This is a genomic window from Spirillospora sp. CA-142024 (assembly GCF_050942325.1).
In the GTDB taxonomy this organism is placed as follows: Bacteria; Actinomycetota; Actinomycetes; order Streptosporangiales; family Streptosporangiaceae; genus Spirillospora.
The window spans coordinates 5,221,125-5,448,947 of sequence record NZ_CP192077.1 but is presented as its reverse complement, the minus strand read 5'-3'; the positions used below and the strand labels follow the sequence as shown (position 1 = coordinate 5,448,947).

At 70.0% G+C, this 227,823-nt stretch carries 202 protein-coding genes, 4 tRNA genes and 4 pseudogenes (2 of these 210 running past the window's edge); 116 read left to right on the top strand and 94 right to left on the bottom strand.

Translation table 11 applies throughout. The annotated features are described in order from the left end of the window. Positions 1 to 157 carry the 3' portion of a tryptophan synthase subunit alpha gene (gene trpA / locus ACQPZP_RS26175; protein WP_433472364.1) on the top strand. The gene continues 683 nt to the left of window position 1, outside the view, so only the last 157 of its 840 coding nucleotides appear in the window; its start codon lies off the left edge, out of view; its stop codon occupies positions 155 to 157. Between the two features lie 120 nt (positions 158 to 277). On the opposite strand, the gene ACQPZP_RS26170 is transcribed toward trpA, so the two are convergent. The 3 genes from ACQPZP_RS26170 to ACQPZP_RS26160 form a co-directional block, all read right to left on the bottom strand. Further along, a complete protein-coding gene (locus ACQPZP_RS26170) occupies positions 278 to 691 on the bottom strand; it encodes a carboxymuconolactone decarboxylase family protein (protein WP_433472363.1) in 414 nt (137 codons plus the stop codon). Positions 692 to 767: 76 nt separating this feature from the next. Further along, complete coding sequence (locus ACQPZP_RS26165) at positions 768 to 905, bottom strand: hypothetical protein (RefSeq protein WP_433461984.1); 138 nt, start codon at positions 903 to 905, stop codon at positions 768 to 770. Continuing rightward, a complete protein-coding gene (locus ACQPZP_RS26160) occupies positions 902 to 1,897 on the bottom strand; it encodes a hypothetical protein (protein WP_433472362.1) in 996 nt (331 codons plus the stop codon). The genes ACQPZP_RS26165 and ACQPZP_RS26160 overlap by 4 nt, the downstream gene beginning before the upstream one ends. An 18-nt stretch (positions 1,898 to 1,915) precedes the next feature. Here ACQPZP_RS26160 and ACQPZP_RS26155 point away from each other — a divergent pair, with 18 nt between their 5' ends. Continuing rightward, the gene (locus ACQPZP_RS26155; RefSeq protein WP_433472361.1) at positions 1,916 to 2,263 is read left to right on the top strand and encodes a hypothetical protein; all 348 of its coding nucleotides are present in this window, start codon (positions 1,916 to 1,918) and stop codon (positions 2,261 to 2,263) included. A 127-nt stretch (positions 2,264 to 2,390) separates the two neighbouring features. Here ACQPZP_RS26155 and ACQPZP_RS26150 read toward each other — a convergent pair whose 3' ends face one another. From ACQPZP_RS26150 to ACQPZP_RS26140, 3 genes are all read right to left on the bottom strand, one after another. Continuing rightward, the gene (locus ACQPZP_RS26150) at positions 2,391 to 2,768 is read right to left on the bottom strand and encodes a DUF2255 family protein (protein WP_433472360.1); all 378 of its coding nucleotides are present in this window, start codon (positions 2,766 to 2,768) and stop codon (positions 2,391 to 2,393) included. A gap of 85 nt (positions 2,769 to 2,853) precedes the next feature. Beyond that, entirely contained in the window at positions 2,854 to 3,828 is a 975-nt protein-coding gene (locus tag ACQPZP_RS26145; RefSeq protein ID WP_433472359.1) for an aldo/keto reductase, read from the bottom strand. A gap of 60 nt (positions 3,829 to 3,888) precedes the next feature. Beyond that, entirely contained in the window at positions 3,889 to 4,923 is a 1,035-nt protein-coding gene (locus ACQPZP_RS26140; RefSeq protein ID WP_433472358.1) for an alcohol dehydrogenase catalytic domain-containing protein, read from the bottom strand. A 190-nt stretch (positions 4,924 to 5,113) separates the two neighbouring features. On the opposite strand from ACQPZP_RS26140, the gene ACQPZP_RS26135 reads away from it, so the two are divergent. Continuing rightward, complete coding sequence (locus tag ACQPZP_RS26135) at positions 5,114 to 6,019, top strand: helix-turn-helix domain-containing protein (RefSeq protein ID WP_433472357.1); 906 nt, start codon at positions 5,114 to 5,116, stop codon at positions 6,017 to 6,019. Between the two features lie 392 nt (positions 6,020 to 6,411). Here ACQPZP_RS26135 and ACQPZP_RS26130 read toward each other — a convergent pair whose 3' ends face one another. Continuing rightward, on the bottom strand, positions 6,412 to 6,540 hold the full coding sequence (locus tag ACQPZP_RS26130) for a hypothetical protein (RefSeq protein ID WP_433472356.1): 129 nt from the start codon (positions 6,538 to 6,540) through the stop codon (positions 6,412 to 6,414). Positions 6,541 to 6,994: 454 nt separating this feature from the next. Further along, positions 6,995 to 7,507 carry a hypothetical protein gene (locus tag ACQPZP_RS26125; protein ID WP_433472355.1) on the bottom strand — a complete coding sequence of 171 codons (513 nt, stop codon included), beginning with the start codon at positions 7,505 to 7,507 and terminating at the stop codon, positions 6,995 to 6,997. Between the two features lie 566 nt (positions 7,508 to 8,073). On the opposite strand from ACQPZP_RS26125, the gene ACQPZP_RS26120 reads away from it, so the two are divergent. Beyond that, positions 8,074 to 9,159, top strand: coding sequence for a hypothetical protein (locus tag ACQPZP_RS26120; RefSeq protein ID WP_433472354.1), 1,086 nt, complete (start codon positions 8,074 to 8,076; stop codon positions 9,157 to 9,159). Positions 9,160 to 9,431: 272 nt separating this feature from the next. On the opposite strand, the gene ACQPZP_RS26115 is transcribed toward ACQPZP_RS26120, so the two are convergent. Continuing rightward, positions 9,432 to 9,626 (bottom strand): hypothetical protein, encoded by a 195-nt coding sequence (locus tag ACQPZP_RS26115; RefSeq protein WP_433472353.1) that lies wholly within the window; start codon positions 9,624 to 9,626, stop codon positions 9,432 to 9,434. Positions 9,627 to 10,900: 1,274 nt separating this feature from the next. After that, on the bottom strand, positions 10,901 to 12,646 hold the full coding sequence (locus ACQPZP_RS26110; protein WP_433472352.1) for an ABC transporter ATP-binding protein: 1,746 nt from the start codon (positions 12,644 to 12,646) through the stop codon (positions 10,901 to 10,903). A 950-nt stretch (positions 12,647 to 13,596) separates the two neighbouring features. Here ACQPZP_RS26110 and ACQPZP_RS26105 point away from each other — a divergent pair. Then, positions 13,597 to 13,995 carry a DUF6223 family protein gene (locus ACQPZP_RS26105; protein WP_433472351.1) on the top strand — a complete coding sequence of 133 codons (399 nt, stop codon included), beginning with the start codon at positions 13,597 to 13,599 and terminating at the stop codon, positions 13,993 to 13,995. Positions 13,996 to 14,308: 313 nt separating this feature from the next. Here the strand turns inward: ACQPZP_RS26105 and ACQPZP_RS26100 are convergent, their stop codons facing one another. Beyond that, the gene (locus ACQPZP_RS26100) at positions 14,309 to 15,169 is read right to left on the bottom strand and encodes an aldo/keto reductase (protein WP_433472350.1); all 861 of its coding nucleotides are present in this window, start codon (positions 15,167 to 15,169) and stop codon (positions 14,309 to 14,311) included. A gap of 53 nt (positions 15,170 to 15,222) precedes the next feature. On the opposite strand from ACQPZP_RS26100, the gene ACQPZP_RS26095 reads away from it, so the two are divergent. Continuing rightward, positions 15,223 to 15,510 carry a hypothetical protein gene (locus ACQPZP_RS26095; protein WP_433472349.1) on the top strand — a complete coding sequence of 96 codons (288 nt, stop codon included), beginning with the start codon at positions 15,223 to 15,225 and terminating at the stop codon, positions 15,508 to 15,510. 199 nt (positions 15,511 to 15,709) lie between these two features. Here ACQPZP_RS26095 and ACQPZP_RS26090 read toward each other — a convergent pair whose 3' ends face one another. The 3 genes from ACQPZP_RS26090 to ACQPZP_RS26080 all read right to left on the bottom strand — a co-directional run bounded on the left by ACQPZP_RS26090 (position 15,710) and on the right by ACQPZP_RS26080 (position 17,967). Continuing rightward, positions 15,710 to 15,868, bottom strand: a complete 159-nt coding sequence (locus ACQPZP_RS26090; RefSeq protein ID WP_433472348.1) for a hypothetical protein — start codon at positions 15,866 to 15,868, stop codon at positions 15,710 to 15,712. 170 nt (positions 15,869 to 16,038) lie between these two features. After that, positions 16,039 to 17,634, bottom strand: a complete 1,596-nt coding sequence (locus ACQPZP_RS26085) for a hypothetical protein (RefSeq protein WP_433472347.1) — start codon at positions 17,632 to 17,634, stop codon at positions 16,039 to 16,041. Between the two features lie 180 nt (positions 17,635 to 17,814). After that, entirely contained in the window at positions 17,815 to 17,967 is a 153-nt protein-coding gene (locus tag ACQPZP_RS26080) for a hypothetical protein (protein ID WP_433472346.1), read from the bottom strand. Positions 17,968 to 18,372: 405 nt separating this feature from the next. Between ACQPZP_RS26080 and ACQPZP_RS26075 the strand changes: the two genes are divergently transcribed. After that, the gene (locus tag ACQPZP_RS26075; protein ID WP_433472345.1) at positions 18,373 to 18,951 is read left to right on the top strand and encodes a hypothetical protein; all 579 of its coding nucleotides are present in this window, start codon (positions 18,373 to 18,375) and stop codon (positions 18,949 to 18,951) included. On the opposite strand, the gene ACQPZP_RS26070 is transcribed toward ACQPZP_RS26075, so the two are convergent. Genes ACQPZP_RS26070 through ACQPZP_RS26060 form a run of 3 tightly spaced genes read right to left on the bottom strand, consistent with a single transcriptional unit; the run spans position 18,946 to position 21,934 of the window. Next, positions 18,946 to 19,785, bottom strand: a complete 840-nt coding sequence (locus tag ACQPZP_RS26070; protein WP_433472344.1) for an ABC transporter ATP-binding protein — start codon at positions 19,783 to 19,785, stop codon at positions 18,946 to 18,948. The two genes, ACQPZP_RS26075 and ACQPZP_RS26070, sit on opposite strands and share 6 nt — an antisense overlap. Continuing rightward, a complete protein-coding gene (locus tag ACQPZP_RS26065; protein WP_433472343.1) occupies positions 19,782 to 20,858 on the bottom strand; it encodes a FecCD family ABC transporter permease in 1,077 nt (358 codons plus the stop codon). The genes ACQPZP_RS26070 and ACQPZP_RS26065 overlap by 4 nt, the downstream gene beginning before the upstream one ends. Further along, a complete protein-coding gene (locus ACQPZP_RS26060) occupies positions 20,855 to 21,934 on the bottom strand; it encodes a FecCD family ABC transporter permease (protein WP_433472342.1) in 1,080 nt (359 codons plus the stop codon). Before ACQPZP_RS26060 ends, ACQPZP_RS26065 begins: the two co-directional genes overlap by 4 nt. A gap of 111 nt (positions 21,935 to 22,045) precedes the next feature. Between ACQPZP_RS26060 and ACQPZP_RS26055 the strand changes: the two genes are divergently transcribed. Together ACQPZP_RS26055 and ACQPZP_RS26050 are read left to right on the top strand one after the other, a co-directional pair. Next, positions 22,046 to 23,029, top strand: a complete 984-nt coding sequence (locus ACQPZP_RS26055) for an ABC transporter substrate-binding protein (protein WP_433472341.1) — start codon at positions 22,046 to 22,048, stop codon at positions 23,027 to 23,029. A 117-nt stretch (positions 23,030 to 23,146) separates the two neighbouring features. Further along, positions 23,147 to 24,631, top strand: coding sequence for a protein kinase domain-containing protein (locus tag ACQPZP_RS26050; protein ID WP_433472340.1), 1,485 nt, complete (start codon positions 23,147 to 23,149; stop codon positions 24,629 to 24,631). Between the two features lie 229 nt (positions 24,632 to 24,860). On the opposite strand, the gene ACQPZP_RS26045 is transcribed toward ACQPZP_RS26050, so the two are convergent. The 3 genes from ACQPZP_RS26045 to ppk2 all read right to left on the bottom strand — a co-directional run bounded on the left by ACQPZP_RS26045 (position 24,861) and on the right by ppk2 (position 27,562). Next, positions 24,861 to 25,736, bottom strand: coding sequence for a hypothetical protein (locus ACQPZP_RS26045; protein WP_433472339.1), 876 nt, complete (start codon positions 25,734 to 25,736; stop codon positions 24,861 to 24,863). 321 nt (positions 25,737 to 26,057) lie between these two features. Beyond that, positions 26,058 to 26,279, bottom strand: coding sequence for a hypothetical protein (locus ACQPZP_RS26040; RefSeq protein ID WP_433479678.1), 222 nt, complete (start codon positions 26,277 to 26,279; stop codon positions 26,058 to 26,060). A 479-nt stretch (positions 26,280 to 26,758) separates the two neighbouring features. Continuing rightward, positions 26,759 to 27,562 (bottom strand): polyphosphate kinase 2, encoded by an 804-nt coding sequence (gene ppk2, locus ACQPZP_RS26035; protein WP_433472338.1) that lies wholly within the window; start codon positions 27,560 to 27,562, stop codon positions 26,759 to 26,761. A gap of 153 nt (positions 27,563 to 27,715) precedes the next feature. Between ppk2 and ACQPZP_RS26030 the strand changes: the two genes are divergently transcribed. Next, positions 27,716 to 27,853 (top strand): hypothetical protein, encoded by a 138-nt coding sequence (locus ACQPZP_RS26030; RefSeq protein ID WP_433472337.1) that lies wholly within the window; start codon positions 27,716 to 27,718, stop codon positions 27,851 to 27,853. Between the two features lie 294 nt (positions 27,854 to 28,147). Here ACQPZP_RS26030 and ACQPZP_RS26025 read toward each other — a convergent pair whose 3' ends face one another. Beyond that, complete coding sequence (locus ACQPZP_RS26025) at positions 28,148 to 28,537, bottom strand: YkvA family protein (RefSeq protein ID WP_433472336.1); 390 nt, start codon at positions 28,535 to 28,537, stop codon at positions 28,148 to 28,150. A 420-nt stretch (positions 28,538 to 28,957) separates the two neighbouring features. Continuing rightward, positions 28,958 to 29,965: a MarR family transcriptional regulator gene (locus ACQPZP_RS26020; RefSeq protein ID WP_433472335.1), complete on the bottom strand. Its 1,008-nt coding sequence runs from the start codon at positions 29,963 to 29,965 to the stop codon at positions 28,958 to 28,960. A gap of 260 nt (positions 29,966 to 30,225) precedes the next feature. Between ACQPZP_RS26020 and ACQPZP_RS26015 the strand changes: the two genes are divergently transcribed. Next, positions 30,226 to 30,837: a PadR family transcriptional regulator gene (locus ACQPZP_RS26015; protein WP_433472334.1), complete on the top strand. Its 612-nt coding sequence runs from the start codon at positions 30,226 to 30,228 to the stop codon at positions 30,835 to 30,837. A gap of 587 nt (positions 30,838 to 31,424) precedes the next feature. Here ACQPZP_RS26015 and ACQPZP_RS26010 read toward each other — a convergent pair. Genes ACQPZP_RS26010 through ACQPZP_RS26000 form a run of 3 tightly spaced genes read right to left on the bottom strand, consistent with a single transcriptional unit; the run spans position 31,425 to position 33,942 of the window. Continuing rightward, a complete protein-coding gene (locus ACQPZP_RS26010) occupies positions 31,425 to 32,150 on the bottom strand; it encodes a hypothetical protein (RefSeq protein WP_433472333.1) in 726 nt (241 codons plus the stop codon). Continuing rightward, positions 32,147 to 33,007, bottom strand: a complete 861-nt coding sequence (folP, locus tag ACQPZP_RS26005) for a dihydropteroate synthase (protein WP_433472332.1) — start codon at positions 33,005 to 33,007, stop codon at positions 32,147 to 32,149. Before folP ends, ACQPZP_RS26010 begins: the two co-directional genes overlap by 4 nt. Continuing rightward, positions 33,001 to 33,942 (bottom strand): glucosyl-3-phosphoglycerate synthase, encoded by a 942-nt coding sequence (locus tag ACQPZP_RS26000; protein ID WP_433472331.1) that lies wholly within the window; start codon positions 33,940 to 33,942, stop codon positions 33,001 to 33,003. Before ACQPZP_RS26000 ends, folP begins: the two co-directional genes overlap by 7 nt. Positions 33,943 to 34,138: 196 nt before the next feature. Between ACQPZP_RS26000 and ACQPZP_RS25995 the strand changes: the two genes are divergently transcribed. Further along, the gene (locus ACQPZP_RS25995; RefSeq protein WP_433472330.1) at positions 34,139 to 36,286 is read left to right on the top strand and encodes a (Fe-S)-binding protein; all 2,148 of its coding nucleotides are present in this window, start codon (positions 34,139 to 34,141) and stop codon (positions 36,284 to 36,286) included. Between the two features lie 145 nt (positions 36,287 to 36,431). Here the strand turns inward: ACQPZP_RS25995 and ACQPZP_RS25990 are convergent, their stop codons facing one another. After that, positions 36,432 to 37,586, bottom strand: coding sequence for an acyl-CoA dehydrogenase family protein (locus ACQPZP_RS25990; protein ID WP_433472329.1), 1,155 nt, complete (start codon positions 37,584 to 37,586; stop codon positions 36,432 to 36,434). A 216-nt stretch (positions 37,587 to 37,802) separates the two neighbouring features. Here ACQPZP_RS25990 and ACQPZP_RS25985 point away from each other — a divergent pair, with 216 nt between their 5' ends. After that, positions 37,803 to 38,588 carry a FadR/GntR family transcriptional regulator gene (locus tag ACQPZP_RS25985; protein WP_433472328.1) on the top strand — a complete coding sequence of 262 codons (786 nt, stop codon included), beginning with the start codon at positions 37,803 to 37,805 and terminating at the stop codon, positions 38,586 to 38,588. 77 nt (positions 38,589 to 38,665) lie between these two features. On the opposite strand, the gene ACQPZP_RS25980 is transcribed toward ACQPZP_RS25985, so the two are convergent. Together ACQPZP_RS25980 and ACQPZP_RS25975 are read right to left on the bottom strand one after the other, a co-directional pair. Then, entirely contained in the window at positions 38,666 to 39,577 is a 912-nt protein-coding gene (locus tag ACQPZP_RS25980) for an LLM class flavin-dependent oxidoreductase (RefSeq protein ID WP_433479677.1), read from the bottom strand. Positions 39,578 to 39,818: 241 nt separating this feature from the next. Further along, complete coding sequence (locus ACQPZP_RS25975; protein WP_433472327.1) at positions 39,819 to 40,721, bottom strand: crotonase/enoyl-CoA hydratase family protein; 903 nt, start codon at positions 40,719 to 40,721, stop codon at positions 39,819 to 39,821. 225 nt (positions 40,722 to 40,946) lie between these two features. On the opposite strand from ACQPZP_RS25975, the gene ACQPZP_RS25970 reads away from it, so the two are divergent. Genes ACQPZP_RS25970 through ACQPZP_RS25960 form a run of 3 tightly spaced genes read left to right on the top strand, consistent with a single transcriptional unit; the run spans position 40,947 to position 44,583 of the window. Further along, complete coding sequence (locus tag ACQPZP_RS25970; protein ID WP_433472326.1) at positions 40,947 to 42,290, top strand: hypothetical protein; 1,344 nt, start codon at positions 40,947 to 40,949, stop codon at positions 42,288 to 42,290. After that, positions 42,287 to 43,711, top strand: coding sequence for an acyl-CoA reductase (locus tag ACQPZP_RS25965; protein WP_433472325.1), 1,425 nt, complete (start codon positions 42,287 to 42,289; stop codon positions 43,709 to 43,711). The genes ACQPZP_RS25970 and ACQPZP_RS25965 overlap by 4 nt, the downstream gene beginning before the upstream one ends. After that, positions 43,708 to 44,583, top strand: coding sequence for an oxidoreductase (locus ACQPZP_RS25960; protein ID WP_433472324.1), 876 nt, complete (start codon positions 43,708 to 43,710; stop codon positions 44,581 to 44,583). The genes ACQPZP_RS25965 and ACQPZP_RS25960 overlap by 4 nt, the downstream gene beginning before the upstream one ends. A 36-nt stretch (positions 44,584 to 44,619) precedes the next feature. Here ACQPZP_RS25960 and ACQPZP_RS25955 read toward each other — a convergent pair whose 3' ends face one another. Both ACQPZP_RS25955 and ACQPZP_RS25950 read right to left on the bottom strand, forming a co-directional pair. Next, positions 44,620 to 45,396, bottom strand: coding sequence for an enoyl-CoA hydratase/isomerase family protein (locus ACQPZP_RS25955; protein ID WP_433472323.1), 777 nt, complete (start codon positions 45,394 to 45,396; stop codon positions 44,620 to 44,622). 26 nt (positions 45,397 to 45,422) lie between these two features. Then, positions 45,423 to 46,439: an LLM class F420-dependent oxidoreductase gene (locus tag ACQPZP_RS25950; RefSeq protein WP_433472322.1), complete on the bottom strand. Its 1,017-nt coding sequence runs from the start codon at positions 46,437 to 46,439 to the stop codon at positions 45,423 to 45,425. 69 nt (positions 46,440 to 46,508) lie between these two features. Here ACQPZP_RS25950 and ACQPZP_RS25945 point away from each other — a divergent pair, with 69 nt between their 5' ends. Beyond that, the gene (locus ACQPZP_RS25945) at positions 46,509 to 47,684 is read left to right on the top strand and encodes an acetyl-CoA C-acyltransferase (protein WP_433472321.1); all 1,176 of its coding nucleotides are present in this window, start codon (positions 46,509 to 46,511) and stop codon (positions 47,682 to 47,684) included. Between the two features lie 30 nt (positions 47,685 to 47,714). Here the strand turns inward: ACQPZP_RS25945 and ACQPZP_RS25940 are convergent, their stop codons facing one another. After that, positions 47,715 to 48,935: a CaiB/BaiF CoA transferase family protein gene (locus tag ACQPZP_RS25940; RefSeq protein WP_433472320.1), complete on the bottom strand. Its 1,221-nt coding sequence runs from the start codon at positions 48,933 to 48,935 to the stop codon at positions 47,715 to 47,717. 80 nt (positions 48,936 to 49,015) lie between these two features. On the opposite strand from ACQPZP_RS25940, the gene ACQPZP_RS25935 reads away from it, so the two are divergent. Next, positions 49,016 to 49,510: a MaoC family dehydratase gene (locus tag ACQPZP_RS25935; RefSeq protein WP_433472319.1), complete on the top strand. Its 495-nt coding sequence runs from the start codon at positions 49,016 to 49,018 to the stop codon at positions 49,508 to 49,510. Between the two features lie 63 nt (positions 49,511 to 49,573). Here the strand turns inward: ACQPZP_RS25935 and ACQPZP_RS25930 are convergent, their stop codons facing one another. Then, positions 49,574 to 50,725 (bottom strand): CaiB/BaiF CoA transferase family protein, encoded by a 1,152-nt coding sequence (locus ACQPZP_RS25930; RefSeq protein ID WP_433472318.1) that lies wholly within the window; start codon positions 50,723 to 50,725, stop codon positions 49,574 to 49,576. 346 nt (positions 50,726 to 51,071) lie between these two features. Between ACQPZP_RS25930 and ACQPZP_RS25925 the strand changes: the two genes are divergently transcribed. The 6 genes from ACQPZP_RS25925 to ACQPZP_RS25900 are packed head-to-tail and all read left to right on the top strand — an operon-like array spanning position 51,072 to position 58,885. Further along, positions 51,072 to 52,550 (top strand): aldehyde dehydrogenase family protein, encoded by a 1,479-nt coding sequence (locus ACQPZP_RS25925; protein ID WP_433472317.1) that lies wholly within the window; start codon positions 51,072 to 51,074, stop codon positions 52,548 to 52,550. A 23-nt stretch (positions 52,551 to 52,573) separates the two neighbouring features. After that, a complete protein-coding gene (locus tag ACQPZP_RS25920) occupies positions 52,574 to 53,452 on the top strand; it encodes an NAD(P)-dependent oxidoreductase (protein WP_433472316.1) in 879 nt (292 codons plus the stop codon). After that, complete coding sequence (locus ACQPZP_RS25915) at positions 53,445 to 54,281, top strand: N-acyl homoserine lactonase family protein (RefSeq protein WP_433472315.1); 837 nt, start codon at positions 53,445 to 53,447, stop codon at positions 54,279 to 54,281. Before ACQPZP_RS25920 ends, ACQPZP_RS25915 begins: the two co-directional genes overlap by 8 nt. A 17-nt stretch (positions 54,282 to 54,298) precedes the next feature. Further along, the gene (locus ACQPZP_RS25910; RefSeq protein ID WP_433472314.1) at positions 54,299 to 55,456 is read left to right on the top strand and encodes an acyl-CoA dehydrogenase family protein; all 1,158 of its coding nucleotides are present in this window, start codon (positions 54,299 to 54,301) and stop codon (positions 55,454 to 55,456) included. Further along, positions 55,453 to 57,537: an acetate--CoA ligase family protein gene (locus ACQPZP_RS25905; protein WP_433472313.1), complete on the top strand. Its 2,085-nt coding sequence runs from the start codon at positions 55,453 to 55,455 to the stop codon at positions 57,535 to 57,537. Before ACQPZP_RS25910 ends, ACQPZP_RS25905 begins: the two co-directional genes overlap by 4 nt. A gap of 4 nt (positions 57,538 to 57,541) precedes the next feature. After that, positions 57,542 to 58,885 (top strand): MmgE/PrpD family protein, encoded by a 1,344-nt coding sequence (locus tag ACQPZP_RS25900; protein WP_433472312.1) that lies wholly within the window; start codon positions 57,542 to 57,544, stop codon positions 58,883 to 58,885. Between the two features lie 19 nt (positions 58,886 to 58,904). On the opposite strand, the gene ACQPZP_RS25895 is transcribed toward ACQPZP_RS25900, so the two are convergent. Further along, on the bottom strand, positions 58,905 to 59,822 hold the full coding sequence (locus tag ACQPZP_RS25895) for an SDR family NAD(P)-dependent oxidoreductase (RefSeq protein ID WP_433472311.1): 918 nt from the start codon (positions 59,820 to 59,822) through the stop codon (positions 58,905 to 58,907). 142 nt (positions 59,823 to 59,964) lie between these two features. Between ACQPZP_RS25895 and ACQPZP_RS25890 the strand changes: the two genes are divergently transcribed. The 4 genes from ACQPZP_RS25890 to ACQPZP_RS25875 all read left to right on the top strand — a co-directional run bounded on the left by ACQPZP_RS25890 (position 59,965) and on the right by ACQPZP_RS25875 (position 64,870). Continuing rightward, on the top strand, positions 59,965 to 60,942 hold the full coding sequence (locus ACQPZP_RS25890; protein WP_433472310.1) for an LLM class flavin-dependent oxidoreductase: 978 nt from the start codon (positions 59,965 to 59,967) through the stop codon (positions 60,940 to 60,942). Further along, complete coding sequence (locus ACQPZP_RS25885; RefSeq protein WP_433472309.1) at positions 60,939 to 61,733, top strand: SDR family NAD(P)-dependent oxidoreductase; 795 nt, start codon at positions 60,939 to 60,941, stop codon at positions 61,731 to 61,733. The genes ACQPZP_RS25890 and ACQPZP_RS25885 overlap by 4 nt, the downstream gene beginning before the upstream one ends. A gap of 56 nt (positions 61,734 to 61,789) precedes the next feature. Then, positions 61,790 to 63,283: an aldehyde dehydrogenase family protein gene (locus tag ACQPZP_RS25880; protein ID WP_433472308.1), complete on the top strand. Its 1,494-nt coding sequence runs from the start codon at positions 61,790 to 61,792 to the stop codon at positions 63,281 to 63,283. 195 nt (positions 63,284 to 63,478) lie between these two features. Further along, positions 63,479 to 64,870, top strand: a complete 1,392-nt coding sequence (locus ACQPZP_RS25875) for a family 1 glycosylhydrolase (RefSeq protein ID WP_433472307.1) — start codon at positions 63,479 to 63,481, stop codon at positions 64,868 to 64,870. Between the two features lie 47 nt (positions 64,871 to 64,917). Here ACQPZP_RS25875 and ACQPZP_RS25870 read toward each other — a convergent pair whose 3' ends face one another. Further along, a complete protein-coding gene (locus ACQPZP_RS25870; RefSeq protein WP_433472306.1) occupies positions 64,918 to 65,451 on the bottom strand; it encodes a PaaI family thioesterase in 534 nt (177 codons plus the stop codon). 91 nt (positions 65,452 to 65,542) lie between these two features. On the opposite strand from ACQPZP_RS25870, the gene ACQPZP_RS25865 reads away from it, so the two are divergent. Both ACQPZP_RS25865 and ACQPZP_RS25860 read left to right on the top strand, forming a co-directional pair. Continuing rightward, on the top strand, positions 65,543 to 66,319 hold the full coding sequence (locus tag ACQPZP_RS25865; protein WP_433472305.1) for an SDR family NAD(P)-dependent oxidoreductase: 777 nt from the start codon (positions 65,543 to 65,545) through the stop codon (positions 66,317 to 66,319). Between the two features lie 17 nt (positions 66,320 to 66,336). Beyond that, entirely contained in the window at positions 66,337 to 67,086 is a 750-nt protein-coding gene (locus ACQPZP_RS25860) for an SDR family NAD(P)-dependent oxidoreductase (protein ID WP_433472304.1), read from the top strand. Positions 67,087 to 67,158: 72 nt separating this feature from the next. Here the strand turns inward: ACQPZP_RS25860 and ACQPZP_RS25855 are convergent, their stop codons facing one another. Beyond that, on the bottom strand, positions 67,159 to 68,238 hold the full coding sequence (locus ACQPZP_RS25855) for an amidohydrolase family protein (protein WP_433472303.1): 1,080 nt from the start codon (positions 68,236 to 68,238) through the stop codon (positions 67,159 to 67,161). Positions 68,239 to 68,392: 154 nt separating this feature from the next. Between ACQPZP_RS25855 and ACQPZP_RS25850 the strand changes: the two genes are divergently transcribed. Genes ACQPZP_RS25850 through ACQPZP_RS25825 form a run of 6 tightly spaced genes read left to right on the top strand, consistent with a single transcriptional unit; the run spans position 68,393 to position 74,120 of the window. Beyond that, positions 68,393 to 69,832, top strand: a complete 1,440-nt coding sequence (locus ACQPZP_RS25850; RefSeq protein WP_433472302.1) for an OB-fold domain-containing protein — start codon at positions 68,393 to 68,395, stop codon at positions 69,830 to 69,832. Positions 69,833 to 69,843: 11 nt separating this feature from the next. Beyond that, positions 69,844 to 71,052 carry an acetyl-CoA acetyltransferase gene (locus ACQPZP_RS25845; RefSeq protein ID WP_433472301.1) on the top strand — a complete coding sequence of 403 codons (1,209 nt, stop codon included), beginning with the start codon at positions 69,844 to 69,846 and terminating at the stop codon, positions 71,050 to 71,052. Between the two features lie 31 nt (positions 71,053 to 71,083). Next, the gene (locus tag ACQPZP_RS25840) at positions 71,084 to 71,578 is read left to right on the top strand and encodes a PaaI family thioesterase (protein ID WP_433472300.1); all 495 of its coding nucleotides are present in this window, start codon (positions 71,084 to 71,086) and stop codon (positions 71,576 to 71,578) included. 10 nt (positions 71,579 to 71,588) lie between these two features. Then, positions 71,589 to 72,446, top strand: a complete 858-nt coding sequence (locus ACQPZP_RS25835) for an enoyl-CoA hydratase-related protein (RefSeq protein ID WP_433472299.1) — start codon at positions 71,589 to 71,591, stop codon at positions 72,444 to 72,446. Between the two features lie 26 nt (positions 72,447 to 72,472). Continuing rightward, positions 72,473 to 72,688, top strand: coding sequence for a hypothetical protein (locus tag ACQPZP_RS25830; RefSeq protein ID WP_433472298.1), 216 nt, complete (start codon positions 72,473 to 72,475; stop codon positions 72,686 to 72,688). Beyond that, a complete protein-coding gene (locus ACQPZP_RS25825; protein ID WP_433472297.1) occupies positions 72,678 to 74,120 on the top strand; it encodes a class I adenylate-forming enzyme family protein in 1,443 nt (480 codons plus the stop codon). Before ACQPZP_RS25830 ends, ACQPZP_RS25825 begins: the two co-directional genes overlap by 11 nt. Before the next feature lie 114 nt (positions 74,121 to 74,234). On the opposite strand, the gene ACQPZP_RS25820 is transcribed toward ACQPZP_RS25825, so the two are convergent. The 3 genes from ACQPZP_RS25820 to ACQPZP_RS25810 are packed head-to-tail and all read right to left on the bottom strand — an operon-like array spanning position 74,235 to position 78,939. Beyond that, on the bottom strand, positions 74,235 to 74,957 hold the full coding sequence (locus tag ACQPZP_RS25820) for an ABC transporter ATP-binding protein (RefSeq protein WP_433472296.1): 723 nt from the start codon (positions 74,955 to 74,957) through the stop codon (positions 74,235 to 74,237). After that, positions 74,954 to 77,674, bottom strand: a complete 2,721-nt coding sequence (locus tag ACQPZP_RS25815) for an ABC transporter permease subunit (RefSeq protein WP_433472295.1) — start codon at positions 77,672 to 77,674, stop codon at positions 74,954 to 74,956. The genes ACQPZP_RS25820 and ACQPZP_RS25815 overlap by 4 nt, the downstream gene beginning before the upstream one ends. 8 nt (positions 77,675 to 77,682) lie before the next feature. Continuing rightward, positions 77,683 to 78,939 (bottom strand): ABC transporter substrate-binding protein, encoded by a 1,257-nt coding sequence (locus ACQPZP_RS25810; protein WP_433472294.1) that lies wholly within the window; start codon positions 78,937 to 78,939, stop codon positions 77,683 to 77,685. Positions 78,940 to 79,192: 253 nt separating this feature from the next. On the opposite strand from ACQPZP_RS25810, the gene ACQPZP_RS25805 reads away from it, so the two are divergent. Then, complete coding sequence (locus tag ACQPZP_RS25805) at positions 79,193 to 80,038, top strand: SDR family NAD(P)-dependent oxidoreductase (RefSeq protein WP_433472293.1); 846 nt, start codon at positions 79,193 to 79,195, stop codon at positions 80,036 to 80,038. 121 nt (positions 80,039 to 80,159) lie between these two features. Here ACQPZP_RS25805 and ACQPZP_RS25800 read toward each other — a convergent pair whose 3' ends face one another. Continuing rightward, positions 80,160 to 81,344, bottom strand: coding sequence for an amidohydrolase family protein (locus ACQPZP_RS25800; protein WP_433472292.1), 1,185 nt, complete (start codon positions 81,342 to 81,344; stop codon positions 80,160 to 80,162). A gap of 110 nt (positions 81,345 to 81,454) precedes the next feature. Between ACQPZP_RS25800 and ACQPZP_RS25795 the strand changes: the two genes are divergently transcribed. The 3 genes from ACQPZP_RS25795 to ACQPZP_RS25785 all read left to right on the top strand — a co-directional run bounded on the left by ACQPZP_RS25795 (position 81,455) and on the right by ACQPZP_RS25785 (position 84,056). Then, positions 81,455 to 81,979, top strand: coding sequence for a DoxX family protein (locus ACQPZP_RS25795; protein ID WP_433472291.1), 525 nt, complete (start codon positions 81,455 to 81,457; stop codon positions 81,977 to 81,979). Positions 81,980 to 82,050: 71 nt separating this feature from the next. After that, positions 82,051 to 83,352 (top strand): phenylacetate--CoA ligase family protein, encoded by a 1,302-nt coding sequence (locus tag ACQPZP_RS25790; RefSeq protein WP_433472290.1) that lies wholly within the window; start codon positions 82,051 to 82,053, stop codon positions 83,350 to 83,352. Next, positions 83,349 to 84,056 carry a hypothetical protein gene (locus tag ACQPZP_RS25785; protein ID WP_433472289.1) on the top strand — a complete coding sequence of 236 codons (708 nt, stop codon included), beginning with the start codon at positions 83,349 to 83,351 and terminating at the stop codon, positions 84,054 to 84,056. The genes ACQPZP_RS25790 and ACQPZP_RS25785 overlap by 4 nt, the downstream gene beginning before the upstream one ends. 179 nt (positions 84,057 to 84,235) lie before the next feature. Here the strand turns inward: ACQPZP_RS25785 and ACQPZP_RS25780 are convergent, their stop codons facing one another. Genes ACQPZP_RS25780 through ACQPZP_RS25765 form a run of 4 tightly spaced genes read right to left on the bottom strand, consistent with a single transcriptional unit; the run spans position 84,236 to position 88,321 of the window. Beyond that, complete coding sequence (locus ACQPZP_RS25780) at positions 84,236 to 85,372, bottom strand: acyl-CoA dehydrogenase family protein (RefSeq protein ID WP_433472288.1); 1,137 nt, start codon at positions 85,370 to 85,372, stop codon at positions 84,236 to 84,238. Then, a complete protein-coding gene (locus ACQPZP_RS25775) occupies positions 85,369 to 86,685 on the bottom strand; it encodes an acyl-CoA dehydrogenase family protein (protein ID WP_433472287.1) in 1,317 nt (438 codons plus the stop codon). Before ACQPZP_RS25775 ends, ACQPZP_RS25780 begins: the two co-directional genes overlap by 4 nt. A 41-nt stretch (positions 86,686 to 86,726) precedes the next feature. Next, complete coding sequence (locus ACQPZP_RS25770) at positions 86,727 to 87,872, bottom strand: thiolase family protein (protein WP_433472286.1); 1,146 nt, start codon at positions 87,870 to 87,872, stop codon at positions 86,727 to 86,729. Next, on the bottom strand, positions 87,872 to 88,321 hold the full coding sequence (locus ACQPZP_RS25765; protein ID WP_433472285.1) for a Zn-ribbon domain-containing OB-fold protein: 450 nt from the start codon (positions 88,319 to 88,321) through the stop codon (positions 87,872 to 87,874). The genes ACQPZP_RS25770 and ACQPZP_RS25765 overlap by 1 nt, the downstream gene beginning before the upstream one ends. Positions 88,322 to 88,590: 269 nt before the next feature. Here ACQPZP_RS25765 and ACQPZP_RS25760 point away from each other — a divergent pair, with 269 nt between their 5' ends. Then, positions 88,591 to 89,403 carry a FadR/GntR family transcriptional regulator gene (locus ACQPZP_RS25760; RefSeq protein ID WP_433472284.1) on the top strand — a complete coding sequence of 271 codons (813 nt, stop codon included), beginning with the start codon at positions 88,591 to 88,593 and terminating at the stop codon, positions 89,401 to 89,403. 39 nt (positions 89,404 to 89,442) lie between these two features. Here ACQPZP_RS25760 and ACQPZP_RS25755 read toward each other — a convergent pair whose 3' ends face one another. The 4 genes from ACQPZP_RS25755 to ACQPZP_RS25740 form a co-directional block, all read right to left on the bottom strand. After that, a complete protein-coding gene (locus ACQPZP_RS25755; protein ID WP_433472283.1) occupies positions 89,443 to 90,264 on the bottom strand; it encodes an enoyl-CoA hydratase/isomerase family protein in 822 nt (273 codons plus the stop codon). Between the two features lie 56 nt (positions 90,265 to 90,320). Then, the gene (locus ACQPZP_RS25750; protein WP_433472282.1) at positions 90,321 to 91,559 is read right to left on the bottom strand and encodes an acyl-CoA dehydrogenase family protein; all 1,239 of its coding nucleotides are present in this window, start codon (positions 91,557 to 91,559) and stop codon (positions 90,321 to 90,323) included. A 95-nt stretch (positions 91,560 to 91,654) separates the two neighbouring features. Then, positions 91,655 to 92,773, bottom strand: a complete 1,119-nt coding sequence (locus ACQPZP_RS25745) for an acyl-CoA dehydrogenase family protein (RefSeq protein ID WP_433472281.1) — start codon at positions 92,771 to 92,773, stop codon at positions 91,655 to 91,657. Positions 92,774 to 92,855: 82 nt separating this feature from the next. Further along, complete coding sequence (locus tag ACQPZP_RS25740; RefSeq protein ID WP_433472280.1) at positions 92,856 to 93,626, bottom strand: enoyl-CoA hydratase/isomerase family protein; 771 nt, start codon at positions 93,624 to 93,626, stop codon at positions 92,856 to 92,858. A 96-nt stretch (positions 93,627 to 93,722) separates the two neighbouring features. Here ACQPZP_RS25740 and ACQPZP_RS25735 point away from each other — a divergent pair, with 96 nt between their 5' ends. The 12 genes from ACQPZP_RS25735 (at position 93,723) to ACQPZP_RS25680 (ending at position 105,912) form a co-directional block, all read left to right on the top strand. Next, on the top strand, positions 93,723 to 94,616 hold the full coding sequence (locus ACQPZP_RS25735; RefSeq protein WP_433472279.1) for a crotonase/enoyl-CoA hydratase family protein: 894 nt from the start codon (positions 93,723 to 93,725) through the stop codon (positions 94,614 to 94,616). 122 nt (positions 94,617 to 94,738) lie between these two features. Further along, positions 94,739 to 96,289: an AMP-binding protein gene (locus ACQPZP_RS25730; RefSeq protein ID WP_433472278.1), complete on the top strand. Its 1,551-nt coding sequence runs from the start codon at positions 94,739 to 94,741 to the stop codon at positions 96,287 to 96,289. Positions 96,290 to 96,320: 31 nt separating this feature from the next. Beyond that, positions 96,321 to 97,478, top strand: coding sequence for a thiolase family protein (locus tag ACQPZP_RS25725; RefSeq protein WP_433472277.1), 1,158 nt, complete (start codon positions 96,321 to 96,323; stop codon positions 97,476 to 97,478). A gap of 74 nt (positions 97,479 to 97,552) precedes the next feature. Further along, positions 97,553 to 97,978, top strand: coding sequence for a Zn-ribbon domain-containing OB-fold protein (locus tag ACQPZP_RS25720; protein WP_433472276.1), 426 nt, complete (start codon positions 97,553 to 97,555; stop codon positions 97,976 to 97,978). A gap of 25 nt (positions 97,979 to 98,003) precedes the next feature. Continuing rightward, complete coding sequence (locus ACQPZP_RS25715) at positions 98,004 to 98,759, top strand: glucose 1-dehydrogenase (protein WP_433472275.1); 756 nt, start codon at positions 98,004 to 98,006, stop codon at positions 98,757 to 98,759. An 11-nt stretch (positions 98,760 to 98,770) separates the two neighbouring features. Beyond that, the gene (locus ACQPZP_RS25710) at positions 98,771 to 99,565 is read left to right on the top strand and encodes an enoyl-CoA hydratase/isomerase family protein (RefSeq protein ID WP_433472274.1); all 795 of its coding nucleotides are present in this window, start codon (positions 98,771 to 98,773) and stop codon (positions 99,563 to 99,565) included. Between the two features lie 26 nt (positions 99,566 to 99,591). Then, complete coding sequence (locus ACQPZP_RS25705; protein ID WP_433472273.1) at positions 99,592 to 100,710, top strand: acyl-CoA dehydrogenase family protein; 1,119 nt, start codon at positions 99,592 to 99,594, stop codon at positions 100,708 to 100,710. A 43-nt stretch (positions 100,711 to 100,753) separates the two neighbouring features. After that, on the top strand, positions 100,754 to 101,938 hold the full coding sequence (locus tag ACQPZP_RS25700; RefSeq protein ID WP_433472272.1) for an acyl-CoA dehydrogenase family protein: 1,185 nt from the start codon (positions 100,754 to 100,756) through the stop codon (positions 101,936 to 101,938). Next, positions 101,935 to 102,516, top strand: coding sequence for a nuclear transport factor 2 family protein (locus ACQPZP_RS25695; RefSeq protein ID WP_433472271.1), 582 nt, complete (start codon positions 101,935 to 101,937; stop codon positions 102,514 to 102,516). Before ACQPZP_RS25700 ends, ACQPZP_RS25695 begins: the two co-directional genes overlap by 4 nt. Before the next feature lie 31 nt (positions 102,517 to 102,547). After that, complete coding sequence (locus ACQPZP_RS25690; protein WP_433472270.1) at positions 102,548 to 103,462, top strand: SDR family oxidoreductase; 915 nt, start codon at positions 102,548 to 102,550, stop codon at positions 103,460 to 103,462. A 101-nt stretch (positions 103,463 to 103,563) separates the two neighbouring features. Beyond that, positions 103,564 to 104,715, top strand: coding sequence for an acyl-CoA dehydrogenase family protein (locus ACQPZP_RS25685; protein ID WP_433472269.1), 1,152 nt, complete (start codon positions 103,564 to 103,566; stop codon positions 104,713 to 104,715). Positions 104,716 to 104,784: 69 nt separating this feature from the next. After that, positions 104,785 to 105,912 carry a serine hydrolase domain-containing protein gene (locus ACQPZP_RS25680; protein ID WP_433472268.1) on the top strand — a complete coding sequence of 376 codons (1,128 nt, stop codon included), beginning with the start codon at positions 104,785 to 104,787 and terminating at the stop codon, positions 105,910 to 105,912. Between the two features lie 164 nt (positions 105,913 to 106,076). Here ACQPZP_RS25680 and ACQPZP_RS25675 read toward each other — a convergent pair whose 3' ends face one another. Further along, complete coding sequence (locus tag ACQPZP_RS25675; protein WP_433472267.1) at positions 106,077 to 107,219, bottom strand: acyl-CoA dehydrogenase family protein; 1,143 nt, start codon at positions 107,217 to 107,219, stop codon at positions 106,077 to 106,079. A gap of 194 nt (positions 107,220 to 107,413) precedes the next feature. Here ACQPZP_RS25675 and ACQPZP_RS25670 point away from each other — a divergent pair, with 194 nt between their 5' ends. From ACQPZP_RS25670 to ACQPZP_RS25650, 5 genes are all read left to right on the top strand, one after another. Then, entirely contained in the window at positions 107,414 to 107,902 is a 489-nt protein-coding gene (locus ACQPZP_RS25670; RefSeq protein WP_433472266.1) for an FAS1-like dehydratase domain-containing protein, read from the top strand. Further along, positions 107,902 to 108,330: a MaoC family dehydratase gene (locus tag ACQPZP_RS25665; RefSeq protein ID WP_433472265.1), complete on the top strand. Its 429-nt coding sequence runs from the start codon at positions 107,902 to 107,904 to the stop codon at positions 108,328 to 108,330. The genes ACQPZP_RS25670 and ACQPZP_RS25665 overlap by 1 nt, the downstream gene beginning before the upstream one ends. A 26-nt stretch (positions 108,331 to 108,356) precedes the next feature. Continuing rightward, positions 108,357 to 109,217 carry an enoyl-CoA hydratase-related protein gene (locus tag ACQPZP_RS25660; protein ID WP_433472264.1) on the top strand — a complete coding sequence of 287 codons (861 nt, stop codon included), beginning with the start codon at positions 108,357 to 108,359 and terminating at the stop codon, positions 109,215 to 109,217. Beyond that, positions 109,214 to 109,978, top strand: coding sequence for an SDR family NAD(P)-dependent oxidoreductase (locus ACQPZP_RS25655; RefSeq protein ID WP_433472263.1), 765 nt, complete (start codon positions 109,214 to 109,216; stop codon positions 109,976 to 109,978). The genes ACQPZP_RS25660 and ACQPZP_RS25655 overlap by 4 nt, the downstream gene beginning before the upstream one ends. 101 nt (positions 109,979 to 110,079) lie before the next feature. After that, positions 110,080 to 110,892 (top strand): mycofactocin-coupled SDR family oxidoreductase, encoded by an 813-nt coding sequence (locus ACQPZP_RS25650; RefSeq protein WP_433472262.1) that lies wholly within the window; start codon positions 110,080 to 110,082, stop codon positions 110,890 to 110,892. 26 nt (positions 110,893 to 110,918) lie between these two features. Here the strand turns inward: ACQPZP_RS25650 and ACQPZP_RS25645 are convergent, their stop codons facing one another. Then, positions 110,919 to 111,560, bottom strand: a complete 642-nt coding sequence (locus ACQPZP_RS25645; RefSeq protein ID WP_433472261.1) for a TetR family transcriptional regulator — start codon at positions 111,558 to 111,560, stop codon at positions 110,919 to 110,921. A gap of 165 nt (positions 111,561 to 111,725) precedes the next feature. On the opposite strand from ACQPZP_RS25645, the gene ACQPZP_RS25640 reads away from it, so the two are divergent. Then, positions 111,726 to 112,784 (top strand): phosphotransferase family protein, encoded by a 1,059-nt coding sequence (locus ACQPZP_RS25640; protein ID WP_433472260.1) that lies wholly within the window; start codon positions 111,726 to 111,728, stop codon positions 112,782 to 112,784. Positions 112,785 to 112,837: 53 nt separating this feature from the next. After that, the gene (locus tag ACQPZP_RS25635; RefSeq protein ID WP_433472259.1) at positions 112,838 to 114,169 is read left to right on the top strand and encodes an acyl-CoA dehydrogenase family protein; all 1,332 of its coding nucleotides are present in this window, start codon (positions 112,838 to 112,840) and stop codon (positions 114,167 to 114,169) included. A 34-nt stretch (positions 114,170 to 114,203) separates the two neighbouring features. Here ACQPZP_RS25635 and ACQPZP_RS25630 read toward each other — a convergent pair whose 3' ends face one another. Further along, positions 114,204 to 114,833: a TetR/AcrR family transcriptional regulator gene (locus tag ACQPZP_RS25630; RefSeq protein WP_433472258.1), complete on the bottom strand. Its 630-nt coding sequence runs from the start codon at positions 114,831 to 114,833 to the stop codon at positions 114,204 to 114,206. A 213-nt stretch (positions 114,834 to 115,046) separates the two neighbouring features. On the opposite strand from ACQPZP_RS25630, the gene ACQPZP_RS25625 reads away from it, so the two are divergent. The 4 genes from ACQPZP_RS25625 to ACQPZP_RS25610 all read left to right on the top strand — a co-directional run bounded on the left by ACQPZP_RS25625 (position 115,047) and on the right by ACQPZP_RS25610 (position 118,114). Further along, complete coding sequence (locus ACQPZP_RS25625; protein ID WP_433472257.1) at positions 115,047 to 115,622, top strand: TetR/AcrR family transcriptional regulator; 576 nt, start codon at positions 115,047 to 115,049, stop codon at positions 115,620 to 115,622. 154 nt (positions 115,623 to 115,776) lie between these two features. Next, positions 115,777 to 115,998, top strand: a complete 222-nt coding sequence (locus tag ACQPZP_RS25620; RefSeq protein ID WP_433472256.1) for a ferredoxin — start codon at positions 115,777 to 115,779, stop codon at positions 115,996 to 115,998. Further along, the gene (locus ACQPZP_RS25615; protein WP_433472255.1) at positions 115,995 to 117,191 is read left to right on the top strand and encodes a cytochrome P450; all 1,197 of its coding nucleotides are present in this window, start codon (positions 115,995 to 115,997) and stop codon (positions 117,189 to 117,191) included. The genes ACQPZP_RS25620 and ACQPZP_RS25615 overlap by 4 nt, the downstream gene beginning before the upstream one ends. Before the next feature lie 38 nt (positions 117,192 to 117,229). Then, positions 117,230 to 118,114: an SDR family NAD(P)-dependent oxidoreductase gene (locus ACQPZP_RS25610; RefSeq protein WP_433472254.1), complete on the top strand. Its 885-nt coding sequence runs from the start codon at positions 117,230 to 117,232 to the stop codon at positions 118,112 to 118,114. 142 nt (positions 118,115 to 118,256) lie between these two features. Here the strand turns inward: ACQPZP_RS25610 and ACQPZP_RS25605 are convergent. The 3 genes from ACQPZP_RS25605 to ACQPZP_RS25595 all read right to left on the bottom strand — a co-directional run bounded on the left by ACQPZP_RS25605 (position 118,257) and on the right by ACQPZP_RS25595 (position 118,520). Further along, positions 118,257 to 118,331 (bottom strand) — tRNA-Val (locus tag ACQPZP_RS25605). Between the two features lie 5 nt (positions 118,332 to 118,336). Continuing rightward, a tRNA-Cys gene (locus ACQPZP_RS25600) sits at positions 118,337 to 118,407 on the bottom strand. 41 nt (positions 118,408 to 118,448) lie between these two features. After that, a tRNA-Gly gene (locus tag ACQPZP_RS25595) sits at positions 118,449 to 118,520 on the bottom strand. Positions 118,521 to 118,647: 127 nt separating this feature from the next. On the opposite strand from ACQPZP_RS25595, the gene ACQPZP_RS25590 reads away from it, so the two are divergent. The 9 genes from ACQPZP_RS25590 to ACQPZP_RS25550 all read left to right on the top strand — a co-directional run bounded on the left by ACQPZP_RS25590 (position 118,648) and on the right by ACQPZP_RS25550 (position 129,495). Further along, entirely contained in the window at positions 118,648 to 119,352 is a 705-nt protein-coding gene (locus tag ACQPZP_RS25590; protein WP_433472253.1) for an ArsR/SmtB family transcription factor, read from the top strand. Between the two features lie 20 nt (positions 119,353 to 119,372). Beyond that, the gene (locus ACQPZP_RS25585; RefSeq protein ID WP_433479676.1) at positions 119,373 to 120,365 is read left to right on the top strand and encodes a chorismate-binding protein; all 993 of its coding nucleotides are present in this window, start codon (positions 119,373 to 119,375) and stop codon (positions 120,363 to 120,365) included. Continuing rightward, positions 120,316 to 121,152: an aminotransferase class IV gene (locus tag ACQPZP_RS25580; protein ID WP_433472252.1), complete on the top strand. Its 837-nt coding sequence runs from the start codon at positions 120,316 to 120,318 to the stop codon at positions 121,150 to 121,152. The genes ACQPZP_RS25585 and ACQPZP_RS25580 overlap by 50 nt, the downstream gene beginning before the upstream one ends. A gap of 82 nt (positions 121,153 to 121,234) precedes the next feature. Then, entirely contained in the window at positions 121,235 to 122,662 is a 1,428-nt protein-coding gene (locus ACQPZP_RS25575; protein ID WP_433472251.1) for an extracellular solute-binding protein, read from the top strand. Then, positions 122,634 to 123,578 carry a carbohydrate ABC transporter permease gene (locus ACQPZP_RS25570; RefSeq protein ID WP_433472250.1) on the top strand — a complete coding sequence of 315 codons (945 nt, stop codon included), beginning with the start codon at positions 122,634 to 122,636 and terminating at the stop codon, positions 123,576 to 123,578. The genes ACQPZP_RS25575 and ACQPZP_RS25570 overlap by 29 nt, the downstream gene beginning before the upstream one ends. 73 nt (positions 123,579 to 123,651) lie before the next feature. Then, positions 123,652 to 124,479: a carbohydrate ABC transporter permease gene (locus ACQPZP_RS25565; RefSeq protein WP_433472249.1), complete on the top strand. Its 828-nt coding sequence runs from the start codon at positions 123,652 to 123,654 to the stop codon at positions 124,477 to 124,479. Further along, a complete protein-coding gene (locus tag ACQPZP_RS25560; protein ID WP_433472248.1) occupies positions 124,479 to 125,600 on the top strand; it encodes an ABC transporter ATP-binding protein in 1,122 nt (373 codons plus the stop codon). Before ACQPZP_RS25565 ends, ACQPZP_RS25560 begins: the two co-directional genes overlap by 1 nt. 404 nt (positions 125,601 to 126,004) lie before the next feature. Beyond that, positions 126,005 to 126,793 (top strand): CehA/McbA family metallohydrolase, encoded by a 789-nt coding sequence (locus ACQPZP_RS25555; RefSeq protein ID WP_433472247.1) that lies wholly within the window; start codon positions 126,005 to 126,007, stop codon positions 126,791 to 126,793. Next, a complete protein-coding gene (locus ACQPZP_RS25550) occupies positions 126,784 to 129,495 on the top strand; it encodes an alpha-mannosidase (RefSeq protein WP_433472246.1) in 2,712 nt (903 codons plus the stop codon). The genes ACQPZP_RS25555 and ACQPZP_RS25550 overlap by 10 nt, the downstream gene beginning before the upstream one ends. On the opposite strand, the gene ppgK is transcribed toward ACQPZP_RS25550, so the two are convergent. Both ppgK and ACQPZP_RS25540 read right to left on the bottom strand, forming a co-directional pair. After that, positions 129,492 to 130,328, bottom strand: a complete 837-nt coding sequence (gene ppgK / locus ACQPZP_RS25545) for a polyphosphate--glucose phosphotransferase (protein ID WP_433472245.1) — start codon at positions 130,326 to 130,328, stop codon at positions 129,492 to 129,494. The genes ACQPZP_RS25550 and ppgK overlap by 4 nt on opposite strands. Before the next feature lie 28 nt (positions 130,329 to 130,356). Next, a complete protein-coding gene (locus ACQPZP_RS25540; protein WP_433472244.1) occupies positions 130,357 to 130,677 on the bottom strand; it encodes a DMT family transporter in 321 nt (106 codons plus the stop codon). A 108-nt stretch (positions 130,678 to 130,785) separates the two neighbouring features. On the opposite strand from ACQPZP_RS25540, the gene ACQPZP_RS25535 reads away from it, so the two are divergent. Then, a complete protein-coding gene (locus ACQPZP_RS25535; protein WP_433472243.1) occupies positions 130,786 to 131,397 on the top strand; it encodes a TetR/AcrR family transcriptional regulator in 612 nt (203 codons plus the stop codon). A gap of 49 nt (positions 131,398 to 131,446) precedes the next feature. Then, entirely contained in the window at positions 131,447 to 132,850 is a 1,404-nt protein-coding gene (gene sthA, locus ACQPZP_RS25530) for a Si-specific NAD(P)(+) transhydrogenase (protein WP_433472242.1), read from the top strand. Here sthA and ACQPZP_RS25525 read toward each other — a convergent pair. Further along, positions 132,847 to 133,260 (bottom strand): SsgA family sporulation/cell division regulator, encoded by a 414-nt coding sequence (locus ACQPZP_RS25525; RefSeq protein ID WP_433472241.1) that lies wholly within the window; start codon positions 133,258 to 133,260, stop codon positions 132,847 to 132,849. The two genes, sthA and ACQPZP_RS25525, sit on opposite strands and share 4 nt — an antisense overlap. A 287-nt stretch (positions 133,261 to 133,547) precedes the next feature. On the opposite strand from ACQPZP_RS25525, the gene ACQPZP_RS25520 reads away from it, so the two are divergent. Together ACQPZP_RS25520 and ACQPZP_RS25515 are read left to right on the top strand one after the other, a co-directional pair. Continuing rightward, positions 133,548 to 133,973: a TIGR02611 family protein gene (locus ACQPZP_RS25520; protein ID WP_433472240.1), complete on the top strand. Its 426-nt coding sequence runs from the start codon at positions 133,548 to 133,550 to the stop codon at positions 133,971 to 133,973. A gap of 83 nt (positions 133,974 to 134,056) precedes the next feature. Then, positions 134,057 to 134,128 (top strand) — tRNA-Val (locus ACQPZP_RS25515). Positions 134,129 to 134,400: 272 nt separating this feature from the next. Here the strand turns inward: ACQPZP_RS25515 and ACQPZP_RS25510 are convergent. The 6 genes from ACQPZP_RS25510 to ACQPZP_RS25485 all read right to left on the bottom strand — a co-directional run bounded on the left by ACQPZP_RS25510 (position 134,401) and on the right by ACQPZP_RS25485 (position 141,041). Continuing rightward, positions 134,401 to 134,871 carry a class I SAM-dependent methyltransferase gene (locus ACQPZP_RS25510; protein WP_433472239.1) on the bottom strand — a complete coding sequence of 157 codons (471 nt, stop codon included), beginning with the start codon at positions 134,869 to 134,871 and terminating at the stop codon, positions 134,401 to 134,403. Between the two features lie 464 nt (positions 134,872 to 135,335). Beyond that, entirely contained in the window at positions 135,336 to 135,698 is a 363-nt protein-coding gene (locus ACQPZP_RS25505; protein ID WP_433472238.1) for an HhH-GPD-type base excision DNA repair protein, read from the bottom strand. A gap of 548 nt (positions 135,699 to 136,246) precedes the next feature. Continuing rightward, positions 136,247 to 136,471, bottom strand: coding sequence for a hypothetical protein (locus ACQPZP_RS25500; protein ID WP_433472237.1), 225 nt, complete (start codon positions 136,469 to 136,471; stop codon positions 136,247 to 136,249). Between the two features lie 812 nt (positions 136,472 to 137,283). Next, positions 137,284 to 138,360: a winged helix DNA-binding domain-containing protein gene (locus ACQPZP_RS25495; protein ID WP_433472236.1), complete on the bottom strand. Its 1,077-nt coding sequence runs from the start codon at positions 138,358 to 138,360 to the stop codon at positions 137,284 to 137,286. A 202-nt stretch (positions 138,361 to 138,562) separates the two neighbouring features. Beyond that, on the bottom strand, positions 138,563 to 139,291 hold the full coding sequence (locus ACQPZP_RS25490) for a spermidine synthase (protein WP_433472235.1): 729 nt from the start codon (positions 139,289 to 139,291) through the stop codon (positions 138,563 to 138,565). A gap of 799 nt (positions 139,292 to 140,090) precedes the next feature. Further along, positions 140,091 to 141,041, bottom strand: a complete 951-nt coding sequence (locus tag ACQPZP_RS25485; RefSeq protein WP_433472234.1) for an LLM class flavin-dependent oxidoreductase — start codon at positions 141,039 to 141,041, stop codon at positions 140,091 to 140,093. On the opposite strand from ACQPZP_RS25485, the gene ACQPZP_RS25480 reads away from it, so the two are divergent. Further along, a complete protein-coding gene (locus ACQPZP_RS25480; protein ID WP_433472233.1) occupies positions 141,040 to 141,744 on the top strand; it encodes a helix-turn-helix domain-containing protein in 705 nt (234 codons plus the stop codon). The two genes, ACQPZP_RS25485 and ACQPZP_RS25480, sit on opposite strands and share 2 nt — an antisense overlap. Before the next feature lie 346 nt (positions 141,745 to 142,090). On the opposite strand, the gene ACQPZP_RS25475 is transcribed toward ACQPZP_RS25480, so the two are convergent. Together ACQPZP_RS25475 and ACQPZP_RS25470 are read right to left on the bottom strand one after the other, a co-directional pair. Beyond that, positions 142,091 to 142,546: a hypothetical protein gene (locus ACQPZP_RS25475; protein ID WP_433472232.1), complete on the bottom strand. Its 456-nt coding sequence runs from the start codon at positions 142,544 to 142,546 to the stop codon at positions 142,091 to 142,093. A gap of 134 nt (positions 142,547 to 142,680) precedes the next feature. Further along, on the bottom strand, positions 142,681 to 143,166 hold the full coding sequence (locus ACQPZP_RS25470) for a DUF3592 domain-containing protein (protein ID WP_433472231.1): 486 nt from the start codon (positions 143,164 to 143,166) through the stop codon (positions 142,681 to 142,683). Between the two features lie 632 nt (positions 143,167 to 143,798). On the opposite strand from ACQPZP_RS25470, the gene ACQPZP_RS25465 reads away from it, so the two are divergent. Beyond that, on the top strand, positions 143,799 to 144,377 hold the full coding sequence (locus ACQPZP_RS25465; protein ID WP_433472230.1) for a DUF6939 family protein: 579 nt from the start codon (positions 143,799 to 143,801) through the stop codon (positions 144,375 to 144,377). A gap of 88 nt (positions 144,378 to 144,465) precedes the next feature. On the opposite strand, the gene ACQPZP_RS25460 is transcribed toward ACQPZP_RS25465, so the two are convergent. Beyond that, positions 144,466 to 145,005, bottom strand: a complete 540-nt coding sequence (locus ACQPZP_RS25460) for a hypothetical protein (RefSeq protein WP_433472229.1) — start codon at positions 145,003 to 145,005, stop codon at positions 144,466 to 144,468. A 335-nt stretch (positions 145,006 to 145,340) separates the two neighbouring features. Here ACQPZP_RS25460 and ACQPZP_RS25455 point away from each other — a divergent pair, with 335 nt between their 5' ends. The 4 genes from ACQPZP_RS25455 to ACQPZP_RS25440 all read left to right on the top strand — a co-directional run bounded on the left by ACQPZP_RS25455 (position 145,341) and on the right by ACQPZP_RS25440 (position 151,287). Next, positions 145,341 to 146,078: a hypothetical protein gene (locus ACQPZP_RS25455; RefSeq protein WP_433472228.1), complete on the top strand. Its 738-nt coding sequence runs from the start codon at positions 145,341 to 145,343 to the stop codon at positions 146,076 to 146,078. A gap of 28 nt (positions 146,079 to 146,106) precedes the next feature. Beyond that, positions 146,107 to 147,138, top strand: a complete 1,032-nt coding sequence (locus ACQPZP_RS25450; protein ID WP_433472227.1) for a hypothetical protein — start codon at positions 146,107 to 146,109, stop codon at positions 147,136 to 147,138. 658 nt (positions 147,139 to 147,796) lie between these two features. Further along, positions 147,797 to 150,925 (top strand): AAA family ATPase, encoded by a 3,129-nt coding sequence (locus ACQPZP_RS25445; protein WP_433472226.1) that lies wholly within the window; start codon positions 147,797 to 147,799, stop codon positions 150,923 to 150,925. Continuing rightward, positions 150,925 to 151,287, top strand: coding sequence for a CU044_2847 family protein (locus ACQPZP_RS25440; RefSeq protein WP_433472225.1), 363 nt, complete (start codon positions 150,925 to 150,927; stop codon positions 151,285 to 151,287). Before ACQPZP_RS25445 ends, ACQPZP_RS25440 begins: the two co-directional genes overlap by 1 nt. A 6-nt stretch (positions 151,288 to 151,293) precedes the next feature. On the opposite strand, the gene ACQPZP_RS25435 is transcribed toward ACQPZP_RS25440, so the two are convergent. From ACQPZP_RS25435 to ACQPZP_RS25425, 3 genes and pseudogenes are all read right to left on the bottom strand, one after another. After that, complete coding sequence (locus tag ACQPZP_RS25435) at positions 151,294 to 152,670, bottom strand: pentapeptide repeat-containing protein (RefSeq protein WP_433472224.1); 1,377 nt, start codon at positions 152,668 to 152,670, stop codon at positions 151,294 to 151,296. Positions 152,671 to 153,012: 342 nt separating this feature from the next. Beyond that, the gene (locus tag ACQPZP_RS25430) at positions 153,013 to 153,978 is read right to left on the bottom strand and encodes a hypothetical protein (protein WP_433472223.1); all 966 of its coding nucleotides are present in this window, start codon (positions 153,976 to 153,978) and stop codon (positions 153,013 to 153,015) included. 152 nt (positions 153,979 to 154,130) lie between these two features. Then, a pseudogene (locus ACQPZP_RS25425) lies at positions 154,131 to 154,469 on the bottom strand (TerD family protein); the annotation flags it as partial. Between the two features lie 124 nt (positions 154,470 to 154,593). Between ACQPZP_RS25425 and ACQPZP_RS25420 the strand changes: the two are divergent. Next, positions 154,594 to 155,157 carry a hypothetical protein gene (locus ACQPZP_RS25420; RefSeq protein ID WP_433472222.1) on the top strand — a complete coding sequence of 188 codons (564 nt, stop codon included), beginning with the start codon at positions 154,594 to 154,596 and terminating at the stop codon, positions 155,155 to 155,157. A 357-nt stretch (positions 155,158 to 155,514) separates the two neighbouring features. On the opposite strand, the gene ACQPZP_RS25415 is transcribed toward ACQPZP_RS25420, so the two are convergent. From ACQPZP_RS25415 to ACQPZP_RS25400, 4 genes and pseudogenes are all read right to left on the bottom strand, one after another. Then, a complete protein-coding gene (locus ACQPZP_RS25415; RefSeq protein WP_433472221.1) occupies positions 155,515 to 155,823 on the bottom strand; it encodes a hypothetical protein in 309 nt (102 codons plus the stop codon). A gap of 80 nt (positions 155,824 to 155,903) precedes the next feature. Then, positions 155,904 to 156,978 (bottom strand): annotated as a pseudogene (locus ACQPZP_RS25410) (IS110 family transposase). Positions 156,979 to 157,129: 151 nt separating this feature from the next. Next, positions 157,130 to 157,513: pseudogene (locus ACQPZP_RS25405) on the bottom strand (hypothetical protein); the annotation flags it as partial. A 169-nt stretch (positions 157,514 to 157,682) separates the two neighbouring features. Beyond that, entirely contained in the window at positions 157,683 to 158,618 is a 936-nt protein-coding gene (locus ACQPZP_RS25400; protein ID WP_433472220.1) for an AraC family transcriptional regulator, read from the bottom strand. A gap of 119 nt (positions 158,619 to 158,737) precedes the next feature. Between ACQPZP_RS25400 and ACQPZP_RS25395 the strand changes: the two genes are divergently transcribed. Then, positions 158,738 to 159,481, top strand: coding sequence for a class I SAM-dependent methyltransferase (locus ACQPZP_RS25395; protein ID WP_433472219.1), 744 nt, complete (start codon positions 158,738 to 158,740; stop codon positions 159,479 to 159,481). A gap of 922 nt (positions 159,482 to 160,403) precedes the next feature. Here ACQPZP_RS25395 and ACQPZP_RS25390 read toward each other — a convergent pair. Continuing rightward, a complete protein-coding gene (locus ACQPZP_RS25390; protein WP_433472218.1) occupies positions 160,404 to 161,318 on the bottom strand; it encodes a 4-hydroxy-tetrahydrodipicolinate synthase family protein in 915 nt (304 codons plus the stop codon). A 71-nt stretch (positions 161,319 to 161,389) separates the two neighbouring features. Between ACQPZP_RS25390 and ACQPZP_RS25385 the strand changes: the two genes are divergently transcribed. From ACQPZP_RS25385 to ACQPZP_RS25370, 4 genes are all read left to right on the top strand, one after another. Continuing rightward, the gene (locus ACQPZP_RS25385; RefSeq protein ID WP_433472217.1) at positions 161,390 to 162,289 is read left to right on the top strand and encodes a LysR substrate-binding domain-containing protein; all 900 of its coding nucleotides are present in this window, start codon (positions 161,390 to 161,392) and stop codon (positions 162,287 to 162,289) included. A gap of 1,251 nt (positions 162,290 to 163,540) precedes the next feature. Further along, a complete protein-coding gene (locus ACQPZP_RS25380) occupies positions 163,541 to 165,157 on the top strand; it encodes a phospholipase D family protein (protein WP_433472216.1) in 1,617 nt (538 codons plus the stop codon). Further along, positions 165,154 to 175,161, top strand: a complete 10,008-nt coding sequence (locus tag ACQPZP_RS25375) for a hypothetical protein (RefSeq protein WP_433472215.1) — start codon at positions 165,154 to 165,156, stop codon at positions 175,159 to 175,161. Before ACQPZP_RS25380 ends, ACQPZP_RS25375 begins: the two co-directional genes overlap by 4 nt. A 59-nt stretch (positions 175,162 to 175,220) precedes the next feature. Next, positions 175,221 to 183,893, top strand: a complete 8,673-nt coding sequence (locus tag ACQPZP_RS25370; RefSeq protein WP_433472214.1) for a LamG-like jellyroll fold domain-containing protein — start codon at positions 175,221 to 175,223, stop codon at positions 183,891 to 183,893. A gap of 88 nt (positions 183,894 to 183,981) precedes the next feature. Here the strand turns inward: ACQPZP_RS25370 and ACQPZP_RS25365 are convergent, their stop codons facing one another. Then, positions 183,982 to 184,557 carry a TetR/AcrR family transcriptional regulator gene (locus ACQPZP_RS25365; protein WP_433472213.1) on the bottom strand — a complete coding sequence of 192 codons (576 nt, stop codon included), beginning with the start codon at positions 184,555 to 184,557 and terminating at the stop codon, positions 183,982 to 183,984. 113 nt (positions 184,558 to 184,670) lie between these two features. On the opposite strand from ACQPZP_RS25365, the gene ACQPZP_RS25360 reads away from it, so the two are divergent. Continuing rightward, entirely contained in the window at positions 184,671 to 185,366 is a 696-nt protein-coding gene (locus tag ACQPZP_RS25360; protein WP_433472212.1) for an SDR family oxidoreductase, read from the top strand. A 41-nt stretch (positions 185,367 to 185,407) separates the two neighbouring features. On the opposite strand, the gene ACQPZP_RS25355 is transcribed toward ACQPZP_RS25360, so the two are convergent. From ACQPZP_RS25355 to ACQPZP_RS25330, 6 genes are read right to left on the bottom strand one after another with little or no spacing between them, the layout of a single operon-like run. Next, entirely contained in the window at positions 185,408 to 186,361 is a 954-nt protein-coding gene (locus ACQPZP_RS25355; RefSeq protein ID WP_433472211.1) for an LLM class flavin-dependent oxidoreductase, read from the bottom strand. A gap of 1 nt (position 186,362) precedes the next feature. Further along, on the bottom strand, positions 186,363 to 186,773 hold the full coding sequence (locus tag ACQPZP_RS25350) for a Zn-ribbon domain-containing OB-fold protein (RefSeq protein WP_433472210.1): 411 nt from the start codon (positions 186,771 to 186,773) through the stop codon (positions 186,363 to 186,365). Beyond that, the gene (locus tag ACQPZP_RS25345) at positions 186,770 to 187,933 is read right to left on the bottom strand and encodes an acetyl-CoA acetyltransferase (protein WP_433472209.1); all 1,164 of its coding nucleotides are present in this window, start codon (positions 187,931 to 187,933) and stop codon (positions 186,770 to 186,772) included. Before ACQPZP_RS25345 ends, ACQPZP_RS25350 begins: the two co-directional genes overlap by 4 nt. Next, complete coding sequence (locus ACQPZP_RS25340) at positions 187,930 to 188,580, bottom strand: 3-oxoacid CoA-transferase subunit B (protein ID WP_433472208.1); 651 nt, start codon at positions 188,578 to 188,580, stop codon at positions 187,930 to 187,932. Before ACQPZP_RS25340 ends, ACQPZP_RS25345 begins: the two co-directional genes overlap by 4 nt. Positions 188,581 to 188,587: 7 nt before the next feature. Next, the gene (locus ACQPZP_RS25335; protein ID WP_433472207.1) at positions 188,588 to 189,331 is read right to left on the bottom strand and encodes a CoA transferase subunit A; all 744 of its coding nucleotides are present in this window, start codon (positions 189,329 to 189,331) and stop codon (positions 188,588 to 188,590) included. Positions 189,332 to 189,374: 43 nt separating this feature from the next. Beyond that, entirely contained in the window at positions 189,375 to 190,139 is a 765-nt protein-coding gene (locus tag ACQPZP_RS25330) for an IclR family transcriptional regulator (RefSeq protein WP_433472206.1), read from the bottom strand. 222 nt (positions 190,140 to 190,361) lie between these two features. Here ACQPZP_RS25330 and ACQPZP_RS25325 point away from each other — a divergent pair, with 222 nt between their 5' ends. Genes ACQPZP_RS25325 through ACQPZP_RS25295 form a run of 7 tightly spaced genes read left to right on the top strand, consistent with a single transcriptional unit; the run spans position 190,362 to position 196,620 of the window. Further along, entirely contained in the window at positions 190,362 to 191,252 is an 891-nt protein-coding gene (locus ACQPZP_RS25325; RefSeq protein WP_433472205.1) for a DUF6282 family protein, read from the top strand. 9 nt (positions 191,253 to 191,261) lie between these two features. Next, positions 191,262 to 192,197, top strand: coding sequence for a hypothetical protein (locus ACQPZP_RS25320; protein ID WP_433472204.1), 936 nt, complete (start codon positions 191,262 to 191,264; stop codon positions 192,195 to 192,197). Next, on the top strand, positions 192,197 to 192,967 hold the full coding sequence (locus ACQPZP_RS25315; protein WP_433472203.1) for an HpcH/HpaI aldolase family protein: 771 nt from the start codon (positions 192,197 to 192,199) through the stop codon (positions 192,965 to 192,967). The genes ACQPZP_RS25320 and ACQPZP_RS25315 overlap by 1 nt, the downstream gene beginning before the upstream one ends. Further along, complete coding sequence (locus ACQPZP_RS25310; protein WP_433472202.1) at positions 192,964 to 193,800, top strand: acetoacetate decarboxylase family protein; 837 nt, start codon at positions 192,964 to 192,966, stop codon at positions 193,798 to 193,800. Before ACQPZP_RS25315 ends, ACQPZP_RS25310 begins: the two co-directional genes overlap by 4 nt. Positions 193,801 to 193,815: 15 nt before the next feature. Further along, positions 193,816 to 194,607: an ABC transporter ATP-binding protein gene (locus ACQPZP_RS25305; protein WP_433472201.1), complete on the top strand. Its 792-nt coding sequence runs from the start codon at positions 193,816 to 193,818 to the stop codon at positions 194,605 to 194,607. Positions 194,608 to 194,634: 27 nt separating this feature from the next. Beyond that, the gene (locus tag ACQPZP_RS25300; protein WP_433472200.1) at positions 194,635 to 195,504 is read left to right on the top strand and encodes an ABC transporter permease; all 870 of its coding nucleotides are present in this window, start codon (positions 194,635 to 194,637) and stop codon (positions 195,502 to 195,504) included. Between the two features lie 9 nt (positions 195,505 to 195,513). Beyond that, positions 195,514 to 196,620 (top strand): ABC transporter substrate-binding protein, encoded by a 1,107-nt coding sequence (locus ACQPZP_RS25295; RefSeq protein WP_433472199.1) that lies wholly within the window; start codon positions 195,514 to 195,516, stop codon positions 196,618 to 196,620. A 668-nt stretch (positions 196,621 to 197,288) separates the two neighbouring features. Here the strand turns inward: ACQPZP_RS25295 and ACQPZP_RS25290 are convergent. Further along, entirely contained in the window at positions 197,289 to 198,206 is a 918-nt protein-coding gene (locus tag ACQPZP_RS25290; protein WP_433472198.1) for an NADP-dependent oxidoreductase, read from the bottom strand. Between the two features lie 106 nt (positions 198,207 to 198,312). Between ACQPZP_RS25290 and ACQPZP_RS25285 the strand changes: the two genes are divergently transcribed. Further along, positions 198,313 to 198,711 carry a winged helix-turn-helix transcriptional regulator gene (locus ACQPZP_RS25285; protein ID WP_433472197.1) on the top strand — a complete coding sequence of 133 codons (399 nt, stop codon included), beginning with the start codon at positions 198,313 to 198,315 and terminating at the stop codon, positions 198,709 to 198,711. Between the two features lie 237 nt (positions 198,712 to 198,948). Here the strand turns inward: ACQPZP_RS25285 and ACQPZP_RS25280 are convergent, their stop codons facing one another. Beyond that, positions 198,949 to 199,524, bottom strand: coding sequence for a TetR/AcrR family transcriptional regulator (locus ACQPZP_RS25280; protein WP_433472196.1), 576 nt, complete (start codon positions 199,522 to 199,524; stop codon positions 198,949 to 198,951). An 88-nt stretch (positions 199,525 to 199,612) separates the two neighbouring features. On the opposite strand from ACQPZP_RS25280, the gene ACQPZP_RS25275 reads away from it, so the two are divergent. After that, on the top strand, positions 199,613 to 201,049 hold the full coding sequence (locus ACQPZP_RS25275; protein WP_433472195.1) for an MFS transporter: 1,437 nt from the start codon (positions 199,613 to 199,615) through the stop codon (positions 201,047 to 201,049). Positions 201,050 to 201,288: 239 nt separating this feature from the next. On the opposite strand, the gene ACQPZP_RS25270 is transcribed toward ACQPZP_RS25275, so the two are convergent. Both ACQPZP_RS25270 and ACQPZP_RS25265 read right to left on the bottom strand, forming a co-directional pair. Next, positions 201,289 to 201,774, bottom strand: coding sequence for a MerR family transcriptional regulator (locus tag ACQPZP_RS25270; protein ID WP_433472194.1), 486 nt, complete (start codon positions 201,772 to 201,774; stop codon positions 201,289 to 201,291). A 9-nt stretch (positions 201,775 to 201,783) separates the two neighbouring features. Further along, on the bottom strand, positions 201,784 to 202,659 hold the full coding sequence (locus ACQPZP_RS25265) for an SDR family NAD(P)-dependent oxidoreductase (protein WP_433472193.1): 876 nt from the start codon (positions 202,657 to 202,659) through the stop codon (positions 201,784 to 201,786). A gap of 343 nt (positions 202,660 to 203,002) precedes the next feature. Here ACQPZP_RS25265 and ACQPZP_RS25260 point away from each other — a divergent pair, with 343 nt between their 5' ends. From ACQPZP_RS25260 to ACQPZP_RS25235, 6 genes are all read left to right on the top strand, one after another. Continuing rightward, the gene (locus ACQPZP_RS25260) at positions 203,003 to 203,140 is read left to right on the top strand and encodes a hypothetical protein (protein WP_433472192.1); all 138 of its coding nucleotides are present in this window, start codon (positions 203,003 to 203,005) and stop codon (positions 203,138 to 203,140) included. An 82-nt stretch (positions 203,141 to 203,222) separates the two neighbouring features. Continuing rightward, positions 203,223 to 204,245 carry an LLM class flavin-dependent oxidoreductase gene (locus ACQPZP_RS25255; RefSeq protein ID WP_433472191.1) on the top strand — a complete coding sequence of 341 codons (1,023 nt, stop codon included), beginning with the start codon at positions 203,223 to 203,225 and terminating at the stop codon, positions 204,243 to 204,245. Between the two features lie 109 nt (positions 204,246 to 204,354). Then, positions 204,355 to 204,744, top strand: coding sequence for a VOC family protein (locus ACQPZP_RS25250; protein WP_433472190.1), 390 nt, complete (start codon positions 204,355 to 204,357; stop codon positions 204,742 to 204,744). A 374-nt stretch (positions 204,745 to 205,118) separates the two neighbouring features. Continuing rightward, complete coding sequence (locus tag ACQPZP_RS25245) at positions 205,119 to 205,955, top strand: LLM class flavin-dependent oxidoreductase (protein ID WP_433472189.1); 837 nt, start codon at positions 205,119 to 205,121, stop codon at positions 205,953 to 205,955. Positions 205,956 to 206,111: 156 nt separating this feature from the next. After that, entirely contained in the window at positions 206,112 to 206,435 is a 324-nt protein-coding gene (locus ACQPZP_RS25240) for a YciI family protein (RefSeq protein WP_433472188.1), read from the top strand. Next, a complete protein-coding gene (locus tag ACQPZP_RS25235; protein ID WP_433472187.1) occupies positions 206,342 to 206,941 on the top strand; it encodes a sigma factor in 600 nt (199 codons plus the stop codon). Before ACQPZP_RS25240 ends, ACQPZP_RS25235 begins: the two co-directional genes overlap by 94 nt. A gap of 488 nt (positions 206,942 to 207,429) precedes the next feature. On the opposite strand, the gene ACQPZP_RS25230 is transcribed toward ACQPZP_RS25235, so the two are convergent. The 3 genes from ACQPZP_RS25230 to ACQPZP_RS25220 form a co-directional block, all read right to left on the bottom strand. Continuing rightward, positions 207,430 to 208,281: a hypothetical protein gene (locus tag ACQPZP_RS25230; RefSeq protein WP_433472186.1), complete on the bottom strand. Its 852-nt coding sequence runs from the start codon at positions 208,279 to 208,281 to the stop codon at positions 207,430 to 207,432. Between the two features lie 346 nt (positions 208,282 to 208,627). Then, positions 208,628 to 209,203: an ATP-binding protein gene (locus ACQPZP_RS25225; RefSeq protein ID WP_433479675.1), complete on the bottom strand. Its 576-nt coding sequence runs from the start codon at positions 209,201 to 209,203 to the stop codon at positions 208,628 to 208,630. 18 nt (positions 209,204 to 209,221) lie between these two features. Next, positions 209,222 to 209,371 (bottom strand): hypothetical protein, encoded by a 150-nt coding sequence (locus tag ACQPZP_RS25220; protein ID WP_433472185.1) that lies wholly within the window; start codon positions 209,369 to 209,371, stop codon positions 209,222 to 209,224. A gap of 98 nt (positions 209,372 to 209,469) precedes the next feature. Here ACQPZP_RS25220 and ACQPZP_RS25215 point away from each other — a divergent pair, with 98 nt between their 5' ends. Next, entirely contained in the window at positions 209,470 to 209,730 is a 261-nt protein-coding gene (locus ACQPZP_RS25215) for an ACT domain-containing protein (protein ID WP_433472184.1), read from the top strand. Positions 209,731 to 209,787: 57 nt separating this feature from the next. Next, positions 209,788 to 209,952 (top strand): annotated as a pseudogene (locus ACQPZP_RS25210) (GntR family transcriptional regulator); the annotation flags it as partial. Between the two features lie 398 nt (positions 209,953 to 210,350). Here ACQPZP_RS25210 and ACQPZP_RS25205 read toward each other — a convergent pair. Then, positions 210,351 to 210,563 (bottom strand): hypothetical protein, encoded by a 213-nt coding sequence (locus ACQPZP_RS25205; protein WP_433472183.1) that lies wholly within the window; start codon positions 210,561 to 210,563, stop codon positions 210,351 to 210,353. Then, a complete protein-coding gene (locus tag ACQPZP_RS25200) occupies positions 210,524 to 210,952 on the bottom strand; it encodes a hypothetical protein (RefSeq protein WP_433472182.1) in 429 nt (142 codons plus the stop codon). Before ACQPZP_RS25200 ends, ACQPZP_RS25205 begins: the two co-directional genes overlap by 40 nt. Before the next feature lie 301 nt (positions 210,953 to 211,253). Between ACQPZP_RS25200 and ACQPZP_RS25195 the strand changes: the two genes are divergently transcribed. The 6 genes from ACQPZP_RS25195 to ACQPZP_RS25170 all read left to right on the top strand — a co-directional run bounded on the left by ACQPZP_RS25195 (position 211,254) and on the right by ACQPZP_RS25170 (position 219,984). Then, on the top strand, positions 211,254 to 211,643 hold the full coding sequence (locus tag ACQPZP_RS25195) for a hypothetical protein (RefSeq protein ID WP_433472181.1): 390 nt from the start codon (positions 211,254 to 211,256) through the stop codon (positions 211,641 to 211,643). Next, positions 211,640 to 215,332, top strand: a complete 3,693-nt coding sequence (locus tag ACQPZP_RS25190; protein ID WP_433472180.1) for a caspase, EACC1-associated type — start codon at positions 211,640 to 211,642, stop codon at positions 215,330 to 215,332. Before ACQPZP_RS25195 ends, ACQPZP_RS25190 begins: the two co-directional genes overlap by 4 nt. A gap of 633 nt (positions 215,333 to 215,965) precedes the next feature. After that, entirely contained in the window at positions 215,966 to 217,924 is a 1,959-nt protein-coding gene (locus tag ACQPZP_RS25185; RefSeq protein WP_433472179.1) for a tetratricopeptide repeat protein, read from the top strand. A gap of 75 nt (positions 217,925 to 217,999) precedes the next feature. Continuing rightward, a complete protein-coding gene (locus ACQPZP_RS25180; protein WP_433472178.1) occupies positions 218,000 to 218,224 on the top strand; it encodes a DUF397 domain-containing protein in 225 nt (74 codons plus the stop codon). Further along, on the top strand, positions 218,203 to 218,658 hold the full coding sequence (locus tag ACQPZP_RS25175) for a hypothetical protein (RefSeq protein ID WP_433472177.1): 456 nt from the start codon (positions 218,203 to 218,205) through the stop codon (positions 218,656 to 218,658). Before ACQPZP_RS25180 ends, ACQPZP_RS25175 begins: the two co-directional genes overlap by 22 nt. A gap of 675 nt (positions 218,659 to 219,333) precedes the next feature. Then, on the top strand, positions 219,334 to 219,984 hold the full coding sequence (locus ACQPZP_RS25170; RefSeq protein WP_433472176.1) for a LysE family translocator: 651 nt from the start codon (positions 219,334 to 219,336) through the stop codon (positions 219,982 to 219,984). A gap of 108 nt (positions 219,985 to 220,092) precedes the next feature. Here ACQPZP_RS25170 and ACQPZP_RS25165 read toward each other — a convergent pair whose 3' ends face one another. The 3 genes from ACQPZP_RS25165 to ACQPZP_RS25155 form a co-directional block, all read right to left on the bottom strand. Continuing rightward, the gene (locus ACQPZP_RS25165; protein ID WP_433472175.1) at positions 220,093 to 220,557 is read right to left on the bottom strand and encodes a nuclear transport factor 2 family protein; all 465 of its coding nucleotides are present in this window, start codon (positions 220,555 to 220,557) and stop codon (positions 220,093 to 220,095) included. 197 nt (positions 220,558 to 220,754) lie between these two features. After that, positions 220,755 to 221,414, bottom strand: coding sequence for a DUF3841 domain-containing protein (locus ACQPZP_RS25160; protein WP_433472174.1), 660 nt, complete (start codon positions 221,412 to 221,414; stop codon positions 220,755 to 220,757). A 48-nt stretch (positions 221,415 to 221,462) separates the two neighbouring features. Further along, the gene (locus ACQPZP_RS25155) at positions 221,463 to 222,122 is read right to left on the bottom strand and encodes a three-helix bundle dimerization domain-containing protein (RefSeq protein ID WP_433472173.1); all 660 of its coding nucleotides are present in this window, start codon (positions 222,120 to 222,122) and stop codon (positions 221,463 to 221,465) included. Between the two features lie 409 nt (positions 222,123 to 222,531). Here ACQPZP_RS25155 and ACQPZP_RS25150 point away from each other — a divergent pair, with 409 nt between their 5' ends. Continuing rightward, positions 222,532 to 223,137: a VOC family protein gene (locus ACQPZP_RS25150; RefSeq protein ID WP_433472172.1), complete on the top strand. Its 606-nt coding sequence runs from the start codon at positions 222,532 to 222,534 to the stop codon at positions 223,135 to 223,137. A 58-nt stretch (positions 223,138 to 223,195) separates the two neighbouring features. On the opposite strand, the gene ACQPZP_RS25145 is transcribed toward ACQPZP_RS25150, so the two are convergent. Further along, complete coding sequence (locus tag ACQPZP_RS25145; protein WP_433472171.1) at positions 223,196 to 224,416, bottom strand: epoxide hydrolase family protein; 1,221 nt, start codon at positions 224,414 to 224,416, stop codon at positions 223,196 to 223,198. Between the two features lie 8 nt (positions 224,417 to 224,424). Continuing rightward, positions 224,425 to 224,877, bottom strand: coding sequence for a MarR family winged helix-turn-helix transcriptional regulator (locus tag ACQPZP_RS25140; RefSeq protein ID WP_433472170.1), 453 nt, complete (start codon positions 224,875 to 224,877; stop codon positions 224,425 to 224,427). A gap of 117 nt (positions 224,878 to 224,994) precedes the next feature. Between ACQPZP_RS25140 and ligA the strand changes: the two genes are divergently transcribed. Together ligA and ACQPZP_RS25130 are read left to right on the top strand one after the other, a co-directional pair. Next, the gene (gene ligA / locus ACQPZP_RS25135) at positions 224,995 to 226,986 is read left to right on the top strand and encodes an NAD-dependent DNA ligase LigA (protein WP_433472169.1); all 1,992 of its coding nucleotides are present in this window, start codon (positions 224,995 to 224,997) and stop codon (positions 226,984 to 226,986) included. Between the two features lie 186 nt (positions 226,987 to 227,172). Further along, a protein-coding gene (locus ACQPZP_RS25130; protein ID WP_433472168.1) for an SDR family NAD(P)-dependent oxidoreductase crosses the window boundary here: on the top strand, positions 227,173 to 227,823 show its 5' portion. Its footprint extends 117 nt past the window's final position; the window shows 651 of its 768 coding nt (coding positions 1–651); the start codon lies at positions 227,173 to 227,175; its stop codon lies beyond the right edge, outside the window.

The window sequence follows — 227,823 nt, the reverse complement described above, 5'->3', positions numbered from 1 at the left end:
GCCCCTGGCCGACGGCGTCATCGTCGGCACCGCCCTCGTCGAGTGCCTCGCCGCCTCGTCGCTCGACGCCGGGCTCACCCGCCTCACCACCCTGATCGAATCCCTCGCCGCCTCCCTCCAGACCCCGGCACTCACCCCCCGGGCCACCGCCTGCTGACTCCTCCGGGCACGAAGACCCGGGTTCGGCACGGCCGAGAGCCCACGGGCACTGCACCAGGCGGGCGTCCGGACATATGTGCCGTTGCGGTCACGTCGTACAGGTGCCACCGGGCAGTTCTCAGTTCTTGTGAGGCGAGTCCGCTTCGTTGTGTTCGGCGAAGACCTCGCGTGCCACGGCGTAGCTGTCGAACGCGCGAGCCACGCCCGCGTAGACGGCCATCTGGATGAAGGCTTCGACGATCTCCTCTTTGGTCACGCCGTTGTGCAGAGCGATGCGCAGCTGGCCCCGGAGCGGCTCGAGGATGCCCAGGCTCGCCGTGATGGTGACCGAGATGAGGGCGCGGGTGCGGAGGTCGAGGTGCTCGCTGCGAGTCCATGCGTCATTGAAGGCGTGTTCGGTCGCGATCCGGGTGAAGTCGTAGGCGTTGGCGGGTTCCGTCGGCCTTGGATCGACATACGGCGCCAGGCTGAAACCAAGGACCTTCTCGGCGTTGTTCAGAGCGCGCGTGTAATCAGCGTTGTGTTCTGTCATGCCGCCATTCTGCGCGCCGCCGACCCAAGCCTGTCGGACCGTCACGTCGGACGCAGCGGATCATGCAAGTCCATCCTCAGCGGCGCCGGTTCCGGAGGATGAGGACGACGGCCGTGCCCAGGGCCACGAGGGCTGCCGCTCCGGCGACGAGGATGAGCCACTGCGGCGAGCCGCCGGGCTGCTCGCGTTGCACGTCCGCCAGGACTGTGATCACGTCTGCTCCTTCGTCGGGCCGCCGCCCGCCAGCAGGGCCAGCAGGACGGGGAACTCCAGATACGCGTGGTAGCTCGCGACGGCGCCATAGAGGGTCTTGCCGCCCGCGTAGTCGGACGCGAACAGCACCGCCAGCAGCGCCGCGCCCGCCGCGCCGAGCAGCCAGGCGCGGCGGCCCCGCAGCGCCCCGGCCCGCCTCTCGAAACACTCCGTGGCCGCACGCGCGTGGCGTGGCATGAACCACACCCAGACCACGTAGTGCATCGTCTGCAGGAACGCGAAGACCACCAGCAGGCGCAGAGCCAGCGCGGTGTCGAGCCAGGCGGGCGGGGCGTAGGCCGACAGCAGACGCTCGCCACCGCCCGCGAAGGCGGCCACCGCGCCGTCGCGGTCGCCGCCGATCCACGGGTCGAACGTCCCGGCCAGGATCAGCGCGGGGACCAGCAGCACCCACGCCAGTTGCGTCGCGCGGAACGCGGCCCGCCCCCGCTCCAGGTCGCGGGCCCACTCCCACAGGAAGAACAGCGGCACCAGGTTGTGCAGATGCGCCAGGAACACGAAATGGTAGGCGGGGAACGTCAGGGAGCCCACAGCGGCACATCCCAGGGCCGCCAGTGCCGCCGCCCGCGGCAGCGGGCGGCGCAGCCCCCACCAGCAGCCCACGGCCAGGACGAGATAGCCGAGCAGGATCTCGGCCGGGGCCGACCACGACAGCATCGGCACCAGGCGGCACAGCATGATGCCGGTGATCAGGACGAGCAGCAGCCCCAGGAACCGCCCGGTGAGGATCGCGCCGAACCGGCCCGACACGTAGCGCAACTCCAGCACGTTGTGCAGAATGCCGAACATGGCCAGGCCGACGACCGTCACCGTGGCGGGCAGCCGCAGCGCCGTCACCAGCGCAACGGTCGCCACGACACCGAAGACCGCGACGAGCGTGCCCGGCGTCGCGTGGGGCACCGGCCGCGCCGACGGCAGCGCCTCGGTTGCCATGGCCGCCTCCTCCGCCCCATGACCGGCTATCCGGCCGCGCTCACCCTGACCCTCGCGGTCGAACTGCCGATCTACCTGGCCGCCCTGCGCGTCATGCGGGCGGCGCGGGCCCCGGTGGTGTTCGCGCTCGCCACCGGGGTCAACCTGGTCACCCATCCGCTCGTCTGGTGGACGCTGGGCGTGGCAGCCGAGTTCTGGGAAGGATACGAGATCGTTCTGCTTCCCGTCGAGATCGCCGCCTGGCTCGTCGAGGCCGCCCTGCTGGGGGCGCTGCTGGGCGGGCCGCGGCGGCCGCTGCTGCACGCGGCCCTGGCCGCCAACGCCGCCTCGTTCCTGGCCGGTCTGGTCGCGGCGGGCCTGACATAAGGCCCGCCGTTCAGCCCAGGCTCAAGCCGCGGTTGCCGGCGCAGGTGGAGGCCCAACCTACTCGTACGCCGGCGAGGCGAGGCTCTGGTTCGAGGTCCAGGCGGATACCGGCAATGAGACGGGCGGCTCAGCGGGGCTGGAGTTTGAGGGTGGCGCCGCGGGCCTGGTCGTTGGTGACGTGGCCGACGATGCTGTCGGCGTAGGAGGCGTACTTGCTCCGGTAGGCCTGATCGAGGGCGGCGTTGAGAGCGGGATCGCCGTCGGCGTCGACGAAGGTGACGTCCTTGGTGACGCCCCCGGAGGCGATCTGGCCCTGACGGCGGGAGCGGGTGCCCTGGTACCAGCCGCTGCGCCCCTTGACGGGCCGGACGTACAGGTCGTCGCCGTTGCGGACGACCCACATGGTGACGGGGTCGCGCAGGCTGCCGTCGGCACGCATCGACCGCAGTCGGAGTTCGTCGGTGCGGTCGATGACGGACAACTCGTCGATGCTCCAGCCGGCCATGGTCCTGCCTTCCGTGATCCCGTAGTCGAGGCGTTCTGGTCCCTGCCCTACCGCCGGAGCTACCCGCGGTAGGGCAAAGGCCGGGTCACAGCCCGATCATCTTCATCTGGGCTTCGTTGTGGTGGTCTCCGGCGGCCTCAGCGAGGGCGTCGAGGCGGGCGGTCTGCTCGGTGGTGAGGACGAGGGCGTCCGCGGCCGTGTTCTCCTCCAGCCGGACGACGCGCTTGGTGCCGGGGATGGGGACGATGTCGTCGCCGCGGGTCAGCAGCCAGGCGAGCGCGACCTGGGCGGGAGTGGCTCCGGCGTCGGCGGCGATCTGCTTGACCTGGTGGGCGAGCTGGAGGTTGTGGTCGAAGTTCGCGCCGGTGAATCGCGGGTTGGAGGCGCGGAAGTCGGTGGACTCGAATCGGGTGTCGGCGGTGATCGCGCCGGTGAGCCAACCGCGGCCGAGCGGGGAGTAGGCGACCAGGCCGATGCCGAGTTCCCGCAGGACGGGCAGGATCTCCGGCTCGGGGTCGCGGGTCCACAGCGAGTACTCGGTCTGGAACGCGGTGATCGGATGGACGGCGTGGGCCCGGCGGATCGTGGCGGCCCCGGCCTCCGACAGCCCGATATGGGCGATCTTGCCTTCGGTGACGAGGTCGGAGAGAGCGCCGACGGTGTCCTCGATCGGGGTCTGCGGGTCGACGCGGTGCTGGTAGTACAGGTCGATGTGGTCGATGTCCAGGCGGCGCAGCGATCCTTCGACGGCCTTGCGGACGTTGGCGGGACTGCTGTCGAGGCCGTCGCGGCCGGTGTGGGAGATCATGCCGAACTTGGTGGCGACCACGACCCGGTCGCGGTGGCCGCCCTTGAGCGCCTGCCCGAGGAGTTCCTCGTTGGTGTACGGGCCGTACACCTCGGCGGTGTCGATCATCGTGACGCCGAGGTCGAGGGCCCGGTGGATCGTGCGGATCGATTCGGCGTCGTCGCTGCCCGCGCCGCCGTAGGCGAAGGACATGCCCATCATGCCCAGGCCGATCCGGCCGACGGTGAGGCCGCCGAGCGTCACATGCTTCATGATCTTCTCCCTTGTCGTGCGGGACGGCGGGAGCCGGTCCCGGGGTGGTGCGAGGCCGGGTCAGAGGCGGATGAGAACCTTGAGGGCCTCACGGTCGTCCATCGCGCGATAGCCGTCCGGGGTCTGTTCCAGGCCGATGGCGCGGTCGAAGACCTTGCCGGGCTGCACGGTGCCGTCCAGGACGGCCGGCATGAGCTGCTCGATGTAGGCGCGCGCCGGGGCGGGGCCGCCGGTCAGGGTGATGTTCGGGCCGAACAGGCTCGTGAAGCCGACCGGGGCGGTGTCGTACTGCGGCACCCCGACCCGCGAGACCACCCCGCCGGGTCGGACCACGCCGATCGCCTGCTCGTAAGCGGGCAGATGGCCGACGGCTTCCAACACCTTGCGGGCGCCGCGGCCGCCGGTCAGCTCACGGACCTTGGCGATGCCTTCCTCGCCCCGCTCGGCCACCACGTCCGTGGCGCCGAACTCGCGACCCAGGTCGGTGCGGTCCTTGTGCCGTCCCATCAGGATGATCTGCTCGGCGCCGAGGCGGCTGGCCGACAGGACGGCCATCAGACCGACGGCTCCGTCGCCGACCACCACCACCGCGTCGCCGGGGCCCACGTTCGCGCACTTGGCGGCGTGGAAGCCGGTCCCGTAGACGTCCGACAAGGTCAGCAGCCCAGGCAGCAGGTCGGAGTCCTCGCCGACGGGAGCCTTCACCAGGGTCCCGTCCGCGAGCGGCACCCGGACCGCCTCGGCCTGGCCGCCGCCGATCCCGTCCCTGGCCCAGAAACCGCCGTGCAGACAGGAGGTCTGCAGCCCCTCGCGGCAGAACTCACATGTGCCGTCCGACCAGGCGAACGGCGCGATCACCAGGTCGCCCCGCTTCACGGTCGAGACCTGCGACCCGGTCTCCTCGACCACGCCGATGAACTCGTGACCCATCGGCCTGGTCTCACCGGCCGGCATCGAATGGTAGGGATGCAGGTCCGAGCCGCAGATGCATGAAGTCACCACGCGCACCAGGGCGTCGGTCGGCTGCCGGAGCACCGGGTCCGGCACCGTCTCGACACGGACGTCCCCGGCCCCGTACATGAACGTCGCTCGCATACGGCGAATCTCCTTCGGAAATGCGTATTGCTGGTCACAGCCCTGTCCGGCCGATCGCCGGCCGAACGGGCGGAACCGTCAAGGCGGCCCGACTCCAGGTAACGCCTCTCCGCCGCGCGGCGGCAGTGACTGTCGTTCCAGGTAATGCCAGTACCTGCTTCCCGGATACGGCCTCGCATACCGTGAGGGCATGGACGACCGCACCGAGATCAAGGAGTTCCTGACCTCCCGGCGCGCCCGCATCACTCCCGAGCAGGCCGGGCTGCCCGCCTACGGCGGCAACCGGCGCGTCAAAGGCCTGCGCCGTGAAGAGGTCGCCATGCTGGCCGGGGTCTCGGTCGACTACTACGTCCGCCTGGAACGCGGCCACCTGTCCGGCGCGTCCGACAGCGTCCTGGACAACCTCGCCCGCGCCCTCCACCTCGATGACGCCGAACGCGAGCACCTGTTCGACCTCGCCCGGCGGAACGCAGGGCACGCCCCGACCGCACGCCGTCGTACGCCGAACAAACCGGTACGGCCCGTGCTGCAGCACATGCTGGACGCGATCACCGACGCCCCGGCATGGATCCGCAACGACCGTCACGACGTCCTGGCCACCAACCGGCTGGCCGCGGCGCTGTACGCCCCCGTCCTGGCACAGCGGACGGATCCGCGCCGCCCGGCCAACACCGCCCGGTTCATCTACCTCGACCCCGCGGCCCCCGAGTTCTTCACCGACTGGGACAAGGCCGCCGACGACATCGCCGCGATGCTCCGCGCCGAGGCCGGCCGCAACCCCTGCGACAAGAACCTGACCGAGCTCATCGGAGAGCTGTCCACCCGCAGCGAGACCTTCCGGCAGCGGTGGGCCAACCACAACGTCCGCTACCACCGCACCGGCATCAAGAAGCTCCACCACCCAGCCGTCGGCGACCTGGAGCTCAACTTCGAGGCCATGACTCTCGCCTCCGACCCCGGCCTCACCCTCCTGATGTACACCGCACCGCCCGGCACCCCCAGCGCCGACGGCCTTCACCTCCTGGCCACCTTGGCCGCCACCGACGAACAGCAGTCCGGCGCCGCACAGCGCGAGGACCGGCGGCCCGGCTCCTGACCGGCTACGGACAGGTGCCGCCTGGACGTCGATGCCGTCCGAGATCTGTGGACGAGCGCGGCCAGGCCGCCGCACGAGTGCCCCGCACGCACGACCGCGGGCTGGTCGGCGGGACGGAGCGGAGTGCCCAACGCCACGCCCAGCCACATGCCGCTGCACGGAGTGCTGGCGAGCGGCGCCACCGCCGTGGCACCCGCGCTGAGCCGTGCATGTCGACTCGCGGCCCGCAGCCCCATGTCGCTGGACCGGGCGTCTCGACAACTCGTCTGCCCTGCCCAGCAGAAAAGCCAGCATGGCATGGATAGCCCGAAGCGTCTTGCCTGAGCCCGTTGGCAGGACGAGCTGCACGAACTCATGCGCTTCATGTCTCAGAACTGCATCTGCGGGCCCAATCAATCGGCGCGGTCGCGGCGCACGTGGCGCTTGTCCGACACCCGTGTCAGGCCGCCGGTACCCGGCAGCACAACCAGTAGCGGGAGCTCGGGCAGGGAGACCGCCGAGGAACGGTCGTCCACCAGCATGATGTGCTCGCATGCCAGCGCGGGTCTCGTTGGGGAACTTGCAGAAGTTCACCTTCCACTCATGCGCCGACGCCGCCAGCATCCGGATGTTCGCCCCGGCACAGAAGATCTTCTCCTTGCGCTGGTCACCACAACCGTCCGCACCTCGAGGTGCTCGAATCGCAGCCGCTGGACGGGATCGTGGAGCTCGATGTCCACGCCCAGGTCGTACGAGTTCAGCCTCAGCTCATAACCCGGGACCAGCCGTAACGGGACGGGGCGGTCCGAATCTCGCAGAGCGCGGGCGGCGCATGGTCGCCCGCTACGACCTGGCCATCCTGAACGCCGGGCTCGCTGATCACGCTTGTATACGTCCCGTCCGAAGAGGCCCTGCCACTCAGCCGGCTACCCGAGATGACAATCCGCGGAGACCGACCATTCGGGTGCGCTCCGCAGCGGCGGCCGCCGGCGGAGATTATGACCGTCGAAGGGTCACCCAAGCTTTGCCGACAACGAATCCGAGTCGGCGGCGCTTGATCCTCTCTTGGCCGTGGAACCCGGCACCGGAAGGACGCAATGTGGTGATGCGTCCGGCGAGAAACAGTTGGAGTTCGCCACCCGGTCCCACGGTCCACTTTCCGCGCCATGGGGGATCATCGCTGGACGGGTCCCATTCGGCGATGTCCCCATCAGGTTTTAGGACGAGCGTGAAGTGGCGCCCGGTCTCGGTCATCTTCTGCCACTCTCCGACGATGTCGACGTCGCGGAGAGTTCCAGCCGTGGCTGCCTCCGCATCTCGACCGGCAGTCGGGTGGGCGGTGCGATCGGGCGCGAGCCACACGGCGACGGAGATGCTCACCACGCCGGCCAAAGCCGATACCGCCGCCAGTAGCTTGTCGGCCTGCTCCCACTTCATCGCGAAGGAGAGCACGAGGACTCCGATGGCCACAGCGATCGTCGTGGCCACCAGTACGCGCCGAGTCTTCACGGGGACCATTCTTCCCTACCTGCGGTCGCCGTGCTGTCACTTCCAGCAGTAGGAGACTTTGGACGTGATTACAGCTCGTGCAGAGAATGACAGGGAACGACAGCGAAGCGCGGGAAACGACATCAATCTACGGAGCCTATAGTCAGGATGAAGTGGCCGTGCGGTGGCCTGCTGACGGTGGGGGAGTGGCTCGCGCAGTGAGTGACCACCACCCCGGCCATTCGGGTTAGGGGCATCCGGTTCCGGCGACGGGCACATCATGATCGAGCCCGACGTCGGGCCTCTGCATGAGGTCGGCGACCGGCTCTGGCTCGGACCGCCCAAGAGCCCGCCCGCCACCCGCCCGCATTGATCTGCCGGCTTTCCTCGCCGAACTGCTGGAGGAGGCCATGGCCGGCCGGATGCCCGCATCAAGCAATGATCACGGTCACTATGCGTGCTCCTTACCCGTGCCGCATGCGCCACTCATTACGGCTGTCCACATTAGGACACGAAGGGCAAGCAAACCGGAACCGTGAGCGCTCCGTCACCTCATAAAGGTCTCCAGCAGATCGGAAGGCAGGGCCATGAGGCTTCGAGGAACGGTAGCGGTCACGGCGGCGGCGAGCATCGCGATGGCCGGGACGGCGGTCGCGGCGGCGGCTCCGCAGAAGTGGAGCGTCACCGCGCAGACGGGCCTGCCCGGCAACGAGAACCTGAGCGATCTGGCCCTCACCGGAGCCAGGAGCGGCTGGGCCGTCGGCGGATCCTGGAATGCCGCCACCGACGGGCCGCTGGTGTACCGCTGGGACGGCACTGGCTGGCACCTGGCACCCGTCCCCGCACAGGTGGACGTGGGTCTGAGCCGCGTGGCCGGCTCCTCCGAGGCCAACGTCTGGGCGTTCGGCCTGCAGATCCGGTCCGATCGCGCGCTCAAGGCGTTCCGATGGAACGGGGCCTCGTGGCGGGCCTCGGTGGTCGAGAACGGCGACGTCACGCTCTGGGACGCCGATGTCCTCTCGCCCTCCGACGTCTGGCTGGCGGTCAACGGTCAAGCCAGCGCCCAGCCGCTGCGGCATTGGGACGGCAAGCTGTGGCGCAGCGTCGCCGCGCCGGCCGACCGGGTGTACTCCATGCACTTCACCTCCGCCAAGAACGGCTGGGCCGTCGGCACCACCGTGGACGGCCTTCCGCGCATGCTGCGCTGGAACGGCTCGGCCTGGAAGGCCGCCGCGCTGCCGCAGATCCCCGTGCCCGCGGGCGCGAGTGCCACCCTCAACGACGTCATGGCCCTGTCGGCGAACAACGTGTGGGCTGTGGGCACCGTCAGCTGGCTGGACGGGGACGACGAGCAGTTCCGTCCGGTGGTCCTGCACTGGAACGGTTCGGCATGGCGCAGGGTCGCAACGCCGGACTACCGGTTCGACCTGTCGAACCTGGCACCCGACGGTTCCGGCGGGTTCTGGGTGAAGGGCGGCGTTGAAACGCTGGTGAACTACCGCGGCGGCACGTGGACCGCCGTTCCGCGTCCCACCGTCCCGGAGACCGACGGGGTCTTCGGCCGCATGGCCAACGTGCCCGGCACCTCGACCATGCTCGGCGTCGGCTCGGTAAGCCCCTGGAGCGCGCCTGAGGACGACCGCGACGACGGCATCTTCTTCACCGCCCGCTGATCCGGCCTCCGGCGGCACGGCGACGGGCGGCCCGGCGGACAAGACTGCGTCATGTGACAAGGCCGGCACACGGTGCGTTCCGCAAAGCGCGGTGCCTGTGCAGCCGGTCCTGCCCGGCGCCCACCACCGCGGCGATCGGCCCGGTATCAAGACCCGAGCCTGGAGCCTTCCAGATGAGCCGGGAAGTGAGCCGGGGCCCGTGGCCGGTGACCGCCACACTGGGCCGCTGTCGACATCTGCCGCTCCGGAGCCCTGTGCTGCTCAGCTGGACGTCACGATCCGACGATCACAATCAGCAACGTCACCACCGCCACGCCCACCCCGATCGGCACCGCGAGCTCGGGCTTCACGGCAACCGCGATACCCGCACCCACACCGATCGCGATGATCAGTAACCCACGGGGGCTGACAAGAGGCTGGCCAGGGCCGGGCTGCTGCTCGTGGTCGTTCCGGCGTACGCTCGACATGGACTCGGTCTCCAGAGGGGATTCGGGTTCGGTTCCAGACGGCTCCCTGCGCCAACAGGGGGCCGTCGCCGTTTCCGGTGAGGCCCTGCGAGCCGTGGCACCAGTGTGACCCCGTATCCGACGACATGCGAGATCACACCGGTTAGCAGTGGGTAGTGGGTGCAGCCGAGGGGGCATGGAGCGGAGACCAGCTCGATGTGCGGAGCGGTGACGAAGGCGTCCTCGTAGGCCCGGCTGGTCACGGTGGCCCGGGTGGTGACCAGGGCGTCCCGCAGCATCGCCGGGCTGGGCTGTTGCACGCGATCACCAGCATCCTGACGCCCTCGGCGAACCAGCTCTTCCAGCATCTCCAGCGCGAACGCCCGGACCTGCGCGATCGGACGGGGCCCATGCGGCTGGCGGGTCGAGTCGCCCAGGGACACAACGGGCTCGTTGGGCAGCTGGTCGAGGATCGCACGGGCGACGGTGAGCCCACTATTTGATCATCGGCCCGCAAATCTCAGGCAAGACCATCTATGTGGCCACGCACGCACGTCCTGGTGACGTGGTGATCGACTTCGACCTGCTGGCTGTGGCCCCGCCGCTGGCACCCCCGCCTGGCCGAGTACGCCGCCTACCAGGCCCAGGTGATCACCCTCGACCCTGTTCGTGAGGTAGTGCTGACCCGGTGCGCCGGCCTAGGCCCCCAGGTGCCCGAGCCGCCGCCCTGCGCTGGTACGCGCAGCGTGACCACTCACCACAGGCCACCTTGCGCGCACACCTCGGGGAGGTCGCTGCGCAGGCTCTGCACCACCACATCAGCCAGCTGATCCGCCCGCGGTTTGAGCTCCCGAGCGAGCTCGTGAATGAGGACATCAAGGTCGAGCCCACAAACCCGGCATACCCTCGGGCATAACCGTTACGATCACTGGATCCCCAGGTCAGACGTGATATCGCGCTGGTCTGGTGCATTGCTGGGCTAGGCGTTCACACTTTGACCACGGGTGTGGTCAGCGAGACGACGCGCGTGTCCTGGGCATCTGCCATGACCGCTGGCTGATCCCGCCCTCCTCGCACAACCGAATGCCGAGCGGGTAGCCCGCTACCAGGTGCCGGTCACTGTCGGGCAGACCCGGCCGGCGCCGTCCGGCGCCATACACCCCGGGTGTGGACGATTGCGCACGAGAAGAACTGAACGTGTGTGCCGGAGCGATCAAGATCGCTACATCCGACGGCCTGCAGCCGACGAATCCGCAGATCTGTGGGTGCCCGATGCAGGGCACGGAGAACGTCCGTCATCTGTTCTGACCTCCGTACAGCGTCTGCGGGATCTTGTGCGGGACGGTGAGGCGGGTCGGGTCGGTGCCGAGCAGCACCGTCCGGTCCGCCTCCGGGGCGAGGTGCAGGTCGTGGGTGATCAGGATGGTGGTGCGGCCGGCCATGAGGCGGCGCAGCGGGTCTAGGACGCGGCGGGCGGTGTCGGCGTCCAGGCCGGTGGTGGGTTCGTCGAGGATGAGGACCGGGGCGTTGCGGAGCATGGCGCGGGCGATGGCGAGGCGCTGGCGCTGGCCGCCGGAGAGCAGGCGGCCCTTCTCGCCGATGCGGGTTTGGTAGCCCTCGGGCAGTGCGGTGATGAAATCGTGTGCGTCGGCGGCCACGGCCGCGGCGACGATGTCCGCTTCGGCGGCGCCGGACCGGCCGTACGCGATGTTCTCGTGGATGGTGCCGGGGAAGAGCATCGTCTCCTGCTGGAGGAGTGTCACGTTGTAGCGGAGCGTACGGAGCGAGAGTTCGCGGATGTCGACGCCGTCCAGCAGGATCCGGCCCCCGGTGGGGTCGTAGAAGCGCAGCATGAGGCGGGCGATCGTCGACTTGCCCGCGCCACTCGGGCCGGTGACCAGGAGAAGCTCGCCCGGGCCGACTGAGAAGGAGAGGTGCTCGAGGGCGGGGCGGCGGGCGTTCTCGTAGCCGAACGAGACGTCCGAGAAGTCGATCCGGCCGCGGCTCTGCACCCGTACCCGGACCGCCCGGCCGTCCGCGACGGCGGGCTGGGCGCGCAGCACCTCCAGTACGCGGTCCGAGCCGGCCGAGGCCTCCGCGACGGACAGGCCGAACTGCCCGAGGCTCTGTACGGGCGGGTAGAGGTAGGCCAGGTAAGCGGCGAAGGACAGCAGACCGCCCAGCGTGATGCGGCCGCCGGTGAGTTCCCAGGCGCCCATGCCCAGCACGACGAGCACGCACAGCGTCTCGACGATCGAGGTCAGCGGCTCGTACATCGCGGACAGCCGAGCCTCGGCCATCTTCGCCCGCAGCCAGGTGCGTCCTTCCTGGTGCAGCCGGCGTTCCTGGGTGCGCTGGCGGTTGTACGCCTGGACCAGCGCCTGGTTGGAGATGCTCTCCTCGACCAGCGCGGTCATCACGCCGTTGCTGCGCCGTTCGTCGTCGGCCACGGTCTTGAAGCGGGCCGAGAACGTCTTCGACACCAGCAGGAAGAGGGGGACCAGCGCGCACGCGACCAGCGCCAGGTCCCAGCGGACCACCACGGCGGCGGCCATGAAGAAGACGATCGTGATCACTGAGGTGAGGGCGCGGACCAGGCCGGAGGCGACCAGTTCCTCGATCGACTCGATGTCGTCGGTGAGGCGGGCGATGAGGTCGCCCAGCGGCCGCCTGTTGAAGAACTCCGGCGACAGGCCCTGAAGGTGGGCGAAGACCCGGTCGCGCAGCCGGAGCAGGAAGCGCTCCCCGGCCAGCGCCAGCGCGTAGTCCCCGCCGAACGTCGCCACCCCGGTCACCAGGGCCAGCACCAGCCAGGCCGCGGCGGGTGTCCAGAATGCGCCCAGGTCCTTGGCGGCCAGCACATTGTCGGTGATATAGCCGAACAGCCAGATCGCGCCGACCTCGCAGAGCGCGGCCGCGATGATGAGCACTCCACCGGCCACCAGCAGCCGCCGGTCGCCTTTGGTCTCCGGCCAGTACACCCGGAGTGTCTTTCGTACGGAACTGGCGGAAAAGGGCGCGTACGTTTCGGTGTCGGTCACCGGATGCTCCTCGGTCTGATAGCCGGCAGAACACAAGAAGAGCCGATCGGGCGTAGGTGGGGCCCGACCGGCTCTCCTCGCTATTTCGCCGGTTACTTACCGGGCCGCCGGGCCGGCCGCTTGGGACGGCAGTGCTTCTTCGGCTTGGGAGCGTGCTTCTTCTTCGGCGGAACCGGAGCAATCTTACGGAAACCCATTTGGTATCGCCTTCCCTGCTTGAGCACCGCTTTTCGGAGCTCGCAAGAAAGAACCTAGCGGGCCGATTCCTTGAAACCGCTGAGACGGATCTGAAACAAGAGGAAGACGAAACTAAGAGAGATGAGAGAGTCGTGATGGAACTTAAGCCAGATCTCATGAACCTTGTCGGCCGCCCGCCAGACGTCCGATCACCGTGCTGCGTTGTCCGGAGCACGATGAGGATTCGATGAGACCAACGCAGTGGAAGACCGCCCCAGGTGTGCCGTCAGGGCCGGATCGTTGACGGTGGCGCCTCAGAGCAGCGGGAGCTCGGCCGGCAGGTCGCGCGAGAGAGTGAGGTCGTCGCTGCACCGCCGCCTGCTGCCGCGTCAACGACACCTGCGTCAGCTGCTTCTTGCGACGTCTTCGCAGGCGGCCCACTCGGGGAGTCGTCCTACCTGGCGAGAGCCAACGCCTTGTGGGCTTGCCAGAGAGAGTCGGCTCTGCGCATGAGGGAGGCGGCTACCACGTTGGTCCGTGACACCGGCCGGGACACGGATCCGCCCTTTCCCCATGTGCACACCAAAACCGGATGTCGCTGCGGGCTGGGCTCCGGCTCGTGGACGAGCGCCGACTACCGCGTCCGCGGTACATGCGCGGCGCCTGCGGCATCGGCGGCAGTTCCAAGTGTCTGCGTCTGCGGGACGACCAGCGACGGATCCACCGGACATGCTCAAGCCCTGGCCAAATCGCCGGACGAGAAGGAGCACCTCATGTCAGTCGGATTCACGCTCGCCGTACCGGCGGTCGCGCACGTCATGTCCCAGGCGGCCGACGTCGATGCCTACAGCCTGACCGCCGCGCGACTCTGGGCCACCGCGGCCGCGCTGCTGGGGCTGGTCGGCGCGGTCATCGGTGGGCTGGCGCTGGCCCGTTCCGTCCGGCGGATCGGCAACGGTGGGAGGAAGGGGGCCAACGTGGCCCTGGTGTCCGGGCTGATCACCGTGGTCGCCGGGGCGCTGAATCTGGCCGTCGCCGACGGTGGTCCCGGCACCGGCAACGGAGTCGTCGGCGGCGCCTTGGCCCTGCTGCTGGGGCTGACCGCCATGGTCCTCGGCGGCCTGGCCCTGGCCCGCTCACGCCGCATTGGCCTACCGGCAGACCACACGTGAGGGCCGTCAGGCGGGCACCTCACGCGGACTGATTTCGGTGGGAGCACATGCTCACCGAGCAGAACGTCGGGCTGCGCGAGACGAGGGTCGGCCCAACGCGCGGATCGCCGCCGGGTTACGAGTCGGGCTGCGGCAGGTGGAGAAAAGGCGGCGGCCCTGGCGCGGGGCGGGGCCGAGGCGCTGGGGTCCGCACCGGCGGCCGCGGCTGGACGAACACGGCGCCCGCATCTCGGTCGCCGGGATGGTCTGCTACCGCCCGGGTGAGCATCCCGGCTGATCTACCGGCGTAGACCCACGGTCCGATCCAGCGGTCTTATCTGCTGTCGAGGCGGGCCAGTTCGTCGGATGTGAGCTCCAGCGCGGCGGCCTGGACCGAGTCGCGGATGGTCTCGGGACGGGACGAACCGGGGATGGGGATCACCACCGGTGCCTTGGCGAGCATCCAGGCCAGGCACACCTGCTGCGGGCTCACCTCCCGCGCCTTGGCGATCTCGGCGAACGGGGCGAACCGGGAGCCGAGGTCACCGGCCTGGGCGATACCGCCGAGCGGGCTCCACGGCAGGAACGCGATGCCCATCTCCGCGCACAGCTCCAGCTCCGGCTCGCTGGAACGGAAGGCGGGCGAGAACTGGTTCTGTACGCTCACCAGTCGGCCGCCGAGGATCTCGTTGGCCTGCTTGATCTGTTCCGGGTCGGCGTTCGAGATGCCGGCAAACCTGATCTTGCCCTCGTCCAGCAGGTCACGGATCGCGCCGATGGAGTCGGCGTAGGGGACCTTGGGATCTGGACGGTGGAACTGGTAGAGGCCGATGGCCTCGACGCCCAGCCGCTTGAGCGAGGCTTCGCAGGCCCGCTTGAGGTATTCGGGCGAGCCGTTCAGCGTCCACGAGCCGTCCCCTGGACGAAGGTGCCCGCCCTTGGTCGCCACCAGCACGCCCGAGGTGTCTGCCCCATGACTGGACAGCGCCCGCGCGATCAGGGTCTCGTTGTGGCCCACCTCTGCCGCGTCCCGGTGGTAGGCGTCCGCGGTGTCGATCAACGTCACCCCGGCGTCCAGTGCGGCATGGACGGTGGCGACCGACCGCTCCTCGTCCGGCCTGCCCTCGATGGACATCGGCATGCCCCCGAGACCGATCGCGCTGACCTGCGTGTCGCCGATGCGGCGCATGCGCATGTACTTCCTCCTCATGAAAGACGACCCGTTCCATCCTGCGGACACACTATTAGGTGTCCAGCAGAAGATTCCGCGTCATCCGCGCGGCCGAGCGCTGCCGGGGCAGGCGCGGCGGGCGATCGCGGCCCGCCGCTCTGAAGTTCCTCTCCGACCCGATCGTCGCCAGCTCCATCTCCGTCGCCGGTATCACCGCGGCGGGCATTCTGAGCAGCGACTTCTTCTGGATGTTCCAGTCGCTCCTCGGCCTGTCCACCCGCGGCACCGTCAAGACCCACACCATCCCGATGACCCTGGCCTCAGTCATCTCGCTGCCCATCATCCTTACGCCGGGCGGAAAGTAGCGCTCCAGGGAGCGGACCGAGACGTGCCGGAAGCGTTGCAGCAGGATGGGGTGTTGGTGCCGTCCTCGGCTTCGTGGGGGAGGGCGGCGTGTCGGAACGGCTGCGGTCGGTGGCCCAGCGGGCGAACCGATTTGGACGGGCCCGCTGATTTGTTTGGGAATCTACGGATCAGCAAGGCAAAGCCTCCTTGCGGCCACCCTTAGTCGTCGTCGGCATCCACGGGCTTGCGGGGCGGGTCGCTGTCGTTGGGGTTCCTGGCTTTCTGGCTGCGGTGTTCGCGGGCCTCCAGATAAGCCAGGGCGGCGGTCACCGCTCCCAGCACGGCGATCAGGGCATCGGTCGCTGTCCCCATATCCATCACTGCTCCTTCTGGTCGTCCGGGTTCCGATGGAGGGCCCGGGTGAAGTACGCGATGGGATCACCGTGCCTGCCGGCCGGGTTGTCCACTGCGGGGGAAAGACGATCCCGCAGGTCGGTGCCGGACAAATACCGGCGGGGGAAGGGTTCGGGAGCGTTGGACGCCGACGGTCACTTGGGTCTGGTCGCCACCTCAGGGGGCGGGGTGCCCTTGCCGCCCAAAGAGGCGGTGTTGACCACTTCGGGGTTGATGAGGCGTAGCAGTCCGGTGCACGGGGAGGGCGCGTCGAGCCGGGCGGTCAAGGTGACCTGCCCGGCGGGGAGGTTGAGCTCGTAGAAGTCGACCTCGTGAGTAAGGAGAAGTCGGCCGCTCCGATCGTGCAGCCGCCAGGTGAGACGGGCCGCGGACGCACAGGCCTTATCGGGCTGGAAGTCGATGTAACCGTCGAAGACGTAACCGGGGCCGCTGTGGAGGATGCGCTGGCTCCAAGTCTGCTTCATGTGAGGCAGTGCGAAGGTGGAGCTGACCGGTTGCCCCGAAGACAGGCGGTAGACCAGCGCCTTACTGCTGTACTGGCGGTTCTTCGATCTCGGCGCGGACATCTGCGAGGGCGTTGCACCGGAGACGACCCAGGCCGGGGTCACGTTCCTTCGCTCAGTGTTGACAACCGCATCAGCGATGGCGACGACCAGGACTCCGATCATCCCCACAATCAGGCCCCCCGCGAGGAGAACAGCCGCCGCCCCGACAGCGATCCGCTCAAGCAGAGATGCACTGCCGGGGAACTGTTCGCCGGCGCTCTCAAGCTCGCCGACCGCGGTGGCCGTGGCGGCCTTGGCAGAGGAGTCGACGGCCGCCGGCAGCAGGCTGGTCGTCTCGTCCTCGCCGGCTTTTTCCTGGACTTGTCCGCGGACAATTCGCTGCTGGTCTGAGCTGGGGGTTTCCTGATCGGGAGGGTCGATGCCGAGTTGGCGGCGCAGAGCATCGAACGCGCGACCCGTCTCGTCCAGGCGCGCGGAGCTCTGTTCCAGCAACGCGTCGTACTCCTCGAGTGTCGGCTCCTGGTCGTGGAACGACTCGATATCCGCGTCGAGCGCCTCTGCCGAGGCGTCCTGCTCCTGTTCCAGCGCCTGGCGGTACCGCTCGGCCCGCTGCAACGCCGCGACCCGCAGGCTCTCGGCCTCCTGTTGGCGATCACGTGCCGCGGCCAGGTTCGCCTCGGCGGTCCGAAGGCGTTGCTCGTACTGGACCAGTTCCGCCCCTGGGGTCGGGGGCTGGCGGCGCTCCAGATCGGCGCATCGGCGCTGCAGCGACACCGTGAGCAGTACCAGACCCGAGACCAGCCGGGTCATGTTCAGCAACTGCTGCTGAGCGTCGATCATGCTGCGCTGCGCCTGCTCCAGCCGCCTCCGCAACTCCCGCTCGGGCAGGCCCATCTCCAGTGCGGAAAGCTTGCTGGCGGCGGCCCGCTCGGCCTGATCCAGCAGTTCCAGCCCCTGTTCCAGCCGCAACTGCCGCAGCCGGGGCTCAGGTACCAACTCACGCACCAGCTGTTCCAGCAGGTAGCGCGGGATCAGTTCCGACCCGTTGAGGAACCTCGCCCATTGGGTCCGCTTGTAGGGAGGGACCCGCTCCACCACGTCCCGGACCGTCATCCCCGAGGTCAGTTTCCGTAGGAACTCCACCAGCTCAGCGGCTTCCTCGGTCTCAGCCCGCAACTGCGGTGGCCGCCCCCGGCGCTTCGGCTGATCCGCATTCCCTGCCACGCCACCTCCTCCACGGTGCGTCATGATTCTTCCGCTATCGGACCCGCGCCTGTAGGAATTCGCCCAACGAATGCAACTGGGCAGCAATCGGGCTCATGCGAACTGGACGACTCCGAACCGGGGGTTGGCGCGCCTCCCGGCCCTGCTTGCTGCGCAAGGGGTCTTCAGCCGCGTCCCGTATCAGGTGGGCGCCTGCGTCCTGCCGGGCGTCCCTGTGACCACGTGCGCGAAGGAGGGGCTGAACGTGGTGGAGAACTGCAACTCGGCCACCTTGGCACCGGGCCGCTCCCTGCCGCCGCAGTAGATACCGAGGAAGGGTGCATCACCTGGCATTGGTAGCGCCCTGGGCTCTGCTTCGGCAGGTGTCTTGACCGGCTGCGACGCACAGGGCCTTCGCCAGACCCTATCCTCCCAGTTCAGGGGCACTTTTCTCATGTAAACGACAAGACGTCACCAGCCCCCGTGGGAGCCGGAGGCTAGCCTTCTTTCGCCGACACCCCGCTGAACAGCGGTGGGCCTTGCGGCGTCTGAGGGGTCATGAGTCCCAGGTGTGAACGGTGCGACGGGTCGTTGGTCCCGGTGGAGTACGGCAGGCCCGTCGGCGATGAGCTCTACCGGCGGCACGAACGTCGCGAGATCTATTACACCGGCGGGTGCATGGGCCCGCCGGAGCCGTGGTGGTGCTGGTCGTGCGAGGAGTTCGCCGACCCCGAACCGCGTCCCTCTCCATCCCTGACCGTGGAGGGCTACCAGCAGTCCGTGCTCGTTCGCATGCGCGAGATCGCTCCACGGGCGCCGCTGCCTTTGCCGGCGCCCTACGACGATCCGCCGGCACATCTGGTGGAGGAGGCCGGTCAGTGGAGCATCATGCAGTTGCCGAAGATCAAGGATCTGGCGGTGATCCTGGGTGATCCGGTCGGCGGCGGTCCCTCCCGGCACCGGTTCGCCCTGCCGCTCTGGCCCGATTTCTGGCTTGAGCACACGAGCTCGGAGGAACAGTTCCCGTTCGAACAGCGCGTAACCAACACCGCGCAGTACGTCGTCGACCGCCGGTTCGTGCGCAGGTCGGGTGAGCCGATGCGGTCATCCGACGACCTGCGCCCCTGGTCGGTGCTCCGGCTCGAAGCCGAGGCGTTCTTCGGCTGGGAGCCGACCCGGACGCCCAACAGCTATTACCACATCGTGCCGTTCGAGCTCGACGGGCGCCCGATGAAGGCGTACTTCGTCTATGACCTCCTCGTGCACGTCGAGGAATCCTCGGATCGCGGACGAAAGGCTCTCGAAACCGGGTTTCCGTCGGACCGTTGTGGCTCATAGATCGGCACGAGAGCCGAGCGGGATCACCAGGGGCGCGCCGGTGACCGGGTCTTCGATCACTTTGGCGGGCAGGTCGAACACCGCGTTCAAAAGGTCCTCGGTCAGGATTTCGTTCGGTTCGCCGTGCGCCACTACACGGCCGTCGCGCATGGCGACCAGGCGATGGGCGTAACGGGCGGCCAGGTTGAGGTCGTGCAGCACCATCACGACCGTGCGGCCGTCTTCGTCGTGCAGCTTCTGGAGGAGTTCCAGGACGTCCACCTGGTGGGCGAGGTCGAGGTGGGTGGTGGGCTCGTCGAGGAGCAGAAGTTGGGTGTCCTGCGCCAGCGCCATGGAGATCCACGCGCGCTGCCGTTGGCCGCCGGACATCTCCTCCAGCGGGCGCTCGGCGAACTCCAGCATGCCGGTCTTGGCCAGGGCCGCGTTCACGATCTCCTCGTCCCCGGGCGACCACTGCCGGTACCAGGATTGGTGCGGGTGGCGGCCGCGGGCGACCAGGTCGGCGACCGTGAGCCCTTCGGGCGCCTGCGGGGACTGCGGCAGTACGGCCATCCGCCGCGCGACTTCTTTGGTCGGCAGTGCGGCGATGTCGGCGCCGTCCAGCAGCACCCGTCCGTGGCGCGGTTTGAGCAGGCGGCCCAGCCCGCGCAGCAGGGTGGATTTGCCGCAGCCGTTGGGCCCGATGATGGCGGTGATGGCGGCGCTCGCCAGATCGAGGGTCAGGCCGTCGACGACCAGCCGGTCGCCGTATCCGAGCCGCAACTCGCGGGCGGACAGCCCGGCGGCGGCCGGCCGCTCGGCGGACCGGGCCGTGGCAGGGTCGACGTGCTTCACGTGGTGGCCTTTCGCCGGGACCGGACGAGCAGGTAGAGCAGGAACGGCGCGCCGATGACGGCGGTGACCACGCCGACGGGCAGCTCCACGCCGCCGAACGCGGTCCGCGCGATCAGGTCCGCGCCGACGGTGAGCACCGCGCCGACGACCAGCGACCCGGTCAGCGGGGGCTGCCCGGTCCCGGCCAGGCGCAACGCGATCTGGGGGGCGGCCAGGCCGACGAACTCCACCGGCCCGGCGGACGCGGTGGCGATCGAGGCCAGTGCGACGGCCGCGAGGATCAGCAGGGAACGGTCCCGGTCGACGCGCAGGCCGAGCGCCCGGGCCGGTTCGTCGCCGAGCCGCAGCGCCCCGAGGGTGAACGCGCCGACGAGGGTGAGCGGGACGAGGACGGCCAGCACCAGCGCGACCGGGCGGACGTGTTCCCAGCCGCGCGCGTTGAGGCTGCCGGTGATCCAGGCCATCGCACGGCCGGCGTCGTTGACGTCGCCGAGGGTCAGCAGCCACCACTTGACGTTCGCGGCGACGCCGGAGACGCCGATGCCGACCAGGATCAGCCGGTAGCCGTCCAGACCGTGCCGCCAGGCGAGCAGGTAGACCCCGATTCCGCCGGCCAGGCCGCCGGCCAGGGCGGCCAGCGGGATCCCGATGGCGGCAAGCGCGCCGCCGGCGCCGCCGGCGGCACTGCCGGTCGCGACGATCAGCCCGACCACCACGACGCTGGCGCCGGCGCTGATCCCGAGAGTGTCAGGGCTGGCCAGCGGGTTGCGCGAGATGGTCTGGGTGAGCGCGCCGGCCAGGCCGAGCGCCGCGCCGACCAGCGCTCCGGTGAGGGCTCGGGGCAGCCGCAGCTCCATCACGACGAAGCGGTGCTCCGGGTCGCCGAGCAGTGCGCGGACGACGTCGGCGACGCCGATCGGGAAGTCGCCGCGGCCGATGTTCAGCGCCATCAGCAGCGCCAGTGCGGCCAATCCCGCCAGCACCACCACGGCGGCACGCGGCCGCACCCGGAACGACAGTCCGGCCGCTCGCGCCGCCGGGTGTCTCTTGGACGAGGTCGCCGGGGCGGTCACAGCCGCACCGGCTTCCTGCGCCGGACCAGCGCGATGAAGAACGGTCCGCCGATCAGCGCGAGCATGATGCCCACCTCCAGTTCGTCCGGGCGGGCCACCACCCGTCCGGCCACGTCGGCGGTCAGCAGCAGCGTCGCGCCGAGCAGTCCGGAGAACGGCAGCAGCCACCGGTGGTCGGGACCGGACAGCCCGCGGGCCAGATGCGGCACGATCAGCCCGAGAAAGGCCAGGGCGCCGCAGGCGGCGACGGCGGTTCCGGTCAGCAGTGTGATCGCCGCGATGCCGACCGTGCGGGTCAGCCGGATCCGGTGCCCCAGGGAGCGGGCGACGTCCTCGCCGAGTGCGAGCGCGTTCAGTCCGGGCGCGTTCGCCATCGCCAGGACCAGCCCGATGACGACGAAAGGCAGCAGCCCGGGCAGCACGTCGATGTCACGGCCTGCCAGGGCCCCGGCCTGCCAGAACCGGTAGGTGTCCATGGCCTGCTGGTCGATCAGCACCAGGCCGGCGACCAGGCCGTGCAACAGCGCGGTGACGGCCGCGCCTGCCAGTGCGAGGGTCAGCGGGGTCGCCCCGCCGCGGCCCGCCCCGCCCAGGGCGAAGACCAGCAGGCTGGCCGTCAGCGCCCCGGCGAACCCGAACCAGATGTAGGTGTTCGGGCCGGTGACGCCCAGTGTGAGGATGGCCAGCACCATTGCGAACGCCGCGCCCTGGGTCACACCGAGCAGCCCCGGATCGGCCAGCGGGTTCCGGGTGTGGCCCTGGACCAGTGCGCCGGCCACTCCGAGTGCGGTCCCGGCCAGCAGCCCGAACGCGGTGCGCGGCATCCGCAGGGATCGGACCACGATGTCCTCCTCGCTGCCCGCCGGATGCAGTACCGCCCCCCACACACCGGACACCGGGACGTACTTGGTGCCGATGACGATGCTCGCCAGCGCCGCCGCAGCGGTCAGCACCACCAGCCCGGCCAGCACCAGTGGCCGGTGCCGGCGCAGCACCCGCAGCCACCGGACGGGCCATGGGCCCGCTCCGGCGCCGTTCCCGGCGCGCGTTCTCACCGGGCGGGCAGGCGCGGTCACGGCGCCCCCTCTCCAGAGGGACCGGACCCCCTCTTACTCGGTAGATCAGAGTGTGATTAGGTAAGCCTCGCCTAAATGAGGCAAGGCTTAGCTAATCGAGGGGAATCTTAGATGAGGATGTCGCCGCTCCGTTACGCGGCCGCCGGGATCACCGCCACGCTGACGGTGCTGGGGCTGTCCGGCTGCGGATCCGCAGGTGACACGGGGACCGGGAAGACGCCGCTGCGCACCGTCCAGCACGCGATGGGGTCCACCAAGATCTTCACCGAGCCCAAGCGGGTCGTCGCGCTCGATCAGTCCTACGTGGACGCCGCGGTCAGCCTCGACGCCGACGTCTACGGCTACACCACCTACCGCTCGATCAACGAGGGGCTGCCGGACTACCTCGGCGAGGCCGGCCGCCGGCACGCGTCGAAGGCGCAGCCGGTCGGCACCCTCACCGAACCGAGCCTGGAAAAGATCAGCGCGCTCAAGCCCGACCTGATCCTCTCGGCCAAGGTCCGCCACCAGGCGCTGTACGGCAAGCTCGCGCAGATCGCCCCGACCGTCTTCAGCGAGACCACCGGCGCCTCCTGGAAGAACAACATCCGGCTCACCGCCAAGGCGCTGGGCAAGGAGCAGCTCGCCGATCAGCGCATCAAGGAGTACGAGACGCGCGCCCAGACCATCGGCGCCGAGATCAAGAAGAAGAACGGCGGGACGCTCCCGGCCATCTCCGTGGTGCGCTTCACCGACGAGCCGACCGTGCGGCTCTACACAGAGAACTCCTACTCCGGAATCGTGCTCAAGGACGTCGGCTTCCCCCGGCCGAAGGGCCAGCCGACCACCGACAAGATCGCGGTCGACATGAGCGAGGAGCGGATCAAGGAACTGGACGCCGACCAGATCTTCATCGCCGCCAGCCTCGATGAAGCGGGCAAGGCGGCGCAGGTCCAGGCCAGGTTCAAGAACAACCCGCTTTGGGCCAAGCTCACGGGCGACAAACGCGAAGTGAACGACACCACCTGGATGACGGCCGTCGGCCTTCAGGGCGCGCACTCGGTCCTCGACGACCTGGCGAAGTTCTACGGCGTCGACCCGGCCCGGAAGGCCTGACCACACCCCAACGGCCACCATCCCGTGCTGTGCTGATCTTCACCATCGCGCTCCAAAACGCTCCGTGATCTAGCGATGACTCCTATGATCATGCCGATCGGAGCGTTTGGAGGATGCGTGCCCGAGCTGTCGCCGCTCTTGCCCACCGACCCTGAGAGCATCGGCCGCTACGAACTGGAAGGCCGGATCGGGGCCGGTGGCCAGGGCACCGTCTACCTGGGCCGGGATGAGCGGGAGCGGCGCACCGCCGTCAAACTGCTGCACCCCCACCTGATCACCCACGAGACGGCTCGCGCCCGTTTCCTGGCCGAGGTCGAGATCGCCAAACGGGTCGCCCCGTTCTGCACCGCCCAGGTGCTCGACAGCGGCGTGATCAACGCCCAGCCCTACATCGTCAGTGAGTTCGTCGACGGCCCGTCCCTGCAGACCTCGGTCAAGGACGACGGGCCACGCGGCGAGGCGGCGCTCGACCGGCTGGCGGTCAACACCGTGACGGCGCTGGCGGCCATCCACGAAGGCGGAGTCGTCCACCGCGACTTCAAACCGGGCAACGTGCTACTCGGCCCCGACGGCCCCGTGGTGATCGATTTCGGCATATCCCGCGCCCTGGACCTCAGCCAGTCACTCACCAGCAGCCAGGTGGTAGGCACCCCCGGCTACATGGCCCCCGAGCACATCGACGGCCAGACCGCCGGCCCCGAGGCGGACATGTTCGCCTGGGCGGCCGCCATGGTCTTCGCCGCCACCGGCAAGAGAGCCTTCGGCGGCACCTCCGCGTCCGCCGTCGCCCTGGCGGTCCTGCACAGCGAGCCCGACCTGGACGGCATCGAAGGCGACCTCGGCGAGATCATCCGTTCCTGCCTGGAAAAGGACCCTGCCCGACGCCCCACCGCAACCCAGGTAAGCGACCTTCTACGTGGCCTCCGCACGCCACAGGTCGCCACTTTTCCCGCGCCCCCGCCCGACACGTCCACACCGACACCTGAACCCGCACTGGCGGCAGAAGCCGCACCCGCGCCAAACACCACGAAATCAAGCCAGGAATCCCCGGCCGCCACCCAGGCCGACGCCTCGGCGACCAGCCGCAAACGCCGCCGCTTCCAGATCTTCGCCGCCGCGATGACACTCCCGGCAATTATCGCCCTCACCTATTCCCTGGTCCCCAGGCCGGGAGAAGGCGAGGCCTCGCACCCCCAGCCGAACATCCCCTCCAGCACTTTCAAAAATCCCGCCCCAAGCGCGACACGACCAACCCGATCAGAACCGGCGTCCAGCGGCAAACGGACAACAACAAGTCAGCCGAGAAGTTCACACCCATCCGACGCCCCCCAAGAACGAACCGGCCCGAGACCGCCGGCTACGAAAAAGCCCTCCGCCGCAAAACCAAGAACTCTCGGGACCCTCACCTCGCAGGATCAGGGGAATTACTGCAAGGCCCACGGCTATCCCTATTATGTGGTCCTCAACGACCAGGTCGCCTGCTCAAGGGACCCGGATGGAGACGATGGGACGATAGTCGACGCAACGACCGTCTGCCGCTGGAAGTACTCCGGCCGGCCGAACGTCCACGCAAACGCAAAGACCTGCATCTCGGACCCGTAAATCGAGAGTGCCGACTTTCGGCGTACTCGCCGAACCAGCCGTTCTCCGAGGCGCTGAGCGCAGCGGCCGAGTCCGGGACTTGGGAAAGGCCCCCATTCGTGCGGGAAGGTGAACGGTCCGGTCTCCGCGCACGTGATTGACGTTCGGCCCCGGTTCGTGCCGGGATGGTCCGGACGAACCTCGGCCATGTGAACCCTGTGCTGATGGTGGGTGCGGTAGCGGCAGGCGCTCAGCCGATCCGGGCGCCGGACGGAACATGCGGCGCCTCGATGCCGAACACCGCCACGTAGTGCTCGGCGGTCTCGCACCGCGTGGCGTCGTCACCGACCGCTTCGGCCGTCAGCCGTTCCTCGTCGATCATCATGATCGCGGTCTTCGCGCGGCAGCCGGAGACGACGAAGGCGAAGCGGCGTCGGCCCTTCTGACCGGGGGGCTCGGTTCCGCCCCCGTCGCCGAGCGCTTCGGCCGTTGGGCCGGGGAGCGATCTGAGGAACCCTTCGAGCTGGTCGGGCTGGCTCACCTCGGCCGCCCGCGGGGAGCGGGGCGCGGGGCCGGTGAGCTGCTCGAACGCCAGCAACAGCCCCGGGCTCACCGGGTCGGGGCCCCCGGTACGGGCGCCGCCAAGCATGAGCCCGGCCGGAGCCCTGGTCTTGTCGACGGCGAACATGGCCAGATTCTCGTAGGGCGCATCGCACTCCTCGTGCTCGGTCACCCTGGTGAGGTCCATGTTGAGCCGTCCCGGACCGTCACTGGTCAGGCGCGCGCCACGGGCGGAGTCGCAGCCGCCGGTGTAGGAGAACAGCACCACCGCCTCCCGGCCGTAGTCGCGCCCCCCGGCGAGCCTCTCGACATCGTCGGCGTCCGGCACGCCCCGGCCCCCTGTTCCGGCGAACCATCCGCGCACCGCGCGGGCGTCGGTCCGGCTGCGCAGCACCGTGGACACGTCCGGGAGGCCGTGCCCTTGGTGGAAGGTCAGCAGTTCGGCCTTCACCGTCCTGGTCGGCACAACACGCGGGACGGTCTCCGGCCACAGGACCGCCACCGCCAGACCGGCCACCGCGAGCACGGCGGCGACACCCACCGCGATGGCCCCTTTGCCGCCCACGCCGCCTTCGACGGTGGGGATCCGGCCTGGGTTCCATACAGAGGCGACACCGCACGGGGATCACCCAGCGCATCCGCTCAGCGTCGGCGCACCCGGCGCATACTGTCCAAGGCTGCCCCGGCCCCGTAGCACCTCGGTGTTCTCCCACGATTGTTAGAGGACGACGTGCAGTGGCCGGGGGCGGGTGCTGACGCTGCTCGTGCAGGACCGGCTCGCTCAGGACGCGGGGGCGCACGCTTTCATCGTGTGCGGGGACGTCAACGACTACATGCAAGTCGACGATCAGGGTGAGCCGGCCATCGGTGAGCTGGTCGGCTGGGATCAGGTGGTCAACGCGGTCGCCCCGGTGCCCGAGGCCGACCGGTGGACCCACTTCTTCAAGGGACGCGAGCAGGAGCGCCTACCAGCCCGGCGGCGCCATTGCGAGCGTATTCGCCTGTGTCGCCGCTGGCCAGCGGCCCCACGACCGTGGCACCATCGCCCCCACAGACCGGCGATCGGTTGCACAGCGACCACACCCGCATACGCCATCACCTGCGGCACCAGGTACGCGGCAACCGGGATGCCGGTCACCGCGTCCCCGGCCAGCCAGGAACGGCGGTATCCGCGCAGCGACCCGATAACGACCGGCTGAAGGCCCGCGACCTCGCGTCAAACCGGCCGCAGCGGAACGCGCCCGTCGGCGGAAGGCGGACGTCTCGAGTTCGGGCCGGTGCTACGGCTCCATTGTCGGTGCCCGGGTGGCGCGAGGTGGGGGAGATCATCGCCATGTACAAGGTGTGCAGCGGGGCGGGCGGTTCATCGCATGGGCCATGCGTCCCAGGGCGGCCATCTCGACGGATCATGGAGATCGCGTCATGGAGTATCCGGCTTTCCTGGCTACGGAACAGGTTGGCGGTCAGGTCGTCGATGCCCGCGCCCCAGGGCGGGCTCCAGACGTCGCAAACGGCGACGGTGTTGTGCCGCAGCCGAGCATCTGCGAGCGCCCAGGGGCCTCGCTGGTCTGGGGCGGGGTGTGGGGGTCATCCGGGCAGGGTGGCGGAGTGGTCGGGCACGTAGGTCTGCATGTCGCGCGGTGACCGCTCGTAGCCCTTCGGAGGAGGCCGCTTGGGCAGCCGGAGGGCCGGGGGCTCCACCGTGTGGTGGGGGATCGTCGACAGCAGGTGAGCGATCATGTTGATCCGTGCGCGCCGTTTGTCCTCGCTCTCCACGACGTACCAGGGCGCCTCCGGAATGTCGGTGTGCAGGAACATCTCGTCCTTGGCGCGCGAGTAGTCCTCCCAGCGGGTGATGGACTCCAGGTCCATCGGGGAGAGCTTCCACCGTCGCATGGGGTCGTCCAGCCGGCTGCGGAAACGGCGCTCCTGCTCGGCGTCACTCACCGAGAACCAGTATTTGCGCAGCAGAATGCCGTCCTCGACCAGGAGCCGCTCGAAGATCGGGCACTGGTGGAGGAAGCGCATGTACTCCTGCTTGGTGCAGAAGCCCATGACGCGCTCGACGCCCGCCCGGTTGTACCAGGAACGGTCGAACAGGACGATCTCGCCGGCGGCGGGCAGGTGCTCGATGTAGCGCTGGAAATACCATTGCGTGCGCTCCCGGTCGGTCGGCGCGGGCAATGCCACGATCCTGGCGACGCGGGGGTTGAGGAACTCGGCGACCCGCTTGATCGTGCTGCCTTTGCCGGCCGCGTCCCGCCCCTCGAACACCACGACGACGCGGGCACCCTCGTTCCGCACCCATTCCTGCAGCTTCACCAGCTCTGCCTGAAGGCGGGCCAACTCCGGCTCGTACACACTTCGGGGGAGCCGCTTGGATTTGCTCATAGGGCATCCTTACCCGCGGCCGCGACGGCTGGGCGGCTGACACGGGCCGGCGCGACGTCCGCGACGGCAGATGAAGGCCTGGGGCCAAGTCGACTACCTGCAGGCGGCGGGGCCGCGACCCCACTCGGCTGGGCGCCGCCGAGTGCACCACTGATGCAGCAGGCCACCGCGCTGGCCGCCAAGTCCGACATCGCCGTCGCGACGGCTGCCGCCGCGGGCAATCGGGTCGTGTCGTTCATCCGCACCCCGACCAGACCGTCCTGCAGCTTCAGCGCCGGGATGCACAGTTAGACGTCAAGCCGTCCGCCGCCGCGCCTACTGGATCTTCAAGGTGTACCGGGACGAGGGCGCCTGCCAGGGGGCACCTGATGGCCCCGTACGGCGGCGCGTTCAACATCGCGCTCGCCCCGCTGATCGAGGAGGACGCCTCGGTGCCGGCCTCTTCGGGGTCGGGAGCAGTCGGCGGGGACGGTACTGCACTGCCGGAGGGTGCTGAGTTCGATCTTCACCCCCCCCGCGCTCACTTGGTTCGCGAAGCTGATCCTTCGGCGTCCATCGAGCAGGACCGGCAACGCTTCCGCATCGTCAGCGGCTTTCGCGCGCTGCTCGAGACCGCCGCGTGTGCTCTTGACCGAGGGCGAAGAGCAACCACGTGAGAGCGGTGGCGTCGTCGACGATCCCGATCGGCAGGAAGACGTCTGGGATCAGGTCGATCGGAGAGACGATGTAGATCGTCGCGATCACCATCGCGACGATCTTGCCGGTGGAAGTCCGGTAGTAGGCCTGCGCGGCCGTGCCGGGTGGCCCGACGCGGCGGCGTTTCCGTAGCCGCAGGATGCCCACGACCAACAGCGCCGCGCCGACAGCCATGACACCGGTTCCCACCACTGTGGCGTCGGCACCGCCCAGATCGCCGTCCATGGTGAGTGTGGGCACGGTGCCCGCAATGACGAGGACAAGCCCGAGCCAGACCATGCGCACCTCCGGGGGCGTATCTTCCGGTATTGCCGTCCCGGACGGTTTCACTCGACTTCGGGGATGCAAAGGTCAAGCTGCGGCAGACCATCGATCTCCAGGCCGTCGCTGTTGGCCTCCTTATATCCCGCGGGCCGGGCTTATCGGGTGGTCATGGCGAGGTATCCCTCTTCGAGGGCGGGTCCCATCGGCTTTCCCTGCGGGTCCGGTGCTGTGGGCGTCGCGATGCGGTAGCGCATGGCGCCCGCGCGTTGCGGTGCGGACACGACCGTGCCCTCGGCCGGGCGTGGCGGCAGCGGAAAGCCGTTTCGCGAGGGCATCACCGTGAGGGAGTCGCGAACGGCTGGCTGATCGGGAAAAGGCGTGACCTCTCGGACAAGACGTCACCGATCGGTCGGATTCTTCGCTGATCGCCGGACTTCATTCCTGCCGGTCCCGTTTCGTGGGGGCGTTGATCAGTGAGGTGCCGGCGGGTTGCAGGGTGTGGACGACGTGGGCTCCGCGGCGGACGGTGGTGATGAGGCCGGCGTCGCGGAGTACGCCGGTGTGCTGGCTGGCCGAGGCCAGGGAGATCCCGGTGCGGTGGGCCAGTTCGGTGGTGGTGCAGCCGCCGTGGGCGGCCAGTGCGGTCAGCACTGTGGTGCGGGTGCGGCCGAGCAGCGCGGCAAGGGGGTGTCGGGGGTCGCGTCGGGCGGGTGGGGTGAGCCAGTCCAGGTCGTGTTCGACGGGGAAGGCGATGACCGGGGGCAGTCCGGGGTCGTGGAAGGTGAAGGGGCGTCCCCAGCAGAAGAAGGATGGGAGCAGGCGTACCCCGCGGCCGTCCAGGTGGATGTCGTGGTCTCTGCTGTAGGGCAGTTTCAGCACCGGCGGTTCCCACCGCGCGGCGGGGTGCAGGTCGGTGAGGACCGCTTCGATCCCCGCGTGCAGGAAGGTTTTGCCGCGGACGGTGAGGTCGGCCTGCACGCAGGTGCGGATGCGGTTCCAGAACGGGGCCAGGGCGTGGGTGTGGTAGTCGCGCAGTGCTTGCCCGAGCCGGTGCAGTGCTCTGCGGGATCCGTCCGCCAGGTCGGCGACCGGGCCGCGCAAGGGTTGCTGCGCCGCCAGCGTGGTCAGGTCGTGGCGGATGCGCCGTCGCGGCGTGGCCAGCACCAGGTCCAGGCCGGTGCCCAGGTCGCCGGCCTGCCTGGCGGGGGTCAGGAAGTCCGGGGAGTAGCCGACCGGTGGTGCCAGGTGCGCAAGCCATCGCGTCGAGGCGGGCAGCCCCGCCCCGCCCACCGGCCGGACGCGCCGCCGCCAGCAGTCGAAGACCATCCGCCCCTCGGCATCGGTCAGTTTGTGCAGGCTGAGCAACAGCTCCCACATCGGTTCCGGGCCCGTGGCCAGCCGCGTCCGGCCCAGATCCTCACCCGTGAAGTGGATACGCAGCATGGAGCAGACCCTTCCCCCTGGGTGGTGTGCCGCCATCGAACCGAGAATGTTGAGGCGCCGCCGGATTGAGAGAGGCCGAGCCCGGCGCGTTACGCCCCCGCGACAACGCGCCGGGACTTTGGCCCGTCGGCAAGCGGTGAGTGGTCATGTGACCGAGATCGGCGATGAATACCGAACAGTAACTTTTGTGGAACACCCTCCTGGATACTCTGGATCGGAGTATTCATAAGATACTCCGGACCGGAGTATCGTCAAGGGGTATGACAGCCCGAGAACTCACCACCACCTCCTACGCGATCCTGTCGCTGCTGGGCGTGCGCTCCTGGACCACCTACGAGCTCAAGCAGCAGATGGACCGCAGCCTGCGGTCGATGTGGCCGCGCGCGGCCAGCGTCCTGTACGAGGAGCCGAAGAGGCTGGTGGAGCGTGGCCTGGCCCGCAGCCGTGTCGAGTACACGGGGCGGCGCCGCAGCACCGTCTACGAGATCACGCCGCAGGGCCGGGAGGCCCTGCGGGCCTGGCTGGACGAGCCGGGCGGCGCCGGGCCTGTGCTGGAGTTCGAGGCTTTGGTGAAGGTGGCCTTTGCCGACCACGGTGGTCTGGCGCAGCTGCGCGCGACACTGCGCGAGATCCGTGCCGACGCCGAAGGACGGCTGGCCGTCACCGCCGACCGGATGACCGAGTACGAGGCGACACGAGGCCCCTACCCCGACCGTCTTCCAGTGATCGCGCTGACCGCACGGCTGCTGCGTGAACAGAACGAGCTGCTGTTGCGCTGGGCGCAGTGGGCCGAGGCCGAGGTCGCGACGTGGACGGGGGTCACCCCGGAAACCGGCGCACGGGTGCCCCCGGACGCATTCAGCAACGGGTGAGCCCGGGCCGCGGTCGGGTACCGGGTCGGTTGGCGCGGCGTCCGTCCAGGTCAGCTTGTAGGGACAGACTCATGCGCCGGCTCAGCAGCGTCACCTGCGACTCCACGTGCAGCAACCGCCCCGCGACGAAGAGCGCAGCGCAGTCGTCCGCGAACGGGGTAGTGGCGACCAACCAGCGCTAGCCGGTTACACGGTCTGCGTGACAAGGCGGGTCCCCTTCACTCCTGCGTGAAGGGGCCCGGTTCCTTTTCGGCGGTCATCTCCCGAACGCTTCCCCAGGGGGCAGTCAGCGGGTGACGGTGCCCTCGGTGACGCTCTCGCCGAGCTGTGTCATGTGCCGCCAGGCTGGGGCACAAGCTGCCCGGGATGGCCGACGTCTACGAACACGTGACGCCGCCGATGAGGGAACAGGTCCTGCGGGCGCTGCAGTGGGCTGGGAGACCTCACTGCTGGCTCTGCGGTCCGACGAGCGGGACCGGCTCATCGCCAACCCGCCGGGACGCGGCAGTTCGGTGGGCGTGCTGCAACGTCAGGCCTGGCAGTGGGCGATGGCCAACCGTACGTCGGCTGGAGAGCTTCCTTCGTTCTTACGTCGCAGGGTTTCGCGCACCCGTCGGGGACGTCGCGGGCGCTTGCGGCATGGGTAGCCAGGTGAGGACGTGGTAGGCGACTCCGAAGGGGTCGTCGTCGTAGAGGCGGTTCGTCGTCCAGGAGGTGTTCTGGCAGGCGGATGCCATGACCTGCCAGGCGGCGCGCCCGGCGATGAGTTGGTTCGCGCAGTCCTGGGAGTCCAGGGCGAGCAGGGCGGCGGTGTCGGCGGTGTCGAGTGCGCGGGTGATGCGCGCGTCGAGGTCCAGTGCTCGCGGGTCGGTGTATCCAGGGGCCTTCTCGCCGCGGCGGGCGCTGCCGTCGGCGACGATCAGGAGGCCGGTGCGGCGCGGGGACGTGGCCAGCCGGCGGCCCAGTCCGAGGCACTCTTCGGTGGTGGCGTGCTCGTGGACACCGTGCAGGACGTACCGTCCAGCGGGCCCGTCGAGCAGTGAGCGGCCGATGGCGAGTGGCACCGGCAGCGGATCGGGCTCGGGACGGCGTAGGGGGCCGGGCGCCAGCCGTGCGGCCGGGTCGGGGGCGTCGCGGGGACAGGTCCCGGTGGCGGGGGCCGCGCCGATGACGATGAGTTCGTCGAGGCCGGTCAGGGCGGGGAGGGCGCTGCCGATCGCGGCCCGGACCTGTTCGACTTCGGGTACAGGTCGGCCGGTGAGTCCCGGGAGCAGCAGCGGAGCCTGGGGAACGCACACGACCGCGGCGATCACGCCAGTCCCCGGACGGTGCGGGCGGGTGATCGCAGGCCGCGGATGACCGCGATCATGTCCAGGAGCCGCCGGGTGGAGGTGATGTTGTGCGCGCGGAACACGCGGGCTCCCTGCCAGGCGCACACCGCGGTCGCCGCGAGGGTGCCGTGCAGCCGCTGGTCGACCGGGAGTCCGCCGAGGGACTCACCGACGAAGTCCTTGTTGGACAGCGACACCAGCACCGGCCAGCCGGTGGCCACCACCTCCTGCAGGCGACGGGTGACCTCCAAGGAGTGCCAGGTGTTCTTGCCGAAATCGTGCCCGGGATCGATGAGGACGCAGCCGGGGTCGACACCGGCGCGCACCGCGCGTTCGGCCAGCGAGGCGGTGCGGGTGATCACATCGGCGACGACGTCGTCGTACTCGACGCGGTGCGGGCGGGTCCGCGGCGGCAGGCCCCCCGCGTGGGTGCACACCAGGCCCGCGCCGAACTCGGCGGCGACCTCGGCCACGCCCGGGTCGACCCCGCCCCACGCGTCGTTGAGCAGGTCGGCACCCGCCGAACAGGCTTCCCGGGCCACCTCGTGCCGCCAGGTGTCGACGCTGATGATCAGGTCCGGGTACCGGTCGCGGACGGCCGCGACGAGCGGGGCGGTGCGGTCGATCTCCTCGGCAGCGTCCACCTCCGCGCCGGGGGCCGCCTTGACGCCCCCGATGTCGATGATGTCCGCGCCTTCGGCGACGACCTGGTCGACGCGTTGGATTGCCTGATCGAAGGCGAATGTCGCGCCCCGGTCATAGAAGGAGTCGGGGGTCCGGTTGACGATGGCCATGAGCAGCAGTTCGTCGCCGCTGAGCCGGTCGCGCAGCCTCAGCATGCGTTGCTCGCCTCCCCCCGGTGGTAGGCGGGTTCGGACCGTGCCGGGGAACGTTCCATCGTCGGCACCGTCCGTGTCGTCCACCCGCTGTCGGAGTCGAACTGCCGGAGCAGCGGGGTGAGCGCGCCGGTCCTGGACCACGCGCGGCGCCGGTGGACGACCGCCAGCAGCTCGGCCGCCATCACACCCAGCTCCTCCACGGGCCGCTGCCGGTGTCCCCGGGCGCCGAGGTCGACCTGGGCCAGCGCGGCGAGGCCGTGCCGCTGGTAGGTGTCCACCAGGCAGGCCAGCTCGACGCCGTACCCGACCGGAATCGGCAACGTCTCCAGCAGCGAGCGGCGCACCGCCCATTCGCCGGCCAGCGGCTGGACCACCGTCGCCAACTCCGGCCACAGCAGATTGAGCATCGGACGGGCCATCAGCTCGGTGACCCTGCCGCCCCGGTCTCCGCCCCCGGGGGCCGACAGGCGCCGGTAGAAGGCTTTCACCAGCAGCGTCTCCGGACGGGTGAGCAGCGGACCCAGCAACCCGACGACGAACCGGGAGGACCAGACGGTCAGGTCGGCGTCGACGAAGACCAGCACATCGCCCCGGGTCACGAACAGCGACTTCCACAGCGCCTCGCCCTTGCCGGGGAACCAGCCGGCCTCCGGCGCGACGGCCATGGTCCGATGGACCCTCGCCCCGGCCTTGGCGGCGATGCGTCCGGTGCCGTCACGGCTGTCGGAGTCCATGACGACCACCTCGTCCACCACCCCAGGCGCCGCCAGCTCGGCTACGATCCGCTCGACGATCGCGCCGACCGTGGCCGCCTCATCGCGCGCAGGGATCACCACGCTGACCGTCAGAGCCGACGCCTGCTTGGCCTCCAGGACACGCCCGAGTGGCCAGTCCGAACAGCTGGATGTCGCCTGGTGGAACCAGAGATCGGCCACGTCAGGCACGGCACCGGTTTCCATTCGAAACCCCCTTCAAAGCCTATACAACGGACGTGACCTGCCCGCCCGGAGGCGGGGCGTCCCCGGGATCTGCCGCACTCTCTCAGACTCATATTAGGTTAGATTATTTGACTAATGTCACCCTTGGTGAGTCTACTCTGACTGCCATCGCCGTACCCAGGAGGACGGAACCGTGTTCTGGATCACGTTGGTCATCGGGCTCGCCGGAACGGCGGTCGCTGTGGCGTTCGCCGGCCGGCGGGTGCTGTTCCTGTACGGGATCGCCACCAGCGGCCAGCCCGACCCCGAGCGGACGTTGCAGGTCAGGCGCGCGCCCAGGAAGGCCGTCGAGGGTCAGGCGGTGGAGGTGCTGGGGCAGCGCAAGCTGCTGAAATGGACGCTGGCGGGTGTTTCGCATGCCGCGGTGATGTGGGCGTTCATCTTGTTGATCACCGTGTATCTGGAGGCGGCGGTCGCGCTGCTGTTCGGGCTGGACGCCAAGATCCCCGGCTTGCAGACCTGGGGGCCGATCGGTTTCGTTCAGGACACCATCGCGCTGGCGTGCACCGCGGGGCTGATCGCGTTCACCGCGATCCGGATCAAGAACTCGCCCAAGCGGCTGGACCGCGGGTCGCGGTTCTCCGGTTCGCATCTGTCCGGCGCGTGGATCACGCTGTTCATGATCTTCAACGTGATCTGGACGATGTTCTTGTTCCGGGGGGTGGAGTGGGCCAGCGGCAACCTCCCCTATGGCCAGGGCGCCTACTTCTCCTACCTGGTCGGGCACCTGTTCGACGGGCTGAGCCACGACACGCTGGAGGTGCTGGAGTCGGTCGGGCTGCTGGCCCACATCGCGGTCGCGTTGATCTTCCTGGTCTTCGTCGTGCACTCCAAGCACCTGCACATCTTCCTGGCCCCGCTGAACGTGATGTTCAAGCGGCAGCCGGACGGCCTGGGCCCGGCGCAGCCGATGATGTCGGGCGGCAAGCCGCTGGACTTCGAGGAGGCCGACCCCGACACCGACGTGTTCGGCCGCGGCAAGATCGAGGACTTCACCTGGAAGGGTCTGCTGGACATGGCGACCTGCACCGAGTGCGGTCGCTGCCAGTCCCAGTGCCCGGCCTGGAACACCGGCAAGCCGCTGTCGCCCAAGATGCTGGTGCTGGAGCTGCGCGACCACGCGCTGGCCAAGGCGCCGTACTTCACCGCCTCGCAAGAGCAGCGGGAGAAGTTCACCGACGCCCAGAAGCTGGCCATGCAGGTGGACACCGAGCTGGTCGGTGAGGGCGGCGTCATCCACCCCGACGTGCTGTGGTCGTGCACCAACTGCGGCGCCTGCGTCGAGCAGTGCCCGGTCGACATCGAGCACATCGACCACATCCTGGACATGCGCCGCTTCCAGGTCATGATCGAGTCCTCGTTCCCGTCCGAGGCCGGCGTCATGCTGAAGAACCTGGAGAACAAGGGCAACCCGTGGGGCATGTCGGAGACCAAGCGCCTGGAATGGGTCCAGGAGCTGGACTTCGAGGTCGACGTCGTCGACGACAAGGTCTCGCAGGACACCGAGTACCTGTTCTGGGTCGGCTGCGCCGGCGCGCTGGAGGACCGGGCCAAGAAGACCACCAAGGCCGTCGCCGAGCTGCTGCACATCGCGGGTGTCAAGTTCGCCGTGCTGGGCCCGATGGAGGCGTGCACCGGTGACCCGGCCCGCCGCCTGGGCATGGAGTTCGTCTTCCAGATGCTCGGCCAGCAAAACGTCGAGACGTTGAACGACGCGGGCGTGACGAAGATCGTCGCGACCTGCCCGCACTGCTTCAACACCCTGGCCAACGAGTACCCGCAGATCGGCGGGAACTATCAGGTCGTCCACCACACCCAGCTGCTCGCGCACCTGGTCGAGGAGGGCAGACTCACCCCCCTCGCCCCGATCGAGGAGAACATCACCTACCACGACCCCTGCTTCCTGGGCCGCCACAACAAGGTCTACAAGCAGCCGCGCGACATCATGGCGACCGTCCCCGGGGTGAAGACCCAGGAGATGCACCGGCACAAGGACCGCGGTTTCTGCTGCGGCGCCGGCGGCGCCCGGATGTGGATGGAAGAACGCATCGGCAAGCGCATCAACACCGAGCGCGTGGACGAGGCCCTGCAGACCGACCCCGACACCGTCTCCACCGCCTGCCCGTTCTGCCTGGTGATGCTGGGCGATGCGATCAACGAGAAGAAGAACCAGGGCGCGGCCAAGGAATCGCTGGAGGTCGTGGACGTCTCCCAGCTGTTGATCCGCTCCATCAAGGGCGAAGGCACCACCCCCGAAAAGGAACCCGCCACCACCGAATAGGACCGAGAGGTTACGGAGGGCGGCCTGGAGACCGCTGGCGGAGCGAGGCCCAGGGACCTTCTGCACCTGGGCGAGCCCTGGCAGACCGTGGCCTTCCAAGTTCGAATATGACGAGCTCCCGGTCAGGTGGGCGGATGCCGGGCGGTCATGACGAGGCCCCGCCGCCACCTGCGCCGGCGAACAGTTCGCGGCCCATGATGATCTGCTGGATCTCCGCCACCCCTTGGGCGACGTCGAAGAACACCGACTCGCGGTACAGACGCTCCACGACCATCTCCTTGGTGAGTCCGTACGCGCCGCATACGTGGAGGGCGGCTTGGGCGGCCTCGCGTGCGGCTCGTCCCGACACGAGGCGGGCGGCGGCGGCCTCCGCAGTGGCGCTCTCTCCCCGGTCGAGGATGTCGGCACAGGTCAGGACCAGGGATTCGGCGCCGGCGACGTCCGCGGCCGCCTTCCCGAGGAGTGCTTGCACGGTGGGGAAACGTCTGCCTATCGGCGTGCCGCGGTATTCGCGGGTCAGAGCGTATGCGGCGGCCTCCTCCAAGGCCCGTGTCCCGATCCCCACGCAGATCGCGGACGCGCGCACCTTGCCGAACGCCTCGCCGGCCAGCATCACCTGGAACCCGCCGTCCAACTCGCCCACCAGGCTGTCGCCGTCCACCCGAACGTCATCCAGGGTGACCGGCCGGGCCTCGGTCCCGCCCATCGACAGCACTTCGCTCGGTCGGCCGACCTGCCAGCTCGGCAGCGACGTGTCGACGAGGAACGCGCTCAGGCCCCTGTCGGACGTCCGGGCGAACACGAGCGCCACCTGAGCCTGTTCGGAAAAGGAGATGAACTGCTTGGCCCCCGACAGCGTCCAGCCTGTGCCGTCACGCCGGGCCCACGTGGTGATCTGACGGGGGTCCGAACCGGTCGCCGGCTCGGTGAACGCCCATGCCGCCATCAGCTCACCGGAGACCAGCCCGGGGACGAAGCGCTCGATCTGCGCGGGCGTGCCGTGCTTGATCAGGGTCATCGCCACCTGGACGGTGGTGCCGGGGTAGAGCGCGGCGACGGCGCAGTGCCGCGCCACCTCCCGGCTCGCCACCATGTAGGCGCGCACCGTCCCGCCATCGCCGCCGTACTGATCGGCGAACGGCAGGCGGGTCAATCCCAGCTCGCGTACCGCCTGCCACAACTCGTGAGAGAAGTGCTGGTCTTGATCGACCCCACGGGCCAATGGGGCGATCGTCTTGGCAGCCTGCCCGTCGACCGCGGCCCGCAACTCCTCCAGCTCCGGCTCTACTCGAAGTCTCACAGCGCCCCTCATGGGTCGGTAGTGCGGTCATCCGTTCCCGCCACTGAGCGGGCGCTTCACCGGGCCGGCGCATCCAGTACGACCTGGAGGCCGCACTCACAGTTCAGTTATAACAGAAGAAAGAGATAACTTATTTAATTTCTGCTACTCTAGCTGCCATGAGTGCTGATACTGCGCCGACCTCCCTCTGCGGTGCAGAGTGGGAGGCGGGGGAGCGTGACTGAGCCCGCCGGGTCTGCGACGGGGCCGGGAATGCTGGGCCATCGCGTCCGTGTCCCCAAGATGGCCGAGCTGGTCGCCGCGCAGCTGCGCCGCAAGATCGTGCGCGGCGAACTGGCCGGCGGGGAGGCCCTGCCTGCCGAGACCGCGCTGATGGAGGAGTTCTCGGTCTCGCGGCCGACGCTGCGCGAGGCCTTCCGGGTCCTGGAGTCCGAGGCGCTGATCAGCATCCGGCGCGGCGCCCGGGGCGGCGCGCGGGTCCAGGTGCCGCAGGGAGAGGTCGCGGCCCGGTACGCCGGGCTGGTGCTGCAGTACCGCGGCACGACGCTCCAGGACCTCTACGAGGCGCGAAACCTGATCGAGACTCCCTGCGCAGGGCTCCTCGCGCGGCGGGCCACCGAGTCCGACCTCGACAGGTTGCGCACCGCGGTGCGCGAGGCCGAGCTGCTGATCGATGATCCGCCGTCGTTCATCCGCGCGCACATGCAGTTCCACGCGCTGGTGGTCGATCTGTCGGGGAACGAGACCATGAGGGTGCTCAACGGCATGGTCCGGCACATCATCGACCAGGCGAACTGGTCGCATGTGGACCTCGACGCGGGCAGCCCCGAGAACATCGTGGCGAACCAGGAGGGTTTCCGGGCGCACGTCCGGCTGGTGGAACTCGTGGCCGCGCGGCAGGCAGAGGCCGCCGAGGACCTGTGGCAGGCCCACCTCCAGGCCGCGGCGGAGTACCTGCTGCTCAATGAGTCGATGACCACGGTGCTCGACCTGCTGGGCTGAGGAGGCACCGGCCGAGCCCGCCGTGCTCAATGGGCCACGGCCGGGACGGCCTCGTCCGACAGCCGCGAATGGTCGAATCAGGAGGTGGCCGGCGCTCCTCGCAGGAGGGCGCGCACGGCGAGGGCGCCTTCGATGGTCGTTCGAGCGTCGGCGTCGCCCGCGATCAGGTTGAAGGACCGGCAGCCTGCCCGCACGTAAGGCCGCAAGCCTGCCGCCACGTCCTCCGGAGTGCCGTACGGGCTGTAACGCTCGAATTTCTCGAAAGGGGTCCGGTAGAGCTGCTCCATCGTGTTGGCGAGCGCGGGACGCGCCTTCCTTGGGGTATCGGCGAAACCGCACCAGACGTGCATGCCGTGCAGCCGGCGATCCACCTGGCGGCCGTAGTCCGAAGCGAGCTCGGTGATCCGGTCGCAGGACGCCGCATACCGTTCTGCGGTGGTCCACAGCCCGAGCCAGCCGTCGCCGTGCATCGCCACACGGCGCAAGGCGGCGTCGGACCGGCCACCGATCACGATGGGCACGGACGCCGTCGGCGCCGGCCGTACGCTCACGTCGTCGAACTGGAAGAACTCGCCCGACGCGGTCACCGGCCCGCCGCCGAGCAGGGACCGGACCAGCGTGATCGCCTCGTCCATTCGACGGCCGCGCGTCGCGGGGTCGACACCGCACGCACGGAACTCGGCGGGATCCTCGCCGCCCAGACCGACTCCGAAGATCACCCGGCCGGGAGCCAGGCCCGCCAGGTACACGACCTGCCGCGTCACCGGAACGGGGTGGCGCAAGGGCAGCAGATAGACCGCCGTTTGGACGGTGATGCGTGTGGCCAGTGCCGCCAGCGCGGTGGCCTGGAGGAGCCCGTCGAAGCCCTGACCTCCCTTGAAGGTGACGTGATCACCGACGAAGAGCCGGTCGATTCCAGCCTCCTCGGCGTCCGCCACGAACCCGCGTAGTGCCGCCGCATCGTGGAAGAGCTCGTGAGGTACGCGCACGCCGATGGTGATCTGATCTTTCAACTTTCTCCGTCCCGTGGAAATGAAGGGCAGCCCGGTCAGGCGCCCATGCTGAGACCACCGTCCACAGTGATCACCGCCCGGATCGCCTCCTGCGCCGACGCGACCATCGCGTTGGCCCGCCGTCCGCCCTCACCTTCCCTTCGAGCAGGCGCGGCCGTCTCGTTCCGGGCGTAGACCGCGGCAACCAGGTCCGCCTCATGCCCATCGGGAGAGGCGATCACGGGCGTGCCGCTCTGCCCAGCTTGGCGCGCAGCGCCTCGCGTTGGTGGGGACTGCCCACGTTCTGCTCCATGAACGCGCGCTCGGCGCGGAATCCCGCCATCATCGCCTGGTCGTCCCAAGCCCGGTTCAGCATGCTCTTGGCGGCGCGCACCGCGTCGGGGTTGCGGCCGGCGATCTGCGCGGCGATCGACAGGGCATCCTCCCGCGGGTCGGCGCACACCCGTGTCGCCAGGCCGATACGGACGGCTTCCTCGCCGGTGACCTCCCTGGCCGTGAGGGTGAGTTCCTTGGCGACGTCCAGCCCGACGAGTCGCGGCAGGATCTGCGTGCCGCACATGTCGGGTGTCAGTCCCCAGCCCATCTCCAGGACGCCCATGCGCGCGTCCGGTGTCACCAGCCGGATGTCGGCGCCGAGGGCCAGTTGTAGCCCGCCACCGAGCGCGTATCCATGAACGGCGGCGATGACCGGTACCTCGTGCACCTGCCACACCCAGACGGCTTTCTGGCCCCGCCCGAGACGCAGGCCAGGGATGTCGAAAGCGCCTGTTCCGGGGGCCGGCGCCTCTCCGCCATCGGTGTCCTGCACCGCCGCGGGCCGCCAGGGCCGGTCATCTGCCTGGGCCTGGAAGGCGGTGCGGTCCAGTCCGGCGCAAAAGGCGCGGCCCTCACCGGACAGGACGATGGCCCGCAGCCCCGGCTCGTGCCGGAGACGCTCGCCGACCTCGATCAGCTCGGCGAACATCGTGTCGTCGAGCGCGTTGAGCTTGCCCGGGCGGTTGAGGCGCACGTCGGCCACCCCGTCTTCGAGCCTGCAGAGCACCCGATCCATGGCCATCTCCTCGCCAGCGTCAAAACTGGTTAATTTATATAACCTAATTTTCCGCAGGTTGAACGTCAATGACCGGCTCCCGCCATCGCCGGCCTCTCGGCTCTCGGGAGCGGTCGGGCGCCCTCCGGAGCCTGGGAGTCCTGACGACGGCCGGTGAGGAGCGCGCCGGGACGAGGGGGCGTTGACACGGTTCGGGTGCGTCCCTAACCTCAATATAGTTAAATCTTTCAGATTCGATACTTGAATCTAAGGACACTGCCATCCGTCGGGGCCGGGTGGGCTGAGGAGGAGACCGTGACCAGCGCTCGGGAGACCCTGAAGAGCTTCGTCGGCTCCGCCGACCCGTTCGACGGACCGTCGGACGAGGTGCGGACCCTCCAGTTGGAGGCCGCCCGGGAGTGCTTCGACGAGCATCGCGAACGCATACCGCTACTGCGCCGCCGCGCGGACGACGTGGGCGTGAAGGAGATCCGCGCGGAGGCGGACATCGTTCCGCTGCTGTTCTCCCACACCAGCTATAAGTCCTACCCCCTCTCCTACATCACCGGGGGACACTGGGACCGCCTGCTGCGCTGGTACTCGACCGTCTCGGTGGTCGAGCCGGACGAGGTGGACGTCGAGGGCGTCACCGACGTCGACGACTGGATCGCGCGCGTCGCCGCAGCCGGGCACCGGGTCTACATCACCAGCGGCACCTCCGGCAAGGTCTCGCTGCTCAACACCACGACCGAAGACCGGGACTGGCTGCTGAAGATCATGGCCAACCTCACGTGCTGGCCGCGTCCCCTGCCGCCCGAGCGCACCCGCCGCGGGTACATCCTCGCTCCCGCGAGCGGGCCGCTGCGGTCCATCGACGGCTTCCGGATGCACGCCGATCTGTTCGTGAAGGAAGGGGAGCTGCGGCTGCTGACCGAAGATCCCCTGCGGCTCTCGGAGCTGATGCGCAGTGAGCTGCTCCGCAAGAAGATGGTCGAGGGAACCGCGACCGCGCAGGAGGTCAAGGAGTTCGAGAACGCCTCCGGCGGACGCGAGGAGGAGATGCAGGCCGCGCTGGACGGACTGATCGACGACATCGTCGAGAACCGGGCCGAGCCGCTGCTCATCGCCGCGATGAACAACCAGCAGTGGGCCCTGATCCAGGGGATGCGGTCGCGCGGTGTGCCGGACGGGGGATTCCATCCCGATTCGATGGTGCTCGCCGGAGGCGGCAACAAGAACAAGGTCCTGCCCGAGGACTACATGCAGCAGTTCGCCGATTTCTACGGTGACGTCCGCAGAGTACGGAGCTACGGCATGACGGAGATGCACGGGACGTGCATGTCCTGTGAGGAGGGCCGCTACCACGTGCCGGCGTGGATCGTCCCGCTCATCCTGGACGAGCCGGGAGAACGGCTGCTCAACGAACGCGGCGGGGTGGTCGAGGGACGGTTCGCCTTCCTCGACCTGTCCATGGGGGGCCGCTGGGGCGGTCTGATCACCGGCGACCGGGTGAACGTCGACTTCTCGGCCTGCGCGTGCGGGAGGACCAGTCCCGCGGTGCTGCCGAACATCACGCGGTACGGCGACCTCGGCGGCGAGGACAAGATCACCTGTGCGGCGACGCTCGACTCTTACGTGAGGGGGATGATCCAGGCATGAGCGGCGCGGTGCTTTCCGGGCCCGGGACCGGCGGTGAAACGGTGCGGGCCGGCGGGCCGGTTCCCGTGGTCCACGTCGTCCAGGGCGTCGTCGTCCAGGGCGCGCACATCGTCCACGGCCGCGCGGGGTCCGAGTTCGCCACGCCCGCGCTCGATCTGGACCGTCTCGTGTGGCCCAGGGCGGAGCCGGGACCGGCGTTCGACGTGCCCGTCGCCGAGATCGTCGATCTGCTGGTGGAGACCGGCGAACGGCTCAAGGCCGACACGGACGGGCTGCTCGCCGAGGCGCTGGAGCACATGGTCGAGGTCAGCCCGTTGCCGCGGGAGGTCCTGGAGCGGGCGTACGCGCTGCTGTGGCGCAGCTTCCAGCGCCCGCAGATCCAGGTGCAGATCGACAACGAACTCGGCGGCTCCGACGTGCTCGACGGCTGGCGGGAGGTGTCGCTGCCGGGCGGACGCGTCGGTTCCATCAGAGCGTTCCCGCCGCGCCTGGTGCACATCCTGGCGGGCAACGCTCCCGGTGTGGCGGCCATGTCCATCGTGCGGGGCGCGCTGACCAAGGGCGTGAACCTGCTCAAGCTGCCCTCCAACGACCTGTTCACCGCCACCGCCATCCTCCGCACGATGCTCGCGCTCGCCCCCGGGCATCCGGTGGTGCGCTCCTTCTCGGCGGCGTACTGGAGGGGCGGGGACGAGAGCGTGGAGAGCACGATCTTCCGCGCGCAGTTCTTCGACAAGCTGGTCGCGTGGGGCGGCGAGGCCACCATCCGCGGCGCCCTGAAGTACGTCGGCCCGGGGTTCGAGCTGGTCTCCTTCGATCCCAAGTCGTCGATCTCGTTCGTCGGCCGTGAGGCGCTGGCCTCGGACACGGCTCTGGAGGAGGCCGCCGAGGCGGCCGCCGCCGACGCCACGTTCTTCAACCAGGCCGCGTGCGTGGCCAGCCGCTTCCAGTTCGTGGAAGGAACGGTGGAGAACGCCGACCGCTTCGCCGCGGCCCTGTGCGAACGGCTGGGGGTGGCGCGCGAGTTCTCCTCCGCCGGCGGTCCGAAGATCGGCGGCGAACTCCGCGAGGAGATCGAGGTGCTGCGCGAGCTGGAGGACGACTACCGGGTCTGGGGCGGCTATGACGGCCGCGGCCTGGTCATCCGCTCGCCCGAGCCGGTGGAGTTCCATCCCGACGGCAAGATCGTGAACGTCGTCGCCGTCCCGTCGCTGGCCGACGCGGTCTCCTACGCGGGCGTCGCGACGCAGACGGTCGGCGTGTACCCGGCCGCGCGCAAGGCGGAACTGCGTGACGCCCTGGCGTCCGCGGGCGTGCAGCGCGTGGTGCCGCTCGGCGGTGCGGGCGGCATGCCGCCCGGGCTCTCACACGACGGCTTCTATCCGCTGCAGCGCCTCATGCGATGGGTGAACGACGAATGAGCGACCGGGTGCGGGCGAGGCACTGGATGATCAGCGGTGTGTCGAGCGGGTTGGGCAGGGCGCTCGCCGAGACCGTGCTCGAACGCGGCGGGACCGTGGTCGGGACCCTCCGTGACCAAGGACAGGTGGCCGGCTTCGAACGGCTTGCCCCGGGCCGTGCCTTCGCGGTCCTGCTCGACGCCACTGATCCGGCGGAGATCCTGGCCGAGCGAGCCGCCGATGCGGTGCGCCTGGCCGGCCACATCGACGTTCTGGTCAACAACGCCGGCTACGGCCTGCTGGGCGCGGTCGAGGAGGTGAGCGAGGACGAGATCAGGCATCAGATGGACACCAACTTCACCGGCCCGCTCCGGCTCGTCCGGGCGCTCCTCCCGCACTTCCGCGAGCGACGGCAGGGCCATGTCGTGAACGTCAGCTCGATCGCCGGATTCACCGGCCAACCTGGACTGGGCGTTTACAACGCGTCCAAGTTCGCGCTCGAAGGGCTGTCGGAGGCTCTGCGGCTGGAACTCGGACCGTTCGGCATCGGCGTCACCATCGTCGAGCCGGGAGCGTTCCGCACGAGATGGGCGGGACCGGGGCTGCGGCGAGCCGAGCGGCGTCTTCCCGAGTACGAGCTCGTCACGGCCGTGCGGGGGAGCCTGGACCGGCTGGACGGCGTGCAGCAGGGCGACCCCCGGCGCGCCGCGGCGGCGATCATCAGGGCCGTGGAGGCACCGGAACCGCCCGGCCGGTTGCCGTTGGGAGCCGACGCCGTGAAAGCGGTCCGCGGCAAGCTCGCCGCGGTTGCGAGCGAGCTGGACGACTGGGAGGAAGCAGCCGCGTCCACGGCGTTCGAGCCTGCCGCGCGGATCGAAGGGCGGGCACCCTAGAAGGGCCGATCACGCGCGTGCGGCGGTGGTGAGGCGTCACCGGCCGGTCCATCTCGGGGACCGTTTCTCGCTGAACGCGCGTGGCCCTTCAAGCGCATCCGCACTCTTCGTGATCTCGTCGTGGGAGGTGTCGTTCAACGCCCATGCCTCCGGCTCGGGGAGGCGCGCGGACATGTGCACCAGGGCTTTGCTCGCGCGGACCGCGAGCGGGGCGTTGGCGGCGATGCGCGAGGCGAGTTCCACGGCGGCCGTGAGAGTTTCCGCCGGGCGCACGACCAGGTTGACCAAGCCCCACTCCTGGGCGGTCGCGGCGTCGATGGGTTCGCCCGTCAGAAGGAGCTGGAGGGCGCGCCGGGGACCGACGAGCCCCGGCAGCCGTACCAGACCGCCGCCGCTGGCGAGCACGCCCCGCTTGACCTCGGGCAGTGCGAATCGCGCGTGCTCGCCGCACACCACGAGATCGCACGCCAGCGCCAGTTCCAGGCCGCCGCCGTAGGCCAGTCCGTTGACCGCCGCGATCATCGGCGTCGCGATCCGGTCCCGGACCAGTTCCGAGACGACGCGCGGCCCGGGGACGGTGGTGGCCGGGCGCCCGGCCAGCTCGTGCAGATCGCCTCCCGCGCAGAAGGCGCGTCCGCCCGACCCGGTGATGACGATCACCCGCACGGACGGGTCGGTGTCCGCGGCCGCCAGCGCCCGCTTGGTGCGGAGCGCCAGCCCGGTCGTTATCGCGTTCAGCGACCGGGGCCGGTTGAGGGTGAGGACGCGGACGGGCCCATGGTCTGCGACGAGCAGCTCGTCGCGGTCCGCCACTGATTCCGCACTGGTAGGCGAAGTGGTCACTTGAGCCCGGCGAGGACGGACGTCCACTGGTCGATGTCGTGTTCGTATGGGGCGTAGAACTGGAAACGGGTCACCAGGTCGCCGAAGCGCTCGGTGAGGACGGCGGCGATCCGGTCAGGGGGCCCGACGACCGCGAAGGTGTTGAGCACCTCGTCGTCGATCGCGTCTCCCATCTTGGCCCATCTGCCCGGGTCGTCGCCGCGTGACAGGGCGTGCAGCTCGTCGCCCAGCGCGCCCCACCCGTGCAGTTCGAGGACGCCGCGGTAGGCCGGAGTGCTGGCGTAGAAGGCGATCTGGTTCCGGACGGCGCGGACGGCGGTGGCCAGCGATTCCTCGGTCGTCCCGGTGGCGGTCAGCGGCAGACCGATGACCTCGAAGCCGTTCATGGAACGGCCGGCCTTCTCCCGCCCCTGGCGCACGGTTGGCAGGGTGACCTCGCGGATGTAGCGCTCGGTGGTGAAACCGTGCAGGAGGATCCCGTCGCAGACCTCGCCGGCCACCCGGCACATGGACTCGCCCACGGCCGCGATGACGATCTTTGGAGCCGTGGTCGGGAGCGGGCCGGGGGAGAAGAACGGCGTCATGAGGGTGTGGCGGTAGAACTCGCCTTCGAAGTTCAGCCTGGAGCCGTTCTGCCAGCTGTCCCAGATGGCGCGGATCGCGGCCACCAGCTCGTGCATGCGGGCGGCGGGCCTGCTCCAGGGCATCGAGAAGCGCCGCTCGATGTGCGGCTTGACCTGGCTGCCGAGACCGAGGGTGAAGCGGCCCTCGGTGTAGCGCTGCAGGTCCCACGCCGTGTACGCGAGGGTCATCGGTGATCGCGCGAACGCGACGGCGATCGCCGTGCCCAGTTCCAGCCGCCGGGTGGACTGCGCCGCGGCGACCAGCGGGAGGAAGGGGTCGTGTGCGGACTCCGAGGACCACAGGCCCGCGTACCCCCGCCTCTCGTGCTCGGCGGCCGCCGCCGCGATCCGCTGGAGTGACCCGCTGATCAGTTTCCCGTCTGCACGCATGCGGCAAGTATAGATGAAATAGCTGATATAGTTAAATGATTGAGGTGTTGACTGGAGTGGAGGAGACACATGTCGAACGTCGTCATCGTGGAGGCCGTGCGCTCGGCCGTCGGTAAGCGGCGGGGCGGTCTCTCCCGCCATCCGGCTCCGGATCTCTTCGGCGACGTCCTCGCCGGCCTCGTCGCCCGTGCGGGCGTGGACTCGTCCATCGTCGACCAGGTGACCGGTGGATGCGTGAGCCAGGTCGGGCAGCAGTCGGGCAACATCACTCGCACCGCCTGGCTCGCGGCGGGGCTCGACCAGCGGGCCGCCGCCTCGACGGTCCACGCGCAGTGCGGGTCGTCCCAGCAGGCGTTCACCCTCGCGTACGGCCTCGTCGCGGGCGGTGTGGCCGAGGTGGCCGTCACGGGCGGCGTGGAATCGATGAGCCAGGTTCCCATGGGGTCGAGCGCCATGCCCGAGCTGGGGCCGGCCAGGACGCCCCGCTACGAGGCCCACTACGAGATCACGACGCAGTTCGAGGCGGCCGACCGCATCGCCGAGGCGTGGGGGCTCACTCGCGCCCGGCTTGAGGAGTTCGCCGTCCTCTCCCAGGCGCGGGCCGCCGCGGCGATCTCCGAAGGCCGGTTCGCGGCCCAGATCGTACCGGTGGAGGCACCCGTCGCCGACGAGGACGGGAAGATCGTCGGCGCGACGACCATCGACACCGACGAGGGGCCCCGCCCGACGACGCCGGAGGGCCTGGCCGGCCTGCGGGTGAACCAGAGGGACCGCCCCGGCGCGCTGCACACTGCCGGGACGTCGTCGCAGATCTCGGACGGCGCCTCGGCGCTGCTCCTCATGACCGAGGAGCAGGCAGGTCGGCTGGGCCTGACGCCCCGCGCCCGCGTCGTCGACTCCTTCATGACCGGCAGCGATCCGGTGATGCTGCTGACCGGGCCGATCCCGGCGACCCGCGCCATCCTGGAGCGCACGGGGCTCACCCTGGACGACATCGACGTCGTGGAGATCAACGAGGCGTTCGCATCGGTCGTGCTCGCATGGCAGCACGAACTCAAGGCCGACCTCGCCAAGGTCAACGTCAACGGGGGTGCGATCGCGCTCGGCCACCCGCTCGGCGCAACGGGCGGTGTGCTGCTGACCAAGGCCCTCCACGAACTGGAGCGGACGCGGGGCCGGTACGGCCTGGTCACGATGTGCGTGGGAGGCGGCATGGGCACCGGGACGATCATCGAGCGGCTCTGACCGAGCCGCCCCGAGGCGGTTCCGCGTGCTTCAGATCACCTTCTTCGCCGCGAGATCGGCGATCGCGTCCTCGTCCAGGCCGAGCAGGCCGCTCAGGACGTCATGGGTGTGCTCGCCCAGCGTCGGCGGCGCCGCGTAGTCCTCGACGGGAGTGCCGGACATCCTGATCGGGTAGCGCAGGCCGGGGACGGGGCCGGCCGTCTCGTGCACCATCTCGATCGGCAGTTCGCGGTGCCGGACGTGCTCGTCGTCGAGCGCCGTGCGGATGTCGTTGACCGGGCTCACCGGTACGTCGGCCGCGTCCAGCACCTCGATCCAGTGCCGTGCCTCGCGCTGGACGAAGATGTCCTGAAGCACCTCCAGCAGTTCCAGGCGGTGCTCGATCCGCGCGGAGATGCTCGCGAACCGCGGTTCCTCGATGAGCCCGGGGTGCCCGATGGCGCGGCAGGCCCGCCCGAACTGCGGGTTGGTGGTCGCGACGATGAAGAACTGGCGGCCGTCCGCGCACACGAAGGCCTGGGAGGGGATCCCGCCGAATCCGCCGTTGCCCCGCCGTTCGGGCACCATGCCGGAGACGAGGTAGTTCTGCACGTAGTGCGACATCGATGCGATCCCGCAGTCCAGCAGGGAGACGTCGAGGTGCTGCCCTGCGCCGTGCCGGTCCCTGTGACGGAGTGCCGCCAGGAGCGCGGTGCCGGTGTAGAGGCCGGTGAGGACGTCGATCAGAGAGAGGCCGGACTTCATCGGGCCGGCGCCGGGGGCCCCGTCCGGGTGACCGGAGACGCTCATCATGCCGCTGAGCGCCTGGAAGATCCCGTCGTACCCTGCCCTGTGCTCGTACGGCCCGCTCTGGCCGAAACCCGTGACCGAGCAGTAGATCAGCCGGGGAAAGCGTTCGCGCAGGTCCTCGTATCCGAGGCCGTACTTCGCGAGGACCCCTGGGCGGAAGTTCTCCAGCAGGATGTCGGAATGGCCGGCAAGGTCGAGCAGGACCTCCCTGCCCCGGCCGGTGGTGAAGTCCAGGGTGATCGACCGCTTGTTCCGGTTGCAGCTCAGGTAGAAGGCCGACATGCCCGCCGTGCCGCCGTCCAGGAAGGGCGGGCCGTACTGCCGGGCGTCGTCCCCGGTCGCGGGGCGCTCGATCTTGACGACCTCCGCGCCGAGGTCGCCCAGCATCTGGCTCGCCAGGGGGGCCGCCAGGATCCGGCTGAGGTCCAGGATCCGGACCCCGTGCAGCGCACCGTCGCTCACACTCATCTCCTCGCTACCGGACGTTCCATCAATCAGGTAGATTATTACATTGTATCTTCGGATTGAAGAGGAGACGTGCGATGACCGAGACGGCGAGCGCCGCCGAGCCGCTGGTGCGTGGCATGACCTGGGAGGACATGAAGGAGGGTGCGGCTTTCCGCACGGCGGCGAGAACCGTGACCGAGACCGACCTGATGAGCTTCGTCCATCTCGGCGGGTTCAACGAACCGCTGTTCTACGACGCGAGGCACGCCTCCGAAGGCGGCTATACCGGTCGGCTGCTCCCGGGTGCGCTGGTCTACGTGCTCGCCGAGGGGCTCATCCTGCAGACCAACGTCCTGCACGGCACCGGGCTGGCGTTCATGCACATGGAGTTCTCGGTCAAGCGCCCCACCTATGTGGGGGACACCCTGCACGTGGTCGTGGAGATCACCGGGTCGCGCCCGTCCAGCAAGCCCGGACGCGGCGTGGTGAGCAGCCGCTGCGGTGTGATCAACCAGCGAGGCGAGGAGGTCGCGGTCTTCACGCCCGTGCGGCTCATCCGTGGCCGCGACTTCGCGGACGGCCGCGCCTGAACGGTCGATGACCGATGAGGGGAGCGGGTGCCGCGGACCGCGCGGCTCGCGGCACCGCCCGTTTCATGACTGCTGGACGATGCCGGCGGAGATGAGCCGCTCCGCATCCGGCGCGGGCAATCCCCAGTCGAGCAGGACCGAGCGCGAGTCCGCGCCTGGCAGCGGGGGCGGACCGGCGATCCGGCCGGGCGTGCGGTCGAACCGGGGAGCGGGTGCCGGCTGGGTCACGTCGAAGGCGCGGGGATAGGTTCCACGCGCCTCGTTGTGCCGGTGGCCGGGTGCCTCGGTGATGCTGAGGACCGGCGTGACGCAGGCGTCGGTGCCGTCGAAGACCTCGGTCCACTCGGCCCGGGTGCGCGTGCGGAAGATGCCGGCGAACAGGCCCTTGAGCCGCGGCCAGTTGGCGGGGTCGTCCCGGTTCGGCAGATCTTCGACCCGCAGCCCGAGCCTCTCCACCATGATCGCGTAGAAGTGCGGCTCGATCGGTGCCACCGCCATGTAGCGGCCGTCGCTCGTCTCGTAGCTGTCGTAGTACGGTGCGCCCCCGTCGCAGAAGTTGGTGCCCGGTCTGTCCGTCCACCGGCCCTGCGCCAGCATCGAGTGGACCAGCGTGGTCAGGGACGCCACCCCGTCCACCATGGCCGCGTCGACCACCTGCCCTTGCCCTGTCGCGCGGCTGTTCAACAGGCCGCACACGAGGCCGAAGGCCAGCATCAGCCCGCCGCCGGCGAAGTCGGCGATGAGGCCGGGCGGGGTGGCCGGAGGCGACCCCGGGCGCTTGAGGAGGGAGAGGGCGCCGGTCAGCGCCTGGTAGTTGAGGTCGTGCCCGGCCATCCGCGACATCGGCCCGGTCTGGCCCCACCCGGTCATCCGGCCGTAGACCAGTCCGGGATTGCGCCTCAGGCACACGTCCGGTCCGAAGCCCAGCCGCTCGGCCACCCCGGGCCGGAAGCCCTCGATGAGGACGTCGGCCCGCTCGACCAGGCGCACGAGGGCGTCCAGGCCCTCGGGCCGCTTGAGGTCGATCATGATCGAGCGGCGGCCGCGGCTGAGCGCGTACTTCCCGGCGCCGGCCGGACGGGCGCCTGGACGGTCGACCCGGATGACCTCGGCACCGAGGTCGGACAGGAGCATCGCCGTGTACGGGGCCGCGCCGAGCCCGGCCATCTCCACGACACGGACTCCGGCCAGTGGTCCTTCGGATGCCGTGCTCATCGGATGTCTCGATCGGGGGTGGTCGAGTACACGTGCTCCTCCTGTGGGCTCGGTGAGCCTCTGCTAGCCCGGCGACTCACCGGTGTGGCTCGTGCGGCATTCCAACCGTTGATCGGCACCGCAGGCACGGTGTCGCCTCGATCCAACGGACGACCTCATGGCGATATCCATAGATATGTCAGATAATTAATCTCTCTCGCGGACGATCGTGCGCCCTCGCTTCGGAGCGTGCCCACCCCCGAACGTTGTAGCTCATTGAGCTAAACTATATAACTATTAGATCGGTCCCCGGCCGGAACCGGGACCGGCCGCCCCGGTGCAGCGCGTACGACGGAAGTGAGCCGACATGACAGAGGTCGCCAGCAGGCATCGTCTCCTGGAGGATGCGCGCCTCCCGGAGGTCCTGACGGCCGTGACCGCCGGGGAGCACGTCCCTCGCGGGGCCGGCCCGGTCTTCGGCGTCGAGGATCCCGCGACCGAGAACACGGTCGTGAGGTTCGAGGAGACGAGCGCCGACGGCGTCGCGGAGGCCGTCGAGAACGCCCACGGCGCGTGGCGGGACTGGGCGCGGCTCGACCCCGTCGAGCGGGGACGCGTCCTGATGGGAGTGGCCGAGGCTCTGCGTGAGAACGCCGGCCTGCTCGCCCGGCTGGAGTCGGTCGACTCGGGCAAGCCGCTGTCCCAGGCGCGCGCGGACATCGCGGGAAGCGCACGCTACTTCGAGTACTACGCCGGCCTGGCCGACAAGATCCACGGGGAGACCATCCCGCAGCCCGAGGGCACGTTCACCTACACCGTGCGCGAACCGTTCGGCGTCGTCGCCCACATCACGCCCTGGAACGCCCCGCTGACCCAGATGACGCGCGGTGCGGCCCCGTGCCTGGCGGCCGGCAACACCGTGGTCGTGAAGCCGTCCGAGCTGACGCCCCTGACGTCGGTGCTGGCCGCCCGCCTGATGGTGGAGGCGGGACTGCCCCCGGGTGTCTGCAACGTCGTGCTCGGCACCGGGGACGGGACCGGAACCGCTCTGACCCGGCATCCCCTCGTCCGGCACATCACCTTCACGGGCTCCGTCGCGGCCGGCCGCCGTGTCGGGGCCGTGGCGGCCGAGCGGATCATCGGCGTCAACCTCGAACTCGGCGGCAAGTCCCCGACCATCGTCTGCGCCGATGCGGACCTCGACACGGCCGCGAAGGCGGGCGCGCTGGCGGTGATCCGCAACTCCGGGCAGTCCTGCTTCGCGACGACCCGGCTGCTCGTGGACCGCCGGGTGCACGGAGAGTTCGTGGAGCGCCTCGCCGGCCACGTCGCGGGCCTGTCGGTCGGGCACGGTCTGGACGATCCCGACCTCGGACCGCTGATCTCGGCGCGTCAGCGGTCACGGGTCCTCGACCACATCGACCGCGCCGTACGCGACGGCGCCGACGTGGTGGTCGGCGGCGGCGCGACCGAAGGCGCCGAGCGCGGGTACTTCGTCTCGCCGACGCTGCTCAGCGGCGTCACCAACGACATGGCCGTCGCCAGGGAGGAGATCTTCGGGCCGGTCCAGTCGGTCATCGCGTTCGACTCGCTGGAGGAGGCGGTCGAGATCGCCAACGACACCGAGTACGGGCTGTCCGCCGGCGTGTTCACCGCGCGGGTCGGAACGGCGCACCGGATAGCGGCCGAACTGCAGGCGGGACAGGTGCAGGTGAACCGCTACTCGGGCGCGGGCGTCGAGGTTCCCTTCGGCGGCTACAAGAACAGCGGCCTGGGACGGGAGAAGGGCACCGAGGCGGTCGCCCACTACACCCAGCTCAAGAGCGTCATCGTCGCCACCTCATGAGGGGCGGGAGGGAAGGATCGGACATGTCGTCCACACCGGTGCTCGGATTCATCGGCCTCGGGGTCATGGGGTCGCGGATGTGCGCGAACCTCGTCCGCCGTTCGGGGGCGGCCGTGGTCGTCTTCGACCCGGTCGAGGAGGCCGCGGACGCGGCGGTGGCGCTGGGTGCGCGGCGCCATGAGGACGTCGGCGGCGTGGCGAGGGACGCCGACATCGTCTTCCTGTCGCTGCCGAGCATCGCCGAAGTGGAGTCGGTCTGCGGGGAACTGGCGGCCGCGGCGGAACGTCCCCGGATCGTCGTCGACATGAGCACCAGCGATGTGGCGCGCACCCGCGAGCTTTCCGACCGACTGGACAAGGCAGGTGTCGCTCTCGTCGACGCGCCGGTCGCGCGGCTCCGCCAAGCGGCCGAGGACGGCACGCTCCTCATCACCGTGGGCGGCTCCGAGGCTCACTTCGCCGAACTGGAGCCGTTCCTGTCCTGCATGGGCAGCGACATCGTCCATGCGGGCGGCACCGGCAACGGCCAGGTGATGAAGATCCTCAACAACATGGTGCTGTTCCTCAACATGAACGCGCTGGCCGAGGCGCTCACCATCGGCCGGGCGGCCGGGGTGGACGGTGCCCTGCTGTTCCGGACCCTGGCGCTGGGGTCGGCCGACAGTTTCGCGCTGCGCAGGACGGCGACGGCGACGATGATCCCCGGCGAGTTCCCCGAGCGGGCCTTCCCGACGAACTATGCGATCAAGGACCTGGCGCTGGCGCTCCAGCTCGCACACGACGAGGAGATCGAGGTGCCGGCGGCGAGCCAGACCATGGCCCTGCTGGAGCGCACCCGCGACGCCGGCTACGGCGAGAACTACTACCCCGCGATGATCAAGCTGGTGGACGGCCGTGGCTGAGCACGCCGGGACTCCGGCCGCCGGGCCGCCGGCCTGGGACGTGTGGGCGCTGCGCCTGGGCTCGGCGGACCGTCCCGCACGCGACAACTTCCTGATGCCCTGCGCGCGCTCCGGCGCCATGCGCCTCGACTTCACGATGTGGGTGGCGCGTGACGGCGACCGGGTCGTCGTCGTCGACACGGGCTTCAGCGAACGCGCCGGTGAGAAACGCGGCAGGCATCTCGACCTCCGTCCCGCCCAAGCGGTCCGGCGGCTCGGGATCGCGCCCGAACAGGTCGGCGAGGTCGTCCTCACACACCTGCACTTCGACCACGCGGGCAACATCGGGGACTTCCCGCAGGCCAAGGTCACGGTCCAGGCCGGCGAACTGGAGTACACCACCGGCAAGGCCATGACGCGTCCGGCGCTCAGCCACTTCTTCGAGGCGGACGACGTCGTGGACGTCGTCCGCCGTGTGCACGACGGCGGGGTGCGGGTGGCCGAGGGCGATGTCGAGCTGGCCCCGGGGCTGGAGCTCTGCCTCATCGGCGGCCACACCAAGGGTCTGCAGGCCGTCCGCGTGCACACCGGACGGGGGTGGGTCGTCCTCGCTTCGGACGCGCTGCACTACTACGCCAACTTCCACGAGCGGAACCCGTTCCCCGCGATCCTCGACCTGGGGGTGATGCTCGACGGATACGACCGGATCGGGCGCCTCGCGGAGAGCGAGGACCACATCGTGCCAGGTCACGACCCCGCGGTCTTCGAGCGCTACGCCGATCCCCATGACGGTCTGCCCGACGGGACGGTGGCCTTGCATCGCGCTCCCCGACAGGTTTCCGCTTCCTGACGAAAGCTGGTACACCAATGGACTTCTCCCTACCGCCAGAGGTGGACGAGTTCCGCCGCTCGGTGGAGGCCTTCTCCCTCGAACGGCTCGCCCCCGATGCCCGTGCGCGGGCGCATTCCGCCGACTACCCGTGGGACGTGGCGCGAGCGATGGCCGCCCAGGGACTGCTCGGCCTGACCATCCCCGAGGACAAGGGCGGCCAGGGTGCCGGCCTGCTCGCGGCCGTGACCGCCATCCAGGCGGTGGCCAGGGGATGCCCGCGCAGCGCCGACGTCGTCCAGGCAGGCAACTTCGGCCCGATCCGCACCTTCGCCGAGTACGCCACGCCCGCGCAGCGTGAGCGCTACCTGCCCGGCCTCCTGGCGGGCGAGACCCTGATCGGCCTCGGCATGACCGAGCCCGAGGCCGGGTCGGCGGTCACCGACCTGACCACCAGCGCGGTGCCGAAGGGCGACGGGGTCCTCGTGAACGGCACCAAGATCTTCTCGACGCACAGCGCCGAGGCGACCGTCTTCCTGGTGTACGTGCGGTTCGGTCCCGGCGTCGGCGGTATCGGCTCGGTGCTCGTGGACCGCGACAGCGAAGGCCTCACGATCGGTGAGCCCTCGACGTTCATGAACGGCGAGCACTGGTGCCAGCTCTACTTCGACGACTGCTACGTGCCGGCCGGCCAGGTCCTGCTGGGCGAGGGCGGTTTCAAGAGGCAGATCAGCGGGTTCAACGTCGAACGGCTCGGCAACGCGTCCCGCTCCATCGCGCTCGGACGCTACGCGTTCGACCAGGCCACCGAGCACCTCAATACGCGCCACCAGTTCGGCCGCCCGCTGTCGGAGTTCCAAGGACTGCAGTGGATGTTCGCCGAGGCCGCGGTGAAGCTGGAGTCGGCGCAGATGCTCTTGCAGCGGGCCGCGGTCACGGGCGACCGGGACGGCATCCCTTCGGCGTTCGACACGGCCGTCGCGAAGTTCGCGGCCAACCAGGCCGGATACGGCGCCGCCGACGTCGCGATGCAGGCCATGGGCGCCACCGGGTTCAGCACCGAGGCGCTGGTCGAGTACTGCTTCCGCCGGACGCGGGGCTGGATGATCGCGGGCGGGTCGACCGAGGTGCTCAAGAACCGCATCGCCGAACACGTCTTCGGCCGCCGCTTCAGCCAGCGGAGCACCGCCTCATGACCTCGGATTCACTGTACGAGGCGCTGCTCAGCCCCTCTTCGGTGGCGATCGTGGGCGCCTCGGACACTCCCGGCAAGACCACGGCCCGGCCGATGGAGTACCTGCGTCGGCACGGGTGGAAGGGAGAGCTGTTCCCCGTCAATCCCACCCGGGACACCGTGCTCGGTGAACGATCCTGGACCTCCCTCAGCGCGCTTCCGGTGGTGCCCGATCACGCCTTCGTCCTCACCGGGGCGGACCTCGCCGTCGAGGCGGTGCACGAGTGCGCCGGCCTCGGCGTGACCGTGGTCACGGTCATGGCCGACGGCTTCCTGGAGGACGGCGGTCGCGGCAGCGCCCGGCGCGCCGAACTGAAGGAGATCGTCCGGGCGTCCGGCGTCCGGCTGCTCGGGCCCGGCAGCCTGGGCGTCTTCGCTCCCGGTGCCGGGCTCGCCCTCACCGCGAACGCCGCCTTCGCCGAGGCTGACCCCGGCGAAGGCGGTGTCTTCGTCGCCTCGCAGTCCGGCAGCGCCATGGGCGCCCTGCTCTCCCGTGGCCTGGAAATGGGGGTGGGTTTTCGCGGCATGGTCTCCACGGGGAACGAACTCGACCTGACGCTCGGTGAGATCTGCCTCGCCTCGGTCGGCGACCCCCGGATCGAGAGTTACGCCCTCTTCCTGGAGAACATCCAGGGCGCCGACGACCTGCGCGCCTTCGCCCGGGCCGCCGCGGAACGCGGCAAGCCGATCCTCGCCTACAAGCTCGGCCGGACGGACGCCGGCGCTCGCCTGGCCGTGTCGCACACCGGCGCACTGTCGGGGGACGACGCCGTCGCCGACGCTCTGCTCAAGGATCTGGGGATCGCCAGGGTGCGCACCTTCGAGGCACTGCTCGAAGGGCAGAACCTGGTACGCGGCCTGCCGATCCCGTCCTCCGGAGCAGCGCGTCCCCGGGTGTGCGTGCTGTCCACCACCGGTGGCGGGGGAGCGATGGCCGTCGACTGCCTTGCCGCCGCCGGGGCCGATCTTCCCGGGCCGTCGCCGGAGACCATCGACCGGCTCGCCGAGACCGGGATCGTCGCCGGTCATGGCGCCTTGATCGACCTCACGCTCGCCGGAACCCGCTATGACGTGATGAAGGGCGCGCTCGACATCGTCCTGGCGGCACCGGAGTTCGACGCGGTCGTGGCGGTCCCGGGCAGTTCCGCGCGGTTCCATCCCGATCTGGCGGTCAGGCCGATCGCGGACTGTGCGGGAAACGGCAAGCCCCTCGCGGCCTTCGTGATGCCTGCGGCGCCCGAGGCGCTCCGCCTGCTGAGGAACAGCGGGGTGGCGGCCTTCCGGACGGCGGAAGCCTGCGCCGACGCCCTCCTCGCGGCCTTCGGCCGCCGCAGGCCCGCCGCGGGGGATCTGCCGAGGCGCCGGATCCCGTCCGATGACTCGGAGATCCTGGACGAGGCAGGATCGTACGAAATCCTGAGCGGGGCCGGTGTCCCCTGTGCCTCGCACGCCGTGGTGACGGCGGGCCGGCTTCCTTCCGGCCTTCCGGTGCCCGGCCCGGTGGCGGTCAAGATCCTCTCAGCCGACGTACCGCACAAGTCCGACGTGGGCGGCGTCGTTCTCCGGGTCACCGACGGCGCCGGCCTTCGGGCAGCGGTGGATAGCATCGCGCGATCGGTCAGGGAGAGGCTGCCCGGCGTGGTACCTGAACGCTTCCTGGTTCAGACGATGGCGCGTGGGGTGGGCGAGGCCCTCGTCGGCTTCCGGCGAGACCCGGACGCGGGACCGGTCGTCGTTCTGGCCGCCGGGGGAGTGCTGGCGGAGCTCTACCGGGACCGGAGCATCAGGCCCGCCCCCGTCGACACGGCCACGGCCCGCGAGATGATCGACGAGGTCATCGCCTTCCGGGCGCTCGCCGGCTACCGAGGCATTCCCATGGGCGACCTTGATGCCCTGGCCCACGCCGTGGCCGCCGTGTCCAGGCTCGCGGAGGCCGATGGGGCCGCGATCGTCGAAGCCGAAGTGAACCCGCTGCTCGTGCTCCCCGAGGGGCAGGGCGTCGTCGCGGTGGACGCCCTCGTGCGTCGCGAGAGGAGGGCTTGAGGCGATGGCCGGAAAGACACGCGGGACGGTCATCGGCGCACTGGCGGAACGCGCGATGGAACTGCGCGCCGCACCGATTCAGGCGGCCGTGGCCGACGCGGCGGAACTGGCCCTTGTGGACTGGCTCGGCGTCACTCTCGGGGGCAGCACCGGTGTTCCCGCCCGAGCTCTCGTTAACGGATTCGGCCCGCTTTCTGGGGCCGGCCGCCTGGTCGGCGGCGGGACGGCGCCGCCCCCGCTGGCCGCGCTCGTGAACGGCACCGCCGCGCACACGCTGGAACTCGACGACATCTACTCGCCAGGGCTCTTCCACCCGGGGGCACCGATCATCGCCGCGGCGCTGGCGGTGGCGGACCGGGTGCGAGCGTCCGGAGAGACGCTGCTGCGCGCGGTGGTCACCGGGTACGAGGTCGGCTGCCGTGTGGCGGCGGACCTGGGGCCCGCACACTACGAGCACTGGCACACCACCGGCACGGCCGGAAGCATCGGGGCCGCCGCCGCGGCGGCGGAGGTGCTGGGCGCGGATGAGGCCGTCTTCGCGAACGCTCTCGCCCTGGCCGCGACGACGGCTTCCGGGCTGCAGCAGACGTTCCGCAGCGACGCGATGGGCAAACCCCTGCACGCGGGGAACGCCGCGCACGCCGGGGTGGTGGCGGCGGCCCTGGCCGTCGGCGGCGTGACCGGGGCACCGGATGCGCTGGAAGGGGAGGCGGGGCTCGGGGCGGCGTCGGGAGCGCCGTCCGGCTGGGAGCAATGCCGCGCCCCGCTCGGATCGCGGCCGGCGATCAACTCGATCACCGTCAAGCCCTATCCATGCTGCGGGCACACCTTCGCGGTCATCGACGCTGTTCTGGAGTTGCGTGCCAACGGGCTGACGGCGGGTGACGTCGAACGCCTGGAGGTGGCGACGTACGCCACCGCATTGGCGGTCGCCGGGATCGCTCGCCCCCGCACGGCGGCCGAGCGCAGGTTCAGCATTGCCCATCTCGCGTCGCTCGCCCTGGTGGACGGTGCGGTGACCAGAGCGGCCATCGAGTCGTCCACGGAGAGCGCTGACCTCCGGGCACTCGTCGAGGCCGTCCGGCTGGAGACGGATCCTGTCTTCGAGGAGCGGTTTCCCGGCCGTCGCGGTGCGCGGGTGACGGCGGTGACCCGCTCGGGGGAGCGGGTCACCGCCGAGGTACCGGACCGTTCGGGCAGCCCGCAGAACCCGCTGCCCTACGAGCGCGTGAAACAGAAGTTCCTCGACACCGCGGGGCCGGTGCTGAAAACCCGCGGACCTCGGCTGCTGACCCAGGTCGCCCGGCTCCGCGCGGGAGGCCCGGTCACCGATCTCGATCTCGCCTGAACCCGACCTGCGGCTGCGGTCAGGGCTTGCCCGGGAGCAGGCCGACGGGGCGGCCCGCGGGCGCGGTGCCGTACAACTGCGGCAGGGCCTCGACCAGTTCGTCGGCGGTGACCGCTTCGCCGGTGCGGGCGTGGTGGGTGGAGGCGATGGTCCAGGACTGCATCCGGTTGAGCTTGTCGCCGTCGACCCGCAGGACCTGGCCGGTGAGCCAGCCGGCCGCGTCGGAGGCCAGGTAGACGACCACTCCCGAGGCGTTGGCGGGGTCCAGCGGGTCGAAGCCGTTCTCGCCGGGCGTGCCGCCCTTCAGCATCCCGGCCGTCATGCGGGTGGCCGCGATGGGGGAGATGGCGTTGACGGTGACTCCGTAGCGGCGCATCTCCATCGCGGCGATCGTGGTCAGGTTGGCGATGCCGGCCTTGGCCGCGCCGTAGTTGGACTGCCCGGCCTGGCCGAACAGACCGGTGCCCGAAGTGGTGTTGATGACGCGGCCGGCGATCGGTTCACCGCGCTTGAACGCCTCGCGCCAGTAGGCGCAGGCATGCCGGGTGAGCCCGAAGGTCCCCTTGAGATGCACCGCGATCACGGCGTCGAATTCGGCCTCGGTCATCGAGAAGATCATCCGATCGCGGAGGATGCCCGCGTTGTTCACCACGATGTCGAGCCGGCCGAACTCGGCGACCGTGTCGGCGACCAGGGCCTCGGTGGCCTGCCAGTCCGCGACCGAGCCTCCGTTCGCGGCGGCCCGCCCGCCGAGCTTGGTGATCTCGGCGACCACCTCGTCCGCCGGGGACTCCGCGGCCTCCTCGCCGTGCAGGCCGGCGCCGAGATCGTTCACGACCACGGTGGCGCCCGCTTCGGCCAGCGCCAGGCAGTGCGCCCGGCCCAGTCCCCGTCCGCCGCCGGTGACGATGGCCACCTTCCCGTCCAGAAGCCCCACGACATGCCTCCTCTTGCGTTGGTCGCACGCGACGTTCGCCGAAATACCTTAATTATCTTACTATATCCCTCCTTCTCGATGGCTTCAGGACTTGGCAGGCCTAGCTAAATAAGGTAGATATTTTAGCGGAAGCGAGGTGGAGATGAAGGTCGGTGTCTGGTTCGATCTGCGCAACCCGCCGCGATGGCGGCGGGATCCGGCGCGCCTGTACGCCTTCGTGCTCGAGATGTGCGAAGAGGCCGAGCACCTCGGCGCGGACTCGATCTGGTTCACCGAGCACCACCGGTTCGAGGACGACTACCTGCCCCAGCCGCTGACGTTCGCCGCCGCGGCGGCCGCCCGCACCCGCAGGGTGCGCCTGGGGACGGGCATCCTGATCGCGCCGCTGCGCAAGACCGCCCAGCTGGCCGAGGAGGCCGCGGTCGTGGACCTCGTCAGCGGGGGGAGGCTCGACCTCGGGCTCGGCGCCGGATACCGGGCGCCCGAGTTCGACCTGTTCGGAGCCGACATCGCCGCGCGGTACCGGACGCTGGACGCGCAGGTCGGCGAGCTCCGGCGGCTGTGGGGCGAAGGCGGTGTCACGCCCGCGCCCGTCCAGGAGCACCTGCCGATCTGGCTCGGCTACCTCGGGCCGAAGGGGGCGCGGCGCGCGGGCCGCATGGGGGAGTGCCTGCTCTCGGCCGGCGCCGAATCGTGGCCGGAGTACCGGGCCGGGCTCGCCGAGGGCGGGCACGATCTCCGCGGGGCCCGCATGGCGGGGGGCATCGACGGCTTCGTCAGCGATGATCCCGAGCGGGACTGGCCCCTGGTGGCACCGCACGTGGCCTACCAGTTCGACAGCTATCGCCGCTACATGGTGGAGGGCACCGGCCGTCCCGTTCCCCGGCCCGTGGACCCGGACCTACTCCGGTCGCGCCCATCGAGAGGCCCGCTGTCCTCGTTCACGTTCGACACCCCCGAGAACATGGCCGCCCACGTCAGGAAGCAGACCGGGGCGGCGCCGGTGGAGACGGTGTGGTTCGGCGCCTCGGTCGCCGGGTTGCCCGAGGCCGCGGTGGCCCGGCATGTGGAAGTGATCTGCGGGCGGCTGCGTCCGCTGCTTCAGGAGGATGCTTCGTGAGCAGGCTGGACGGCAAGACCGCGGTCATCACCGGAGCCGCGTCCGGCATCGGCGCGGCGACCGCGCGACGCGTCGCGGCCGAAGGAGCGCGCACGGTCGTGGCCGACCTGAACAAGGACGGTGCCGTCATGGTCGCCGAGGAGATCAACTCGTCCGGCGGGACCGCGATCGCCGTGGGGATGGATCTGGGCGACACCGACTCGGTGCGGGCCATGGTCGAGACCACTGTCGACGCGTACGGCGGCATCGACGTCCTGCACAACAACGCCGCCGCCACGCACCTCGCGGCCACGCGGGACCTGGCCGTCGCGGAGGCCGACCCGGCGGTGTGGGACGAGACCATGCGCGTCAACGTGCGCGGCACGATGGTCGCGATCCAGGCCGCCGTGCCGTACATGATCGCCGCCGGCGGCGGCTCGATCATCAACACCTCGTCGGGTTCCGGGCTCGCCGGGGACCTGCGCAATCCCGCCTACGGCGCTTCCAAGGCCGCTCTGATCAACCTGACCTGGTACGTGGCCACCCAGTACGGCAAGCAGGGCGTCCGGTGCAACGCGATCACACCCGGATTCATCGTGACCAGGGCGACCGGCCAGTCCGCCTACGCCGCGATGCAGGAGACGATGCTGCGCCACCACCTGACGCCCAGGCTCGGGACGCCAGAGGACGTGGCCGCGGCGGTCGTCTTCCTGGCCTCGGACGAGGCGGGCTTCGTCACCGGGCAGACGCTCGGCGTGGACGGCGGACTGCTCGCCCACCAGCCCTACGTCGCGGACATGCGGCAGGGATAGCACGAGGGACATCCGCCGCCAAGGCCATGCCGGCGGTGACACCGAAGGAGCGCCAGATGGTGAACGTTGACATCGAGTTGCACCGGCGTAGGGCAGCCGCCGATCTGCCGCGGCCGCGGCTCATCATCGGGGGCGCGGACGTCCTCGAAGCCAGCGGGGGCGTCCACGAGCACGTCAATCCGGCGACCGGTGAGGTGCAGGCCTCCGTCCCGCTCGCCGGCGTCGGCGAGGTCGACCGGGCGGTCGCGGCCGCCCGCCGCGCGTTCGACGAGGTGTGGGGGCCGATGCGGCCCGCGGAGCGGCGCCGCCTGCTGACCCGCTTCGCCGGCCTGATCCGCGAGCACATCGAGGAGTTCGCCGCGATCTGCCCGCTGGAGAACGGGGTCTGCATCGGTGGATGGGCCGAGCGCGTCGGGCCGCACGTCGCCGAGTGGACCGAGTACTACGCGGGCTGGGCGGACAAGATCGAGGGCAGCGTCTCCGCCGCCTACAGCCCGAACGAGTTCATGGAGTACACGGTCGCCGAGCCGTACGGGGTGATCGGGCACATCATCACCTGGAACTCGCCGGCCCTGTCGCTGGCGATGAAGGTGCCGCCGTCGCTGGCGGCGGGCAACACCGTCGTGATCAAGCCGGCGGAGAGTACGCCCTTCTCCGCGCTGCTGTTCACCGAACTGGCGCGTGAGGCCGGCATCCCGGACGGAGTGATCAATATCGTCACCGGTCTCGGGGAGGCCGGGCAGGCGCTGGTGACCCACCCCGGGATCGACAAGATCTCCTTCACCGGCGGCCCGGTGACCGCGCGGCACATCATGGCCGCCGCGGCGGCCTCCCTCAAGCCGGTGCTGTTCGAACTGGGCGGCAAGTCGGCCAACCTCCTGTTCGCCGACGCCGACCTCGACACCGTCGGCCCCTACTGCGCCGCCTTCGCGATGAGCAATTCGGGTCAGGGCTGCGCGCTGCCGACCCGGCTGCTGGTGGAGCGTCCCGTCTACGACGAGGTCGTAGAGCGGGTGGTCGGCACCGTGAAGGCGCTGCCGGTCGGCGATCCGCTGGACCCCGCCACCTATATCGGCCCGCTGATCGACCCGGCCGCGCGGGACCGCGTCCAGGACATGATCGAGAAGGCCGTCGCGGACAAGGCCGGGCGCCTCGTCCACGGCGGCGAGCGCATCGAGGCCGACGGCTACTTCGTCGCCCCGACCGTCTTCGCGGACGTCGATAACAAGAGCGAACTGGCGCAGAAAGAGGTGTTCGGCCCGGTTCTGGCCATCACGCCGTTCGACACCGAGGACGAGGGTGTCGCCCTGGCCAATGAGAGCGAGTACGGGCTGTCGGCCTACATTCAGTCTCCGAACGTCGACAGGATCAACCGCCTCGTCCCGAGGCTGAAGGCCGGCACCGTCTACGTCAATCCCGGCCCGAACCCCATCACCTGTGCCGGTACGCCCTTCGGCGGCGTCGGGATCAGCGGTTTCGGCCGCGAGGGCGGCAAGGCCGGACTGGACGAGTTCATCCACGTCAAGGGCGTCGGCGTCGGTCGCCTGTGAGCCCTGCCCCTGGTCCGAGCTCCCGCCTCGGACCAGGGGTGACGTGACCGAGATCGCAGCGAGGCCGCTTGACATGTAACGTCCTCGTAACATTGTGATCAACCGATTCCGATGTTACTGTCGACCCGTATTCCGCCCGTTTCCTGGCCGTATCCGGGCCGGCCATCGCGTTACTCGGCTCGCGGATGGTGCGTGATGAGCGATAAAGACCTGCGGGAGGTCCTGGCGGGCGTTGACTGGGGGCTCTCGACGTCCGTGAGTCTCGCCGCCCCCTCAGGAGGCTCTCCCGATTTCGCCCTGTCCGATTCCTCGCGGCGGTGGTCCACGGATCTGGCCGCGGTGCTGGGCAGGACTCCGACCTCCTGCCAGATGGTCGCCGGCTGGCCGTACCTGCAGCCGGCGCGCCCCGGGCACTGGGACCGGGCGGTACTGGACCGCTGCGACCGCAGGCTGGATCAGCTGCTGGGCCGCGGGATCAAGCCGGGCGTCACACTTCTCCACGTCGACATGCCGCGCTGGGCGGATGAGTCCGGAGGCTGGCTCGACCGTGACACGGCGTCGCGCTTCGCCGACTTCGCGGCGGGGATGGGGGAGCGGTTCGGAGATCGCGTGTCCCGCTGGACGACCGTCAGCGACGTGTTGGTCCACTCGGTGGCCGACTACGTGGCGGGAATGCTTCCGACCGGCCGGGGCGTGGGGATGCGGGGCCTGGTGGCCCTCCATCACGTTCTCCTCGGTGCGGGCCTCGCGGTGCGCGCGCTCCGGCAGACCGCGAGCGGCGCCGAGGTCGGCGGCTCCCTGACGGTGATCGGCGGATATGCCGCATCCGACGACATCGAGGACCACATCGCTCTGGAGCGGCTCGAGAGCTGGGCGCACCGCCTCCTGCTCGATCCGATGCTTCTCGGCCGGCACATGGTCGCCGAGGGCGACCGCTCGCCGGTGGAGGACACGGGATGCGTACGGCACGGGGACATGGAGGCCATCGCCGAGCCCGCCGACGTGCTGGGGGTGGTCTGGCACGTGCCCACGCGGGTGGCGGCACCGGAGAACCTGGCCAGGCTGCTGCCGGTGCGGGAGTGCTTCAGCGCGCTCAACGACGCCAACCGCGTGCTCGCCCGCCTCGGATTCGTGCTCGCGCCGATGGAGGCCGTCCAGACCAACCGCTACGGATGGCCGGTGGTACCCGAGGCGCTGGCCGATGCCGTCGCCGCCCTTCACGACATCTACGGTGACGCCCTGCCCCCGCTGCGCGTCATCGACAACGGAATGTACGACCTGGATCCGGCCTCCGACACCGACGAGGAACGGGACCGCCGCCAGGCGGGCCTCACGGCCCAGCTGAAATGGCTGGCCCGGGTGATGGCGGAGGGGGTTGAAGTCAGCGGATACGAGTACTGGTCGCTGATGGACAACGCCGCATGGAAGCTGCGGTACACGCGGCATTATGCGATGGCGGCCGACAACCGGCAGTACCCGCCGCAGCCCGCCATTCCGAGCGACTGGCCCCATCAGCCGGCCTTCGGCGGCCCCCCTCCGGCCGGAAGGGCCGCCAAGCCCGGACGGCGCGCCCTCTACTCGGTCTAGGTCCGCTCCTGTAGACGTGGGAGCGCCGGCCCGGCACTCGGCAGGTGTCAGGGACCTTCGATCGTGTCCTGCTCGGCGAGCCATTTCTCGTGGCGGTCGAAGTGTCCCCGGTCGCGCGTGACCCAGATCCCGGACGCACGCGCCAGGACCGCGCCGCCCGGCAGCAGTGTCATCTCACCCGCGATGTACCAGCGCGACCCCTCTCGGCGGTCCACCCAGGCCCTGATCTGAACCGGCCTCTCCACGGGAACCGGCTTGACGAAGCTCACCGTCAGCTCGGCGGTGACCGAGAGCGTCCGGTTGAGCAACGGCACGTGGCCCAGGCATTCGTCCATGACCGATGCCGTCCACCCGCCGTGGGCGACGTTGGGACCGCCCTCCTGGTCCCTCGGACAGGACACGTGGAACCAGGCGTTCCCCGCGTCGTCGAGGCGCTCGCGCTGGACGCCGAGCCGGCACCTTCCGGCAGCGTGGCACGCGCCGCACAATGCCACCCCGCCTTGGGTGCGCGGCGGGTCCTGGAAGTCGGAGCCCGCCCAGCGCCGGTTGGGTGTCCGGGCCTGACCGCCGTCAGCCTGCATGAAGGGTCCCTCCGGTGGATGGCCTTGCGTATATCTTTTAAATAGGTTATCTATATCATGATATTACACACATCTCTCCGGAGGGTGCCCCGTGGCCGACCCCTACGACCGCACGCGGTTGTCCGATCTGACCGGCAAGGTCGCTCTGGTCACCGGCGGCAGCCGCGGTCTCGGCCGCGAGATGGTCCTGGGCTTCGCGGCCGCCGGCGCCGACGTGGTGATCGCCAGCCGCAGGCTCGCCGCGTGCGAGGAACTCGCCGAGACCGTCCGCCGGACCACCGGGCGGCAGGCGCTCCCCATCGCGTGCCATGTCGGCAGGTGGGACGAGATCGACCGCATGGTGGACGCCGTGTACCGGCACTTCGGGCGTATTGACGTCCTGGTCAACAACGCCGGGATGTCGCCGCTGTACGACAGCGTCATGGACATCACCGAGGAGCTGTACGACAAGGTCCTCGGGGTGAACCTCAAAGGGCCCTTCCGGCTGATGGCCCAGGTCGGCACGCGGATGGCGGCCGGAGCGGGCGGTTCGATCATCAACATCAGCAGCATCGGCGCCATTCGCACCGGCAAGGACGTGATCCCCTACGCGGCGGCCAAGGCGGGGCTGAACAGCATGACCGCCTCGTTCGCCCACGCTCTCGGCCCTACCGTCCGGGTGAACGGGATCATGCCGGGCGGGTTCTTCACGGACGTGTCCGCGCACTGGGACCGCGAGGCGTTCGACCGGCACGCCGCCCAGGCCTTCGCGCTCGGCCGCGGCGGGGAACCCCGCGAGATCGTCGGTACGGCCCTCTACTTCGCCTCGGAGGCGTCGAGCTACACCACCGGTTCCGTCCTCGTCGTCGACGGCGGCGTTCCGGCCTAGGCACGAAGGGGAAGACCATGGCAGAAGCGGGACGGCTCCAGGGCAAGGTCGCGGTGGTGACCGGTGCGGGCTCGGGCATAGGCAGGGCGATCACGCTCAGGTTCGCGGCCGAAGGCGCCCGGGTCGTGGCCGCGGACATCTCGGGGGACCAGGAGAAGGTGGCCGCCGAGGCCCATGGCGACGTGGAGCCCTTCTCGTGCGATGTCAGCGACGAGACGGCGGTCCGGGCGCTGATGGATCACTGCCGGGAGCGTCACGGCCGACTGGAGGTCCTGGCGAACAACGCCGGCATCTCGGGCGGCCGGGCCCGCGTCCACGAGACCGGCATGGACGCCTTCGACCGGGTGATGTCCGTGAACGTGCGAGGTTCCTACATGGTCCTCAAATACGCCCTGCCGCTCCTGCTGGAAGCGCCGAACGGGGCGTCGGTCGTCAACACCGCCTCGATCGGAGGATTCCGGGCCACGCCCGGCTCGTCCCCGTACATCACCTCCAAGGGGGCGCAGGTGATGATGACCAGGGCGGCGGCCTTGGAGTACGTCAAGGACGGGATCCGGGTGAACGCGGTGTGTCCCGGCACGACGCAGACCGCGATCCTGGACGGCAGCCCCCCGGACCTGCTGCGGATGCTGTCGGACAGGATCCCGATGGGACGGCTCGGAACCGCCGAGGAAGTGGCGAACCTCGCGCTCTTCCTGGCCTCGGACGAGGCGTCCTACATCACCGGCCAGTGCTACGTGATCGATGGCGGCCGCAGCGCGGGCTGAGCGGCATGAACGCGCCAGGCGGCGGAGTGCCCCGTACGGGCTCCGCCGCCTTACGCGTTCGTCGAGCGGCCTTCAGACCGCCGCCTGCCGGGGCGTCTGCTCCGGGACGTTGAAGAGGTCGCTGAACGCGCCGCGGGTGATGCGCTCGCGGACGTCGTCCGGCACGCCGTCGAACAGCCCGCGGAGCGTCTCCTGCGTGTGCCCGTACGTGCCCTCCAGATGGGGGTAGTCGTCCCCCCACATGACGTTCTGGTAGTCGGTGTAGCGGACGGTGTCCACGGCGCTGACGTCGTGCTGGAATGACGCGTACACCTGCTGCTTCATGATCTCGCTGGGCAGGCGGCTGAGCTTGGGCCGCACGAACATGCCGTGCTGGCGGTAGGCCTCGTCCATCCGGTCGGCGATGGCCGGCAGCCAGGAGGCGCCGCCCTCGGCGATGAAGATCTTCAGATCGGGGTGGCGGTCCAGGGCGCCGCCGGCGACCATGTGCGACACGACGCGCATGCCGGGGTAGGTGGTCTCCATGAAGTTGACCACCGCCCCGCCCGGCCCGCGGTAGAGGACCGTGTCGCCGCCGGTGCCGATGTGGAAGGCCAGGGCGATGCCGGCCCGTTCCGCGACGGTCCAGAGCGGCTCCCAGCGGTCGAGGCCGTACTCCTCTCCGGGAGCGGTCTGGGTGGGCAGGAAGACCGCCTGGAAGCCCAGCTCGGCGGCGCGTTCCAGTTCGGCGACCGCGTCGTCCATGTCCGCCATGGAGACGCAGGCGGGCGTGAAGATCCGCTCGGTGCGCTGCATGATCTCCGCGTGCGCCCAGTCGTTCCAGGAGCGGACGACCTCGCGGGCCAGTTCCCGGTCGCGGATCAGCACGGACCAGAACCCCATCGAGGGGAAGGCCACCTGGCCCCAGACGCCCTCCTGGTCGAGGTCCTTGAGGCGGACGTCCAGGTCGCGCGCGCCCGGTGGGCGGATGGCGTCCATCATGTCGTTGAGCTGACGGCTGACCCGGTCGCCGTCGATGTAGAGCACCTCGAACCGGTCGCCGCGCTCGCTGCGCGGGGCGCGATCGGCCAGCCGCCGGGGGAGTGCCTGGACCCAGAGGTCCTCGGGCTCGAGTACGTGGGAGTCGGCCGAGTTGGCCCAGATCTTGGTCATCCGTCCTCCTGAACCTGCGCCGGTATAGTCCAACTATTCTATATATCTAGCTATATTCAGCAAGCCTTGTCGGGCGTCGTCCCGGGGTGCCGAGCCGTGCAAGCTTTGCTAAAGTAGTCTAATTATATAGCTATATCTGACATGAGGGGGTCCGATGGGTGGACTGGTCGCCTACGGCGCCTACGTACCGCACCACAGGCTGCGGCGAGCGGAGATCGCCGCCGTGCTGGGAGCCGGGCCCGCGCCCGGCTCGCGCTCGGTCGCCGGGCACGACGAGGACAGCACGTCGATGGCGGTGGAGGCCGCGCGCGCCGCGCTGCGCGGCCTCTCCGAGAGCCGCGCCCCCCGTCAGCTGCTCTTCGCCACGTCGGCCCCGGCCTACACCGACAAGACGAACGCGACCGCCGTGCACGCGGCGCTGCGGCTCGACCGGACCGCTCCCGCGGCGGACATGTGCGGCGCCGTCCGGTCCGGCCTCGCGGCGGTCACGGCGGCCCAGGACTCTCCGGTACCGACCCTGGCCGTCCTGTCGGATCTGCGTGGCGGGCTTCCCGGCGGCGCGGACGAGCGCGACGGCGGTGACGCGGCGGCGGCGTTCCTGTTCGCAGGTTCGGGAGACACCGCCTCCACCGCCCCGGTGATCGCGGACGTCCTCGCCCGCGCCTGGTCCACGGCGGAGTTCCTGGACCGGTGGCGGATCCCGGGCGAGGCGTCGTCGCGGACGTGGGAGGAGCGCTTCGGCGAGCAGGCCTACGCGCCGCTCGCCGGCGCGGCGTTCGCCGACGCGCTCAAGCAGGCGGGCCTGACCCCGGAGGACGTCGATCGCCTGATCGTCGCGGGCACCCACGGGCGAGCGGTCCGCAGCGCCGCGGCGCGGACCGGCGTCCCGCGCGAGGCCTGGGCGGACGACCTCGCGAGCACCATCGGGAACCCGGGGACGGCCCAGTTCGGCGTCGTGCTGTGCGATGTGCTCGACCGGGCCGGGCCCGGCGAGACCATCGCCGTCATGCTGCTGGCCGACGGCGTCTCGGTGCTCGTCCTGCGCACCACCGAGGCACTGGCGGCGCGAAGGGCGACGCCGGCGGTCGCCGAGCAGATCGAGAGCGGGAACGACTCGCTCAGCTACGCGGCCTTCCTCACATGGCGGGGCCTTCTCGACCGGGAACCGCCCCGCCGGCCCGACCCCGAACCGCCCTACGCGCCGCCCATGCTGCGCTCGGCCGAGTGGAAGTACGCCTTCGTGGCGGGCCGGTGCGCCGCCTGCGGCTCCCGCCATCTCCCGCCGGCCGACGTCTGCCGGGAATGCCGGCATGCCGGGCCGATGGAGCCCGAGCCGATGGCGGACGTGGCCGGGACGATCGCGACCTTCACCATCGACCATCTGGCGTACTCGCTCAGCCCGCCGACCGTCATGGCCGTCGTGGACTTCGACGGCGGCGGCCGGATGCGGTGCGAGCTGACCGACGCCGACCCCGGATCGCTCCGGATCGGGGACCGGGTGGAGATGTCGTTCCGGCGCACCCGGACCGCACGGGGCGTGCACAACTACTTCTGGAAGGCCCGGCCCGCGCGCCGCGCCGCCGCACGAGGCTGAGGAGGAGACCGGTGGGATCGAACGGCATCCGGGATCGGGTCGCGATCGTCGGCATGGGCTGCACCGCCTTCGGAGAGCACTGGGGCAGGTCGGTGGACGGCATGCTGGTGGAGTCCACCACCGCCGCGGCCGAGTCGGCGGGCGTCGCCCTGGCCGACGTCGACGCGTTCTGGCTCGGCACGCAGGGGTCGGGCGTCTCGGGACTGACGCTCAGCAGGGCTCTGCGCATCGCCGACAAGCCGGTGACCCGCGTCGAGAACTTCTGCGCCACCGGCTCGGAGGCGCTGCGCCAGGCCTGCTACGCGGTGGCGTCGGGCGCCTATGACATGGCCATGGCGGTGGGTGTGGAGAAGCTCAAGGACTCGGGCTTCTCCGGCCTGAGCGGGGCTCCCGTGCCCGACGACGGCACCGTCGGCATGAACGACATGACGGCTCCGGCGTCCTTCAGCCTTCTGGCACCCGCGTACGCCAGGCGGTACGGGGTCGACACCGCGGAGCTGAAGGACGTGCTGGCGCGGGTCGCGTGGAAGAACCATGTGAACGGCGCGCGCAACGAGAGGGCGCAGTTCCGCAAGGAAGTGCCGATCGAGCGCATCAAGGCGGCGCCGGCCGTGGCGGGCATGCTGGGCGTGTTCGACTGCTCCGGCGTCTCGGACGGGTCGGCGGCGGCGATCGTGGTGCGGGCCGAGGACGCCCACCGCCACACCGACAAGCCGATCTTCGTGAAGGCGCTGTCCTTCGTGGCCGGGGCGGCCGCCGGCGCGAGCGATCCGGGGTACGACTTCACCACCTTCCCCGAAGTGGTGGCCTCGGCGCGGGACGCCTACCGGCAGGCGGGCGTGACCGACCCCCGGGCGCAGATCGCGATGGCCGAGGTGCACGACTGCTTCACCCCCACCGAGCTGGTCCTGATGGAGGACCTGGGGTTCTCTGATCGGGGCCAGGCCTGGAAGGACGTGCGGTCGGGCGTCTTCGACCTCGACGGGGACCTCCCGGTGAATCCGGACGGGGGGCTCAAGGCGTTCGGGCACCCGATCGGCGCGTCCGGGCTGAGGATGATGTTCGAGGCATGGCTGCAGCTGCGCGGCGAGGCCCCGCCCGAACGCCGGATCGCGTCCCTCGCCGAAGGACGCCGGCTCGCTCTCACCCAGAACCTCGGCGGCGCCCCGGGTGAATGCGTCTCCTTCGTCTCGCTGGTCGGCGCCGAGCCCGGCGCCTGATCTCCCCGCCGGAAACACGGAAGGACGACGGATGACCGTCACCAGGCCAGGCCCGCCGAGCGAGCAGGAGCAGCAGGAACTGCGCGCCTGGTTCCGCGAGCACTGGGAACGCGGAGTCGAGTTCAACCGGGACTGCCGCATGAGCGTCAGGCGCTGGGACCCGGACGGGGTCGAGATGGCGCTCCCGTTCGCCGAACGCCTGACCGCGCACGACGGTGTCTTCCACGGCGGCCTGATCGCCGCCCTGATCGACACCGCCGGCGGTGGCGCCGTCATGGCCGGGCACGACTTCTCCAGGGGCAGCCGGATCAGCACCGTGTCCCTGTCCCTCCAGTACCTTGCCCCGGCACCGGGCCCTGAGGTGGTCGCCCACGCGCGTTGCGTGCGACGCGGAGGCCGCATCCATTTCTCCGAGGTCGAGGTCCGCCGGGCCGACGGGGCCGTTTGCGCCCGAGGCCAGGTCGTTCTGGCCGTGTCCGGAGAGCGGCCCGGTGTAGGGCGGCCGATTCCGAGCCGAACGACATGAGGAGCGAGTGATGTCCGAGCGAGCCGGCGCCCGAGCCGATACGGATCTGGTCCTGTACGACGTGGACGAGGACGGCGTCGCCACCCTCACCCTCAACCGGCCGGAGCGTAAGAACGCCTGGAATCCCCTCATGGAGACGCGGTTCTTCGAACTGCTGGACCGGGCGGCGGCCGACCCCCGGGTCCGCGTCGTGATCGTCACAGGTGCGGGCAAGGCGTTCTGCCCCGGCATGGACATGCAGCGGCTGGAGCAGAACTCCCGGCCGGGGGAGGGCCTGCACCTTGAAGGCCGCAGTCCCATGTACAGCCGGCGGCTGCTGCCGAAGCCGATGATCGCCGCCATCAACGGCGGGTGCGCGGGCGTCGGCCTGATCCAGGCGCTGATCTGCGACGTGCGGTTCGCGGCGCGCGGGGCCCGCTTCAGCACCGCGTTCACGCGGCGCGGGCTGGCGGGCGAGTACAACCTGCCCTACGTGCTGCCCCGGCTCATCGGCCTGGAGAACGCGCTCGACCTGCTGCTTTCGGGGCGGACCTTCGACGCCGACGAGGCGAAGGCACTGGGCCTGGTCAGCAGGGTCGTGGAGCCCGGTGAGCTCATGGACGCCGCCCGCGCCTACGCCCGCGACATCGCCCGCAACTGCTCACCTCGCGCGATGGCCGTCGTCCGGCACCAGGTCTACGGCGACCTCGACCGGGATTTCCCCGAGGCGCTCGCGCGCAGCTACTCGGCGATGGAGTACTTCGCGGGCTCCCCGGACTTCCGGGAGGGCGTGGTGAGCTTCACGCAGAAGCGCCCGCCGAAGTTCGCGGGGCTTCCCCCGGAGTTCGACCCGCAGGAGGCCACCCGCGATCCGTTCCTGCCCGGTTGAGCACGGAGAGGACGAACGTGCCCACTGTGAACAGTTCTTCGACGGCGTCCGGCGGCGCCGTCGCCACGCCGGGGAACGCGGAGGCATGGCAGAACCTGCGGCCGCTGCCGACGATCGAGCGCACCGGTCCGGACGCCTTCCGTGCTGCGGCGACGCTGACCGCCTCCGTCCCGCTGCATCCCCTCTGGCTGCGTCATCGCGGTGCCCTCCCCGACGACCTGCTGCACCGCCATGGCCACTGATCCGCGCGAGATCACGTGGTCGGAGATGGTGGCTGCGGCCTACGATCACGGCCGGCCCGCCGCCGTCTACGGTGACGTGACCTGGGGCGGCCGCGAACTGCTCGATCGTGCGGCCGGAGCCGCGCACTGGATGGACTCGCTCGGCCTCCCGGAGGGGGAGGCGGTGCCCGCTCTGATCGCCTCCTCGCCCGGGGCTCTCGCGCTCGTGATCGCCGGAGCGGGCGCCGGGCACCCGGTCGCCCCACTGGGGACCCGGATGACGGCGCGCGAGATCGCGGCCGTGGTCGAAGGGCTCGCCGCACCGGTGGTACTGGCCCAGCCGGAGTACGCCGCACTGGGACGCGATGTGGCGGAGCGGACCGGGCGCCGCCTCGTACCCGTACCTCCGTTCGAACCGGGGGAGCGGCTTCTGTCCGCCCGGCCGGCGGACGTCGCCGTCGTGCTGCATACCTCCGGCACCACAGGGGCTCCAAAGCCGGTACCCATGCCCCAGTGGCGTCTGGCCGCCCGAGCGAGGGTCAACGGCGCGCTCTGCGAACTGGGCCCCGACAGCCTCTACGGCGGCAGCGCGCCGTTCCACCATCTCTCCGGTCTGGGGAACGTTGCGGTCGCGCTCGGCGCGGGGGCGCGCATGACCGGGATTCCGCGCTTCACCGTCGAGGGCTGGCGGCATCTGTGCGCCATGGGCGCCACCCACACCAGCATGGTGCCGTCCATGCTGGAGATGCTGCTGGCCGCCGGCGAGCTCGGCCCCGCGCGATGGCGGGTCCTGCAGTACGGCGGTGCCCCCATGCGCCCGCAGACGCTGAGGGCGACGTACGCGGCGGTGCCCGGGGTCCGCATGCTCAACATGTTCGGGCAGACCGAGGGCTCGCCGATCTCGGTGCTGACACCCGCCGACCATCGTGCGGCGGTGGCGGGGCGCGAGGAGCTGCTCCTGTCGGTCGGCCGGGCGGCCCCCGGCGTCGAGCTGCGCATCGACCGTCCCGGTGCGGACGGCGTGGGCGAGGTGCACGCGCGCGGGGACCACCTGTTCGTGCTGGACGCCGAGGGCTGGCTGCACAGCGGGGACCTGGGGCGGATCGACCCGGACGGCTACGTGTACCTGTCCGGCCGCCGCAGCGACATGATCATCCGGGGCGGTGAGAACGTGCATCCGGTGGAGGTGGAGACGGTCCTTGCGGCGCATCCGGGGGTGGCCGACGTCGCCGTGGTGGGCGTGCCGGACGCGCGGCTCGGCCAGACCGTGGCCGCCTTCCTCGTCCCGGCGGACCCGGGCGCGCCGCCGGAGCCCGAGCTGTTGAGGACCTTCGTCCGCGCCGAGCTGTCCGGCTTCAAGGTGCCCGCGTACTGGCACTTCGTCACCGAGTTGCCGCGCAACGCGAACGGCAAGGTCCTCCGCCGCGTGCTGCGTGAGACCGCGCCCCGGTAGGGCGCCCCGTCCGAACGTCCTGCGCACGGTGAACCGAGGCCACCGGCCTGCGGGACGCCCACGATGACCGAGGCGGGCCGTGTCCGGTGTTCCGGACACGGCCCGCCTCGGACCTCAGGCGCCGATGTAGCTGGCGAAGAGATCGCCGCGGAGCAGCTCGCCCGGCTCGCCGTCGTAGCCGATCCGGCCGCGCCGCAGCACGTAGGCGTGTGTGGCGATCTGCAGCACCCGCTGGGCGAACTGGTCCACGACCAGCAAGGACACTCCGCGCGCGGCCAGACCCTCCAGGAACGCGAACACCTCGTCGACGATCACGGGGGCGAGGCCGAGCGACGCCTCGTCCACCAGCACCACCGCGGGATCGCGCAGGAGTGCCTGGGACATGGCCAGCATCTGCTGCTGGCCTCCGCTCAGGGTGCCGGCGGTCTGGTCGAGGCGGCCCGACAGCGCGGGGAACGCCTCGACCGCCCGCTCGACGGCGGTGGGCCCGCCGCGGGGCGCGGCCTGAAGCGCGAGGTTCTCCCGCACCGTGAGATTGCGGAAGATGCCGCGCCCTTCGGGGATGTAGCAGAGCCCGCGTCCGGTACGCCGGTGGGCAGGCAGCCCGCTGACGTCCTCGCCCAGCAACTCGATCCGGCCCGCCTGGACGCGGTTCAGCCCGGCGGCGGTCCGCAGCAGGGTCGATTTGCCGGCGCCGTTGGCTCCGAGCAGGGCGACCACCGCCCCTTTCGGCACGGTCAGCGAGACCCCGTGCAGGACGGTCGTCTCCTCGTAACCCGCCCGCGCCTCGTGCAGCGAGAGCGCCGCAGGTTCGTGAACGGTGGCGGAGCCGCTCATCGCTTGGCCTCCTGAACGTTGTCGACGCCCTCGATCTCGCCCTCGCCCAGGTAGGCCGAGCGCACCACCTCCGAGGACCGGACCGCATCCGGGTCGCCCTCGAACAGCATCTCTCCGAAGTCCAGAACATGGATGTGGGCGCACACGCGCATCACGAGGGACATGTCGTGCTCGACCAGGAGGATGCCCACACCGCGTTCGCGGACGACTTCCTTGAGCACCTCGGCGAAGCGCTCCGTCTCCTCCTGGTCGAGACCGGAGGACGGCTCGTCCAGCAGCAGCACGTCGAACCGGCCCGCCAGGCATCGCGCCAGCTCGACGAGCCGGCGTTCGCCGGTGGAGAGCTCCCCCGCCTGCCGGTCGGCCAGATGGGTGATGCCGCACAACCGCATCGCCTCGACGGCGGCGGCCCGGGTCCGGCGCCACTGCGCGCGCGGCGCGGCCAGCTGCGACCACGGGCGAACGCCGGCCAGGGCGCTCTCGTGGCCGAGCGAGACGTTGTCGGCCACGGTGAGCGAGTCGCACAGGTTCATGATCTGGAAGGTGCGGCCGAGCCCGGCTCGGCCCCGGGCGGCGGGCGGTGTCCGGGTGATGTCCCGGCCGTGCATGGTGACCCGGCCGGAGTCCGGTCTGATCAGGCCGGTGCCGGCGTTGAACATCGTGGACTTGCCCGCGCCGTTCGGGCCGATCAGACCGGTGATCTGTCCGGTGGGCGCATGCAGGTCGACGCCGTTGACGGCGGTCACGCCGCCGAAGCGCACGGTCAGCCCGCGGATCCGGAAGCCGTCGCCCGGGCGGGCGCCGGCCGCCGGCGCGGTCTCCTGCGCGGAGCCGCCGCCGGTCGACGCCGAATCAGCGGTGCGCCGTTTCCCGCCGAGCCGTTCCACGGCCTTGCGGAGGCGCTCGGGCATGGGCGGAGTCCCGCCGGACATGGCCACCTGGACGGCGAACAACCCGAACGCGGCGTTGAGCCAGTAGCCGGTGTCCGCACCGGGGAGGTAGCCGGGGATGACCGCGGTCATCCCGATGAAGACCGCGTACCACGGCTCGGCGAACGGCGCGAGTGCCAGCGTCGCCAGCAGGATGATGGAGTGGAACGAGGTGTAGTGCACGTCGGTCGTCCCCGCCGAGTGCAGGGTCGCCCCGTAGAGGATGCCCGAGATCCCGGCCACGAACGCGGAGAGGCAGAAGACCAGCAGCTTGGTCACGTTGGTGCTGAGGCCCGCCGTGGACACCGCGACCGGTGCCTCGGCCATGCCGCGCAGCATGCGGCCCAGCCGCGCGCGCTGCACGGCGACGGCGCCCGCGCCGATCACCACGACCGTCGCGAGGACGAAGTAGTAGAAGGCGCGGTCGTCCTGCGCGAACGACGGCCGGGGCATGTCACGGCCGTTGCTCAACGGGGTGAACATCCAGTTCAGCGGGTAGAAAAGCCGTTCCACCATGATTCCGAAGCCCAGCGTCGCCAAGGCCAGGAAGAGCCCTGACAGCCGGATCGCGGGCAGCGCGACGAGTGCGCCGACCGGTACCACGATGAGCGCGCCCAGCAGCATCGCCACCAGCCACGGCAGGCCGTGGTCCACGGCCAGCTGGGAGAAGGCGACGGCGCCGATCGCGCCGAAGGCCGCGTGGCACAGGGAGACCTGCCCCGAGGTGCGCACCAGGAGCCCGAGCGACAGGAACATCACGACCTGGGTGAGCCCGACGATGTAGAAGGTCAGCTTCGTGCCGGCGAAGAGCGGGACCGCCGCCAGCAGGGCCACCACCACGACCGCCGCCGCGAGCCGCACCCGGCCGGGCGCCCGCCACTGCGGCGGCGGCCGGTGTTCGACCGCGGACGGTGGCCGGAGCCGGCGCTTGGGGGTGAACAGCAGCGCCGCGACCAGGATCACGAAGGGCAGGCTGGACGGGACACCGGACAGCCAGCTCACGTCCACCAGGTACTTCTTGGTGATGTCGCTGGCCACGCCCAGCACGAGTCCGCCGAGAAGTGTCAGCGGGATGTTGGTGAAGGCGCCCATCGCGGCGGCGCCGAACGCGGTGACCACCAGGAACGTGAGGGCGATCGGCTCCAGTCCCACAAGGGGCAGCAGCAGCACGCCCGAGAGCGCGGCGAACGTGGAACCGATGAGCCAAGCGATCCGCCGCACGCGTACCGGGCTGGTGCCCTTGACGTCGAGGAGGTCCGGGTCGTCCACCACGGCGCGCATCGCCAGCCCGGTCCGGGTGAAACGGAACAGGGCCCACAGCGCGGCGACCGCGACGACGGCGATCGCCGCCGTGAACACGTACTTGTATTGCACGTTGACCGACCCGACCCCGAAGGCTCCCTCCGCGTTCGGCAGGAAACTCTCCACCGTGATGGGGTCGGGACCGTACTTGATCGTCCCAAGGCCCTGCACGAGAAGGATCAGCCCCGCGGTGCCGACGATCTTCATGGGCACCCGCTGCGGGGCCAGCCGGCGGGCGATCAGCTCCATGACCAGCCCCAGCAGGGGACCGGCCAGCAGCACGGTCACCGCCGCCGACACCTGCCAGCCGAGGCCCTGGTTGACGTGCAGCCAGTAGAAGACGTAGGCCGCGACGGTGGCGAGCGCACCGTGGCCGAAGTTGAAGATGCCGGACGTCTTGTAGGTCACGACCAGGCCGGTGCCGATCAGGCCGTACACGGCGCCGATCGCCAGCCCGCTGACGATGAAGGGGATCAGCTCCTGCATCACGGAACTCAGCCCGCGGTGGGGGCGGTCACGCAGTCGGTCTTCAGCGTGCCGCTGGTGACGCTGTTACCGGACGGGCCGGAGAGCGGGGCGCTGGTGAACTTGCCGTTCTCCAGCTTGTACAGCCACACGCAGTTGATGGCAGGGCCGTTCTTGCCCTCCGCGTAGGTCAGCTTCTGGGGCAGCAGGCCGCCGAGGTCCTCGTCCTTGAACGTGTGCAGACCGGCGATGATGTCCTTGCGGGCCGGCTTGTCGCCGACGTTCGCAGCGGCCTTGCGGGTCACCTCGAGAGCGGTCCAGACCGCGGTGGCGGCCGGGTTCTCGTGGTCGGCGTCCGGTGCGTACTTCTGCATGGCGTCGCGGAACTGCTTGACCGGCTGGTCGTCGGCCCACCAGGGGAAGCCCTGGAGACCGCCGGCGAGCTTGACGTTCGGCACCTTGGTGAGCTCGGCGTTGACCGAGCCGGCGGTGGCGCCGAAGTAGCCCTTGTACCCCTGGGCGGTGCAGTCGGAGATGAGCTTGTGGCCGGCCGCCGGGGCGATCGAGATCTGGAGGAAGTCCGTGCCCTTCTCCTTGAGCCGCAGGCACTCGGCCGTGTAGTTGGGCGCCGTCGTCGACACGGCGACCGATCCGGTGAGCTGGAGGCCCACCTGCTGCGCGGCCGGCCCGTACAGGGCGGTGGCCTCCTTGCAGGCGGCGACTTCGGCGCAGTAGGCGGAGCCCCACTTGGTGGCGCCGACCGCCTTGGCCGCGGCGAACTGCGCGAGCACGTTGCCGGGGAACGCCTGAGGCGTGGTGGGGAAGTAGTTCGGGTACCCGGTCCAGATCTTGGTCTGGTAGCCGGTCGCGCCGATGACGGCGACGTCCTGGCCGCCGAGCACGGCGGACACCGGCTGCTCGGTGTTGGCGGCTTCGGTGCTGATCGACAGCACCTGCGGATCCGCGAGGAGTTCCTTGGCGGCGGCCGTCGCGCTGGCGCCGTCGCTCTTGTCGTCCTTGATGACCACCTTGACCGGGTGCCCCGCGATGCCCTGGCCGGCGTTGACCCAGCGCTCCCACGCGAGGGCGGCGTCCGCTCCGCTCTTGCTCGACGAGGAGCTGGCCCCGGTCTTCGACACGATCATCCCGATCTTGATCTCGGACTTGGTGAGGGCGGGGTTGACGGTGCCGCCCGCCGCCTCCTCGCCGGAATCGCCGCAGGCGGCGAGGGTGAGAGCCGCGGCGCTGAGGCAGACGGTTCCGAGCAGGCGAAATGGTCTGGTCATCAGGTGTCTCCCTCGTAGACGGGGCGCCGGTGAAAGAAGGGCGGCGGCCCCGAGGATTGCTCCAGGGCGCGCGCCGGACTCAGAGCCGTGCGCGTGTGAGGAACGTAACAGTGCAACAAGGACAAGTAAAGAGATTCGTTATATATTTAAGCTGTATCCGCGAGATGTCATCCCTGGTGACGGCCTGATGAGGGCCGCACGGGCGACGCCGCTCCCCGCCTGCGGCGAACGTTGATCGACCTGGGAGGCCGTGATGGACCATCGGGACACGGACAGGGCGCGAAGCAGGGCCGCGACGCTGCGGCTGCGCGGGGACCGGCTGCACGGGCGCTCCGCACTGGTGGCCGGCGGGGGTGGTGGCCCGGACCCGGGCTTCCTCGGCACCGGGGCCGCCACCGCGGTTCTTCTCGCCGCTCAGGGAGCCACCGTGGGCGTGCTGGACGCCGACGCCGAGCGTGCGGGGTGGACCTGCGCCCTCATCGAGCGGCAGGGCGGGCGCGCGCTGCCGCTCGCCGCGGACGTGACCGACGAAGCGGCCGTGGAGCGCGCCGTGGAGCATCTCGTGACCGAGACGGGGCGGCTCGACGTGCTCGTCAACAACACCGGCGTCACCGGCGGAGCCGTGAACGACCCGGATCGGCGCCGGTGGGAGCGGGTCGTCGAGATCAACCTGCGCGGGACGATGGTCACGTGCCGCGCCGCGCTGCCGTATCTGCGGGGGGCCGGTGGCGGCTCCATCGTCAACGTCTCCTCGGTCGCGGCCGTCCGCGCCTTCGGGAGCGGCGCCTATGGCGCCTCGAAAGCGGGGGTGATCGCGCTGACCGCGGACCTCGCATACGAGTGGGGCCGCTTTGGGATAAGGGTGAACTGCCTTGTGCCCGGCCACCTGCACACCCCGATCGGGAACCGCGGCGGAGACGAGGGCCGGGAAGCGCGCCGCAAGGCGAACCTGCTGCAGGTCGAGGGCTGCGCATGGGACGTCGCCTGGGCGGCGCTGTTCCTCGCCGGTGACGAGAGCGGCTGGATCACCGCCGCCGTGCTGCCGGTCGACGCGGGTTCCACGGCCGTGACGGCACTGGGCATGCTGCCCCGGATGTGATCCGGATCGGAGCGCCGGCATCCGGACGCCTATGCGTAAGTCGCTCCACCCGATGCCGGTCGGCTCGTGGTGGAACGGCTTACGTGCTGTGGCGGGAATCCCGGCCCGCTGTCCGGTCCGGTCAGGAGGACAGCAGGGGCAGCGCGTTGTCGCGCAGGAACTTCCTGCGGTTCTCCTCGCCGAGGCCGGCGACCTTGTCGAAGTAGTCCCTCGGGTCGGCCAGCCCTTCCGCGTGGGGCCAGTCCGAGCCCATGACCAGCGAGTCCGCGGTCCCGAGCCGGTCGACGAGGCCGAGGATGTCGTCCTCGGGGTAGGGGACCACCTTGACGTGCCCGTGGAACACGCGGCTCGGCCGCTCCGCGAGCTGGCCGCCGAGCCAGACGCCGTTGCGGCCCATGCCGCGGCTCTTGTCCATGTGCTTGAGGAAGTGCGGCACCCATTCGGCGCCGAACTCGCTGACCACGACGTTGATGTTGGGGTAGCGGCCGAAGAGGTTGTCGAAGATCAGCGCGGAGAGGGTGTCGGTGATGGGCCGCTCGCCGTAGGTGTTCTGCCACTGCCAGGCGGAGAACTGGAAGGGCGGGACGAGGCCCCAGCCCCAGTGCGAGGCGACGTCGGCCTGGTAGTGGAATTCGGAGATGTGGAAGGCGACGTGCGCCTTGGCCTCGTTGATCCGCGCCCAGAACGGGTCGAAGTACGGGTCGCCCGGAGACCGGCCGTAGGCCGGGCCTGCGGGGAGCAGGATGAACCGGGCGCCGGCGTCGAGCACCGCCTCCAGTTCGGCGACGGCGTGGTCGAGGTCCCGCAGCGAGAGCATGGCTGGGGCGTAGATGCGGTCCTTGTAGGCGAAGCCCCAGTCCTCGTTCATCCACCTGTTGAAGGAACGCAGGTTGTCGTACAGCGGCTCGATGCCGTCGAGGTAGGCCTCGGCCAGCAGGCCCCAGCCGCCGGGGTACATCAGCGCCCGCTCGATCTCCTGCTCGTCCATCTTGGCCAGGCGGGCGTCCCGGTCGAGGTACTCGTCCTTCATGTCCTCGAAGAACCGCTCGGCGTCCACGGCGTCCCCCTGGGAGCGCTGCCGGAGCATCTCGGCCAGGGAGCCCGGCACGTAGGCCTTGTCCAGATGGTTCTCGAGAGCGTTGACGATCCGGTGGTTGGCCAGCAGGGCCTGGTCTCCGGAGGCGAGCGTCACCGGCTGGACGGCGGTGTCGAGCTTGCCCTTCGGCATGAAGCGGGTGAAGCAGTCCGTGGTCTCGTAGGAGTGGGTGTCGAAGTCGATCATCTGGTACGGGAGTGCGCCGCTCATCGGCCGTCCTCTCTCGCGCGGGAACGTGTGCTCCTCAATATAGCTATATAAATAAAACTTGCTAGCGTTAAGCTCCCCGAGTGAACGTGTGAAGGGCGAGGTGATGGCGCATGACGTCGGTGGACGCGGCGGCTCTGCTGGTGCGCGTGGTCGTGGGGGCGACCATGGCGGCCCATGGCTACAACCACCTGTGGGGAGGAGGCGGCCTGGCCGGAACGGCCCGCTGGTTCGGATCGATGGGGATGCGCCCCCCGAAACTGCACGCGTTGCTGAGCGGCGCCGGTGAGATGGCGGCGGGCGCCGCCCTGGTTCTCGGGCTCCTCACGTCGTTCGCCTGCGCGTTCGTGGTCGGGACGATGGTGGTCGCGGGGGTGGCGGCCCACCGCGGGAACGGATTCTTCGTGTTCAAGGACGGATACGAGTACGTGCTCGTCCTCGCCGTGGTCAATGTGGCCCTCGCCCTGCTCGGCCCTGGGCGGATCTCCCTCGACCGGGTGCTCGGGCTCGACCGCGTCCTGGACGCGGGTGCCGGAGCGCTGACCGCCGGCGGTGCGGGGGTGCTGGGCGCGCTGGTCCTGCTCGCCGCGACATGGCGTCCGGCGGGCGAGGGGGCGGCCACGGGTGCTGATAGCTGAGATTATTCAGCTGAATCAGTTGACTGATTTGTGTGATTCTGGGGATGATGCCCCAAGGACGAGGAGGGCACATGCCGGATGACAGATACCTCGAGCCCGAGGTGGAGACGATGCCTCGGGAAGCGCTCCGGGAAGTGCAGGAACGGCGGATCCTGGAGCTGCTGCCCGCCGCCTACGAGAACTCGTCCTTCTACCGGGAGCTGTGGGACTCCCACGGCGTGCATCCGCGCGACATCAAGACCCTGGAGGATTTCCAGGAGCGGATCCCCTCCTTCAGCAAGGACATGTTGCGCGAGTACCGGGCGCGCTCCGGTGACTCGTACGGGGGATTGCTGTGCGTGGCGCCCTCCGCGCTGACCTCGATCACGTCCAGTTCCGGGACGACGGGAGATCCGGAGTTCTTCGCGGAGATCTGGGACGGAGCCCCGCCCCTGGTCACCGCCCAGCTGCGGGACCTGTGGGAGCTGGGCCTGAGGCCGGGGGACCGGGTGCTCAGCCCGCCGGGAACCTTCCGGAACCTCATGGACTACGGCTACCACGCCCTCGGGGCGGTGGTGATCTCGGCCGACACCTGGTTCGGGCGCATGCCGGAGACGCTGGAGGTGGTCCGGCGCTACCGGCCGGCGTACATCCAGCTCATGTACCCGCAGCTCGTCGAACTGGAGCACCTGGAGCACGAGCACGACCTGAAGGAGATCTTCTCGTCCCTGAAGGGGGCCGCGTGCGCAGGGCAGCCGATCAGCCCGCGGATGCGGCGGAAGGTGCAGGACGAGTGGGGCATCGAGCTCTTCGAGTACACGAGCGCGGCCGACACCGGTACCGCCTGGGAATGCCGCGAGCACGACGGCTTCCACCTGTGGGAGGACACGGTCTTCGCCGAGTGCCTGGACCCTTCGACCCACGAGCCGGTGGACGACGGTGCGATGGGCGAGCTGGTCGCCACCGACCTCGACAACCGGGCCGCGCCGCTCATCAGGTACCGCAGCGAGGACCTGGTGCGCCTCACCCGGAACGGTTGCGCCTGCGGGCGCACGCACGCGCGCATGTGGGTGGCCGGCAGGCGCGGCGACGAGACCGTGGTCCAGGGAAGGCCCGTGGTCCTGCGCGATGTGTGGCAGGCCGTGGAGGCGGAGCCGGAGACGGCGGCCGGGGTCTTCCAGATCGTCCGGTCTTCGCGCGAGGTGGAGCGGCTGCACGTCCGGGTCGGGTACGACCCGTCCGCCACCGCGGACACCGGTGACCTGGCCGAGCGCCTCCGCGAGGGCATCGGCAAGCGGACCGGTGTGGAGCCGGATCTGGAACTGCATACCGAGGAGGAGCTGATGTCGACCGTGCGGAGCGTGGCGAAGTTCCCGAGGGTGGTGAAGCAGTGATGGTGCGCAGGGACACGCTCGCCCGCGCCTGCATGCTCGATCACCCGCCCACCGCGTACCTCGTCCCCGTCAAGCGGCCGGACGGCGTCGCGGAGTACGAGGTCACCTGGGACGACCTCGCCCGGGACGCCGCCTGGACGCAGGAGCGGCTGCAGGCGCTGGGCCTTGAACGCGGCCACTGTGCCCTGGTGAGCTTCTCGGGTCACGAGGGAGCCTGGTTCCAGCCGGTCATCGAGGCGCTGCGCAACCTCGGGGCGACCTACGGGACGGCGGAGGCGATGGGGTGGGACCACGCGCGCACCAGGGTCTTCCATCGCGAGCTGGACCTGCACGCGGTGCTCGGACTCTCGACCGACACCCTTGAGGCGCTGAGCGGCCAGGTCATGATCGGCGATCTCTTCCGCGACACGCCGGTCATCCTGGTCCGTCCCGGAGCGGCCGAGCGGCTGCGCGCGGCCGGCGTGCGAGCGGGGATCATCGCTCCGCTGGGGCCGGCACTGGCGATCGAGTGCGCCGAGCGCTCGGGCGCCCACGTCAACCGATCGGAATGGCACGTGTCGGAACGGGACGGCGTCCTCGCCGTGGCCGCCGTCAGGGAGAAGCGCGCCACCGGCCTGGACGAGATCGTCCTGGACACGGCGGGCCGCGTCCTCACCGAGCGCTGCGCCTGTGGCAGCGACGACCCCCGTGTAGTCCTCGGCTGAGCGGTCCGTGAGCAGGCATGGCCTGGCCCCGGACGATGCGGAAGCACCGTCCGGGGCCACGTCGTTTCCGGTCGGCGGCATGAGCACTCCGCTGAATCCGGCCCGATCGGCACCGCTCAGACTGAACCGGTACGGCCCGCCGCAAGCGCGGCGGGCCGTACCGGGTGGCGTCCGGAAGATCAGATCCCGAGCCGCTCCAGGAGCCGCTCGTGGGACGCGGACGGCCCCCCGAACAGCAGCTGTGCGGACTTGGCCCGGCGGAAGTACAGGTGCGCCGGGTGCTCCCAGGTGAATCCGATGCCGCCGTGGACGTGGATGTTCTCCGTCGCGGCGGCCAGGTACGCACGGGAGCACGTCAGGTGGGCGGCGGCGGCCGCCGCGGCGAACCCCGCGTCCTCCAGGTCGGCGAGCCGCGCCGCCTCCCGCGCGGCGGCCTGTGCCAGCTCCACCTGGACCAGCATGTCCGCGCACTTGTGCTTGACCGCCTGGAAGCTGCCGATGAGGCGGCCGAACTGGACACGGGTGCCCGCGTAGGCGGTGCTGCTCTCCAGGCACCGTGCCGCGCCGCCGGCCTGCTCGGCGGCCAGTCCCACGGCGGCGAAGTCGAGGATGCGTGCCATCAGCCGCCCACCCGCGCCGTCGGCGCCCGCCAGGAGGGCGGGCGTGCGGTCCATGCGCAGCCGTGCCATGGCCCTGGTCGCGTCCAGCGTCTCCATCGGCTCCGCGGTGAGACCCGGGGCGTCGCGGTCGACGGTGAAGAGGGACGGCCCCGCCGTGGTGCGCGCGATCACCAGCAGCAGGTCGGCCGACGTGCCGTCGATCACGAAGGACTTCGTCCCGGTCAGCTCCCACCCTCCGGCGGCGTCCTCGCTCCGCCGGACGGCCTTCGTGGTGATCTGCACCGGGTCCCAGGCGCCGGTCCGTTCCGCGACCGCGAGGGCGGCCGTCGTCGTCCCCGCCGCGATCCCCGGGAGGTGGCGGGCGCACGCGTCGGCGTCGCCCGAGGCGAGCAGCGCCTGCGCGGCGAGCACCACGGTCGCGAAGAACGGCGAGCAGACCAGGGCCCGGCCCATCTCCTCCAGTACCGCGCCCAGTGCGACGTGGCCGAAGCCGTCCCCGCCGTACTCCTCGGGGATCGCGAGCCCTGGCAGGCGGAGCTGCTCCGCCATCTGCGCCCACACCTGTGGGTCGTACCTGGGCTCGCTCTCCATCGCCTTGCGGACGGCCTCCTCCGGCGACTTGGCGTCGAGGAAGGACCGCACGGCGGATCGCAGCTCGTCCAGCTCGGTCTCGGAGAGTTCGGCGACCTCGCTCATGCCGTCTCCTTCCCGGACCCGGAACGGCGCAGCTCACGGAACGGCGACCTGGTGTCGATCCCCGGTTCCCTGGGCAGGCCGAGCACACGCTCGGCGAGGATGTTCTTCATGATCTCTTCGGTCCCTCCGAGGATGCGCAGGGCGGGCGTGGCGAGCAGCAGCTCCGACCACGCGTAGGTGCCCCACTCGCCCGAGTCCGCGATGGCGCGCGGGCCGAACACGTCGGTGACCAGATGCGCGGCGCGGGTGAGGTTCTGGGCGTACATCAGCTTGGACACCGACATCTCCGGGCCGGGCGTCACACCGGCCCGCATACTCCGCCTCGCCCGTGCGTTGAGGTGGTCGGTGGCCATCACGTCCGCCAGCAGCTCGGCCACCCGTCCCCGGACCCCGTGGTCGTCCAGCGTCCACGTGGCCCGCATCACCGCGGCCAGCCGTTCCGGTGACAGCGCCCCGGCGGCCGGCCCGCCGTCGTCGCCGCCGACGGTGGCGCGCTCGTTCATCAGCGTGGTGAGCGCCACCGTCCAGCCGCCGTTCACCTCGCCCAGCCTGTGATCGTCCGGAACCCGGACCTCGTTGAGGAACACCTCGTTGAAGTCGGATCCGCCGGTCATCTGGCGGAGCGGACGCACCTCGACACCCGGAAGGGTCATGTCGACCAGGAACGCGGTGATGCCCTTGTGCTTGGGGGCGTCGGGATCGGTGCGGGTCAGTGCCAGGCCGATCCGGCTGTGGTGCGCCACCGACGTCCACACCTTCTGGCCGCCGACGACCCACGTGTCCCCGTCGCGGACCGCGCGGGTCTGCACGCTCGCCAGGTCGGACCCCGCCTCGGGCTCGCTGAACAGCTGGCAGGCGATGGCATCGCCCCGGTACATCTCGGGTAGCCAGCGGTCCTTCACGTGCGGCCGGGCGTGGGCGAGGATCGTCGGCCCGATCATGCCCAGGCCGACGACGCTGAGGACGCCGGTGTCCGGCACGCCGTACTCCGCCTCGACGGCGTTGTAGACCATCTCGTGCACCGGGGTCAGCCCCCGGCCGCCGTACTCACCGGGACCGGTGATCCAGCCGAAGCCGTTCTCGTAGCGCGTGCGCTGCCAGTCCCGCGCCTCCTGGATCTTGCGCTTCTCCACCTCGGGCGGATCCGAGCTGAAGTAGGCCACCCGATCGTCGCCCGTACCCCAGGCGGACGCCTTGCCCTCTCCTCTGCCCGCTCCCTCGCCCCCGGCCGCGGCGTGGGCGTCGAGGAAGGCGCGGACCTCGGCGGTGAACGCCGGCAGGTCGCCGACGCCGCCGGCGGTTTCGTGGGCCATCGGTGTGCTCCTTGGACGTTTCGCCGGCCGCGTGGGCCGGGTCAGGTGGACAGGATGGTGACGGCGGAGACGCCGGGCGCCCCGTACAGGTGCGTGTAGCCGACCCGAGGCGAGCCCGGGACCTGCCGTGCTCCCGCGGTGCCGCGCAGCTGGTGCACGATCTCGTGGATCTGGCGGAGGCCGGACGCGCCGATGGGCTCGCCGTTGCCGATCAGGCCGCCGTCGGTGTTGACCGGGAGCCGCCCTCCGGGCTCGGTCGCCCCCTCGGCGATGAGGAGCTCCTGCTCGCCGTCCTTGCACAGCCCGTTCTCGGCCATGTGGATGATCTCGGAGCCGGCGTCGGTGTCCTGGAGCTGCGCGATCTGGACGTCCTCGGGGCCGATCCCCGCCGCCTCGTAGGCCGCCTGGGAGGCGTCCACGCTCGGGCTCGGCGCGTGCTCTCCGGCGGGCATCGCCGGGCTCTGCACCTCGAAGGCCCCCAGCCTCCGGCTGCGCAGGACGCTCGCCCGGACGCGCACAGGGGTGGACGTGTACTTGTGCGCCCGGTCCGCGCGGCACAGCACGACGGCCGCCGCGCCTTCGTCCGGGCCGCAGTACATGTACTGCCGGAGCGGGTGGTTCAGCATCGGGGACGCGAGGATCTCATCCACGGTCAGCGGCGTGCGCCGCCACGCCTTCTCGTTGCCGGCGGCGTTGCGGAAGTTCTTGGCGGCGACCCGGGCCAGCGTCCGCTCGGTGATGGCGTGATCGTGCATGTAGCGGTTGATCTTCATGCCGAAGAAATGGGTCGTGAGGAACATGCCGGTCTGCCCGTACCAGTCGGGCAGGCCCGCGACCGAGGGGTCCGCCGCGAACGCGCCGCGCGGATGCTTGTCCATGCCGATGGCGATGGCGAGATCGTGCTCGCCGGTCTCGATGGCCCTGGCGGCCATCGAGACCGCGGTGCCGGCCGTCGCGCAGCCGTTGAACACGCCGCGCAGGGGGATGCCCGTCAGGCCGAGCCGGCCGACGATGGCGTCGGGGTTGGACACCTCCAGGCTGCCGATGAAGCCGCCCTGGATCTGGGGCCACGTGACGCCCGCGTCCGCCAGTGCGAGCCGGACGGCCTCGGCGCCCATGTCCATGGCCGACTTCCCGGGGAAGCGCCCGAACGGGTGCAGCCCGACGCCGATGATGACCGCTTCCATCACGCCTCCTCAGCGGCGCCGGCCGGCGCGAACGCGAACGTCAGGATCTGCGTGCCGTCGTCGGCGACGCTGTAGGGGACGACCACCATGCGCATCGGCTGCCCGATGGTCAGGGCCGCGGGGTCGGGTTCGGTCAGCCGGGCCTCCACCAGGACACCGTCCGGCAGTTCGATGTAGCCGACCGTGTACGACCGGAAGGTCTCGGCGGTGTCGTTGCCGTCATAGGGCGGTGACGGCGGGCGGAACCCCTGGGTCGTGAACGTCCACAGCGTCCCCTCGTTCGACAGCGTCCGGCGGGCGGTCTCCTCGCTGCCGCAGCGCGCGCACTGGCCGGCCGCGGGGAAGGCGACCAGCCCGCAGCCGGCACACTGCGAGCCGATGAGTCCCGGGTCGTCGGAGGGCCAGGTGAAGAGCTCCTCGGCGACCGGCTTGGCCTTGGTCTTCGTCATCGACGACTCCTTCGTTCCGGGCCGGGCCCGGCGATGTCATCCCGTCCGCAGCGTATCCAGAAAGAGCTAGATATGTAAATTAGTTAGCCTTTTTGTGTTCTTGGCGACGATGGTGGCCCGAGGGGGCCGGGAGGGGCGGCCGGAGTGGCCTGGATCACAATGCCGGGGTCTTGACGGAAGCCGCCGCACAAAGGGGGATCCTGATACTCTTGTTGCGCTAGTTGAAATCATCTGACTGTTCTTGCAAGGCGTCCGGAGGGGTGTCAGAAGTGGCTGAGGTAGCGCGGGCCGTTCCATCGACGGAGGTCTCCGCCGTGCCCGCCGCGGGGCGTGCGCGAGTGGGCCGCCGGGTCCGGGTGCCCAAGACGGCGGAACTCGTGGCGAGCGCGTTGCGTCGTCAGATCATCCGTGGCGAGCTGGCGGTGGACGACGTCCTGCCGTCGGAGTCGGCGCTGATGGAGCAGTTCGGGGTGTCGCGCCCCACCCTGCGTGAGGCGTTCCGGGTGCTGGAGTCCGAGTCGCTGATCACGGTGCGCCGCGGCGTGCACGGCGGGGCGCGTGTGAGCGCTCCCGATCCCGAGGTGGCGGCACGGTACGCGGGACTGATCCTGGAGTACCGCCACACATCGCTGGGCGACGTGTTCGGGGCGAGCGCGATCATCGAACCGGCGTGCGTGCGTGCGCTGGCGCAGAAGCCGCCTGCGGGCGCCGTCGCCCGGCTGCGGGAGGCGCTGGACGCGGAGAAGGCCGTGCTGGAGGATCCGGACGCCCTGGTGGAGGCGCAGGACCGGTTCCACGGGCTCCTGGTGGAGCTGACCGGGAACCAGACCCTGATCCTTCTGGCCGGGATGCTGAGGTACATCGTGGACCGCGCGAACGCGGCGCATGTCGCCGCGGAGGGCTCCGACCCCGAGCACACGGCGCAGGCGCGCAAGGGGCACCGGGCGCATGTGCGGCTGGTGAACCTGATCGAGGCCGGCAAGGCCGAGGAGGCGGCCAAGCTGTGGCATCGCCACATCACCGCGGCCGACGACGTGGTCAATTCCGCCGGGCCCAAGACCCTCCTCGAACTCATCGACTGACCGCGTCGTCCTCCGTCGCGCACGCGCCGTCCCATTCGCTCAGAGGTCGAGCGGGTTCTTCCGCCCCACCGCCTCGAAGTCGGGACGGCGCTTCTCCCTGTGCGAGGCCACGCCCTCCAGGACCTCCGGCCCGCCGAACCCGAGGAACTCGAGGCCGAGGGAGGCCTCGAAGATCGGGGAGGCGGAGCGGTACCAGTGGTTGAGGGAACGCTTGGTCCAGCTGATGGCGCTGACCGAGCCCGCGGCGAGGCCGGTGGCCACGCGCAGGGCCTCGTCCTGCTCGCCGCCGTCGTCGACGCATTTGGACACCAGACCGATCCGCTCGGCCTCCTCACCCGTGAGCGCCTCGCAGGTCAGCAGGTAGTACTTGGCCTTGGCCATGCCGCACAGCAGAGGCCAGCAGATGGCGGCATGGTCGCCCGCGGCGACGCCCAGCCGGGTGTGCCCGTCGACGATCTTCGCGGTGCGGCCGGCGATGGAGATGTCCGCCATCATGCCGATCACCAGCCCGGCTCCGACCGCGGGCCCGTGAATGGCCGACACCACCGGCTTGGCGCAGTTCAGCACGCCGTAGACCATGTCGCGGGCCTCCCGCATCACCCGGACGCGCACCGCGTAGTCCTCGACCATCGCCCCGATGGAGTCGAAGGTGCCTCCGGCGGAGAACGCCTTGCCGGCGCCCTGGACCACGACGGCGCGCGTCTCGGCGTCACGGTCGATGACCGGCCACACGTCGGCCAGTTCGCGGTGCATCCGCGGGCCCACGGCGTTGAGGTTGGGGGCGTCCAGGACGAGCCGCAGCACGCCGGCGGCGGGACGGTCGAACTTCAGCGAGCCGAACCCGTCGTAAAGGTCGGTCATGGCATCTCCAATTCAGGCGGAACGGTCGGTGTGCGGGCCTGTGCCCCGAGGGCCTTCTAGGCCGGACGCGGCTCGCGGGGCAGGCCGAGCACCTTCTCGGCGAGGATGTTGCGCTGCACCTGGGAGGTGCCGGCGTAGATCGTCCCGGAGCGGGCGATCAGGTACGTGGCCGCCCAGGAGCCGGAGGAGTTCGCGGCGCCGGGATCGTCGGTGCGGTAGGTCCGCAGCGGTGGCCGGCCGGTGGGCACCTGGGCGTGCATGCCCATGATGTCCATGGCCAGGTCGGTGACCTGGAGGTGGTACTCGCTCCAGTAGAGCTTGGCGATGGACGACTCGGGGCCGGGCTCGGCGCCCTTGAGCCATCCGGTCAGGATCCGGTGGCCGAGATGGCGCATGATCTCCACCTTCGACCAGCACCAGGCGATGCGCTGGCGGATCACGGGATCGCGGTCCCTGCCGTACGTCCGCGCCAGCTCGAGCAGTCGTTCGAGCTCGGCCTTGAAGAGGATGGGGTTGGTGGCGGCCTCCTCGCCGCGTTCGACCCCGAGCAGACTCTGGGCCACCGTCCAGCCGTTGCCGGCTCCTCCGACGACGAGGTCGGCCCGGGTGCGCGCCCCGGTGAAGAACACCTCGTTGAAGTGCATCTGCCCGCCGGCCATCCGGAACGGCCGCACCTCCACGCCAGGCTGGTCCAGCGGCACCAGGAGGAACGAGATGCCGCGGTGCTTGGGAGCCGCCTGGTCGGTCCGGGCCAGGACGAAGATCCAGTCGCTGTGGTGGGCTCCGGAGGTCCACACCTTCTGCCCGTTGATGACCCACTCCCCACACGCCTCACCGTCCCCCTTGTCCAGGTCGGCGCGGGTGGTCAGCGAGGCCAGGTCGGATCCGGCGTCCGGTTCCGAGTAGCCCTGGCACCATGTGTCCTCGCCGCTCAGGATTCGGGGCAGGAAGTGCTTCTTCTGCTCCTCCGTGCCCCAGCGCAGCAGCGTGTTCGCCAGCATCTTGAGACCGAAGGTGTCCTGCGGCAGGCCGAAGGGGACGCCGGCGCGGGCCAGTTCCTCCATCAGCACGACCTGGTGCAGTTTCGAAAGGCCGCGGCCCCCGTACTCCTCCGGCCAGGCGATCGACAGGTATCCGCGTCCGGCGAGCAGTTCACGCCATCTCCGGGCGAACTCCCACGCGGCCTCCTCGTCCAGTGCTCCGATTCCGGGCCAGTCCGCCGGAAGGCGCTCGGCGAGGAAGCCCTTGACCTCCGCCCGGAACGCCTCGGCCTCGGGCGGGTAGCTGATGTCCACGGAGCCCTCTCCTCACCACGTTAGTAGTTAAATGATTGTACTAGATAGTCGCCAGTGAACTCGATCGAGCGCGGGTTCCTGGACGTGACGCCGCGTCACAGGCCGATCGCCTGTGCCAGCAGCTCCCGGTGGTAGGCGGAGTCGCCCAGCAGGAGTTGCGAAGTCTTCGCGCGCTTGAAGTACAGGTGCGCGGGATGCTCCCAGGTGAACCCGATGCCGCCGTGGACCTGGATGTTGTCCTGGGTGGCCTTCACGCACGCGTCCGAGCAGAACGCCTTGGCGAGGCTCGCCGCCGCGGGCAGGTCCGGATCGCCGTTCTGCGCGGCCAGCAGAGCGGCGTAGGCCGCCGCCCTGGCGGACTCGACCTCCAGGAGCACATCGGCCAGGAGATGCTTGACGGCCTGGAAGGAACCGATCGCCCGGCCGAACTGATGCCGCACCTTCGCGTACTCCACCGCCATGTCCAGCGCCCGGGAGGCCACGCCGACCTGCTCGGCCGCCAAGGCCGCGGCGCTGTGGCGCAGAACCAGCTCGACGAGTTCCCATGCGTCGCCCCGGGTGCGCAACCGATGCGCCCGGACGCCCTGGTACTCAAGGCGGGCCTGCCGCCGTGTGGGGTCGAGCGTGGGCAGGACGGTGCGAGTGAGCCCGGTGGCGTCACCGTCCACCCGGAAGACGCCGATCTCGTCGGCGGTCCGTGCCACGGTCAGGACGATGCCGGCCTGCGCGCCGTCGAGGACGAAGGTCTTGTGCCCGTCGAGCAGCCAGCCGCCGTCCTGGCAGGGGCGGGCCGCCAGCGTGACGCCTTGGCGGTCCCACCGCGCCGAATCCTCGGTCAGCGCCAGCGTCCCGACGCGCTCCCCGGCGGCCAGGGCGGGGAGGAGTTCCGAGCGAGCCTCCTCATCGTCGCTGTGCAGCAGCGCGGTCGTGGCCTGCACCGCGGAGGCCAGGTACGGCGCGCACAGCAGGGCGCGCCCCATCTCCTCCATGACCAGCCCGACCTCGACGGGACCGGCGCCCGCACCGCCGTGGCGCTCCGGCACCGCGAGCCCCTGCAGGCCGAGTTCGGCTCCCATCCGCTTCCACAGCGCGGGGTCGTGCCCGGCCTCGGTCTCCATGACGCGGCGCATCTCGGATTCCGGCGCCGTGGCCTCAAGGAACGCGCGCACCGTCCGGCGCAGCTCCTCCTGGGCCTCGTCGAAGGCGAAGTCCATTTCCACTCCTGATGCGATCGGTGTGCCGCGGTGTGACGGCGAATCGGGCGAGCACTGGGGGCAGGCTCCAGAACGTGCCGGATCAGCCCTTGGACAGGAGCTTCTGGACGATCTCGACGTGATCACGGGAGTGCATGCTCTCCCGTTCGGCGAGCAGCGCGGCCTCCTGGACGCCCGACATCGCCTGCTCCAGATGGAGGTTCACGGCTCGCTTGGTATCGCGCAGCGCCTGGACGGGCAGTTCCGCCAGGCGCCGCGCGAACTTCATGGCCTCCTCCAGTACCGCGTCCTTGGGGACGACCGAGTTGGCGAGCCCCAGCCGGACGGCGTCCTCGGCATCGACCTTGCGGCCGAGGAAGAGCAGTTCCTTCGCGCGGGCCAGCCCTACGATCAGCGGCAGCACCAGCGCCCCGCCGTCGCCCGCGACAAGGCCCACCTGGACGTGCGGGTCGGCCAGGTGGGCGCCCTCCGCGATGAGCACGAGGTCGCTGAGGAGGGCGAGGCTGCAGCCCAGCCCGACCGCGGGGCCGTTGACGGCCGCGACCACGGGCAGGGGGCAGCGCACCATTCCGGTGACGATCCGGCGGGCCTCGTTGACGTTCTGGTCCCGGAACGCCGCGTCGCGCTGAACCCGGGTCATCACCTCGAAGTTGCCGCCGGCGCTGAAGGCGCGCCCGCGCCCGGTGAGCACGACGGCGCGGGCCCCGGAGTCGGCAGCGATGCGGTCCCAAACCTCGGCGAGCGCGGTGTGCATGCCCTCGCTCGCCGAGTTCAGCTGGTCGGGACGGTTCAGCTCCACCAGCCGGATCGGCCCGTGGGCGGTCACCGCCAGGTCGGGGGACAGGCCGTACATCGGACCTCCACATGGGTTGCTCGTCAAAGGTCATCCTAGTTGAATGGTCTAACTAAATATACGAAAAAGTTCGATGTCCGCGATGGAGGGGTGGCCGTGACCGGAGGAGCCCGGCGGGAGTACCGGACGCTGCTGACCGACGTGACGGACCATGTCCTGACGGTCACGCTCCATCGTCCCGACCGGCTGAACGCCTTCACGCCGCGCATGATGGACGACCTCCTCGCCGTGCTCGACGAGGCGGACCGCGAGGACGAGGTGCGCGCCGTGATCGTCACCGGTGCGGGACGGGCCTTCTGCGCGGGCGCCGACGTGAGCGCGGGGGGCGGTTCCTTCGACCATCGCGAGACGGGCGCCTGGCACCGGGACGTCGGCGGCCGGCTGGCCCTGCGCCTGTACGCGTCGACGAAGCCGGTGATCGCCGCGATCAACGGCCCCGCGGTTGGCGTGGGGGCGAGCATGACCCTGCCGATGGACATCCGGGTCGCCTCGGAGACGGCGCGCTTCGGGTTCGTCTTCGCCCGCCGCGGGATCGTCCCCGAATCGGCGTCCAGCTGGTTCCTGCCGAGAGCGGTGGGGGTGCAGCGTGCGATGGAGTGGGTGGCCACCGGGCGGCTGTTCGGCGCCGGAGAGGCGCACGCCGCCGGTCTGGTCCTGTCCGTGCACGAGCCGGACGAACTGCTGCCCGCCGCTCGCGGGATCGCCCGTGAGATAGCCGACAACACGGCGCCGGTGTCGGTCGCGCTCGCCCGCCAGATGATGTGGCGGATGCTCGGTGAGCCTCATCCCATGACGGCGCACCGGCTCGACTCCCGGATCATGAGCCAGATCGGCGGCGGCCCGGATCCGGTCGAGGGCATCGAGTCCTTCCTGGCCAAGCGCCCGCCGGACTTCCCGGGGCGGGTCAGCTCCGACATGCCGCCGATCTATCCGTGGTGGGAGGAAGAGGAGTTCCGGCCGCTGGACGAGGGCCGCGAGCGCCGTCCCTGACGATCGGCGCCACCCCGGTCGACTATGGCTATTTCAGCTAAATAGTTATACTATTCAAGCGGTTATCGCCCATTGAGCCCGCCCTCGCCCGTACAGGAGTGCCTGTGACCACGATCCGTCGCATGACCTTCGGTGATGTGATCCGCGAGCATCGCCGTTCCTTCGCCGGCGCCGACGCGCTCGTCGACGGCGACCTGCGTCTCACCTGGTCCGAACTCGACACCCGGACCGACCGGCTGGCCAACGCGCTCACCGGCGCGGGCGTGCGGGCGGGAGACCGGATCCTGTGGCTCGGCCAGAACTCGTTCCGCGTCTATGAGCTGCTGGGCGCCGCGGCCAAGATCGGCGCCATGGTCTGCCCCGGTTACTGGCGCTGGGCGGTGCCGGAGATGGTCTTCGCGATCGAGGACTTCGATCCGAAGGTGATCGTCTGGCAGCAGGAGGAGATCGGCGAGACCGTCGAGAAAGCGCGCGCCGAGGTGGCCGGCGGTACGGCACTGTGGCTGCGCCATGACGGTGACGGCGACGACGGGTACGAGTCCTTCCTCGCGTCCGGTGCCGAGGAGGACCCCGGCCTGGAGGTCGATCCCGATACCGCGCTGATGGTCATCTACACGGCGGCCATCAGCGGCCGGCAGTGCGGGTCGATGCTCTCGCACCGCAACCTGCTGGCGATGGGCGCCAACTCCGCGTGGATGGGCGACATCGGCCAGGAGGCGGCCTTCCTGAATGCCGGGCCGATGTTCCACATCGGCAACTACCAGATTTGGGGAATGCCGGTGTTCGTCCACGGCGGCAAGAACGTCGTGGTACGCCGTGCCGAGCCCGAACAGCTGCTCCCGCTGCTCGTCCGTGAGCGGTGCACGCACGCCTACCTCATGCCGCCGACCATCGCCCGCCTTGTGGAGCTCAACAAGGAGGCCGGGCACGACCTTTCGTTCCTGCGGGCCAGCATCGCCCCGCAGCTGTGGCAGGGAATGGCGACCACCGACACCAGTCGCTTCACCCGCAACGGCGGCGGCGAGGGCCGCGTCTACGGGCAGACCGAGGTGACCGGGCTCCCCGTCACGTCGGCGTTCGGGGGAGCCGGCACCGGGAACGCGGGCCGGCCGGGCCCGTTCGCGATGGTCCGGATCCTGGACCGCGACGGCCGGGAGTGCCCGGCCGGCGAGGCCGGGGAGATCTGCGTGCGCGGGGATCTGGTGCACCTGGGGTACTGGAACCGTCCCGAGATCAACGCCGAGCGCTTCCGGCACGGCTGGTGGCACACCACCGACCTCGGCCGAAGAGAGAGTGACGGCACGATCAGCTTCCTCGGCACCACGACCCGGATGCTCAAATCCGCGGCCGAGAACATCTTCCCCGCCGAGGTGGAGAACTGCCTGGAGTCGCATCCGGCGGTGCGCGAGGCGGCGGTGATCGGTGTCCCGAACGAGCGCTGGGCGCAGGACGTCAAGGCCGTCGTGGTCCTCCACGACGGCGCCGGGACGGGAGCCGACGATCTGATCGGGCACTGCCGGGAGCGCATCGCCTCGTACAAGAAGCCCAAGACCGTCGAGTTCCTCGACGCGCTTCCCCGTACGGCCGCGGGTGCCAAGGACTACGACGCGCTGGACGTGCGCTTCGGCGGCGGCGGCTACCCCGGCGCCGACACTCTCGGGGCGGGCCGCTGATGAGTCTCATGCCCGGCACCGGGGAGGCGGTGTGACGCCGCGGCAGGCCGTGGTGGTCGGCGTTCACGCCACGGAGCAGGCACTGTCGCTGCCGCACCGGACCGCGATGGATCTGGCGCTGGAGGCGGTGCGCGGGGCGATCTCCGATGCCGGACTGGCCCCGGCGGACGTCGACGGCGTCCAGCTCGACTGGCCGGGCCCCGGCGGCGTCGCGGGCGAGGGCAGCTCCTGGGCCCGCCTGTTCGGCCGGGACCTGCGCTGGACCAGCGACTCCATGCTGGACAACGCCGGTGCCCGCGGGTTGCTGAAGGCGGCCGCGGCCGTCACGGCGGGCCATGCCGACACCGTCGCGGTGGGTGGCTGCCGCCTGGTGTCGCGCGGTCCGGAGAACGCGCCCGTAGGCGCCGGCGCGCCCCTGGAGTTCACCGACGTCTGGGGCTCCTACGTCGTCGCGCAGTTCGCCCTGGTCGCCGCGCGGCACATGCACGAGTACGGCACCACCTCCCGCCAGCTCGCCGAGGTGGCGGCCACGATCCGCAACAACGGCTCGTCCAACCCCGAGGCGATGATGCACGGGAAGGGGCCCTACACCGCCGAGGACGTGCTCGCCTCCCGCATGGTCGCCACCCCGTTCCACCTCCTCGACTGCTGCATCGTCGGCGAGGGCGGCGCGGCGTTCGTGGTGACCACCGCCGAGCGCGCCAGGGACCTTCCGTGCACCCCGGTGGCCGTGCTGGGCGGGGGGATGGAGTACCACCAGGCGGCCTACGCCAACCCGGCCCTCTACCGGGAGGTCGGGCAGATCGGCCGGTACGCCTCGACCCGCGCCTACGGGACGGCCGGGGTCGACGCGCACGACATCGACGTCTTCTCCCTGTACGACCCCAACTCCTTCGAGATCATCCGCCAGCTGGAGGCCCTCGGAGTCTGCGCGGAGGGGGAGGGCGGACCGCTCGCGGAGAGCGGGGCCATCGCCCTGGACGGCAAGCATCCGGTGAACCCGGACGGCGGCTGCCTGTCCTACGCCTGGAACGGAACCCAGCAGATGACGCTCAAGGTCGTGGAGGCCGTCCGGCAACTGCGCGGTACGGCGGTGCACCAGATCGAGGACGCGCGGCTCGCGGTGGTCGGCAACGCGGGCTCGGGTGCGCAGCACTACGAGATGGCCGTGCTGGGGGAGGCCCGATGACCGCAGCGAAGCGAGGATCTTCGGGCCTCCAGGCCCGGGGGTCTGGGGGCCGCCCCCCAGAAAGGCAGGGCCCGATGAGCCGGCCGCTGCCCGTGCCGACGGAGCTCACCCGGCCCTTCTGGGAGGGGACCCGCCGGGGAGAGCTGCGGATACCGCGCTGCGCCGACTGCGGGGAGCGCTTCTTCGTTCCCGAGCCCGTCTGCCCGGGCTGCATGTCGGAGAACTGGAGCTACGAGCCGTCCAGCGGGCGCGGGAGCGTCTACTGCGTGACGGTCGTGCACCGGGCGCCCGGCCCTGGCTTCGAGGTGCCCTTCGCCCTGGCGGTGATCGACCTCGACGGCGGCGGAACGCTGCTCTCCCACATCGTGGACGTGGAGCCGCACTCGGTGGCGATCGGAACCCGGGTGCGGGTCTCCTTCCGCGCGCTCGACGACATCATCACGTTGCCGTGCTTCGTCCCGGAGGATCACTCCGACCCTCAAATACAGTCGAATCATTAGACTGTATCGACAGTCAGGAGAAGGTGTGGAATTGCAGGGCAGGGTCGCGATGGTGACCGGCGGCGGCCGCGGCATCGGGGCCTCGATCGCCGACGCGCTCGCGGCCCGCGGCGCGGCCGTCGCGGTGTGCGACGTCGACGCGGGCGCCGCCGGGAAGAGCGCCGCCGCGGTGGCCGGGCGGCACGGCGTCCGCGCCTTCGGCGTCGCCGCCGACATCTCTGACGGGGCCGCCGTCCGTTCCGCCGTGAGCGCCGTCATGGACGAGTTCGGGCCGGTCGACGTCCTCGTCAACAACGCGGCCGTGGACGTGGTGAAGAGCTTCGTGGACAGCACCGAGGAGGAATGGGACCGGATCATCTCGGTCAACCTCCGCGGCACCATCACCGTGACCCGCGCCGTCCTCGACGGAATGATCGCTCGCGGCGGCGGGAAGATCATCCACATCGCGTCCGACGCGGGCCGGGTCGGTTCGTCCGGCGAGGTCGTCTATTCCGCCACCAAGGGCGGTGTGATCGCCTTCGGCAAGGCGCTGGCCCGCGAGGTCGCCCGGCACGGCGTCACGGTCAACACCGTCTGCCCCGGCCCGACCGACACCGCTCTGCTCGGGCAGGTCGCCGACTACAGCCGGAAGATGTACGACGCGACGATCCGCGCGATCCCGCTTCGCCGCTCCGCCGAGCCCGCCGAGATCGCGGGGGTCGTGGCGTTCCTCGCGACGGACGCCGCCGCCTACATGACCGGCCAGACGCTGTCGGTCAGCGGCGGCCTGACGATGCTGTGAGGAACGCCCGCATGACCGAGACGCTCACCACCGAGTTCCTGACCACCGAGGTGCGAGGCCGCGTCGCCGTCCTCACGCTGAACCGCCCCGGCAAGCTCAACGCCATCGGGACGCCCCTGCTGGACGGGCTGGAGTCCGAACTGCGCCGGCTGCGCGGCGAACACGACGTCCGCGCGCTTGTCATCGCCGGCTCGGGACGCGCCTTCTCGGCCGGGGCGGACCTGGACGAGATCGAGGGCTGCGCCGGCCCCTACGACTTCCGTGCGTTCGTCCACCGGACGACCGACGTGTTCGGCCTGCTGGAGGCGTACCCCAAGCCGTCGGTGGCCGCCGTCCACGGGTTCGCCTTCGGCGGCGGGCTCGAACTGGCCCTGGCCTGCGATCTGCGGGTCGCGGAGGCAGGCGCCCGGCTCGGCGTGCCGGAGATGAAACTCGGCGTCCTGCCCGGAGCGGCGGGCACCCAGCGCCTTCCCAGGCTCGCGCCGCCCGCGATCGCCAAGCAGATGATCCTCACCGGTGAGCCCATCACCGCCGAGAGGGCCCACGAGGTGGGGCTGGTCAACGAACTCGCCGAACGCGGTGGCGCGCTCGACGCTGCGCTGGAACTCGCCGGCCGGCTGGCGGCCGGCGCGCCGCGCGCCCTGGAGGCGGGCAAGCATCTCGTGGATCGCGGCCTCGCGATGGACCTGGGGCCTGCGATCGCGTACGAGCGGGAGACCGTGACGGCGCTGTTCACCACGCTCGACCGCGAGGAGGGCCTGAAGGCGTTCCGGGAACGGCGGGAGCCCGAGTTCCAGGGCCGGTGACCGGCGCCGAGACAAGGAAGATGACCATGGACTTCAGCTTCAGCGAGGAGCAGGAGGAACTGCGCGAGGTCGTGCGCTCCTTCCTCGCGGCGCATTCGGCGGAGGCCGACGTACGCCGGATCTCCGAAGGCGGGCAGGGCTATGACCCCCAGGTGTGGGGGCGCATGGCCGGCGAGCTCGGGCTCCAGGGGCTCGCCGTCCCGGAGGAGTACGGCGGCGCGGGCTTCGGGTACGCCGAACTCGGGATCGTCTTCGAGGAGATGGGCCGGGCGCTGCTGTGCGCACCGTACTTCGCCTCGGTCGCCCTGGCCGCCGAGGCGCTGCTGCGCAGCGGTGACGACCTGGCCGCCAAGGACCTGCTCCCGGGGATCTGCTCCGGGACCACCGTCGCGACCCTCGCGCTGACCGAGGAGGACGGACACTGGACCGAGGACGGCGTCCGCCTCACCGCTGCGCGGGCCGATGACGGGTGGGCGCTGTCGGGTCTCAAGACGTACGTGCCGGACGGCCATCTCGCCGACCTGCTCCTGGTCGTCGCGCGCGGTGAGGACGGCATCAGCCTTTTCGCGGTCGACGCCGCCGCGCCCGGCCTCACCAGGACCCGGCTGCCGACCCTGGACCAGACCCGCGAGCAGGCCCGGCTGGAGTTCGCCGGCACGCCCGCGCGGCTCATCGGACAGGCCGGGACGGCCTGGCCGGTGGTCGAGCGCACTCTCGCCACGGCGGGGATCCTGCTGGCCGCCGAACAGGTCGGCGGCGCGGCGGCCACACTCGCGACGGCGGTCGAGTACGCCAAGGTCAGGGTGCAGTACGGCCGCCCGATCGGCTCGTTCCAGGGCATCAAGCACCTGTGCGCCGACCTTCTGACCGAGCTGGAGTCGGCCCGTTCGGCCGCGTACGGCGGACTGTGGGCCCTCCAGTCGTCCGACGAGCAGGAGATCCGCGTCGCGGCGGCCCTGGCCCAGGTCTACTGCTCGGAGGTCTTCACGCGGGTGGCGGGCGGCAGCATCCAGGTCCACGGTGCCATCGGCTTCACCTGGGAGCACCCGGCACACCTGTACTTCAAGCGGGCGAAGAGCGCCGAGACGCTCCTCGGCTCGCCCGCCCACCACCGCGAGCTCCTGGCCACGGCGCTGGGGCTGTGACCGCGTGGCAAGCGGGGTCCGGTGCGGTCCAGAGGAGGAATCGATGATGGAGTTGCGGTTCGGCGCGGAGGTCGAGGACTTCCGCGAGGAGGTGCGTACCTGGCTGGCCGAGCACCTGGTCGGCGAGTTCGCCGCGCACCGCGGTGTGGGAGGCCCCACTGACGGTGAGGCGTGGGAGGTCCGGCTCGCCTGGGACCGGGAGCTGGCGGCCGGGGGCTGGCTGGGCGTCGGCTGGCCGCGGGAGTACGGCGGGCGCGGTCTGGGCCTGCTGGAAGAGATCGTCTTCGAGTACGAGTACGCGCGGTCCGGGGCCCCCTACCGGGCCACCGGCAGCGCCCTCGACCTGCTCGGCCCCATGCTGCTCGCGATGGGCAGTGAGGAGCAGCGGCGGCGTTTCATCCCGCGCATCCTGGCCGTCGAGGAACTGTGGGGCCAGGGGTTCAGCGAGCCCGGTGCGGGATCGGACCTGGCGTCCGTGCGCACCCGTGCCGAGCTGGACGGGGACGATTGGGTCGTGAGCGGTCAGAAGGTGTGGACCACCTTCGGCACGCACGCCGACTGGTTGTACGTCCTGTGCCGGACCGACCCCGACTCGAAGCGGAGCAAGGGTCTCAGCATGCTGCTGATCCCGGCCGACCAGCCGGGCGTCGAGGTCCGTCCCATCCGCTCGCTGGCCGGGCAGGACGAGTTCGCGGAGGTCTTCTTCACCGACGCCCGGACACGGGCCGACATGGTCGTCGGCGAGGTGGGCCAGGGCTGGCGGACCGCGATGGGCACGCTCGGCATCGAGCGGGGCGCCACGCTCCTGCCGCTGCAGCTCACCTACGAGCGCGAGATGGACGCGCTGCTGGAGCTCGCCCGCGAGCGCGGGGCGCTGACCGATCCGATGCATCGGCGCTCGCTGCTGGACGCGTGGATGTCGGTGCGGATCATGCGCACCACCAACCTGCGCACGGTGTCCGAGCTGCTGCGGGGGCGTACTCCGGGCCCGCAGGCGACGACGGCCAAGCTGTACGCCTCGACCAACCACCAGCGGCTCGGGCATCTGGCGATGGAGATCGCAGGTGCGTCCGGGCAGATCGTCGGGGACGGATACGGCCTGGACACGCGGCAGCGCACGTTCCTGATCTCGCTCGCCGAGACCATCTACGGCGGAGCGAGCGAGGTGCAGCGCAACATCATCGGTGAGCAGGTGCTCGGGCTCCCGAGAGACCCGAGACCGGTGTGAACGAGGTCGGATCGGGGTCCGCGCCGTCCCCCGCCGGGCCCGGTCTCCTGGAGCGGCTCGCCCGGATCGAGTCGCATCAGGCCATCGGGCAGCTGCCCATCCGCTATGCGATCGCGGTCGACTCCAGGGATCTGGACGCGTGGGTCGCCTGTTTCCGCCCGGACGTGGACATGGGCCGGCGGGGGACCGGCAGGGCGGCGCTGCGCGCGTACATCGAGCCCCTCGTCCGCGGTTTCTACCGCTCGGTGCACCAGATCTGCGGGCACCGCATCGAGTTCACCGATCGCGACCACGCCACGGGCGCCGTCTACTGCCGGGCCGAGCACGAGGTCGGCGACCGGTGGATCGTGATGGCGATCTGTTACCTGGACGACTACGTCCGGATCGACGGCGAGTGGTACTTCTCCCGGCGCAGGGAGAAGCACTGGTACGCCGCCGACGTGACCGAACGTCCCCAGGCGGTGGGGTTCACCGGCTGGGACGGGGCCGCCGAGCCTCCGCTGCCCGCCGGATTCCCGTCCTGGGCGCTCTTCTGGGACGGCGACCCGGCGGTCGAGGGGCTCACGGGACGGCCGTGAGCGGTGCATTCACCATCTAAGGAGCCAGTGCATGTCCGAGAAGAAACTGTGCGAGGGACGCGTCGTCGTGATCACGGGCGCCGGGAACGGGCTCGGGCGGGCGCACGCGCTGGCGTTCGCCGCCCAGGGGGCCAAGGTGGTCGTGAACGACCTCGGCGGGAGCCGTGACGGTGACGGTGCTTCGAGCGGTCCGGCGCAGCAGGTGGCCGACGAGATCGTCGCCGCAGGCGGCGAGGCCGCGGCCAACACCGACGACATCTCGTCCTGGGACGGCGCGCGGCGGCTGGTCGCCCAGGCCGCGGAGACCTTCGGCGGCCTGGACGTCCTGGTCAACAATGCCGGCATCCTGCGTGACCGGATGGTCGTGTCGATGACCGAACGCGACTGGGACGGTGTGCTCGCGGTGCACCTCAAGGGCACTTTCGCGACCCTGCACCATGCTGCCGCGTACTGGCGTGAGCAGGCCAAGAGCGGCCGGGCGGTGGACGCCAGGGTCATCAACACGACGTCTCCTTCGGGGTTGTTCGGCAGCGTGGGCCAGGGCAACTACGGTGCCGCGAAGGCGGGGATCGCGAGTCTGACGATCATCGCCGCCGCCGAGCTGGGCCGCTACGGCGTCACGGTCAACGCGGTGGCGCCCACGGCGCTGACCAGGCTGACCGAGGACATCGAGTTCATGCGGGACGCGGCGGCGAAGGCCGACCTGAGCCCGGAGGCGATCTCGCCGCTGGTGGTGTGGCTGGGCTCGGCCGCGTCCAGGGACGTGACGGGCCGGGTGTTCGGCGCGATGGGAAACCGGATCACGGTGCTCGAAGGCTGGGTCAACGGCCCGTCGGCCGATTCCGCGGACCGGTGGGAGCCCGCCGCCCTGACCGGTGTCGTGCCGGGGCTGGTGGCCGAGGCCGCGCCCAACGCCGACGGGATGGGCGAGCGCGCCGTGCGCTGAGCCGCGTCCCGCCGTCACCGGTCCGCCGGCTTGCAGCTCACACCTATCTCATAGAATAATCTAACTAAATTAACTCTTAGTGAAGCCGAGGTGGGTGCATCGTGGACTTCGCCCTGACCGATGAGCAGGAGTTGCTGCGTGCGACCGCACGCGAGTTCGTCGCGGACGTCTGCCCGGCCGAGCGGGCCAAGGAGTGGGACGAGCGGTCGACCGTGCCTCCCGAGCTGTTCAAGGGCATGGCAGAGCTCGGCTGGTTCGCTCTTCCCTTCGCCGAGGAGGACGGGGGCGACGGCGGAGGACCGCTGGAGCTGATCCTCATCGCCGAGGAACTGGGACGGGCGAGCTTCGACGTCGCGATGTGCTACATCGGCGTGCTGATCCCCGGGCTCACGGTGTTCCGCTGGGGCGGCGAGGCACAGCGGGCCTTCATCCGCGACCAGGTCATGACCGGCCGCCACCGGCTCGCGGTCGGGCTCAGCGAGCCCGACACCGGCTCGGACGCGGCGGCGCTCCGCACCCAGGCCGAAGACCGGGGGGACCACTACCTGGTCAACGGGCAGAAGGCGTGGTGCACCGGGGGCGGGCTGCCGGACACCACGATCGCGACCTACGTCCGCACCGGCCCGCGCGAGCCCAAGCACGGCGGGATCAGCCTGCTGCTCATCGACCCCGCGGCCGAAGGCGTCGAGGTCAGGCGCACGCCCACGCTCGCCCGGCACATCCTTGGCACCAACGAGGTCTTCTTCAACGACACGGTCGTTCCGAAGGAGAACCTCGTGGGGCCGCCGGGCGAGGGTTGGAAGGTGATGCTCTCCAACATCGAGCTGGAGAAGGTCATCATCTCCGGCGGCTACCTCGGCGCGGCGCAGGCCACGCTGGACGAGATGCTGGAGTACTCCCGCGACCGGCACGCGTTCGGACGGCCGATCGGCAACTTCCAGTCCCTCGGCCACGCCATGGCCGACCTGCAGACCGAGATCGACTCCGCCCGCCTGCTCGCCTACCGGGCCGCCTGGCTCCTCGCGCAGGGCAGGCCGTGCACCCGCGAGGGGTCCATGGCCAAGCTGAAGGGGTCGGAGACCTACGTCAGCGCGGCGCGGCTGGGCATGCAGGTCTGCGCCGGGCACGGGTTCTCGACCGAGAGCGTCATGAGCTTCCGCTACCGGGAGTCGATCGTCGCCACGATCTCGGGCGGGACCAGCCAGATCCAGCGCAACGGGATCGCCCGCAGCATGGGCCTGCGTACCTACTGACCGTCCGGGACCGCGGCGGACCGGTCCCTCTGGGCCGGCTCGCCGAAGGAGCCACCGGGGAGGTGGATCATGATCGATCCGATGGACCGTTCGGTCGTCGGCCCGCTGGCCGCCGGGATCGATCCCGGCAGGCTGGAGGTGCTGCTGCACCGCGTCAGGCTGGAGGTCGAGGACGGGTCGCTGCCGTCGGTACAGCTGGCCGTCGCCCGGGAGGGACGGCTGGTCGCCTTCGAGACCTGGGGCGACGCCGATCCCGGCACGCGGTACATCCTGCAGTCCGTGGGCCGGTCCGTGGTGGCGGGCGTGGTGTGGAAACTGCTGGGGGAGGGGCTGCTGCGCCTCGACGAGCGCATCGCCGAGATCATTCCCGAGTTCGCGCCGAACGGGAAGGAGGCGGTGACGGTCGAGCAGGTCCTCACCCACACCGCCGGCTTCCCGTTCGCGCCGCTCGGCTACCCGAAGATGTGCGACCGCGAACGGCGGCTCGCCGCGTTCGGCCGGTGGCGGCTGGACCACCCGCCCGGTACCCGGTTCCAGTTCCATCTGACCTCGGCGGCGTGGCTGATCGCCGAGATCGTGGAACGGCGGACGGGCCGGCCGTTCGCGGACTACCTGCGTGAGCAGGTCACCGGCCCCCTCGGGCTTCGCAGTCTGGAACTGGGCGTGCCGGTCGAGCGGCAGAAGGAAACCGTCGCCCCGATGATCGCCACCGACCGCACCAGCGAGGACCAGGAGCCCGACCCCTGGGGTGCCTGGTACCTGTCCGCCCCCGAAGTGCTCGCCGCGGGCGAACCCGGCCACTCACTCGTCGGCACGGCCGCGGACGTCGCGCTGTTCTACCAGGCCCTGGAACACTCCGAGCTGTGGCGGCGCGAAGCGGTCGAAGAGGGCAGGCGGATGCGCTTCGCCGAGCGTCCCGCCGGGGACGAGCTTTACGGTGGCGGCAGCAAGCGCGTCGGGATGGGCTTGTTCGTGACGGTCGCCGGCCCCGACGCCGGCGGGAACCTGCCCTCGACCGGCTCGCCCGCCCTCTACGGCAACAGCGGGGCCGCCTACCAGCTGGCCTTCATGGACCCCGAGACGGGCCTGTCGTTCGCCTGGCTGTGCAACGGCTACCCGCTGGCCGGCTACGACCTTTCACGCCGGGGGAGCGCTCTGCTCACCAACGTCGCCAACCTGGCCGCCGATCTGCTCTGAGCCCTCCCCGGCTGGCCGCGGGGACGGTCCAGACGCGCGGCACCTTGAACGCCGCGAGCCGGGACCGGGCGAAGGACTCCAGCTCGCCAGGCTCGGCGGACGTCCCCGGAGCCCCCCACCTCGGATGATCATTTCTCGCCTCGCCGACCAGATGGACCGGGTGGTCAGAGGCCCAGCGAGCGGCCGACGATCTCCTGCATGATCTCCGACGTGCCGCCGAACACGCGCTGGACGCGGTTGTCGCGCCAGATACGGGCGATCTCGTACTCGTTGACGTAGCCGTAGCCGCCGAAGAGCTGCATGCAGCGGTCGATGACCGCCCAGGCGGTCTCCGACGTCCAGTACTTGGCGGCGGCGGCGTCCTCGGCGGTCAGGTGCCCCTCCACCAGGGCCATGGTGCAGCCGTCGACGTAGACGCGGGCGGCGTCGAGCTTCGCGCGCGCGTCGGCGAGCGCGAACCTGGTGGCCTGGAAGCTGCCGATCGGCTGTCCGAACGCGGTCCGCTCGCCCGCGTACTCCAGCGCGATCGTGAACGCGCGTTCGGCCGCCGCGAGCGAGGAGACGGCGATGGCCAGGCGCTCGGTGGGCAGGTTTCCCATCATGTGGTAGAAGCCGCGGCCCTCCTGCCCGATCAGGTTCTCGGCCGGCACCCGGACGCCCCGGAAGAACAGCTCGGCGGTGTCCTGCGCCTTCATGCCGACCTTGTCGAGCTTGCGGCCGCGTTCGAACCCGTCGGCGCCGCGCTCCACGACGATCAGGCTGATTCCCCTGTGCCCGGCCTCGGGATCGGTCTTGCAGGCGACCACCACCAGGTCCGCGAGGATCCCGTTGGTGATGAAGGTCTTGGAGCCGTCGACCACCCACTCGTCGCCGTCGCGGCGGGCGGTGGTGCGGATGCTCTTCAGATCCGATCCGGCACCCGGCTCGGAGAGGGCGAGCGCGCAGATGGTCTCGCCCCGGACCACGCCGGGCAGCCAGCGGGCCTTCTGCTCGTCGGTGGTGAGGTTCATCAGGTACGGGGGGATGACGTCGTTCTGCAGGCCCAGCCCGATCCCGACCGAACCGGTCGCGGCCATCTCCTCGGCCATGATCGCGTTGTAGCGGAAGTCCCGGACGCCCTGGCCGCCGTACTCCTCGGGGAACTCCCAGCCGATCAGCCCGGCCTTGCCCGCGGCCGTCCAGGCCTCCCGTTCGACCTGGCCCGCGCGCTCCCACTCGTCGGCGTGGGGGGCGCACTCGCGCTCGAAGTACGCGCGGGCGGTCTCGCGGAACAGGTCGTGTTCCGCGGTGAAGATCGTTCGACGCATCTGGCTGCCTCCGGGACGGACGGGGAATCGGCCTGCACCGCGGCCGGTCGTGCAGGTTGACGATAGATTAGTGTATATAGCTAAATGATTCATAGATGCTTCCGATGAGAACGGATGGAGGCCCGGTCCGACACGCCTCGCGCGGGGGCTCCCGCCCTGGGGCGCGCGGCGGCCCTCGTGAAAGGACCAGACACATGCCGGTGATCAGGCTCCCGGTCGAACCCGGGCACATCCTCACGTTCGCTCGCGCGATCGGCGACGACGATCCGGCCTACCTGGCCGCCCTCGCCGGCCCGCATCCGCGCGCGGTCGCGCCGCCGACCTTCGTCATGAGTTCGGCGCACTTCGACGACGACTACCCCTTGCGGCCCAGGCCCGGCGAGGAGTGGTTCGGTTCCGGCGCGGGTCCGGGAACGGCCAGGGAGGGCGGCGGTGGCCTGCACGCCGAGCAGCACTTCGAGTACCACCGGCCCGTGCGCGCTGGCGACGTCCTGACGGCCGAGACCAGGCCGGGACGCGGCTGGGAGAAGAAGGGCCGGGCCGGACTGCTGCGCTTCACCGAGACGATCACCGAGTACCGGGACGCCGAAGGCCGCCTCGTGGTCACGGCCCGTTCGGTGGGCGTGGTGACCGAGGCGCCGGTGTCCGGGCCTTCGGCCCGCGGCGGAAGGGAAGAGAGCTGATGGCCGTTCCGAGGGACGAGATCAAGGTCGGCGAGACACGTGAACGCGTCGTCGTCGAGGATCTGAAGCGCACGCGGATCGTGCAGTACGCCGGGGCGTCCGGCGACTTCAACCCGCTGCACACCGACCAGGAGTTCGCGGTCGCGAGCGCCGGTTACCCGGGAGTGTTCGCGCACGGGATGCTGACGATGGGCATGACCGGCCGCGTGATCACCGAATGGTTCGGCAGGGAGAACCTGCTGCGGTTCGGCGTCCGTTTCAAGGCCCAGGTGTGGCCCGGCGACACGCTGACCGTCACCGCGACCGTCGAGGACATCGCCGCCGACGATCACGGTCCGGTGGCCGAGTTGTCCCTCCGCACCGTCAACCAGGACGGCGTCGAAGTCGTCGCCGGCACGGCGGCGGCCCGGCTCGACGGCGGGGCATGACAGTGCGACGCCAAGCGGAGGCGACGATGACCGGTGGACTTTCGGAGGCGGGACCCCACGGGACGGACGAGGCGCCGGTCATTCTCAGCGAGCTGACCGATGACGGCGTGCTTCTGCTGACCCTGAACCGGCCGGAGCGCCACAACGCGTGGACTCTCGACATGGAATTGCTCTACAACGAGCTGTTCGACCGTGCCGAGTCCGACCCGGACGTGCGCGCGGTTGTGCTCACCGGCGCCGGCCGCGGCTTCTGCCCGGGGATGGACATGAGCGTGCTGGACGCCGCCTCGTCCGGGGCGAAGCCGTATCCGACGGACCGGCTTCCGCCGCGCACCCGTCCGCTCGACTGCCCCAAGCCCGTGGTCGCCGCCGTGAACGGGGCCTGCGCGGGCATCGGGTTCAACCAGGCGCTCATGTGCGATGTGCGCTTCGCCGTGCCGAAGGCCAAGTTCGCCGCCGCCTTCAGCCGCCGCGGCCTGGTCGCCGAGGACGGCGTCGCGTGGATCCTGCCGCGTGTGGTGGGCTACGGGCACGCGAGCGACCTGCTGCTGTCCTCCCGCCCGGTGACGGGGACCGAGGCCGTGGACATGGGGCTGGTCAACCGCCTGGTGGAGCCCGCGGACCTGCTGGCGACGGCGCTGGAGTACGCGGGCGAACTCGCCCGCCAGTGCAGCCCGTACGCCATGTCGCTGATCAAGCGGCAGTTGCGGGACGACCAGGCCCGCGGCTTCCCCGAGGGCAACCGGGACGCCCGCGCGCTGCTCGTGGAGGCCAGGAAGGCCCCCGACTACCGGGAGGGGGTGCGCAGCTTCATCGAACGGAGGCCGCCACGCTTCTCCGGCCTCGGTGATGCAGAGCGTTCCGGTGGTGGGAAGGAGGCCGGATGAACGGCGGCATGCGGCTGGACGGAAAGGTCGCGCTCGTCACCGGGGCAGGTCAGGGCGTGGGACGCGGCGTCGCGCTGGCACTGGCCGCAGAGGGCGCGGCGGTGGCCGTCACCGGTCGTACGGAGAGCAAGCTCCATGCCGTCGTCCGTGAGATCGCGGATCGCGGTGCCAAGGCCCATCCTGTGACCGGTGACGTGGGGCGCCGTGAGGATGTCGAACGGATGGTCGCCGAGTGCGTCTCCGCCTTCGGAAGGCTCGACATCCTGGTCAACAACGCGCAGTCTTCGGTACAGCGGCTGCTGAAGGACACCGGTGACGAGGACGTCGAACTGGCCTATGGCACTGGTCCGCTGGCGACCTTCCACGCAATGCGGGCAGCGCTGCCGCACCTCCGCATGCAGGGGGGAAGCATCGTCAATTTCGGATCGTCCACCGCCGTGCTCGGGGATCCCACGTTCGGCTCGTACGCGATGGCCAAGGAGGCGATCCGGGGCCTCACCCGGACGGCGGCCCGTGAGTGGGGTCGCTACGGCATCCGGGTCAACACCATCTGTCCCGCCGCCCTGAGCCCGGCCGCCGCCGAGTACCGGGACGCCGATCCCGAACGCTTCGAAAAGGTCGTCCAGCAGATCCCGCTGGGACGCATGGGAGATCCGGAGCAGGACATCGGACGCGCCGTCGCGGCCCTGGTCAGCGACGACATGGCCTATCTCACGGGCGCCACGCTGATGCTCGACGGCGGCCGCACGCTCCTGGGCTGACCTCCGAGACGCGACGGGACCCGGCCCCTGCGTCCGGGCCCGGCGTCCCGGTCGCTCATCGTCTAATTAGATCAGTTCACTCTAATGTGGGAGTTGGTGGCATGCTTTTGCAGGGCAAGGTCGCGTTCATCACCGGTGCTGCTCGGGGGCAGGGACGCAGCCATGCAGTCCGCATGGCCCGGGAGGGCGCCTCGATCATCGCGGTGGACGTCTGCTCGCCCGTGTCGGCTGACAACGGCTACCCCGCGTCCAGTCCCGCCGATCTGGAGGAGACCGTCCGGCTCGTCGAAGCGGAAGGCGCCTCGATCGTGGCCCGGCAGGCCGATGTCCGGGACTCCGCCGCGCTCGAAGCGGTGCTCAAGGAGGGCGGCGCGCGGCTGGGCGCCCGGCTCGACGTGGTCGTGGCCAACGCGGGCGTCTGCAACTGGGGCAGGTTCTGGGAGATCTCGGACGAGCAGTGGCGGACGATGATCGACATCAACCTGACCGGGGTGTGGCGGACGCTCAAGGCGGCCGTGCCGTACATGATCGACGCGGGCAACGGGGGGTCGATCATCACCGTCAGCTCGGTCGCGGGCATCAAGGCACTCCCGGGCCAGGGGCACTACAGCGCCGCCAAGCACGGCATCGTGGGACTGACCAAAACGGCGGCCATCGAACTCGGCGAGTACGGGATCCGGGTGAACTCCGTGCACCCCTGGGGCGTGCTGACCCCGATGGGCGAGGACCCGAACGTGAATGAGCTGCTCTCCCGTCATCCCTCCTATGGAGCGTCGTTCGCCAGCCTCTTGCCCGGCCTTCCCATCGCCGAGCCAGGGGACATCTCCGACGGGGTGCTCTGGCTGGCGTCCGACCTGTCCCGGTCGGTCACCGGAACCCAGTTGACCCTCGACATGGGTGCCACCAAGGTCTAGGCGGCCTTCGGGTGAGCCCGGCCTGCTCAGTCCGAGAGACCGAGCAGGTCGATGGCCGCGACCACCATCGCGGCGGGATCGTCGCTCCCGTCGGAGCGCACCCACGCGTTCCAGCCGACGATCGCGGCACTGGACACCGCCGCGGCGATCACGGCCGGTTGGATATCGCCGTGCGGCGTCTTCATGCGGCGGCCCAACTCGGCAGGTACCGATTCGTCGAGGACCGTCTCGCCCAGATCCTTCGACCACAGATCGGGCGCGGCCACCAGAACGCGGGCCACGGCGTGCACCCTGGGCCGGTCGCCGGGCTCGACATGGGAGGTCTGCTCGTACGCCGCACGAAGCGCGGTGACGGGTCCCTCACCCTTCGGCCGAGCCTTGAGCGCCTGGATGAGGCCTTGCCGCAACGAACGCCTGTAGCGCCGCAGCACCTCGTCCTTGGTCGCGAAGTAGCGGAAGAACGTGCGCTGTGACATGCCGGCGGCCTCGGCGATCTCGTCCACGGACACCGTGTCGTAGCCGCGCTCCGCGAACAGCCGGATGGCGATCCGGGCCACGTCGTCCTGGACGAGGCGCCTGCGCCTGGTCCGGAAGTTCTCGGTGGGGGCGCCGGAGCTCGGAAGCGCGCCGGTGTCCAGCCCGCCGTCGGCGGAGCGATCGGGGAGCATGACGCCTCCTGGCGGTCACGGTCGTGGTGGGTTCTGCGTCGCGGTGCGTTCAGCATGGCATGCGGGTACCGGCGGTGAGTTCGCCGCTTCGATCCGTTGACTAATGACAGAAGCAGACTTTATTGTCAGCCACTGTCACAGCCAAATCGGCCCGGGAGCGCGCTCATGATCAGATCGGCCGCCGCTGCGGCGAGGACGTCCCCGCAACTCGATGTCGCCGCTCTCGCGGACTGGATCGACGGGCGCCTCGGCGAACCCGGCGCCCCGCTCACGGCGACGCGGATCGGGACGGCCACCGGCATCGGGAACGCACTGTTCGAACTGCGTGTGGGGGAGGACTCCTACGTCCTGCGCAGGCCGCCGCCGGTGCTCAATGACGCGAGCGCCTCGAACATGGTCCGTGAGTGGCGCATCCTCACCGCTCTGGAAGGCACGCCCGTCCCGCATCCGGCGCCGCGCCTGCTCTGCGAGGACCCCGGCGTGATCGGCGCGCCCTTCCTGGTGATCGGCAAGATCGTCGGCTTCACGCCGGGTTTCGAGATGCCGGAACCGTTCGGTTCGGACCCGGCCCTCCGGCGGGGGCTGGCGGAGGCCTACGTGGACGCGCTCGTCGACCTCGCCGAGGTCGACTGGCGCGCACGAGGACTCGAAGGGCTCGGCAAACCCGACGGCTTCCTGGAACGGCAGGTGCCGCGATGGCTGGCACAACTCGACCGCTACCGCACGCGGGACCTGCCGGAACTGGACTTCGTGACCGGCTGGCTGGAGCGCAACCGCCCGTCCGGCAGCGCCCCCGCCCTCATCCACGGTGACTACAGCCCGTTCAACGTCATGGTCGCCCCGGCCCCGCCGCCGCGGCTCGCCGCGGTCATCGACTGGGACACCGGCACGGTCGGCGACCCGCTGCTGGACATCGGCCACCTGGTGGCGCGCTGGACGGACCCGGGCGAGGAGCCGGTCCTGACACCGCTGCCCGGCCGTCCAGGAGGCGACCCCACCCGGTCGGAACTCGTCGCGCGTTACGCGCGGCGGTCGGGGCGCGACGTCTCCGCTCTGCCGTACTACGCCTGCCTGGCGCTGTTCAAGCTCGGCGTGATCCTGGAGGGCACCTATGCGCGGGAGGCGCGGCGAGGAGTGCCGGAGGAGAAGAACAGCATGGCCGTCATGGTTCCCCGGCTGATGTCCGCGGCGGCGGAGTTCGCCCGCGGCGAGCGCGGCCTGTGATGGGCGGGACCGGCCGCGCGCACTACCGGCAGATCTCCTGAGGAGGAACGGACATGTGGGAGTTCTCCACCGAGCCCGATTTCGCCGCGCGTCTGGAGTGGATGCGCGAGTTCGTCCAGGAGGAGGTCGCACCCCTGGAGGTCCTCTGGCCGCACCACCACCACCGGGTTCCGCCACCCTGGTTGAAGAAGGTGATCGATCCCCTCAAGGACGAGGTCCGCCGGCGCGGGCTGTGGGCCTGTCACCTCGGCCCGGAACTCGGCGGGCAGGGGTTCGGTCAGGTCAAGCTCAGCCTGATGAACGAGATCCTGGCGCCCTACCAGTGGGGACCCACGATCTTCGGTGTCCAGGGGCCCGACACCGGCAACGCCGAGGTTCTGGCGCACTACGGGACGGCCGAGCAGAAGAGGCGGTATCTGCGGCCGCTCCTGGACGGAGAGCTGTTCTCCGCGTTCTCGATGACCGAGCCGCACGGCGGCTCTGACCCCACCGGATTCCGGTGCCGTGCGGTCCGTGACGGCGACGGCTGGATCATCGACGGGGAGAAGTTCTTCACCTCCAACTCCGAGCAGGCGGCGTTCCTCATCGTCATGGCGGTGACCGACCCCGACACCGCCCCGCACCGCCGGATGTCGATGTTCCTGATCCCCCGCGACACCCCCGGTATCGAAACCGTGCGGCCGACCCGGTACATGGGCGAGCCCGCCGAGGCGATCGACCACGCTTTGCTTCGCTACAACGGCGTACGGGTACCCGCCGATGGCCTGCTCGGCGAGCCTGGTCAGGGCTTCGAGATCGCGCAGACCCGCCTCTCCGGGGGACGCGTCCACCACGCAATGCGCGCCGTCGGGCAGGCCCAATACGCCTTCGACATGGCCTGCGAACGGGTGCTGAGCCGGACCACCCGGGGCCAGTCGCTGGCCGACCGGCAACTCGTCCAGCAGGCGATCACCGACAGCTACGCGCAGATCGAACAGTTCCGGCTGTTCGTACTGCGCACCGCGTGGCGGATCGACCAGGGGCACGGCTACACCGCCGAGGTCCGGCGTGACATCGCCGTGGCGAAAGTCCTCTCGGCGCGGGTCGCGCATGATGTCGTGCACCGCGCAATGCATCTGCACGGAGCACTGGGGGTGTCCGACGAGATGCCGTTCTCGACGCTGTGGCAGCTCGTTCCCGGCTACGGCATCTGGGACGGCCCGACCGAGGTGCACCTTTCGGCCGCCGCACGTCTGATCCTGCGTGACCGCGAGCCGGCACCGGAGGACTGGCCCACGCAGTGGTTGCCCGCGAGGGTCGCCGCGGCCCGCGCCAAGCACGCCGAGGCTCTCGCGGCCCAGGCCACCGAGGCACGGGAGACCAGGCCGAAGGAGGCCGGGGTGTGAGCGACCCGCCTGCGGGGACGCTACGCGCCTGCCATCAGGCGGACGAGGAGGTCATCCTCTGGATGAGCCAATGCTGGTAGCGGCGGAAGCGGCGCAGTGCCCCTGGATCGCTCGGCGGGCTTCGTCGGCCTGTGGCGTCCAGATATCCGGCCTGCAGGTAGCCGTGGACCGTCCAGACGATGGTCCACAGGGTCGCCTCGGCGTCGACCTCCGGCCCCAGGGCCGAGCGGACCAGGCCGATCGTCTCCTGCAGCAAGGGGCCGACGATCTCGTCGTCCAGTCTGGTGACGTCGCTGGCGTCGGACATCCAGCGGTGGGTCAACAGCTTGGGTACCTCCGGGTTCTCCAGGCTGTAGTCCAGGTACATGTCCGCGAATTGAGCCAGGCCGCTGCCGTCTGGTGTGAAGGTTTCGCGCAACGACGCCATTCTGTTGCGCCACCGCTCAGCCGTCAGCTCGTTCACCCGCATGTACAAGCCCTGCTTGCCGCCATAGCGATCGGGCACCGTGCCGGGATCGACACCGGCGGCATCGGCGATCATCCGATTGGAGGTCGCGTCGTAGCCCAGTTCCGCGAAGAGCCGCGCGGCGGCGGATCGCACGCGGGCCTCCTCCGTGTCGGCGGTGGCATCGGCAGGCCGCCCGGCCGTTCCGCGTTCTGCCATCGTCGTCACCCCCACGTCTAGCTGCGGAAACACCTCATTTCACAGTACAGAACAGCCTCAGCCGGCAGGGGGCGCCTGTCTGCTCCGCACAGCGGAGGGAGGGCGCTCAAGGGGCCTGATGCCATGGCGGCGCCTGATGGGCGATGATGACCGGTAATGGATTCTCCTTCGCCGAGATCGCGGCGCAGTCCGTCGACGGTCCGGTCCCTGGTGTTGCGGGCCGCGCGAGAACTGTTCGCCGAGCAGGGATACGCCCAGGCCTCCACAAGGCAGATCGCGCAGCGGGCGGGCGTCACGCAGGCGCAGGTCTTCCGGCATTTCGGCTCGAAGCCCAGGTTGTTCGTAGAGGCCGCCTACCAGCCGTTCCACGACTTCGTCGCCGACTATGTGCACCGCTGGGCCGAGCAGGGGCACGGCATGGACAGTTCCGTCCACGACACCGAGGTCTTCGTCGACGGCCTGTACCGGCTCCTGCTGGAGAACCAGAGGCTGCTGGGAGCGATGTCGGGATCGGCGGCCGTCGACGTGCCGGAACTGGGCACCGAGACGGCGGCGTTCCTGCGCGAGGTCTTCGACCGCCTGCAGAGCGAGGTCGCGCTCGAGAGCGGGGCCAAGGGCGGCAAGACCATGGACCCCGCCTACGCGGTGCGGTTCGCTTTCGCGCTGGTCTTCGGCGTGTCCGCCCTGGACCAGGCGTTGTTCCCCCCTGGCGACCGGCCGGGCCGTGCGCAGATCGTCGGGGAGATGTCCGGCTTCATCCTGCGCGGATCGTCCATCCCGGAGTCCTGACCGCCGCACGCGTACGGCGGGTTCATCGAAGGTAGCAGCGATATCTTGACGCGCTTCGCGCCGCCTGGCAGTGTGAGCTACAACGCAATCATTCAGCTATTTCAATTTTTTCGACGGTTGGCCTCTGGCCGGCGAACGGAAGGAGCTGAGGTGTATGCGGGTCACAGTGGATCCCACCCGATGCCAAGGGCACGCGCTGTGCGTGATGAACGCGCCGGGAGTGTTCGACCTGGACGACGAAGGACATGCCGGCGTCCTGACCGATCCGGTGCCGGAACGCCTGGGCAAGGCGGCACGCGAGGCCGAGGGCGGATGCCCGGAGCGGGCCATCACGATCGAGCAGCAGCCGCGCGGACGGCGCGGGCAGGAGGGATGAGCATGGAGGACGAGTCGGTCGCCCCTGCGTTCTGTGCCGCACACGGGCTCTCGACGTGGGATGAGCGCCATCCGCAAGCGGCCTTCACCGAACTGTCCGGGCAGGCCTGCCCGGTGCGGCCGGACGGCACGCTCGTCGTGGCCAACCGGCAGGAAGTGGTCGACTTCCTGCGCCATCCGGCCGTTCGCGCGACTGATGGCGTGCACTACAACCTCGGTGGCAAGCGTCCGCTGATCCCTCTGGACCTGGACGGTGACGCGCATCGCAAGTACCGGAGGCTGCTCGATCCGCTGTTCACGCCCAAGCGCGTCGCCCGCCTGGAGCCGCTCATCCGCGCCCGCACCAACGCGCTGATCGACGCGTTCGCGCATGCGGGCTCCGCCGACCTCATGCCCGACCTGTGCGGGCCGTTGCCCACCCACCTTTTCATCGATCTGCTGGGACTGCCCACGGCGGACCTTCCCCGTTTCCTGGAGTTCAAGGAGGCCGTCGTCCGGCCGAAGGGGGCGACGGAGGAGGAACAGCAGGCGTACATGCGGGCCGCCGGCGACCGGATGTACGAGTACCTGGAGGCCGTGCTGGCCGAGCGCCGGGCGGAGCCACCGCGCGACGACGTGCTCGGCGGCTTCCTGACCACCGAGCACGAAGGCCGGCGGCTCACCGACCAGGAGATCATCGATGTCTGCTATCTGCTGGTGATCGCGGGCCTGGACACCGTGACCTCCTCGCTGTCCTGCCTGCTCGCCTGGTTCGCCGAACACCCGGTCGAACGCCGGCGGGTGGTCGCCCATCCCGGGCTGCTGAGGAAGGCGGTGGAGGAACTGATGCGCTTCGAGTCGCCGGTGCCGCTTGCCCACCGGTGGGTGGTCGAAGACATCGAGGTGGGCGGCCGCCGCTTCCCCGCCGGAGCGAAGGTCGAAGTGGTCTGGGCGGCGGCGAACGCCGATCCGGCTGCGTTCCCTGAGCCGCTGACGGTCGATTTCGATCGCCCCCGCAACGCGCACATCGGGTTCGCCGCCGGACCGCATCGGTGCCTCGGCTCGAATCTGGCCCGTCTCGAGTTGCGGGTGGCGATCGAGGAGTTCCACCGGCGCATCCCCGACTACGAGATCACCCCAGGGGACGAGGTGGTCTACACGAACTACGGCGTCCGCGGCGCGATCCGGTTGCCGATCACCTTCCCGGTCCGCTGAGCCCGGCGGGGCCGCCCCCAATCACGAGGAGAGACATCATGAGTGGTCGTCTGGACGGCAAGATCGTCCTGATCACCGGAGCGGGATCGGGCCTTGGGCGGGAGAGCGCGCTGCTGTTCGCCGCTGAGGGCGCGGCGGTGGTGGTCACCGATCTGATCCCGGACCGCGTCGACCGGGTCGTCGAAGAGGTACGGGACGCCGGCGGCCGGGCCGTCGGGGCCAAGGCCGACGTGCGCGAGGCACAGGACGGCGTTGACGCGGTGGCGCTGGCCGTGGACACGTTCGGACGGCTGGACGTGCTGATGTGCTCGGCCGGGGTGCCCGAGGAAGGATTCGGAACGCTGGCGTTCGAGGAGATCTCCGTCGAGGGCTTCACCTCGATGCTGGCCACGAACCTGACCGGCGTCTTCCTGGCCGCGCGGGCCGCCGTTCCGGTGATGAAACGGCAGCGACGCGGAACCATCCTCGCCGTCTCCTCCATGGCCGGCTTCGTGGCCTACCCAGGGTTCCCCGGCTACGCTGCGGCCAAGCACGGCGTCAATGGGCTGGTGAAAGGCATGTCGCTGTCGCTCGGCGGTGACGGTATCCGTGTCAACGCGCTGTGTCCGGCGCACGGCATGAGCGTCAACTTCGCGATGCCGCCCGATGCCGACGTCCTCGGGAAGAGCTACGAGCAGATGCAGCCGTGGGATCCCGCGGCGACCTCGATTCCGCTGAAGCTCGACCGCCCGCCGACGCTTCGCGACAACGCCAACGCGGCGCTGTTCCTGGTCTCCGACGAGTCGGCGTACATCTCGGGCGTGTGCCTGCCCGCGACCGACGGCGGCAACCTGGCTCGGACATCGATCATCTTCCCCGGCGATCTCGGTGGCGACGCCGGCGTCCTGCCACCACAACTCGCGGGCGAGATCAGCGAGGCTTGAACTTCGAGCGCGGCCACCGGTGGGCTTCGCAAGCCCCCGCCGGCTCGGCCGCCACCGGCCGGTGCCGGCCGTACCTACCGGCACGGCACGTTGACGGGCCGGCCACCGTGGATGGCGGCCGGAGCTGTGACCTGGGTCGTTGTGGTGGGCGATACTGGGATTGAACCAGTGGCCTCTACCGTGTCAAGGTAGCGCTCTCCCACTGAGCTAATCGCCCTTGCGAGGTGGAGACGGGATTTGAACCCGTGTACACGGCTTTGCAGGCCGTTGCCTCGCCTCTCGGCCACTCCACCAGAAGGAGACCTTCTGGGTCATAGCCGGAAAGGCCCCTCAGAGCGGAAGACGGGATTTGAACCCGCGACCCTCACCTTGGCAAGGTGATGCTCTACCCCTGAGCCACTTCCGCTTGCGCCCTGCGGCGACGGGGAAAACCTTAGCGCGTCCGGGGCGGTTCCCCAAACCGGTTTCGGGGCGGTGCGCGTGCCGGGACGCTTCGGCGCAGGTCGAAGGGTGGGTCGCTTAGGGTCGATGGCATGGGCTCCGAACAGGTCGTGAGTGTGGACATCGCGCCGGTCGCGGCGCTGCTGGCCGACCGGGCGCGGGCCGCGATGCTGACGGCGCTGCTGGACGGTCGGCCGCTCGCGGCGGGGGAGCTGGCGCGGACGGCCGGCGTGAGCGCGCAGACGGCGAGCGCGCATCTGGCCCGGCTGCTGGACGGCGGTTTCGTCACCGTGATCAAGCAGGGCCGGCACCGGTACTACCGGCTGCGGGGGAGCGAGGTCGCGCAGGTGATCGAGGCGCTGTCGCGGATCAGCCCGCCGGTGGAGGTGCACAGCCTGCGGCAGTCGCGGGACGCGCGGCGGCTGCACGAGGCGCGGACGTGCTACGACCATCTGGCCGGCATCGCCGGCGTGACGTTGTTCGCGGCGCTGGTGGAAGGCGGGCTGATCGAGGCGACCGACGGTGACGCGTACGAGGTGACGGAGAAGGGCGAGGAGCGGCTGGGCGAGCTCGGCCTGGATCTGGCGGTGCTGCGGAAGACGCGGCGCAGGTTCGCCTGGCACTGCCTCGACTGGACGGAGCGGCGGCCGCATCTGAACGGGGCGCTGGGGGCGGCGCTGACGGACCGCATGATCGAGCTCGGCTGGTTCGAGCGGGGCAGGACGCGGCGCGCCCTGGCCGTGACCGACGCCGGGCTGAAGGGCCTCGCGGATTCGTTCGGGTGCGTGCTGGAGTGAACTTCGCCTACGCCGGGGGCATGCTGGCCACCGGTCTCGCCGATGTGACCACCGATCCGGCGGCGCTCGACTCCCGCGGCTGGTGGGCGGTCGTCGTGACCTACGAGCGCAAGGTCACGTGCGTCCGGTTCGAGACGGTACGGCCGGCACCGCATCCGGGGGGTGTGTGGGCCGGCCCAGGGGAGTGGACGAGTTCCCTGGACGAGGCCGCCTACATCGCAGGCGTCGAGCGCATCCGCGATGCCATCGCCGACGGGGTCGTCTACCAGGCGAACCTGTGCCGGGTGTTGTCGGCGGAGCTGCCCACCGGCGCTGAGATCGCCGGGCTGGGCGCGAAACTCGCGGCACGGCATCCGGCGCCCTACGCGATGACGATCAGGGCGCCGGGCCTGGAGGTCGCCTCCGCTTCGCCCGAGCTGTACCTGAGGCGGGACGGGGACGTGGTCGAGTCCCGTCCCATCAAGGGGACGGCACGGACGGCCGACGGTCTGCTCCCCAAGGACCGCGCCGAGAACGTGATGATCGTCGATCTGGTCCGCAACGACCTGGGACGGGTCGCGGAGGTCGGCTCGGTGAGCGTGCCGGAGTTGTGCGAGCTGGAGGAGCATCCCGGGCTCGTGCATCTGGTGTCGTCCGTCCGGGCGCGGCTCGCGGGCGGCGGCTGGCCGGAGCTGCTCGCCGCGACGTTTCCTCCCGGTTCGGTGACGGGCGCCCCGAAGTCGAGCGCGCTGACCCTGCTCGAAGAGCTCGAACCGGTCCCGCGGGGGCCGTACTGTGGGGCCATCGGCTGGGTGGACGCGGACTCCCGGCGCGGCGCCCTCGCGGTGGGCATCCGCAGTTTCTGGGCGGAGGACGGCCTGCTCCGGTTCGGCACCGGCGCGGGCATCACGTGGGGGTCCGATCCACGTCGCGAATGGCGCGAGACCGAGCTGAAGGCGGCTCGGCTATTGGAGGTGGCTTCCGGTGACGGCGCAGGCCAGGATCTGGCTGAACGGGCAGCTGGTCGACCCTGAAGAGGCGACGGTGTCGGTCTTCGACCACGGCATGCTCGTCGGGGACGGGATCTTCGAGACGGTGAAGGTGACGAACGGGGAGCCGTTCGCGCTGACCCGGCACCTGGCGCGGCTCGCCCGTTCGGCGGCCGGGCTCGGCCTGCCCGAGCCCGACCAGGACGCCCTCGCCCAGGGCACCCTCGAAGTGCTCGCCGCCGCGCCGAAGTGGCCGCTGGCCCGCATCCGCATCACCTACACGAGCGGCCCCGGCCCGCTCGGCTCGAACCGCGGCGACGAGGGGCCGACCGTCTCGATCATCGTCGCGCCCCAGGACCCGTTCCCGGCGGCGGCGGACGTGACGGTCGTGCCGTGGCCGCGCAACGAGCGCGGTGCCCTGTCCGGCCTCAAGACGACGTCCTACGCGGACAACGCCCTGGCCCTCGCCTACGCCAAGGAGCGCGGCGGCGGTGAGGCGATCTTCGGCAACACGGCCGGGAACCTGTGCGAGGGGACGGGCAGCAACATCTTCGTCGTCCTCGGCGGGCGGCTCGTCACGCCGCCGCTGTCGTCCGGCTGCCTGGCCGGGGTGACGCGCGCGCTGACACTGGAGTGGTGCGGCGGCGAGGAGGAGGACCTCGCGCTGGACGACCTGTACCGCGCCGACGAGGCGTTCCTGACGTCCACGACCCGCGACGTCCAGCCGATCCGCGCCGTGGACGGGACGGTCCTCCCGGCCGCCCCGGGCCCGATCACCGCGAAGGCCGTGGAGGCCTTCGCCACCCGCTCCGCCGAGTTGATGGATCCCTGACCGGAAGAAAACGATCTCCGGAGTCTTTACGTGATCGATTTTGTCGGTCACGTTATGTGGTGACGCTGTGTAGGAGGTCACCATGGTCTTCTCCGACAGGGACTTCTCCAGGAGGCGGATCGGCGCGGCGGCCGCGCTCGTCCTGGCGGGCGCGGTGCTCGCCGGGTGCGGCGGCGGCGGATCCTCGACGGATCCGGACCGGGGCAAGGACGCCAAGAGCTTCTCCCTGACGATCACCCGCAACGCCATCGAGGGCGGCAAGAACACCGAAGAGGCCGAGTGGATCACGAAGACGGTGATCCCGAAGTTCGTCGCGGCGCAGAAGGCCAAGGGCGTGACCGCGAAGGTGACCTTCCGCGGGCAGGGCGTTGACGACGAGGCGTACAAGACGAAGCTGGCCCTCGACCTGAAGTCCCGGTCGGGGGCCGACATCATGGACATCGACGGCATCTGGGTGGGGGAGTTCGCCCAGGCCGGCTACATCAGGCCGCTGCCCGAGGTCGTGGGCCCGCCGGCGGACGCGTGGGACGGCTGGACGAAGATCCCCGCCTCGGTGCAGCGCCTCGCGATGTTCGAGGGCAAGCGCTACGCCGTCCCGCCCGCGACCGACGGCCGCCTCATCTTCTTCAACAAGAAGCTGTTCGCGCAGGCCGGCCTTCCAGCGGACTGGCAGCCGAAGACCTGGCAGGACATCCTCACGGCCGGGCGCGCCCTGAAGAAGGTCCCCGGCGTGACCCCGATCCAGCTGAACGCGGGCACCGCGATGGGCGAGGCCACCAGCATGCAGGGGGCACTGCCCCTGCTGGCCGGCGCGGGCGCCGAGATCTACGCGGACGGCAAGTGGACCGGCGGCGGACAGGCCGTCAAGCAGGTCCTCGGCCTGTACGCGCAGATCTACGGCGGTGAGGGGCTCGGTGACCCGAAGCTCCAGCAGGAGGCCAAGGGGCGCGACAAGTCGTTCGAGGAGTTCGCCGCCGGCAAGATCGGAATCCTGTTCGAGGGCGACTACTTCTGGCGGGACGTCCTGAACCCCAAGACCGGGGTCGCGAAGATGAAGACCCGCGACCAGGACGTCGGCTACGCGCTGATCCCGGCGGTCTCCGCGGGCAAGGGCGTCCGCGGGCAGTCGTTCGTGAGCATGTCGGGCGGGTCGGTCACCGTCCTCAACCCGAACACCAAGTACCCGCAGCAGGCGTTCGAGCTGCTGGCCTTCATGAACTCGGCGGAGATGACCAAGGCGCGGACGGCCGGCACGCCCGAGATCACGTCCCGGACGGACGTCAACAAGGAGATCCTCGCGGGCGACCCGTTCCTGACGTTCGTGTCGGAGAAGGTGTTGCCCGTCACGTCCTACCGCCCGGGCCTCGCCGTGTATCCGCAGGTGTCCACGGCTCTCCAGGAGGCCACCGCCGCCGTGGTGTCGGGCAAGAGTCCCGACCAGGCCGCCGCCGAGTACGGCAAGAAGCTCGAAGGGGTCGTCGGTGGCGCCGCCCACGTCACCCCGCGCTGACGTCAGGCCCGCGGCCGCGCCGTCCACCGGGGACGACGCGGCCGGCCTGGGGCGGGGACGGGCCGCCGCGTTCGTCGCGCCCGCGCTGGTGCTCATCGCGGTGTTCCTCGTGTTCCCCGCGCTCTGGACGCTCTACCTCGGCGCGACCGACTACCGGCTCACGGGCATCGCGGCCAGCGAGCCGAAGGTCGTCGGCGCCGCCAACTACCGTGAGGTGCTCGGCGACGGCGACTTCCACAGGTCGCTCTGGCTGACTCTGCAGTTCGTCCTCGGATCGGCGGTGATCGGGCAGACCGTCCTCGGGTTCGCGATCGCATGGGTGATGCGGGACCGGACCGGCCTGGTCAGGCGGCTGGTCGAGGGGCTGGTCCTGCTCGCGTGGATCCTGCCGTCCTCGGTCATCGCGTTCCTGTGGATCGCGCTGCTGGACCGCGACGGCGGAACCCTGAACTCGCTGCTCGGCACGCCCGGGACGGCCTGGCTGCTCGACCATCCGATGGCGTGCATCATCGTGTTCAACGTCTGGCGCGGGACTGCGTTCTCGATGATGCTCTACGGCGCGGCGCTCGGGAACGTTCCACCGTCCCATCTGGAGACGGCCCGGCTCGCCGGCGCATCGACGTGGCAGACGCTCCGGGACGCGGTGTTCCCGCGCATCCGCGGCCATGTCCTGACGAGCCTGCTGCTGATCAGCCTGTGGACGTTCAACGACTTCACGCCCTTCCTGATCACCGCCGGCGGCCCGGACGGACGGTCGGAGATCATGTCGGTGTACGTGTACCGGACGGCGCTCGGCGACGGCCGGCTCGGCTTCGGCGCCGCCATCTCGCTGATCATGATCCTGATCAACCTGGTGATCGCCCTGGTCTACCTGCGCGCGCTCCGCGACCGCAAGGCGAAGGGGGTGGCCCGATGACCGCAGCGAAGCGAGGATCGTCGGGCCGCCGGGCCCGGGGGTCTGGGGGCCGCCCCCAGAAAGGTAGGGCCGCGTGAACGAGACCGTGCGCGGGGCACTCCGCCGGATCGGGCTGGCCACGTTCGTCTCGGCCGTCCTCGGGTTCTTCGCCCTGCCGCTGCTCTGGCTGGCGTTCGCGCCCTTCGACGCGAACCCGGGCATCTCGGCGTCGCTGCCCGAGTTCACCCTGCACAACTTCCAGGTCCTGATGGACAACCCGTATGCGCTCGCCTCGCTGCGCAACTCGTTGGTCCTCGCCGCCGGGACGGCCGCGCTCGTCGTCACGGCCGCGTCTCTGGCGGCGTACGCGCTGAGCCGGGTCCGGGTGCCCGGACGGGACGTTCTCCTCTACGTCCTGCTTCTGCTGTCGTCCATCGTCACCGGCACCGCGGCGATGGTCCCGGTCTTCCTGCTTGCCTTCAACCTGCACCTGATCGACTCGCGGCTCGGGGTGATCCTGGTGCTGACCGGCGGGCTGCTCCCGGCGGCGATCTTCCTGCTGAAGGACTTCACCGACGCCACGCCCACGTCCTACGAGGAGGCGGCGCGGGTGTTCGGGGCGTCGCCGCTGCAGATCCTCCGGCACGTCGTCGTCCCGGTCATCCGGCCGGGCCTCGCGACCGTGGCGGTGTGGACGGTCGCGCAGGTCTGGGGCGACTTCCTGATGCCGTTCCTGCTGCTTCGCAATCCGGACAAGGCCCCCGCCTCCGTGATCATGTACACGTTCTACACCGAGGGCGGCCAGCCGGACCTTGCCCTGATCTCCACGTTCTCGCTGCTGTACTCCCTTCCGGTCGTGCTCATGTACCTGTTCGTCAGCCGCCGGTACGGGTTCCGTTTCCACGGAGGGATCAAGCGCTGATGGCGGCCATCACCATTCGGGAGCTGACGAAGGTCTATCCGGGCGGCGTGCGGGCCCTGGACGCGCTCGACCTCGGCGTGGCGGACGGCGAGTTCTTCGCGCTGCTCGGCCCGTCCGGCTGCGGGAAGACGACGCTGCTGCGCACGCTCGCCGGCCTGGAGACGGCCACCGGCGGGACGATCGTGCTGGGCGACCGGGACGTGACGCGGCTCCAGCCAGGCCGGCGTGACGTCGGCATGGTGTTTCAGGACTACGCGCTGTTCCCGCACATGACCGTCCTGGACAACATCGCCTACCCGCTGCGCATCAAGAAGCAGAGCCGCGCCGTCCGGTACCGCCACGCCGCCGAGGCCATCAAGGAACTCGGTCTCCAGGGGATGGAGCGCCGGCGCCCCGGAGAGCTGTCGGGCGGGCAGCAGCAGCGGGTCGCGCTGGCCCGCGCCGTGGTGGCCAACCCGGGGATCTTCCTGCTGGACGAGCCGCTGTCCAACCTGGACGCCCGGCTCCGCCTGGAGGCCCGCACCTTCCTCAAGGAGTTCCAGCACCGGCTCGGCGTCACCACCGTGTTCGTCACGCACGATCAGGCGGAGGCGCTGGCCCTCGCCGACCGGATCGCGGTCATGGAGGCGGGACGTGTCCGGCAGATCGGGACGCCCGCGGAGGTGTTCCGGCGTCCGGCGAACCTGTTCGTCGCCTCGTTCATCGGGTCGACGCCCATGAACCTGCTGCCGGGGACCATCCAGGGCGGATCCGTCGTGGTCTGCGGGGTCGGGCTGCCCGTCCCGGACGAAGCGCGTGCACAGGTGCGCGACGGGCAGGAGGTCGTGTGCGGGGTACGTCCCGAGTACATGGAATTCAGCACCGAGCCGGTGGACGGTGCGATCGGCGGAAGGGTGTCCGTCGTGGAGAACCTCGGCGGCTCCTCCCTCGTGACCCTGGACGTGGACGGTGAACCGGTCCGGGTCGTCGTGGGGGAGGGCTTCGAGACTCAGTTCCACGCCGAGGGTTGGGCGTCGCCCCGTCCGGGCCGGGTGCTGCTCTACCACGACGGTGAACTGGTGACAGGCGGCGATGGAGCGGGCCGGCCGGCTTCTCTGGCCAAGGACGGGGGACGTGGATGACCGTGCACCGTGGACGCTGGAGCCTTGAAGACCGCCTCGAACAGGGCCTGCGCGAGCTCCCTTTTGAGGTGCCGCCAGGCACGGCGTCCATCACGGTCGAGCTCGCCTTTGACGACGGTGTCATCGATCTGGGCTGCCATGGACCGGACGGGTTCCGTGGTTGGTCCGGTGGAGCACGCCGCCGGTACACGATAGGCGCGGAGTGGGCGACCCCTGGCTACCTGCCAGGGGAACTGGAGCCGGGCACATGGCATGTCTGGCTCGGGCTACACCGGATACCGCCGGACGGTGTCCCCTATGAGGTCACCGTGACCACCTCGGGGTCCTCCCCAGAGCGGCCTAACGAGACACCGCCGCCACGACCGGACCGTCCGCCGCCCCGAGATCTGCCCGCACCGGATGGGATGCGGTGGCTTGCGGGCGACCTCCACTCCCACACCGTTCACAGCGACGGGACGCTCACCGTCCACGAACTGGCGTGCCTCGCCGCGTCGCGCGGGCTCGACTTCCTCGCGGTGACCGACCACAACACCGTCAGCCATCACCCGGAGCTGCCCGCGGCCGGCGCCCATGCCGGAGTCCTGCTGCTGCCCGGCCAGGAGGTCACCACCGACTTCGGGCACGCCAACGTGTTCGGCGACACCGGCTGGGTCGACTTCCGGCGGCCGAGCGCCGACTGGGCCGCGTTCGCGGACGCGCGCGGCGGGCTCATGTCGATCAACCATCCGCTGAGCGGCGACTGCGCCTGGCGCCGCCCGCTGCCCCCGGCCTCCCGGCCGCGGTACGCCGAGATCTGGCATTCGTCCTGGTGGGACCGGCGCTGGGGCGCCCCGCTGGCCTGGGCGGACGTGTGGCGGCCCGGCGGCGTCGTCCCGCTCGGCGGCAGCGACTTCCACGACCCGGCGCAGCACAAGACGCTCGGCGAGCCCGTCACCTGGGTCCTCGCCGAGGGCGAGGACGTGCTGGGCGGGCTCGCGGCCGGCCGGACGTCCGTCTCCGCCTCCCCGGACGCGCCCGTCCTGCTGCGAATCGACGACGAGATGATCGCGATCGGCGCGGACGGGACCGTGCTCGTCCGGCCGGACGGGCGGCGCGCCGCGATCAGGGGCGACCGCGTCGCGGCGCCGGCCGCAGGGCCGGGCATGCACCGCCTGGAGACCCACGAGAACGAGGTGATCGCACTGTGCGGGTAGAGGGTTCCGAGATCGTCGTCGTCCCCCACACCCACTGGGACCGCGAGTGGTACCTGCCGTTCCAGCGTTTCCGGCTCCGGCTCGTGTCGCTGCTCGACGGGGTCATCGCCGGGATGGAGGCCGACCCGCGCTGGCATTTCACCCTGGACGGGCAGATGGCGGCGGTCGACGACTACCTGGAGATCCGTCCCGAACGCCGGGAGCGGGTGGCCGCGCTCGTCCGGGAGGGCCGGCTCGCCGTCGGCCCCTGGCAGATCCTGCACGACGAGTTCCTGTGCTCGGGGGAGAACATCGTCCGGAACCTGGAGCTCGGCATGCGGCGCGCGGAGGAGCTGGGCGCCGCGATGATGGTCGGCTACCTGCCCGACCAGTTCGGGCACTGCGCGCAGATGCCGCAGATCCTCAGGCTGGCGGGGATCGAGCACGCGTGCGTGTGGCGCGGCGTCCCGGACCGGGTCCGGACCCGCGCGTTCGCCTGGGAGGCGCCGGACGGGACCGCGATCCGCACCCAGTACCTCCCGGAGGGCGGCTACGGAAACGCCGCGTCGATGTTCGAGGAGTTCGGGGACGGCGCGTCGCTGCTGCTCGGCCGCGTCGCCGGGTTCGCCGAGTCGATGGGCCGCTGGTATCCGGACGGCGGCCCCCTGCTGGCGATGTACGGCGCCGACCACACCGCCCCGGCCGCCGACCTCGCGGACCGGATCGCGTCCGCCGGGCTCGGGATGCGGCTGGACACCCTCGCCGGCTACTTCGCGGGCGAGGACCCGGCCGTGGACGGCCTGCCGCGCGTCCGCGGCGAGCTGCGGTCGCACGCGCGCGCCAACATCCTGCCCGGGGTGATCTCCGCCCGGATCCGGCTGAAGCAGCTGATGGGACGCGCCGAGCGGCTCGTGGAACGGTACGCCGAGCCGCTGACCGCGCTCTGGTACTCGGGGGACGCGGAGCGGTTCCTCGACCTGGCGTGGCGGCGTCTCATCGAGGTGAGCTGCCACGACTCGGTCACCGGCTGCGGCAGCGACGAGACGGCCGAACAGGTCGCGGCGCACATGGCCGAGGCCGAGCAGCTCGGCCGCGCCGTCTGCGACCTGGTCACCGCGGAACGCGCCGCCTCGGTGCCCCTCGGCTCCCACCTGGTCTTCAACCCGACCCCGGCTGCCCGCGCGGGCCTGGTCACTCTGGACATCCCGTGTGAAGGCGAACCCGGCCTGGTGACGGGTGACGGGCGGCCGGTCCCCGTCCAGACGCTGGAGATCGCGCCGACGGTGCTGGACGACGCCCTCCACCCGGCCTCCGAGCTGCCGATCCTGCTGGAGCGGGTGTACGGGCGAGTGCTGTTCGGGCAGGAGATCCGCGACTGGTCGGTGTCGCGGGAGGAGCGCACGCTCACCTTCCACGTCACGTCCCGCGCCGACGTCCCGTTCGACATCGGCGAGGTGCGGGAGGCCCTGCGGGACGCGGACGGGGACTGGCGCGTCCGTATCCTGGCCGACCCGCGCCGGAGCGTCGCCGCGCTGGTCGACGTCCCCGCTCTGGGGCTGACGACCGTCCGGCCCGTGCCTGCGTCCGGTCCCACGGAGACACGGGTGAGCGCCGAGGGGAACGTCCTCGACAACGGGCTGCTGCGCGCCGAGGTGCGCGACGACGGCACGCTCCGGCTGCGCACCCCGTCCGGCCATGTCGTCGAGGGCGTCGGGCGGATCATGGACGGCGGCGACCTCGGCGACTCCTACAACTACGCGCCGCCCGGCTCCGACCGCGTCATCGGCGACCCGCGGTCCATCGACGTGAAGCCGGTCTGGGACGGGCCGCTCGTCGCCGCGCTCGACATCGTCCGGATGTACCGGTGGCCGGCGGCCGGGGACATTCCGCGTGACGCCCGATCAGCGGCCGAGGAGGACGTCACGGTCACCACTCGCGCCGAGTTGCGCGCGGACGAGCCGTTCCTGCGGCTGCGCGTCACCTTCGACAACCGCTGCGACGACCACCGCGTCCGGCTGCACACGGTCCTGCCCCGGCAGGCCGGGACGTCCTTCGCCGAGGGCCAGTTCACGATCACCGAGCGCGGGCCGGCGGCCGAGGGCGGCTTCGGGGAACGTCCCGTGCCGACGTTCCCCGCGTCCGGGTTCGTCGCCGCGGGCGGCCTCGCCGTCCTGCTGGAGCACGTCACCGAGTACGAGGTCACCGGCGGCGGACGCGAGCTGGCGCTCACCCTGCTGCGCTCGATCGGCCATCTGTCCCGGGACCGCAACGCCTACCGCGACCAGCCGGCCGGGCCGCAGCTCCCGACGCCGCAGGCCCAGTGCCGGGGCGAGCGGACCGTCGGCATGGCGATCATGCCGTACGCCGGCGAGCGCCCCGGAACCGACGTCCTCCAGGCCGCCGAGGCATACCGGCACGACCTTCTCACCGCCCCCGGTTACGGGCACTCCACGGCGGCCGTGCCGGCCTCCCGGGCGGGCGTCGCGATCACGGGTGACGGCGTGGTCATGGCTTCGTTCCGGGCCCGCGACGGCTGGATCGAGACCCGGATGGTCGCCCAGTGCACCGAGCCCACCACGGCCGTCCTGCGCGGGGACTTCACCGAGGCGGCGCGCGTCGGCCTGCGCGGCCGTCCCGGCGCCCTGCTCGACGTGCACGACGGGACGGCCCTGCTCGCGCTGCGGCCCTGGGAGATCGCGACGGTACGGCTAAGGACGCCCTAGCGCGCCGCCTCGGCCGTCCCGTTCGCGCGCTGCCGCCCGCCCGCCCTGCCCGCGGCCCGGATCTGGGCGGGCTCGGCGGTCTCCACCGGATGCGCCGCGGCGGCCGCCATCGCCGCGCCCACGATGCCCGCGTTGTTGACCAGCCGGGCGGGGACGATCTCCGCCCGCACGCCCTCGATCAGCGGCAGGAAGTGCTCCGACTTCCGGCTCACCCCGCCGCCCACGATGATCAGCGAGGGGGAGATCAGCGCCTCCAGCTGGACCATGTACTCGCTGAGCCGCCTCGCCCACTTCTCCCAGCTCAGATCGTGCTCGTCGCGCGCCTTCGCCGACGCGCGGATCTCGGCGTCCCTGCCGTCGATCTGGATGTGCCCGAACTCGGTGTTCGGGACGAGGACCCCGTCGGTGAACAGCGCGCTGCCGATGCCCGTCCCCAGCGTGAGCAGGACGACGGTGCCGCGCCGGCCGCGCCCCGCGCCGAGCCGCATCTCCGCCACCCCGGCCGCGTCCGCGTCGTTGAGCAGCGTGATCTCCCGCCCGGTCGCGTCCGCGATCAGGGACGCCGCGTCCAGCCCGATCCACTGCTTGGACACGTTCGCCGCCGACAGCGCCACGCCGTCGATCACCACGCCGGGATAGGTCACGCCGACCGGGCCGTCCCATCCGAAATGGTCCACCACCTCGGCGAGGACCTTCGCGACCGCCTTCGGCTTGGACGGGTGCGGCGTGTCCACCCGGAACCGCTCCCGGGCGAGCGAGCCGTCCGACAGGTCGACCGGCGCGCCCTTGATCCCCGACCCGCCGATGTCGATCCCCAGCATCTCCCTTGCCATGCCTTCACTCTGCCCGATCTTCGGGCTCCTATGAGCTCTCCATCACCTGAAGGCCGGCCACGCCGACGACGATGAGGGCGAGGAATCCGAGCCGGGCCGGCGACGCGCTCTCGCCGAACGCGACCACGCCGACGAGCGCGACGCCGATCGCCCCCAGGCCGACGAAGACCGCGTAGGCGGTGCCGACCGGCAGGGACCGCAGCGACAGCGACAGCACGACGACGCTGAGCACCGCGACCGAGAGACCGATGGCGGTCGGCCAGAGCCTCGTCAGGCCGTCGGACTGCTTCAGCGCGGCCGCCCACACCAGCTCCATCAGCCCGGAGACCAGCAGAAAGATCCAGGCCATCCGGCCCACCTCCGATAACAGGAAAAGTTTCCGGTTAGCGAGATTAATCGGAGAGTTCTCCGGATACAACTCCGGCTACGCTGCCGTACTGTGCCGAGAGGGGACGCGATGAGGGAGCTGCCGGTCGTGGGCAGCCCGCCCGCCGAGCGCGCGGACGCGGCGCTCAACCGCCGCCGCATCCTCCGCGCCGCCGCCCGGCTGATCGCCGCCCGCGGCCCCGAGGCCGTCTCCATGGACGAGGTCGCCCGGGAGGCCGGCGTGGGCGTCGGCACCGTCTACCGCCGCTTCGGCGACCGCGCCCGCCTCGTCTTCGCCGTGATCGACGACCGCGAGCGCGACTTCCAGGCCGCGTTCCTGCACGGCCCGCCGCCGCTCGGCCCCGGCGCCACCCCGCCCGAACGCCTCCGCGCGTTCCTGCACGCGCTCGCCGACCGCACCGAAGCGCAGGCCGAACTGCTGCTCATGGCGGAGGCCGACCCGCCGGACGCCCGCTTCCGGGACGGCTCCTACGGCCTGTACCACATGCACCTGGCGATGCTCATCGGGCGGATCCGCCCCGGCGCCGACACCGACTACCTCGCCGACGCGCTCCTCGCCCCGCTGGCCGCGAACCTGTTCCTTCACCAGCGCCGCACCCGCGGCATGCCCCTCGACCGCGTCAAGGCGGGCCTCGACGCGCTCGCCGCGGGGATCGGCCGAACCGGGCCCGATCCGGATTGATCCTCCGAAAGCCCTTATCGGGAGGGCGGCGGGCCGTCAGACTGGGGGAGTGAACGACTTCGATCTTCTCGTGCTCGGATCGGGCCCCGGCGGGCAGCGCGCGGCGATCGCCGCGGCCAAGCTGGGCCGCAAGGTCGGCATCGTGGACCGCCGCGACATGATCGGCGGCGTCTGCATCAACACCGGGACGATCCCGTCCAAGACGATGCGCGAGGCCGTGCTGTACCTCACCGGCCTCAACCAGCGCGAACTCTACGGGCAGAGCTACCGGGTCAAGGACGAGATCACCGTCGCCGACCTCGGAATGCGGACCCAGCACGTCATCGGCCGGGAGACCGACGTCATCCGCAGCCAGCTCGCCCGCAACCACGTCACCGTGATGGCCGGCACCGGACGCTTCCTGGAGCCCAACACCATCGGCGTCTCCGGGGCCGGCGACCGCGAGCTGAAGGTCACCGCCGACCGCATCGTGATCGCCACCGGCACCCGCCCGGCGCGTCCCGGCACGGTCGAGTTCGACGACCGGACGATCATCGACTCCGACGGCATCATCCACATGGACCGCATCCCGGAGACCATGGTCGTCGTCGGCGCCGGGGTGATCGGCATCGAGTACGCCTCGATGTTCGCCGCGCTCGGCACCAAGGTCACCGTGGTCGAGCGGCGCGAGCGGATGCTGGACTTCTGCGACCTGGAGATCGTCGAGGCGCTCAAGTACCACCTGCGCGACCTGGCCGTCACGTTCCGGTTCCGGGAGAGCGTCGCGTCCGTCGAGCGGATGGAGCACGGCACGATCACCGTCCTGGAGAGCGGCAAGCGCATCCCCGCCGACACCGTCATGTACTCGGCGGGGCGGCACGGCATGACCGGCGACCTCGGCCTGGAGGCCGCGGGCCTCACCGCCGACCACCGCGGCCGCATCAAGGTCGACGACGACTACCGCACCGAGGTCCCGCACATCTACGCGGTCGGCGACGTGATCGGTTTCCCGTCCCTCGCGGCCACCTCGATGGAGCAGGGACGCCTCGCCGCCCACCACGCCTGCGGGGAGCCGGTCTCGGAGATCCACGAGACCCAGCCCATCGGGATCTACACCATCCCCGAGATCAGCTTCGTCGGCCGCACCGAGGACGAGCTGACCGAGGCCAAGGTGCCCTTCGAAGTGGGAGTGTCACGCTACCGGGAACTGGCCCGCGGCCAGATCATCGGGGATTCCTACGGGATGCTGAAGCTCCTCGTCTCACCGGAGGACCGGCGGCTCCTCGGCGTCCACGTGTTCGGCACCGGGGCCACCGAGCTCGTCCACATCGGCCAGACGGTCATGGGATGCGGGGGCACCGTCGACTACCTGGTCAATGCCGTCTTCAACTACCCCACCCTCGCCGAGTCCTACAAGGTCGCCGCCCTGGACGCGATGAACAAGATGCGCCACATCGCCCGCCTGTCGGGCTAGGACGGCCAGAGCAGGTTCTCCAGCTCGGCGTCGATGTCGATGAACTCGGTCTCCTCCCCGGCGGGCACCGCCTGGTAGGTGCGGTGGAGGAAGTCGGCCAGCGGCGAGAGCGGCACCTCGAACAACGCGTCCCCGAACGGGGAGGACAGAGCGATGTTGAGCGAGCCGTCGTCCGCGGCCGGCCAGACCTCGACGTCCCCGTCCCCGACCTTGCGCACGATGCCGACCGTGAGGAGCTCCCTGGCGAAGATCCACTCCACCGGCTCGTCGTCGCCCACGTAGAAGGCCATCCGGATCGCGTACGGATCGTCGGCCGCGTACTCCAGCCCCGCGAGCAGGGGAACGGTCGTGCGGTCGGGGACGACGAGACGAAGGCCCAGCTCTGCTGAGACGGTGGTACTGCTGTTCATGGCCATTCCCTCTTACGTCGGTCCCGCTGACTCGCGGGTGCGCCGGTGCGTGGTTCTCCCTCACACGGACATCCCCGCGATCTATGACGGCTAACTGCCTGAACTCGGCCGAACATTCCGGCGTCCCCGGCGTTTGTGATCCATCTCACCGTAGCAAAACCTGCGTCTGACCTGGGCAAAAGCGGATCTTTCGCAAGTATCCTTCGGCCGCCGTCGCCTGCCCCGCAGGCCGATCCGAGCGCTCTCCCGCGTCCTCGGCGGCCCATCTGCTGGCTTAAGGTAAATCTGTGGCAATAAATCATGAAAAGGAGGCCCCGCCGGAGGAGCCGGGCCTGTTCCAGCGCTTCCGCGCCCGCGTCCGGGGCAACCCCCTCCTCAACACCGCCTGGCGCGCCGGCGTCTTCGCGGTCGGCGCGGCCGTCCTCGTGGGCGGCCTCGTCATGATGGTGACCCCCGGCCCCGGCTTCCTCGGCATCGTCATCGGCCTGGCCATCCTCGCCACCGAGTTCGCGTGGGCCAAGCGCGCCCTCCACCGCGCCAAGACCGCCGCGGACCGGGCCAAGGAGAAGGCCCTCGACCCCCGCAAACGCCGCCGCAACACCATCCTCGGCACCGTGACCGCCGTCCTGGTCGCCGCGGTCGTGGCCGCCTACCTGGTCATCTACGGCGTGACGCTCCCCTGGGAGATCGAAGACCCCACCTTCTGGACGTGACCCCGCCCCTTATCGATGCGCGTCCAACCCCCAACATGCGCTAGAGTTTCCGACGTCGGCCCGCCCCACCACGGCGGCCACCGGGGCGATTAGCTCAGTGGGAGAGCGCTTCGTTCACACCGAAGAGGCCACTGGTTCGAACCCAGTATCGCCCACCCTTCCCCAGTTCAGAGGCCTGCTCTCAACGAGACCAGGCCTCTAGTGCATGTTGGCCACTCGAAGAGGCCACTACTTCAGCTTTGCAGGGAACCTGGCACGGCCCTCGCGGGTCCTTGGTTGCCTGTGAGTGAGGCCCCAAGTGATCCAGTGGGAGGAATTTGGGAGATCGCCCTACTCCCACCCCAAAGGAGGCCACAGGTTTCCTGGGAGGTGTCAGTTACTGTCCGTGGTCATGCACGCAGCGTGGCGGAGATCATTAATGCTGCCTTCAGCGCGGTGTCCGCGACACTCGGATGGGATTCGAGTGGCTGCGAGGTGTCTGGACGTGGGTGGTGCATGGTTGTCGAAGCGTTGGGGCGCATAAACCCTTGCCGTCCGCGCGGCGGATCGAACGGGCGTCGAAGTTGGCGATGAAGAGCCCATCGCTGGTGAGCCATGACGCGATGCGGCTCAGGACGCCGAGTTTGTCGCCCACGTAGTGCAGCCCATGGACGCAAGTGATCAGGTCGAAGCGGCCGTCAGGGGCCCACTCGGTCACCGAGCCGCTGGTCAGGCGGAGAAACGGGGGAAGGTGGCCTGAGACGAAGTGGTCCTCCAGCCCGGTGATCTCGGCCTGTGCGGTCGCGCCGCGATCGGCCAGGAGTCTGGCCGCCTCGGCCGGTGCCCGTCCGCTCCCGCAGCACACGTCCAGCCATCGGACAGGCGTTGATGCCCTGGCGCGGGCGCTCATCTCGGCCATGACGTCAATGCCGATTTGGATGCAAGCGGCCGCATCAGCCCCGAGATGTGGATCGAGTCGCCGCAGTCGGGCCCTCGCCCGATTCTCGCGCGCGACCCGACGACCGTGATCACCGCCGCCTACGACCAGAGAGTGCGTGCCAGCGTGTACCAGACAAACGTGATCAGCGGATCGCGCGGTCGGCTTGCTCTTCTCCAGGTCAATAGGTCTGTGCAAGGCCTCACGGCGCTCGTGAACGGCAATGCCTATCTACTCGCGGATGTCCGAGGCAACGACATCGAGCGACCACGACCGATCCTGATGCACCTGTCTGGCCTCGGCTCGTTCGTGGCACCAGCTGCCAGGGGTGTCGGGGGAGCTAGGTTGCGGCCTGTTCGTCTGCTTGTGCGCTGACCGAGCACGTTCACCGTCATGACCGCACCTGGCCAGGTGCGGCTCTGGACACTGGGCCCGGCAGGAACCCGCTACCGATTGGCCTTCGCGACCGCCTTCATCTCCTGCTTGAAGCCTCGAACCTCGCCCAGGGACTCCTCGTCTAGGACGTCAGCGACCGACCGGAACGAGTCTTCCTCACCGTAAGGACCGGCAGCCTCTCGCCATCCTTCGAGTCGCACGTCAGGTCCCTTGCCGAGCAACGCCACAAAGATCTTCGCTTTCTGGTCGCCGAACCCTGGAAGCGCCGCGATCCGCTTGCGGAGTTCAACCCCCGTCTTCAGGCCGTCCCAGACGCGCCCCGCCTCACCGTCGTACTGGTCAACGAGAGCCCGACACAAGTCCTGTACGCGCTTCGCCATGGCCTTCGGGAACCGATGAAGTGCCGGCCGCAAGTGCCGGGTCGATCAAGCTCGGCAACGCCTCAGGGCAGATCGGCCGGCCACTCACCCAGTGCCAAGGAGCTGCTCGCGCGAGCGGGGAACGGCCAGTGAGCAACGAGCGCCAAGAGCGCAGGGAAGCCCGTTGGCGCGCCTCGCACAGGCGGGCGGTCCCGGACGCCAGGAGCACGTTGCCGAAAGACGCGGCCCCTGAGGCACCGGCGGGAAAGGGCGAGCCTCCGAAGGACTCCCCTGGCGGGGACTTCAAGCCTGGGCGGCATCGGCACTCCCCGCTACGCGCCCGGACGCCCCGGACGGTCCCGCATCCGTGAACACCTGGCATCCGGTGACGGGAGGGGTCGGTTGGGCGCCGTTGGTTCGGGGGCTCCGCCACCCCCGAACCCCCCACGTGGAACACCCGACCCTCAACGGACCGACCGCGCGGCGTGCGCGCGCGGGATCAGACGAGAAGAAGCCGTCCTGCACCAGGGGTGCAGGACGGCCTGTTAGAACCAAATCAGAACCAAAAGTGGCCTGTTGTCAGGCTGCCTCGACGATCTGGGCTACTTCGCCCCAGTGTCCAGGTCGCACTTCGAGCACTTGTAATAGGTGACCCCGCCCCGCGTGTAGGGCTGGAGGTTGTGCCGCCCCCCACCCGGGCATTCGGCGGCCATGGTGGCGGGAACCTGCAGGGGCTCCGTCTCCAGGGCACTCACGAGGGCGTCGAATTCATCGATCGGGGGAGTAGCCGCCGCGACGGACTCCTCCTCCAACAAAATAAAAGACATCACATCTCCTGGTTTGTCAACAAAATGCGACGGACTGTCCGCCAGCAACCTTGACTGTCCCCACTCACCGGCTTCCGGCAACCCCCGGGTCCGGCGCTTTGTCTTAAGTAGCCGACTCTTCGGCATCGAGATCATTGCCGAGTCGCAGCGCACGCTCGTACGGCGCGGCGAACGCGCGTTCGAGAGGTATCTGTTGATCGCAGCAGACACCGATGGAGTCAGGCAAGATCGCGCCATTCGCCGCTGACACACCGGGCGATGAGACGGCCCTACATCCGCTCATCGGCTACTTGTTTCATTGCCTCAGGACCGGTGCCCGGCCAGGCTCGGTCCAGGTGCCCGGGCCGTCGCTCTCACATCGGCTGCCCACGCTGGTCGTGTGGCTCTCTCATGGCCTGCGCGGTCTGGGCGTCGCCCCGGGGCGGGGAGAGGCTCAAGAGGGGTTTGCTCGGCTCGAAGTAGCGGTGCCCTCCCGGCTCGACAACCCAGTGATGGATCGAGGATCGGAGGACGCGTATGGACCGAGTGGTCCTTGGCATGGACCCGCACAAACGCTCCGCGACGATCGAGGTGATGGCCGCCGACGAGACCATCCTGGGCGGCGGACGCTACGGCACCGACCGCGACGGCTACGCCGCGATGCTGGGCTATGCCCGGCAGTGGCCGAACCGGGTGTGGGCCATCGAAGGCTGCAACGGGATCGGCCGGCACATCGCCAATCGGCTCCTAGCCGATGGTGAACAGGTCCTGGACGTCCCGGCGAAGCTGTCGGCGCGGGCGCGTGTGTTCGCCACCGGGCAGCGGGCGTGCGGTCAAAGAGTGATCTCGGCCTTGAGCTGCAGGTACTCGCCGTACTGTCTGGCGGCCTGGTCGAGGGCTTCGATCTGTGGAGGCGTCAGGGCCCGGTAAGGTCGCAGGTCGAACCGGACATGGTCGCGGCCGATGGTGCGCCGCATGGAGGCAAGGAGTTGTGCGTCGACCAGGGCCATCCCGGTTGCGGACTCCCGAGTGCGCGGCACGTCACCGGCGGCGTCCAGCACCCAGCGGGAGTCCTGGTAGCCGCGGTACGTCTCGTCGAGGATCTGCAGGAGGTGGCCCGCGGGATCCTGCGGTTGGCCGGGGGCTTCTCCGGGGGCGTGCCAGAAGATGCGCCCGTCGTGCTCGAACGAGTCAAGCCGATCACGCACCTGTCGCAGGCCGGCGCGCACGTCGGTGAGGGTGAGCGTCGCCCAGTAGGCGAGGTCGCGTTCCGTGGCCGGGCCATGCCCGGTGAAGTAGCGCAACGCGAGTTGGGCCAGGGCCTCGTCCCGGCCGAGCCGCCGTGGTGCCGGCACGCGCTCGGCCATCAGCGCGTAGGTGTGCTCGCCGTCGAAGACTCGCCCGCTGCAGATCAGCCCGTTCAACTCGGCGTGGGCCAGCAGGATCACCAGCATCTGCTTGCCGCCCGGGACACCGCGCTCGCGCAGTTCCTCGGCCAGTTGCGTGCGGGTGAGGTGTCCCCGGCTCGCCAGTGCATCCGTGACGGCGGCGACCGCCCGGTCGATAGAGGGTTCGTCGAGGCCGTGCGTATTGCGTAGCTGCTGGCCGGTGACCCGCCGTACACGGGGGCCGGTGAGGTCGAGCAGCCAGCCGACGTCCTCGGCCCGCACGAAGTGCCACGTGGGGCGCAGCACATGCGTCCGCAGGATGGCGCCGTCGTCGAGGAGGGCCGCCAGATCGGTCCGGTCGGGTTTCTGTGTGCGCGAGGCTACCGCCCAAGCCGCCTGACTCGGGTTTTCTGCCTGAACGGCCAGCAGTGAGCCCACCGCCGCACCCGCCGACCCGGCGTAGGGCCAAACCAGATGCTGACTGCGCAACCGCCAGCGAGCAACATCGACGTCCCGCACCACTCCACCACCTCCGACCCGAACCGGGAACAGCCTAACCAAGCACGCTGACATCTACTCCGACCAGCAGCATTCGCGAAATTCCAGGTGCTCGCGGCAAAGCCATCTCGTGTGCTGTCGGTGCGGACGACCCAGCGCGCCCACACTCTGCGCCACGTCTCCGAACCTCCACGAGCGCACGCTCATGCCGCAGATCGGTTGTGCGTTACGCCTGGGTCGCTTGTGTCCTTGCGACGTAGACGGTGTTGGTCGCGGTCCGTTTTTGGAAGGGGTTATGGAATTCGACGATGTGCGCTTGTGACTCGTAGAACACCTGGGCGAGTACGGCGTTGAAGCGCTCGTCCGGCGGGTCGTTGGACCATAGGGCGAACACACCGCCGGGGTGGAGGCGGCCGGTGAACTCGCGCAGGCCAGCGGGCTTGTAGAAGGGCGCGTGAGCCGGGTCGAGCACATGGCGCGGCGAGTGATCGATGTCAACGACGATGGCGTGGAAGCGCCGTCCCGGAATGCCCGGATCGAAGCCCTGGGGATCGGTGGCAAGGGAGAAGAAATCTGCCGGGAGGAGGCGGCAACGAGGATCAGACGTCAGGTCTGCGCCCAGGGGCACCAGATGCCGTTGGTGCCATTCGATCACTTCGTCGAGTGCTTCCACGACGGTGAGCGAGCGCACACGCGGGTCTTCCAGCACGGCGTGGGCGGTGTACCCGAGGCCGAGCCCGCCCACGACCACGTCGAGGTCGGTGTCCGGCAGCGGCTCCAGGCCGAGTCGGGCCAGCGCGATCTCTCCCGCCGTGAACTGACTGGACATGAGGAAGTCATCGTCGAGCTTGACCTCGTAGACCTCGGTGCCCGAAGCCGGGTCTCGCCGACGCCGCAGGCTGATGGCCCCCTTGGCCGTCTGACGCCAGTCGATCTCCTCGAAACGCGCGCTCACACACCCCTCCGTTCCCCTCTGCCGCACCGGCGAATTCCATGGACGTCGGAGTCGCCGCGCAGTCACGACCCCGGAACGACCCTGGTCAGGTCCGGGAGCCGCTGACGCTACCCTCTCGCGGAGTCAGGGACGGCACCGCAGGCCAAGCCGACGGCTGATGTCGCCACAAACCGGTGGTTCAGCCAATCCCTGGCGGTCGTCGCCGTCGTCGTGGGGGCGCCGGCAGCACGCGGGAGGCCGGCCGTTCCTGCTCAGGTCTTCGGAGATTGCGACGCGCTTGTCAGGGGTGCCCAGTTCAGGAGGGCGAAGCCCAACGCCAGCCCCAGCATGGTGTACACGCCCCGCGGCCAGAAGATGTGGCTGTCGATGAAGGACCAGCCAGAGATCAGGAGCACGGCTGTGCCGGGAAGAACCCGGAAGCCTGGTTTTGTTCACGTCCTCCGGCAACGTTTCTCGATGAGTTCCGGCGACACCTGCGGCCGCCGCCGTTCCGTGTCGGTGAGATTGAGGAACACTGAGGGCGTTGCGGTCGAGCGCGGCAACGCGACCCCGCGGACCGTCGGCGTTGTCCTCGCTGCACGGCGACGGCATGGACGGGGTCGAGGAGCCCAGGAACAGTGGTCTCGCTCAGATTAATCTTGTTCGGGCCGCGAGGAGGGAACGCGACGGTCGCGGGCAGGCTGCCTGCCCAGACTCGCAGTCAGGCGGTCTCACCCGGCTGTCCGACCAGCCGCTCCAGCCCACCCGTGATGCGCTGCCCCCTACTCGTCATCGCCGAGTGAGTCGATCCCGGCCCGCGTTAGCGGCTGGAGGGCCCTGCGGCGGTTGGGCGCGTGATCTCGGCGATGAGTTCCAGTTGGTCGAGCTGGGCGTCGAGTGACGGTGCCGCGAGGCGGCAGACCAGGTGTTCGGCGCCTGCTGCCGCGTAGCGGGCCAGCGTGGCGGCCACGTGGTCTGCCGGGCCTGCGACCATGGCCTGGATGGTTCTCGCCGTTTGGTAGGGCAGGCCGTAGGTCGTTCGGCAGTAGGTGTCGAGCCGCTGTTCCGCGCCTTCCACATCGTCGGTGATCAGCACGGTGATGAACATCGCCGGGGCGATGGCGTCCACAGGCCGCCCGGCCGCCGCCGCGGCGCGGCGCACCGCCGTGAGGCCCGTCCGGTAGTCGGCGGGATCGGGCGGGTAGGGCAGCCAACCGTCGTACAGCAGCCCGGCGCGCTCCAGCGCCGCCGGGCTCGCGGCGCCCAGCCAGACCGGCGGCCCGCCGGGCCGGTAGGAGGGCGTGGACGCGGGCAGGTCGTCGAAGCGAAGCAGCTTGCCGTGGAAGGACCGCTCCCCCGACCACAGCGCCCGCCACAGGGCCACCGTGTCGTCCAGCCGTCTGAAGCGACGCTCCCACGGCACCTGCGACACCGCGTATTCGATCTGCGACCGGCCGGGAAAGCCCGCCCCCACTGTGATCACCAGCCGCCCGGCCGACAGGTGGTCGATGGAGGCGAGCTCCTGCGCCGCCATGACCGGACGGCGAAGGGCCGGCAACAGCGTCGCCGTGCCGAGCGTGACGCGCTCGGTCGCCGGCGCGAGGGCGGCGAGCATGGCCAGCGGTTCGATGCGGGGGCCCAGGAGGGTGTCATTGGCCCACACCGAGTCGTAACCGAGCCGTTCGGCGCGGACGGCGAAATCGACCAGCTGCCGGGCGTCGTCCCCATGGCTCTGGCCCAAGGGGAGCAGTACTCCCAGTCGCGTGTTCATGGGGTCGATCATGTCCCTCGCCGGGACTGGCAACAATTCCCTCGAAGGAATGAACGGGGTCTGGCACAAACGGGTGAACTTCCCCGATGCCCTGCGCTCGGTCCGCCAGCGCCACCGCCTCAGCCGGCTCGCCCTCGCACAGCGCGCCGGGACGACGCAACGCCACATCAGTTTCATGGAGAGCGGCCGCTCCCGGCCCGGCCGCTCCCGGCCCGGCCGGTCCATGGTGGTGCGGCTGGGCGAATCGATGAAGCTGACGTTGAGAGAACGCAACGAGCTCCTGCGCTGTGCGGGTTACGCCCCCGTTTACCCGCAGACCCCGCTGGAGGACCCCGGCTTGGAGCACGCACGCACCGCACTGCGGCTTGTCCTGGCCGGGCGCCAGCCCTACCCCGCGATCGTCGTGGACTCCAGGCACGAGTTGGTGCTCGCCAACGACGCCTTCAGTTTGCTCACCGAAGGTGCCGCGGAGCACTTGCTGCACCCGCCGGTCAACGTGCTGGTTCTAGGAACGAGTTGCACCCCGAGGGCCTGGCATCGCGCATCGTCAGCCCGGCGCAGTAGGCGCAGCACATCCTCGACCGCATCCTGCCCGACGGCCTGTACGAGGAGCTGGCCGACTATGTACCCCCGCGGCGGGGCCCGACCACGTGGGCTTCGGTCCCCCTGCGGCTGCGCTCGGCGCGCGGTGAGCTGCGGCTGACCACCACGATCACGACGTTCGCGACCGCACTGGACGTGACCGTCGCAGAGCTGCAGTTGGAGGCGCTCCTGCCCGCCGACGCGGCCACGGCGACGCTCCTGGCCAAGTGAACCGCGCGCCGTTGCGGGGGCGGTCCGCGACCAGGTGATGAGAACGCGCTGTTCGCGATGGTGGAGCAGATGCGGCAGATCACCGAGGACACCGCCGGGAAGACCGGGTCCGCGCGCCGGGACCGCCGAGCTTTGGAGCGCCGGGTGGCGACCCCGGCCCGGGATGCCGCGCCCACGCTGCCTCCCGGCCGGAGGTTCGGTCTCACCCGGTCGCCTACCACGGCACGCTCGTTGGCTCAGCTCGCCACGGTCGGCTGAGTCGGGAGGGCGGGACGCCGCCCCGTACCGTTCCTAAATCTCATCGACAACCTCGCAGCGCCGCAGCCGCCAGCGTCGCTCCAACCGGTGGACAAGCGTTCCGGCTTTTCGCGGACACAATCAGAAGCCGGTACGTCGGCCGTGTCATAGAGCGGGCCGGCGACCGCGTCGAGTCCGGTGTGGAAGGCGGCGTAGGTGAAGGCAGCTATCCAGGCCACCACGGTGGCCAGTCCCGGCAGATCACGGTGGGGCCGGTGCCACAGGACGATCAGCAGCCCGAGCGGCAGCAACGGAAAGACCGGTAGCAGCACGATGTGCAGGTTCGCCCAGTCGGTGGCGGTTGCCCTGGACAGCCCTCCAGGGTGCACCATGCCTGCCGCGGCCAGCACGAGGGGCGTTGCAGTTACCAGAGCCGTGCTTCGGATGGTCGACACGCGCTGATCGTAGGACCGCCAGGTCTCCCCGTCCGATCGCGTAAGAGGTTCGTAATTCGGCGCACTCTTCTGCCGCCGAGCGCGCGGTCAACGTACAGGGGCGCACGTCGCCAGAGGGCATTGGGTGGACTTTGTCAGGTGCGAAGAAGGCCTGCGATGCCGACGAGGCATCCGAGTGCCGCGACGGAGACCCCGAGCCAGCGCGTGATCGTATTGGTCGTCGAGGACAGCCGGACGTCCTGGGCAACACAGACGTGCTGTGGATCGTCCGGGTCGTAGAGCACGTTGACTCGGGAGCCGACCTGACGGTGGACGTTTGCTTCGCACGCGACCTGGTGCGTTGTCTGCTGCCCGCTCGACGTTGTGAATCGCACGGTCGGCAGATAGATCGTCTCGGGTACCGGGTACCCGTCCCGGTCCCGCTGGCGTACGGCGAACCCCTCGCTCACAACTTCCGCCGACGCCTGTCGCGCGTGGCGGCGGAAGTCGCCGGCACTGTGGTGGGCGGCGTACCAGCCCCAGCCGAACAGGGCAAGACCGGTGACGAGGAGCGTCCCAGCCAGGCCCAGCGCGGCTTCGCGCTCCCAGTCATCCCACCATCGCGCCCAACCCTCGATCATGCTCGGCCACGTCCTCTCCGTCACATCCACGGCCGATGATGCACCTCGGCAGGTTGGCGACCCGGCTCCGCGGACATTGTGGTCGAGTGCCTTGCGGACGCGTCCATGACCGGACATGATGCCCCGTCGCGACGCCGGCGGACCACGCGCTACCGCCCTGACACCCGATCGGGTGATGCCGATGACGACCGGCTCGTGAAGGCACTCTTCTGCCGCCAGCCGGGCGGCTAGCCGCCGTCCCGAATCTCGTCCATGACGTGCCGAGCGCGGTCCTCGATATATGAGCCCGTCACGGTGGCGAATCTAGAAGCAGCCACTTCGGACGACGTCTGGGCACGGGCCCGGACGAGCCGCGGCCCCACTCTCCACGCGATCAAGTGTGCTCTCACCCTCGCCGTCGGCAACCAACCCAATTCGAGCCGAGACGCCCCGACTGCACATGTAGCGCGTCAGGTGCGTCCGCAGCACGGCCGGGACAACGGCTGGGCCGACGACTGCGAGTTCCGGCAACCAGCATGGAGGCCCCGGGTCTCCGGTGGCTGCTTCGGCCTGTTCGCCGGGGAAAGGTCCGGCGTCGGAAATGTCAGAGCCGTCGTCGATGGTGGGGAGGTCGTCGGTGAGGGGGATCTTCCGTGCCCATCCATCTTGCGAGCCGCCGTCGTACCGTGGCGTCGCTGGCCGCCGAGTTCCCCGGCGCGCAGATCATCGACACGACGTCCAAGGCGATGAAGCCCTGGGTGCGGCTCAGCCCCTTCTACCCGCACGGCGGTATCCCGGTCCCCTTCTGCGATGACGTGACTGCCCAGTCGGTCGAGGGGATCTGGCAGGCGCTGAAGGTCTTCGACAACGCCGACGTCGACCCCGCCAAGCTCCAGGTCACCACCATGCGGGGCTTGAAGCGCACCGTCCCCCGGTACGGACCCGTACGAGGTCATCGCACCGGACTCGACGGCGCTCGCCTGCTCGACTACGCGACGGCCCGCCGCCTGATCTATCTACCGTCCTACCGATGGGTCCTGGACAACCGCGTCACGGACCTGCTCGAGCGGCTTGGGCAGCTCACCGATCGGGCAGAGGTCGTGCTGCTGGACTACACGACCAACGGCGACATCACCGACCTCACCAAACCGCTGTCCCACGCAGCACTCATCCGGCAATACATCAAAGCCTCCCAGAATGACCGGCGCAGTGAGTCTTCACCTGCCGGGTGAATGGCCGACGTCTTCGAGAGCGGTCATCATCCCTCTACGGCTGCGCCGGCCGTATCGGCTGGGTTGCCCACCGGAGGTGGGCCACTGGTCAGCCCGCGAAAAGTTCAAGTAGTTCGACCTGGTGAGGGCTGACCCGGAGCAGAGGATTGCAGTCGTGGGGGTAGATCTCGGCTTCGTCCCACTGCCGCCGGAGCACGCTAGAGGCGACGCCAGTCTTGACTCCACGGGCGTCCTGCTCGTCGCGAAGGCGCTCGGCGTCGAACAGGTACACCGCCCGAACGCACCAGGGTCGGGTGCCGGCTCGTGAGGAGCCTGCCGCTGATCGTGGACCGGTAAGCACCAGGTAGTAGTCGAGCGCTGCGGACGAGTTGCTGTCCAGAACGCCTTCCTGTTTGAGGTACCACTTGACGTTGACCGTCCGGTCCTGAAGCGGGCCGGCGCGAAAGCGGCCATCGAAGGCGGTGTTAGTGGCCGATCCCTCCAGCTCGATATCGAAAATCTGCGACGCGATCCACTCACCGAGATGACCAGCTGTCATCGGCCGCTGGATGATCGCGGAAATCTCTCCATCGATGGCATTGCGGCCGGCCAGAAGCTCCGCAATCCGTTCAAGCTTGTCGTCTCTCATAACACTACCTTCCCATTGCGACGACAAAGCTGACGACCGAGGGAGAACATGCTCTTCTGCCGCAGATCGTGCACGACTGGCCGCGTCGGCCCTTCTTCCATCGACGGCTTGCCAGCAGTGCGATCCCGAGGGTGTCCGGTCTCGGTCGCGGCCATTTTCGGCCACATATCGTTAGCGATTACTCACGCTCTGTAGGTGACGATGTGTACGGCCCTTGCCGCGACATTCGTGGTGTCTGAGGGGGCGATAGGGCAGCTCGATCGCCGATGCTCGCTGAGGGAGAGGTATCAGCCGTGGGGTCACAGGACGGGTGGCGGTGGTGCAGTCGTTGCCAGGTGCTGGTGTACGGGGGCTTCGGGGACGGGGTCTGCTACGACGGCGAGCCGCATTTCCTGAATGACAGCGGCCCCTACAGTGTCCCGGTCGATGACAGTCCTCCCGACGCCCAGCAGGGCTGGCGATGGTGTGGCCGCTGCCAGGCGCTCGTCTACAGCGGCAACGGGAACGGCGTCTGCCATGATGGTGAGGCACACGACTTCACAGGCAGCGTCCCGTACTTCGTCCACTTCGGAGAAACGCCGGAAGGCGCGCAGGATGGCTGGCGGTGGTGCAGCCGTTGCCAAGTGCTCATGTACACCGGGTTCGGGGACGGCTTGTGCTGGGACGGTAAGCGGCACTACCCCGACGACAGCCTCGCCTACAGCGTGACGTTCGAAGAACACAGCCACCGCCCGCCCCCGCCACCGTCCCTGCCGCCTCCAGTTGAGCCGCCCAGAATCGATGTCACCGAGGCCGGCGAAGTGATCAGTGTCTTCGGGGAAGGGTTCACCCCGGGAGGCGGGGTCCGACTGTCGTTCGTGCGGGGCCCCGACGTCAAGAAGGTCGAACTGACGGCGACCGGTGAGGGCCGGATCACGCACGTCGAGACCACGTTAGATGCCGAACACGTGGGTGGCGCCGTGATCGGAAGCGACATCACGACGCAGCACTTCGGTATCGGCCGGACGCTGAGGTCTTTTCCTGCAATCTCCCGGCCGACCAGCCTGCCGAATCCCGACCTTGAGCCTCTCTGATCGCCCACAAGATGAGGAAGACCCGAATATGGCCTTGCACAGCTACGGCGTCGCATCGTTCCTCTTCCGGTCTCCAGCCGAGGGCACGACGGGTGACCTACCCTGGAACCGGGAGTTTCTCCGCGAGATCTTCATCGACAACGAGCACAGCGTGCGCAACTACTGGCGGCGCGCGTCGCTCGGGCTCATCGACCTGGAGTTCGAGTTCATCAACTCCATCGCTTGGATCCTCGAGCTCACCCAGAACGACGCGATGGCCGACCGTGACAACACGGTGGCCGCAGCACGCCGGTTCTTCGCCGACAACGACATCGTGGTGCAGGGCTACGACCACCTCCTGATCGTTGTGCCGCCCGCCCCCCTCGACTGGGGAGCGACCCCGGGTGACGTCGTACTCGAGCAGATCGACATTCCTCTCGCGACCATGCAACACGAGGTCGGTCACACCTTGGGATTCATGCACGCGTTCGGCCCGTTCATTCCCGGCCCCTTCGGCAGCCTCTACAACGACCCCTACTGCGTCATGGGGTACTCCGGGACACACGAGCACGCCGTCACCGCGCCGGCACACCTCATGACCCGGCCCAAGAGCGGCAACGCGTTCTGGCGGAGTAACCGCCGACTGTCCGCCGCCGCGCTGTGGCGCAACCTGGCAGAGGTCAAACTCTCGCGGGAACGCGTTACCTACGTTGAGAAGCCAGGGCCGACCGCCGTACGGATCTTCGGTCTCTGCTCAGTCGGGGACACACACGCCACCATCCTCGCGGTAGTGCCGAGGCGAGGACATCCAGAGCAGTTCCTCACCGTCGAGTATCGCCCCGCAGTCGGCGACGACGCTGGCGTAACACCGGCAGTCGTTGTCCATTCGATAGGCATCAACGACGTCGGTGCAGGTCGTAGTGAAGTCGACCCGCCATGGTTCGAAGGGGCCATCCCGGTCAATGTCGGCGAGGTTATGAACATCCACGATTACCGCATCACCATCACCGATGTCTCCGCCACCGCTCCCGAGTCCGTCGAGGTGGAAATCCGATCGCTGGACTTCCGGCTGCCCGGCTGAGCATCGAACGGATCACAACCCAGAACAAGTGAAGCGGACGCTCACAACACACAACGAGCAGCCAACTGAACGGCCCAGGGCTGCCCGAGAGAATAACCGCTTCCGTCGCAACCGCATCGCTGGCTTCGCAGCCGAACTCCTCGAACTCCGATCATCCGAGCTTGCAGCCACGCCGGAGACCGTTCTCGTCATCAACAACCTTGAAAGAATGGGCGAGATCGACACAAGCAACCCGACGGTCTGGCAGCGTGGCTCGTGGTGGCGGTGTCTTCGAGCACAGGCGAGCTGCGACCGCGCTGTGATCCAGCCCCGCCGAAACACCCTCATCCGCCGCGATCCGCGCGGCTCTGCCGGTGATCGGACGTTTATACCGGGGCTTTGTGACCTCTGGATCCGAGTTCATAAGTTTGCTGGGGACTGTTTCATCCACCGCGCCACGGTGGACGACGTGGAGCTCACACGCCTGGCTGGTCGCCACGGCCGAGCAGATGGAGGACCGACATTGCCCGCTTCACCCGCAGGGCGCGACAGCCTCAGCCGCACTCATGGTCCTTGTGCGGAATGCCACGACTGCAAACAGACCAGCTGCTCCGTCTGACGGTGCTGGAGATCTCCAACTAGGTCGCCGCCTGAACATTCCGGGCGGTAGCGTGCTCTTATGGGGAGCCCCGCGCCTGCGCAGCAAGCGAGGCTCGCGCATTTCGGACCACTGGCACGCGGGGTGCAGAGCAGGCACACAGGCGGATGGTTCTTCAGCGGACGGCACCAAGCCCTGACCGAAATTGTCGCGTGGATCCGGGACGGGAAAGGGATTTTGATGGTGACGGGCTGGCCTGGGTCCGGCAAGTCCGCGGTACTCGCCCGCGTGGTCACCTTCGCTGACGCGGCCTACCTTGCCACGGTCCCGCAGGAGGTCAGGGACGCGGCTCCCCCCGAGACGGTCCCTTCCGGGGGATCGGTCCACGCGGCCGTCCTGGCGTCGGGCAAAACCACGGCGGCAGTGGCGGCCGAGCTGGCCGCCATCCTCGGAGCGGCCGTCGGCGAAACCGGTCTGGACGCTGTCGTCGACGTGATCCTCCGGCGCGCCGAACCCACGGTCATTGTCATCGATGCTCTCGACGAAGCCGTTGATCCCGAGCATCTCATCGGTGAACTCGTCAACAAGCTCCCCGAGGAGGTCCGGCCGCATCGGATCCGCCTCATCGTCGGTGTCCGTCACACCTACAGCGCTCGGGTCCGTGCGAAGGAGACCATCGACCTCGACCGCGGCAGGTTTTTCCGACAAGAGGACGTCACGGACTATGTGAACAGCTTTTTGCTCGGTCACGACGACAGCCCTTACCGCGGCAGTCCGGCCGAGGCAGCGCCGCTCGCCGCGGCCGTCGCGCGGAGCGCCGGCCCGTCATTCCTCATCGCGCATCTTCTCGCAATCGACCTGATAGACGGCGGTGCGCCGGGCAACGGCGGGACTTTCCCCAGCACCGTCGGGGACGCGCTCGAACGGCTTCTACGGCGCATCGCCGACGCCCTGGCGGCCGAGCACGGAGACCCTCCCAGCCAATGGAGGGGCTGGCTCCGGGGGCTTCTCACCGCCCTGGCCGTCGCTGAAGGCGGCCAGCTCAGGGACGACCTGTGGGTCCGCTTCGCGACCCGTCTCGGAGCACAGGTCTACGCCCTCCAGGATCTGAACCTGCTCCGCAAGACCCGTGCCGGGGATCTCCTCCAGGCACGGGGCGCGGAGACCGGCCTGTTCCACCGCGCTCTCGCCGGCCATCTGCGTGGCGAGGCCCCCGTGGACGTCAACACGATTATCACCGATCTGCTTCTGGAGGAGGTTCCGCTCGACCCGGGCGGCGCGGCGCAGTGGGGCTCAGCCGACCCGTACGTCCGGGACACGATCGCCTCCTACGCCGCTCTCGGCGGCCGCCTCGACGACCTGGTCGGCGACCTGCGATTCCTAACGCACGTCGCCCCGGCCCGCCTCCTGCCGATGCTGCCCGCCTTGACCACCGACGAGGGCCGGGCGATCGCCGAGGTCTACCAACTCGCCGCCCACCGCCTCTCGGATGCCGCTCCCGCCGACGCGGCCACCGCTCTTAGCCTGACCGCGAAACTGGGGAAGCATGAGAAGCTGGCCGCGGCGTTCGCGGCGGTGGCCGGGCGGCGGATCGAACCGCTCTGGGCGGCTTGGCAGGCGATCTCCCCGCACCTGCGGCTCCCCGGCCACACCTCTGCCGTCACCGCCGTTGCGGTCGCCCGGATCGGCGGCAAGAGTGTCGTGATCGCGGGAGGAGCTGATGGGAAGGTGCTGACCTGGGACGTCGAGACCGGTCAGGCGAGTTTTCCGGTCGGCCCGTCCGGCGGTCCCGTTGCTGCGCTCGGCGTGCGCGGCGGTGAGATCGCCATCGGTACTCAGGGAGACGACATCGTCCACGTCACCGAGCTGGACACCGGTCGGACGCTGGAGCCTGCCATCCCTGCTCTGGCTGCCATCGGCACCCGCGACGGCGGCTGGGCGGCGGTCTCGGGTGGTGAGGAGGCGAGGCTCTGGTACCTCGCAGACCCGGACGGCAGCCCGGACGGCAGCCCGGACGGCAACCGGGACGAGCCCCTGGGAATCGGCAGGGCGCTCGCCTTGTCGATCGACGAGCTGCCCTACGGGACCGTCGTTTCGGCTGCGGAAGGCAAGACGATCAAGCTGCTTCGCGTCGACGACGGATTTCGATACGACCGCCTCCGTGATGTGCCAGAGGGGGACATCACCGCGATCTCAGCGGTGATGGAGGGCGACGAGCTCATTGTGCTCACCGGACACGAGAACCGCGCGGTGCGGTTCTGGACTCGGCGATTGCGTAGTCTCGGCCCGCCGTTGGCCGGGCACACCGGAAGGGTGCTGTCCATAGCAGGCGGGACGCGCGCCGGTGGAACCTCGTTCATCGTGACGGGCGGTGAGGACGGGACCGTCCGCTTGTGGGACATTCACCGCGACCCGCTGGCCGACGCCGGGCAGCCTCAGGCCGTCATCGACCATGACGCGGTTGCCATCGGCGTCGTCGCGGGCATCCCGCTGGCCGTGACGATGGACGGGGCGAAGACCCTCCGCCGTCGCAGCCTGTCGGACGGTCTCCAACTCGGCCCGGATATCGCCTCGCCGCAACGGGGTAGATTGGCCGTCGGCCGCTACAGAGACGTCGACGTCGTGGCGGTGACGACGTTGAACGAGGTCGCGCTGCACCCGTTCGCCGGCTCTCCGATAGCGCCCCTGCGGCAGTCTGTACTGGCGGTCGGTGCGCTCGACGGGACGCTCGTCGCGGCGAAGGCGACCGGACCCGGCGGCAGGTTCAAGCTCGTCGACCTGGCTTCCGGCGACGACCTGAGCGGCGCGTTCGAGCCGGGCCGCCTCCCCACCGCGATCGCCGTGGCCCGGCTCGGCGGATCCGATCTGATCGCCTACGCAGTCCCGGACGGCCGCATCTTCGTGCATGAGATCGGTAACGGCGCTCCGTTCGGCCGGACGACCCTGCCCGGCGGACTCATCCAGGCGCCGGGGGAGGTGGCTGCGCTCTCGCTCGGTCTCCTCGATGACGAGCCCGCTATCGCCTACGCGGGCCCGAACCTGCCGGTGAGCGTCGTCTCTATCGGCACAGATGAGGAGTTTTCGTTCGATCTGGGCAGCCCGGTAACGGACCTGGCCTTCGGCCCGCGCGGCGAACTGGTGATCACGTCGAGTTCCGGAGTCGCATGCGTGAAACTGAACCCGGCCCCAGCCGGAGATAAGGGAACCTGATGGCATCAGCAGATGAGGAGATCGGCCGGTTCTTCCTGCGTGACGGGAGCTGGGCGACCGTAGAGGTGACCTACCCACCTGGATTCAGGGTGGCCGACCGCTCGGGTGTGCTCGAGGCCGAGACCTCTTTCGAGAGTGCGCTGCGAGGGGTCGTCATCGCGGCGTCCGCCGCCGTCAACGAAATCAAGAACCTCGGGCCGGACGAGGTCGAGATGGAATTCGGCGTCCGGCTGAACCTGAAGGCCGGGGCGGTGATCACCCAGGACGGCAGCGGCCACTTCAACTTCCGGCTGAAGTGGGCGAGAGACTCGAATCCCCCGCTCATCACAGAGGGCTCCTACCCCGAGTACCACGAGCCCTGAGGGCTGTCACCGTTTGACGCGATTGCGAAGAGACAGGAGAGCAAGAGCCAGGAAAAGCGGGCCGAGCACGCGAACTCCGGCCTCGATCCACTTGCCGGTATTGGTGAGTTTCTGCGCCGTCGACCGGAAGACGACCGCGTTGATGGTCGCCTCGGCGGCGTCGGCCGTCCGCTTACCTGTCCAGCGCCTGCTCATCGGTGCCTTTAGCTCGGGATCGAGCGGCACGAGCCGACCGGTGACGACACCGCCGCCGACGGGCGCGATCAGCCCGACCGACTGGCCTTCCTCACTGTCCGGGACACCGAAGGCGACCTGTGAGGCGATCCCGAGCAGCAGCACGACGAGCAGGCAGGAGAACGCCCGGCTGGCGCGCAGTCCATAGCCGGCTGTGAGCCAGTACAGCCACAGGAGTATCCGCTCGCCACCGCGCCGAGTCGCGCGGCGCCGCGAATCCATCTCGCCGAAGTAGAAGTCCGCCGCGCCCGGCTCGTGCTTGGCGTCCTCCTGGGCCTTGCGCAGCGCCCGGTAGAGGTGGGTGGCCTGCGCGGCGGACGCCGTGGAGAGGCTCCCGTCCCAGCCGTCGCGCTTGCTTCGGGGTCCGGTGGAGGCACGCCAGCCGTGTTCGTCGGCGATGCAGTCGCGGCTCGTCCAGCGCCACAGCGGGGGGAACGCCCAGGTCCGGCGGACCCCGCCCGGTGGTCGGGAGAATTGGCAGGTTCCCTCGAACCGGACAAAGTCCAGGTGGAGCGCGCCGTCGAACGGGCACTCGGAAAGGTCGAGGTCCGCCAGAATTAAATTCGAGGCATCGACGCCGCGCAGCCCGGACAACTTCGCGTTTCCCGTTCCGGCGATCGTGAGCGGCCGTTCCAGCCGTGCCCCATTAAGCGAGATCCGCCCGCCCTCCGGCCGCAGCACGCTCTCTGCCTGGAAACGCGTGCCGTCCGTCGTCACATCGTCCAGGAGCCCGCTGATCCGGACGGGCCCGGCGAACGAAGATCCGTCCAGCCTGACCCCTCCGGTGACCTTGAGGCCGGTGGTAACGACCGGGTCGGTGAACTCGGCGCCGGATAGATCGAGGAAGGCCGGCGCCTCGGACGCGCCGACCGTACACCGGTCCAGTGTCAACGGCGCTCCGAATCTGGCTCCTGCCAGGGAGAGCCCGCGGGGCAGGTCCGTTTCGGCGAAGACCAGCGCGACACTAACCGCGGCATCGGAGAACCCCGCATCCCCAGAGAAACGTGCCTGGTCGAATCGGACCTCCCGGGCCGCCGTCGTCTCCAGATGCGGCAGCAACTCCCGGGCCAGCCAGCCTTCGACCTCGTTGCCGCGAACGTCCAGGACGTCCGATGCGCCCAGGCTACCGAGATAGGCGGAACGCGCCACGGCTGTCGAATGCCGCAAGCACACCCCGGTGACCGGAAGCGGAGAGCCGACGCAGCCAGGCTCGCCGCACGGATTCCAGGCACGCGCCGTCACGATGATGCTAGGGGCTCGATGAATGACACCACTCACCCATCCTTTCGGGTGGCGACCAATTCGCGCGACGGCTCAGCGGACTCATCTTCGTCCTCTGTTGCCGCGCGGCAGCCGCCAGACGGCCATGCCGAGCAGGGATATGGTTCTTGAGTAGTTCGCAGGGGCCGGTCTTGTGTTTGGGGGCGAGCGCTTCGATGCGGAGTTCGGGCGGGGCGTTGTTCAGCTGGCGCAGCAGCCACTGGACGCGGGTCAGGGGGCGGGCGCGGGCTGCGGCGGGGACCTCGACGGTGTTTCGATCTGCCCGGTGCGCAGGTCGGCTTCGAGCAGGACCGGGCCGCCGGCGTTGGGGATTCGGATCTCGGCGCTCATGCGACCGGACTCCACCAGGGAGGTGACGGTCTGCAGGCGGCGGACCGAGGCGTCCCCGTCCCGTCGTTTGCGGAGGACGGGGGCGATGGCCAGGCCCGTCTCGCCGCTGAGGCGCAGGCACAGTTGCCGGATCAGCTTCTCCCAGTTCTCGGCCACCTGCATCGCGCGCCGATCACCGAGGCGCAGCGTGCCCGCGGTGACGGCGTTGCGCACCGGGACCCAGGCGGCGCCCATGTCCCGGAAGCCCTGGCAGCCGGCGTTGTCCTGGCGCAGGTAGTGCAGCAGCTCGCTCAGCAGCCAGGCATGCACAGGGGTGGCCACGCCGTCGTGGCGGCAGAGCATCTCGGCCTCGTGAGCGACCTTGGCCCAGGACGGGTGCCGCAGGGCGACTTTGCGCAACAGCCGCTTGTCGACCTTCAAGGGATGTTCGTTGTCCAGGGCCAGGTCGTTGGACAAGGTGATCACGGTTTCGTAGCCGTGTCGGGCCGCCACCCCCAGATAGGCCTCGACCTGGTCGGCCTTGAGGGGGTTGCCGCCGGTCTTGGTCTCGATGAGCGCGGTCCAGATCCGGCCGGCCCTGGCCACGCGCAGCACACCGTCCGGGCGGACCTCGTCCTCGCCGTGTTTCAAGGTGGCTTCGGCGAAGCTCTGAATGGTGCCGGCAGGGGCGTTGAAACGGGCCGTCAGGCGGCGGCCGAGCTCAGGTACCTGCGCCATCACCGCCAGCAGCGTGGGGGTCGCGCGCACTTCGCGTTGCTGGTCGTTGCGCAGGCCCGTGACCGGGAACAGCCGCGCATGCTGCCAGGACGGGTGCTCGGCCAGATTGACCGTGGCTGCCTTGGGCACGGTTGTCTTCTTCTTGGCCGTCCGGACCCGTCTGGGGCGGTCACCGCTGGCGGGCGTCGAATCATCGGGCGGGCTCGCGGCGGCAGGCCCTTGAGCCTCCGGCCGGTCATGCTCGGGTTCGGCGGCCTGCTGCGAGCGGGTCCGGACTCGTAGCCCTGACCGACCGCTCGGAATTTCCAGCCGTCGCCTCTGCGGTACAGCTCTCCGAAGATGAACGCGGTCTCGGTGTGGGCGTCGGTGATGTCGAGGGTCAGCGGGACCTCACCGGCGCTGTCGGAGGCGGTCAGCCGCAGATCGTCCAGTCCACCGAACGTCGCGCCCGCGTAACGGCTGGCGGCGATGACAACGCGCTGCACCTCGGGCCGCACCGCGCCCAGGTCGACCAGGATTCGGTCCTCGCTGCCGGTGGCGGTGGGCGCCTTGCCCAACAGGCGCACCGATTCGTCGGCGGTGGCGGGGATGCTCCTATGGATGTCAAGCGGCGAGTTCAAGATCGCTTGATGTGACGATCTGGTAGAGCGCGCGGGCGATGTCCATGACGGCCTGGACGGCCTGGACGGCCTGGACGGCCTTGGTCAGTGGCTCCGCCGGTGGGGTGCGCCAGGGCGATGCGACTTGCCGCCGGCCGATGAGCCCGTACCCTGTCTAGGCGAGTATTACGAAAACCAGAGCCTAGAAAGGGCAAAGCCCATGTGCAACCCGAACCAGATGCGCAAGTTCTCCGACTCGGACTTCGACAAGGTGACGCGCGAAGGCGGCAAGCTGACGATCAGCCTGCCCGATGCCGAGGCCGACGAGTTCGGCCTTCGGGAGGCTGCTCACTACCTCGGTGATGCGTGCGAGTTGATGTCCGGCCAGGTCAACCTTCCCGACGGGCAGATCATCGCCGCGAAGAAGGACTTCGACATCACCGTCGTGATGCGCGTGACCCCCAATTCCATGATCACCTCGAACGACTGCGTCGGCTCTTCCCGGTCGGACGTCGCGCGGGTGATGAGCGAAGGCGGCATGCTGACGTTCCACCTGACCAAGGGCTTCATGAACGGTTTCAGCGCGGCCGCCTACGACCTCGGCGAGATGTTCGCCGACCGTGGCCACGTCTTCGAAGGGGCCATCCACATGCTGAGGGAGAACTTCGACTTCACCGTCGAGGTGCGCCTGAGCGCCAAGACCAAGTAGCGCGTCCTCAGGGACGCGCCCAGCACTCGCCGGCCCCCTCCCGCTCACGCGGAAGGGGGGCCGACATCTGCTCCGGCACCGAGTTCAGTCGGCGCACCGCCCACCATGCGTCCGGGTTGGATATCACCAGATCGTCACCGGCGAAGCGCGGAAATGACTCGGCCCCCCGGAGCAGTGAACGCCGGTCCCATTCTCCGCCATTTGCCACGGCCTTCTCCTTTCCTGATCACCTTCCAGGCAGGCGAGGTGAGGCATCTTCCTCCGGCCCGACCCGCGACCTGCTGGATCGTCACCCGGGTGTCGCACGCCCCGCACACCGTGACGTGGCGGCTCGTCCGGTTCTGAGAGTCGGCCTGATCAGAAGGTGAGCGGTTCCCAGGTCAGCCGTTCGGTCCAGTCCGGCTCGTTCGCGGCGACGGCTTCGAAGGCCGCGATCACTGCCTCCAGGTCGGTGGTCACGTGGCGGCGGTGCCGCTCCGGGGAGCCGTCCCGGTGTTCCAGGGAGTACATGCCTTCTTCGAGGCCCGCGTTCGGGCCGAGACCGACCTGGACGTACACCTGTTCCGCGACGTCGAGGATGGCGAACCAATTGCGTTGTGAAAGCGTGCGGAGCGCCTCTCTCAAAGCGGCGCTGGCGGGCTTGTGGAGCGCGGAGCTGTCGCACATGCTCAACGTCCGGCCCGGCAGTGACAGAAGGACCGGCGGGTTGCGGACGATCTCCTCCTGGGGGGATGCTCCTATTGATGTCAAGCGGCGAGATCGAGTGCGGTTGTGGTGTTGATGCTCTGGTAGATCTCGCGGGCGATGTAGCGCTTGAGGCAGCGGATGATCTCTCTCATGAAGCGGCCGTCTTTGGTGCGTCGTTCCACGTAGGCGCGTGTTGGGGTCCCAGCGCATGCGGGTGAGCACGATGCGGTGCAGGGCGGCGTTGGCTTGTCTGTCGCCTCCTCGGTTGAGGCGGTGGCGGTTGGTCCTGCCGGAGGAGGCGGGCAGTGGCGCCGCTCCGCAGAGCATCGCGAACGCGGCTTCTGAGTGCAGCCGGTGGTGGTTCTCTCCGGCGGTGACCAGGAGCTGGCCGGCGGTGTCAGTGCCGATGCCGTGGACGGCGATCAGGCCCGGGTTGATGTCGGCGACGAGGGGTTTCAGGAGTTCGTCCAGCTCGGTGATCTCGATGGTGAGCTGTTGGGGCCGGCGGGCCAGTGATCGTGGGGCGATCTTGGTGGCGGTGGCGGGATCGCTCGCCTGGGTCCGGTCGGGCCGCGGGGCTGCGCAGGTGGCGATGAGAGCACGGGTGGTCAGGCTGCGCAGCTGGGCGCGCAGGTTGTCGGGCGCGGTGACGATCAGGGCCTTGATCTGCCGTTGGGCGTCGGCGCGGTGCTGGATGGCGCTGCGGCGGGCGATGCGCAGGTTCCGCAAGGCTTCGACACGGCCGTCACGTTGTTTGGGGGTGCCGGTCCGTGCCCCGGCATGCGCGGCCTTGGCGGCTTCGACCGCCTCAATCGGGTCGGACTTGCCCTGGAAGCGTCGGGTCTTGCGGTTGGGCCGGTCGACCTCGATCAGCTTTACCGGCGCGTCCTGCAGATGGCGGGCCAGCCCGGCACCGTAGGCGCCGGTTCCCTCGATCCCGATCAGGAGCAGCGTTCCAAAGGAACGCATCCAGGCCAGCAATGCGATGTATCCGGCGGTGGTGGCGGGGAACTGCGCAGTGCCCAGCACTCGCCCTACCAGGTCGATCACCGCGGCGGTGTGGGTGTCCTGGTGGGTATCGACGCGACCGGCAACCTCGATGGCCGTGGTGTCCTGGGGTGTAATGGGGGCCATCGCCGTCCTGTTCTCTGTCGACTTGGGGGCAGGGCGGCACGCACCAGCCGGGCGACGGTGGACAAAACAGTGATGGGGCCTCTGGCCAGGCTCCTATGAGGTCACAACGCCAGCGGACCGAGCGGGCGTCGAAGTTGGCGATGAAGAGCCCATCGCTGGTGAGCCATGACGCGATGCGGCTCAGGACGCCGAGTTTGTCGCCCACGTAGTGCAGCCCATGGACGCAAGTGATCAGGTCGAAGCGGCCGTCAGGGACCCACTCGGCCACCGAGCCGCTGGTCAGGCGCAGAAACGGAGGAAAGCGGCCTGAGACGAAGTGGTCCACGAGGTCCAGCCCGATGATCAGGCCTGTGCGGTCGCGCCGCGATCGGCCAGGAGCCTGGCCGCCTCGGCCGGTGCCGCCCGCTCCCGCAGCACACGTCCAGCCACCGGACAGGCGTTGACGCCCTGGCGCGGGCGCACATCTCGGCCATGACGTCAATGCCGAGTTCCCGACCGTAACCGTTGGAGCGCTGAGGGACCGTTCGCGATTCATCATGCAGTTCGCCACGACCGTCGATCTGGCCAGTGCATCATCATCGAGCAGCCGCGTCACACCGGCATTGTGGCGCATCAGCGCACGAAGAGCGGCATGGCCACCCGTTCGTGGTCGGCCACCACTCGATCGGTGGCAGATGCCGATGTGTCCACCCCGCCGGCCGTCGTCATGGCCGTGCTCGTTCGGCGCGGCGCCATCGCTGCGGGGTGATGCCGTAGCGGTTTCGGAAGCGGCGGACGAGGTAGGTGGCGTCGCGCAGGCCGGTTCGGGCGGCCACGGCGTCGAGCGGGAGGTCGGTCTCGCGCAGCATGCGCCGGACTTCGATCATGCGCCTTTCGGTGATCCATTCGAGCAGGGGGCGGCCGGTGCGTCTGCGGAGCACGGTGGTGAGGTGTCCGGGGGTGTAGCCGAGCGTGCGGGCGACATCTGAGGCGGTGACCGGTTCGCGGAACGACGCCTCGATCTCGGCGAAGACCCGCTCGACGAGTGGGTCCGGCGTGCCCGGAGCGGAGGGTGCCAGCCGGGCGGCCGCGACCAGGAGCCGGGTGAGTGTGGCGGCGATGGCCTCGCGGGCCCCGAGGCGGCCTGGGGCGGCGAGTTCCTCGTCCAGGTCCGCCAGCCACGCCGACCAGTTCGGCTGGTCGGGTTCGGCGACCCGGCCGTGCCCCGCGCTGGGGGCGAACAGGGCGAGGAGGGGATGGTGAGTCCAGGCCAGTGGGGAGACCGAGGCCAGGGCGGGGACGGAGTCTGGTGTGAACGCGACCGACCACGCGCGGCTGCAGGCGAGTTCGGTAACGGTCGTGACGCCGATGACCTGTCCGGGCGAGACGGCGTGGACGTCGCCGGTGCGCAGTGGCCGTTGGGCGCCGTCGATGGTGACCGAGCCGGCGCCTTCTTCGATGTAGACCAGGACGAGGAAGTCGTGGGCGTGCCGGTGGGTCGGCGGGAGGCCGGTGTGGGCGGTTTGGGGGTCGAAGCGGGTCACCGAGACGGCGGGGACGCCGGGGCGCTGCTGGTAGCGGTAGACGGGTGTTCCGTCGAGCCGTACCGTGCGCAGCCTCGACTCGGAGCCCGGCGAGGCGCCAACCGAAGAATGTCCCATGACTTCCAAGTTATGTCCTGCTCGGTAGCCGCGGAATGTCCAAGGGTGGGAAGTGACGACACCGGGTCTGTCGCGCGTCACCGCGGGCAGACCCGCTACCGAATGCTCAAGGGGCACCCATGGCGGCTTCCACCGACGTACGCATCATCGACCAGCGAACCCCGCAGGAGCGGGAGCGCCCGTTCCTGCCGGGGGCGGGCAAGACCTGGCTCCTGCCGTTCTACGACGCCTTCACCCGGGTGGGCGGCGTCCGCGCACTGCACGAGCGTGCGGTCGAGCTCGCCGGCATCGAGCCCGGCCAGGCGGTGGCCGACATCGGCTGCGGCACCGGCAACCTGTCGTTGGCCGTGCTTGCGGCCCAGCCGGGCGCGCGGGTGACCGGTCTCGATCCCGACGGAGCCGCCCTGCGCAGGGCGGCCCGCAAGGCGCGCCGCCGCGGCGTCGCTCTCACGCTCGTTCAGGGATACGCCGACCGGATTCCTGCCCAGGACGCCTCGCTCGACCATGTGGTCTCGTCGTTGGCCCTGCACCACGTCGATGACGACGGCCGGAGCGCGTTCGCGCGCGACGCGCTGCGTGCTCTTCGGCCGGGAGGAAGGGTCACCATCGTCGACTTCGGCGGCCTATCGTCCAACGCCGAGGACGCTGGCAACCCCACGCACGGCCACGGTCCGGCCCACGCCCTTCGGCACTTGCCCCGCCCCATGCGTTCCCGGGTGGCGCACAGCCCGGTCGCGGCCCGTGACCATGGCGACGGCATCGTTGCGCTGCTCGCCGAGGCCGGGTTCAGCGACGCTGGGGAGGTCGCGCACGCCGACCGCAGGTTCGGCCGCGTCACCTTCGTGCAGGCAACCCGCCCCTAAGCCGAAAACCTGCCCGACAGCGATTACCGGCGGACCAAACCACGTCACCCAATGGCAACAGCTCCAATTCCACAGGCCGGTGGCCGCCACCAGCATCCACGCATCGACATGAGAGGGTGACTCGATCTCGGAGGGCAGGCACGGGCCCGGCAGACGAGAGTTGCTTTTGCGAACTGCCCGGCCCGGCCCGGCCCGGCCCGGCCCGGCCCGGCCCGGCACCGCTCCGCGGCCGTCGAGCTGGGCGCCGAGGTCGCACTCTACCCGTCATCGCGCTGGCTGTGATCGCGGTAGGTAGGAGGGCCGTGACGATTCCCCACGACGAGGCCAGTCCCTGTTGATCTACAATGTAAAGGGTACGACCTGGTCTTCGATCGTTGAGTGCATTCGCTCGGCCCCTCGATGAGAACCGAGGTGTGGGACGGGCGGGACGGTGATTACTGAACGCTACATCTGTTGTTCGGCGGTCAAGCCGCGGGTGTTTACCGCGGGAGAGCACAAGTTACTTGATCTTCCTAGAAGTGCACTGTTGTGAACCGAAGGTTCATGCTTGACCTGCGACGATGTCGAGAAGCCGTATTTCGCAGGCATGATCGATCGTGTTCACACCGAAGAGGCCACTGGTTCGAACCCAGTACCGCCCACCCTTCCCCAGCTCAGAGGCCTGCTCTCAACGAGACCAGGCGTTGTTGCACGTGGTCATTGGATGCGGGTGGGACCGCGTGAGGCTGATGTCGCGAAACGCGGAGCATGCTGACCGGTGGCCCGGCCGGGGCTCATGGCGCAGGTCATCAAGGAGTTGGACAGCGTCGGCGACCCGACCGAGCGGCTCTCACCACCGCCAGAAAGGACATGCCACAGTGAGACGTTCGAGGCGAGCGTCGACCTGAAGTGCGCCGTGGCGGTGGCGCCACTCGGCTTGATGTCAGGCTGCGGACCCTTGGGGTGCATGGTTGCTGGTCAGGAGCGCCGCTCGGCGAATCGAACCGGCGGAGGCGGCCAGCAACGGCATCCGGACGGCCGGGCTGGGAATGCGTCCTTGGGCGTGCAGCACTCCCTTGATGACCGTCGGGTTCGGCTCGGCGAAGAGCGCAGCGGACAACCGGGCCAGTTCGGCTCCGAGTCGGCGGGCGGGTGCGGCGGCGCCGCGGCGCCACAACGAGATCAGTTCGGCGTAGTCGGCGGTGCGGAGATTGGCCGAGGCGAGGATTCCGCCGTGGGCACCCGCCGCGACGAGCGGTGATATGACCACGTCGTCGCCACCGAGCACGGCGAAGCCGGGCGGTGGGCAGCCGAGCAACTCGACCGTGGTCGCGTCGATCGCGCCGGTCGCGTGCTTGACCCCGGCGACCCCGGGTAGGCGGCCGAGTTCCGCAAGCGCGTGGGCGCTGAGAGTCTGCCCGGTGCGGTAGGGGATGTCGTAGACGATCAGCGGTATCTGGCCGTGGTCGGACAACGCGGTGAAATGCGCCAGTGTCCCCGCTTCACCGGGTCGGATGTAGGGCGGTGCGGGAACCAGCGCCGCGGCCACGTCGCCGGTGGCCGCCAGTTCGCGCAGCGACTCGATGGCGGTGGCGGTGTCATTGGTGCCGACCCCGACGATCAGCGGGGCGCCGTGTCCGCGGGCGGCGGCGGAGCAGACTCGCACCACGGTCTGCTTCTCCTCCGCGGTCAACGTGGCCGATTCCGCGGTGGTGCCGAGCGCGACGAGCCCGGAGGCGCCGGCCGACAGAGCCTCGTCGGCGAGTCGGGCCAGCGCATCGGGAGCCAGGCGCAGGTCGTCGGTGAACGGAGTCACCAGAGGGACGTAGAGGCCGGTGAAGATCGGATCGGGCTTCATGAGTCAACCCTTGCTCACACTCATCCTGTAGGTCCATTTCTGATTTCTACCTTGATGCCTAAGCTGAGCTTATGCTCGATGTTCGTCGTCTCTACCTGCTTCGCGAGCTGGACCGGAGGGGCACGATCGCGGCCGTGGCCGAGGCGCTGTCCTTCACCGCATCCGCCGTCTCCCAGCAGTTGAGCGTGCTGGAACGCGAGGCGGGCGTGGCCTTGCTCGAACGCAGCGGCAGGCGTGTGGTCCTCACTCCCGCAGGCCGGTCCCTGGTCGCACACGCCGATGGCGTGCTGGAACGCCTTGAGCTCGCGGTCGCCGAACTCGCCGGCGCGAGGGAGGGCATCGGGGGGCCGCTGCGCATCGGGACCTTCCCCTCCGGTGCCCACACCATCGTGCCCGCCGCGCTGGCCGAGCTGGCCCGACGGCATCCCGCGCTGGAACCGATGGTGCAGGAGATCGACTCGGCGCGCGTTTCCGACGGCCTGCGCGCCGGCGAACTCGACGTGGCACTTGTCCACGATTACGACTTCGTGCCCGCGCCACCGGACACAACGGTGGACGAGGTGCCCCTGATGGAGGAGCCGATGTACCTCGCCACCAGCACCGCGACCAAGATCACCGGCCGCGGCGACACGCTGACGGAGCTTCTCCGCCCCTACGCCGAGGTCCCGTGGATCACGGCGCGGGACGGTACGACCGGTCACGCGATGGCCGTGCGCGCCTGCCAGGCGGCCGGGTTCCAGCCGAGGATCCGCCACCAGGTCAACGATTTCCGCACGGCGCTGTCCCTGGCCTCCATCGGGCAGGGGGTCGGATTCGTACCGGAAATGGCCACTGCACATGCCCCCCGCCGTGTGGTGCTGACCAGGTTGCCGCTGTTCCGCCGATCGAAGGTCGCCTTCCGCGCGGGCGGCGGTGCGCATCCGGCGATCGCCGCGTTCGTGGCCGCGGCGAGAGCGGCAGCGGGTCAGTGATCGGGACCGCAGTCTGTAGCGGGGCTACTCGATCAATGAGGCCGGCCTTCGCGAGCTCCAGAGGTTGGGAGCAGGAGCCGATGCCCTACCAGTCCGAGCGGGACCCGTACCGGTTGAAGGTCGCGCACTTCGAGCAGGCGACGTACGAGGCGGCGCGCGGCCAGCTTGAGGCGCACCTGCACCACTGAACCCTTGCGTTGCAGGGCTGGGAGCAGATGCTGGCCGACATCGACGCGCACCGTGTCTCGCTGCTGCGCCGGCGGCTGAAGCAGCGGCCGGGGGAGGAGCACCCCGGCAGTGAGCACCGAGTGCGGCCCGTGCGCCTCGTCGCGGACCGGCCGCACTCCGCGGGTCGAGGACGTCGGGGTGGGACACCGATCGCAGCGTACCGTCCACTGTGATCAGACCGCGGTCGTCGGTGTCGATTCCGGCATCGGCCGCCAGGGCGGGGACCTTCACACCCGCGGTCCACAGGCAGGCGTCCGAGAGGACGACCCGGTTGTCCTCCAGTTCGACCCGGCCCGGTAGCGCCTTGTCGCAGGCACAGCCTCTCGGTGAACCGCGCCGAAGGGTTGACCAGGGGTGATCCGCATCGACCTGCGGCGGGCCCGGTAGGCCAGGCGGATCGCGCACATCATGCCGGAGTGACCAGCGCCCAGGATGACCACCTGGTGGTCCTTGCTTATTTCTCCGGCTCCGGCAGCGGCGCCTGCACCTCCTGCTCACCAAGCACGAGCCGTGCATTAGCGAACGTTCACGGTTTCTGAAATCTCGCAATGCGATCACCAGCGCTGTATCGAATAGACCATCGATCGTCAGACCGAAGGCGTTGACGGCAGGGTCTCTTTGGCGGTGGTCTTGACATTCAGTACTAACCGAGTGGGGGAGTAGGGAAGGTCCGGCTTTTAGCCGCCCGGGCTCGGCGCGCCTAGTGCCACAAGATCACCGAGCGGTCATGGGTGAAGGTGCTCGACCATCTGCATGACTCGGCCGATCCGCGAGACTTGTGACCGTCAGAGTCGGCTGTCCGGTAGGTGATGATGACGATCCGGCGGTAGGAAGTTTCGCTGACCGGATTGGGCCGGGCAGTTGTGGAGGCAGGCCTCTTGCGGGAAGATTAAGGCATCGCTTACTCTGCTCTCATCCTTCTTGAGCTTGACTGTCCTATCCGACTGATTTTCGGTTGCCGGTTTCTGCAATCAGAATGCTGAACTCCGTCGTGTAGTTGCATATGGCCTCGGGGGCTATCTGGTGGCTGACATCGAAGCTCTGAAAAAGAAGTACTTTGTTCAGCCCGACGATACGGATCCGCCTTCAGAACCGCTGCCGGCCACCTTTTCCGGCTGCCGGGTCACCCCGCTGATCGACGGCAAGGCCTACTTCGCAGACCTCGCCGCGAAGATCGCCACCCTGGGCCTCGGGACGCCGAGCGAGAACAGCGGCCAGTTCATCTACATCACCGGCTGGTGGGTCGGTTTCATGGGTCACCCGGCCCCTCCCGGGCGACCTCCGGCCGGGTCGGAGCTCCCGTTCTCGCTCGACGGCGACGGAGCCCCGAATCTCCTGATCGACCTGCTCAAGGCCAAGGCACGCGCCGGAGTCGACGTCCGCGTCATGGGCTGGATCTCGTTCTCCGGAATGGCCGACTACGGCATCCTGACCACGTCGGTCCGGAAGAGAATAGGTATTGCCGAAATCAACCTGTCCACCATGGCCTCCATCCGCGCGTTGCGCACGGAGCCCGCCCTCGCCGACAAGGCCTGCCTGAACATCATCGCCCACTCCGCCGGCGCGTCACATACCAAGATGGTGCTCGTCGGCGACGGCGGCGGCGCCGTCGGCTACACCGGCGGGCTCGACCTGGTGAACGACCGTCACGGCAACCCGCCCCACCCTGCCGGACAGTGGCACGACGTGCAGGCGAAGGTCGAGGGCCCGGCGGTGCTCGCGATGTACGACTTCTATCGCAGCATCTGGAACGAGCTCAGGGCACGAGAGGTCAAGACCTTCCGCGATGGCAATGTGAAGGTCGCCAGCCACACGGCCGCCATGCCCTACCTGCCGACGCGCAGCTTGCCGACCACCCCGGTGGGCAAACATCACGTCCAGTCGCTGCGCACCGTGCCGCGTTTCAACTACAAGAGCACCAACAACCTGCCTGAGAACAAGGAGATCTCCTTCGCTCCCGACGGCTTGTTCGAGGTGCGCTCCGCCTGGTTCAACGCCGTCCTCACCGCTGAGCGCTATGTCTATATCGAAGACCAGGGATTCTGGTCGGTGGACGTGATGGCCTGGCTGAACGGTGTCCTCAAGATCCGCGACGATCTCAAGGTCATCCTGGTCAAGGGGATCAACGACCCGAACGATCCGCCCTTCCCCGCGTACGCCAACGTCGCGCTGTGGAACGGTCTGCTCCACGATCTGAACGCTCAGCAGCGCAGCCGGGTGCACGCGTTCCTGCGCAACGTGTTCGTGCACACCAAGAGCACGATCGTCGACGACCACTGGGCGATCATCGGCTCGGCCAATGCCTACCAGCGCAGTCTCTACAGCGACATCGAGCATGCGGTGGGCGTCCTTGACGAGGACGACATGCTGGTCCAGCAGTACCGGACGCGGCTCTGGAGTGACATCTTCGGCCTGCTCCCGGCCGACCAGCAGAAGATCGCCGACATCGACAAGGCGCTCAACGTCTGGGACAGCACCTGGGGCACGCCGGGCAGCGGGGTCAGCCTGCCGCCCCCGCCCACCCTCGCTGCCATCCCGCTCCCCACCCGGGAGACGAAGCTCGACGACGACCAGCAGGACAGACACGACCGTTACGACGACGTCGACTCACGCCAGCCGTGGGGGGGCTGCACGCCATGAGCAGCAGTATGTTCGTGACCGTCAACGAGTTCATCGGCAGCAAGTGGCCGCCCTTCCTGCCCGAGCCGCCCGATCCCGCCGTGCTCGACCACGTCTGGATGGAGCCGCTGCACACCACGGCCGATGTCCACCGGGGCGGTATGGCCACCCGCCTGCTCTTCGAGCGGGAACTCGTGCTGGGCATGCCCGGCCTCGACGAGGTGAGCCTGGTACTGGCCCCCGCCAGCGGTGATGGCGCGCCCGCCGAGATGGGCCTCGAGATCGACATCCTGCCGAAAACCGTTCTGCGCCTGACCGACGTGCCCGTCGCGCTGCGCTTCGGGCCGAAGCTGCTGCGCCCCATGCGCAAGGTGAGCGATGGCGGCTACGAGCCCGACCCCGGACGCCCGTTCGTCCAGCTCACGGTGCCGAAGATCAGCGGGACGGCCAGCGCGGACGGCATCAGCGCCGACACGCCGTTCACCGCCCAGCTGCCCTACCCGGTGCAGATCGGCGACACCGGGGTGGTGATCGACAGCGCCACGGTCGGCTTCCACCAGGCGGGCGGCAAGGCGTGCCTGGTGCTGCAGTGGAAGGAGGGCGCCCTCAACAGGCTGCTCGGCCGGTTCGTCCCGAACCTGGGCGACCGTAGCCCGGCGGGCGAGCAGCAGGTCACCCTGCGCCTGATCATCGGCGACGGCCTCGAAGAGGTACGCCTCGACTGGCAGGCGGCCGCCCCCGGCGCCGCCTTCGCGCTCCCCGGCCTGAGCGTGGGCGTACCGGCGTCCAGCCGCTTCTCGTTGCTGCTGATGCGCCAGGGCGCGGGCCTCGGCCGTGCCGCCTTCGTCGTCACCCTGGCGGGGACCGACCCGGTGACGGCGGGCAGCACCTTCGCCTGGGGGCGTGACGGAGACCGCGAGCTGCACAACGACGAGCCGCCTCCACCGCCCGACAAGCCTCTCTTCAGCGTCACGCTCAAGCCGACGGACGGGCCGCGCAGCCTGGTGCTGCTCGACGTCACGCTCGGCGAGGCGAAGCTGCCCGGCTTCTTCCGCGAACTGGCCACGCCGATCGCCCCGCTCGACCTCGACGACCCGGCAGCCCTCTGCAAGCCCGTGGTCTTCGATCCGGGAGACCTCCGGGAGGGCTGGACCGCCCAGCTGAGCGTCAACATCGACGTCGCCGGCGGAGCGTTCACCCTGCCCTTCCTCAAGCAGGGCCAAGGCGACGACGCCCAGTTCCTGCAGCTCTACACCAACACACCGCTCACCGGGCTGCCGATCACCCTGCCCCAGGGCGAGGTCAGTTTCGACATCGGGGTGCGGCTGCGCGTGCTGAGCCTCAGCTTCGACTTACTGAGCCGCCTGACCTTCAACCTCAGCACCTTCGCCCTCAAGGTCGACCACGACCAGGGGATCGAACTGCGCTCCCCGGAGGCCGAGCGCGAGTTCCCCGACCTGTTCGGGCTGCGCTGGCGGTTCAAGGGCAAGGATCTGGGCGACAGGACGTTCCACTACTTCACCATCGCCACGAAGGACTACCACTACCAGATACAGCAGCCCGAAGGGGCCGTGCTGGAGCTGGACTTCACGCGGGCCAGCGAGGAACCGATCACCTTCAGCGTGCGGGACTTCGCCCTCACGCCGAAGGGCGTCAACCTCGCCGCCGCCGTCACCGACCGGCCGGCGCGGCTCAACGGCCTGCGCACGCGCTTCCGCTTCACCGACAGCGGCTTCGTGATCCGCGAGAACCGGATCGCCGACTTCACCATCGCGGGCTCGGGCCCGCTGCCGCCCGACCTCGTGGGAGACGCCACGGCCGACATCGCCCTGCAGTTCGCCCAGCGCGAGGGCGGCAACCTGACCCTCGTGCAGGGCGCCGCGAACCTGCGCGGCGTGAAACTGCTCGACTGCAAGGGCACGCGCTTCCAGTTCTCGGTCGACGCCCTGGGCCTGCGGTTCGTCGACGACGGCGCCTTTCACCTCTACTTCACCGTCACCGGCTCCGCCCAGTTCGTACTGGCGCCCGGCGATGACGCCGACGGGCCGCTGGGCCTGCTCGGCAAGATCCGCATCGACCTCGTCCAGTGTCCGCTCACCGGCGACGCCCGGGTGATCGGCAAGCATGTGAAGTTCCTGGTCGAGCTGCCCAAGCCCAAGTCGTTCGGCTTCCTCGGCTGCTTCGAGATGGAGCTGCGCGCGATCGGCTTCGTCCCGCAGTGCGAGTTCTTCGACGGCGACGGGGCCATGCAGGTGACCGGCCAGCTGAAGTTCGCCCAGGGCCCCGGCGACACGCCGGACTCGCGGCCCGACTACCACGAGCTGTTCATCGGCCTGCCGCTGCCCGGTGAGTTCGTGCCGCGCATCCACTTCACGCGCCTCGCGGTGAACCTGGCCATCGGCGCCGCCTTCCGGCTCACCGGCGCGGTCGACTTCGTCGACGAGCCCGACCAGACCGGGCTGGTCGGCGAGGGCGTCGTCCAGATCCAGGGCCTGCCCGCCATCGCGGCCAGCTTCGGCTTCCTGCGCGTGCGCCGCGGCCCCGGCTCGCCGTGGCTGCGGGCCTGGTTCCTGTACCTGGAGATCCGCCAGGTCAGCTTCATGATCCCGGTCATCCAGATCTACCTGCGCGAGATCGGCATGGGCTTCGGCTACCGCTTCACGATCGCCGCCATCAAGGCCGCCGACGCCGAGAACGACGTCAAGAAGCTGCTCAAGACCCTGGAGGGCCTCTCCCGCACGCAGGGGGACCTGTCCAAGCGCGACCGCTGGGCGGTGGACCTGGAGGACGCCGGCGAGGACCCGCGCTGGACGATCGTGCTGCGAGCGATGATCTCGCAGACCTCGGCCTCGGCCTCCCCTCTGCGCTACGAGGCGTTCGCGGAGGCCGACCTCGCCTGCGTCTTCCTCGTCGACGCGATCATCGCCTTCCGCAGCGACCTGACGTTCTTCATGTCGGTGCGCGGCTGGTTCAACACCAACTACGCCGACTACGTCACCAACAAGGACGGCGCCCGCGAGAACCCCATCCTGAGCGGCTTCGTGCTGCTCTCGCCGCGCCAGAAGCGCTTCCTCGCCCACATCTCCAAGCCCGAGGGCGGCAAGCCGGGCACGCACCCGCCGCTGCCCGACTTCGTCCGCGACGCGATCGCCGACAGCCGCTTCTCGGCCACCCTGCTGATCGAGCCGGGCCTGTTCCACTACGAGCTGGGCTGGCCCAACATGCTGCGCTGGCACACCACGCTCGGTCCGCTGGCCGTGGAGGTCGAAGGCGGGTTCATCTTCCGCGTCTCGATGACGGAGATGGTGCTCGGGACGAGCTTCCTGGCCCGCGGCCGGCTGGAGTTGAGCGCCGGTGTCGACCTCGGGCTGGTCGGCATGCGGATCAGCGCCACCGCGCGGGTGGCCTTCGGAGCGCGCTACATCGGCGTGATCGACTTCCGCGACCCGACGGGCAACTCGGCCGTCTACGGCGCGATCGGGCTGGAGGTGCAGGTCACCTTCGCCATCGAGTTCTGGATCAAGATACCGCTGGTCTTCACCACGATCAGGCTCTCGTTCAGCTTCAGCCTTGAGATCACGTTCAGCGCCGGGCTGGAGATCGGCGTCAAGGGGCTGAGCGTGCCCGGCGTGCGCGGCGTCGGAACCGTCGGCGTCTCCTGCTGCGGCCACAGCCTCCAGGCCACCGTCAAGGTGGCCTTCGCGGAGGACAACGTGCAGGCGGCCCTCGACCGGACCAAGGAGTTCCTGTCGCTGGGGCTGGAGGCCACCGAGGTCGAGCCGGTGCCGGGCACCGAGGGCGCCGCCGCCTTCACGCGCGGCCTGGCCGCGCGTCGCCCCGCACTGCCGCCGCGCGCCCTCGCGGCTGTCCTCGGCGAAAAGGCGGCGGCCGAGGCCGACGTGTTCCATGTGCCCGGCTACGTCATCTTCGTGCTGCGCGACGCGCCGAGCTGGGACGACGAGCACCAGATCTACTTCGCGCTGCTGCCGCAGGGAGAACGGCTGCACCGGGACGCGCAGGGCGGGCTCGTACTCGACGAGGACGGCTTCCCGGTGGCGGAGCCCGAGCTGGGCTTCCTGCCGCCGCCCCCCGCCGAGGGCACCGTCGTCGGGAAGGACTTCGCCCTCCGCGTGCCGAAGCCGGCGGCGGGGGAGAGCTACACGCTGAAGCACTTCGAGCCCCTGCCCGATCCGCGGTTCGTCGACGTGAGCGGCGCGGTCACCGCCGGTCAGCCGATCACCTGGGCGGTGAACTGGGCCGCGCGGCTCTACACCGACGGCTCCGCCGAGCGCCGCGTCGTGAACCAGGCCACGGGGGAACCGGGCGCCCCCGCGCCTCTGGAGGACGGGCTCAGCCTGGCCCAGCACGTCGCCAACGCCTTCAAGCAGCACTACACGGGCGCGGTCGCCCACCCGGTCGGCGACCCCGGCGCGCTGCCCGGCTACCGCCCCCCGGTCAGCGACCCGAGGGTGCAGAACCCGTCCGACAGCTCCTTCGAAGCGGCCGTGCGGGGAGCGTACGAGCAGTTCAGCGGCTCGCCCTTCCTCAAGCGCGACCCCCAGGAGCTCTACGGGCAACTGCTGGAGTCGGCCTTCGACCCGCGCACGACGATCTACGCCGCCGACGGCGCCGCCGAGGACGACGGCGATCCCGGCACAGTCAGCGCGGTCCAGGCCGACCAGCAGGCCCACCAGCTGCGCGGCGTGATCATCCACGACATCGTCTCCGATCTGCGCGCGTTCCACGCCGAGAGCGACCAGACCAGGCGGAACGAGCTGGTCGCCGGCTCGCTTGCCTTCCAGATGGGGCTGGTGTTCGCGGTGAAGACCGCCGACGGCCGCCGTCCCGCCTGGCTCGACCAGGTGGCGACGGGCCTGGACGCCCAGCCGTCGATCAGCCAGCGCGAGCGGCCCGAGGCGACCGGCCCCGGTCCGGCGAGCGAGGGGGTGCGCGCCTTCAACGTCGCCGAGGCCCAGTTCAGCCTGTTCCCGCCCGAGTTCGAGCACGTGCGCCAGTACAGCGACGCGAGCACGATCGCCCTTGCCTGGGAGCTGAGCTGGCGACGTCAGGCCACGCCGGGGACGAGCCGGGCCCAGAACGACCCCGACCACCACCTGGCCCACTACCTCGTGCGCAGGCGCGCCCTCGACGGCGACGAGGCCGAGCGCACCACCACGGTGAAGCCGGTCAAGGTGCTGCACCGCCACACGACCAGCGTCGCCGGCGCCGAAGGGGCGGACGAGGCCACTCCGACCGACACCCTCTCGATGCTCCAGCCGCGCTTTCAGGTCGTCGACCACTTCCCCGACACGGCGGACGACCGCGCCGCCCTGCCGCGCGAGGGGCGCGGCTACCTCTACACGATCACCCCTGTCGACTTCGCCGGCAACGCCGGGCGCCCGCTGACCCTGATCGCGACGCGCTACCCGAACACCCCTCCCGCGGTGCCGGTGGACGGCGATCTCACGGTGAGCTACAGCATCGCCCCGTCCGACGCCGATCCGGCGGGAACGGCGGCGACCCCCCAGGTGATGCCGCCGCGTCAGGTCTACGTCGAGTGGAGCGAGCCGGCCCGCCAGAACGGTCCCACGGTGCCGATCCGCACCTACCGGCTGATCTTCCGCCGCGAGAGCACCGTGCCGATCGGCTCCTACGGCCTGGACAGCACGACCCAGCGCGGACGCACGACCGGCCTGCCGACGTCGAACGCGCGCCCTCTGCCCACCGACATCAAGGTCGACCTCGATCACGTCTTCGGGCCGGCCGGTGCGCGCGGGGCGGTGATCCCCGTCGCCACGCTGCGCGAGCGGGGCGTGCTGCCGGACGGCGCGTGGCGCCCCGAGGCGTGGCGGGTCTTCTTCCAGACGATCTCCGACCGCGACGTGCCTTCGGCCCTGGCGCCGGTGCAGCTCCTGCTCGCCGCCGAAGCGGTGGCCGCGCCGCCCACGTCCCCCGCGCCGGCCGACCGCATCGAGCACACGGGCAACCCGCGTGAGGAGCGCCGCCCGGCCGAGCTGGAGTGGCTGCCGCGTCCGACGGCCTTCGGCGTGGTGCGGCCCGAGGACGAGCGGGCGGAGCCGGGCCTCGCCCACACGCCGATGCCCCTCCAGAGCATTGATCGATCCGGCGCGGAGACCACCGGTCCGGCCCCGTTCGTGTTCACCGGAGACATCGGCGCGATCGTCGGCTTCCGGCCGCATCCCCTGGGCATCCGGGCGATCCGGTTCCGCTGGAACCAGGGTCCGAGCGGCGACGCCGCCTACCCGCTCGAACTGAACGCCGGCTACCGGTTGTACGAGCTGAACATCGACGCGGCCACCACGGACACCTTCGCCAGCGCCGCCCGGCTCGCCGAGGAGCTGCGGCTCCTGCAAGAGGTCCAGATGCTCCCGGCCGACGATCTCCCACTCGTGCCCGGCGACACGCTGAACACCAGCCAGTGGGAGGCGTGGTATCCCGGTGCCGTCCAGCGTCGCCGCCCGCCCGATCCGTCCGCCCAGGGCGTACGGGACGAGCGCGGCCCCTGGTACTCCTGGCAGGACTCCTATCTCGAGTGGCCGGAATGGGCGGGCGTCACCCGGCCCGGCGGGAAGCGCGAGACGGCGCTGCACCCGCTCCTCGAACGCCTGGTGGAGCGGCTGCGCGGGATGCGCCCCGGCAGTGCGACCGACCCCCAGGGGCGGATATCGGACGGCTACGCCGCCGCCCTGCAGGCCGGCCCGCCGACATTGCCCAACGACCTGGCGGACTTCCTGGCCAGCTGCCCGCCGGGCGCGGACCGGTATGGCTGGAGTGCGCTCCAACGCCTCGGCCTGGCGGTGACCTTCAGCCTCCACGACCCCGTCACGGGAGTCCTGCGCGGCCCGAAACTGCTGGAACTGCTCCAGGGGCTCTTCGCGCAGCTGGGGAGCGGCGAGAACACCGCCGACCCCGACGCCGCGGCCTTCGCCGCCCTCCGCGGTCACGTCCATGTCGAGCTGCTGTTCCAGCCGGGGCGCAGCGTCCAGCTCAATGAGCGGCCGGCCGGGGGCGACGATCTGCTGGCCCTGGTACAGATCAGCCTGCGGCCCACCGTCCGGCAGCGGCTGCGCTACCGCGCGGTCACCATCAACGGACGGTCGAACGCCGACGTCGAAGTGCGCTTCACGCTCACCGCGCCCTGCAGCCTGGTCGACCGGCCCGACAGCGGGACCGGCCAGTCGGAGCTCGAACCGCAACCGGCTCCGATCACACGCACGATCAGGCTGCCGCTCGACGGCGAGGCGGCCCTGCTCCTGCGCGGCGCGACGCTCCCCGCGACGATCGAGGTACGTCCGTCGGCCAAGCTGAGCATGGATCCCAAGCCCTTCGACCCGGCGGTCGCGCCCCTGCTGAGCTACGACCCGGCCCGCAAGGTGCTCAGCGCCGGCACCATGCTGAGCGCCGACCAGCTCAAGCTGCTGCGCCCCTCCCTCGCCTCGGCCGACGCCCAGGTCGTGGAGAGCCTTGGCGGGACGGTCCGCAGCGAGGAGTTCGGCCCGACCGACGAGCGCACCAACCACTTCACCGTCGCGACGGACGCGCTGGCCAAGGTGTTCGCCACCGCCGACGACGGTCTGCCCGAGCACGTCCAATGGCTGCGGCTCAAGTACTACCTGGAGACGCTGAACAGCAACGACCCCAAGGTGCCGGACACCAGCAGGGTCAGCCTCCCCACCGGCGAGGCCGAGATCGCCAAGGCGCTGCCCGACGTGCTGGCCTGGACGACGCGCTTCTTCGACGCCGGCGGCGCGGTGTTCGCGGGGCAGGACGGGCTGGGCAGGACGGGCGCCGGGCCCTGGGCGGCCACGGCCTACCCGCGCGCGGGTTCGCCCGCGGTGGCGACGCCCGACGCCGACGGGCGCCTGACCTACACCCAGCTGCTGGAGGACCGCTGGGCGCACACGCTGCGCTACTACTTCCAGCCCTACGGCCGCTACGACCTGCTCTGGCAGAGCCTGCGCCGCTCGCCCACGCTCTTCCCCGGCCGCGCCGCCGCCGAGACCGACATCCCGGTCGTGAAGGTCGACCCCGCCGCGGGCGGGCTCGACGTGGTGATCGAGCGCACGCAGGCCGTCGACGCTCCGCTCATCCTCGGCTCGCGCCGGCTCGACGAGGCGGCCACCCCGGCCCGCCCGCCGGCGCCGGGCGCGATCTGGGAGGTGGTCGTCGCCCAGCATCACGAGCAAGCACTGGCCGAGCGCAACCAGACACTCGTCCGCCAGCTCGCCTTCCGCCAGGTCGCCTTCACGCTGCTGCGCCGTTTCGGCTATCCGAGCTGGTACCACTGGGTGCGCGGCTTCGCCGAGGACCACGAGCGCGAGCTGCCCGTGCGCCTTGTCGAGGACGAGTACCCGCCCGTCCCGGACCGGCTGCCGACCCGGCCGGACCATCTCGTCCTCGACGGCGCGGCCGATCAGGACGAGCTACGCGGCCTCGATCTGCCCGAGCGCGTCGGCGACTTCTCGCAGGGCGTCCTCGCCCTCCAGTGGCGGGCCCTGCCGTTCTACTACGAACATCGCCTGCTGGTGATCGCCCAGACGGACGGCACCGTCTCGCCGATCAACAGCGTCACCCAGCGTGACCTGACCTACCGCTCGCCCTTGCCGGACGCCACCGTGAGCGGTGCGGACATCGTGTGGCACCGGGTGCCGCCCTTCCCCGCCGGGATCCCCGGCGACGCCCAGCTCCAGGCCGACACCCGCGTGCGCACCATCACCATCCCGCTGCGCCGGTTCTGGGACAGCCTGCCCGACGAGGCCCAGCAGCGCTGGCCCGGCGAGAAGCCCGACCCGGCGACCGGCGGGGCTACGGCGCGCAAGCTCAGCGCCCTCCCCGACCCCGAGGTCGTCTACCAGATCGTCGAGCTGTTCAGTGGAAACATCGAGGTGCAGGCCGAGTGCTTCTACGACCCGGTCGCCAAGAAGTTCGCCCACCGCCAGCTCGGCAAACGCTTCCTGGTGGCGCGGACCACGCTGATGCCCCCGGCGGGCGCTCTCGGCGACCTCCCGCTGGCGGTCGATCTGGTCCAGGTGAGCGAGGAGCAGCTGAGCAGCGGCTACTCCACGGCGAACCTGCCGCTCGACACGCGCAACCGGGTGGCCATCGACGAGCACGGGCGCCTGCTGTTCGCCGGGGTGATGACGAGGCGAGACCGCGACGCCCTGGTCGGGCTGACGAACGCGCCTGACGCGGCGAAGATCCGGCAGCTGTTCGAGAGCTGGTACACCACCGAGCCGGTGAGCGCCCCGGCCGGGAACCTGCCGGGCCGGCTCCTGGCGCTGATCGACTTCCTGCCCACGCAGACCTTGGCCCTGGTCTGGGAGGGGCCCTCCGACGCCGCCGCGGAAGAGCTGCGGCGGCTCCCCGGCGACAGCGCCTTCACCGGGGCGATCGCGCAGCTCATCACCCAGGCCGCGGGCGCGGGCCCGGACGCCGTCACACGCGTGGAGATCCCCGTCGGGCCCGAGCAGGTCCCCGACGAGCTCCACGGCAAGGTGGTGCTCACGCGCAACGCGGCGGGCACGCACTACACCACCATCGGGTGGAACGGCGCGATGAGCAGTGCGGACATCGCCGCTCTGCGGCGCTGGGCCCGGTTCCCCGAGTTCGCCGAGGCCGTCGAGAAGCTGATCGTCGCGGTGCACGACGCCGGCACGGCCGACCCTCCGCCGGCGTCTCCGGTCACGGTCCCCCTCGTCGTCGCGGTGCGCCCCACCCAGGCCGGGCTCAGCGGCGTCCTCGCCGGGAAACTGCTGCTCGGCGCCGTGCTGATGCGCCATCACGGCATGATGCGCGCGGACGATCCGGCCGCGCTGCTGCCGTCCTACCCCGGGCGGCCCGACCAGCTCGCCCTCAGGCGACTGCACCGTGCGAGCCAGGGCAGCGGAATGGGCGGGCGGTCCCTGGTGATCCGCGCCCGCCGTGGCAGCGCCACGCCGAGCGAGCCGCGACCGATCGAGCCGCCACAGATCGAGCCGCCACCGATGGAGCCCGAAGACGTGTAGGCGGAACGGCCTTTGACGGGGGCCCTCGGGGGCCATGAACGGACCAGGAGCAGCAGCAGATGGCGAAACTTCCCGAGCTGCCGAAGCTGAGGATCGCGGGCCCCTTCTGGACGGCCGAGGCGGAGGTGATCCGGCTGGCCGATCCGGCGACCAACTTCGCGTTCCGCACCCTGTTCGTGGACACGACGCCGCGCCAGGCGGCCGGCGAGGACAACGTGCTGCTGCCGGGCTCCCTGCTGGCACTCGTCTACGTCACCAGCGTCACGATCAGCCCGACCGCCGGCAGTACGCCGCAGTACGTGTGGAAGCGCAGCGGCACCAAGCCCGACGGCCACCTCCCGCCCCAGGCGATCCGAACCGCGATCAGCGCGGGCACCGCCAGCCTGCTGCTCCTGCAGGCCCCGGCCGACGGCTGGCCCACGGGCATCGCCGGCAAGCTGCCGACGTTCACCTGCCTTGGCGGCGAGATCGTCCTCGACCCGATGACGGCCCAGGCCAACGCCGCACAGAAGCTGTACACCGCGCTGGGAATCGGGTCGGCGGCGATCACGCCGCGCACCGGCCCGGCCCGCCTGCTCGGTGCCCTCGCCGTCCACGCCGGGGGGCTCTCGGCCTTCGGCCAGGTACGCCTGCTCTGGGACAGCGCGCCGGTCAACGCCGTCTTCCAGCTGGCCCGGGTCGTCCCCGACCCCGAGCCGGCGCCCGGGGCCGGGGTGCGCGGCTTCCGGATGACGGTCGAGGCCGAGCGGCTGACGGAGGGCGAGCGGGCGGCGATCATCGCCTCCTGGCGGCGCCTCAACCGCTACCTCAACCCGAACAACCCGCTGAACGGCCTCGTCGAGCCGCTGCCCGCGCCGGAGTGGGCGACCCTGGAGCTCGCCGACCCGCTCGCCGTCCCGCGCCTGTTCTGGGAGATCGCGCCCTGGCAGGAGCAGCCCGGCACGCGCCCGATCAGCTTCGCGGGCGACGAGTTCGCCATTCTTCTGAGCGACCGCGGGCCCTACGACCCGGCCGCCCAGCCGGACACGCTCGCCCGGATCACACCGACCAGCGCGCGCGTGGCCGCCGACGGCACGAAACTGCGGGTGGAGTTGAAGGCCGGCGGACCGCCCGCCGGATCCACCGGCACGTTCGGCTACCGGGCCGGCCGCGACGCCACCGGCTGGAGCGAGCGGGTCACCCTCGGCGCCACCACGCTCGCCTTCGACCCGAACGAGGCCGCGCGCCGCCTCCGCGCCACGTTGCAGGTCCCCGAACCGTCCTGGAGCCCGCCGGCGCCAGGTGCTACCGGGCCTGTCACCCCGGCCGTGCTGTGGGGGTTCACGCCGCTGGACGACGGCTGGGCCCAGCTCCCGCTGCCCAATCTGTCCGAGCAGATCTACCTCGACGCGGGCGTGGCCCAGGCGGAACCCGCGCCGGCGCCCGGCAACCTGCTGCGCGGCGCCGTCAGCTTCGGCAACGACGACCCGTCCGGGCTGGGCCAGGTGCCGGGCGAGCAGCCCTGGAGCCTCACGCTCGCCGCGGCCCAGCGCATGACCGCCGCCTGGGTGCTCGGCCCGCTCGGCGGGGGGTACCAGCTCCAGTCGGCCGACCTTGCGCTGGACGCGCCGGAGGTGGCGCTCAACGGCCTGTACTGGCTGAGCACCGGGGCGCCCACCGCCGCCGACGCCCTGCCCGACCTCGACGACTGGATCGGCGGTCTGACGACCGTACCTCTGCACACCGTCACCGGGCGCGAGCTGTTCGCGCCCCTCGTGCGGCTCGCCTTCGACACGATCGGCTTCGCGCGGCGGAGCAAGCCCGCCCCCTCGGCCGGCCTCGACGCCTGGGCCTTCCAGTACGGCGTCGACCCGGCGCTGCTACGCGCCCTGGTGGACGGCGGCGCTCTGCCGCCGGACGCCATCGGCGCCGCGCTGCCTCTCGTCTGGCGCCGCCACCCGACTCTGCCGATGGTGCAGGCCCTCGCGCTCACCCAGAGCGTCAGCCCGCCCAACGTGCCGATCGCCGGCCGGCAGCTCGTCCCGTTCGAGCTACCCGTGACCCGCCAGGACGGCATGGACCTGCCGGATGGCTGGCGCTTCACGGCGGAGGGCGCCACGGGCTGGCCGCGCTACGCCGGCGGGCGCTCACCCGCCCGCGAATGGCTCGGTGCGGGCGAGGCGAAGCTGTACGACCTGCCCCTGGTGGCGCTCTCGCTCCCCGGGCTGGTGCTCGACCCGCGTCCTGACGGCGATCCGCCGCAGAGCGACTCCGCGCTCGGCCTGCCCGTCCAGTACCGCTACGACCTGCCCTACACGGACGAGGTCCAGGCACTGGCCCAGCTCCCCAGGATCCCCAAGGACCCTCGCGAGAGTTCGCCACTGCCCGACACGGCGCGGCCGGAGCCACCGCGTCCGCTCACCCGCGCGGACTACGCCGCCCACTGGCGGCGCCTCGCCGAGCGCGCCGGACTCGCCGCCGCCGACAGCGTGGCCGCCTTCGCCCGGCAGGACGGCCAGACCGTGCTACGCCACCTGGCCTCGGTCCACGCCTGGCCGGTCCGCGCCACCCTCGCCCTTGACGGCTATCCCGGCGAGCTCCGCCTGGACAACGCCGACCCCGCCGCGAGCGCCCCACTGACGCTGGCGGGCGAGGCGGCCCTCCCCGGAATCGGCGGCGACTTCGCCGACGGGGCGGGCGGACTGCGCCGCCTGCCCGCGGACGCGCCCGCCGACTCGGCCCAGTACCGGTTGACCGCCGGAAGCATGGCCGCCGGCCTCGCCGGCGACGCCCGCTACGCCGACCAGCGCGGCCTGGTGCGCGGCGCGAGCGTCCCCACGTCCAATCTGATCAGGACCCCGCTGAGCCATCCCACCGCGGGCGACGTGCAGCTGACCACCACGCGCCTGCCGCTCACCCTCGGCCACGGCACCGCGACCTGGCGGCTCTGGTTCCGCGACCTGCCTGCCCAGGGCTCCACCTTCACCAAAGCCTCCGCCCGCTCGCCCAAGGCCGTCGAGCTCGATCTCGACGGCAACGACCCCGAGGCGCGCAGCAGCGACTACGAGCACCGCACCGGGTACGAGTGGCGCCTGCGCCCGCTCGACGATGATCCGGACGCGCCGTCGCCCGGCCTCGACCTGTTCGGCCTGCGCTTCTTCCCGCTGGTGCTCGACCGCGTGGTCTTCGCAGGCGACGGCGTGGCCTCGGTCGACGTGATCGGGCGGCTGCAGCTCCCGGTCGCCGGCTCCGGCGACGAGCAGACCGATCTGGGCAACTGCGTGCGGCTGACCTTCGCCGGCGGCTCCGGCGCCGGCACCGCGCTGGGCCTCAGCGCCGTCAGCCTCGACGGCAACGCCCTGGAGTGGCCGCTGGCCGTCTCCGCCGGGGAAGCCGGGGACGCGCCGCGCCTGCGGGTCGGCGGCATCGCGCTGGCATCTGGTGGCGCCGGCATGACCGTCCAGCAGGTGCGGCTCTGTTTCCACCTGTTCCGGGTGGAGTGGGCCGTCGGCCTGCCGCCGATCAGCTTCCCGAACCCCACGACGCCGCCCTTCACCCTGCCCGGCGCGAACGGCACGGACCCGATCGTCCCGCAGCGGGTCGCCCTCGGCCTCGACATGACCGGCGGTCAGCACACCCTGAACCTCACCATCGCCGTGCGGATCGGCAGGCCGCCGTCAGGTCTGCAGGCCCTCTACCGCTTCGACGAGGGCGCCGGCGCCACCGTCCATGACTCCTCGGCCACCGGCGATCCGCTGCACCTGAGCGCGGCCGCGACCCAGGGCATGAGCTGGAGCCCCAGCGGCCTGACCCTCACCAAGCCGACGCTCATCCGCTCGGGCGGGCCCGCCACGAAGCTGAACGCCGCGGTGAAAGCGAGCAACGAGATCAGCATCGAGGCGTGGGTGAAGCCCGTCACCGGCCTGCTGACGAACGGGCAGTTCAACATCTTCACCGTCTCCTCCGACGCCGGGCACCGGAATGTGACCGTCCAGCAGCGCAAGGGGCTGCTCGACTCGTCCTCCGCGGACGCGTGGCTGCGCACCGACACCACGAACGAGGAGGGCGCCCCCGATCTGGCCACCCCGGCCGGCTCGCTCGGCGCCGCCCTGACCCACCTGGCCTACACCCGCTCCTCCGACGGCCGGACCCGGATCTACATCAATGGGCGGCTCCAGGCCGAGCAGACCGTGGGCGGGAGTCTCGCCGCCTGGAACGACCAGTTCGAGCTGGCTCTCGGCGATGAGATCACGGGTGGCCGGGCCTGGCTCGGCACCTACCGCATGCTCGCCGTCTACAGCCGTGCCCTCAGCGCCGAGGAGGTGGCCGCGCGCTTCGGCTCGGGTCCGGCGACGGCGCCCTCCACGGTCAGAGGGGAGGCCGTCGCGGCCGCGCTGACCTTCGACCTGATGGCGAAGGGGACGGATCGTTTCACGCTCGACACCGCGAACCTCTTCGGCGACCTCACCCTCGACGTCACGCTGCCCGACGGCTCTCCCGCGGCCCTGGCCGACGACACGGCGCTGCAATTCAGCTGGAACGGCTACAGTGCCCCGCAGCCCGAAGGACTCCAGTTCCTGCCGGGCATGCGCCTGGCCGATGCCCGGACGCCCGGCCTGCGCGAGCGCGCCGCCCCCGGCTTCGCCACGGTCACGTTCCGCGCCATCGCCCGGCCGGACGACATCCCGAAACTGCCCCTGACCGGCGCCTTCGTGGAGGCCCTGCTCGTAGCCCACTGGGGCCGCTCGCTGCACGACACCGGTCCGAGCCGAAGTGCCCAAGCGGCGGAGCTGTACGGCTCCTCCGCCGGGGACCTCGTGGTCGGCTACACCTCGCGCCTGCAGGGCTCGGGGGCGCAGAGCTCGGACTGGCAGGAGACCTTCCTGCTCAACGGGATGCTGACAGCGACCAACCTGGTCTCCTGGCCGCAGCAGCTCAACTACGACGCGAACAACGCGCGCGTCACCCTGCCGGCGGCCCGCGCCGCCGGGGCCCCGACCCTGACCCATCTGCGCCACACGATCAGGGTGCTGCTGAACCAGCACGAGCTGCCCGCCTCCACCCTGACCGGCGCCGGGGGCCCGCTGCTGTTCACCTTCGCCCAGGGGCAGAGCTGGCAGACCCTGGCCGTGGTCGAGCACCAGCTGGTCGAGGTGACGCCGGCGGCCGACGGGAGCGGCGGGACGCTCGGCCGCGAGGCCCGCTGGACGGCCGTCCAGGAGGTGCGCCTGCTCGCGCCCCGGCGCGCCGCGCGGTTCCTGCGCGCCATGGCCGCCCTGGAGACCACCGACCCCGTCGAGGGCGTCAGCCCGCTCGGCAGCGTGAGCGGCGGCTACCTGGGCGCGGGCCTGTCGGCGCTGCTCGCCGACTCGGGGGCGGCGCTCGACGCGCTGCCGCAGGACATGCTGATCGTCGAGGCGAGCGCCCACCACCTGCTCAGGCTCGTGCCCGTCGCGGAAGGCGCGGCCACCACGCTGCAGTTCCTCCCGACCGGCAGCCAGGGCGCCCTGCTCGGCAGCCCGGCCGACCACGCGCCGAGCGACCCGGCCGACCCGCGCTGGCTGCTGCTGGCCATGCCCTTCCTCGGACGCCTGCAGGACCCGGCCCGTGACCTCGCGCAGCCGGCCGCCGGGCAGCCCGGCCCGCTGCAGATCGACCCGCTGCTGCTCATCTCCCGCCTGCGCGCCTCGGCCCCCACCACCGCCCTGCCCGCCCTGGCCCTCGCCCTCTGCGGCTGGGCCGACAGCGCCCCGCTGTCCGTCACCCTCGCCGGCCTGGACACCGCCGTCGGCCGCAGCTTCGCCCGGCTCGATCCGGTGGCCCTGGAGGAGAGCTGGTTCCGCGCGCAGAATCCGTCCCCCGAACCGCAGGACGCACTGCTGCAGAGCATCCTCGCGGCCCTCCCCGAGACGCCTGCTCGCCTCAGCCGCCCGGTCGCCCTGCGCCAGGCATTCGACCCGCGACGCCCCTTCTACCCGCCCCGGCCGGACGACCGGCCCGCGCCGGCCGAACCCTCGCCCTACGCCGACCCCGTCTGGCGCGAGGACGGGCTCCTGCTGACCCAGGCCGTGAGCACTCTGGCGCCGACCGACAAGCCGCCCTACGGCTGGACCCTGGCCGCCGCGCTCATCGCGAGCAGCGGGCTGCTCGGCCTGCCTCCCGCCGGCGGCCAAGGCCCTCGCCGCTATCCCGCGGCCACTCTCATCCCCGCGCCGCTCGCACTCGACGGGGCCGACAACCCGCGCCCGCTGAGCCTCGTGGTGAGCCCGTACCTGGGGCTCCGGTGGCGGCCGGCTCCGACGCTGCCGGCGGGCGGTCCGTCGCCGCTGCAACCGCGGCTGCTGCTGGCGGAGCTGCTCTGCCTCGCGCCCAGCACCATGCGGCTGCAACCTGTGGCGAGCCGCATGTGGAGCGTCCAGCCCGGCACCCCCGAACTGGGCGATGAGGGCCATCTGCGCGCTCAGGCCCAGGGCTGGGCCGTCCAGTCCCAGCGGCTCCTGGCGCCGGAGTCGCCGATCGCGGTGCTGCGCTACCGGACGATCAGCGACAACACCCGTCCGGACAACCTGGGGGAGGCGGCCCTGACCACCGGCTATGCCTTCGCCCTGGTCCGGGTGACGACCGCGTCCCCGCTGGCGAAGCGGCTGTTCCGCATCCGTCCGGAACTCACGGGTCTGCGCTACCGCGAGGGCCAGTGCAATATCGCGGCGATCCCCGCGAGCCCCCGCGACTTCGAGCTCGCCCCGCCGCAGACGGTCGGGGTGCAGCCGCTCTACCTCACCCGGCGGCCGGTGCGCGAGGACCTGCCGGCGTGGCCCTGGGGTCTCAGCGCGCTGCGCGTCAGCGTGCATTACACCAAGGGGCAGCAGGGCGTCGTCGGCGCGGCCACCCCCGGCGCGGCGGGCCAGACGCTCTGGTGGCAGACCGTCCAACGCACGGTGCAGTTCCGCTCGGCGCTGCACACCGACCGACCTGCCGGCGGCCTGCCCCGGCGCTTCCGCGCGCCGGCCGTGAGCAGCCTGCTCCCCGCGCCGCCCGACCCGCCGCTGCCCGCGCTGACCGGGCCGGTGTTCGATCAGCCCGACCTCCCCGAGCCGGCCGATCAGCAGCCGGGCGTCGCCGAGGGGCCGGCCCTAGAGCGCTGGCAGCCGGTCCTTCCCGGCGCATTGCGCTACCTGGTGAGCGGTGCCCGCGCAGGCGTGTTCGTGACGCTGCGCAACCACCTCCTGCGCCAGAGCGGCATCACCCTGGTCGGTGAGCACCCGCGCCCGCACGGCCTGGCCATGCTTTCCGGCGGGGTGCCAGTAGAGCACCGCGCCCCGCGCCCGGTGCCGCTGCCGGCCAACGTCGATGGCCGGCAAGGAGTCGCGCTGCGCACCTGGGCGAGCCACTTCGACCCCGAGAAGCCGGCTCTGGTCACGCCGTCCCCGGCCGACGAGGCCTTCCGCGCCGGCTTCGACGACCCCCTGGAGAATCCGACCTACCGGCAGACGGCCCAGCGCCTGCGGCTGCAGCTGGCCGCTGTCGAGCGCTACGCGCTGGACGTGGACTGGGACGGAGTCCTGACCTTCGTCTACCGGGTCGACGGCAGCATCACCCTGCTCGGCGGACAGAAGCCGGAGACGCCGGAGGCCGGCATCCTCGACTGGGTCCTGGCCCTAGAACTCGTGGATGCCGGGCGGGTCACGGCGCTCGAGGACATCACCACCCCGACGCTCGTGCTGACACCGGCCATGCGGGCCCAGCTCGGTGCGGTCGGCGTGCCCCTGCCGGGGCCGGAGGTCGACACCGTCGAGACGGCGAAGCTCGCGATCCGCCAGTTCGGTCTCCCCGGCGACTCGAAGACCCGCGCCGACCGGGCCCGCGAGCTGATCGCCGGCATGCCGCCAGGCGCGGCGATCCATGCGCGCGTCAAAGCGCGGTTCGCCCCTCACCAGCCCGGCACGGAGCCGTATCACGACGGCTACAGCCATGTGCTGCGCTTCCCGCTCCGGGTGGCCGACCCGAGCGTGCCCTCCCTGCCCCTCGTCCCGCGCTACGTCCATTTTGAGGATCCCGAGTACAACCGGCGGCTCGCCTCGCCTTCCGCCCACGCCGGCGTCTCGGTGCAGTTCCCTCGGCAACCGCCGGACACCACGAGCCCGCAGCGCGCCATCACGCTGTCCGCTGAGCGGCGGGAATGCAACCCGGACAGCACGCTGGCCATGCGCTTCGACTGGGACCAACCGCCCCCTGGCAGCCCGAAGGTCACGCTGACCCTCCAGAAGATCGACCTGGATCAGACCCCACGCGACCTGGTGAACCCGAACCCTGGAGGCGGGCCGCAAAGGCTCGACCCGGGGAAACTGCATGAGCTCTCGTTGGCGGCGATCCAGAAGCTGAACGGCCCGTTCACTCCGGGCGAGCGGCTGCGGCTCGTTCTGCACGTCGACTCGGGCCCCGTGAAGCCGGCCGTGGTGCAGCTCGACATCACCATCGTCGAGGCTCCGGTGATCCCCACGACTGAGGCGGCGTACGCGCTTCTGCGCAGACAGGCGGTCGGCGACCGCACGTATGTCGAGTGTCCGCGCTTCGCCTGGGGCCCGGAGGCGCAGCGCGTCGAGCTTGTGAACCCGGCCGACCTGCGCACGGAGGTGGTGCGCCGGCGTGCGGTGTTCCAGTTCACCGACTCGGCCCGCCCCGGCCGAGAAGAGGTCTACACGATCCAGAAGCTCACTCAGACCGGATCGACGCACATTCCGCTGGATGGCTGATCTGCCGGGGACCGTCGCCGCGGAGGCGCCGCGGGCGCGACTGCGACACGTGTAACCGGATCGGGCGGAGCGGCGGCGCCATGGCCGTCTATGGGTCCGTTGGGTTGCTGTTGTCGGTCAGTGCCGCGCGTGCGGTGGCCAGGATGTCTTCGGAGAGCGGGTCGCCTTTGGTGGCGCGGGCGAGGACGAGGGCGCCGACCATGGTGCACAGCCGGGCGACGCCGTCCTCGCCGTCCGCGCCGAGCCAGGCGGCGGTGTCGCCGACCTGTTCGGTGAAGACGCGGCGGGCCTCGGCGTCGCCGTGGCCGCGGGCGATGTCGACGGCGAGTCCGGCGACGGGGCAGCCGTCCGCGGCGCTGTCGCGGTGCTCGGTGGAAAGGTAGGCCTCGATGAACGCCCGCCGGGCGGCGTCGCGATCACCGGGGTGCTGCTGGAGTGCGGTGACGCGAAGGCGGGCGTGCTCGTCGAAGGCGTGTGCGGCCGCCTCGCCGATGAGCGCTTCCTTCGAGGCGAACTGCTTGTAGAACCCGCCGTGGGTCAGCCCTGCCGCCTTCATCAGGTCGGCGACGCTGACCTCGGTGCCCTGCTCGCGGAAGAGCCGGGAGGCCCTGTCGACAACACGCCGGCGGTTCTCCTGCGCCTGCGCCTGTGATACGCGCCCCATGCCACGCCTCCTTGTTGAATGTTGGTCGTCATCTATCCTAGGACTGCCTCTATAGATTAGAGTCATAATCTAAATCGATGGTCCGACACGGGCCCGAACTCGAGGAGGCATACATGGAACTGGACGGCGCGATCGCGATGGTGACGGGCGCGAACCGGGGCCTGGGCCGCCATCTGGCCACGCAGCTGCTGGAGCGCGGCGCATCGGTCTACGCGGCGGTGCGCCGCCCCGACGAACTGGACCTGCCCGGCGTCACACCGCTCCGGCTCGACGTGACCGACCACGAGTCGATCCGAGCCGCCGCGGAGATCGCCACCGACGTGACGGTTCTGATCAACAACGCCGGGATCTCCACCGGCACGCCCCTGATCGCCGGCGACCTCGACGCGGTCCGCCGGGAGCTGGAGACGAACTTCTACGGCCCGCTCGCCGTGACTCGAGCGTTCGCGCCGGTCATCGAGGCCAACGGCGGTGGCGCGGTCCTCAACATCCTGTCGGTGATCTCGTGGCTGCATCCGGCACAGGCCGGGGCGTACGCGGCGGCCAAGGCCGCCGCGTGGGCGCTGACCGACGCGGCCCGCGAGGAGCTCGAACCCCGGGGCATCGCGGTCTCGGGACTTCATGTTGGCTTCATCGACACCGACATGACCGCCGGGATGCCCGACGTCCCGAAGGCCGACCCCGCCGACGTCGCCGCCCAGGCACTGGACGGGATCGCCAAGGGCCTTCCCGAAATCCTCGCCGACGATCTCACCCGCCAGATCCGCCAGGGTCTGGCACACGGCCCCGTCCCGATTCGCGCCGCCTGACCGGCGAGCCCGCGAACGGCCGGCGAAAGTGTGGCCGATGACTACGAAACGTGTGGGCGACCAGGGAGGAGGCCGTGTGCGGCCATGAGGTCCAGGGTGTTGCCTGCGGTGTCGGGGGGAGCACCGTCCGGCAGCAGGCGCAGCTGTACGTGGGTGACGCCCCAGCTGCGATACCGCTCCAGTCGCCCGGCCACGGTCTCCGGGGTGCCGACGAGCCAGGGGGACGGGTCGCCGGCGTCCGCGCCGATGTTCCACAGCCTGCGGGAACGGTAGTAGTCCCGGACGCGGCCGAAGGCCCGCTCCGCCTGGTCGAGGGCCGTGGCGGGGTCCTCGGCGACCAGGCACAGCCGGTTGACCGCGATCGTCGGTGATCGTCCCTCCGGCAGGTCGGCCAGGTAGCGGGCGCACTGCTCCGACAGGAGCCGATCGGAGTAGTTGGTGGCGGCGTAGTAACCGTCCGCTGTGCCGGCGGCGCGGCGGGCGGCGGCCTCGCCCTGGCCGCCGACCAGCAGTTCGGGGCCGCCCGGCCGGTACGGGCCGGGGACGGCCGGCCTGGTGGTGGACGCCGACCACGCCTCGCGCAGCTCGATGAGCAGCCGGTCGATCATCGTCCCGCCCGGCCGGTCGGGGCCGCCGAGGGTCCCGCGGAGGCCTGGGGCGCCCAGACCGAGGCCGACGGTCAGCCGGCCCGCGCTGATCTGGTCGACGAGCGCCGCCTCGTAAGCCAGCCGCGCCGGGTCGTACGCGCGGGCGAGGAGCACGCCGGTGCCGAGCCGCAGCGGGGTGCGGGCCGCCAGATGGGAGAGTGTGATCAGCGGCGACGGCAGGTGGAACGACTGCGGGGACGAGTGGTAGCTCTCGCCCAGCCAGACCGATTCGACGCCCACGGCCTCGGCGTGGGACAGCAGGTCCTCGGCCGCCCGCAGCTGCGGCGGCAGCGGGCGATTGGACCCGAGGTCCACGGCGACCCCGAACGCCGGGGAACCCACGTCCATGTCAGTGCCCGCCGTCGGCGAGCGCGAACTGGGGGAGCGCCTCGCCCTCGTCGGTCTTCTCGACGATCGTGACCACCCGCGTGCCGATCCGGACGGATTCGAGGTCGTCGGTGACGACCCGTCCCATGGCCCGGGTGCCCTCGTCCAGATCCACGAGGGCGACGGCGTACGGTGCCATGTCGGCGAATCCGGCGGGCGGGCGGTGGACGACCGTGAAGCTGTAGACGCTGCCGCGCCCGCTGACGGGAACCTGCTCGACCGGGCCGCCGCAGCCCACGCACAGAAGTCTCGGGTAGAACTGCACCGAACCGCAGGCGGTGCACCGCTGGACGCTGCGCGTCCCCTGCTCGCGCAGCAGCTCCCAGTACGGTTCCGCGTCCGGAGTGACCTTGGGCAATGGACGATCGCTCATGTCGCCTCCCGGCGCAGGATCGCGGTGGCCGCGGTGGACAGCTGCCCGCCCGTGCCGTGGCACAGCGCGGTGCGCGGCGAACCGGCCTGGCGGTTCCCGGCCTCGCCGCGCAGCTGGCGCACCGCCTCGATGATCAGGAAGATGCCGAACATGCCCGGATGGCAGTACGACAGGCCGCCTCCGCTGGTGTTCAGCGGGAAGTCCCCGCCGGGGCGGATCCGGCCGCCGGCCACGAAGCCCGCGGCCTCGCCCTTTCCGCACAGGCCCAGGTCTTCCAGGCTCAGCAGGACGGTGATGGTGAAGGAGTCGTAGATCTGCGCGATGTCGATGTCGGAGGGGCCGAAGCCGGCGCGCGTGTAGGCCAGCCGGCCGCTCTCCCGCGCGGCGGTGTCGGTGATCTCGACCGCGTTGCCGATCGACTCGTGCGACTGCGCGTAGCCCGTCCCGCTGATCAGCACGGGGTCGGCGCGCAGCCCGCGGGCCCGTTCCGCGGAGGTCATGACGACGGCGCCGCCGCCGTCGGTGACCAGGCAGCAGTCGAGCCCGCGCAGCGGGGTGCTGATCATCGGTGCGGCCAGGACGTCGTCGACGGTCAGGTCCTTGGTGCGGACCGCCCTGGGGTTGAGCCGGGCCCACTGCCGTGCCGCCACCGCGACCTCGGCGAGGTCGGCCGACCCGGCCCCGTACAGGTGCATGTACCGCTGGGCCGCCAGGGCGTATCCGCCGAGGGGCAGCGGGAGCCCGTAGGGGACCTCGAACTGGTAGCCGAACTCGGCGGGACGGCCGCCGAGCGCGCGGGTCCTGCTGGAGTACTGCGTCGACCCGTACGTGATCAGGACGGTCTCGCACAGGCCGCACTCGATCGCCGCCGCGGCCCGTTCCATGGCGGCGATGAAACCCGAGCCGCCGATGTTGGTGTCGTCCACGTACCGGGGCCGCAGGCCGAGGTACTCGGCGGCGCTGACCGCCTGGCGCTCGGTGTAGGGGTAGCCGGACGTCATGAAGCCGTCCACATCGGCGGGCCGCAGCCCGGCGTCCCGCAGCGCCGCCGTCATCGCCTGCTGCTGCAGGGAGAAGACGGTGTGCCCTGGGGTCTTGCCGATGTCGCTCTCGGCGACGCCGACGATGGCGGTCCGGTCCCGGAGGCCGGAGGGACTCATGCATGCTCCTTGTCGAGGGCCGCGCGCACGGGCCCGTCGGTGTTGCTCAGCACGTCCTGGGCGGTCACTCCCGGGGCCAGTTCGGTGAGGACGAACTCTCCGCCGGTGATGTCCAGGACGCCGAGGTCGGTGATCACGCGGTCGGCGACCGCCCGGCCGGTCAGCGGCATCGTGCAGCCGGACACCAGCTTGGGCCGCCCGTGCTTGTCGGTGTGGGTGGTGAGGATCAGCACGCGGCGGGCCCCGGCGACCAGGTCCATCGCCCCGCCCATGCCCTTGACCAGGCTGCCCGGGACCGTCCAGTTCGCCAGGTCGCCGTTGGCGGCGACCTGCATCGCGCCGAGGATCGCCAGGTCGATGTGCCCTCCGCGGATCATCGCGAACGACTGGGCCGAGTCGAAGCACACCGCGTTCGCGGCGAGCGTGACGGTCTCCTTGCCGGCGTTGACCAGGTCCGGGTCGGCTTCGCCGGGCAGGGGGTAGGGGCCGACGCCGAGGAGTCCGTTCTCGCTGTGCAGCGAGATGCCCGCGCCGTCGGGCAGGTGGTTGGCCACCAGGGTGGGCAGCCCGATGCCGAGGTTGACGTACTGGCCGTCGCGTGCCTCGGCCGCCGCGCGGCGGGCGATGTCGTCTCTGGTCCACGCCATGATGCGGTCACGCCTCCCGGGTTGTGATCTTCTCGACGGGCTTGTCGGGGCGCTGCGCGACGGTGAGCCGCTGGACGAAGATCCCCGGGGTGTGCACCTGGTCCGGGTCGAGCCCGTCCACCAGGTTCTCGGTCTCGGCGATCGTGACCGCGCCCGCCATCGCCGCCGGCGGGTTGAAGTTGCGGGCGGTGAGGCGGTAGCGCAGGTTGCCCGCCCGGTCGGCCTGGTGCGCCTGGACGAGTGCGAAGTCCGCGCGCAGCGCGCGTTCGAGCACGTGCGGGCGGCCGTCGAAGTCGCGGGTCTCCTTGGGTTCGCTGACCTCGGCGACGGACCCGTCCGGCGCGTACCGCAGCGGCAGGCCGCCCTCGCTCACCTGCGTCCCGGCGCCGGTCGGGGTGTAGAACGCGGCGATGCCGGCGCCGCCGGCGCGCAGCCGCTCGGCGAGCGTGCCCTGGGGGGTGAGGTCGATCTCGATCTCGCCCGCCAGGACCTGCCGGGCGAACTCCTTGTTCTGCCCGATGAAGGAGCAGGTGACCTTGCGCAGCCGGCCCGCCGCCAGCAGCCGGCCCAGCGCCTGGCCGTCGACGCCGCAGTTGTTGGCGATCACGTGCAGGTCGCGGGCGCCCTGGTCGAGCAGGGCGTCGATCAGTTCGAACGGGGTGCCGCAGATTCCGAACCCGCCCACGGCGATCGTGGCGCCGTCGGGGATGTCGGCGATGGCCGCGTCCCCGGTCGTCAGGTCCGTGCCCACGTGGCCCTCCTTGGTGTGATGTGGTGCGCTGTGCCGCGGTGTGTCATGACGCGGGGCCGCCCATCCTCACGGTCAGCCGCCGGGCGGTGTCCAGCAGCAGCCGCAGCTGCGGAGAGTCGGGCTCCAGTGACATCGCCTGGAGGGTGTTCAGCAGCGCCAGGGACGCGCACAGTCCGTGCTCGTCGAAGATCGGTGCGGCGAGGACGGCGATGCCGCGGCCGTTGTCGACGGCGGAGTAACCGCCGTCCCGTACCCGGTCGAGCCGTTCGCGGAGCCGGGTCTGGGCGTCGGCCGGCCAGGTGGCGATCAGGCGTTCGCCCTGCAGCTGGTCCCGCTGGAAGGCCAGGAACACCGCGGCCTGCGCGGTGCCCAGGTCCAGTTGCGTGCCGACCTTGACCCGGACGGACACCGTGCCCGCGAGGTCCTCCTCGACCCTCGACACGACTGGCCCGGACGAGCCCCAGAGGCTGAGCACCGCCGTGGACCGGGCGCCGGCGGCCAGTTCGCTCATGTGCGGCGGCGCGAGGTCGAGGATCTCCCGGCGGGACAGTGCGAAGCCGCCGAGCTGCAGGGCGAGCGGGCCCGGTGCGAACGCGCCCTCGCCGCGGCGTTCCAGCAGTCCGGCCGAGGCCAGTGAGGTGCAGTAGCGGTAGGTGGTGGTGCGGTTGAGTCCGATGGCCGCGGCGGCTCCCGCCGCCGTGATCTCAGGGGTGCCCGGGCTGAAGAGCGCGAGGATCTGAGCCGCCCGGGCGACCGCCTGGATGTCGGCGGGCTGCCCTCCGGAGACATCGGTGTCAGGTCGGGACACCTGGCAACCTCCATGTTCGCGATATGAACTTGATGTTCAGAATCCTAGCGAATCCAGAGCATGGTTTTCAAAGTGACCAGGCATGATCGGAGGAAACCGACCAAGCATCGACGAAACTTGTTCGCAATAGAGTATTGACATTCACGATACGAACAGCACAGAGTGTCGAGGCCGAGCGCAATGGCCTCGGTCACGTCAGCCACAACCACGGGAGCAGCACACATGGCGTCACCGCCCCCCGCAGCGGAGGTCCTCACCGGTCTGGTCGACCTGCACTGCCACTCGGGTCCCAACCCGTTCGCCCGGGAGTTCGACCACGCCGAGGGCGCCAAGGACGGCGAGCGCCTCCAGATGCGCGCGATGCTGGTGAAGTCGCACCACCACAACACCGTGATGGACGTGCTCGCCATGAAGGACCGGCTGGCCACGATCCGCACCGAGGTGTTCGGCGGCATCGCGCTCAACGCGCAGGTGGGCGGCATCAACCCCTACGCGGTCGCGATGTGCCTGCGGATGGGCGGCAAGGCCGTGTGGTTCCCGACCTTCTCATCCCAGCGGCACCTCGACGCGCACCCCGAGGGCGGCGGCTTCCCCGTCGCGACGGTGGAGCTGCCGTCCCGGATCGTGCCCATGTGCACCGAGGACGGCAAGCTCGTCCCCGAGGCCCACGAGGTGCTCGACCTGGTCCAGGAGACCGAGACCATCGTCTCGGGCGGGCACGGGCACCCCGACCACATCCGCGAGCTGTTCACCCAGGCCAAGGCGCGCGGCATCGAGCGGATGCTGATCAACCACCCGGACTTCGTGATCGGCGCCGACCCGGCGCTGTGCAGGGAGTTCACGGCGATGGGCGCGTTCGTCGAACACGAGGTCGGCATGTACGATCCGCTCGGCAACAAGAAGTGGGATCCGGCGAACCTCCTCAACTGGATCCGCGAGGTCGGCCCCGAGCGCACCGTCATCGCCTCCGACCTCGGCCAGAAGGGCCGGCCCATGCCGGTCGACGCGTTCCTGCGCGTCGGCCAGGCGCTGCTGGACCTCGGACTGCCCGCGGCCGACCTGCGGCGCATGGTCCGTGACAACCCCTCGTTCCTGCTGCGCCTCCCCGACTGAGGAGATCTCATGGCATACGCGCCCGACGACCCCCGGGCCGCCCTGGCCGCGAAGCAGGCCGGGGCCGCCGCCGACCCGCACGCGCCGATCGCGGCACCGGAGTACTACGACTTCAGCGGCTCGGGACCCGACGAGGTGTCCGCGGACGGTTCCCGCACCTGGATCGTCCGGGGCCAGAACGTCGTGCTCCTCTACACCCGGGCCGTCCCGGGTGAGCGCCTGGCGCGGGACGGCCAGCGCGACGAGTACGTGGTCGTCCTCCCGCACGACGACGCCAAGGTCGTCATCGAGTCCGGCGGCACCATCGAGACCGTGACCGGCAAGTCGGTCGCGATCGTCCCGCCAGGCGACAGCGCGATCACCATCGAGTCCGCCACCGACATCGTCCGGCTGTTCACTCCGCACAACGACGACCTCGCCGGACGGGCCCGCAACGCCGACTCCTACGCCGCGCCCCACCCCCGCGTGGCGCTGCTGGAGGAGTGGCCCGAGCCGGCGGGCGGCGACCGGCTGCGGGTCTACTCCGGCATCGCCGACATCGAGCGCAGCCCGGACCGGCTGGGCCGCATCTTCCGGTCCCGCGCCTTCATGGTCAACTTCCTCTACCACTACGACGGCCCGCGCGACGCCACCAAGCTCTCCCCGCATGACCACGCCGACTTCGAGCAGCTCTCCCTGGCCGTCTCCGGCGAGTTCGAGCACCACATCCGCACTCCCTGGACCAAGAGCCGGACGGCCTGGCGCGAGGACGAGCACGTCCGGCTCGGCAGCCCGTCGGTCGCGATCATCCCGCCGCCCACGGTGCACACCAGCGAGGCGTCCGGGCACGGCCGCAACCAGCTGCTCGACATCTTCGCCGGCCCCCGCCGGGACTTCTCCGCCAAGCGGGGCTGGGTGCTCAACGCGGCCGACTACCCGGAACCCGGCGATCTGGAGGTGCGCTGATGACATTCGAGAACGCCTTCGCAGGGCAGCGCGGCCCCATCCCCGTGGGCACCTGGGTCAAGCTCTCCACCTCCGAGTCGGTCGAGGCCATGGCGCACGCCGGGTTCGACTTCGTCGTCATCGACCTTGAGCACACCCTGCTGTCCGCTGAGACCGCCGCCCGGCACATCACGCTCGCCTCGGCGCTCGGCGTGCTGCCGCTGGTGCGCGTCCCCGACCACACGCCGTCCACCGTTCAGCGCCTGCTGGACGGCGGCGCGGCCGGGATCCTCTTCCCCCACGTGGACGACGCGCAGGCGGCGCGGGAGGCGGCGGCGGCGACCCGCTTCCCGCCGCACGGGCGGCGCGGCAGCGGCGGGACTTCCCGCGCCGGCGGGTGGGGCACGCTGCCCCGCGCGGAGTACCTCCGCCGCGGGAACGAGGACGTGCTCTGCCTGCCGCAGCTGGAGAGCCGCGCGGCCATCGAGAACGCCGAGGAGATCCTCGCCGTCGACGGGGTCGACGGGGTGTTCGTCGGCGCCGCCGACCTGGCCCTCGACATGGGGCTTCCGGGCGGCGACCCGGAGATCAGGAAGCTCGTCGGGAGGGTGAGCGAGGCCGCGCGGAAGGCGGGCAAGCCCTCCGGCGTCGCCTACGGGGCGAACCCGGAGGGCCTGGCCCGGGCCGTCCAGGGCGGCCACGGCTTCGTGATCCTCGGCAACGACACGTCGCTGCTGGTCGAAGCCGCCTCGGACCTGGCCGCCGCCGCGCACGAGGCGGTGGCCTCATGAGCGGGCCGTTCACGTTCGAACCCGACCGGATCTACCGGATGCCGGTCCTGTTCGGGCCGACGCCCGGCCCCCGGCAGCGCCTGGACGACTCCCGCTGGCAGGGCGCGCCGTCCCCCCACCAGACGACGGTGTGGGCCGACTTCACCGCCGACCGCGGGCGGCTGGAGCCCCTGCTACCCGAAGGGTTCCGGCTGGACGGGACGCCCATCGTCCGCGTGCGGTTCCGCTACCTGTCGCGGATCGCCTGGCTCGCCGGGCGCGGCTACAACATCCTCGACCTCGCGGTCCCGGTGGTCTACGAGGGCGCCGCGGACACCGTCCGCGGCGACCTGGTCCTGGTGCTGTGGGAGAGCCTCGCCGACCCGATCATCTCCGGCCGCGAGGAGCTGGGCTACGCCAAGCTCTACGCGGAGATCCCGCCGGTCCGCGGCGCCGCGGACGCCGGATTCGTCGCCGCGCACGCGTCGTGGGACGGCTTCACCTTCGCCGCACTGTCCGTCGAGGGCATCGGCGACCCGGAACCGGCCGGGGCGGGTGACGCGGAAGCGCCGCTCCTGCACGTCAAGTACATGCCGTCCACGACCGGCACGGACGTCCCGGACGCCCACTACGTCACGGTCACCCCCGCCGACTACCCCAAGCGGCGCGTGCTCGACCGCCGCACGGGCACCCGGGCCACCGTCGCGTTCACCGCCGGCGACTTCGACCACCTGCCCACCCTCTTCCACATCACCGGACGGCTCGCCGAGCTCGGCCTGCCGGAGAGCACCGCCTGCGGAGTCCTGACCACGCTCGGCGGCAAGGACCTGTCCGACCAGTACCCGGCCCCCTGAGGCAGGAGCGCAGCCATGACGAGCGCTAAGCAACCGATCATCGAGATCGACCATGTCGACAAGCAGTACCGATCCCGGCACGCCGAGAGCGTGCACGCCCTGCGGGACGTCAGCCTGTCCATCGAGGACGGCGAGTTCGTCTCCATCGTCGGGCCGAGCGGCTGCGGCAAGAGCACCCTCCTGAAGATCATCAACGGGCTGGAGCGGCACTCCGGCGGCGTGCTGCGGTTCCGCACCGCCGCCGACGACCCGCGGCAGGCCATGGGCATGGTCTTCCAGCAGCCGCTGCTGCTGCCCTGGCGGTCCATCCTGGACAACGTGCTGCTGCCCCGCGACCTGCGCGGACGGCGCGGCCGCGACGCCGATGCGGAACGCGCCAAGTCGCTCCTGCGCACCCTGCGCCTCGGCGACTTCATGGACCGGCATCCCAAGGAGCTGTCCGGCGGCATGCAGCAGCGCGTCGGCATCGCCCGGGCCCTGATGCACGACCCGCCCATCCTGCTGATGGACGAGCCGTTCGGCGCGCTCGACGCGATGACCCGCGACCAGATGTCCCTGGAACTGCTGCAGATCTGGGAACGCGACCGCAAGACCGTCGTGTTCGTGACGCACAGCATCTCCGAGGCAGTGCTGCTCTCGGACCGCGTGGTGGTCATGTCGTCCCGGCCGGGACGGATCGTCAGCGTCGTCGAGGTAGGGCTGCCCCGCCCCCGCAGCCTGTCCGACATCAACACCGAGCGCTTCGGCGACTACGTCCGGGAGATCCGCGACACGCTGGACTCCGAACACGAACTCACCACCACCTGACCGCATCCGTCCGAGGAGGAGAGCACAATGACGACGGTCGCGGATCACTCTGGACCGCCCCCTGCCGGGGACACCCACACCATCGAGGCGCGCTCGGCCGCCGAGCGCCGCTTCCGGCTCGGCGACCTGCCCGGCTGGGCGCTGAGCTCGGCGCTGTTCGCCATCGTCCTGGCGGCCTGGGAGATCGTGGTCCGGGTCACCGGGGTCTCACCCATCATCGTCCCGCCTCCCAGCGACGTCGCCGTCGCGCTGGTGAAGGGCCTGGTGGACGGCGAGCTGGTCTTCCACACCTGGATCACCCTGCAAGAGATCCTCGGCGGGTTCCTCATCGCGACGATCCTCGCGATGGCGCTCGCACTCCTGGTCAGCCAGTCGACCCTGGCCGAGAAGGCGGTGCTGCCCCTGGTCGTGACGATCCAGGCGGTGCCGAAGGTCGCCGTGGCCCCGCTGCTGCTGATCTGGTTCGGGTTCGGGATGACCTCCAAGACCCTCACCACCGCGCTGATCGCCTTCTTTCCGCTGCTCATCAACGCGATCCTCGGGCTCAACTCGGCCGGCGCCGACGAGCGGAACATGCTTCGCTCGTTCGGGGCGTCCGAATGGCAGGTGATGCGCCGGCTCCGGCTCCCGTCCGCGCTGCCCTACGTGCTGGCCGGGCTCGACTCCGCGGCGATCCTTTCGGTGCTGGGCGCCATCGTCGCCGAGTTCGTCGGCGCGCAGGCGGGCCTCGGCTACGTCATCCAGGCGTCCAACACCCAGCTCGACACCGCGTCCATGTTCGCCGTCCTGGTGATCCTCTCGGTCATCGGCCTGGTGCTGCACTTCCTGATCACCGGCATCGGCCGCCGGGCCGTGTTCTGGTCGGCCGACAACGACGTGCGCGTCCAGGACGTCTGAGGAGGCCCCATGAAGTTCACGACCCGGCGGCGGGCCGCGGCCCCGGCGGCCCTGATAGCGCTGACCGCGCTGACCGTGCTGACCGCGTGCGGGCAGCCGGTGCCCGGGGTGGGCGCGCCGGACGGCGACAAGGTCGTCATCACCCTGTCCGCCAAGACCTGGAACGCCGGCCTGGCGAGCCTCGCCGTCTCCGAACGGCGCGGCTACTTCGCCGACGAGAACCTCAACGTCGGCTTCGTGCTGCTCGACGGGGCGACCATCCAGGCCCAGCAGGTCGCCACGGACAACGCCACCGTCGGCGCGATCACCCCGGAACCGGTGATCTTCGGCGACCAGCCGGGCAAGCGCCTCGGCCTGCGCTATTTCTCGTCCTTCTACCGCAAGAACATCTACGGGCTGCGGGTGCCCGCCAACTCGCCGATCAAGAGCCTGGCGGACCTGCGCGGCAAGCGGATCGGCGCCGCGTCCCTGGGCAGCGCCGCGGTGACCAACGTGAAGGTGGCGCTGCGGGACGCCGGGATCCCCGAGAACGCCGTGAACTTCGTCGCGATCGGCACCGGTGCGCAGCAGGCGACCGCCCTGAAGAACCGGGACGTGGACGCCGTCGCCCTGTTCGACACCCAGTTCCAGATCATGGAGAACAGCGGGATCCGGCTGCGCCGGATCCCGCTGCCGAAGATCGACGAACTGGCGGGCGGCGGCCTCGCGGCAACGTCCGCCAACCTCAAGAAGGACCCCGCCCTGTTCGCCCGCATCGGCCGCGCCGTCGCCAAGGGCGTCATCTTCGCCCAGGCGAATCCGAAGGCGGCGATCGACGACCTCTACGCCGCACACCCGGACGCGCGCAACCCCGCCCTGCCCCCGCAGAAGGCCCGCGCCAACGACACCAAGGTGCTCCAGACCCGCATGTACACCCTGGGCGTGCAACCCGGCGAGCGGCAGTGGGGGATCCTCAAGGCGGACGAACTGCAACGCAACATCGACTACATGGCCCGCGCCGGCCTGATCACCGAGAAGGTGGACGTGAACAGCGTCTTCACCACCGAACTCACCGGCCAGATCAACAATTTCGACGCGGCGGCCATCCAGGCCGAGGCCAAGCGCGCCGCCTCCTGACCGGCATCGACCGATCAACGGACCGAGACCCGCCGCTGCATGGGCTTGGAGTTCCCGGGCCAAGGCCTCGCGGCGGGTCGTCGTCGGCACCACACCCGCAACGGGGTGCGGGACATGATGCCCCTGCTTGGAACGTTGCTCGACGGCATGCCGGAGATGGACCGGGCGTTCATGGTGCGCGAGTTCGCCGAGGACGCGGAGAACACCATCGCCCGCAGGGCGGCCGATTCGGGTCCGCGTGACGCGGAACAACGACACCTACTTTCCGCAGATCCGTCGCCACCTCGTGGACGCCGGGATCGCCGTGCTGTCCTACGACAAACTCGGTGTGGGTGAATCATCCGGCGATTGGCGTGAGGCGACTATGGACGACCTGGCATCCGATGCGGCCGCCGCGCGGGGCTTCCTCCGCGCGCAGCCCGGGGTGCAAGCCGGCGATCTTCGGTGGCGCGGACGAACTGGTACCCGTCGCCGACAGCGTCCACCTTTTCAGCGCCACGGCCAGCCATCCCGAGCGACATCACCAGGCAACACTGACCGTGGAGATCTTCCCCGGCGGCGACCATCGCGTCCAGACCAGCGGCGGCACATTGGCACCCCCGACACCTCAGCGCCCTCACTCAGTGGATAGAAAGCCACACCCGCTGAGACTTCAACACGCGGGCAGCTTAGGGAACGACTACTACGGCGCCTCGCACGGAGCCTTGGGCCAGTCTGTCGTGGGCCGCCGCCGCGTCGTCGAAGGAGTACACCGCCGCGACCCGAAGCGGGATGTCACCGCTCTCCGCTCGTTTGACCAAGTCGCCCAGCCGAGGGCCGTCCGGTAGCACGTCCAGTGCGAACGTCCGGATTCCCCGAACCGGCTCCGGGCGCAGCGGGGGTGAGGCGGCTACATAGCCGCCGCCGTCCCTGACCAGTTCCATCAGTGAGGGGCCGATCACCGCCAGGTCGACAACGGCGTCGAAGTTGTCCGGCGCGGCCGCGATCGGATCGTCCGAGCGTGGCATGAACGCCGCGCCCTGCGACTCGACGAACTCCCGGTCGTCGGTGCCCGCGAGTCCCGTGGCGTGCAGGCCGGCTGCCCGGGCCAGGGCCAGGATGAACCCGCCGACCTGCCCTGCGGCACCGGTGACGAGCACGGTCGAGCCCGCCGGGAGCGCGAGCAGGTCGAGGGCTTGGGCCGCTGCGAGACCGTTGACCGGCAGGGTCGCGGCCTCGGTGGCGGGAACCCCAGTGGGTGCGAAGGTCAGCCAGGCGGCCTCCAGCACCACGTACTCCGCGTGGGTACCGACCGTGGTGCGTATCCACGGCGAGAAGCCGATGACGGCGTCACCAACATTGAACTCGCCGACGGACGGACCCACCGCGTCGACCGTACCTGCCACGTCCCAGCCGGGTATGTACGGCAGCCCGGTCGGCAGCGGTGCCGGGAAACGGCCGGCGCGAATCATAAGTTCGACCGGGTGCACAACGGATGCGGCTACCCGTACTCGTACCTGCCCAGGCCCTGGCTCGGGTACCGGTAGGTCCGCCGCCACGTACAGGACCTCCGGCCCTCCGAACTGTGAATAGCTGACTGCGCGCATCGTCGTCCCCTCCGTGTATGTCCTGTTTCTTCACGGTAGGGAGATGGGGGCACTGTGAGAAAGTAGGTACCTTCGAGTGCCTAGGGCACCGCATAGGAGGTGGAACATGGCGACAACAACTGCGGCACAACGTCGAGAGCAGGCCAAACGCGACTATGACGCGTTCTTGGCGGCTTGCCCGACCCGGGAGTTGCTGAGCACGCTGACCGACAAGTGGGCGGCGCTCGTGATCCCGGCCCTTGCCGACGGTCCGCAGCGGCACAGCGAACTCGCCCGCCGCATTGCCGGCGTCAGCCAGAAGATGCTCACCCAGACCCTGCGCAAGCTGGAACGCGACGGTCTGCTCACCCGCACGGTGACCGCATCGGTACCGACCCGCGTCGACTACGAACTCACCCCGCTCGGCCAGGACCTGTTCCCGGTGATGGTCGCGATCAAGACCTGGGCGGAGGCAAATATGGATCGCGTCTTCGAGGCCCGGGCCCAATTCGACGCACGTTCATGAAAACCGGCGGGCGCCCGGACGCGCTCAACTCGGCCGACCAGTGCGTTCGAGCTGGGACTCTCTTGGGTGTCTGACCGCGGCGAAGGTCCCCGTGTCGACATCCTGCTCCGTCGGAGACTCAACGTGGCTGCGACCACGAGCGACGCGCCACGGTGGTCCTCCCCGCCCCGTCCGGTGCCGCGGACCGCGAAGGGATGCACCGCCCGGCCGATCCGCGTTTCTGTCAAACGGCAGCGATCAGGCCTGCTCCAGCAACCGGTCGACCAGCCCGGCGATGTAGTCCGGGGTGAGCGGGCCCGCGCCGAACAGGACGCGGATGTACATCGGGGCCATGACGTGGTCGAGCACGCCCAGCACGTCGGGTGGATGCTCGCCGCGTTCGCCGGCGCGGTCGAGCATGGCCTGCACGAACCGGGTGCGTTCGGCGAGAAAGTCGTCACGCTCCCGCAGACCCCGTTCGCCCCTGTTCGACAGGGCGACGGTCAGGCGCAGCACCGCCAGGCCGTCGGGTCCCGTGATCTCGCGCGCCACCTGGGCCGCGTAGGCGTGCAGGTCACCGGCCAGGCTCCCGGTGTCGGGCATCGGCGACCGCGCGTTCAGGCGCGTGAGCACCACGTCGGTGAGCAGGGCCTCCAGGGTGCCCCACCGGCGGTAGACGCTGGTATCGGCCACGCCGGCGCGGGCCGCGACGTCACCGACCGTGAATTCGCCGTAGCCGCGCTCGCCGACCAGGTCCGTGACGGCCTGGTGCACCGCCGCCCGGACACGCGCACTGCGCCCGCCGGGCCGCCGGACCGGCCCTCGCTCCTCCATGCCCCCACCTTAGCGCAGCTCGCAGTTGCGTTTACGAGGCCCGCCGTCTAGATTTCTAAAGCAGTAACGAACTGCTTTAGGAGGAACGATGCAGTCTGCACCGCCGGTGGCCGTGCCGAACCGGGCGGCGTTGCTCACGGTGACCTGCCTGGGGCAGTTCATGGTGCTGCTCGACAACACGATCGTCGGTGCGGCGCTGCCCGACATGCAGGAGCGGCTGCACACCCAGTTGACCGGGCTGCAATGGATCGTCGACGCCTATGTGCTGCTGGTGGCGATGCTGTTGCTGTCCGGCGGCGTCTTCGCCGACCGCTTCGGCCGCAAGAGGATGTACCTGGCCGGCGTCGTGGTGTTCACCGCCGCGTCCGTCCTGTGCTCCGCCGCACCCTCGATCGGCTGGCTGATCGTCGGGCGGGTACTGCAGGGCATTGGGGCCGCGGCGCTGAGCCCCGCCTCGCTGACCCTGCTCGCCGCCGCGTATCCGGTTCCGCAGGAGCGGGTCAGGGCGATCGGTCTGTGGGCCGGATTCAGCGGAATCGGTCTGGCCGCCGGACCGTTGGCCGGCGGCGTTCTGGTGGAGGCCTTCGGCTGGCCCGCCATCTTCCTCGTCAACGTGCCCGTCGGCGCGGTCCTGCTGGTCGCCGGCCTGCGCGTGCTGGACGAGTCCCGCAACCCGGGCGCGCCGGCGATCGACGTCCCGGGAACGGTCCTGTCCGTCCTGGGCGTGGGGGCGCTCACCTACGGGCTGATCGAGGGCGGCTCCCGTGGCTGGACCTCGCCCGTGATCCTGAGCGGCTTCGCCGCCGCGGCCGTGATCCTCGCCGTCTTCGTGGTCGTCGAAGGGCGGGTTCCGGCACCGATGCTGCCATTGCGGCTCTTCCGGCAACGCCTCTTCACGGTCTCCAACACGGCGATGATCGTGGTCGGCTTCGCGCTCATGGGCTCGTCGTTCTTCTTCTCCCAGTTCTTCGTCTACGTCCAGGGCAGCTCGATCCTGCGAGCCGGGGTGCAGACCCTGCCCGCCACGCTCGCGATGGTCATCATCAGCCCGTTCGCGGGCAGGTTCGCCGCCAGGTACGGCTTCCGGATCATGGTCGCCATCGGCCTGACGCTGGCCGGGCTGGGACTGCTGGCCCTGGGCTTCGTGCACGCCGACACCGGCTACACGAACGTGTGGTGGCGGCTGGCCGTCGTCGGTATCGGTTTCGCCCTGACCATGTCCCCGCTGACCGGCGCCGCCATCCAGTCGGTCAGCCCGCAGGAGGGCGGCCTGGCGTCGGGCGTCAGCAGCACCACCCGGCAGATCGGCGCGGTCCTCGGCGTGGCGGTCCTCGGCGCCGTCGTCCGCACCCGGGAGTCCGGTGGCGCCTCCTTCGAGGAGGGGCTCAACAGCGCCTTCGTCGTGGCAGGCGTCGTCACTTTGGCCACAGCGGTGTTCACGGGCCTGTGGCTGATCAAGAGCACCGAATCGTCACGACCGGCGAGCCCGGCCCCGCGCGCCCATGAAAACACCACGAGTCACTGACGCGGCTAGGAAATAACCTCCCAGTTCCCGCGTCCACTGGGCGGTCCGGCTGCACCCCTTCTCGCGTGTGACCTGGTCTTTCTCTCTGCTCCCCGATTGCGAGAGCACGGGATGAGGGGACTTCAGGAAGCGTGAAGGTTCCTCTTCGTCGCCGATGTCCTCGCCCAAGTGATGAGGACGAGAGGGACCGTGCCGACTGGGCGCGGTGGACCTGTTCGGCGCGGTTCGGTGCCGACGGGTCAGGCCTTGCCCGCTGACGAGGGGCCGGTGTGGCCGCCGTAGGTGGCGATCTTGTATTCGGTCGCCGCCAGCGACAGGGTCAGCTCCTTGAGCTGCCGGCGGATCGTGTCGCGGTGTTCGAGCAGCAGGTCAAGGCGCTCGGGGACGGTGTCGTCGCCCTCGTCGGCCAGCCGCATGTAGTGCTGAAGGTCGCGCATGGCCATCCCGGACAGGCGCATGCGGGTCAGGAACACCAGTCTGCGTACCGCCGCCGCGTCGTAGCTGCGGTGGCCGCTGGCGTCGCGGCCCACCTCGACCAGCCCGATCCGCTCGTAGTAGCGCAGCGTGTGCGGCGACATGTCGAGCAGGTCGGCGACCTCGGTGATGGTCATGGGGTCGGTGGCGGCGCTGACGTCGACGAGGCGGTGGATCACCTCGACCGACATCGGGCCGTCGACCTCGTCGAGGGCGGCGAGCGCCTTCGACATCAGATCGTCCGTGGCCATGGCCCCACTCTAGATCGGCCGGGCGGATGCGGGGGCGCCGGGGAAGTCGGCAGCACGCGCGGTAGGGGCCCAGCGTTCGAGTTCCTCCAGGTTCTGCCGGTAGGACCTTCCGATGCGCTCGACCGCCTCACGCCCGAGCGGAAGGCGCAGCGGCAACTCGTCACCGGCGACCAGGTCCGCGATGATCTCCGCGGCCCGTACCGGATCGCCCTCCTGAACCCCGTCGGCGCTCGCCATGTCGTTGCGGACGGCCCCCAGCAGCCCGGTGTACGCGGCGCTGGCGTCGGCGACCCCGAGCACGTCGGGCGCGTTGAACGAGGTGCGGAACCGGCTCGGCTCGACGATCATCACCCGGACCCCGAACGGCGCGACCTCGCCGGCCAGCGCCTCCGACCAGCCTTCGAGCGCGAACTTCCCGGCCGAGTACGCGCCGACACCGGGGAAGGAGATGCGCCCGCCCTGGCTGCTCATCTGCACGATCGTGCCCGACGCCTGCTCGCGAAAGTACGGCAGGACGGCCCGCACGAGCGCCGCCGGACCCAGCAGGTGCAGTTCCAAAGACGCACGAAGCTCCTCCGCACCGACCTCCTCGGCCGCGCCGACGACCCCGCGGCCGGCGTTGTTCACCAGCACGTCCACCCGATCGAACCGGTCGACCGCCGACCGTACGACGTCCCCGGCGCGCCCGGTGTCACGCACGTCGAGCTCGACGACCAGTACCTGGTCGCGGTGGGCGTCCGCGAGGTCGGCCACCGACCCGGGCCGCCGCACGGCCAGCACCACGTTGTCGCCCCGCCCGACCGCGCACTCGGCGATGGCACGGCCGAAGCCCGCCGACGCGCCGGTGATGATCCATGTCCGCTGAGTCCCTGGTTGAGATGTCATGCCGGCGACGCTAGGAGTTCGAGCGCGCTCGAACGCAAGCGCGGCGCCGGCCGCTTCCCCGTCGACGGTCAGCCTGCCGAGTCGTACGTCGTCCCTTGGGTTCGCCGCGAACCCTGGGTTTCCAGGGGTCCTAGTAGCAATCACCGAAAATCCAACGGATATGGGTCTGCGGCTCCTCGTCTCGTCAACGATGGCGGCGGCCGGGGTCTTGTGCAGCGAGCGCGGAGCCGACGGCTTCGGCGGTGACGTTGGTGTAGATGGCAGGCTGCGGATGTTCTCGTGTCCGGACAGCGCCATGAGCATGAGGGGACCAGCCGCCTTCGGCCAGGTGGGGGAGCCGGGAGTGGCGGAGCTGGTGAAGGGTGTAGCCGCGTCGGCGGGGGTCGTGCCGCTTGGTGTCCTGTTCGGTCTGATCGTCGAAGACCTGCCGGGCCGGTCGGCCGATACCGGGGTGATCGCAGAGGGCTTCCGCCGGTCGTGATTTGTGACGGTCGATGACCGTGGGGTGGCCGTGTGGTCAGCCGTGCTGGAATCTCGTGGGCGTTGGGATGGTTGGTGTCGGTGTGAAGAAGATCGGCTTTCTCTCGTTCGGTCACTGGAGTGACAGCGCGGGCTCGCGGACCCGGTCGGCGGCGGACGCCCTGCTGCAGTCGATCGATCTTGCCGTGGCCGCGGAGGAACTGGGTGCCGACGGCGCCTATTTTCGGGTGCACCATTTCGCCAGGCAGCTGGCCTCTCCGCTTCCGCTGCTGTCTGCGATCGGCGCGAAGACCTCGCGCATCGAGATCGGCACCGGCGTGATCGACATGCGCTACGAGAACCCGATGTACTTCGCCGAGAACGCCGGCGCCGCCGACCTGATCTCCGGCGGGCGGCTGCAGCTGGGCATCAGCCGGGGATCACCGGAACAGGTCATCGACGGGTGGCGGTACTTCGGGTACGAGCCGTCCGAGGGCGACACCGATGCCGACATGGCGCGCAAGCACACCGAGGTACTGCTCACGGTGCTGCAGGGCAGAGGCTTCGCCGAGCCGAATCCGCGGCCGATGTTCCCCAATCCACCCGGGCTGCTGCGCATCGAGCCGCATTCCGAGGGGTTGCGCGACCGCATCTGGTGGGGCTCGGGCTCCAATGCCACCAGCGTGTGGGCGGCCGAGCTGGGCATGAACCTGCAAAGCTCCACGCTCAAGGACGACGAGACCGGCGAGCCGCTGCACGTCCAGCAGCGCAGGCAGATCGAGGCCTACCGGCAGGCGTGGAAGGACGCCGGACACCAACGCGAGCCGCGTGTGTCGGTCAGCCGCAGCATCTTCGCGCTGACCAGCGATCTGGACCGCGCCTACTTCGGCCGGAACGCCGACTCAGGCGACCACATCGGAATGATCGACGAGAAGACCAGGGCCATCTTCGGGCGCTCGTACGCGGCCGAACCGGACGTGCTGGTCAAGCAACTCGCCAACGACGAGGCCATTCAAGCCGCGGACACGCTGCTGCTCACGGTCCCCAACCAGCTCGGCGTGGACTACAACGCACACGTTCTGGAGAACATCCTGACCCACGTGGCACCCGAACTCGGCTGGCGCTGAGGGCACAGCCAGCCTCGCCCATCGCGGGCAGAAGAGTTGCATTTTCGCTGAGCGTGACTGTCGGCTGATTCGGGTCGTATGGCTGCCGTCCGTGGGAATCTAGGTCGGCATGGCGCCCAGTCTTGGCTATGTGATCCTGTATGTCCGCGACCTTGCCGCCTCGATCGTCTTCTACCGGGACGTGGTCGGGCTCGCCTTCAGGTTCCAGGACGCGGGCTATGCGGAGTTCGCCACCGAGGCCACCAGGTTCGCGCTGTACGAGCAGCGTCGCGCCGACTGGCTGACCAACAGCCGGACCGCGCCCGGCCCGGCGGCCGAGGTCGTCTTCATGGTCGAGGATGTCGACGCCGAGGCCCGCCGGCTCCGGGAGTTGGGGGCCACGGTCCTCAGCGGCCCCGCTGACCGGCCGTGGGGACACCGGACGCTGCATGTCGCTGACCCAGACGGCTTCATCGTGGAGCTCGCGCAAGACATCCCGCGCCGCCGCCGTCGACGCTAGGGCAGTCCACCACGGCGGTGAGTTTTTTCGATGCCGAGCTGTGGATTTGAGATGCGCGGCGCGCCGACAGTCACGCTCGGCGGCATGAGCGGACGATGGGCCAGGGTGTCCGGTGTCCATGTGGTCTCGGAGTTCGTCTGCACTGGGTGCGCATGAGGAGGGGGAGCCTGGTGGCCCCGAACTCGTCGCGTTGTCGGGTCGCTGACAGCCTGCTCCGGGAAAATTCTCGACAGAATTTCTGGGAGGCGGTGTCGGATCGGGGCAGCGGCGTTCGTAGCAGGGGTGAGACGTCGACAGCACCGCGCTAACCACGGCGCGCGGTTGTTCGCCGACAGGACCGGAAGCCATCCCAACTACTGACCAGGACAGGAACGATGACCGATTCGACGGCAAGTGGCGGAACCAGACCCTTCCGATTCGGGGTCGTTGCCCCGCTCAGAACAGATCTGCCGACGTGGCGAGACCAAGTGCGCCGTATCGCCGACAGCGGATACTCCACGCTGCTGATGCCCGACGTCCCGCAATGGCAGCCGGCCCCAGCCCCCACGCTGGCCGTGGCCGCCACCCTCACCGACCTGCGAGTCGGCTCTTGGGTGTACGCCTCCCCGCTGCGCCAGCCGTGGAGCACCGCTTGGGAGGCGCACTCGATGTCGGTGCTCACCGAGGGACGTTTCGAGTTGGGCATCGGCACCGGCAGGCCCGGCATCGAAGACGAACTCCGCGACCTGGGACTGCCCGTCGTCCCACCGGGCAAGCGGCTGGCCCAGGTGCGCGAGACCGTGACGGCGCTGCGTGGTCTCGACGGCGCCGACCTGCACACGCCAGTGGTGATGGCCGTGCGCGGGCCGAAGGCCCGGGCGATGGCGGCCGACCTCGCGGACACGGTCGCCTTTGCGTTGATGCCGGGAGACGATCGGGTCGAAAGCACCCGGGTGGTACGCGACTTCCGCACCCTCGCCACCCGGGACATCGAACTCGCGCAGCACGTGGCGGTGATCGGCGACACCGTCGCGCCGTTCATGGCGTCCCCCGACACCGACCCTGCGGCGCTTCGCGCGGTGGACTCGCTGGCGGTACTTCCGGACGACCCTGCGGCGGCCGCCGAGGAGATCCAGCGGCGACGGGAGGAACTCGGCATCTCCTACTTCGTCTTCGGCGCCGGCTCCGCCGACGCGCTCGCTCCGGTCGTGGCCGAGCTGGCCGGACATTAGACCCGCTGGCCTGCCGGCAGCGGCACATCGGCACCCACGCCCGCGCAGGTCTTGGCATTGTCTCCGACATAGACCAACCATCGGGGCAGGGGTGTTCATAACCGGGGTGCGGCGGCCCGCGCGGGCCGTCCCCCGACAACGGGAGGTGATCTTCAGATGCAGTACCTGGTTTCCGTGATCGATGACAAGAGCAATCCCGGCAGGACGGACAGGCAGCCCGCTATCAGCGAGTTCAACGAACGGCTGATCGCCGAGGGCCACTGGGTCTTCGCGGGCGGACTCGCGGACACCGACGCGGCCACGGTCGTCGACAACCGGGGCGAGCAGGCGGTGTTCAGCGACGGGCCCTTCGTGGAGTCCAAGGAGTACCTGGCCGGCGTCTGGGTGTGGGAGGCACCCGATCTGGACGTGGCTCTCAAGCTCGCCGCCGAGGCGTCCAAGGTCTGCGATCGGAAGATCGAGGTGCGGCCGTTCCTGTGAACGACGCCGACGTCCGGGAAACGATCACTCGCACCCACCACGAGGAATGGTGCTGGGTGGTCGCGTCCCTGACCAGGCGCTTCGGCGACCTCGACATCGCCGAGGAGGCGGCGGTCGAGGCGTTCTCGGCCGCCGTCGAGCGATGGCCGGCCGACGGCGTGCCGCCCAACCCCGGCGGCTGGCTGACCACCACCGCGGGCCGCAAGGCCATCGACCGGATCCGGCGCGAGAACAAGCGCGACGACAAGCACCAGGGGGCTCTGCGCCCTGTGTCGTCTTTGGGAGATGGCCACCTGAACGTCAGACCCTGTCCGGCGCCCATCGGGGACTTCGTCCGGATCGATCACTTGATCCCGGGGATGCGCCACCAGCGTCAGCCCCCAATGCGGTGGCGAGGCCCTGCACGACGGCGACCGCCGCGAGAAGCACGATCACCGGGGTCACGCCGTCCGGCGTCCGGTGGTCGACGACCCGGCCGAGCAGCGGCGGGGTCGGCATCCCTATGACCATCGCGGCGGCCGCCGTGGCGGCGAGCACGCGGTGCGGGCGCAGCAGTTCCCTGAGCAGCGCGCGGACAGGCGCACCGGACGCGATGGGCTGATTCCGAGAACGAGAAGCGGCCCCATCTCTGAGGAACTTGGTTTCTAACCTCAATTGGCGATCTTGGAGGCCTTGATCACGAATGAGTTTTGGTCCCCACCCGCTGTGGTGGCGGGTCTTCCTCCGCGGGCCGCGAGGATGACCGTCCCCACCGGCCGGCCTGCTACGAGGATCGGAACGGCCAGTAGCGACTCACTCGCGAGGAACCTCGTGTTCCCGCCTGGGGAGGGTGCTCGGCTCGTTCAGGTGCAAGGGCGAGAAGAGGTGAGGGCCCGGCAGGTGCCGGGCCCTCTGGGTGGGGGCGATCGCCGTGTGGCGCTCGCTGCCGGTTGGTGGGCCGGTGTTGGGCCGCTGCCCGGGGCGCAGGTTTCGATCCGGGAGCGGTGCTGTCGTCTTACCGGGAGGCCTTGCCGAAGATGACTTGGCCGCCGTGGTCGATCCGGCTCGGGTCGGAGGCCTTGCCGATGGTGGCCTCGCCCTCGTCGTGGACCTTGACGTTGCTGTTTCCGCAGACCTCGGCGATGGAGACCTGGCTCAGCCAGCCGACGTAGACGCTGCTGTTGCCGGAGGCCGTGCCGATGGTGGCCTGACCCCCGCCCATGAGATCGACGCCGACGTCGTCGCAGATCTCGTCGATGGTGGCCCGGGCGTTGCCTTCGGCGGCGGCCAGGGTGTTGTCGACGGTGATCTGGGACCGCTTGGACATCTTGCCGATCGTGGCCCGGCCGCCGTTGTCGACGCGGACCCGTGCCCCCCAGGAGCAGTCGGAGGGGTTGGTGATGTCGCCGCAGACCTCGCCGATGGTGGCCTGGCCGCCGTTGGCGTGGACGCTGCTCTGTTCGGAGGTCTTGCCGATGGTGGCCCGGCCGCCGCTGTAGATGAAGACGTGACTGCGGCTACTGGCCTGGTCGATGGTGGCCTGGCCGCTGTCGACATCGACGTTGCTGCAGTCGCAGACCTCGCCGATGGTGAGTCGGCCGTTGTCGTCGACGTCGGCGCGGCTCTGCTCGGAGAGCTTGCCGATGGTGGCCTGGCCGCCGCGGACGCCGACGCGAGCCCAGTTGCAGACCTCGTCAATGATCGCCCGGCCGCCGCTGAACACGGTGACAGAGCCCCGGTCGAGAACCCGGCCGATGGTGACCTGGCCGCCCTCTAGGACGGCGACGCTACCAGTGACGGTCTCATAGGTCGCGGTGTGTCCCGGACGGACAACGATGTCGAACTCGCTGAGATCCATGGTCGTCATGGCTGATCCTTCTCGTCATGGTTTGCGTTGCGCCCTGCTGAGGCGAAGGCGCCGAAGATGACCGTATGGACCACGCCCTGCCCCGCAACAGCAACCCGGGACATGGTCCCCAGCCCGCCGCCGGTGAAGGCGGCTCGCGCCCAACCCGAACTCACCGACAGAACACCGCCCGCGGCCAGAACCCGAGCGCGCAAAGACGAATCGATACTGGCCGTTCCTATCCTCCTCATGGCCGGCCGGGTCAATCTCGTTCGCCCTCGGCTTGGCTTCGTCTGCGGGCACTTCAGACTGACCACTCCAGCCAGGGACGGGCGGCGGCTGTGAAGGAAGAGCCGGGCTCTGGTCGTCAGGGCGTGCCTGCGGCTTGTTGGGCCTGGGTGCGGCTGAGCCGGTAGGACTGGGTGCCGGTGTCGATGATGGTGGCGTTGAAGGTGAGCCGGTGGACGATGGCGGCGCATAGGCGCGGGTCGGTGAAGGTCTTGGTCCAGCCGCCGAAGGACTCGTTGGAGGCGATGGCGACGCTGGAGGTCTCCTCCCGGTCGGTCAGCACCTGGAAGAGCAGGTCGGCGCGACCGTAGCGGGCGATGGTCTTGTTGAGCACGAGTTCGTCGGCGGCCTCGACCAGCTCGTTGACCAGCCGGGCGGCCGGCACGTATTTGACCCGGAAGCCGGCCATCGTTGCCTCGGTGCCCAGCGAGATCAGCAGGTGGGACTTGCCGGTTCCCGAGTCGTCGATCAGGCAGAGCGGTTCGCCCCCGCGTACCCATTCGCAGGTGGCCAGGGCGTTGACGACGGCGGGCGGGACGTTGGGGGTGGCCTCGAAGTCGAAGTTACGCAGCGCCTTTTGGCGGGGGAACCCGGCGGCCTTGATCCGCCGCTCGGAGCGGCGGCGTTGCCGGTCCTCGCACTCGGCCATCAGCAGCTCGGCCAGGAACCCGCGTCAGGTGAGCTGCTCGCGTTCGGCGGCGTCGGCGACGAACTGGTTGCGGACGGTCGGCAGCCGCGGCATCCGGCACGCCTGGTCGATGGCGGCCTCGGCGGCCGGTTCGGTCAGCCCGCGGTGGTGGGTCAGCTGCTGGTGGGTGGTCATGAGGCCTCTGTCTGGGATGCGGGACGGTGGCGCAGCAACTGGTCACAGACCGCCACCGAGGGCGGCGGCCGGGTGTCGACCGGCAGCCTGGCCAGGACATGGCATCCGCCGACGCGACGGTCGAGCGCGGCTGGTCGGTGCTGATGGTGGCCGGGCCGCTGGACTTCTCGCTCACCGGGATCCTCGCCGCGATCGCCGGGCCGCTCGCCGCCGCGGAAATCTCGATCTTCGCCGTGTCCACATATGACACGGACTACGTTCTTCTGAGGTCGGACCAGGCCGACGACGCGACAAAGGTCCTGCGGGCCGCCGGGCACATCTGCCCCGTGCCCCCTCGTGACGGTTGGAACCATGAATGAGCACCAGGACGACGACCCTTCGCTCCGGTCGTCGTACGCAGCGCCGCGGCACAGGTCGCCGACCGTATCGTCGCGGCGATCAAGACCCAGCGGATCGGCCCGTCCGAACGGCTGCTCTCCGAACGCGACCTCGCCCAGCGACTGCAGGTGAGCCCGGCCACACTGAGAGAGGCGCTGGCCGCCCTGGTACTCGCAGGGGTCGTGCAGTCGCACCGGGGCAGCGGCACGGTGGTGGTGGCCTCCGCCGCCTTGGTGGCGAACTGGGGGATCGAGGTGCTGCCGACTCAGGTGTTCGAAGCCCGGCTGGCCGTCGAGCCCCAGCTCGCCGAACTCGCTGCGATCAAACGCTACCCGGAGGACTCGAACACCTTCCGCGTGGGCCCATGCCGGGAGCGACCGCCGCATCGTCTTCTCGCGTGCGGCTGCCTGCTGAAGCAGAGCGGCATAGGCGGCCGCGGCGTCGGCGAGCGAAGCATGCCCCCCGGTACCGCTGCCGATCAGTTGGACGGGCGCCTTGCGCAGCATCAAGGCGGGCAGGCTCGCCACTTCGCCGGCGGTCATTCCGACCAGGATGTAGCGGATCGGTTGTGCGGCATCGTCGGGGCGTCCGTCCGAGTGCGTCAAGGCGCGCACAGCTCGTCATGCGGCCGGTCGATCCTGATGTCGGTATCGGCCCCGTCCGCCGTCAGACCGTCCAGGACGCGCGGGTTGCGCCCGGCGACCACGACCCGCGCGCCCTGGTGTTCGGCCAGTTGGGCGGCGATGCGGCCGGACGCGCCGGTCGTGCCTGGAATCAGGACCGTCTGTCCTGCGGCGGCCTTGTCCTCCCACACGATCGTCTTCCAGGCGGCCATGCCGGGTTGAGGAACGCGGCGGCGGTCACGTCGTCGATGCCGTCGGGAACCGGCAGCCACGCGCCGAGGCGCACCAGCGTCTGCTCGGCCATTGCGCCATGAGGCGGCTGCGGGATGAAGAACGCCACCCGGGTGCCGTCCTCCAGCCGTCCCACGCCGTCCAGGCTCACCACGTGGGGGAACTCGGTAGGGGCGTAGTGGACGCCGTCCGCCGTCAAACGGTCGGACGGCTTGAGCGCCGCCGCGGCGACCGTGACGACCGTGACGACCGCTTCATCGTCACCGGCCAGCGGTGCCGGGAAGGACTCATAGCGCGGGGCCCGGCCGATGCCGTGCAGGACGGCGGCGTTGATCTGCTGAGTGCTCACCAGCGCTCTCCCTGTCTGGTCGCTCCGGCGACGGACTGGAATCCGTTCAATCTGAACGGCATCCTCGAACGCGTCTCACGCCCGCGCTTCCCGCACCATGTGGAAAGCCGCGACCGCCGCCGCCGACCGGCTCTTTCCGGACATCGACGAACGCGCACTCCGCGGCCTCAAATTCAACGAGGCAGCGAGCCATGGCCGAGTGTGGCCATTGTCAATGCTGTGATGTAAACACACGTAAACAGGCTGTTGCGGAAGGGTGGTCTCGATCGAATGGCCTGAGCGGCACGAGGGAGTGCACTGGATGGACCAGCAGGAGTGGCGGCTGCGGGTAGAGGCGGGCGATGACACGCTCCGGCAGGAACGGCTTACCCGTGAACTGCACGGCGACCTGCTGAAAGTCGACGGAGTCGATGTCGGATACGCCGACCCGCCTTCTTCGCCCATCCCCGGGAGCAAGGGCGGGCTCACAGGTGAGTTGGCGCTCTGGGTGACGGTGGCCACGTCCGGAGCACAGACGTCGAAAGTCCTGGTCGCTCTGATCCGGGAATGGAGTTCCCGGGAGCGTCACCGGAAGATCGAGATCTCTTACGGCGATGACTCCCTCACCATCACCGGCTGTCCAGACCAAGCGCAGGAACGGCTCATGGGCGAGTTCCTCGACAGGGTCGACGGCAGGAACCGTACAGAGTGAGCCGATCGAAACGTCGCAGAGCGCTGCTGATCGGCAATGAGACGTATGACGATGGGAGGTTCGCTGCGCTCCCGTCCGTTCGTGCGGACCTCTGGCAACTTCAGCAGGTTCTCGAGCACCGCAGCATCGGAGCGTTCCTGCCAGTGCGTTCAGTGGCAGATCTCACCGCCGACGACATGCGTCACGAGATCGCCGAGTTCCTGGACGACTGCGACGAGGACGAGTTCGCGCTGCTGTACGTCTCCGGACATGGCACCCGGCTCGTCCAGTCCGGCGGTGAGTTCCATTTCATCGCCAAGGACACCGACTTCGGCCACATAGCCGAGACGGCGGTGAGCGCGGGATTCGTCAACGAACTGCTGGAAGTATGCGTCGCCCCGCAGAAGGTCGTGATGATCGACTGTTGCCGCAGCGGGGGCTTCGCGGTGGGTCTGCGCACCAGCGACGGGCTGCGGCCCGGTGCGGCCAAATCCGGCGAGGAGCCACTCCTTACCAGTCGTGGTGTGTACGTGCTGTCCTCGTCCAGGGCGGGCCAGGATTCCTACGCGCCGGTAGCGGCCGGCGAAGACGTGACCCCCTCGGTCTTCACCGGACAGATCGTTGAGGCACTGCGTACGGGAAAGGCCGGCAAGGACGGCAGCGGAGAGGTCTCGGTTGAAGACCTCTTCCATTACGTCAACCGGCGGATGAGGGGCGACGGCTCGCACCAGATCCCCGTGGCATCGTCCCTCGGGGTCGATGACCGTATCGTCATCGCCAACTGTCCCCAAGGGCCGGCACCGCAGTTGGTACCCCTGTCCCGCGGGCCCTTTACGGAAACGGAGACCCGGTCGCCGAGCACCGAAGCCGGGCACCCCAAGTCCGCGGCGCAACCCACTTGGTCCGGGCTGCTGGCCTATTACCGTGACTGCATCGTGGCGGACCAGAGTGTCCCTGAGGCCATGTCCGTCAATGACTACGGAAAGACGTATGTCTGCCTGCCCGGCCCCGAGCGTCTGCTCTCCGGAGACCTCGACGACGACCACAGCATCTCCATGCCCCCACATGCGGAGAAGCTCGTCCAGCAGGCCGTCGAGCAGGAGAACGAACTTTGGGCGGGCTATCCGGCGGTGGTGACGCACGGGACGCGGAACGGTGGGGCCGCTTCCAGCTTCGCGCCATTGCTCGTGCGCGCGGTCGAGCCCGTCCATGAGAACGGAGAGGTACGGCTGCGGCCCTATGGTCCTGTGATGCCGCACCCGGGTCTGGCCGCCGAACGGCTCGGTGAGGACGACGCCGCCGACCTCGCAGAGTCCTACCAGCCGACATGGCATGCAGGGCAGCACGACCGGATGGCGGTCGACATCGCCCACCTATTGCGCGACGAATACGCGTTGCCCACCGTCCAGAAGATCGAGCCCGACCGGCTCACCGATCGGATCGAAGTCGACACCCCGGTGAGCGGGGCACGCAACACCGCCGTCCTCTACGCCGTCGCCCGGAATCTCGGTGCCACGGCCAAACTCCTCAAGGACCTCGAGCACATCGAGCGGCACACCGGGCGGATCAAGGTCACGGCGCTCGCCGCGCTCTCTCCAGAGCGGGCGGAGCGCGCTCTACCCGCACCGGATCGTCGACCGCAGGACGTGCGGCTTGTCACTCCTCTGCCGGCCAACGAGTCGCAGGCGGAGATTCTGCGCTCGGCGATGACCCATCGCCTCACCGTTGCGACGGGCCCGCCCGGCACCGGAAAGAGCCAACTCGTCGCCAACCTGGTCGCCACGGCCGAAGCCGCCGGGGAGAAGGTTCTGGTCGCCTCTACCAACAACCAGGCCGTGGACGAGGTGTGCGGACGATGCGAGCGGCTGGCGCCGGGCAGCATCGTCCGTACGGGCTCGCGTCGTCACCGGGAGGTCGAGGCCGCCACGCTCGAATCCCTGAGGGCTGTGCAGGCACCCGCATCCAACCCTCAGACCGCCCAGGCCCGGCTCGACACCGCCGGCGACCTCCTGCATGCGGCCAGGCTGGAACTCGACCGCGTCGCGTCGATGGAGCGGGCCCTCCGCGAGGCCGGGGAGGCCCGCGATGAGCATGCCGCTGAACTCGAGTCGACGGTGGCCGAACTCCTCGGATTCCTTCGAGACCATGACGGACCAGAACGTCTCGCTCGCAGGGCGGAACGTGCTGCGGGGGCCAAGCTGCTTGGGGAATGGCGCCGCAAGCGCTTGTTGCGACGTCTGGGATTGCGTGTCAACTCCTCTGGGACGGCTGCCACCTGCCGTGCGCTCGCCCGGTTCGAGCATGCCGACGCTGTTTGGCAGTCCGTGCTTCCCCAGGCCGTAGACGGTCCGGATGATGGAGCTCTCGCCACGCGACTCGCTACCGCCGAACGTGAAGTCGAGGAGAACGCGATCGCACTGCTGGAAAGCACGGTGCGTTCGTCCGCCAGGCAGCACCGCAATCTCATCACCGAACTGATACGTGCCCAGAGCGCTGAAGGCAGTGACTGGCGCGCGGTGAAGAACGCGCTCACGGCCTTGCGCGGCTGGGCGGTGACCAGCCTGTCCGCACGACGCTTCCCGCCCGAACCCGCACTCTTCGACCTCGTGATCATCGATGAGGCGAGCCAGTGTGCGATCCCGCATGTCCTGCCGCTCCTTTTCCGCGCCCGCCGCGCCCTGGTCATTGGCGATGTCATGCAGTTGCCCCACGTGTCCCGGCTCAACGCCGAGCGTGACGTCGCCCTCCGCCGCGAACACGGCTTGCGATCCGAATGGCTGGAAAAGTACCGCCTCGGCTTCCGGCGCCACTCAGCCTTCCACGCCGCCGAACGAGCCTTGGGAGGCGGGCTTCTTCTCGACGAGCATTTCCGATGCCACCCTCAGATCGCCGCGTTCGTCAACGAACGCTTCTACGAGGGAAGCCTGAACGTCCTGACCGACATCCGCGGCCGTCCCTCCCTGCCCGACCGCCCCGCGATCCTCTGGTCGGACGTCCAGGGGCAGGCACGAACCTCCGGAACCTCATGGATCAATCCGGCGGAGATCGACAAGGTGCTGGAATCGGTCCGGTACCTCCTGGAGAAGTTGCCCGGCGACGCCACCGTCGGGGTCGTCACGCCGTTCAAGGCGCAGGCCGAGATGGTGCAGCGGCGATTGGGAACCGCTGACGGCCGCGTACGTGTCGGCACGGTCCACACTTTCCAGGGAGGCGAACGTGACGTCATGATCTTCTCGTTGGTGGCCGGTGAAGGCATGCGCCCGGGAACGATCCGCTGGGTACAGCGCCAACTCAACTTGTGGAATGTCGCGATAACGCGGGCCCGTTCGCACCTGATCGTGGTCGGCGACGCGGGACTTTGGGAAAGCCGGCGCGGCCTCCCAGCGGACCTGCGTGCCGCAGCCTCCGGCGCGTTCACGGCCGAGAGCGAGCCCCACTTGGAAGATCTCCGGGCGCGGCTCTTCAGATTCCTTTCGAGCGAGAACCCGGGCTCCGAGGTGGAACTCGGTGCCATAGTGAACGGTCACTCGGCCGACGCGATCGTTCAGACATCCGAGAACAGGGTTCCTATCATCCTGGATCCCAGCTCGCCCGAAGGCATCGACGCTGCCCGGCACCTTCGCCTCATGCTGCGGCGTCGCGATCTGCTCAGTCCCGCCGAGAATCTCACAGCCCGACGCCTCCCCGCATGGAAGCTCTACGACGTCTGAGCATCGGCCGAGCGAGTGCGCCGTACGAGATGGAGAACAGCGGACTGCTTCCGAGGACCTGCATGACCGGCACTCACGCCTCGCCCTCGCCCTCGTCCTCGCTTCAAGCCGGACTCGCAATTGTCTTCGGTGGTCACGCCCTGTAGATAGCGCCGGGCGTCAATTGCGGGAGGGCGCGACGGACTCGATCTTCCTTGAGGCGCGCTGTGGCGCGGTGAAGGAACTGCTTGACCTGCGATGATTTGAGAAGCGGCTCGCTGTGCTCTTGATCGATCGTGTTCACACCGAAGAGGCCACTGGTTCGCCGGGCTAGCTTGCTGCACGTCCGCCTCAGGGCTTCTTACCTACGGGAGGTCTACCTTCACGTACCGGGGCCAGTGGAGGAGTATTGCCTCATCCGGTTGCATCGGGGTGGCTCGTGTTCGGCCCGGCTGGGGGTCTCGGATGGAACTGTGGGTCTCAATCGTCGGCTCGCTTTCCGGTGTCGTGGCCGTGACCATGGCAGTCCTGCAATTCCGCCGGACTCCGCCCCTGGAGCCCGGCCAGGGCAGGGCACTTCCTGATACGCCACGTGGTTCGTTGCCCCCGCCTGTCGGCCGTCTCCCGTCCGTTGTCAGAGGACGGGACGCTCTCATGAATCGGCTCACGGAGTTGGTAGAGGCGCCCGATGGGGACGTTCACGTCCTCGCGGGCTTGGGAGGGGTCGGCAAGTCGACGGTAGCTCTCAGCCTTGCGGACAGGGTGGGCCGTGCCGGTGACAGCGTGTGGTGGATCTCGGCCCTTGATCACTCCACGCTGGCCGCATCGCTGACCATTCTCGCCAGAGAGTTGGGCGCCGGCGTTGACGAAATAGAGGACGTGGCGGCGGGCAGGCGTGAGCTGTCCGATCTCATCTGGGCCTACCTGCCGACGCGCCGCCGCTGGCTTCTCGTCCTTGACAATGCGGACGACCTCGTGCAGCTGGAGATGGCCGGTCGCGGCGCCGGCGATGGTTCGGGTCTCATCCGGCCCTGCGAATCCGGTCTGATGCTTGTGACCAGCCGGGTGGGCGATCCGGCGCTGTGGGGGCGCCACGCACAGGTCCATCGGGTCGATTCGCTGGGTGATGACGACGGCGCTCAGGCGCTTTTGGATTTTGCCCCAGGCGCCGGAAGTTTCGCGGAAGCCGAGGTGCTCTCCCGCCGGCTCGGCGGCCTTCCGCTGGGCCTGCACCATGCGGGCTCGTACCTCGCCTCGCCTTTCGCCACCGAGCGGGAGTTCTCCACGTACCGACATTCGCTGGACGACGAAACGGCGGCGCTGCTCGCGCGAGGCGCTGACGATCGCTCCATGATGAAGTCAACATGGAGCCTCTCGTTGCACGCGCTCGCGCGTCAGGGCATTCCGCAGTCCGAAGAGCTGCTGCACTTGCTTTCGATGTTCGCGGTACCCGAAGCCGTGCCGGCGCAGCTGTTCTCCCTTCCGGCGCTAACAGCTCTCTGCCACCCCCACCCGGTTGAAAAGGTGCTATCCGGCCTGCTGTCTGTCGGTCTCATCGACTGGAGACGCTCAGGCCATGAGTGGTCAGTGTCCGTACACCCTCTTGTCGCGGAAGTGCAGCGTCACAACATGACCGAAGAGCAACGGGGCGCTGAGGCGATCCGAGCAGCAAAGGCACTGCAGGACGCGCAGCGCGACCTCGACCCCTCGCAGCCCGCCGGCTGGCCCGTGTGGAGGCAGCTCGTACCGCATCTGATCCTCGCTGCCGAGCGGGCGGAGCGACTTCCCGAGGAGGAACTGAACGGCCTGCTCAACGCGGTCGAGCGGGCTGTGGAGGCCATGGTTGCCGCGGGGGAGCACGCTCTCGCCGAATCCCTCGGCCGACGTACGCTTGCCGCCACGGCACGACCCGGGGACGACGATCCCGCCAGGCTGGGCACCAGAATGGCGGTGGCGCTCGCGCTTCGGGTCAGGGGCCGACTGGACGAGGCGGAGCAGATGTACGGCGAGGTCATCACCGCCATCCAACGGACATCGGGCGCCCTTCATCCCTTGATCCTGCGTTGTCGCTATCAGCTCGCAATGATCGAGTATGGGCGCAACGATCTGGTTGCCGCGGAACGCGAACTCCAAGCCGTCCATGAGGAGATGCGCTCTGAGTTCGGCCTGGAGCACGCGATCACGCGTATGGCGCAGTTCAGCCTGGCACTGACCCTTCGCCGGCGCGGTGAAGACCGAAGTGCCCTGGCCGAGCTCGACGACTTCCTCCTATTCTGGAGCCGCTGCTTCGGCGAGGAACATCCGTACACGCTGTACGCGAGTCAGGAGCGGGCATACGCCAAATTCCGGCTCGGCGACACGCACGAAGCCGAAGCCGAACTTCAGGCCACACTCCAGGCCCAGACCCGGGTGCTCGGCGAGGACCACCACTCCACGCTCACCACCCGGCAATCGCTGGCGGTCCTTCGGCACGGTCACGGCGAGCACGTGGAGGCGGAGCGAGAACTGACCGCGGTGATCGACCTCAGGCGAAGGCTGTTCGGTACTCACCAAGTGGACACGCGAGCAGCGGAAAAGGCACTTGAGGAGCTCCGGCGCCAGGCCGCCGAGTAGGGCGGCATTTCTCCTGACAATCCCGGTCACTCGGAGCCTCTTGCCCGGTCTGCCAACGGGACGGACCATGGTCCCATGGACGGATCACAGGCGCAGAAGCTCTCTAGCACCGCGAACGTTCGGCCGGACGTATTGGAGTGGCGGCGCTCGGGCCGCTGTGGCGCGGCCGGCACCTGCGTCGAGGTCGCCGGGGTCGACGGCCTCGTATTCATCCGAGACCCCAGCAGCGACAGCACGGTCATCACCCTCACTCCGGATGCTTGGCGGAAGCTCCTGGTATGGCTGCGGAACGGTCGCTGAGCCCGGCGGCGGCGGAGCTGGATCTCGACTCGGTCCGAAGGCGCCTGATCGCGTCGGGCAGCGAACTCGCCCTGAAGCCGAATACGGTGAACGAGGCTGAACTCGAATACCGTCGTTTCCTCATCCTCTGTGGCATCGAGCCGGAACTCGCGATGCCCTCCGACCTCATCCTGGCCGATATTCTGAAAGCCCACGCTCGTGACCGTGCGATGTTCGAAGCAGATTGTCTACACGTCGCCCGGCATATGGCGCGAGTGGGACCGCCCTGGGGCGAGGTCGAACTCAGCCGTTTCAGATCTCTCTACGAGCACACCTTCGATCGCCCGCTTCACTTTCTCTGGACCGCCTATACCCCGAGACCGGATGGACCGCCATACGCGATCTGTGGGAGCCGGGACTCGTGGACTCACTCGAGTCGGAGGCTGCCGCGCTAAAGGACACCGCGATTCCTCAGAAAACCGACGAATACGCGGTCAACCGCCATCGATACCTCACGAGTCCGCGACTACAGCGGTACGCATATCCGGGCCAGATACTGCGGAACCTCCACGAGAGCCCTGACCTGGTCGCGACTCTACGGAGAACTACGGGTCTGCCTCTCTTCCCCACTCGGGCCGCCTATGTCTACTACGACCGAGGCGGCCATATCGGCCTGCACACCGACATCGCCCAGTGCACGGCCACACTTTTCCTTCCACTCGATCCCGTCCGCCCTCCGCCGCTCTACGTCCGCCCCGACCTGATGGCCGCCGGGCCCGCCGAGCTTCTGAGTGCCGCCCGGGAAAATGAAGGTTTGCAGCGGGGCCAGGCGGTTGCGTACACGCGAGGTGTCGGCATCTTGATTCTTGGTTCGCGTCTACCGCATGGCCGTCCATCGACCTTGGTCCCGATAACGCTCGCGACCCTGTGCTTCGACAGCATCAAATAGCTGTTATCTCATTTCCAGCCCCGGAACCGCTGGCCGGTTCTACACCGCTCGGTCGCTGGGGTCGCGGTGGGGCGGCCGGGAGTCGAGGCGTGGCGGTCTGTGCGATGACATGCCGACGACACCCGGCCGAGCTGGAAAAGCGCATTGCGCCGCGAAACAGAACGTGATCACATCGTTGGTCATGGACATCGTCGCCACCCTTCCCGCATTCATCGTCGCCGTCGTGCTGATCTCGGCGTCACCGGGCCCCGCGATGGCGTTGATCATGCGTCGTGCGGCGCTGCGGGGTCTGTCCGGCGCCGTGCTGACCGTTCTGGGGCTGGAGGCCGGGCTGTACGTGTGGGCGTTGTGCGCCGGTGCCGGTCTGGCTGCCCTGGTGGCCGCCTCAGAGATCGCCTACCTCATCCTCCGCGTGGTCGGCGCGGCCTTCCTGCTGTACCTCGGGGTGAAGTCATGGCGGACCGCCTGGCGCAGCCGCAAGGCGGGACCGGCCGGCGAAGCCGACCGGGACCTGCCGGACGCCTCGTCGCTGACCTGGTGGAAGACCTTCGGGGAGGGGGCCGTGGTGATGCTGGCCAACCCGAAGGCCGCCGCATTCATGATCGCGTTCTATCCGCAGTTCGTCCCCGCGGACCGGCCGCTGCTCGCCACGACCGCTCTCCTGGCGCTGCTCCAGGTGGCCGTCGAGATCGTCTTGTACCTGGCGTTGGCCGCCGTGGTCGGGCGCGCCGGCGCGTGGTTCCGCCGGTCGGCCGTCCGCCGCCGGCTGGACGCCATCAGCGGGACCGTGCTGGTCACCCTCGGCCTGCGGATGGCCGTCGAGAGCCGCTGAAGGCAGGGGCCGTCCACCGCTGCCGGCACGCCCTCACCGAGAACACCCGACCATAGATCAGCACTGGGCGACGAGGTGCGGGGGCCGACCGAGCTCGTCCTCAACGGGTCAGGGGGCGTGGTGATGCCTGACGGCGGCGAGGACTTCACCGAGTTGACCGCGGGCCTGGGCGGAACGCAGGTGGTCCAGGTAGTCACGGGCTTCGACGATCTTCCCGTCGTGGACCCGCATGACGAAGATCGCCGGAACTGTGAACGGCTCGCCGGTCTCCACCACGATCCCCTCGTACCGGAACTCCGCCACGATGACCTCGGGATCTGCGGTCTCATGAATGGTGATGCCGGTCGGCTGGCGGCGCAGGGTGTGCCCTGTGTAGGCGCCGGGCGGGACACCGACCCCAAAGTGGGCGCGCAGTTCTTCAAGAGATCGCATCGGGGGGGCTGCAAGCGGATGGAAAGGGTGCTCTACGTGGGTCTGCTCGGCGTAAAGCCCGACCACCTCGTCCCAGCGTTCCTCGCAGACACCGTGAACCAGCCTGAGAAAGACCTCGCGCGGAGTCAGGGGTTCGTGCATGAGACTTCTCCCATCAGAGGTCGCCGTCAGTGACGGCCGCCCGCGCGTCAGCAAGAGGGCGAGTTCGGACGTGGGTCCGGTTACGAACATAGTTCGTTGAGGAATTATTCGTCAAGGAACTACCCGCCTGGTCGCCCCACCCTCGGCGGGGGCCGTCCTCCTGATGGGGCGCGGGGTGTCCGGGCGCGTTCGGCCGCTCAGATGATCCGGACCGCTTCCACCACGTCGTCGGCGTTCAAGGCATGCACGGTGCCCTGCCAGCACTCGAACGGCCCATAGTTGCCCCGGTCGAGGATGGACTCCCAGGATGTCTCGATCTCGTCCCGCAGGGCGGGGGGCCAGTCCCGAATCGGGGCGTCGCGCATCCCGGCCGCCCGCAGACGGGCGTCGAACTCGTCGTACGCCTCCTCCCAGCGGGCGAACGCGTCGTCCTCGGACTCGCCTGGCAGCCTCGGCATCCCGAGGCCTCTGTTCAGGACCAAGTGCCACTCATCGAAGTGTGAGAGGAGCACCCGCTCGCGCGGGACCCGGCAGACGAGCAGCACCTGACCAAGCGAGCGGCGGCAGTTACCGATCAGATGATCGCGGCGGGTGCGTGCCCAGAGCCATAGTGCACCTTCGCCGCTGGTCGGTAGGCGGGCCGCCATCATCCGGTACAACCAGTCGTACGCGTCCGCGAACTCGGCCACCGCCAGGTCTGGGTCCGGCGTCAGTGTGCCCGTCGTGAGCAGGGCCTCGAACGCCTCGACCGACTGGATGGTATGCAGCAGCAGCCGTTCCGCGTCGAGGTCGTAGCCCACCCGGCCGGCGGGCAGGGCTTGCCCAGGCTCGGCGTCGCGGATCGGGAACGGGGGCACGCAGTCATCATGACGGCTCGGACGGACGGCCGTCGGCCTTGAGAAGGCTCAATTCGGGAGGGCGGGGGTGAGTTTCTCGCGGGCGAAACGCTCGACCAATACCGGCACGAAGTCCCGGACGGGTCTGTCGTCGAAGAGACGGTAGATGGCATCGACGGCTTGGGTCACCTGCTCGGGGCGATGACTGCCGGCGAACCTGCGGATGAGCCGATCGGTCACCTCTCGGATGACGTGCTCCTCGCGTTCCACATGATTCCCGGACGGCGTCATGGTCAGACCGCCTCGCCCCGGGGGTGGTTGGGGCATGAACCGCTCCGCAAGATGCGAGTACCCGAGCGGGCACGGGCCCACCCCCGGCCGTGCGGTGTCCCGTGCCGCCAAATCCGCCTTGATGGCGACGCTGACCAGGGAGACCAGTAACGCGACATCGTCGTGGCAGCCCAGCCATATTTTCACCCAGCCTCCGCCGGGCCGGATCTGCACCGAGGCGTGCTCTCCGAGGGGCTCGCGCAAACGCCGGACGAGCGGCCAGGTCAGAAACAGTTCGGCCTGATCGCTGCCGTGCAGATGGACGATCTGATCGCCACCGCAGGCGAAGGCCTGGCCGAAGCCGCAGTCGGCACGGCACAACCTCAGCGCCGGCCAACCGCTCAGTTGCCCCACCACGCGGTCGGTCGGGCAGATCCGCAGATCACCGGTCCCGTCCATGACCCGTAGGATCCTTCCCGGCCTGACCTGATCAATACCCGCACTGCGTAATCGTTACCAGAATGGTGCCAGGTTTCTTGTGTGCGGGTGTAATCGCACGTGGGTCGTTGTACTGCATTCCGCCGCCAGGTCCAGTTTGTTGCACCGGTAATACACGGTTTGCCATACCAATCTTGAGATCGGCGAGCGGGATTAGTTGGGCGCGGTTCTTTCTCGCCTCGGCTTCGGCGAAATCCCCATAAGGCCGGACAAGTGATGACTTGTCCGGCCTTGTATATGACCCGCCCAGTGGGCAATCTATGCCCGCCTTGCCGGGCCCCGAGAATCGCGTCGATGCGCCGCCAGGTCCGGGAGCATCCGGAGGGGGGTCTTCTTCCGGGACGTGGCGCACCTGGGTTACGGTCCCGGAATGGATCTTGATCATCTGGTGTACGCCGGACCCGATCTGGCGGCGGCGGTCGAGGACGTCGCGCGCCTGACCGGGGTGCGGCCGGTTCCGGGCGGGTCGCACGTCGGCATGGGTACCCGGAACCACCTGCTGGGGCTCGGGGGCGGCGCCTTTCTGGAGGTCATCGGACCAGACCCCGGGCAGCCCGATCCGGCGGGACCTCGGCCGTTCGGGATCGACGATCTGACCGAGCCCGGATTGGTCGACTGGGCCGTGGCCACCGACGATCTGGACGCGACCATCGAACGTGCTCGGGCGGCCGGATACGACCCGGGGCCTGCCCTGGAAATGTCGCGCCGACGTCCCGATGGCGAACTACTGCAGTGGAGGTTGACGGCGCCCCGGACGGAACTGGTGCCGTTCCTGATCGACTGGGGCGACACGCCTCACCCGGCACGTGAACTTCCCGTCGTGCGGCTGCTCTCGTTCGAGGCCGTCCACCCCGAGCCCGGGGCAGCGCGGAAGGATCTGGCCGCCCTCGGGGTCGAGTTGAACATACGGGCAGGCGCGCGTCCCGCATTGGTCGCTCGCCTGGAAGGACCGAGCGGGCCGGTGACACTCGTCTAGTCAGCGTGCCGCCCCGCCACGGCCGTCATGCGCCGCTGCTCTCCGCGCCGGGGGCAAATCAGCGGCGGCCGCGGAAGGTGCGGCGCAGGTCTTCGACCCATTCTCCGGGGGTCTCCCATGGGATGAAGTGGCCGCCGTGGTCGTGTGCTGTGAGGTTGACGTGGTTGTACCAGGGGGCTCGATCGCTGTCGAGGAAATGGCGGACCCGCTGCTCGGTGGTCACGCCCGGCGGGTTCTCGTACCCGACGAAGGTGATTCCGGTGGGCGCCTCCACGACCGGCCACCGGTCGTGTGCGGGGGTCCACGGGTAGCGGTTGTTGTTGGCGTAGGTGCGGATCGAGGTGCCGATCGCGTTGTTCACCCAGAAGATCATGGCGTGGGTGAGCAGGTCGTCCTTCGAGAAGACGGTCTCGATGTCGCCGCCGTCGTCGCTCCAGCTCATCCAGCGCTGGAGGATCCAGGCGAGCATCCCGGCGGGTGAGTCCGACAGTCCGTAGGACAGGGTGCTCGAGTCGAGCACGTGCGCGGCGAGGTGGACGGCGAACCGCTTGTCCAAGGCCAGGACCTGCGCGTGGACGTCCGCGGGCAGCCCCTCGGGGATGGGCCGGCCGCCGCTCAGGTCCCAGGCCCGGTCGCCGTTGAAGAAGCTGAGCTTCAGGCCGGAGCCGATGTGGATCGCATGAAGCTCGTCGGCGTACTTGTGCCCGAGCTGCCCGGTGACGAGCGCCCCGACGTCGCAGCCGCCGGCGGCGTACCGCTCGTGGCCGAGCGTCTGGGTCATCAGGGTGTGCCAGACGTCGGCGACCTTCCAGAAGTTCATGTCCGGGTGGTCCGGCAGCGGGGTGGAGAATCCGAACCCGGGGAACGAGGGCACGATCACGTCGAACGCCTCGGCGGGGTCGCCTCCGTACGCCTCGGGGTCGGCCAGCGGGTCGATGACCTTGGACCAGTGCCAGAACGTCCAGGGCCAGCCGTGCGTGAGGATCAGCGGTGTCGGGTCGGGGCCGACCCCGGGCCGGCGCATGAAGTGCACCGGCACGCCGTCCACGTCGACGCGGTAGTGCTCGTAGGCGTTGATCGCCGCCTCGGCCGCGCGCCAGTCGTATTCGTCGCGCCAGTACTCGACGAGCTCCTGCAGGTAGGTGCGGTTGACGCCGTAGTAGGAGTCGTCGTTGCCCGCGTCGACCGGCCATCGGGTGAGGGAGAGCCGCTGCCGCAGATCGGTGAGCACTTCATCGGGCACATGGATGGGCGTTGGCGTCAGAGGGAAGTCGGTCATTCTCGTCCTCACTGTTGGTTCTGGGAGCCGCCGAGCTCGGCGATGCGGCGGAGGGCGGGCAGCGCGGCGGCGATCGCGGAGCGCTCTTCGGCCGAGAGCCGCTGGAGGATCGGCGCGAGCCGGGCGACCCGGTCGGCGCGGCGAGCCGAGACCACCTCGGCACCGGCGGAGGTGATGTGCACGAGCACGGCCCGGCCGTCACGGGGGTCCGGCCGCCGCTCGACCAGCCCGTCGTTCTCCAGCCGGGTCACCATCTGCGTGATGGCCGATTGGGTGACCTGCTCGGTCGCGGTGAGCTCGCCGAGACGCAGCGGACTCCGCCGGGCCAGCGTGTGCAGCACCGACAACGTGGTGAAGCTGAGCCGCTGGATCGACGGCAGCCGGATGTAGAAGCCGTTGAACTCCTCGACCGCCGCCGCCATCTCGCCCGGATCCAGCTCGGGCGTCCCGTTCCCTGTCACGCCGAAACTATATGAGCGATTTATTTAAGTGTCTAATATATATGGCCGATGAGGTTCTGCGTCCTGGGCGGTCCTTCCCGCGCCGCGGGTGTCGGTGGCTTCGCGTTTAATCGAGGGGTGGACGTTGAGAAGCGCATCGCCGAGCTGACCGCCGAGGTCAAGCGGCTGAACGACCTGTACTACGGCACCGGTGACAGTCCTGTGCCGGACGCCGACTTCGACGCGATGAAGGACGAGCTGGCGGCGCTGGTCGCCGAGCACCCGGAACTTGAGCCGTCCGACAGCCCGCTCGGCAAGGTCAACGCGCCGGCGGAGCTGGCCGGCCCGACCGTACGGCACGCGCGCCCGATGCTCTCGCTGGCGAAGGCGACCGGCGGGGAGCAGATCAGCGCGTTCTGCGAGCGCTTCGGCGGCCAGGTCTTCCGGGTGTCGGAGAAGCTCGACGGGCTCTCGCTCAGCGTGGTGTACGCCGACGGAAAGCTCGACTACGTCGCCACGCGCGGCACCGGCACGGTCGGTGAGCTGGTGACCGAGAAGGTGCGCCACGTGATTCCCGGCCTGCCCGCCGAGATTCAGGCGCCGGGGCGCGTCGAGGTCCGTGGCGAGGCGGTGATGCTGCGGTCGGTGTGGGCCGCCTACAACGAGGCGCACCCGGACCGGACGCTCACCAATCCGCGGTCGGGTGCCGCCGGGACGCTGGTGTTGAAGGACCCCGAGGCGGCTGCGAAGGCCGAGCGGGTGTTGCGGTTCTTCGCGTTCGGCGCCGATCGCGACGGTGCCGCGCTGGAGATCCCGGCGGGCTTTGAGCCGGTCGCCCGATACGTGTGCGCGAATGCCGAGGAGGTGCTGGAGGCGATCGGCGAGATCGGCGGCCGCCGCGACGGGCTGGACTACGACATCGACGGCGCCGTCGTGCGGCTGCACGAGCCGGCGGCGTTCGACGCGGCGGGCTTCAACAGTGCCGAGCCGCGCGGGGCGATCGCGTTCAAGTACCCGCCGGAGGAGAAGCTGACGAGGTTGCTGTCGGTCGAGTGGCCGGTCGGCAAGATCGGCCGCGTCCCGCCGCGCGCGAAGGTCGCGCCGGTGTTCGTCGGCGGCGTGACGGTGGAGAACATCACCCTGCACAACCCGCGGCTGATCCGCGAGCGCGACCTGCGGATCGGTGACACGGTGGCCGTCGTGCGGCGCGGCGACGTGATCCCGTTCGCCGGCCGCTCGCTGCCGGAGGAGCGGGACGGGAGCGAGGTCGAGATCGTCCCGCCGGCGCACTGCCCGTCGTGCGGCTCCGAGCTGGAGGTCCGCGGCACCGGGGAGGAGCGCTGGTGCGTGAACCTGCAGTGCCCGGCGCAGGCGACGCGCCGGCTGATGCACTGGGCCTCGCGCCAGGCGGCCGACATGGAGGGCGTCGGCGACGTCTGGATCGAAAGGCTCGCCGAGGACGGCGTGCTCAAACGCCGCAGCGACTTCTATGACCTGACGGCCGGCCAACTGCTCGGCTACGAGCGGATGGGCGAGGTCAGCGCCACCAACATGGTCGACTCGATCGCGTCCTCCAAGGGCATGGGGCTGCGGCGCGCACTGATCGGGCTGGCGATCCCGATGGCCTCCGAGGGCACGGCCAAGCGCCTGTGCCTGGCCGGCTACGAGCGCGTCGAGGACATCGCGGCGGCGACGGTCGAGGACCTGGTGGCGATCCGCGACATCGGGCCGAAGGTCGCCGAAAGCGTCGTCGCGTTCTTCGCCCGCGCGGAGGTCCAGGAGGAGATCACGAGGCTGCGTGAGCACGGCGTGAACCTCGACGTACTGGACGAGGACCGGCCGGTCGACGCGGCGGCCGCAGCCGACTCGCCGCTGAGGGGCAAGGCGGTCGTGATCACCGGCGCGTTCACCGACCCGCGCTCGGGCGCGAAGATCAGCCGTCCGGACGTCACACGCCTCGTCGAGCAGGCGGCCGCGACGACCGCCTCGTCGGTCTCGGCCGGCACCGACTACCTCCTGGCCGGCGAGAACGTCGGCGCGTCCAAGACCGGCAAGGCCGAAAAGCTCGGTGTCACGATCGTCCGGCAGGACGAACTGTGGCGTTGGCTGACCGAGGCGGGCGTGGTCTAGAGCGCCGCGGAAGTCGCCGAGCTCCTGCCAGGCGCCGTCCTGCGTGGTGGGGGTGTCAGTTGTCGTCGGCCCGGGTGGCGATCTGCCCCGGTGAGCCTGCGGTGAGTGTTCGGTGAGCGCCTGCCGCCACTGTTCGGTCATCGCCGGATCCGCCAGAGGCCGGCCAGTGAACAGGGAGCGACACGGATGAACGTTCTGACCGGCCGGACGGCACTGGTGACCGGCGGCTCGCGCGGAATCGGCCGGGCGGTCGCGCTGCGGCTGGCGGCCGAGGGAGCACTGGTGGCCGTCCACTACGGCGGTGACGACGAGGCGGCCAGGGAGACCGTGGCGCGGATCGAGGAGGCGGGCGGCCGGGGGTTCGCGATCCGGGCGCGGTTCGGTGAGGACGGCGCAGTGGGCCGGCTGTTCGAGGAACTGGTCGCGGGGCTGGCGGGGGCCGGGCTGGACATCCTGGTCAACAACGCGGGCATCAGCTCGGTCAACCCGATCTCGCAGGTCACTCCGGAGGAGCTCGGCAGGCTGCTGGAGATCAATGTCGCCACCCCGTTCTTCGTGATCCAGCACGCGATGGCGCTGCTGAACGACGGTGGCCGCATCATCAACATGGGTTCCACGGCCAGCCGGTTCGCGGTCTCCACCCAGATCGGCTACACGATCAGCAAGGCGGCGCTGGAGTCGATGGCGCCGTCGCTGGCCAACGAGCTCGGCCGTCGCGGCATCACGGTGAACACGGTCGCGCCCGGCGCGGTCCGCACCGACATGACCGCGGGTTACACCTCCATCCCGGAGGTGGTCGCCGGGCTGGAGTCGATCACCGCGCTGGGGCGGCTGGGC

Coding starts and splice junctions, on each gene's coding strand:
- ACQPZP_RS26115 (WP_433472353.1), bottom strand. CDS start 9,626: ATGTCGAGCGTACGCCGGAACGACCACGAGCAGCAGCCCGGCCCTGGC.
- ACQPZP_RS25610 (WP_433472254.1), top strand. CDS start 117,230: ATGAGTGGTCGTCTGGACGGCAAGATCGTCCTGATCACCGGAGCGGGA.
- ACQPZP_RS25340 (WP_433472208.1), bottom strand. CDS start 188,580: ATGGCGTGGACCAGAGACGACATCGCCCGCCGCGCGGCGGCCGAGGCA.
- ACQPZP_RS26155 (WP_433472361.1), top strand. CDS start 1,916: ATGACCGGCTATCCGGCCGCGCTCACCCTGACCCTCGCGGTCGAACTG.
- ppk2 (WP_433472338.1), bottom strand. CDS start 27,562: ATGAGCAAATCCAAGCGGCTCCCCCGAAGTGTGTACGAGCCGGAGTTG.
- ACQPZP_RS25270 (WP_433472194.1), bottom strand. CDS start 201,774: ATGGCCACGGACGATCTGATGTCGAAGGCGCTCGCCGCCCTCGACGAG.
- ACQPZP_RS25805 (WP_433472293.1), top strand. CDS start 79,193: ATGGACCATCGGGACACGGACAGGGCGCGAAGCAGGGCCGCGACGCTG.
- ACQPZP_RS26030 (WP_433472337.1), top strand. CDS start 27,716: ATGCAGCAGGCCACCGCGCTGGCCGCCAAGTCCGACATCGCCGTCGCG.
- ACQPZP_RS25460 (WP_433472229.1), bottom strand. CDS start 145,005: ATGAGAGACGACAAGCTTGAACGGATTGCGGAGCTTCTGGCCGGCCGC.
- ACQPZP_RS25755 (WP_433472283.1), bottom strand. CDS start 90,264: ATGACCGACCTTTACGACGGGTTCGGCTCGCTGAAGTTCGACCGTCCC.
- ACQPZP_RS25145 (WP_433472171.1), bottom strand. CDS start 224,416: ATGACCGACTTCCCTCTGACGCCAACGCCCATCCATGTGCCCGATGAA.
- ACQPZP_RS25360 (WP_433472212.1), top strand. CDS start 184,671: ATGGAACTGGACGGCGCGATCGCGATGGTGACGGGCGCGAACCGGGGC.
- ACQPZP_RS25820 (WP_433472296.1), bottom strand. CDS start 74,957: ATGAGCGGCTCCGCCACCGTTCACGAACCTGCGGCGCTCTCGCTGCAC.
- ACQPZP_RS25890 (WP_433472310.1), top strand. CDS start 59,965: ATGAAGGTCGGTGTCTGGTTCGATCTGCGCAACCCGCCGCGATGGCGG.
- ACQPZP_RS25860 (WP_433472304.1), top strand. CDS start 66,337: ATGGCAGAAGCGGGACGGCTCCAGGGCAAGGTCGCGGTGGTGACCGGT.
- ACQPZP_RS26170 (WP_433472363.1), bottom strand. CDS start 691: ATGACAGAACACAACGCTGATTACACGCGCGCTCTGAACAACGCCGAG.
- ACQPZP_RS25540 (WP_433472244.1), bottom strand. CDS start 130,677: ATGGCCTGGATCTTTCTGCTGGTCTCCGGGCTGATGGAGCTGGTGTGG.
- ACQPZP_RS25510 (WP_433472239.1), bottom strand. CDS start 134,871: ATGGCCGAGATGAGCGCCCGCGCCAGGGCATCAACGCCTGTCCGATGG.
- ACQPZP_RS25265 (WP_433472193.1), bottom strand. CDS start 202,659: ATGACATCTCAACCAGGGACTCAGCGGACATGGATCATCACCGGCGCG.
- ACQPZP_RS25700 (WP_433472272.1), top strand. CDS start 100,754: ATGATGGAGTTGCGGTTCGGCGCGGAGGTCGAGGACTTCCGCGAGGAG.
- ACQPZP_RS25155 (WP_433472173.1), bottom strand. CDS start 222,122: ATGGACGGGACCGGTGATCTGCGGATCTGCCCGACCGACCGCGTGGTG.
- ACQPZP_RS25150 (WP_433472172.1), top strand. CDS start 222,532: ATGGATCTTGATCATCTGGTGTACGCCGGACCCGATCTGGCGGCGGCG.
- ACQPZP_RS25635 (WP_433472259.1), top strand. CDS start 112,838: ATGTGGGAGTTCTCCACCGAGCCCGATTTCGCCGCGCGTCTGGAGTGG.
- ACQPZP_RS25385 (WP_433472217.1), top strand. CDS start 161,390: ATGCTCGATGTTCGTCGTCTCTACCTGCTTCGCGAGCTGGACCGGAGG.
- ACQPZP_RS25870 (WP_433472306.1), bottom strand. CDS start 65,451: ATGCAGGCTGACGGCGGTCAGGCCCGGACACCCAACCGGCGCTGGGCG.
- ACQPZP_RS25665 (WP_433472265.1), top strand. CDS start 107,902: ATGGCCGTTCCGAGGGACGAGATCAAGGTCGGCGAGACACGTGAACGC.
- ACQPZP_RS25480 (WP_433472233.1), top strand. CDS start 141,040: ATGGGGTCGATCATGTCCCTCGCCGGGACTGGCAACAATTCCCTCGAA.
- ACQPZP_RS25950 (WP_433472322.1), bottom strand. CDS start 46,439: ATGCGTGCAGACGGGAAACTGATCAGCGGGTCACTCCAGCGGATCGCG.
- ACQPZP_RS26140 (WP_433472358.1), bottom strand. CDS start 4,923: ATGCGAGCGACGTTCATGTACGGGGCCGGGGACGTCCGTGTCGAGACG.
- ACQPZP_RS25930 (WP_433472318.1), bottom strand. CDS start 50,725: ATGAGCACGGCATCCGAAGGACCACTGGCCGGAGTCCGTGTCGTGGAG.
- ACQPZP_RS25585 (WP_433479676.1), top strand. CDS start 119,373: ATGCTGGCCACCGGTCTCGCCGATGTGACCACCGATCCGGCGGCGCTC.
- ACQPZP_RS25485 (WP_433472234.1), bottom strand. CDS start 141,041: ATGAACACGCGACTGGGAGTACTGCTCCCCTTGGGCCAGAGCCATGGG.
- ACQPZP_RS25560 (WP_433472248.1), top strand. CDS start 124,479: ATGGCGGCCATCACCATTCGGGAGCTGACGAAGGTCTATCCGGGCGGC.
- ACQPZP_RS25640 (WP_433472260.1), top strand. CDS start 111,726: ATGATCAGATCGGCCGCCGCTGCGGCGAGGACGTCCCCGCAACTCGAT.
- ACQPZP_RS25345 (WP_433472209.1), bottom strand. CDS start 187,933: ATGAGTCCCTCCGGCCTCCGGGACCGGACCGCCATCGTCGGCGTCGCC.
- ACQPZP_RS26160 (WP_433472362.1), bottom strand. CDS start 1,897: ATGGCAACCGAGGCGCTGCCGTCGGCGCGGCCGGTGCCCCACGCGACG.
- ACQPZP_RS25645 (WP_433472261.1), bottom strand. CDS start 111,560: ATGCTCCCCGATCGCTCCGCCGACGGCGGGCTGGACACCGGCGCGCTT.
- ACQPZP_RS25280 (WP_433472196.1), bottom strand. CDS start 199,524: ATGGAGGAGCGAGGGCCGGTCCGGCGGCCCGGCGGGCGCAGTGCGCGT.
- ACQPZP_RS25960 (WP_433472324.1), top strand. CDS start 43,708: ATGAGCGACCGGGTGCGGGCGAGGCACTGGATGATCAGCGGTGTGTCG.
- ACQPZP_RS25850 (WP_433472302.1), top strand. CDS start 68,393: ATGGGTGGACTGGTCGCCTACGGCGCCTACGTACCGCACCACAGGCTG.
- ACQPZP_RS25835 (WP_433472299.1), top strand. CDS start 71,589: ATGTCCGAGCGAGCCGGCGCCCGAGCCGATACGGATCTGGTCCTGTAC.
- ACQPZP_RS25615 (WP_433472255.1), top strand. CDS start 115,995: ATGAGCATGGAGGACGAGTCGGTCGCCCCTGCGTTCTGTGCCGCACAC.
- ACQPZP_RS25905 (WP_433472313.1), top strand. CDS start 55,453: ATGACCTCGGATTCACTGTACGAGGCGCTGCTCAGCCCCTCTTCGGTG.
- ACQPZP_RS25170 (WP_433472176.1), top strand. CDS start 219,334: ATGGACATCGTCGCCACCCTTCCCGCATTCATCGTCGCCGTCGTGCTG.
- ACQPZP_RS25660 (WP_433472264.1), top strand. CDS start 108,357: ATGACCGGTGGACTTTCGGAGGCGGGACCCCACGGGACGGACGAGGCG.
- ACQPZP_RS25770 (WP_433472286.1), bottom strand. CDS start 87,872: ATGGAAGCGGTCATCATCGGCGTCGGGCTGCACCCGTTCGGGCGCTTC.
- ACQPZP_RS25825 (WP_433472297.1), top strand. CDS start 72,678: ATGGCCACTGATCCGCGCGAGATCACGTGGTCGGAGATGGTGGCTGCG.
- ACQPZP_RS25275 (WP_433472195.1), top strand. CDS start 199,613: ATGCAGTCTGCACCGCCGGTGGCCGTGCCGAACCGGGCGGCGTTGCTC.
- ACQPZP_RS25250 (WP_433472190.1), top strand. CDS start 204,355: ATGGCGCCCAGTCTTGGCTATGTGATCCTGTATGTCCGCGACCTTGCC.
- ACQPZP_RS25370 (WP_433472214.1), top strand. CDS start 175,221: ATGGCGAAACTTCCCGAGCTGCCGAAGCTGAGGATCGCGGGCCCCTTC.
- ACQPZP_RS26100 (WP_433472350.1), bottom strand. CDS start 15,169: ATGCGCATGCGCCGCATCGGCGACACGCAGGTCAGCGCGATCGGTCTC.
- ACQPZP_RS25620 (WP_433472256.1), top strand. CDS start 115,777: ATGCGGGTCACAGTGGATCCCACCCGATGCCAAGGGCACGCGCTGTGC.
- ACQPZP_RS25740 (WP_433472280.1), bottom strand. CDS start 93,626: ATGTACGGCCTGTCCCCCGACCTGGCGGTGACCGCCCACGGGCCGATC.
- ACQPZP_RS25220 (WP_433472185.1), bottom strand. CDS start 209,371: ATGACCACCCACCAGCAGCTGACCCACCACCGCGGGCTGACCGAACCG.
- ACQPZP_RS25440 (WP_433472225.1), top strand. CDS start 150,925: ATGGCATCAGCAGATGAGGAGATCGGCCGGTTCTTCCTGCGTGACGGG.
- ACQPZP_RS25910 (WP_433472314.1), top strand. CDS start 54,299: ATGGACTTCTCCCTACCGCCAGAGGTGGACGAGTTCCGCCGCTCGGTG.
- ACQPZP_RS25935 (WP_433472319.1), top strand. CDS start 49,016: ATGACCGAGACGGCGAGCGCCGCCGAGCCGCTGGTGCGTGGCATGACC.
- ACQPZP_RS25390 (WP_433472218.1), bottom strand. CDS start 161,318: ATGAAGCCCGATCCGATCTTCACCGGCCTCTACGTCCCTCTGGTGACT.
- ACQPZP_RS25575 (WP_433472251.1), top strand. CDS start 121,235: ATGGTCTTCTCCGACAGGGACTTCTCCAGGAGGCGGATCGGCGCGGCG.
- ACQPZP_RS25215 (WP_433472184.1), top strand. CDS start 209,470: ATGGCATCCGCCGACGCGACGGTCGAGCGCGGCTGGTCGGTGCTGATG.
- ACQPZP_RS25650 (WP_433472262.1), top strand. CDS start 110,080: ATGCTTTTGCAGGGCAAGGTCGCGTTCATCACCGGTGCTGCTCGGGGG.
- ACQPZP_RS26135 (WP_433472357.1), top strand. CDS start 5,114: ATGGACGACCGCACCGAGATCAAGGAGTTCCTGACCTCCCGGCGCGCC.
- ACQPZP_RS25450 (WP_433472227.1), top strand. CDS start 146,107: ATGGCCTTGCACAGCTACGGCGTCGCATCGTTCCTCTTCCGGTCTCCA.
- ACQPZP_RS25400 (WP_433472220.1), bottom strand. CDS start 158,618: ATGGGACATTCTTCGGTTGGCGCCTCGCCGGGCTCCGAGTCGAGGCTG.
- ACQPZP_RS26080 (WP_433472346.1), bottom strand. CDS start 17,967: ATGCCAGGTGATGCACCCTTCCTCGGTATCTACTGCGGCGGCAGGGAG.
- ACQPZP_RS25355 (WP_433472211.1), bottom strand. CDS start 186,361: ATGGACGTGGGTTCCCCGGCGTTCGGGGTCGCCGTGGACCTCGGGTCC.
- ACQPZP_RS25315 (WP_433472203.1), top strand. CDS start 192,197: ATGACATTCGAGAACGCCTTCGCAGGGCAGCGCGGCCCCATCCCCGTG.
- ACQPZP_RS25555 (WP_433472247.1), top strand. CDS start 126,005: ATGCGGTGGCTTGCGGGCGACCTCCACTCCCACACCGTTCACAGCGAC.
- ACQPZP_RS25920 (WP_433472316.1), top strand. CDS start 52,574: ATGTCGTCCACACCGGTGCTCGGATTCATCGGCCTCGGGGTCATGGGG.
- ACQPZP_RS26055 (WP_433472341.1), top strand. CDS start 22,046: ATGAGGATGTCGCCGCTCCGTTACGCGGCCGCCGGGATCACCGCCACG.
- folP (WP_433472332.1), bottom strand. CDS start 33,007: ATGCTGAGGCTGCGCGACCGGCTCAGCGGCGACGAACTGCTGCTCATG.
- ACQPZP_RS25745 (WP_433472281.1), bottom strand. CDS start 92,773: ATGGACTTCGCCTTCGACGAGGCCCAGGAGGAGCTGCGCCGGACGGTG.
- ACQPZP_RS25395 (WP_433472219.1), top strand. CDS start 158,738: ATGGCGGCTTCCACCGACGTACGCATCATCGACCAGCGAACCCCGCAG.
- ACQPZP_RS25245 (WP_433472189.1), top strand. CDS start 205,119: ATGACCGATTCGACGGCAAGTGGCGGAACCAGACCCTTCCGATTCGGG.
- ACQPZP_RS25350 (WP_433472210.1), bottom strand. CDS start 186,773: ATGAGCGATCGTCCATTGCCCAAGGTCACTCCGGACGCGGAACCGTAC.
- ACQPZP_RS25810 (WP_433472294.1), bottom strand. CDS start 78,939: ATGACCAGACCATTTCGCCTGCTCGGAACCGTCTGCCTCAGCGCCGCG.
- ACQPZP_RS25965 (WP_433472325.1), top strand. CDS start 42,287: ATGAGCGGCGCGGTGCTTTCCGGGCCCGGGACCGGCGGTGAAACGGTG.
- ACQPZP_RS25690 (WP_433472270.1), top strand. CDS start 102,548: ATGTCCGAGAAGAAACTGTGCGAGGGACGCGTCGTCGTGATCACGGGC.
- ACQPZP_RS25325 (WP_433472205.1), top strand. CDS start 190,362: ATGGCGTCACCGCCCCCCGCAGCGGAGGTCCTCACCGGTCTGGTCGAC.
- ACQPZP_RS25880 (WP_433472308.1), top strand. CDS start 61,790: ATGGTGAACGTTGACATCGAGTTGCACCGGCGTAGGGCAGCCGCCGAT.
- ACQPZP_RS25675 (WP_433472267.1), bottom strand. CDS start 107,219: ATGCGTCGAACGATCTTCACCGCGGAACACGACCTGTTCCGCGAGACC.
- ACQPZP_RS26130 (WP_433472356.1), bottom strand. CDS start 6,540: ATGCTGGTGGACGACCGTTCCTCGGCGGTCTCCCTGCCCGAGCTCCCG.
- ppgK (WP_433472245.1), bottom strand. CDS start 130,328: ATGGCAAGGGAGATGCTGGGGATCGACATCGGCGGGTCGGGGATCAAG.
- ACQPZP_RS25855 (WP_433472303.1), bottom strand. CDS start 68,238: ATGACCAAGATCTGGGCCAACTCGGCCGACTCCCACGTACTCGAGCCC.
- ACQPZP_RS25900 (WP_433472312.1), top strand. CDS start 57,542: ATGGCCGGAAAGACACGCGGGACGGTCATCGGCGCACTGGCGGAACGC.
- ACQPZP_RS26025 (WP_433472336.1), bottom strand. CDS start 28,537: ATGGTCTGGCTCGGGCTTGTCCTCGTCATTGCGGGCACCGTGCCCACA.
- ACQPZP_RS26090 (WP_433472348.1), bottom strand. CDS start 15,868: ATGGATATGGGGACAGCGACCGATGCCCTGATCGCCGTGCTGGGAGCG.
- ACQPZP_RS25310 (WP_433472202.1), top strand. CDS start 192,964: ATGAGCGGGCCGTTCACGTTCGAACCCGACCGGATCTACCGGATGCCG.
- ACQPZP_RS25500 (WP_433472237.1), bottom strand. CDS start 136,471: ATGTCTTTTATTTTGTTGGAGGAGGAGTCCGTCGCGGCGGCTACTCCC.
- ACQPZP_RS26150 (WP_433472360.1), bottom strand. CDS start 2,768: ATGGCCGGCTGGAGCATCGACGAGTTGTCCGTCATCGACCGCACCGAC.
- ACQPZP_RS25305 (WP_433472201.1), top strand. CDS start 193,816: ATGACGAGCGCTAAGCAACCGATCATCGAGATCGACCATGTCGACAAG.
- ACQPZP_RS26105 (WP_433472351.1), top strand. CDS start 13,597: ATGTCAGTCGGATTCACGCTCGCCGTACCGGCGGTCGCGCACGTCATG.
- ACQPZP_RS25175 (WP_433472177.1), top strand. CDS start 218,203: ATGGCTGCGGAACGGTCGCTGAGCCCGGCGGCGGCGGAGCTGGATCTC.
- ACQPZP_RS25795 (WP_433472291.1), top strand. CDS start 81,455: ATGACGTCGGTGGACGCGGCGGCTCTGCTGGTGCGCGTGGTCGTGGGG.
- ACQPZP_RS25195 (WP_433472181.1), top strand. CDS start 211,254: ATGGACCAGCAGGAGTGGCGGCTGCGGGTAGAGGCGGGCGATGACACG.
- ACQPZP_RS25445 (WP_433472226.1), top strand. CDS start 147,797: ATGGGGAGCCCCGCGCCTGCGCAGCAAGCGAGGCTCGCGCATTTCGGA.
- ACQPZP_RS25290 (WP_433472198.1), bottom strand. CDS start 198,206: ATGCGCGCAGTCAGCTATTCACAGTTCGGAGGGCCGGAGGTCCTGTAC.
- ACQPZP_RS26020 (WP_433472335.1), bottom strand. CDS start 29,965: ATGCTGCGTATCCACTTCACGGGTGAGGATCTGGGCCGGACGCGGCTG.
- ACQPZP_RS25710 (WP_433472274.1), top strand. CDS start 98,771: ATGACCGAGACGCTCACCACCGAGTTCCTGACCACCGAGGTGCGAGGC.
- ACQPZP_RS25775 (WP_433472287.1), bottom strand. CDS start 86,685: ATGGCCCACGAAACCGCCGGCGGCGTCGGCGACCTGCCGGCGTTCACC.
- ACQPZP_RS25705 (WP_433472273.1), top strand. CDS start 99,592: ATGGACTTCAGCTTCAGCGAGGAGCAGGAGGAACTGCGCGAGGTCGTG.
- ACQPZP_RS25945 (WP_433472321.1), top strand. CDS start 46,509: ATGTCGAACGTCGTCATCGTGGAGGCCGTGCGCTCGGCCGTCGGTAAG.
- ACQPZP_RS25295 (WP_433472199.1), top strand. CDS start 195,514: ATGAAGTTCACGACCCGGCGGCGGGCCGCGGCCCCGGCGGCCCTGATA.
- ACQPZP_RS25320 (WP_433472204.1), top strand. CDS start 191,262: ATGGCATACGCGCCCGACGACCCCCGGGCCGCCCTGGCCGCGAAGCAG.
- ACQPZP_RS25365 (WP_433472213.1), bottom strand. CDS start 184,557: ATGGGGCGCGTATCACAGGCGCAGGCGCAGGAGAACCGCCGGCGTGTT.
- ACQPZP_RS25240 (WP_433472188.1), top strand. CDS start 206,112: ATGCAGTACCTGGTTTCCGTGATCGATGACAAGAGCAATCCCGGCAGG.
- ACQPZP_RS25230 (WP_433472186.1), bottom strand. CDS start 208,281: ATGACGACCATGGATCTCAGCGAGTTCGACATCGTTGTCCGTCCGGGA.
- ACQPZP_RS25470 (WP_433472231.1), bottom strand. CDS start 143,166: ATGATCGAGGGTTGGGCGCGATGGTGGGATGACTGGGAGCGCGAAGCC.
- ACQPZP_RS25165 (WP_433472175.1), bottom strand. CDS start 220,557: ATGCACGAACCCCTGACTCCGCGCGAGGTCTTTCTCAGGCTGGTTCAC.
- ACQPZP_RS26015 (WP_433472334.1), top strand. CDS start 30,226: ATGACAGCCCGAGAACTCACCACCACCTCCTACGCGATCCTGTCGCTG.
- ACQPZP_RS25670 (WP_433472266.1), top strand. CDS start 107,414: ATGCCGGTGATCAGGCTCCCGGTCGAACCCGGGCACATCCTCACGTTC.
- ACQPZP_RS25875 (WP_433472307.1), top strand. CDS start 63,479: ATGAGCGATAAAGACCTGCGGGAGGTCCTGGCGGGCGTTGACTGGGGG.
- ACQPZP_RS25720 (WP_433472276.1), top strand. CDS start 97,553: ATGAGCCGGCCGCTGCCCGTGCCGACGGAGCTCACCCGGCCCTTCTGG.
- ACQPZP_RS26145 (WP_433472359.1), bottom strand. CDS start 3,828: ATGAAGCATGTGACGCTCGGCGGCCTCACCGTCGGCCGGATCGGCCTG.
- ACQPZP_RS25375 (WP_433472215.1), top strand. CDS start 165,154: ATGAGCAGCAGTATGTTCGTGACCGTCAACGAGTTCATCGGCAGCAAG.
- ACQPZP_RS25180 (WP_433472178.1), top strand. CDS start 218,000: ATGGACGGATCACAGGCGCAGAAGCTCTCTAGCACCGCGAACGTTCGG.
- ACQPZP_RS25525 (WP_433472241.1), bottom strand. CDS start 133,260: ATGAACAGCAGTACCACCGTCTCAGCAGAGCTGGGCCTTCGTCTCGTC.
- ACQPZP_RS25535 (WP_433472243.1), top strand. CDS start 130,786: ATGAGGGAGCTGCCGGTCGTGGGCAGCCCGCCCGCCGAGCGCGCGGAC.
- ACQPZP_RS25680 (WP_433472268.1), top strand. CDS start 104,785: ATGATCGATCCGATGGACCGTTCGGTCGTCGGCCCGCTGGCCGCCGGG.
- ACQPZP_RS25185 (WP_433472179.1), top strand. CDS start 215,966: ATGAATCGGCTCACGGAGTTGGTAGAGGCGCCCGATGGGGACGTTCAC.
- ACQPZP_RS25590 (WP_433472253.1), top strand. CDS start 118,648: ATGGGCTCCGAACAGGTCGTGAGTGTGGACATCGCGCCGGTCGCGGCG.
- ACQPZP_RS25780 (WP_433472288.1), bottom strand. CDS start 85,372: ATGAGCGAGGTCGCCGAACTCTCCGAGACCGAGCTGGACGAGCTGCGA.
- ACQPZP_RS25730 (WP_433472278.1), top strand. CDS start 94,739: ATGACCTTCGGTGATGTGATCCGCGAGCATCGCCGTTCCTTCGCCGGC.
- ACQPZP_RS26120 (WP_433472354.1), top strand. CDS start 8,074: ATGAGGCTTCGAGGAACGGTAGCGGTCACGGCGGCGGCGAGCATCGCG.
- ACQPZP_RS25630 (WP_433472258.1), bottom strand. CDS start 114,833: ATGGCAGAACGCGGAACGGCCGGGCGGCCTGCCGATGCCACCGCCGAC.
- ACQPZP_RS25300 (WP_433472200.1), top strand. CDS start 194,635: ATGACGACGGTCGCGGATCACTCTGGACCGCCCCCTGCCGGGGACACC.
- ACQPZP_RS25765 (WP_433472285.1), bottom strand. CDS start 88,321: ATGACGAAGACCAAGGCCAAGCCGGTCGCCGAGGAGCTCTTCACCTGG.
- ACQPZP_RS25790 (WP_433472290.1), top strand. CDS start 82,051: ATGCCGGATGACAGATACCTCGAGCCCGAGGTGGAGACGATGCCTCGG.
- ACQPZP_RS25285 (WP_433472197.1), top strand. CDS start 198,313: ATGGCGACAACAACTGCGGCACAACGTCGAGAGCAGGCCAAACGCGAC.
- ACQPZP_RS25815 (WP_433472295.1), bottom strand. CDS start 77,674: ATGCAGGAGCTGATCCCCTTCATCGTCAGCGGGCTGGCGATCGGCGCC.
- ACQPZP_RS25415 (WP_433472221.1), bottom strand. CDS start 155,823: ATGTGCGACAGCTCCGCGCTCCACAAGCCCGCCAGCGCCGCTTTGAGA.
- ACQPZP_RS25655 (WP_433472263.1), top strand. CDS start 109,214: ATGAACGGCGGCATGCGGCTGGACGGAAAGGTCGCGCTCGTCACCGGG.
- ACQPZP_RS25925 (WP_433472317.1), top strand. CDS start 51,072: ATGACAGAGGTCGCCAGCAGGCATCGTCTCCTGGAGGATGCGCGCCTC.
- ACQPZP_RS25800 (WP_433472292.1), bottom strand. CDS start 81,344: ATGAGCGGCGCACTCCCGTACCAGATGATCGACTTCGACACCCACTCC.
- ACQPZP_RS25840 (WP_433472300.1), top strand. CDS start 71,084: ATGACCGTCACCAGGCCAGGCCCGCCGAGCGAGCAGGAGCAGCAGGAA.